178 protein-coding genes and 1 tRNA gene (1 of these 179 cut by a window edge) are annotated in these 230,686 nt (G+C 46.8%); 73 read left to right on the forward strand and 106 right to left on the reverse strand.

The window, feature by feature from the left end; translation table 11 throughout:
- From D9Y29_RS14635 to D9Y29_RS27070, 15 genes are all read left to right on the forward strand, one after another.
- Positions 1–601: MutS-related protein (locus tag D9Y29_RS14635; protein WP_420902515.1), on the forward strand; the 601-nt coding region annotated here is incomplete at its 5' end.
- A gap of 74 nt (positions 602–675) precedes the next feature.
- Complete coding sequence (locus D9Y29_RS14640) at positions 676–1,446, forward strand: HNH endonuclease (RefSeq protein ID WP_164735412.1); 771 nt, start codon at positions 676–678, stop codon at positions 1,444–1,446.
- A gap of 56 nt (positions 1,447–1,502) precedes the next feature.
- On the forward strand, positions 1,503–2,048 hold the full coding sequence (locus tag D9Y29_RS14645) for a hypothetical protein (RefSeq protein WP_127129443.1): 546 nt from the start codon (positions 1,503–1,505) through the stop codon (positions 2,046–2,048).
- Between the two features lie 1,129 nt (positions 2,049–3,177).
- Positions 3,178–4,449, forward strand: coding sequence for a dihydroorotase (locus D9Y29_RS14650; protein ID WP_127129445.1), 1,272 nt, complete (start codon positions 3,178–3,180; stop codon positions 4,447–4,449).
- Between the two features lie 10 nt (positions 4,450–4,459).
- Complete coding sequence (locus tag D9Y29_RS14655; protein WP_127129447.1) at positions 4,460–5,020, forward strand: DUF4199 domain-containing protein; 561 nt, start codon at positions 4,460–4,462, stop codon at positions 5,018–5,020.
- A 7-nt stretch (positions 5,021–5,027) separates the two neighbouring features.
- Positions 5,028–5,972 (forward strand): glycosyltransferase family 2 protein, encoded by a 945-nt coding sequence (locus D9Y29_RS14660; RefSeq protein ID WP_127129449.1) that lies wholly within the window; start codon positions 5,028–5,030, stop codon positions 5,970–5,972.
- On the forward strand, positions 5,972–7,111 hold the full coding sequence (locus D9Y29_RS14665) for a glycosyltransferase (protein WP_127129451.1): 1,140 nt from the start codon (positions 5,972–5,974) through the stop codon (positions 7,109–7,111). The genes D9Y29_RS14660 and D9Y29_RS14665 overlap by 1 nt, the downstream gene beginning before the upstream one ends.
- 6 nt (positions 7,112–7,117) lie before the next feature.
- Positions 7,118–8,140 (forward strand): GHMP family kinase ATP-binding protein, encoded by a 1,023-nt coding sequence (locus tag D9Y29_RS14670; protein ID WP_127129453.1) that lies wholly within the window; start codon positions 7,118–7,120, stop codon positions 8,138–8,140.
- A gap of 27 nt (positions 8,141–8,167) precedes the next feature.
- Positions 8,168–8,743 (forward strand): D-sedoheptulose-7-phosphate isomerase, encoded by a 576-nt coding sequence (locus D9Y29_RS14675; protein WP_127129455.1) that lies wholly within the window; start codon positions 8,168–8,170, stop codon positions 8,741–8,743.
- A gap of 1 nt (position 8,744) precedes the next feature.
- Positions 8,745–9,449, forward strand: a complete 705-nt coding sequence (locus D9Y29_RS14680) for a nucleotidyltransferase family protein (protein WP_127129457.1) — start codon at positions 8,745–8,747, stop codon at positions 9,447–9,449.
- Between the two features lie 4 nt (positions 9,450–9,453).
- Complete coding sequence (locus D9Y29_RS14685; RefSeq protein WP_127129459.1) at positions 9,454–10,002, forward strand: D-glycero-alpha-D-manno-heptose-1,7-bisphosphate 7-phosphatase; 549 nt, start codon at positions 9,454–9,456, stop codon at positions 10,000–10,002.
- Between the two features lie 138 nt (positions 10,003–10,140).
- Complete coding sequence (locus D9Y29_RS14690) at positions 10,141–11,112, forward strand: hypothetical protein (protein ID WP_127129461.1); 972 nt, start codon at positions 10,141–10,143, stop codon at positions 11,110–11,112.
- Between the two features lie 440 nt (positions 11,113–11,552).
- Complete coding sequence (locus D9Y29_RS14695; RefSeq protein WP_127129463.1) at positions 11,553–11,753, forward strand: hypothetical protein; 201 nt, start codon at positions 11,553–11,555, stop codon at positions 11,751–11,753.
- 17 nt (positions 11,754–11,770) lie between these two features.
- A complete protein-coding gene (locus tag D9Y29_RS14700; protein WP_127129465.1) occupies positions 11,771–11,980 on the forward strand; it encodes a hypothetical protein in 210 nt (69 codons plus the stop codon).
- A gap of 80 nt (positions 11,981–12,060) precedes the next feature.
- Positions 12,061–12,240, forward strand: coding sequence for a type II toxin-antitoxin system RelE family toxin (locus D9Y29_RS27070; protein WP_420902516.1), 180 nt, complete (start codon positions 12,061–12,063; stop codon positions 12,238–12,240).
- Between the two features lie 52 nt (positions 12,241–12,292).
- Here D9Y29_RS27070 and D9Y29_RS14710 read toward each other — a convergent pair whose 3' ends face one another.
- The 6 genes from D9Y29_RS14710 to lepA all read right to left on the reverse strand — a co-directional run bounded on the left by D9Y29_RS14710 (position 12,293) and on the right by lepA (position 20,624).
- On the reverse strand, positions 12,293–13,078 hold the full coding sequence (locus tag D9Y29_RS14710; protein WP_127129466.1) for a toxin-antitoxin system YwqK family antitoxin: 786 nt from the start codon (positions 13,076–13,078) through the stop codon (positions 12,293–12,295).
- Complete coding sequence (locus D9Y29_RS14715; RefSeq protein ID WP_164735413.1) at positions 13,078–14,109, reverse strand: RHS repeat-associated core domain-containing protein; 1,032 nt, start codon at positions 14,107–14,109, stop codon at positions 13,078–13,080. Before D9Y29_RS14715 ends, D9Y29_RS14710 begins: the two co-directional genes overlap by 1 nt.
- 296 nt (positions 14,110–14,405) lie before the next feature.
- Positions 14,406–14,795 (reverse strand): hypothetical protein, encoded by a 390-nt coding sequence (locus D9Y29_RS14720; protein ID WP_127129470.1) that lies wholly within the window; start codon positions 14,793–14,795, stop codon positions 14,406–14,408.
- Positions 14,796–14,807: 12 nt separating this feature from the next.
- The gene (locus D9Y29_RS14725) at positions 14,808–17,282 is read right to left on the reverse strand and encodes an RHS repeat domain-containing protein (RefSeq protein WP_127129472.1); all 2,475 of its coding nucleotides are present in this window, start codon (positions 17,280–17,282) and stop codon (positions 14,808–14,810) included.
- A gap of 143 nt (positions 17,283–17,425) precedes the next feature.
- On the reverse strand, positions 17,426–18,547 hold the full coding sequence (locus D9Y29_RS14730) for a hypothetical protein (protein ID WP_127129474.1): 1,122 nt from the start codon (positions 18,545–18,547) through the stop codon (positions 17,426–17,428).
- 283 nt (positions 18,548–18,830) lie between these two features.
- Positions 18,831–20,624 (reverse strand): translation elongation factor 4, encoded by a 1,794-nt coding sequence (lepA, locus tag D9Y29_RS14735; protein ID WP_127129476.1) that lies wholly within the window; start codon positions 20,622–20,624, stop codon positions 18,831–18,833.
- A gap of 166 nt (positions 20,625–20,790) precedes the next feature.
- Between lepA and D9Y29_RS14740 the strand changes: the two genes are divergently transcribed.
- Entirely contained in the window at positions 20,791–21,618 is an 828-nt protein-coding gene (locus D9Y29_RS14740) for a glycosyltransferase family 2 protein (RefSeq protein WP_127129478.1), read from the forward strand.
- A 4-nt stretch (positions 21,619–21,622) separates the two neighbouring features.
- On the forward strand, positions 21,623–22,414 hold the full coding sequence (locus D9Y29_RS14745) for a polysaccharide deacetylase family protein (protein WP_164735414.1): 792 nt from the start codon (positions 21,623–21,625) through the stop codon (positions 22,412–22,414).
- 6 nt (positions 22,415–22,420) lie between these two features.
- Here D9Y29_RS14745 and D9Y29_RS14750 read toward each other — a convergent pair whose 3' ends face one another.
- The 8 genes from D9Y29_RS14750 to D9Y29_RS14785 all read right to left on the reverse strand — a co-directional run bounded on the left by D9Y29_RS14750 (position 22,421) and on the right by D9Y29_RS14785 (position 33,209).
- Positions 22,421–24,538, reverse strand: a complete 2,118-nt coding sequence (locus D9Y29_RS14750) for a copper-translocating P-type ATPase (protein ID WP_127129482.1) — start codon at positions 24,536–24,538, stop codon at positions 22,421–22,423.
- Positions 24,539–24,673: 135 nt separating this feature from the next.
- Entirely contained in the window at positions 24,674–24,970 is a 297-nt protein-coding gene (trxA, locus tag D9Y29_RS14755) for a thioredoxin (RefSeq protein WP_127129484.1), read from the reverse strand.
- A 9-nt stretch (positions 24,971–24,979) separates the two neighbouring features.
- The gene (locus tag D9Y29_RS14760; RefSeq protein ID WP_127129486.1) at positions 24,980–25,357 is read right to left on the reverse strand and encodes a hypothetical protein; all 378 of its coding nucleotides are present in this window, start codon (positions 25,355–25,357) and stop codon (positions 24,980–24,982) included.
- Positions 25,358–25,398: 41 nt separating this feature from the next.
- On the reverse strand, positions 25,399–26,316 hold the full coding sequence (locus D9Y29_RS14765) for a DnaJ C-terminal domain-containing protein (protein WP_127129488.1): 918 nt from the start codon (positions 26,314–26,316) through the stop codon (positions 25,399–25,401).
- 144 nt (positions 26,317–26,460) lie between these two features.
- Complete coding sequence (locus D9Y29_RS14770; RefSeq protein WP_127129490.1) at positions 26,461–27,849, reverse strand: Gfo/Idh/MocA family protein; 1,389 nt, start codon at positions 27,847–27,849, stop codon at positions 26,461–26,463.
- 163 nt (positions 27,850–28,012) lie between these two features.
- Positions 28,013–28,507, reverse strand: coding sequence for a hypothetical protein (locus D9Y29_RS14775; protein ID WP_127129492.1), 495 nt, complete (start codon positions 28,505–28,507; stop codon positions 28,013–28,015).
- Positions 28,508–28,536: 29 nt separating this feature from the next.
- Entirely contained in the window at positions 28,537–30,021 is a 1,485-nt protein-coding gene (locus D9Y29_RS14780; RefSeq protein ID WP_127129494.1) for a SusD/RagB family nutrient-binding outer membrane lipoprotein, read from the reverse strand.
- 23 nt (positions 30,022–30,044) lie between these two features.
- Positions 30,045–33,209, reverse strand: a complete 3,165-nt coding sequence (locus D9Y29_RS14785) for a SusC/RagA family TonB-linked outer membrane protein (protein WP_127129496.1) — start codon at positions 33,207–33,209, stop codon at positions 30,045–30,047.
- Between the two features lie 334 nt (positions 33,210–33,543).
- Between D9Y29_RS14785 and D9Y29_RS14790 the strand changes: the two genes are divergently transcribed.
- Entirely contained in the window at positions 33,544–34,434 is an 891-nt protein-coding gene (locus tag D9Y29_RS14790) for a LytR/AlgR family response regulator transcription factor (protein WP_127129498.1), read from the forward strand.
- A gap of 180 nt (positions 34,435–34,614) precedes the next feature.
- Complete coding sequence (locus D9Y29_RS14795; protein WP_127129500.1) at positions 34,615–36,831, forward strand: DUF5723 family protein; 2,217 nt, start codon at positions 34,615–34,617, stop codon at positions 36,829–36,831.
- A 69-nt stretch (positions 36,832–36,900) separates the two neighbouring features.
- Here the strand turns inward: D9Y29_RS14795 and D9Y29_RS14800 are convergent, their stop codons facing one another.
- Positions 36,901–37,512 (reverse strand): hypothetical protein, encoded by a 612-nt coding sequence (locus D9Y29_RS14800; protein WP_127129502.1) that lies wholly within the window; start codon positions 37,510–37,512, stop codon positions 36,901–36,903.
- A gap of 399 nt (positions 37,513–37,911) precedes the next feature.
- On the opposite strand from D9Y29_RS14800, the gene D9Y29_RS14805 reads away from it, so the two are divergent.
- Positions 37,912–40,770, forward strand: a complete 2,859-nt coding sequence (locus D9Y29_RS14805) for an endopygalactorunase (protein WP_127129504.1) — start codon at positions 37,912–37,914, stop codon at positions 40,768–40,770.
- Between the two features lie 287 nt (positions 40,771–41,057).
- On the opposite strand, the gene D9Y29_RS14810 is transcribed toward D9Y29_RS14805, so the two are convergent.
- The 14 genes from D9Y29_RS14810 to D9Y29_RS14875 all read right to left on the reverse strand — a co-directional run bounded on the left by D9Y29_RS14810 (position 41,058) and on the right by D9Y29_RS14875 (position 61,428).
- A complete protein-coding gene (locus D9Y29_RS14810; RefSeq protein WP_127129506.1) occupies positions 41,058–42,236 on the reverse strand; it encodes a copper amine oxidase in 1,179 nt (392 codons plus the stop codon).
- Between the two features lie 56 nt (positions 42,237–42,292).
- Complete coding sequence (locus D9Y29_RS14815; RefSeq protein WP_127129508.1) at positions 42,293–43,177, reverse strand: alpha/beta hydrolase; 885 nt, start codon at positions 43,175–43,177, stop codon at positions 42,293–42,295.
- Between the two features lie 4 nt (positions 43,178–43,181).
- Positions 43,182–44,120 (reverse strand): DUF4434 domain-containing protein, encoded by a 939-nt coding sequence (locus D9Y29_RS14820; RefSeq protein ID WP_127129510.1) that lies wholly within the window; start codon positions 44,118–44,120, stop codon positions 43,182–43,184.
- A gap of 11 nt (positions 44,121–44,131) precedes the next feature.
- Positions 44,132–44,857, reverse strand: coding sequence for a GDSL-type esterase/lipase family protein (locus tag D9Y29_RS14825; RefSeq protein ID WP_206513792.1), 726 nt, complete (start codon positions 44,855–44,857; stop codon positions 44,132–44,134).
- A 6-nt stretch (positions 44,858–44,863) separates the two neighbouring features.
- Positions 44,864–45,547 (reverse strand): GDSL-type esterase/lipase family protein, encoded by a 684-nt coding sequence (locus D9Y29_RS14830; protein WP_127129512.1) that lies wholly within the window; start codon positions 45,545–45,547, stop codon positions 44,864–44,866.
- Positions 45,548–45,790: 243 nt separating this feature from the next.
- Complete coding sequence (locus D9Y29_RS14835) at positions 45,791–47,638, reverse strand: sodium:solute symporter family protein (protein WP_127129514.1); 1,848 nt, start codon at positions 47,636–47,638, stop codon at positions 45,791–45,793.
- A gap of 40 nt (positions 47,639–47,678) precedes the next feature.
- Positions 47,679–49,544 carry a beta-N-acetylhexosaminidase gene (locus tag D9Y29_RS14840; RefSeq protein WP_420902517.1) on the reverse strand — a complete coding sequence of 622 codons (1,866 nt, stop codon included), beginning with the start codon at positions 49,542–49,544 and terminating at the stop codon, positions 47,679–47,681.
- Positions 49,545–49,692: 148 nt separating this feature from the next.
- Positions 49,693–51,087 (reverse strand): DUF5009 domain-containing protein, encoded by a 1,395-nt coding sequence (locus tag D9Y29_RS14845; RefSeq protein WP_127129518.1) that lies wholly within the window; start codon positions 51,085–51,087, stop codon positions 49,693–49,695.
- Between the two features lie 42 nt (positions 51,088–51,129).
- Positions 51,130–52,053 carry a DUF5017 domain-containing protein gene (locus tag D9Y29_RS14850; protein ID WP_127129520.1) on the reverse strand — a complete coding sequence of 308 codons (924 nt, stop codon included), beginning with the start codon at positions 52,051–52,053 and terminating at the stop codon, positions 51,130–51,132.
- A gap of 30 nt (positions 52,054–52,083) precedes the next feature.
- On the reverse strand, positions 52,084–53,679 hold the full coding sequence (locus D9Y29_RS14855) for a RagB/SusD family nutrient uptake outer membrane protein (RefSeq protein WP_127129522.1): 1,596 nt from the start codon (positions 53,677–53,679) through the stop codon (positions 52,084–52,086).
- Between the two features lie 20 nt (positions 53,680–53,699).
- On the reverse strand, positions 53,700–56,855 hold the full coding sequence (locus D9Y29_RS14860; RefSeq protein ID WP_127129524.1) for a SusC/RagA family TonB-linked outer membrane protein: 3,156 nt from the start codon (positions 56,853–56,855) through the stop codon (positions 53,700–53,702).
- 53 nt (positions 56,856–56,908) lie between these two features.
- Positions 56,909–58,855, reverse strand: coding sequence for an FAD-dependent oxidoreductase (locus tag D9Y29_RS14865; protein ID WP_127129526.1), 1,947 nt, complete (start codon positions 58,853–58,855; stop codon positions 56,909–56,911).
- Positions 58,856–58,888: 33 nt separating this feature from the next.
- Complete coding sequence (locus D9Y29_RS14870; RefSeq protein WP_206513793.1) at positions 58,889–60,181, reverse strand: alpha amylase family protein; 1,293 nt, start codon at positions 60,179–60,181, stop codon at positions 58,889–58,891.
- The gene (locus D9Y29_RS14875; protein ID WP_241237948.1) at positions 60,178–61,428 is read right to left on the reverse strand and encodes a n-acyl-d-glucosamine 2-epimerase; all 1,251 of its coding nucleotides are present in this window, start codon (positions 61,426–61,428) and stop codon (positions 60,178–60,180) included. Before D9Y29_RS14875 ends, D9Y29_RS14870 begins: the two co-directional genes overlap by 4 nt.
- 265 nt (positions 61,429–61,693) lie before the next feature.
- On the opposite strand from D9Y29_RS14875, the gene D9Y29_RS14880 reads away from it, so the two are divergent.
- Both D9Y29_RS14880 and D9Y29_RS14885 read left to right on the forward strand, forming a co-directional pair.
- Entirely contained in the window at positions 61,694–62,938 is a 1,245-nt protein-coding gene (locus D9Y29_RS14880; protein WP_127129528.1) for an ROK family transcriptional regulator, read from the forward strand.
- Positions 62,939–63,009: 71 nt separating this feature from the next.
- On the forward strand, positions 63,010–63,831 hold the full coding sequence (locus D9Y29_RS14885; RefSeq protein WP_127129530.1) for a hypothetical protein: 822 nt from the start codon (positions 63,010–63,012) through the stop codon (positions 63,829–63,831).
- Positions 63,832–63,905: 74 nt separating this feature from the next.
- Here D9Y29_RS14885 and D9Y29_RS14890 read toward each other — a convergent pair whose 3' ends face one another.
- The 8 genes from D9Y29_RS14890 to D9Y29_RS14925 form a co-directional block, all read right to left on the reverse strand.
- Positions 63,906–64,469: a hypothetical protein gene (locus D9Y29_RS14890; protein WP_127129532.1), complete on the reverse strand. Its 564-nt coding sequence runs from the start codon at positions 64,467–64,469 to the stop codon at positions 63,906–63,908.
- 207 nt (positions 64,470–64,676) lie between these two features.
- Positions 64,677–66,722: a TlpA disulfide reductase family protein gene (locus D9Y29_RS14895; RefSeq protein ID WP_127129534.1), complete on the reverse strand. Its 2,046-nt coding sequence runs from the start codon at positions 66,720–66,722 to the stop codon at positions 64,677–64,679.
- Complete coding sequence (locus D9Y29_RS14900; protein WP_127129536.1) at positions 66,722–68,170, reverse strand: PKD-like family lipoprotein; 1,449 nt, start codon at positions 68,168–68,170, stop codon at positions 66,722–66,724. The genes D9Y29_RS14895 and D9Y29_RS14900 overlap by 1 nt, the downstream gene beginning before the upstream one ends.
- An 18-nt stretch (positions 68,171–68,188) precedes the next feature.
- Positions 68,189–68,878 (reverse strand): DUF4843 domain-containing protein, encoded by a 690-nt coding sequence (locus D9Y29_RS14905; RefSeq protein ID WP_164735415.1) that lies wholly within the window; start codon positions 68,876–68,878, stop codon positions 68,189–68,191.
- A gap of 10 nt (positions 68,879–68,888) precedes the next feature.
- Entirely contained in the window at positions 68,889–70,298 is a 1,410-nt protein-coding gene (locus tag D9Y29_RS14910; protein WP_127129540.1) for a RagB/SusD family nutrient uptake outer membrane protein, read from the reverse strand.
- Between the two features lie 12 nt (positions 70,299–70,310).
- On the reverse strand, positions 70,311–73,703 hold the full coding sequence (locus tag D9Y29_RS14915) for a SusC/RagA family TonB-linked outer membrane protein (RefSeq protein WP_127129542.1): 3,393 nt from the start codon (positions 73,701–73,703) through the stop codon (positions 70,311–70,313).
- A 220-nt stretch (positions 73,704–73,923) separates the two neighbouring features.
- Complete coding sequence (locus D9Y29_RS14920) at positions 73,924–75,111, reverse strand: FecR family protein (RefSeq protein ID WP_127129544.1); 1,188 nt, start codon at positions 75,109–75,111, stop codon at positions 73,924–73,926.
- An 86-nt stretch (positions 75,112–75,197) separates the two neighbouring features.
- Entirely contained in the window at positions 75,198–75,785 is a 588-nt protein-coding gene (locus tag D9Y29_RS14925; protein ID WP_127129546.1) for an RNA polymerase sigma factor, read from the reverse strand.
- A gap of 453 nt (positions 75,786–76,238) precedes the next feature.
- Between D9Y29_RS14925 and D9Y29_RS14930 the strand changes: the two genes are divergently transcribed.
- A complete protein-coding gene (locus D9Y29_RS14930; RefSeq protein ID WP_127129548.1) occupies positions 76,239–77,273 on the forward strand; it encodes an LLM class flavin-dependent oxidoreductase in 1,035 nt (344 codons plus the stop codon).
- Between the two features lie 60 nt (positions 77,274–77,333).
- On the opposite strand, the gene D9Y29_RS14935 is transcribed toward D9Y29_RS14930, so the two are convergent.
- Positions 77,334–78,212 (reverse strand): hypothetical protein, encoded by an 879-nt coding sequence (locus D9Y29_RS14935; protein WP_127129550.1) that lies wholly within the window; start codon positions 78,210–78,212, stop codon positions 77,334–77,336.
- A 194-nt stretch (positions 78,213–78,406) separates the two neighbouring features.
- Here D9Y29_RS14935 and D9Y29_RS14940 point away from each other — a divergent pair, with 194 nt between their 5' ends.
- The 16 genes from D9Y29_RS14940 (at position 78,407) to D9Y29_RS15015 (ending at position 94,376) form a co-directional block, all read left to right on the forward strand.
- Entirely contained in the window at positions 78,407–78,955 is a 549-nt protein-coding gene (locus D9Y29_RS14940; RefSeq protein ID WP_164735416.1) for a DUF305 domain-containing protein, read from the forward strand.
- Positions 78,956–79,040: 85 nt separating this feature from the next.
- Positions 79,041–79,448 (forward strand): HYC_CC_PP family protein, encoded by a 408-nt coding sequence (locus D9Y29_RS14945; RefSeq protein ID WP_127129555.1) that lies wholly within the window; start codon positions 79,041–79,043, stop codon positions 79,446–79,448.
- A 166-nt stretch (positions 79,449–79,614) separates the two neighbouring features.
- A complete protein-coding gene (locus tag D9Y29_RS26915; protein WP_127129557.1) occupies positions 79,615–80,910 on the forward strand; it encodes an efflux RND transporter permease subunit in 1,296 nt (431 codons plus the stop codon).
- Positions 80,907–82,838 (forward strand): efflux RND transporter permease subunit, encoded by a 1,932-nt coding sequence (locus D9Y29_RS26920; protein WP_127129559.1) that lies wholly within the window; start codon positions 80,907–80,909, stop codon positions 82,836–82,838. Before D9Y29_RS26915 ends, D9Y29_RS26920 begins: the two co-directional genes overlap by 4 nt.
- Positions 82,822–84,075: a TolC family protein gene (locus tag D9Y29_RS14960; RefSeq protein ID WP_127129561.1), complete on the forward strand. Its 1,254-nt coding sequence runs from the start codon at positions 82,822–82,824 to the stop codon at positions 84,073–84,075. The genes D9Y29_RS26920 and D9Y29_RS14960 overlap by 17 nt, the downstream gene beginning before the upstream one ends.
- The gene (locus D9Y29_RS14965; RefSeq protein ID WP_127129563.1) at positions 84,053–85,246 is read left to right on the forward strand and encodes an efflux RND transporter periplasmic adaptor subunit; all 1,194 of its coding nucleotides are present in this window, start codon (positions 84,053–84,055) and stop codon (positions 85,244–85,246) included. The genes D9Y29_RS14960 and D9Y29_RS14965 overlap by 23 nt, the downstream gene beginning before the upstream one ends.
- A 5-nt stretch (positions 85,247–85,251) precedes the next feature.
- Positions 85,252–86,472, forward strand: a complete 1,221-nt coding sequence (locus D9Y29_RS14970; protein WP_127129565.1) for an efflux RND transporter periplasmic adaptor subunit — start codon at positions 85,252–85,254, stop codon at positions 86,470–86,472.
- Positions 86,473–86,502: 30 nt separating this feature from the next.
- Positions 86,503–87,069: a DUF3347 domain-containing protein gene (locus tag D9Y29_RS14975; protein ID WP_127129567.1), complete on the forward strand. Its 567-nt coding sequence runs from the start codon at positions 86,503–86,505 to the stop codon at positions 87,067–87,069.
- 105 nt (positions 87,070–87,174) lie between these two features.
- Entirely contained in the window at positions 87,175–88,326 is a 1,152-nt protein-coding gene (locus tag D9Y29_RS14980) for an MFS transporter (RefSeq protein WP_127129569.1), read from the forward strand.
- 416 nt (positions 88,327–88,742) lie between these two features.
- Positions 88,743–89,657 carry a DinB family protein gene (locus tag D9Y29_RS14985; RefSeq protein ID WP_164735417.1) on the forward strand — a complete coding sequence of 305 codons (915 nt, stop codon included), beginning with the start codon at positions 88,743–88,745 and terminating at the stop codon, positions 89,655–89,657.
- 69 nt (positions 89,658–89,726) lie between these two features.
- Complete coding sequence (locus D9Y29_RS14990; RefSeq protein WP_127129573.1) at positions 89,727–90,818, forward strand: serine hydrolase domain-containing protein; 1,092 nt, start codon at positions 89,727–89,729, stop codon at positions 90,816–90,818.
- Positions 90,819–90,870: 52 nt separating this feature from the next.
- Positions 90,871–91,560, forward strand: coding sequence for a GNAT family N-acetyltransferase (locus tag D9Y29_RS14995; RefSeq protein WP_127129575.1), 690 nt, complete (start codon positions 90,871–90,873; stop codon positions 91,558–91,560).
- A 58-nt stretch (positions 91,561–91,618) separates the two neighbouring features.
- Complete coding sequence (locus tag D9Y29_RS15000; protein ID WP_241237949.1) at positions 91,619–92,434, forward strand: AraC family transcriptional regulator; 816 nt, start codon at positions 91,619–91,621, stop codon at positions 92,432–92,434.
- Between the two features lie 70 nt (positions 92,435–92,504).
- The gene (locus D9Y29_RS15005; RefSeq protein WP_127129577.1) at positions 92,505–92,879 is read left to right on the forward strand and encodes a VOC family protein; all 375 of its coding nucleotides are present in this window, start codon (positions 92,505–92,507) and stop codon (positions 92,877–92,879) included.
- Positions 92,876–93,715 carry an NADAR family protein gene (locus tag D9Y29_RS15010; RefSeq protein ID WP_206513795.1) on the forward strand — a complete coding sequence of 280 codons (840 nt, stop codon included), beginning with the start codon at positions 92,876–92,878 and terminating at the stop codon, positions 93,713–93,715. The genes D9Y29_RS15005 and D9Y29_RS15010 overlap by 4 nt, the downstream gene beginning before the upstream one ends.
- Positions 93,716–94,025: 310 nt before the next feature.
- On the forward strand, positions 94,026–94,376 hold the full coding sequence (locus D9Y29_RS15015; protein ID WP_127129579.1) for a DUF2200 domain-containing protein: 351 nt from the start codon (positions 94,026–94,028) through the stop codon (positions 94,374–94,376).
- 102 nt (positions 94,377–94,478) lie between these two features.
- On the opposite strand, the gene D9Y29_RS15020 is transcribed toward D9Y29_RS15015, so the two are convergent.
- The 4 genes from D9Y29_RS15020 to D9Y29_RS15035 form a co-directional block, all read right to left on the reverse strand.
- The gene (locus tag D9Y29_RS15020; RefSeq protein ID WP_164735418.1) at positions 94,479–97,595 is read right to left on the reverse strand and encodes a non-ribosomal peptide synthetase; all 3,117 of its coding nucleotides are present in this window, start codon (positions 97,593–97,595) and stop codon (positions 94,479–94,481) included.
- A 466-nt stretch (positions 97,596–98,061) separates the two neighbouring features.
- Positions 98,062–99,141: a ligand-binding sensor domain-containing protein gene (locus D9Y29_RS15025; protein WP_127129583.1), complete on the reverse strand. Its 1,080-nt coding sequence runs from the start codon at positions 99,139–99,141 to the stop codon at positions 98,062–98,064.
- Between the two features lie 382 nt (positions 99,142–99,523).
- Positions 99,524–99,597, reverse strand: a tRNA-Pro gene (locus D9Y29_RS15030).
- Between the two features lie 44 nt (positions 99,598–99,641).
- Positions 99,642–99,884, reverse strand: coding sequence for an RNA recognition motif domain-containing protein (locus D9Y29_RS15035; RefSeq protein ID WP_164735419.1), 243 nt, complete (start codon positions 99,882–99,884; stop codon positions 99,642–99,644).
- 208 nt (positions 99,885–100,092) lie between these two features.
- Here D9Y29_RS15035 and D9Y29_RS15040 point away from each other — a divergent pair, with 208 nt between their 5' ends.
- Positions 100,093–100,449 (forward strand): TfoX/Sxy family protein, encoded by a 357-nt coding sequence (locus D9Y29_RS15040; RefSeq protein ID WP_127129587.1) that lies wholly within the window; start codon positions 100,093–100,095, stop codon positions 100,447–100,449.
- 107 nt (positions 100,450–100,556) lie between these two features.
- Here the strand turns inward: D9Y29_RS15040 and D9Y29_RS15045 are convergent, their stop codons facing one another.
- The 4 genes from D9Y29_RS15045 to D9Y29_RS15060 form a co-directional block, all read right to left on the reverse strand.
- Positions 100,557–102,089, reverse strand: a complete 1,533-nt coding sequence (locus tag D9Y29_RS15045; protein ID WP_127129589.1) for a RagB/SusD family nutrient uptake outer membrane protein — start codon at positions 102,087–102,089, stop codon at positions 100,557–100,559.
- Positions 102,090–102,100: 11 nt separating this feature from the next.
- The gene (locus D9Y29_RS15050) at positions 102,101–105,688 is read right to left on the reverse strand and encodes a SusC/RagA family TonB-linked outer membrane protein (protein WP_164735420.1); all 3,588 of its coding nucleotides are present in this window, start codon (positions 105,686–105,688) and stop codon (positions 102,101–102,103) included.
- Between the two features lie 148 nt (positions 105,689–105,836).
- Positions 105,837–107,054, reverse strand: a complete 1,218-nt coding sequence (locus tag D9Y29_RS15055) for a FecR family protein (protein ID WP_127129593.1) — start codon at positions 107,052–107,054, stop codon at positions 105,837–105,839.
- 80 nt (positions 107,055–107,134) lie between these two features.
- Positions 107,135–107,659 carry an RNA polymerase sigma factor gene (locus D9Y29_RS15060; RefSeq protein ID WP_127129595.1) on the reverse strand — a complete coding sequence of 175 codons (525 nt, stop codon included), beginning with the start codon at positions 107,657–107,659 and terminating at the stop codon, positions 107,135–107,137.
- 273 nt (positions 107,660–107,932) lie between these two features.
- Between D9Y29_RS15060 and D9Y29_RS15065 the strand changes: the two genes are divergently transcribed.
- Complete coding sequence (locus tag D9Y29_RS15065; protein WP_127129596.1) at positions 107,933–108,169, forward strand: RNA recognition motif domain-containing protein; 237 nt, start codon at positions 107,933–107,935, stop codon at positions 108,167–108,169.
- Positions 108,170–108,183: 14 nt separating this feature from the next.
- Here the strand turns inward: D9Y29_RS15065 and D9Y29_RS15070 are convergent, their stop codons facing one another.
- Positions 108,184–109,401 carry an ROK family transcriptional regulator gene (locus tag D9Y29_RS15070; RefSeq protein WP_241237950.1) on the reverse strand — a complete coding sequence of 406 codons (1,218 nt, stop codon included), beginning with the start codon at positions 109,399–109,401 and terminating at the stop codon, positions 108,184–108,186.
- A gap of 180 nt (positions 109,402–109,581) precedes the next feature.
- Here D9Y29_RS15070 and D9Y29_RS15075 point away from each other — a divergent pair, with 180 nt between their 5' ends.
- Both D9Y29_RS15075 and D9Y29_RS15080 read left to right on the forward strand, forming a co-directional pair.
- Positions 109,582–111,753, forward strand: coding sequence for an alpha-N-acetylglucosaminidase (locus tag D9Y29_RS15075; RefSeq protein WP_127129600.1), 2,172 nt, complete (start codon positions 109,582–109,584; stop codon positions 111,751–111,753).
- A gap of 30 nt (positions 111,754–111,783) precedes the next feature.
- Positions 111,784–114,000 carry an alpha-N-acetylglucosaminidase gene (locus D9Y29_RS15080; RefSeq protein WP_127129602.1) on the forward strand — a complete coding sequence of 739 codons (2,217 nt, stop codon included), beginning with the start codon at positions 111,784–111,786 and terminating at the stop codon, positions 113,998–114,000.
- Positions 114,001–114,041: 41 nt separating this feature from the next.
- Here D9Y29_RS15080 and D9Y29_RS15085 read toward each other — a convergent pair whose 3' ends face one another.
- Positions 114,042–115,106 carry an SDR family oxidoreductase gene (locus D9Y29_RS15085; RefSeq protein ID WP_206513796.1) on the reverse strand — a complete coding sequence of 355 codons (1,065 nt, stop codon included), beginning with the start codon at positions 115,104–115,106 and terminating at the stop codon, positions 114,042–114,044.
- A 115-nt stretch (positions 115,107–115,221) separates the two neighbouring features.
- Here D9Y29_RS15085 and D9Y29_RS15090 point away from each other — a divergent pair, with 115 nt between their 5' ends.
- The 5 genes from D9Y29_RS15090 (at position 115,222) to D9Y29_RS15110 (ending at position 119,692) form a co-directional block, all read left to right on the forward strand.
- Positions 115,222–116,031 (forward strand): AraC family transcriptional regulator, encoded by an 810-nt coding sequence (locus D9Y29_RS15090; RefSeq protein WP_127129606.1) that lies wholly within the window; start codon positions 115,222–115,224, stop codon positions 116,029–116,031.
- Positions 116,032–116,339: 308 nt separating this feature from the next.
- Complete coding sequence (locus D9Y29_RS15095; RefSeq protein WP_127129608.1) at positions 116,340–116,804, forward strand: hypothetical protein; 465 nt, start codon at positions 116,340–116,342, stop codon at positions 116,802–116,804.
- 107 nt (positions 116,805–116,911) lie between these two features.
- A complete protein-coding gene (locus D9Y29_RS15100; RefSeq protein ID WP_277601128.1) occupies positions 116,912–117,817 on the forward strand; it encodes an NAD(P)-dependent oxidoreductase in 906 nt (301 codons plus the stop codon).
- Between the two features lie 54 nt (positions 117,818–117,871).
- A complete protein-coding gene (locus D9Y29_RS15105) occupies positions 117,872–118,669 on the forward strand; it encodes a helix-turn-helix transcriptional regulator (protein WP_127129612.1) in 798 nt (265 codons plus the stop codon).
- A gap of 72 nt (positions 118,670–118,741) precedes the next feature.
- Entirely contained in the window at positions 118,742–119,692 is a 951-nt protein-coding gene (locus D9Y29_RS15110; protein ID WP_127129614.1) for a nitrilase family protein, read from the forward strand.
- A gap of 3 nt (positions 119,693–119,695) precedes the next feature.
- On the opposite strand, the gene D9Y29_RS15115 is transcribed toward D9Y29_RS15110, so the two are convergent.
- On the reverse strand, positions 119,696–120,277 hold the full coding sequence (locus tag D9Y29_RS15115; protein ID WP_127129616.1) for a YdeI/OmpD-associated family protein: 582 nt from the start codon (positions 120,275–120,277) through the stop codon (positions 119,696–119,698).
- Positions 120,278–120,420: 143 nt separating this feature from the next.
- On the opposite strand from D9Y29_RS15115, the gene D9Y29_RS15120 reads away from it, so the two are divergent.
- Positions 120,421–121,200 (forward strand): DUF3050 domain-containing protein, encoded by a 780-nt coding sequence (locus D9Y29_RS15120; RefSeq protein ID WP_127129618.1) that lies wholly within the window; start codon positions 120,421–120,423, stop codon positions 121,198–121,200.
- A gap of 169 nt (positions 121,201–121,369) precedes the next feature.
- Positions 121,370–123,229: a tetratricopeptide repeat protein gene (locus tag D9Y29_RS15125; protein ID WP_127129620.1), complete on the forward strand. Its 1,860-nt coding sequence runs from the start codon at positions 121,370–121,372 to the stop codon at positions 123,227–123,229.
- A 57-nt stretch (positions 123,230–123,286) separates the two neighbouring features.
- Here the strand turns inward: D9Y29_RS15125 and D9Y29_RS15130 are convergent, their stop codons facing one another.
- Entirely contained in the window at positions 123,287–123,787 is a 501-nt protein-coding gene (locus tag D9Y29_RS15130; protein WP_127129622.1) for a DUF2004 domain-containing protein, read from the reverse strand.
- Positions 123,788–123,945: 158 nt separating this feature from the next.
- Positions 123,946–124,524: a pentapeptide repeat-containing protein gene (locus tag D9Y29_RS15135; protein ID WP_127129624.1), complete on the reverse strand. Its 579-nt coding sequence runs from the start codon at positions 124,522–124,524 to the stop codon at positions 123,946–123,948.
- A 203-nt stretch (positions 124,525–124,727) separates the two neighbouring features.
- On the opposite strand from D9Y29_RS15135, the gene D9Y29_RS15140 reads away from it, so the two are divergent.
- The 4 genes from D9Y29_RS15140 (at position 124,728) to D9Y29_RS15155 (ending at position 128,302) form a co-directional block, all read left to right on the forward strand.
- Positions 124,728–126,848, forward strand: coding sequence for a zinc-dependent metalloprotease (locus D9Y29_RS15140; protein ID WP_127129626.1), 2,121 nt, complete (start codon positions 124,728–124,730; stop codon positions 126,846–126,848).
- 148 nt (positions 126,849–126,996) lie between these two features.
- Complete coding sequence (locus D9Y29_RS15145) at positions 126,997–127,203, forward strand: hypothetical protein (protein ID WP_127129628.1); 207 nt, start codon at positions 126,997–126,999, stop codon at positions 127,201–127,203.
- An 88-nt stretch (positions 127,204–127,291) separates the two neighbouring features.
- Positions 127,292–127,741 (forward strand): GNAT family N-acetyltransferase, encoded by a 450-nt coding sequence (locus D9Y29_RS15150; RefSeq protein ID WP_127129630.1) that lies wholly within the window; start codon positions 127,292–127,294, stop codon positions 127,739–127,741.
- Positions 127,742–127,804: 63 nt separating this feature from the next.
- Positions 127,805–128,302 (forward strand): MarR family winged helix-turn-helix transcriptional regulator, encoded by a 498-nt coding sequence (locus D9Y29_RS15155; protein ID WP_127129632.1) that lies wholly within the window; start codon positions 127,805–127,807, stop codon positions 128,300–128,302.
- A 58-nt stretch (positions 128,303–128,360) separates the two neighbouring features.
- Here the strand turns inward: D9Y29_RS15155 and D9Y29_RS15160 are convergent, their stop codons facing one another.
- The 11 genes from D9Y29_RS15160 to D9Y29_RS15210 all read right to left on the reverse strand — a co-directional run bounded on the left by D9Y29_RS15160 (position 128,361) and on the right by D9Y29_RS15210 (position 147,149).
- The gene (locus D9Y29_RS15160; protein ID WP_127129634.1) at positions 128,361–128,861 is read right to left on the reverse strand and encodes a GNAT family N-acetyltransferase; all 501 of its coding nucleotides are present in this window, start codon (positions 128,859–128,861) and stop codon (positions 128,361–128,363) included.
- A gap of 85 nt (positions 128,862–128,946) precedes the next feature.
- Positions 128,947–131,223: a serine hydrolase gene (locus D9Y29_RS15165; protein WP_127129636.1), complete on the reverse strand. Its 2,277-nt coding sequence runs from the start codon at positions 131,221–131,223 to the stop codon at positions 128,947–128,949.
- A gap of 210 nt (positions 131,224–131,433) precedes the next feature.
- Positions 131,434–132,444, reverse strand: a complete 1,011-nt coding sequence (locus D9Y29_RS15170; RefSeq protein ID WP_127129638.1) for a dipeptide epimerase — start codon at positions 132,442–132,444, stop codon at positions 131,434–131,436.
- Positions 132,445–132,458: 14 nt separating this feature from the next.
- Complete coding sequence (locus D9Y29_RS15175; RefSeq protein WP_127129640.1) at positions 132,459–135,152, reverse strand: 4-alpha-glucanotransferase; 2,694 nt, start codon at positions 135,150–135,152, stop codon at positions 132,459–132,461.
- A 691-nt stretch (positions 135,153–135,843) separates the two neighbouring features.
- Positions 135,844–137,007: a L,D-transpeptidase family protein gene (locus D9Y29_RS15180; protein WP_127129642.1), complete on the reverse strand. Its 1,164-nt coding sequence runs from the start codon at positions 137,005–137,007 to the stop codon at positions 135,844–135,846.
- Between the two features lie 225 nt (positions 137,008–137,232).
- Positions 137,233–138,363: a 4-hydroxyphenylpyruvate dioxygenase gene (gene hppD / locus D9Y29_RS15185; RefSeq protein WP_127129644.1), complete on the reverse strand. Its 1,131-nt coding sequence runs from the start codon at positions 138,361–138,363 to the stop codon at positions 137,233–137,235.
- 391 nt (positions 138,364–138,754) lie between these two features.
- Positions 138,755–139,795 (reverse strand): formimidoylglutamase, encoded by a 1,041-nt coding sequence (locus D9Y29_RS15190; protein WP_127129646.1) that lies wholly within the window; start codon positions 139,793–139,795, stop codon positions 138,755–138,757.
- Positions 139,796–139,822: 27 nt separating this feature from the next.
- Complete coding sequence (locus tag D9Y29_RS15195; protein ID WP_127129648.1) at positions 139,823–141,841, reverse strand: site-specific recombinase; 2,019 nt, start codon at positions 141,839–141,841, stop codon at positions 139,823–139,825.
- A 14-nt stretch (positions 141,842–141,855) separates the two neighbouring features.
- Entirely contained in the window at positions 141,856–143,100 is a 1,245-nt protein-coding gene (gene hutI / locus D9Y29_RS15200; RefSeq protein WP_127129650.1) for an imidazolonepropionase, read from the reverse strand.
- A gap of 46 nt (positions 143,101–143,146) precedes the next feature.
- Positions 143,147–144,928: a glycoside hydrolase family 15 protein gene (locus tag D9Y29_RS15205; RefSeq protein ID WP_127129652.1), complete on the reverse strand. Its 1,782-nt coding sequence runs from the start codon at positions 144,926–144,928 to the stop codon at positions 143,147–143,149.
- Positions 144,915–147,149, reverse strand: coding sequence for a bifunctional alpha,alpha-trehalose-phosphate synthase (UDP-forming)/trehalose-phosphatase (locus D9Y29_RS15210; protein ID WP_127129654.1), 2,235 nt, complete (start codon positions 147,147–147,149; stop codon positions 144,915–144,917). The genes D9Y29_RS15205 and D9Y29_RS15210 overlap by 14 nt, the downstream gene beginning before the upstream one ends.
- A 380-nt stretch (positions 147,150–147,529) precedes the next feature.
- Between D9Y29_RS15210 and D9Y29_RS15215 the strand changes: the two genes are divergently transcribed.
- Complete coding sequence (locus D9Y29_RS15215; RefSeq protein WP_127129656.1) at positions 147,530–148,285, forward strand: hypothetical protein; 756 nt, start codon at positions 147,530–147,532, stop codon at positions 148,283–148,285.
- 269 nt (positions 148,286–148,554) lie between these two features.
- Here the strand turns inward: D9Y29_RS15215 and D9Y29_RS15220 are convergent, their stop codons facing one another.
- The 6 genes from D9Y29_RS15220 to D9Y29_RS15245 form a co-directional block, all read right to left on the reverse strand.
- The gene (locus D9Y29_RS15220; RefSeq protein WP_127129658.1) at positions 148,555–148,956 is read right to left on the reverse strand and encodes a hypothetical protein; all 402 of its coding nucleotides are present in this window, start codon (positions 148,954–148,956) and stop codon (positions 148,555–148,557) included.
- Positions 148,931–153,577: a DUF6443 domain-containing protein gene (locus D9Y29_RS15225; protein ID WP_127129660.1), complete on the reverse strand. Its 4,647-nt coding sequence runs from the start codon at positions 153,575–153,577 to the stop codon at positions 148,931–148,933. Before D9Y29_RS15225 ends, D9Y29_RS15220 begins: the two co-directional genes overlap by 26 nt.
- A 99-nt stretch (positions 153,578–153,676) precedes the next feature.
- On the reverse strand, positions 153,677–157,387 hold the full coding sequence (locus tag D9Y29_RS15230; protein ID WP_127129662.1) for a hypothetical protein: 3,711 nt from the start codon (positions 157,385–157,387) through the stop codon (positions 153,677–153,679).
- Between the two features lie 257 nt (positions 157,388–157,644).
- Positions 157,645–159,312: a urocanate hydratase gene (hutU, locus tag D9Y29_RS15235; RefSeq protein ID WP_127129664.1), complete on the reverse strand. Its 1,668-nt coding sequence runs from the start codon at positions 159,310–159,312 to the stop codon at positions 157,645–157,647.
- A gap of 11 nt (positions 159,313–159,323) precedes the next feature.
- Positions 159,324–160,898 carry a histidine ammonia-lyase gene (hutH, locus tag D9Y29_RS15240; RefSeq protein WP_127129666.1) on the reverse strand — a complete coding sequence of 525 codons (1,575 nt, stop codon included), beginning with the start codon at positions 160,896–160,898 and terminating at the stop codon, positions 159,324–159,326.
- A gap of 18 nt (positions 160,899–160,916) precedes the next feature.
- Complete coding sequence (locus D9Y29_RS15245) at positions 160,917–161,402, reverse strand: MarR family winged helix-turn-helix transcriptional regulator (RefSeq protein WP_127129668.1); 486 nt, start codon at positions 161,400–161,402, stop codon at positions 160,917–160,919.
- Between the two features lie 344 nt (positions 161,403–161,746).
- Here D9Y29_RS15245 and D9Y29_RS15250 point away from each other — a divergent pair, with 344 nt between their 5' ends.
- Complete coding sequence (locus D9Y29_RS15250) at positions 161,747–162,949, forward strand: nucleoside permease (RefSeq protein ID WP_127129670.1); 1,203 nt, start codon at positions 161,747–161,749, stop codon at positions 162,947–162,949.
- Between the two features lie 35 nt (positions 162,950–162,984).
- The gene (locus D9Y29_RS15255) at positions 162,985–164,178 is read left to right on the forward strand and encodes a Gfo/Idh/MocA family protein (protein WP_127129672.1); all 1,194 of its coding nucleotides are present in this window, start codon (positions 162,985–162,987) and stop codon (positions 164,176–164,178) included.
- Between the two features lie 208 nt (positions 164,179–164,386).
- Here D9Y29_RS15255 and D9Y29_RS15260 read toward each other — a convergent pair whose 3' ends face one another.
- The 4 genes from D9Y29_RS15260 to D9Y29_RS15275 are packed head-to-tail and all read right to left on the reverse strand — an operon-like array spanning position 164,387 to position 169,258.
- A complete protein-coding gene (locus tag D9Y29_RS15260) occupies positions 164,387–164,644 on the reverse strand; it encodes a hypothetical protein (protein ID WP_127129674.1) in 258 nt (85 codons plus the stop codon).
- Positions 164,645–164,670: 26 nt separating this feature from the next.
- On the reverse strand, positions 164,671–166,680 hold the full coding sequence (locus D9Y29_RS15265) for an autotransporter outer membrane beta-barrel domain-containing protein (RefSeq protein WP_127129676.1): 2,010 nt from the start codon (positions 166,678–166,680) through the stop codon (positions 164,671–164,673).
- Between the two features lie 32 nt (positions 166,681–166,712).
- A complete protein-coding gene (locus D9Y29_RS15270) occupies positions 166,713–167,252 on the reverse strand; it encodes a hypothetical protein (protein ID WP_127129678.1) in 540 nt (179 codons plus the stop codon).
- Positions 167,253–167,296: 44 nt separating this feature from the next.
- Positions 167,297–169,258, reverse strand: coding sequence for a T9SS type A sorting domain-containing protein (locus tag D9Y29_RS15275; RefSeq protein ID WP_127129680.1), 1,962 nt, complete (start codon positions 169,256–169,258; stop codon positions 167,297–167,299).
- A 438-nt stretch (positions 169,259–169,696) separates the two neighbouring features.
- Here D9Y29_RS15275 and D9Y29_RS15280 point away from each other — a divergent pair, with 438 nt between their 5' ends.
- Both D9Y29_RS15280 and D9Y29_RS15285 read left to right on the forward strand, forming a co-directional pair.
- Positions 169,697–170,620: a hypothetical protein gene (locus D9Y29_RS15280; protein WP_127129682.1), complete on the forward strand. Its 924-nt coding sequence runs from the start codon at positions 169,697–169,699 to the stop codon at positions 170,618–170,620.
- Positions 170,621–170,669: 49 nt separating this feature from the next.
- A complete protein-coding gene (locus tag D9Y29_RS15285; RefSeq protein ID WP_127129684.1) occupies positions 170,670–173,480 on the forward strand; it encodes a CHAT domain-containing protein in 2,811 nt (936 codons plus the stop codon).
- On the opposite strand, the gene D9Y29_RS15290 is transcribed toward D9Y29_RS15285, so the two are convergent.
- The 4 genes from D9Y29_RS15290 to D9Y29_RS15305 all read right to left on the reverse strand — a co-directional run bounded on the left by D9Y29_RS15290 (position 173,402) and on the right by D9Y29_RS15305 (position 177,180).
- Positions 173,402–174,154: an outer membrane protein assembly factor BamD gene (locus tag D9Y29_RS15290; RefSeq protein WP_127129686.1), complete on the reverse strand. Its 753-nt coding sequence runs from the start codon at positions 174,152–174,154 to the stop codon at positions 173,402–173,404. The two genes, D9Y29_RS15285 and D9Y29_RS15290, sit on opposite strands and share 79 nt — an antisense overlap.
- A 7-nt stretch (positions 174,155–174,161) precedes the next feature.
- Positions 174,162–174,764 carry an RNA polymerase sigma factor gene (locus D9Y29_RS15295; RefSeq protein WP_127129688.1) on the reverse strand — a complete coding sequence of 201 codons (603 nt, stop codon included), beginning with the start codon at positions 174,762–174,764 and terminating at the stop codon, positions 174,162–174,164.
- A gap of 113 nt (positions 174,765–174,877) precedes the next feature.
- Entirely contained in the window at positions 174,878–175,432 is a 555-nt protein-coding gene (locus tag D9Y29_RS15300; RefSeq protein ID WP_127129690.1) for an OmpH/Skp family outer membrane protein, read from the reverse strand.
- A gap of 23 nt (positions 175,433–175,455) precedes the next feature.
- Positions 175,456–177,180 (reverse strand): phospho-sugar mutase, encoded by a 1,725-nt coding sequence (locus tag D9Y29_RS15305; protein WP_127129692.1) that lies wholly within the window; start codon positions 177,178–177,180, stop codon positions 175,456–175,458.
- A gap of 133 nt (positions 177,181–177,313) precedes the next feature.
- Here D9Y29_RS15305 and D9Y29_RS15310 point away from each other — a divergent pair, with 133 nt between their 5' ends.
- Positions 177,314–178,288 carry a DUF2279 domain-containing protein gene (locus D9Y29_RS15310; RefSeq protein ID WP_164735422.1) on the forward strand — a complete coding sequence of 325 codons (975 nt, stop codon included), beginning with the start codon at positions 177,314–177,316 and terminating at the stop codon, positions 178,286–178,288.
- 46 nt (positions 178,289–178,334) lie between these two features.
- Entirely contained in the window at positions 178,335–178,592 is a 258-nt protein-coding gene (locus D9Y29_RS15315) for an acyl-CoA-binding protein (protein WP_127129696.1), read from the forward strand.
- 84 nt (positions 178,593–178,676) lie between these two features.
- Here the strand turns inward: D9Y29_RS15315 and D9Y29_RS15320 are convergent, their stop codons facing one another.
- Positions 178,677–180,140, reverse strand: coding sequence for a flippase (locus D9Y29_RS15320; protein WP_164735423.1), 1,464 nt, complete (start codon positions 180,138–180,140; stop codon positions 178,677–178,679).
- 143 nt (positions 180,141–180,283) lie between these two features.
- Between D9Y29_RS15320 and D9Y29_RS15325 the strand changes: the two genes are divergently transcribed.
- Positions 180,284–181,423 carry a glycosyltransferase family protein gene (locus tag D9Y29_RS15325; protein WP_127129700.1) on the forward strand — a complete coding sequence of 380 codons (1,140 nt, stop codon included), beginning with the start codon at positions 180,284–180,286 and terminating at the stop codon, positions 181,421–181,423.
- Here the strand turns inward: D9Y29_RS15325 and tpiA are convergent.
- The 12 genes from tpiA to D9Y29_RS15385 form a co-directional block, all read right to left on the reverse strand.
- A complete protein-coding gene (gene tpiA / locus D9Y29_RS15330) occupies positions 181,407–182,168 on the reverse strand; it encodes a triose-phosphate isomerase (RefSeq protein WP_127129702.1) in 762 nt (253 codons plus the stop codon). The genes D9Y29_RS15325 and tpiA overlap by 17 nt on opposite strands.
- A 29-nt stretch (positions 182,169–182,197) precedes the next feature.
- Positions 182,198–183,241, reverse strand: a complete 1,044-nt coding sequence (locus tag D9Y29_RS15335) for a putative sugar nucleotidyl transferase (RefSeq protein WP_127129704.1) — start codon at positions 183,239–183,241, stop codon at positions 182,198–182,200.
- 144 nt (positions 183,242–183,385) lie between these two features.
- Positions 183,386–183,637 carry a type B 50S ribosomal protein L31 gene (locus D9Y29_RS15340; protein ID WP_127129706.1) on the reverse strand — a complete coding sequence of 84 codons (252 nt, stop codon included), beginning with the start codon at positions 183,635–183,637 and terminating at the stop codon, positions 183,386–183,388.
- Positions 183,638–184,056: 419 nt separating this feature from the next.
- Positions 184,057–184,548: a YajQ family cyclic di-GMP-binding protein gene (locus D9Y29_RS15345; protein ID WP_127129708.1), complete on the reverse strand. Its 492-nt coding sequence runs from the start codon at positions 184,546–184,548 to the stop codon at positions 184,057–184,059.
- A 31-nt stretch (positions 184,549–184,579) separates the two neighbouring features.
- Positions 184,580–185,695 (reverse strand): TlpA disulfide reductase family protein, encoded by a 1,116-nt coding sequence (locus D9Y29_RS15350; RefSeq protein ID WP_127129710.1) that lies wholly within the window; start codon positions 185,693–185,695, stop codon positions 184,580–184,582.
- 10 nt (positions 185,696–185,705) lie between these two features.
- A complete protein-coding gene (locus tag D9Y29_RS15355) occupies positions 185,706–187,106 on the reverse strand; it encodes a RagB/SusD family nutrient uptake outer membrane protein (RefSeq protein WP_127129712.1) in 1,401 nt (466 codons plus the stop codon).
- Positions 187,107–187,124: 18 nt separating this feature from the next.
- Positions 187,125–190,481, reverse strand: coding sequence for a TonB-dependent receptor (locus D9Y29_RS15360; RefSeq protein ID WP_164735424.1), 3,357 nt, complete (start codon positions 190,479–190,481; stop codon positions 187,125–187,127).
- Between the two features lie 235 nt (positions 190,482–190,716).
- Positions 190,717–191,907 (reverse strand): FecR family protein, encoded by a 1,191-nt coding sequence (locus tag D9Y29_RS15365; protein ID WP_127129716.1) that lies wholly within the window; start codon positions 191,905–191,907, stop codon positions 190,717–190,719.
- Positions 191,908–191,975: 68 nt separating this feature from the next.
- Positions 191,976–192,542, reverse strand: a complete 567-nt coding sequence (locus tag D9Y29_RS15370; protein ID WP_164735425.1) for an RNA polymerase sigma factor — start codon at positions 192,540–192,542, stop codon at positions 191,976–191,978.
- Positions 192,543–192,919: 377 nt separating this feature from the next.
- Entirely contained in the window at positions 192,920–195,406 is a 2,487-nt protein-coding gene (locus D9Y29_RS15375) for an outer membrane beta-barrel family protein (protein WP_127129720.1), read from the reverse strand.
- A gap of 920 nt (positions 195,407–196,326) precedes the next feature.
- On the reverse strand, positions 196,327–197,625 hold the full coding sequence (locus tag D9Y29_RS15380) for a prolipoprotein diacylglyceryl transferase (RefSeq protein WP_127129722.1): 1,299 nt from the start codon (positions 197,623–197,625) through the stop codon (positions 196,327–196,329).
- A 125-nt stretch (positions 197,626–197,750) separates the two neighbouring features.
- Complete coding sequence (locus D9Y29_RS15385) at positions 197,751–198,164, reverse strand: BrxA/BrxB family bacilliredoxin (protein WP_127129724.1); 414 nt, start codon at positions 198,162–198,164, stop codon at positions 197,751–197,753.
- Between the two features lie 56 nt (positions 198,165–198,220).
- Here D9Y29_RS15385 and D9Y29_RS26555 point away from each other — a divergent pair, with 56 nt between their 5' ends.
- The 3 genes from D9Y29_RS26555 to D9Y29_RS15395 all read left to right on the forward strand — a co-directional run bounded on the left by D9Y29_RS26555 (position 198,221) and on the right by D9Y29_RS15395 (position 200,298).
- Positions 198,221–198,385, forward strand: coding sequence for a hypothetical protein (locus D9Y29_RS26555; RefSeq protein ID WP_164735426.1), 165 nt, complete (start codon positions 198,221–198,223; stop codon positions 198,383–198,385).
- A gap of 20 nt (positions 198,386–198,405) precedes the next feature.
- Positions 198,406–198,825 (forward strand): Hsp20/alpha crystallin family protein, encoded by a 420-nt coding sequence (locus D9Y29_RS15390; protein ID WP_127129726.1) that lies wholly within the window; start codon positions 198,406–198,408, stop codon positions 198,823–198,825.
- Between the two features lie 171 nt (positions 198,826–198,996).
- Positions 198,997–200,298 carry a hypothetical protein gene (locus D9Y29_RS15395; RefSeq protein WP_127129728.1) on the forward strand — a complete coding sequence of 434 codons (1,302 nt, stop codon included), beginning with the start codon at positions 198,997–198,999 and terminating at the stop codon, positions 200,296–200,298.
- Positions 200,299–200,333: 35 nt separating this feature from the next.
- Here the strand turns inward: D9Y29_RS15395 and D9Y29_RS15400 are convergent, their stop codons facing one another.
- The gene (locus D9Y29_RS15400) at positions 200,334–200,789 is read right to left on the reverse strand and encodes a nuclear transport factor 2 family protein (protein ID WP_127129730.1); all 456 of its coding nucleotides are present in this window, start codon (positions 200,787–200,789) and stop codon (positions 200,334–200,336) included.
- Between the two features lie 60 nt (positions 200,790–200,849).
- On the opposite strand from D9Y29_RS15400, the gene D9Y29_RS15405 reads away from it, so the two are divergent.
- The gene (locus D9Y29_RS15405) at positions 200,850–201,335 is read left to right on the forward strand and encodes a hypothetical protein (RefSeq protein WP_127129732.1); all 486 of its coding nucleotides are present in this window, start codon (positions 200,850–200,852) and stop codon (positions 201,333–201,335) included.
- 187 nt (positions 201,336–201,522) lie between these two features.
- On the opposite strand, the gene D9Y29_RS15410 is transcribed toward D9Y29_RS15405, so the two are convergent.
- The 14 genes from D9Y29_RS15410 to serA form a co-directional block, all read right to left on the reverse strand.
- Positions 201,523–202,917 (reverse strand): type III PLP-dependent enzyme domain-containing protein, encoded by a 1,395-nt coding sequence (locus D9Y29_RS15410; RefSeq protein ID WP_127129734.1) that lies wholly within the window; start codon positions 202,915–202,917, stop codon positions 201,523–201,525.
- A 154-nt stretch (positions 202,918–203,071) separates the two neighbouring features.
- Positions 203,072–203,416 (reverse strand): 50S ribosomal protein L20, encoded by a 345-nt coding sequence (rplT, locus tag D9Y29_RS15415; protein WP_127129736.1) that lies wholly within the window; start codon positions 203,414–203,416, stop codon positions 203,072–203,074.
- Between the two features lie 45 nt (positions 203,417–203,461).
- Positions 203,462–203,659 carry a 50S ribosomal protein L35 gene (gene rpmI / locus D9Y29_RS15420; RefSeq protein ID WP_127129738.1) on the reverse strand — a complete coding sequence of 66 codons (198 nt, stop codon included), beginning with the start codon at positions 203,657–203,659 and terminating at the stop codon, positions 203,462–203,464.
- A 225-nt stretch (positions 203,660–203,884) separates the two neighbouring features.
- Complete coding sequence (locus D9Y29_RS15425; RefSeq protein WP_127129740.1) at positions 203,885–204,247, reverse strand: hypothetical protein; 363 nt, start codon at positions 204,245–204,247, stop codon at positions 203,885–203,887.
- 170 nt (positions 204,248–204,417) lie between these two features.
- The gene (locus D9Y29_RS15430; protein WP_127129742.1) at positions 204,418–205,881 is read right to left on the reverse strand and encodes a RagB/SusD family nutrient uptake outer membrane protein; all 1,464 of its coding nucleotides are present in this window, start codon (positions 205,879–205,881) and stop codon (positions 204,418–204,420) included.
- Between the two features lie 20 nt (positions 205,882–205,901).
- Positions 205,902–209,144, reverse strand: coding sequence for a SusC/RagA family TonB-linked outer membrane protein (locus D9Y29_RS15435; RefSeq protein WP_164735427.1), 3,243 nt, complete (start codon positions 209,142–209,144; stop codon positions 205,902–205,904).
- 212 nt (positions 209,145–209,356) lie between these two features.
- A complete protein-coding gene (locus D9Y29_RS15440; protein ID WP_127129746.1) occupies positions 209,357–210,562 on the reverse strand; it encodes a FecR family protein in 1,206 nt (401 codons plus the stop codon).
- Between the two features lie 85 nt (positions 210,563–210,647).
- Complete coding sequence (locus tag D9Y29_RS15445) at positions 210,648–211,229, reverse strand: RNA polymerase sigma factor (RefSeq protein ID WP_164735428.1); 582 nt, start codon at positions 211,227–211,229, stop codon at positions 210,648–210,650.
- Between the two features lie 109 nt (positions 211,230–211,338).
- A complete protein-coding gene (locus tag D9Y29_RS15450) occupies positions 211,339–211,554 on the reverse strand; it encodes a hypothetical protein (RefSeq protein ID WP_127129750.1) in 216 nt (71 codons plus the stop codon).
- A 295-nt stretch (positions 211,555–211,849) separates the two neighbouring features.
- The gene (locus tag D9Y29_RS15455) at positions 211,850–212,104 is read right to left on the reverse strand and encodes a DUF2071 domain-containing protein (protein ID WP_127129752.1); all 255 of its coding nucleotides are present in this window, start codon (positions 212,102–212,104) and stop codon (positions 211,850–211,852) included.
- Complete coding sequence (locus tag D9Y29_RS15460) at positions 212,055–213,380, reverse strand: NAD(P)/FAD-dependent oxidoreductase (RefSeq protein ID WP_127129754.1); 1,326 nt, start codon at positions 213,378–213,380, stop codon at positions 212,055–212,057. Before D9Y29_RS15460 ends, D9Y29_RS15455 begins: the two co-directional genes overlap by 50 nt.
- A 275-nt stretch (positions 213,381–213,655) precedes the next feature.
- Complete coding sequence (locus tag D9Y29_RS15465) at positions 213,656–214,915, reverse strand: tetratricopeptide repeat protein (RefSeq protein WP_127129756.1); 1,260 nt, start codon at positions 214,913–214,915, stop codon at positions 213,656–213,658.
- A gap of 2 nt (positions 214,916–214,917) precedes the next feature.
- Positions 214,918–216,252, reverse strand: a complete 1,335-nt coding sequence (locus D9Y29_RS15470; RefSeq protein ID WP_127129758.1) for an ATP-binding protein — start codon at positions 216,250–216,252, stop codon at positions 214,918–214,920.
- A 9-nt stretch (positions 216,253–216,261) separates the two neighbouring features.
- A complete protein-coding gene (gene serA / locus D9Y29_RS15475) occupies positions 216,262–217,500 on the reverse strand; it encodes a phosphoglycerate dehydrogenase (protein ID WP_127129760.1) in 1,239 nt (412 codons plus the stop codon).
- Between the two features lie 182 nt (positions 217,501–217,682).
- Between serA and D9Y29_RS15480 the strand changes: the two genes are divergently transcribed.
- The 7 genes from D9Y29_RS15480 to D9Y29_RS15510 all read left to right on the forward strand — a co-directional run bounded on the left by D9Y29_RS15480 (position 217,683) and on the right by D9Y29_RS15510 (position 228,700).
- A complete protein-coding gene (locus D9Y29_RS15480; protein ID WP_164735429.1) occupies positions 217,683–218,987 on the forward strand; it encodes a serine hydrolase domain-containing protein in 1,305 nt (434 codons plus the stop codon).
- A gap of 196 nt (positions 218,988–219,183) precedes the next feature.
- Positions 219,184–220,701: an NAD(P)H-hydrate dehydratase gene (locus D9Y29_RS15485; protein ID WP_127129764.1), complete on the forward strand. Its 1,518-nt coding sequence runs from the start codon at positions 219,184–219,186 to the stop codon at positions 220,699–220,701.
- A 201-nt stretch (positions 220,702–220,902) separates the two neighbouring features.
- The gene (locus tag D9Y29_RS15490) at positions 220,903–223,338 is read left to right on the forward strand and encodes a T9SS type A sorting domain-containing protein (RefSeq protein WP_127129766.1); all 2,436 of its coding nucleotides are present in this window, start codon (positions 220,903–220,905) and stop codon (positions 223,336–223,338) included.
- 98 nt (positions 223,339–223,436) lie between these two features.
- On the forward strand, positions 223,437–224,027 hold the full coding sequence (locus D9Y29_RS15495) for an RNA polymerase sigma-70 factor (RefSeq protein WP_127129768.1): 591 nt from the start codon (positions 223,437–223,439) through the stop codon (positions 224,025–224,027).
- Between the two features lie 20 nt (positions 224,028–224,047).
- The gene (locus D9Y29_RS15500) at positions 224,048–225,013 is read left to right on the forward strand and encodes a FecR family protein (protein ID WP_127129770.1); all 966 of its coding nucleotides are present in this window, start codon (positions 224,048–224,050) and stop codon (positions 225,011–225,013) included.
- A 148-nt stretch (positions 225,014–225,161) separates the two neighbouring features.
- Positions 225,162–227,657, forward strand: a complete 2,496-nt coding sequence (locus tag D9Y29_RS15505) for a TonB-dependent receptor (protein WP_164735430.1) — start codon at positions 225,162–225,164, stop codon at positions 227,655–227,657.
- A gap of 44 nt (positions 227,658–227,701) precedes the next feature.
- Positions 227,702–228,700 (forward strand): DUF4249 family protein, encoded by a 999-nt coding sequence (locus D9Y29_RS15510; RefSeq protein ID WP_164735431.1) that lies wholly within the window; start codon positions 227,702–227,704, stop codon positions 228,698–228,700.
- Positions 228,701–228,705: 5 nt separating this feature from the next.
- Here D9Y29_RS15510 and D9Y29_RS15515 read toward each other — a convergent pair whose 3' ends face one another.
- Positions 228,706–229,734, reverse strand: coding sequence for a tetratricopeptide repeat protein (locus tag D9Y29_RS15515; protein ID WP_127129776.1), 1,029 nt, complete (start codon positions 229,732–229,734; stop codon positions 228,706–228,708).
- Between the two features lie 51 nt (positions 229,735–229,785).
- A protein-coding gene (glgB, locus tag D9Y29_RS15520) for a 1,4-alpha-glucan branching protein GlgB (RefSeq protein ID WP_127129778.1) crosses the window boundary here: on the reverse strand, positions 229,786–230,686 show its end. Its footprint extends 1,049 nt past the window's final position; the window shows 901 of its 1,950 coding nt (coding positions 1,050–1,950); its start codon lies off the right edge, out of view — the gene reads right to left on this strand; its stop codon occupies positions 229,786–229,788.

The following is a 230,686-nucleotide window of genomic DNA, read 5'->3' on the forward strand; positions in this document are numbered from 1 at the left end:
TCCCTGCATCGACAAAGCCATTGGCAATGATATCAGGATGCAGGAAAACACCAATGTGATCTTCCTCACGGGCGCTAACATGGCTGGCAAGAGCACGCTGATGAAATCCATCGGCATTGGTATCTACCTGGCCCATATGGGCTTCCCCATCGCAGCAAAATCTTTTGAATTTTCGGTCCGTGAAGGCATGTATTCGAGTATCAACGTAGCAGATAATATCGGCCTTGGTTACAGCCATTTCTATGCGGAAGTGGTGCGCGTGAAACAAGCCGCAGACGCAGCAGCAAGTGGCAAAAGATTATTATTGATGTTCGATGAGCTGTTCAAAGGCACCAATGTGAAAGATGCTTATGATGGCACGCTGGCCGTTACGGAAGCTTTTGCCGAATACCAGGATTGCCTCTTTATCGTATCTACCCATATCATTGAAGTGGGCGAAGCATTGAAAGAAACGAATAATATCCAGTTCAGGTTCATGCCAACCATCATGGATGGAGCCAGGCCCAGGTATACTTATATTTTGGAAGAAGGCATCACCGAAGACAGGCAGGGCATGATGATCATAAAAAATGAAGGAATACTGGAGATGCTGAAGAACTAACGCAATTGGTAAGCACTATCAATTTATAGTAGCACATCCTCCCAATGTGTTATTTTCGCGGCAAAGCAACAAGGATGGATTGTTACAATTGCGGGGCCACGCTGAACAGAAAGACCAGGTCTGCAGAACATATCTTGCCAAGATCGATTGGCGGGAAAAGGATCGCATATAATCTTCTATGTAAGTCCTGTAATGAACTATTCGGCCGGACAATCGATCAGGAACTGGCCTCAAAGTTAACGCGATTCTATACCTTACTCCATCCTGAAGAAGCTGCACTGCCATCAGCCATTGTATCCGGAAACAGGAAAGATGGAAAAATAGCTTTGCATGAAAAATTCATTGCACAGGTAAAGAAGAACAGGTCCTTTGCCGGCAACAAGGATTATTTCCGGGCGATAGCAAAGACCTGCCTGAATTATTATTTATCGAAAGGCTATCCCAAACAATACTGCGAAACAATAAAAGCGTTCATCAGGAACGGAACGCCGGATGATATCTATCAGTATTATGCGCCGGTAACCGGATCTGTTCACCAGCTTGCCGAAAATGAAGTATCACATGTATTGCATATACATGGCGATAAACGATCAGGACTGTTGTATGCCTATATCGAGCTATTCAATATGCAGAACCTGATCTTTATATTTTCGATGGATTATGACGACAGGGAAATCGATATTACTTATTGTCGTGATGTGATCACAAACGAGGAGTTGACAAAAGAAATAAAGCTCCCGCTTACCAGGCAGGAATTGGAGCATTTAGCCGCATCATCTGCAATAATGGAAGAAAAATTATTTCCCCGATTTGAAAGATTATTGCGGATCATTCAACACCGGTAATATTTTAAGAAAACGCTCAGTTTTTTCATCTGGGAGGAAAGCTTATCTTTATGCAGATGAAACGGATATTCTTCATTACTTCGATCCTGCTTTCGGCTGCAGTGGTGCAGGCCCAGATGCCATTGGGCTTTGGTGCTATGAATGGTATGCAGCCAGGTTTCAGGAATTTCAATCAGCGGATCGATACCAGTCATATCCAAAAGAAATGGTTCCTCACCAAATATGCCGGTATTTCAGCAGGCTTGCTTTCATTCAATGGAGGCAACAGCAGTTTTTTGTCGGCCCCGATGGGTATTCAGCTCAACCGGTCCCTGAGTAATAATGTACTCGCATTTGCAGGCGTTACAGTGGCTCCAACTTATTTCCCTGGAATTGCCGGCTACAATATGCCTTTTCACACTGGCTTCGATAAAAGCAATCCATTCATGAACCCGAACAGGTTCGGCACCTATTCCACTGCGCAAATGGGGCTGATGTATATCAACAACGAAAGAACTTTTTCCATTTCCGGCAGCATCGGTGTAGGAAGAACTGATTATTACGGACGCTTTCCAACCTATACACCTGGTCATCCTTCCTCGACCAGGAACGGAAAACAATAAGCAGCAATTGATGTCAAAATTCGTTACCGGGTGAGAGAATTTTTCCTCATCTCAGACTCTGCCATTCTCATCCCCTCCTCAACAGACACCATCAGTACAATTATCGTTTTTCATTTTTTTTGAATCAGGCAGTCCATTTGTATCAATGCAATTTTCGATGGCAAAGATGCCATGTATTTCATTCGTTGGATGTATCTGATAAAGGGTACGGAATTGTTTCTATATAATGAACCAATCTGGAGTAGCAAAATCATATAAAACGACTGCATTGAAATGAAACTTCATATTTCGTACAGCTGTAAGCGTTATGCAAACTATCAGTACACATTATACGCTACGGGTGTTTGGGGAATCTGCACCCACACTGGCATTGCGCCGTTCTGCGGTTTGTTGAAGTTAGCGGGTGCAATTCTGCCGGTATCATTCAACAGCAGGAAAAAACTTTCAAAAATCAATAGAAATTGTTAAGATTTTTTTGGAAAACATATCAAACTATACGTATATTTGATTAAGCATCAAACGCACGATACTCCAATCTTCACTTAAGCCCTTATTCTAGCAATTATTCCGATTGCAAAATACCCGTAGGTCACTCTGATTAGCTTAGTCGTTTTATTTGGTTCCTATTTATGTTTACAGCTCCTGTCTGTTCAGGAATGGTGTTACCGTAGATTACCATTTTTGATCTGTACCGGAATCATTCAACCAATTGCATATTCTCTCAGGATATTGCCCAGGAATGGTATGCGATATTCTGACTCGATAAAGTTATTTTTCGCTAGGACTTCAGGGCTAAATCGGGCCGGTAGTTTTTACTACCGGTCATTTTTCCAAACTTTCAAACAGTCCTGCTGCGATCCAAATAGTTTCGTTAAGGTTTCAGAGCTAAAACAGGCCAGTGGTTTTTACTACCGGCCATTTTTTTTGCCCGTTCGTCAGGGTGCTGCAGTCGCTCACCTCTGGCGAGTGACTTGTATTTAGTCGCCTCTGGCGACGCAGTGTTCGCCGGAGGCGAACAAATAACCGTCACTCGCCAGAGGTGAGCGACTGCAGCTCCCTGACTATCAATTTTTTCCATTCCTCCGCCAAATACTCCCAAAAACCTTAACTTCGCACAACTTTTTCTGCAATGAAGTTTCTCATACAACAAGCTAAGGTTACTGATCCACTATCACCTCTTGAAGGCAAAAAGCAGGATATTTTAATTGAATCCGGGGTTATTAAGGACATCCAACCCTCTATTCAGGCCAGTGCCGACCGGATAATCTCCGGCCAGGATCTGCATGTTTCCCCGGGTTGGGTTGATTTGTTTGCCGAATTCGGCGATCCCGGATACGAGTACAAGGAAACCCTGGAAACAGGGGCTGCCGCAGCCGCTGCCGGTGGATTCACTGATGTATTGGTTGTTCCCAATACAAAACCTGTTATCGACAATAAGACCCAGGTTAGTTATATCAAAGGCAAGAGCGCTTCGCTGCCGGTGAATATCCATCCTATCGGCGCCATTTCCCGTGGCGCAGAAGGAAAGGAACTCGCTGAAATGTATGATATGCGCGAAGCCGGGGCCCTCGCCTTCTCTGATGGTCTCTACCCCGTTCAGTCCTCGGGTGTTCTGCTCAAAGCCTTACAATATGTGAAGGCTTTCGACGGTATCGTGATCCAGATCCCGGACGACCGCAGTGTTGGCTCCAACGGACTGGTGCATGAAGGCATTGTGTCTACCCGTCTCGGTCTTCCCGGAAAGCCCATGATGGCCGAAGAACTGCTGGTTGCGCGCGATATCAAGCTGGCCCGTTACGCGGAATCCAGGCTGCATTTCACCGGCGTTACTTCGCCCCGCTCGCTGGAATATATCCGCCGCGCCAAGGAAGCTGGCCTGTCTATCACCTGCTCGGTTACCCCTTATCACCTGCTCTTCACCGATGAAGACCTGATGAAGGGCTATGATACTAACCTCAAAGTGTACCCGCACCTGCGCCCCGAAAAGGAACGCAATATCCTGCGGGATGCCGTAGCCGATGGCACTATCGACTGCATCACTTCCCATCACAGGCCGCATGAGAAAGACAGCAAAGTGCTGGAATTCGAATATGCAAAATATGGTATGACAGGCCTGGAGACCTGCTATTCCGCACTCAGACTGGCTATGCCATCCGTACCGGAAGCCAGATGGGTGGAACTGCTCAGCACCAACCCGCGTAAAATTTTCGGTCTGCCTGCCGCCAGCATCCAAAAAGATGCGCCTGCGCATGTAACAATTTGGGATGCAGCGGCACATATAACTGTCAATGATGCTTTCTTCCGTTCCCGCTCCCGCAACTCGGCCTATTCAGGAATGGACCTGCCAGGCAAAGTGCTGGGCGTGATCAACGGAACAGCAGTATCACTCCATTCACTTTAAAACCTTAGTGATGACATCACCAACCGGAACTCCCGCTAAATCTAATGTAGGACTAACTTATGGCCTTATCGGTGGCATCGCCATGATCGTGTATACACTCTGCCTGTACCTGGCAGGGATACAGGCATTCATGAACTTCGGTCTCGCCTTTCTTGTTTATGGCATCATCATTGTGATTGCTGTACTGGCCGGACTCAAACAAAAGAAATTGCAGGGAGGCTATATCAGTTTCGCGGAAGCGCTCAAAACTGTCTTCCTCACATTCGTACTCGCATTCCTGTTATCCACTATTTTCAATTTTGTATTATTGAATTATATTGACACCGGTTTCCGGGACCAAATGGCACAGGCCACAATGGAGAAGATGGAGGAAATAATGAAGAGGCTCGGCGCACCGGAAAGTGATATTGAGAAAGCCATGGAGGGAGCAGCCAGCGCCGATAATTACACCTTCAGTAAAATGCTGCTCGGTTATGGTATGATGTGCATCCTCTTCTGCCTGGTTTCACTGGTGATAGCAGCCATTATCAAAAAGACCAGGCCGCCATTTGACAATGCATTTAAAGAATAACAATAGTATGGATGTTACCATCGTAGTTCCTTTGTTCAATGAAGATGAATCCCTGCCTGAATTGTGCGCATGGATTGAACGCGTGGTGAACGCCAACAACCTCTCCTACGAGATCATATTAGTAGACGATGGCAGCACGGACGACTCCTGGACTGTTGTGGAAAAACTCCGCGCTGCCAATCCCAATATCAAAGGCATCCGCTTCCAGCGCAATTACGGAAAATCCGCTGCCCTCAATGAAGGCTTCAAAGCCGCCAGTGGCGATGTAGTGATCACGATGGACGCTGATCTGCAGGATAGCCCGGATGAGATCCCGGAACTCCGCCGCATGATCGTGGAAGACGGATTCGATATGGTGAGTGGCTGGAAGAAAAAACGATTCGACAATACCCTCACCAAGAACATACCCTCCAAATTCTTCAACTGGGCAACCCGTAAGGCTTCCAAAATAAATCTGCACGATTTCAACTGCGGGCTCAAATCCTACAGGAAGAAAGTGGTGAAGAGTGTGGAAGTGTACGGCGAAATGCACCGCTATATTCCAGTGCTGGCCAAATGGGCCGGCTTCCGTAAGATCGGCGAGAAAGTGGTGGAACACCGCGCCCGCAAATACGGCACCACCAAATTCGGATGGGAAAGATTCGTGAATGGTTTCCTGGACCTGGCCAGTATCATGTTCGTGAGCAAGTATGGCAAACGACCAATGCACTTCTTCGGACTGATCGGCACACTCTGTTTCCTGGTAGGGCTTGCGATGACCACTTACCTGATCATCGCCAGGATCTACGATCCCGCCAATAGCCTGGTGAACAGGCCGCCATTCTATATCGCACTCGCCACCATGATCATGGGCACGCAATTGTTCCTGGCAGGCTTTCTCGGTGAACTCATTGCCCGAAATGCGACCGGCAGGAATGCTTATCTCATCGAACAGAAACTGGGGGTTGAATAATGGCAAAGCAAGTAGTGATCATCGGCCCGGCTCACCCGCTCCGCGGCGGCCTCAGCACTTTTGACCATCGCCTCTGCAAACAATTCAAAGAAGAAGGATATGATTGCTGTATCTATTCCTTCTCTTTACAATACCCTTCCATTCTTTTTCCCGGTACCAGTCAATATACCACAGAACCCGCGCCGGAAGGCATCGAGATCTATTCCGTGATCAATTCCATCTATCCACCCAACTGGGTCCAGATCGGGAATACACTAAAGAATATCCGACCGGACCTGATCGTTGTCCGTTTCTGGTTGCCATTCATGGGACCTGCACTCGGCACCATCCTTCGCAGGGTGAAGAAGAACAAACATACGCGCATCGTGGCCATCACAGATAATGTGATCCCGCACGAGAAACGTCCCGGCGATACATCCTTCACCCGCTACTTCCTCAAAGCCTGCGACGGTTTTGTAACGATGAGTGAAAAAGTGATGAAGGACCTCCGCCAGTTTGAAGCCACCAAACCGGCCAAACTCGCTTCCCATCCTTTATACGATAATTTCGGCGATCCCATCCCCAAAGCAGAAGCAAGAAAAAAACTGGGATTGAAGGAAGATGAAAAGATCGCGCTCTTCTTCGGTTTCATCCGCAAATACAAGGGACTTGATCTCCTGCTGGAAGCCATGCAGGAACTGAAGAAAGATCCCCGCAATATCAAACTGATGGTGGCTGGTGAGTTCTATGAAGATGAAAAAGAATACAATGAACTGATCAGTAAACTCGGGATTGCTGATTCGCTGATCATGCGCACGCAATTCATACCAGACAGTGAAGTGAAATATTACCTTTGTGCAGCCGATGTGGTAGTGCAACCTTACCGCAATGCCACGCAAAGCGGCGTAACGCCATTGGCTTATCATTTTGAGATACCAATGGTGGTGACCAATGTAGGTGGGCTGCCATCACTGGTGCCGCATGATAAGGTTGGACTGGTCTGCGAGCCTGAACCAAAAGCCATTGCCGCAGCCATCAGTGAATATTTCAACAAGGGAGAACAATATTTCCTCCCTGCCCTTCGTATGGAGAAGCAGAAATACAGCTGGCATACGCTGGTGGAAACCATCGAAACCATTGCCGCTGAAACAAAAGGATAATCAGTTATGATCTACAGAAGCAAAGCTCCGCTCCGTATTGGCCTCGCCGGTGGTGGCACCGATGTAAGCCCCTATTGCGATATGTACAATGGCGCGATCCTCAATGCCACTGTATCGCTCTATGCTTATGCCAATATTGAACCCATTGCGGAAAAGAAGATCATCTTCGAAGCGCTCGACAGGAAAGAGATCATCAGCTTCGATTATGCCCAACAGTTACCCCTGCAGGGAACGCTTGACCTCCATACTGGTGTATACAACCGGATCCAGCGGGATTTCGGTATGCCTGAAACCGGCTTCCGCCTCAGCACTTATGTAGATGCGCCGGCAGGCTCTGGTCTTGGTACCTCTTCCACCCTGGTGGTTGCCATCATCGGCGCATTCGCAGAGATGTGCAGGCTGCCGCTTGGTGAATACGATATTGCGCACCTGGCTTATGAGATCGAAAGAAAAGACCTGAACATGGCCGGCGGCCGTCAGGACCAGTATGCAGCCACTTTCGGCGGTGTGAACTTCATGGAATTCTATGCCGGTGAAAAAGTGATCGTGAATCCGCTTCGCATCAAACAACAATACCTGTTTGAATTGGAGAACAATCTTCTCCTCTATTATACCAGCACCAGCCGCGAGTCTGCCCGCATCATTGAAAAGCAGAGCCAGAACGTGGTGAACAAAAAGGAGAAATCGATCGAAGCCATGCACCAGCTCAAAGCACAGGCGCAGATGATGAAGGAAGCATTGCTCAAGGGAAAAGTGCACGAAGTGGGTGATATCCTCGATTTCGGATTCCAGCAAAAAAAACAAATGGCTGAAGGCATCAGCAACAGCCTGATGGACGATATTTACAATACTGCCAAAGCAGCCGGCGCAACGGGTGGAAAGATCTCCGGTGCAGGCGGCGGCGGTTTCATGACCTTCTATTGTCCGGGTACCACCAAATACGCAGTGGAATCAGCCCTCGGTCAATTCGGAGGTTATGTAAAACAATACCAGTTTGTGAAGCATGGCCTTACAACCTGGACCATTTAAAACAACTTTTCTAAAACATATTAAGGTATGCAGAGCAAGATCAGGGAAATTATTTCCGCCTCCATCGCAGTGAAAGAAAAAGTACTGCAGGACGAAGCCATTGTGAAAGTGATCGAAGACATTACCAATCTCACTGTAGCCGCGCTTAAGAACGGCAATCGCGTGTATTTCTGTGGTAACGGTGGCAGTGCTGCCGATGCACAACACCTGGCTGCAGAGTTCTCCGGCAGATTTTACAAGGACCGCGACGCACTGCCTGCAGAGGCTTTGCACGTGAACACATCTTACCTCACCGCAGTGGCCAACGACTACAGCTATGATGTAGTTTACGCCCGCCTGGTGAAGGGCATCTGCAATAAAGGTGATGTGCTGATCGGCCTTTCCACTTCCGGTAATTCCGGGAATATCGTGAAGGCATTTGAAGTGGCCCGCGAAAAAGGCGTTACCACTATTGGCTTCACCGGTGAATCGGGTGGTAAGATGAAAGAACTCAGCGATTACCTCGTGAACGTTCCTTCCAAAGACACGCCACGCATCCAGGAAAGCCATATCCTCCTCGGACATATCTATTGCCAGCTGGTGGAAGAAAAATATTTCGGTTAAGATGATCAATGAATGCATCATCCTCGCCGGTGGATTGGGCACGAGGCTTCGCAGTGCCGTGCCCGATCTTCCCAAATGCATGGCCCCCGTGGCCGGCAGGCCATTCCTGGGCTGGGTGATCGATTATTACCGGCAACAGGGCATCACACGCTTTGTGCTGGCGCTGGGTTATATGCACGAAGTGATAGAAGAGTTTATCGCTTCCGAATATCCTGGCCTGGAAACGGCTGTGAGTATCGAGTACGAACCTTTGGGGACCGGCGGCGCTATCCGTCTCGCCTGCGCACATACTTTCGGTGATGATGTGCTGGTGCTGAATGGAGATACCATCTTCACCGTGAAACTGGAGGAGCTTTCCGCCTTCCACGATTCTGTACAATCCGATTGCACGCTTACTTTAAAGCCAATGAAGGACTTTGATCGTTACGGAGTGGTTTCCCTTCTCCCCGACCAGCGCATCGACAGTTTCAAAGAGAAACAATATTACGCTGAAGGGCTTATCAACGGTGGCGTATATGCGCTGCATGTGCCTGCCTTTATGGAACTGCCCTTCGACGAAAAATTCTCCTTCGAAAAAGATTACCTGGAAAAGTACTATACCCAACAGAATATGTTTGGATTGGTCCAGGACGAATATTTCATTGATATAGGAATTCCTTCCGACTTCGAACGGGCCAACGAGGAATTCCGCAACAAGGTTTTTTAAGATTATGCTGGACCTGCAACGCATCGACAAGAGCTGGACTTTGTTCCTTGACCGTGATGGAGTGATCAATCACGAGAAGGAAGAAGATTATATCTACAACTGGGACGAGTTCGTTTTTTATGATGGCGTACTGGAAGCACTCAAAACCCTTAACGGTGTGTTCGGCAGGATCGTGATGGTGACCAACCAGCGCGGCATTGGCCGCGGCCTCATGACCGATGCTGATCTCCACGTCATCCACACCAATATGATGTCAGCCATCAATGAAGCCGGCGGCCGGATCGACAAGATCTATTATTGTCCGGCTGCAGACAAATCCGATCCCAGTCGTAAACCCAATCCCGGCATGGCCTTCAGCGCCAAAAAGGATTATCCCGAGATCGATCTTCACCGCTCTCTCATTGTGGGCAATAAGCTCAGCGATATGCAGTTCGGCCGCAATGCCGGCATGCACACCGTTTACGTGCGCAACACACACCCTGAACAGGGCCCCGATCCCGCCATCGACCTGGCCTTCAACGACCTGGCCGATTTTGCAAAATCTTTGCAATAAGCATAAAATTTTCCCAAAGCTTTTCCGTTTGCAAGCATTGGTAAAGGGATTGTACCTTTGCCACACAGGAAAAGTATGCATATGAATCGTTCCCGCTGTTTTAGTTTACTGGTTTGTGTTTTATTGTCCGCCGGATTAATGCCCCTGCAAGTATCTGCACAGGTGCAGAAGATAACGCCTGGCTTCCGCGCTGCGCTCAAAATGAGGGAAGATACACTGAAGGAATACAGCAGGCAGATGGTGATGGCGCAGGAGCCCGCTGAGCGGCTCCGCTACGATAGTTTGTTTATCCGCAGTTTTGTTCGCGCTTTACAATTCACCAACTCATTCTACTACCCTTTCGATTCTGTGAATATTTCCAAATTGTATGCGCCTGACAGTACATTCCGCATCTTCACCTGGCAGGCCAAGAAAGATGAATACGTGGTGATGCAGCGCGGCGCTATCCAGATGCGCACAGCTGACGGCAAGCTCAAACTAATCCCGCTCCACGATCAGAGCATGTTCACTAAAGATCCCATGGATTCCGTTCGCAACAATACCAACTGGATCGGCGCCATCTATTACAAGATCGTTCTTAAAGAATACAAAGGGAAAAAATATTATACACTGATCGGCTTCGATGAGTTCAGTGTTGGTAGCTCCAAGAAATGGATGGAAGTGCTCAGTTTTGAAAATGGACAACCGGTATTCGGGAATCCTGCCATTTCGTTTGAAGAGGATGAAGAAAAACGTAAGCCACAGCATCGTTTCAGCATCGAGTTCAAAAAAGAAGCGAAAGCATTTTTCAATTATGATCCTGAACTGGATCTCATCATTGTTGATCACCTGATCTCAGAAACGGATGAGCCAGCCAGGAAATCCACGTATGTTCCTGACGGTGACTATGAAGCCTTCAAATGGAAAAATGGACGCTGGGTGCATGTGACCAAGTTCTTCAATCAAAAGCTGAAAGATGGTCAGTTCCCAACGGAGGCAAAGATCCTGGATGATGCCGGGAATGCGGATGAACAGAAATTGGAAGAAGCCAGCAGGAAGAATTATGAGAAGGAAAGGAAGAAAAATGGCGGAAGCCCGGTGCCACCGAGTCCGATAAAGAAGAAGCCTTGATAAGACCTTGACATCAATTTGAGAGCATGTGTTATAAAAGCTGTGTCCGTACGGAGTGGATTTACAGTAAAGATTTGGGGAATCAGATGCTAATCTGAAAGGAGGGTCGGTAGTGTTACATTAAGTGTGTCACTTTTTAAAGCATGTCAGATAATTTACCATACACAGAAAAAATCATTGTGTAACATTTGGCACAAATGTAGAACTTCTTCCAGCTCCTAAAATGTGACACTGTCTTTTTTGTACAATGCTTTAAACTAAAATTATACTACTCTGTTACAAAACTCAATCTTTAGTATAAAATTCTCGACTTTGGAACCAGGATCATCGAACTGCGCAAGCATAATAACTGGGTCAAGGCCAGTCTCGTCCAAGCAGTCGGCGCCTCCAGGGATATCAGCGGAAGGCATGTGTGCAAGGAGAACAGCCCCTCCATCGAGATGGCTTTCAAGATCGCCCAGGTGTTCGATGTGCCGGTAGATTACCTGCTTGGACAAGGCAAGCATGCAGCCTACGACAAGCAGACCGTCAAGCGACTCGAAGACAGCGAAGCCCCCGACAACCAAACCAAATCCGTTTTATTTATTATTATAGACGCCATACTGCGGTGCGTAAAGGACCGCAAGGCATTCGCAGTTTAGCCGAAATACTTTAGTTAATGCAACCACTCGTACCAAAGTTCATCACCGACAACAAGGGCAAAAAGATCTCCGTGGTCCTGTCCATCAGGGAGTATAGAAAAATACTCGATGAGCTCGAAGAGCTCGAAGACATCCGCCTCTACGACGAAGCCATGGCAGACAAACAACCTTCACTTCCAGCCAGCAAAGTTTTTAGATTCGTCGAAGCCAAACGCAAAAAAAAGTAAATGCCACCAGCTCATCATCAAGCACAGGATCATCAAGGCACCTGAAAAATCAACGATCCTGCGATCCTGCCTACTCCAATATCAAAACCGTTATCCTTGACCTCGCTAACAACCCAAGACCCCACGGATACAAAAAATTAAAAGGACGCGATGGCTACCGCATCAGAGTCGGTGACTATCGCGTCCTTTATAATATTTTTGACAACATACTAACTGTTGACGTCGTCAACCTGGGACATAGAAAAGAGATTTATGAGTGACAGGACTCAATAAAAAACCACCGGCGCTAACCGGTGGCAAAGAGATTCTCACTCATCTAACCGTAATTTCAAGTTTCGATTTCTTGTCCAGAACTGCATTATTTTTTTTGTCAATTAATCTATTTCTAATATTTAATAGATGCCTACCTTTTGAATACTTACGGTTAAAGCTATACTTCTTTGCGTATGGTAAATTTAACAACACAGATAATGAATCGGAGATAACTTCTCTTCGTTCGGGGCGTAAGGCTCCCTCATTAAATTCATCAAGTATCACTTCAGACTTTAAACCTGGGATTTCTGTATAAAAATAAACCAACTCAAATTCTTCTTCTTCTAAAAGTGAACTTTTATTGTACGCATAATAATATGGTGTCCCTTCGATGCTGGTAATATTCCCGTCAATATCAAACTTAGTTTCAAAAATAACCTCTCCTTCAATATTGCAAAAAGTGATTTTGTATATTTGAGAGACGTCAGCCTTTCTTTTTATTTTTGAGAAGAACTCTGTCTGTCGACCAAATCTCTTTCCAGAAAACCAATTTTCAACTTTTATAGTATCTCTTGAAAAATCATAATAGACCCATGCTCCTTCTTTTTTCCCACCTTTGTACTCCCCCTCTACTGAAATACTGCCAGCTTGATATTCTCGATAAAACCCATCATTAGTAGAATCAGAAAACAATCTTTCTTCAGATATCAACTCGCCGTTCTTTGAGTAAATTTTCTTAATAATGTATCTATTGCCATCAAGGCTCATTTTTTCATAAAGCACAGATGGCTGGTTACAACTTAATGTGATACCTGCCAGAATTATAAGTGCAATAATTTTAGCCATTATTTCCTCTTTTTTGTTTGATCAGTCTGCCCTTCTTTCTTTAACTTATCAAAAGCACCTTTCCCATTTATATCGTCAATATGCGAACTGTCCCCGCGCGACTTACATGTTGGACATGTTGCGCTATCCGAACTATTTGACTTCCCATTTTTTGTCTGATCTTTCTTAATTTCATTTGCAGCCTTTATTGTTTTGTCTGCAGCATCAGTAAGATTTGAGAACTGTTGTGAAATAATGTCGAGTGCCGATTTAATCTGCTTCATGTCGCTGCCATTTACCCCACCAAGTTTCTTTACAACATCGTTAATCAAATCCTGTCCCGAGAGCCCTGGATTTAAGCCGCCAACAAAATCAAACCAAGAACCTAAATCAAGAGATTCAGATTCAACAGATGCTGTAGGTAATCCACTTTGCCAGTCGGTATCTACGCCACTCCCATAGATTCTATATCCGTATTTAACTTTCCCGCTTTCATCACCTGGGAGCAAGCTCCTAAACATGAACTCTCCCATACCAATTTCCTTTTTATCTACAACTTCACTTGAAAAAATAAACTGATTTGGGTTATTCATCGCTTCCTCGACAGTCGTATTATTCCCAGAACGATTATCAATTATTAAATGTTGAACCACACTGGACTTATAAAAATAGCCTAATCCACTATATGCGTTCTCATGTGAGTAGTTAAAATAATTTTTGTCTACTCTTTGAATTTGCAGCATTGTGCCATCTTTATTAATAATTGTAATTGTTATTATTTTATCCCTGCCGTCTGCATCAGCGTAGATCACCGGGTTATTACTTACAAAAGCATAATTACTCTCTCCAGGATATTTCTTCTGAAGTGGATCAAGACTTAAAAATCGTCCAATTCTAGAGTCATAAACTCTTGCACCAAAATCAATCTGATTCCCACTTCCCCCCTTCACCTCATTATCATTCTCCTTTCCATTAAACCCGTACCTGTACGTCACTGCACCAGTTTTCTTTCGGTGTACCCTAACCGATATATCATTTTCAACAACCTTCAAAGAACTCAATCAGTCATCAAGATACCATGTTTTCTTTTTTCAACTAAAGAAAAAAAATCCGGGGCGGTAGCCCCGGATTGCTAGTGCTGGCTGCCATTGCAGGCCATAAAGTTCAGCAGTGCGCTGTAGTGTTCAATGACGCCCTGGATGCTGTAAGCACTGGGATGATCTTACCTACATATAACAAAGCCCCGGACTTGCCGGGGCTTTGTTATATGGATACTGCTGAGTAAGTTTTGCTATTACATGTTAACTCAACCAATTATCTGTCCTAACATTGGGTACCATTATACTACCTATTTCAAAGAAATTGTGTCTGCAAGCTTCCTGGCTTTATACATTAAATTAGACGTATCACATCCTTCAATTGAAATTTTACAGCAGTAGTCCTGCAAGGTATTAGCAAACTGAAGATGGAATTTGGCCACACTGTCTGCAAATGAAGGTTGTTGAAGAAACAAGTATCTTCCATAATGCGCCTCGATATAAAAAGCTCTGAAGTACTTATTTTTTGATATTTGCTCTCCTTCACAAATTATTCTGGCATTTAAATAATCTTTAGAAGCGTTATTTCTTTCCAAGCAGTCACAATATTCTTTTGCAGCAGTTTCTGCATCAAACTCATTAATTTGTTTGCATGCATTAGACGATAATAGTATTATTAATAAGCCTAAAACTTTATACATAGAATTTAATTATTAGTATGTAGTGTCATTTGATCTCCTATTACCTCCAGTGTCATAAGTTCTACTGGGAACAAAAGGCTTCACAGTTGGTTCTCTATCCTTATTATCTTTAAGCGTAGGATCTCCTTTCTGACCTCCCAGTATCGGCCCTACATTTTTCCAATAAAAGCTGTTTTTGTCAAAATTGTTAATTGACATGCCAAACGAAGGGCTACCATATCTCCCTAGCTCTTTGCTATAATAATCAACAACTATTTTTTCATCGAAAGCATTCAGATTTTTATCTGCTATTCTAGGATACCTGTATGTAAATCTCCGACCAAAGGCATTTTCCTCAAACATTGCACCTCGTTCATAAACAGCATCATCTCCTTCTGTAATTCCATTCTTAAATGTACCCCAGTGCGCAGATTCATGCATAATTAAGAGTGAGACCACAAACATTTGTTTTCCTGTTTCTAAGTCATTACTTGTTTTAAATGCAGTTTCCAATTTATCTAACCAAGAGTGAGAAACTGATAAATTATCTACATAGTCATATGGTGAAAATTCAGCTTCGGTTCCTGTTGGTTCGAAAAACCGAGATAATCCAGTCATTCCATTAAATTCATTTTGTTCTCTAGTTGGGGTTATCCATGGTCCTTCCCCATAAGTGACCATTTGATTAAATGCTTTTTCCCCTTCCGCATAATCTTTATATCCAGTAGTTTGAATCCATGCTTTTTTTATCTGAGGATTATCCTTTAAAAGAGGTAAGTAATCCTGAAGTATTCGAGCTAAAGTTGGATATCTCTTTACGAAATACGGAGATATTTTAAAATACCCATTAAAATCAGTCAAGGCAATAGGAGAATTTCCTGCAAAAGAATAATTACTTTCTCCTGCATATCCAGAAGCTAAAGGATCGACACTTAGGAAACGCCCTATTCTTGGGTCATGGATACGCCCTCCAAAATCAATTTGATTCCCTTCTCCTCCTTTCACTTCATTATCATTCTCCTTTCCATTAAACCGGTACCTATAAGAACTTGAGCTAAATTTCCTACCCGGCATCAACATCCCAAACGGATAATAATCACTTGCACTTAGCACTTCTGCTACGCCAGTTCCTATATTCTTATCACTTACCACTGCAAGCACATTCCCCAGGTGGTTACTGATCTCAAGGCTTTTCTTTCCAACCTGGTTCCATACCGAAGTGCCGGTAGTGTTGCTTATATCGATAGCAGGATTCCATACGCCAATCCTTGAACTTCCAAACAAATGCTGTTCTAACCAATAATTCCCAGTCTGATCATTATGTTTATTGCTATAAACCGCAATTGTATTTCCTTGTGCATCTTTTGCATACCATGTATCTGTTGTCTGTCCGTTTTTCAATACTGATTTGCGGACGCGATTCCCGGCTGCATCGTACTGGTAACTGATCTCTACTCCATCATGCTTCGTAATTCCTGCAATCTTTCCATAAACATTCCACCTTACCTGAATTTCAGACTCCTGTACTCCATTGATTACTTTACGGTCACGGATCAGGTTACCGATCTTATCATATTCATAGTTGTTCTCTCCATCAAGGTCTTCAGTCTGATTCAGCGCTTCTGTGTAATTATCCTTGTTGACATTGTCGGTTACCTGCAATAATTGGTTGGTGCCTGGTTTATAAAGATAAGTCAGATTATCCATCTGCAGTGACATACCTGGAAGGTTCGCTCCATTTCGGAAATAGGTCTTGATATTGCCATTGCCATCGTAGGTGACGTCTTCCCCATAGGCATTGTCTGTGCCTATATTCCAAGTGGAAGGGGATGAAATACCGCTTAGATTATCAACTCGTAAACTCTTTATTCTATTCAACTGATCATAGCGATATGAATAACCTTTAAAATCTGCGTTTCCAAATTTCCGGATAGCAGTCGTCATCCTTGCGATATTCCCATTGTATAAGGCATTGCCTGTTCCCGCAACAACATCATTGCTCATCCCTATTTCAAAAGCCCCTGAAGAAATACCACCCAATGGTTTGAAGTCTCCGCCAAAGTAATGCAGAGAGAAGGCAACTTCATCCCGATTAAAGGAAGCATTAATACCCGGCGCTCCATCTCTTCCAATATCTCTGTTCTGAACAACAGGATCTGTGGAATTGTCTAATGTCTGAGAGTTCAGCCCTTTCAGCCACCCCTGAAGTGTATATGCATAATCGAGCCCCTGCACATTTTCTCCTAATGCAGTTCTCGCAAGAGGACCATGGAGGTAGTACCTGTAATGAGCATCTTTTTTACCGTTGGTTAGGACTCCATCAGCCCAATTAGTGCCAGACCATGCTTCGGTTACTCTGTTCTCAGCATCGTATTTATATTGATAGTAGAAACGGTCGTTGGCATTTTGCTGATATTTCACCAGGTTAACCTTTCCGCTGATCAAATCATAATCATATTCGAATTGTTTTAGTCCAGGACCTTCTTTGTGTTTACCGCGGCTGTACACGGTTTTCTGTTAAACAACTTGATGAATCTATCCGGAATTTTAACGTTTCCTACGATTTGGATGTCAAACGGAGTTTCTGTTGTTCCAAATAACAAAGGGTACCCCAAACAAATTCGGGATACCCTCTTTTGTCTGGAGGTTGCTTACTCACCCGGACATACCAGAAATCCGTTATCTATATTTCCATCAACATAATTCTGATTGATCTTGTCTGCTGTTTCCAGTACCTGTTTGGCTGTATAACTGCCGCAGCCGCCTAATGCTTTATTGGCTTCAGCGAGGAAATCATTCACTGTCCAGCCTGCAAAGGCGCCACTGCCGATCTCCATTTGACCAAGTGTAATACCTGCATTGCCGAAATCAGCATCATACACATCAAATCCTGTTGCAAGCGTCAATGCCACAAGGTGTCCAACCAGCACATTCTTGATCTCTGCCGGATCAGTGTAATTCATCATAAGAGCAGCAGCTTGTCCGCCTGTGGGTAACAGATCTGTGATTGCCTGAGCACTGGTTAAATGGACATTGAATTGCGGCGTACAACCAACGGTGAGACCATTGGGAAATGCTGCAGCGAAATTGGCATGGAGGTAAGTACCTGAGTTGTTGCCATTGGGCGGTGCGCCCCATCCTCCGGGTGTTTGCGTACGGAGCTGGCCACAATCTTCGGGTGGGCATTCCTGTTGGCAATATTTGAATGCCGTCTGCCATTGTGCGCTCCCGATTACAGAACCGTCGTACGGATAGGCGAATGCGCAGCCCAGTGTGCCGTGGTCACCCAGCAGGGAAACCTGCACACTCATCCAGATGCAGCCATCGGCCTGGAAGTTTGAATTGTCGATCCGGATGGTATCGTATGTTTTGGTAACCGGCGCATAGGTCTTTTGCCGGTCGAAGAGCGAAGGCCCATCGCAGGGCAGCCAGTTCATATTGGCTGAAAGCTGATCGATCACATGTTGTTCGGATCCATAAGAGACTGTGATCTTACTGAGATACATACCCGCTAATTCACTGTTGACCTTTACAGTGATGTGCGCATCATCATTGCTGATGATGATGGAGCCCCAGTCTATGGTGCCGCCCATGTCCATCAGATCTTTTTCCATGGGTGTTCCGCAGGGGATGCTTGCTTGTAAAATGCTGTTGGCTGTAGTTCCATTCTCAGCGAGTGTGCTTTGCTGGTCCTCGCTGGCTTCTTTCTGACAGGCAAAAAGGACGGAAACCATTATGGCTAGAAAGCCATAGGGAAGTAAACGCTTTCTCATATTGGCAATTTATAGGTGAAAGAATAATTAGCCTGAGAAAGGAGTATTGGTTATAGGTAACCGGTTAAACAGATAGGAAGTTGAGATTTGATAAAGTGAATGTAGTAAATATCTTGATAAGTAGGTAGCGATCGGAAAAATATATTAGATTTTATTGATATTCAGGTTTTCTGGTCAATATGCCAGGTACAAACTAAAGGAAAATATCCATATATGGTTTCCACAAATCAAAAATCGCCCGTTGCAACAACGGGCAATCTTGCTATTATTCGATTTTATCTTCTTAATCGTTCAGTTTCAGCACCGCTAAAAACGCTTCCTGCGGAACTTCCACGTTTCCGATCTGTCTCATTCTCTTTTTACCTTCTTTCTGTTTTTCCAGCAGTTTACGTTTACGGCTGATATCACCACCATAACATTTGGCGGTTACATCCTTACGTAATGCGGAGATGGTTTCCCGGGCCACGATCTTGGCGCCGATAGCGGCCTGGATCGCGATCTGGAACTGGTGACGGGTGAGCAACTCTTTCAGCTTTTCGCAGAGCTTACGGCCGAAGTCTTCCGCGCGGCCACGGTGGATCAGTGCACTGAGGGCATCTACTTTGTCGCCGTTCAGGAGGATATCCATCTTCACGATATCACTTTCCCGGTGACCGATCGGATGGTAATCGAAGCTCGCATAACCGCGGGTCTGGCTTTTCAGCTTATCATAGAAGTCGAACACGATCTCGGTCATGGGCATCTCGAAGATCAGCTCCACGCGGGTTTGCGTGAGATAGCTCTGGTTGATGAGGATACCACGTTTACCCAAACAAAGGGTCATGATATTACCGATGTATTCAGGCTTGGTGATGATCTGTGCCTTGATGAAAGGTTCTTCCACGCGATCGAGCTGTGTGGGCTCGGGCATTTCGGTGGGGTTATTGATGATGATCTTTTGTCCGCGAGTGGTGTAACCGATGAAACCTACGTTGGGAACGGTGGTGATCACGGTCTGGTTGAATTCGCGTTCCAGTCTTTCCTGGATGATCTCCATGTGCAGCATTCCGAGGAATCCGCAGCGGAAACCGAAACCGAGGGCCTGTGAAGTTTCAAGTTCGTATGTTAGCGAAGCATCGTTGAGCTGGAGTTTGTCCATGCAATCGCGAAGCTCTTCAAAATCGTCTGTTTCTACCGGGAAGATACCAGCGAAAACCATTGGTTTTACTTCTTCGAAACCTTTGATGGCTTCGGCATTGGTGTTGTTGGCGAGTGTGAGGGTATCGCCCACTTTCACCTCTTTGGCATTCTTGATACCGGTGATGATATAGCCTACATCTCCAGCGCGTACTTCTTTGCGGGGGCTGAGGCTGAGTTTGAGTACGCCAACTTCATCTGCTTCGTAAGTGGTTTCCGTGGAGATGAATTTTACCTTGTCTCCTTTTTTCAATACGCCGTTCAGGATACGATAGTAAACGATGATACCGCGGAATGAGTTGAAAACGGAATCGAAGATGAGGGCCTGGAGTGGCGCTTCAGGATCGCCTTTGGGAGCCGGGATCTTCTCTACGATGGCTGCGAGGATACCATCGATACCGATCCCTGCACGGCCGGAGGCCAGGAGGATCTCTTCGGGTTTGCAACCGATCAGTTCGATGATCTGGTCCTGCACTTCCTCGATCATGGCGCCGTCCATATCGATCTTATTGATCACGGGAATGATCTCGAGGTCGTTATCGATGGCGAGATAGAGGTTGGAGATGGTTTGTGCCTGGATGCCCTGGGTGGCGTCTACCAGCAACAGGGCGCCTTCGCAGGCGGCCAGGGCGCGGCTCACTTCATAGCTGAAGTCGACGTGACCGGGAGTATCGATCAGGTTGAGAATATATTCCTGTCCGTCAGTATGTTTATAACTGATCTGGATGGCTTTGCTTTTGATGGTAATGCCCTTTTCTCTTTCGAGATCCATATCGTCCAGTACCTGGTCCATCATTTCCCTTTCGGAAATGGTATTGGTGGCTTGTAATAAACGGTCAGCCAGGGTACTTTTGCCGTGGTCGATATGCGCGATGATGCAGAAATTTCTGATATTCTTCATTGTTTCCTTATGCCTTCATTTTCAGGAGCAGCCGCGGCTGCTGTCAGTTTAGCGAGGGCGGACGCAAAGGTAACTGATTTTGGCGGTTTTTCCCGGAGCTACCCGGGGCAAAAAACAAGGGCTTCCGGATAGGGGTATTCCCTGAAAAAGCTGTTTTAGGGGTATTATGAAGAGGAAAATGGAAAATGATAAACCCGCCTTTGGTGCGGTAAGTGCAGTGATTATCACCTACAATGAGGAGACCAATATCAGGAGAACGCTGCAAAAGCTTCACTGGTGCGATGAGATCGTTATTGTTGACAGTTATAGTACCGACAATACCGTTGCCATTTGCCGGGAGTTCAACTGCACCATCTTTTTCAAGGAATTTGAGGGATATGGCGACCAGAAACGTTTCGCCGTGAGTAAGGCCAGTCATCACTGGGTGCTCTGTATCGATGCTGACGAAGTGCTGAGTGATGAGCTGGTGGATGAGATCATGCATATTTCGCCGGCCGATGCGGCGGCCTGCAATGGATTCAGTTTCCGCATGAACCTAGTGTTCCTTGGCAAGGAATTCAAACATGGAAAAGAAAGCGGCCGCTATTTTACGCGACTCTTCAATAAGCAAAAAGGCGGATTCACCAGTGATAAAGTGCATGAGGCCATTCGTGTGGACGGAACAGTGAGAAAATTGAACCATACTATCTTTCATTACAGTTACAGCAGCCTTCATCAATGTCTTGAAAAGAACAACCGCTACTCCACCTATTCGGCGGAAATGGCCTTCAGTAAGGGAAAAGACAAATCCATGCTGGTGATCCTGCTGGGGCTGCCATTCAATTTCTTCAAATATTATTTCCTGGAAAGAAATTTCCTGAATGGTACGAAAGGCTTTTACTGGAGCGTATTCAGCAGCTATTATCATTTTTCGAAACATGTAAAACTGAAAGAACTGCGTCAGGCCTGCCGCCGGCACGCAACGATTTCATCCACTACCTTGTCCAAAGCCTGATATGATGTACTGGTATATTCTGATGGTAGCCATACTGGGATTGGTTACTTTTCTTTTTATTAAGGTTAGTCGCCCTGCAGAGCCCTGTCTTCGCGTGCTCATGTATCATAAGGTTTCCGGGAACGGCGAAAAGGATTTCCTTACCGTTACTGCTGACCAGCTCAGCATGCAATGGAAATATTTAAAGAGCGAAGGCTACTCTCCCATCCTGTTCAGTGATCTCGTACAATTTGTTCAGCATGGAAAAGCATTGCCGCCAAGACCTGTACTCCTTACTTTCGACGATGGGTACAAGAACAATTACGAAGTGATGTACCCGATATTGCAGCACCTGGGCATGAAAGCGAATATCTTCCTGGTGCCGGGTTTCCTGAAACAACAGATGCATTCTTCCGATGGTATTTACCTTGACCTGGCTGAGATCAGGATCATGAAATCTTCACTGGTGGAATATGGATTGCATTCGTATGCGCATCAGAGTTATAAAACATTGTCACCTGAAGCCTTGCTGGAAGATATCCGGAAGACTGAAGAGTGGCTCTGTGCACAGGGGATCCCGGTTCAGCCCTGTTTAGCTTTTCCCTATGGCGCTTATCCTAAAAAGAACCCGGTGAAGCATAAGCGCTTTATGGAGAGTTTGGAAAAAAGCGGAATGGTGCTCGCATTCAGGATCGGGAACCGGTTGAATGCAATGCCATTGAAAAAGCCTTTGCTGGTGCAAAGGCTTGATATTAGAGGTGATGATAGTTTTGAGGATTTTGTGAGATTGGTGAAAAAGGGGAAAGCGATGTTTTGATAAGTTTTATTTCACCCGCAGCAATTTTGCATTGATCGCCACCACAATGGTACTAACGCTCATCAACACTGCTCCCATTGCCGGGCTCAGCATGAATTTCGGATAGAGTATACCGGCAGCTAAAGGAATGGCAATGATATTATATCCTGCAGCCCAAACCAGGTTCTGCACCATCTTCCTGTACGTGGCTTTGCCGAAACTGATCAATTGCACTACATCTGCCGGATCACTGTCCACCAGGATAATATCGGCAGTTTCAGCCGCTACATCGGTACCGGAGCCTACGGCTATTCCAACATCCGCCTGGGCCAGTGCAGGCGCATCATTCACGCCATCGCCGGTCATGGCAACTACATATCCCTGTTGTTGGAATGCTTTCACTTTTTCCTGTTTTTCATGTGGCAGTACATTGGCGATGAAGCCATCCATTTTCAGTTTTTGAGAAACCGATGCAGCTACTTTCTCATTGTCGCCGGTGAGCAGGTAGGTTTTGATTCCCATTTGCTGTAATTCGACGATGGCTTTGGGGGCGCTTTCGCGGATGCTGTCGGCCAGTGTGATGATGCCCGCAGGTTCACCATCGATCAAAACATAAGTGATGGTTTCTGTAGACTGATCGATAGAATCAGGAACAACAGGTGTGGAAAGATGATGATTGCTGAAGTAATTCGGACCTGCCGCTACAATTTTCTTCCCCTTCACTACCCCGCTCACGCCCATGCCCTGCATGTATTCAAAATTGGTGCTGGGCCATAATTCGAGATTCCTCTCATTCAGTTTCCTGATGATTCCCCGGGCAATATGGTGTTCGGAATTTTGCTGCACTGCTGCTGCATACTGTAATAATTCCTTATCACTGATCCCTGATTGCAGCGGAATGACTTGCTGTACTTCATGCGAGCCTTTGGTAAGTGTTCCTGTTTTATCGAAAATGATCAGGTTCAGGAGGCGGGCATTCTCAAAGGCTGTCCGGTTGCGGATCAGTAGCCCATGTGTTGCGGACAAAGTAGTTGAAATGGCCACTACAAGTGGAATAGCCACTCCCAGTGCATGCGGACAACTGGTGACCATTACCGTTACCATACGCTCAAGTGCAAACGATAATTCTTTGCCGGCAAAGAGCCAAACAATAAAAGTGATCAATCCAACACTGATGGAAATGATCGTCAGCCATTTCGCCACTTTTCCCGCCAGGTTCTGCGTACGTGATTTGGCGCCCTGTGCGGACTTCACCATACCGATCACCTTGTTGAGATAGCTGTTACTACCTGTACCGGTTACCCGAACCTGCAATACGCCGTCCCCATTGATACTTCCTCCGATCAGTTTTCCATTTTTCTCTTTTTTTACGGGAACGCTTTCGCCGGTGAGCATGCTTTCATTAACGTAAGAGGAACCATCCATCACCAGTCCGTCTGCGGGGATCTTTTCACCGGGTTTAACTGTAATGATATCTTCATGTTTCAATTGTTCCAGCGGAATATCTTTTTCCCCTTGCGCGGTTTTGAGGTGAACAACGGATGGCAGTAATTTTACCAGTGATTCCAGGGCATTGCTGGCGGCCATCTGCGATCTCATTTCCAGCCAGTGCCCCAGCAGCATGATCACGATCAGTGTGGCGAGTTCCCAGAAGAAATCCATTCCAGGTAACCCAAATACAACGGCGGTACTGTAGAGATAAGCTGTGGTGATAGCAACGGCAACCAAAGTCATCATTCCCGGATTGCGGTGCTTCAGCTCATTCACGAGGCCGGTAAGAAAGGGCCAGCCTCCATACAAGAAGATTGCGGTGCCCAGGGCAAAAAGCGCATATCGGTCACCGGGAAATGAAATTTCGAAACCGGCCCAGTGCTGGATCATTTTGGAAAGCAGCAATAATGGAATTGTAAGAATGAGACTGATCCAGAAACGTTGCAGGAAATTGGCAGTATGATGACCTGCATGTTCATCATAGCCGCCGGATCCTGTATCCATGTCATGCATCTGATGATGTGTATGCTCCCGGACCGCATGCGCTTGCTGTGCATTGGATTGCGCATGATCATGACCGTGCTGATCGTGTTCATTGGACGGTTGTTCCGATTTCTTGCGTTGGTCTCTCCCGTCGTGATGATGGTGTTCCATAAGCAAAGATTGACTGAAATAAAAGTAGTCAATGCCTTAGAAGAACCCTTTCATAATTCTGGATAAAATTTAAGTGAAATTCATTCCGGGATTGTTGTGTTTGCAAAAGCCGGATCATGCTTTAAAAAAACCTGATCAGGAATATTGTTCGATAACGGATATCAGCGAAGTTTTATCTATCATTCCCGGATGACGCCAGAGCACTTTTCCATTTTTGAAAAGTATAAAAGTGGGCACAGCCTGCACCTGGTATTCCCTGGGCGCCGCTGTGTTCTTATCGATATTCACGCGCACTATGCGCGCCCTGCCTTTCACAGCGCCGGCCACATCTTTGATCACGGGGTCCATTGCTTTGCAGGGACCACACCAGTCGGCATAGAAATCAACCAGCACGGGTGTTTCGGACTGTATCAGTTCATTGAAGGTTTCCATAATTACAATTTAGTGCACAGTTCTGGTCAGTATCTGGATCTTCAGTTTGGCGGCGAGCGGACTGCTCACTTCCATATTGAGGATCACCAGGTGGAATCCGAGATCAGATACCAGCCAGTCGCGGCGCAAATTACCCCCTGAACTGATAAAGATCATGCGGAAATGATTGCTGAGCGGCATTCCGGCAGCGGAGCAGGTTTCCATGGCTTTGTGCAGGGCCTGTTCCAGCGCTTCTTCATCGAACAATTCCTCCCCGATGAGGGAGCTGGTGTAATGGGTAAGATGACTGGTAATGATCCTGTCTGCCACCGCATCCATTACTGAATCATAATCATCGTGCGTGAAGAAGTGCGGAATGATGCTACGTGTAAATGTATTGCTTTCCATCTGACTGAGTTTAGTTCAACAATGCCGTGGTTATGATCGGATCAGGCAAAAGTTCTGGACTGATTGAAACTGTCCTGCAATTGCCTGAATAATTCTTTTTGTTGTTCGGTCAGGTTTTCGGGGATATTCACCTGGATCTCCAGCAGCAGGTCGCCGTGCTGATCCGGATGGCCATACACAGGCATTCCCTTGCCTTTGATGCGCAACAGTTTTCCATTCTGGGTGCCGGGTGGAATAGTGATATTGATCTTGCCGGTGAGTGTACTCACCTCCTGTTTACCTCCGAGCACCGCTGTAAAAAGATCCGACTGCAATGGATGAACGAGGTTATCTCCTTCCCTTCTGAACTGCGCATGTGGCAACACATGAATAGTGATATAAAGATCGCCTGCCGGGCCTCCGTTCACACCAGGTGCGCCTTTGCCACCCAGCTTGATCACCAGTCCATCGTAGGTGCCAGGTTTGAGCTTGATGCGAAGTTTCTGTTCATTCAGTTGCAGTAAGCGCGTTGTTCCGTGAAATGCTTCTTCGAGCGTGATGGTGGTTTCAGACTGGTAATCCCCTCCTTTCGATTTCCTGCTTCTTCTGCGGCCACTGCCACCAAAACCTCCGCCACCGAAAAAGGATTCGAAGATATCGTTGGGATCGCCTTCGAAATGGAAGCCTCCGCCTCCGGGATCATTACTGTAGTATTGGTGCTGTCCGCCACCTCCGGGTGGTGGCCCCTGTTCATTCATGCGGTTCCAGTTCTCGCCGAACTGATCGTATTTCTTTCTCTTATCCGGATCAGATAAAACTTCATAGGCTTCATTGATCTCTTTGAATTTGTTCTCTGCTTCTTTGTTGTTGGGGTTTTTGTCGGGATGATATTTTACTGCCAGTTTGCGATACGCTTTCTTGATATCGGCTTCTGATGCATCCCTGCCAATCCCCAGTATGGCATAAAAATCTCTGGCCATCTTGCCTGGTATTTTATGAGAGAATAGAACTCCGGGTAGTGTCTACAGAAAGGTTTGAATAAGGGATTCCGGGTTGGTAATTCAATATACAAAAAATACCGGCATATTCCAAAGAACATGCCGGTAAGCAGTATGATGAATTCATTACATTTTAATGGACATCACTTTGTCGCTTTTGCGACTGGCTTCAGCCATGAAGCCCATGATATGGCTTTCGATACTGTCGTCGATAGTGCTGGTGAGCACATTGGGGTTCTGCTGGGCTACAGCCTGCACAAAGTCGCGAGCGAGGCCCCAGTCGCCGCCGCCATGACCGCTGTTCTTGTAATCATCCACGTCTTCGGCCTTGGGCACCAGTTTTGTTACTTTGCCGGTGCGGAAGTCTGTCACCAGCAATTCTTCCATATCGCCCACCATATCTCCCATGGACCCCATGATGCGTGTTCTTCTGCCGTGATAGGAAGTGAAAGCCTCCATGCTGAAACTGGCGGTCACATTATCGGCGAAGCGGATATTGGTGATATAGTGATCTGGCTGGTCATTGTCCATCCGGTATACGCAACGGCCGTAATTGGTGGTCTTCAGTTGCTCCATGATGAATTCCGGGTGTTTGCTTTTGTCATCCGGAAGATCGAATACATACAGCCTTTGGCGTTTCTCGTAGTAGTTCCTGATGGCAGAATACGGGCATGTTTTTTCTACTGCGCAACCATCCGTACAACGTGCTGTGCTTCCCGCCGGCGCATTTTCTTTACGGAACCATTTGAGGTCACCCATGGCGGAGATCTGCTTACCAGGTTTGTTGATCACCCATTTGATGATATCGAGATCGTGACAGGATTTGGCCAGTAGTATCGGCGTGGTGGCTTTTGAGTTATGCCAGTTGCCGCGCACATAAGAATGCGCCATATGTGTATGTTCGATGGGCTCGAAATGCTGAACGCTGATGATCTCGCCGATGGCGCCTGCCTGCAGCAGTTCTTTCATCTTCACAAAGTATGGCGCATAACGAAGCACGTGACAAACAGCTACTATCCGGCCTGTTTTTTTTGCGAGGGCCAGGATATCGCGGCATTCTTTCTCTGTGGGAGCGATGGGCTTTTCGAGCAGGATATCATAACCCATCTGCAATGCTTTCATACAGGGGCCATAGTGCAGGTTATCAGGTGTGGTGATGATGATGGCATCTGCAAACTTTGGCCGCTTGAAAACATCTTCCCATGTATTGAAGCGATTGGCATCGGGGATCTTGTGTTTGGCGGCATAGCGCTCATTGCGGAGGGGAATGGGCTCGGCCACACCAATGATGTCCAGCTGATCAGGGTACTTCAATCCGAAATTGCCATACACGTTGCCGCGGCTGCCTGCGCCGAGTGTGATGGCGGTAACGGGTTTATCTAATTTCTTATGAAGCGGATTGGGAGGAAGCGTGTATGCGTAGGTGTTATTACCGAGGTCGGCGAGTGCGTCTTTGCCTAATACTACGGCGCCAACGCCGATACCTAATGATTTGATCAGATTTCTCCTGTTCATGGGTATGAGTTGTAATGTGGAATTACAACAATAATAGTATAAAAATCGAAAAAACGAAAGGAGAAATGAAAGGCATCGAAAATAAGTGGAAGAATGAAATAATGGAATTGCGTTCCAACTGCCACGCCGGGCGAACCCGGCATGGCAGAGAAACGCGTTGTTACTATGGAACAACGAGAACTCTTAGCGGCTCTGTGATAAGCGTTGAGTTGTCATCCAGCGTGATCTTTAAATAGAATTGCAGTGGCAGCTCCACTGCATTGATGGCATTATTGGCAGGCAAAGGCCTGTTAGTTTTGGCCATCCAGGTGGCCAGGGTAGACGCAAAGGTTACTTTATTGCCATTACCCGGAATTGGAGCATCAATGTAATTTGCTGCTGTAGACAGCAATCCTGCCGGTGCGGAGGCGGCAATTACTTTGGTGATCTCTTTGATGGTCCTTCCGGAACTGGCAGGGATCTCCAGGTTATAGCTGAAGGCGCCTGCTGCGCGGGATGCGCGCACGGTATAGCCGGGTCTGAGATCTGTATAGTTGGTAACCGTTACCGGGATAGCAGGCCTGATGTCCAGCAACTGAGGATCATAATCATCTTTGTCGCAGGATGAAACCGCTGTCATCAGTGCGAGGCAGATCAAACTATATTTAATGATTTTCATATCAATTCATTTTATGTAATGGATCAGATTTACATACCCCACCAGACTTTCTGATTTGTCAATGGCCTGGGTGATGGCACATTTGGGTTAGCTGAAGTTTCGTTCGGCGGATATGTATAACGTTTTGGAATAACTGAAGGGTCATCACCTGAAGCATTGAGCGCTACGTTCAGATCAGGGATACCTGTTCTTCGGTAGTCGTTGTAAGCTTCCAGCGGATTGGTCACGTTGGAAATATATTTCCAGGTGAGGATCTGTTTCAGTTTGTTGGCGTCAGTGCCGGAGAGTGTAACCAGTGCGGCATTGTTTGCAAAGAAGTCATCTACATCTGCTGCTCCCATACCTGCTTTGAACATGGCTGCCCTGATGCCTTCTTTAAAGAGTGCATCCGCATTGCCGGCGGTACCCAGCCTGATAGCAGACTCGGCAAGGATAAAAGCCCGGTTGGTGTTGTTGATCATTCTTACATACGTAGCCCCTGCCCTGACCGTACCGGTTACTACAGAGTCATACCTGGAACGTGTAGCCAATGAGGGCGCTGTAACTGCTGCTCCATTTTCATATGTTACAAAATTACCACTGGGTGTTGTATAAAGGAATTCAACGTATTTGCGGACGTTGGGGGAAAGCGCATCTACAATATTCAGGAATCTTGTGCTCATCATCATGTCGGTTTCCCGGTTGGTTATGTTGAAAGCGTAGATCGGGCTTTGGCTGCCTGATGCAGTACCGTAAGGAACATCAAAGTCGTCTCCATTGCTCTTGATGTACCTGCCATCTGCCAGCACATCATCGATCACGGATTTGGCAAGCGTTGGATTCACATTACTGATGGTAATGGCCAGTTTAAGCAGTAGCGTATTGCCTACGGCAATCCATTTATCCACGTCTCCGTTAAAAACAAGGTCTTCATCAAATTCTCCCAGTTCAAAACCTCCTTCCGGGGTATCCTTTTCAAGATCTGCAATACCTTCCTTTACGAGGACGAACAGGCTTTGGATACCAAGTGAGGCATTACCCTGGTAGATATCTTCCTGTTTATCGAAACGTGGTGTTGGATACTCACGGATATTACCAGCCTGTGAATAGGGCACATCTCCCCAAAGATCTGTAGCAATGGAGAGCAGGTATGCTTTCTGGATCTTGGCCACACCGGCATAATGCGGACCTGTTTCCTGTGTTTTGGCGATCAGTGTATTGATGGGAGGAAGTGCGCCAACATAGATCTCGAAATTCCAGGCATTATCGAAATTACCTGCCAGGTTATAGATATCGAAGCCCAGCGCCTGGTTGGCAGTGCCTGCATTGTGTTGTACCAGCAGGCTGGCCACCCTTGCCAACTCGTTGCCATTGGTAAAGGCGAGTGTATAAGTGGTTGCCGGCAATAATGCCCGTGGCGGAACATCCGCCGGATTGTTCGGGTCTGTGTTTACATCCAGGAAGTCGCTTTTGCTGCATCCTGCTGAAACTATTGTCAACAAGCCGAGCAAGCCTATGATAAGTTTATTCTTCATAACAATAGAATTAATCTTTTCAATTATTTAAATGCCACCCTCAGGCTAACACCCATTGTTCTTGAATTGGGCGCACCCTGGAGGTCGAGGCCACGGAGATTGCCTGCACCCTGGGTGTTCACTTCAGGGTCCATCGGATAATTCGGTGCATAGAACCAGAGATTACGTGCGAATGCTGTTAAGCGCACCATGCTCAGTGGTGTTTTGTCCAGCACGCTGGCAGGAAGCTCATATCCGAGGGAAAGTTCCCTGAGCCTGAGTACTGTTGCATCAAACACACTGAGATCTGATTGAATACCGGGAGCTCTCCAATATTGGTATGGAGTGATCTGGATATTGTTCTGGATGTATTTTCCTGATCCTGCAGGATCTTCAATTACACCGGGAATGATCATGGGCGATGACCTGTCTCCTCCTGTCTCTTTCAGCAATCCATTATTACGCATGAACGCCACCGTGAATGAATAGATATCACCTCCTTTTGTATAATCCCAAAGGAAACCGAGGGTGATGCCTTTGAACCGGAAAGTATTGGTGATACCCGCTGTCCATTCAGGGTTCGGATCTGCCACTACGGAGTTGGGGATACCTGCGGCATAGGTGCCGGTATTACGGTTGATGATATATTGCCCATCTTCAGTCCTTGGAAGTTTACTGCCGATGATCACACCGTATGCATAACCTTTGGCGATCGATGCAACAGTACCACTGAAGCTTTGACCGGATGCGATGGGAAAATTCTCGATATCCGGGGCGATATCCACCACTTCATTCTTGATGGTTGTGAAATTGGCGCTGATATCCCACTGGAAGTTCTTTCCATTGAAGGGAGATCCGGTAAGGCCGAGCTCAAAGCCCTTATTGATCATTTCACCAACATTCAGCAGGCGTGCGGAATAACCAGTTGATGCGGGTACCGCCACGGAGAAGATCTGGTCTTTGCTGGTGGTGTGGAACACTGCCGCATCGATACTCAGCCTGTTCCTGAAGAAGCCCAGATTAAGCCCTACTTCGTAAGATGTAGTGAACTCCGGTTTCAGGTCAGGATTGGCGAGCACATTATTGGGAGTGAAACCGGCAAGTGGATTACCCCCGATAGATAATGGGAAGAATATGCCTGCCACATTATTACCCAATGCGGGTTTAACAAATACATTCATCAAAGAATAAGGAGGCGCATCCCTGCCCACCCTGGCGGCGCTTGCTCTAAGTTTACCATAAGAGAACCAGTCATTGGTGATGTCGAAGGCATCAGAGAAAACAAAGCTGGCTGCAGCAGCGGGATACAGGTATGTGTTCTTGTTCTTTGGAAGCGTAGAACTCTGGTCAACACGACCTGTCAATTCCAGGAAAAGGTAGTTCTGCCAGTCCAGTGAGATCTGTCCGTAAAATCCCACTATCCTGTGCAGGGTTGTTTGTTCCAGTGTACCATTTGAGAAAACGGTACCGTTGCTGTTGTTGTAAAAGCCTGGAATAATAAGACCATCACCTTGTGCGGCAACAGTCTGGAACCTGCGCTGGTTAACACCCCAGCCCAGCATGGCTGTTGCATTGAGGCCATCTGTGAAAATATCCCTCTTCTTGCCGGTCACCATCAGGTCGCTGTTCAGTTCCTGCCGGTAAAAGGTATTATCGAGGATCATACCATTGGGAACGGCAAAGGAACCTGTGCCGTACCAGGTTTTGCGCCTGTCGGTATAAACGTCTGCGCCTAACCGGTAGGTTGCGTTCAGCCAGGGAAGGATATCGTAACCGATGGTGGCAGTTCCGAGGAACCTGCTGAGATTATCCTTATTGCCGTTTTCATTCAAGGTATAGTATGGGTTCTCGATGCTGGCCGTGGACATCTGGTATTTCTGATCACCATTGGGGAACATGTAGTCGTTCTTATACGACTGCAGGTCCAGGCTTCTGGGAACGCTTACCAGGTTGGCAAAGCCCGTACCACCACCGGCGCTGTTACCACCGATCACACCATCTGTATTGGAATTGATATAGGAGACGGTGGCTCCCAGTTTCAATTTACCGATCGTGGTATTTCCACCGAATTGGATATTTGTCCTAACCAGTTTGGTGTTGGGAAGGATACCGCGTTGAACGAGGTGACCAACATTGAAGGTGGCATTCTGCGTATTGTCGCCGGTATTGATAGTGAGGTTGTTTTCATTCAGGCTACCTGTTCTGAAGAAGTCCCTGATATTGTCCTTATGCAATTGATAAGGCCAGGGCTCGCCGGTAGCCGGATCGATGAGACCATTGGCCAGTGTGGGCTCGGTGCCGAATTTTGGTCCCCAGGATTGAGCGGAAAGCCTGTTATGGATCATATTGGCGCCCTGACCATATTCATCCTGGAGGTCTGGAAGACCGCTCACTTTCTGAACTGCGTATGAGCTTCCCAGTGATACGTCCAGTCTTCCCTTGCCGCCTGCACCTTTTTTTGTGGTAATGATGATGGCGCCATTGGAAGCGCGGGAACCATAAAGGGCTGCCGCAGCAGGCCCCTTGAGGATGTTAACTGACTCGATATTGTTAAGGTTCAGATCGGAGATCCGGTTGGAAGGCTGGGCATCGCCGAGTGTGCTGATGGGACCGCCTGAGTTACCGGCGGGCCTGTCCACATCATTACTAACAGGAACACCATCCACCACAAAGAGAGGCTGGTTGCTTCCGAGGAACGATGTGATACCACGGATATTGATATTGGAAGAAGCGCCGGGACTACCGGATGCGCCCGTGATGTTCAGACCCGCTACTTTACCCTGGAGTGCATTCACCAGGTTGGGTTCACCCTTGTTGGCGATCTGGTCTGTTTTCAGGTTGGTGGTGGCATAACCGAGTGAGCGACGGTCGCGACTGATACCCTGTGCGGTTACTACTACTTCGCTCAATTCCTGACCTGAACTTTTTTGAAGCGTGATATCATAGGTAAGTGCTGGTGTCAGTGGGATTTCCTGTTCTGTAAATCCTACTGAAGACACTACCAGGACCTGAGCAGATTGAGGAATCGTTAACGTAAAGCTGCCATCACTTTTCGTAGTTGTTCCTGATCTCGCTCCTTTTGCCCGGACTGAAGCTGCAGCAACGGGATCACCTTTATCGTCCTTGACGATGCCGGAGATACTTCTCGTTTGTGCAACAGCAAACAATACAGACAGGAGACATGTAAAAACAAGTAATAAGCGTTTCATTGCCTGCGATTTTTTGTTTGGAATAAAAAACTAAGGCAACAAAAGGCCCGGCTACGCTTCTACCTTACTGCGTTTTGTTCCTGAACCATGAATTTTAGAACCTGAAGCAGCATTTTATTGCGCGAAGTGCTCTATCTTTACAGCCAACTCCCCTACTATAAGACCGGACTGTATCGTTAATTACTGCTGTACTTCAGTAATTGAATATGTTTTGAAACCAGGATGAAGTATTACCGAAAGCTTGATTGAAATTATCGAGTTGGTAAGTGTTCAAAATATCGTCACATGAGATTATTCCGAATTGCACAATTCACATTTGAAAAATTGTAGTTGTATGAACCGGAATAATTACCTGCGTTTGTCTGTAACTGTTCTGCTGGGAGTGATCATTCCTCTTCTTTCAGGTTTATTTGTGCCTTCACAATACCATCCTGCAGCGTTACTGATTACCTGTTTCTTTTTTATAGCTCTGACCTTTCTGATCGTTACTGTTACCCGAATAGTGCAATTGCGGTTACGTGAACAACCCTGGTTGAATCACAACCTGCTGAAAAAAATAACCGCTACCGCTGCCGTGAATGCTCTTCTTAGTGTGTTCATTGCCGGTATGTTGGTATATATATGGACCATGTTCACCAAACAGCAGGTATCAACAGGTATCGTGTTGCAATACCTCGCGGATCTGGTGCTGGGTATTATTATCCTCACACTCAGCGAAGAGTTATTGATGCTGAATCGTGAAAAGAAGATCGCGCAGCATGGTCCGCAGGCGCTTGTTGCGGAACAATTGCCTCCTGCTGGGGTGGTACATCAACAGGAACGCGAGGAAGCAGTCCCTGCTTTAACTGAAAGCAGTTCAGTTATCATCGGATCAGTCAATCACCGGCCTAAGAGCAGGCTGTTGTTACGAAAAGGGTATGAAAATATTCCTGTGAAGCTGGAAAATATAGCATTGTTCTACACTGAGAACAAGATCGTATATGCGGTAGATGGCAGCGGCAAAAAATACCAGGCTGATAAGAAACTGAGTGAACTTGAAGCAGAGTTGAATACCGATCTCTTTTTCAGGGCTAACCGGCAATATATTATCGGCCTTAATTTCATCAAAGGGTTCAAGCCTTTTGAAAAAGTAAAACTTCAGGTAGACCTCACTGTTTCAGACGCCATAGTGATCATCAGCCAGGAAACCGCTCCGGCCTTCCGTAAATGGATGAACGAAGTGTGAACGATTTTTGTCAAAACTGTCTGTATGAAAATATATTTGTATATATTTGTGTTATAACATTTCCCCCCTACTCTCTCTACTTATAGATTTAGCTCTGACCTGCAAAAGTTTTCCCCCTTACTACCTGCGTAGAATGCTGTGATATTATTTCACGCTTTGCACTCATTAAATCTATTAAGTATGAGAAAAGTTTACCTGTGCACATTAATGATGGCAGCTACCGTTGGCGCTTATGCGCAAAGCTATCCCGGTTACCGAACGAGTAATTATACCGGGGTGAACGGGGTTTTCTTCAATCCTGCCAATGCGGCTGATAGCCGCTCCCGCTGGGACATCAATCTTTTTTCGATCGATGGTTTTGCGGGTAATAACCAAAACAGTCTTAGTTTTAAAGACATCACCAAGTCATCTTTCAATTCAGATTCGTTAAAATCAAAATTACTGTCAGGAAGTGGCGGTGGGCTGAATGGTCTGGCAAGGATTGATATCCTTGGCCCTTCGGTTTTGTTCAATGCAGGTTCAAGGACTGGCGTAGCGCTCACTACAAGGGCCCGGATCTTCGGTAATGCGCGTGATGCTGATGGTAAACTGGCAAGGGCCGTGATCGATGCGGGCGAAGCAAAGGACAATTATCCTTTCAACTTTGCCCAGCAAAAAGCGATCCTCAACTCAGCTGCCTGGACGGAGATCGGCGCTTCAGTGGGGCAGATCCTCACTCCTTCCAAATCCCATCACTTTGTGAAAGTGGGCCTTACCCTGAAATACCTGGCAGGCGTAGCCGATGCATATCTACGGATGGAAAATTTCAATGGAACAATCAATACGGGCGGCTCCGGCACGTATATGACTGATGCCACAGGCCGGGTATTCCTGAATACTACTGACGCCAATTTCAAAGACTATGATTTTGGAGATTTCTTCAAATTCAATGGTCATGGTTTTGGCGGGGATATCGGCTTTGTGTATGAATATCGTCCCAATCTCGATTTCTCAAAATTCGAGAGCGACCGTTTTGCCAACAAATACAAAGTGAAAGTGAGCATTGCTGCACTGGACATTGGCGAGATCAAGTTCAATGAAAGCAGTAACCAGTCAGGAGCTTATACCATGAATATCCCTGCCGGCCAGCAGTTCCTGCTTAGTCAGTTCAAGGATAAATCTGTAAAGGAATTCAAAGGCATCCTGGATGCGAGTCCATACTTCACGCCAGATGCTACGGTTGACAATAGCTATAAGATCTCCCTGCCCACATCTTTCCAGTTCAATGTGGATTACCTGATCGCGAAAGGATTCTATGCTAATGCGAATGCACAGATCACTACCAGTAAAACAGGAAATCTCAATCTTTTCGACTGGAACAGTTATACGGTTACACCGCGTTGGGAAGTAGCGAAATTTGGAGTGGCATTGCCTGTCAATTACAGTGAGCTCACACAGTGGAATGCCGGGATCTCGCTACGTGCAGGTCCTGTATTCCTCGGTTCAGGAAGTTTGTGGACTGCTATTTTCGACAAATCAAAACAGGCTGATCTGCACATAGGCATCCGTTTTGGTTTGCAGGCGAAGAAGAAGCTGCGTAAGGATACAGACCAGGATGGCATTTATGATAATGAAGATAGCTGTGTTACCATTCCTGGCGTGGCCCGTTACCATGGTTGTCCGATCCCCGATACGGACGGTGATGGTGTGAACGATGAAATGGATAGTTGCAGAACAGTGCCCGGATTGGCTAAATACAATGGTTGCCCGATCCCTGATCGCGATGGTGATGGCGTAAATGATGAGATCGATGAATGCCCTGATCAGCCTGGTTCCGGCCAGTTCAAGGGCTGCCCTGATACTGATGGCGATGGTATTCCGGATAAGGATGATAAATGTCCTACAGTTTGGGGTGTGGCTAAATACCAGGGTTGTCCGATCCCTGATCGTGATGGTGATGGTGTGAATGATGAAGAAGATCTTTGTCCGGATAAACCAGGACCTGCTTCTTCGAAGGGATGTCCGGTTGAAGATGTAGTGGTTCAGATCACAGCTGACTTCAAGAATATATTGTTCGATTTCAATAAGGCAACTATTAAAGATGAATCGAGGTCAATTCTTGAGAATGCTGCGAAGACGATGAATGAAGTGATCCCTAATTCGAATTTCTTCATCGATGGATTTACCGATAATATTGGTAGTGTAGCCGCCAATAAGAAGATCTCCAGGCTGCGTGCACAGGCTGTTGCCGATGCGTTGGTTGCTGCAGGCGTTGATAAGAACAGGTTGATTGCCCGCGGATTTGGTAAGGATAATCCGAAATGCAGCAATAAAACAGAAGAAGGAAGGGCTTGCAACAGAAGAGTGGAAGTGGTGATCAGGAATATTGCTCAGCAGAAGACACAGTCGAATCCGTAAGGAGAAAATGGAATAAAGTAAACCCGGGGAGGCGTAAGCTTCTCCGGGTTTTTTGTGGGTTGATTGGTATCATTTTAACAAAACAGCTTCCAATCTTAAACTCATGTACTTTGGCAAATCTACTTTTCCAATTCCTAAGTAAGCTGACTTTGTCAAATAGTCGCCCTTTAGATAAAATTCATATTTTGAAACTAATTCAATAATCTGGTTTGGTTGAATTTTGTCTTTTTGAATTTTAAAGAATAACGAAGTGGCAGTTTTCTCATAATCATAATCAACAATGCTCCTTTGCAAAGGGCAAATATCAACTATAGTAGTATCATTATATCGAAGCACTGCTACCAAAACAGCTATCCCATTTGTATCAACAGCCAAGGTTGTAGGAATAATTTTTATGCCGCCTATTTTCATGTATCCTCCTGTATCACCTATGAAAGAAACTTTTAGATCGCTGGCATTAATATCGCTATCATCAGAATTCCTCCCAGAATACGTTGACTTAGCAGAACTATTGATGTATCTGTTATTGGGAGTTCTGCTACCTGCATTGTAATGCCTCGTGTGAGAACGAACAAATGTTCCGTCCTTTCTAAAATAACTTTTTACTGTTGTGGTTTTTCTTTGTCCAATGGCGGAGCAGCAAATGATAATAATGACAAGTGTCGCTAATAACTGTTTCATAAATGCTGATTTTTAACTTAGATGTATAGATTATTCCCTAATATATCCAACTCATTTTCTTCAACTATACGGTTTTCCGTATTTCGTTAAATTCACAATGCTCATTATTGCAGCTCAATAAAAAAAGTAATCTATGGCTCATAAGCCAAAAGATCAGCAAGGATTGGATGGCGCGTAACGAGGACCAATATCTATGTTGATTTTTTCTGTCAGTTAATTTGTGGTAATGAATTGCTAATGTGCCATATCTTTCATCGATGCAAAGCTGGTACATTCATCATTCTGATAATATATTAAAATCAATTGATGGCTTTAAAGTTTATTAATCTCCGGCTATTATGTGGGCTCTTATCATTGCTTTGGATAAGCGTTAATGCGCAGCATTCCAATTCTTCATTATTGTATTTGCAACATAATGCCAGGCAGGTGGCGGAAATAGGCAAGGACACTATTATAATAACAAACGGCAGCACCTATACATTTACGGTAGATACACATGCAGACAGCGGCCTGGTAAGCACTGTGCCAAACGTCACAACCTTACTGAAGCAATTGGGGTTGCCTTCAAATCTAAAATCCGCCATAGAAAGTAAAGGAGGAACTCCCAGGCTAACCGGGCTTATCAATGATGGCGATCACTTAGTTTTGTCCGATGCTGTAAACGGATCGATACTAAAACGATATTACCTGCATCTTCGGCCCCTGGCGCTCAATGGCAGCCTGACCTTAAAAAGATCTACAATAAGTTCCGGCATTAAATCAGACCTGGAATTATCTTTTACTGCCGGACAACGCTCTCCCAACGCAACGGTCAGGATCTTTATTCCAACTGGTATTCCAATTAGCATGGATAATACCACAATCAATGTGATCGGCCGTGGAGCTGTATTGTTGAAAGATCTGCACAAACAATCCATTGGCAGGACCGGCAGTAAATATTCTTATTCAAAAGTAGGCGATGCAAAACTGCAATCTGTAACAGGCGGTACCTGGCTGATCCTTTCCGGCCTGGACCTTCGCCCTTCCAATGGCGCGGATATCATTCTACGGATCAAAGATGTAATGCTGCCGCACAATAAAGAATACATTTTCAAATCCAATTACAGTACTGCATTACCGGAAATGCTCACAAGCGCCGGCGCTTCATCTGAAACTGCTGTATTAAAAGCAGTGACTGATCTTGTTGGATTGGAAAGGCTTCCCGAAACTGTTTCCGGGAAACAGGCTTCTGATTTTACCAGCATTCAACTCAGGTTGCCTATCCGTAAAGGCATGAAAACACCTGTCATCCTTGTTTCCACCAATAAGGGAAAAACATGGAAAACGCAACCGGCCAATATCGACGTACAAAAATCAATTATTACAATTCATCAGCTTCAACCCAATCAACACTATTGGATCAAAGCGAGAGTGGCCGAAGGGAAACTGCTGAGAACTTCCAATACCATCAATTATTTCTCCGGGATGATCCCTGCCGCTTCATTCGGCATCATTGGCGATGCAACCAAAGATCATACTGATCTCATCAACCAGGCTATCGATTCCATTCATCGCATGGGTGGCGGTACGTTGCTTTTCGAGAAAGGTACTTACCATGTACGCACCATCCATCTGAAAAGCAATGTACATTTGTATATCGCCAAACCGGGTACCATCGCGGCTTTGAAAGGAGGCGACGCGCCGGAAACAACCTGGTTCAGCGATAAGAAATACCGTTCAGGTCTCTCCCCCACTGATTCCGGTCCTTACGATGATCCGGAAAACTATATGACCAAACAGGATGTGGGCCATCATTATTTCCATAATTCCATGTTCTTTGCCACACGCGAAAACAATATCCGGATCTCAGGAAATGGGCGGATCACGGGCAATGGTAATCTCGTAACAGGAGATAAAGTGATGAACAATGCGCCTGATAAACGATCCGACAAAATGTTCACTTTTAAACTCTGCACCAATATCGAGATCGGTGGCCTGGTACGAAAAGAAGATCTCTGGTACGATGAAAAACGGGATGGACCTTTCTATATCCTTCCCAATGGAAAACGCGATACCCTCCTGGATAATATGTTGCATATAGACCAGGGCGGGCATTTCGTTTTACTGGCCACAGGCACAGATAATATCTTCGTACACGATACTTATTTCGGAAAAGCAAATGGACGCAATGCCCGCGATATCTATGATTTTATGGCCTGCAATAATGTAACGGTCACTAATATTTACTCGAAGGTGAGCTCGGATGATATCGTAAAACCAGGATCGGATTGCTCACTGGGTTTTACCCGTCCGGCCAAAAATTACAAGGTGCGGAATGTGATCGGCGACACCAATTGTAATCTCTTCCAGGTAGGATCGGAAACAGCGGATGATATCCAGGATATCTGTGTAGACAATATCTATGTACTGGGCGCCAATAAAGCCGGCTTCTCCATCTCCACCAACGATGGTGCGCATATCAAAAATATCCATCTCAATTGCGGACATACCGGAAAGCTCCACTCCCGTTCAAAAATGCTGCGCACATTTGCGCCTTTCTTCATTTCCATTTCCAACCGTGGACGAATTCTTGGAGCGGAAGTTGGAAAATATGCCTTCACAGAGAATGGGGTAAAACACAATGAACTGCTGGTGAAAAACGTGAATATTGGAAGAGTGGAAAACATTATCCTCAATGGGATAGATATTGCGGAAGTGTATGCAGGAAGCTCCTACAGCGGTAATCGCTGGAAAGCATATGATCCGAAAGATACTAAACAACGCAGGGCCACTGCTATCGTTGCAGGTTACAGTCTTCCGGCATCGGATATTGTGGAGGGCGGACTTGATTTCAAACTACCCAATGGACTGCACACAGGGTATATCGATAATATACAATTCAATGATGTTCATATACTCGTCAAGGGAACAAATCCGCCTTCAGATACCAGCGCCAATCCACCCGAGCTTGGAGTTGGTCAGTACAATGTATCCAACCTGAAAATCCAACCCTCCTATGGTCTCTGGGCAAGGCATGCAAGCAACCTGCTGGTGAAGAACTGCAGTTTCAATTATGAGGATACTGATCACCGTTATGCGATCTTCCTGGATGATGTGAAGCAGGCAGTGATCAACGGCAATAAAATGGTGAAGGCTGGTAATCTCTCTTCTGCAATAGGTAAGAAACAGGTTACAGGTCTGATCTGGGAAAAGAACAAAGTTTATACCGATAACTGGAAAAACAGGGATCTCAGCCAGTCTTCTGACGCTGGCCGTTAACAGGCATTCTGCTATCTGATTACCCTCGTAGTGCTGTCATAGCGGGTAATCAGCTGGTAAATACTGAGTATCAATAGCGTAAATAGAGATAACACGTGGAGATAAGGTGGACTTGATCCGGAGATGAAGCGGACTTGAATTAGAGAGAAAATGCCTGAATCAGTCCAGGGTGGCATTCATTCAAATTCAGTCTGTCCATTTTTCTTTTTACCATTATCCGGCATCCGGCCTAACAACCAGCAGTGATTGCAACAACCACCGGAAACCGGATAACAGTAAACAATATCTTATTCCAGGTCGATTGGAATGAACACCAGTGGTGTTGGTAAACAGCTTGCACCAGGAGGTGAATAAGTCATGCGGATGGTTTGTTCTTCACCATTCTTTGCAGGCGTGAAGATTTGCACTAGCACGGCTTCCGGAGCAGCTTTGGTTGTCAGACGGTCTGCAGGGAGCTGGATCACGCCGCCTTTGAATTTACCCTCGCTCACCACCATTGTATTGGCCATGCCGCCACACCATTTGTTGTCGGCAGAACGTGCATTCCAGGTAACCAGCGCCAGTCCTTTTCCGTCTGTACTCTTCCATTTCATTTCGATATTGTAGATCACTCCGTAATTTCCGGCCAGCGTAGCGATCTTACCGGTGGCTGCATCTTTCCCCATTACCCAGGGATCGAGGTTCCCATCGGCAATGGTGAGCGACGCAACGCCATTTTTCGTATCGAATACTTCGGATATGTTCACCTGGTAATTACTAACGCCAAAGATACCACGACCAGCATTGGAATGCCTGCTGCTCAACACGGAGTCAATCTGTTCGCTGGCTTTCACGGTCCCTTTTTCGGGAGAGGTCTGCACCACGCTGATCAGGCCGGGCTGATCGATCACGAACTCATAGAAACCGTGGGCCAGTTCATCATATTTGGCTACGCGTTTTTCCATCGCTACGTCCAGAACCACAGTTTGTCCTGGTTTGATGGTGCGCGATTTTGTTTCAGGTTTTGCATTGAAATAATCCGCCAGTCCATTTTTGCCTGCGCCAAAATAATTGGTGGTTGGTTTCTGGGAGGAGTATTTCAGCATGCGAAGGGTCATTTTCTGATCTCCTGTATTCTTGATCACGGTATTGATCCTGCGGTCCATCTTCGGCTCTTTCACACCGTTCACATTGTACATGTATACACGTACGGAACCGGGTTGCACAGCTTCGCGGAGCGCCACCGCTTCGGGCACGCGGATATATTCGGGATCGTCCGAAATAATGTATTGAGGTCCGGGTAAAACCATTTTCTTATACTGCAGATCCTGGAATTTTCCTGAAAAGAAACCAGGCAATTCTACAATGCTTCCCTGTTTGGCTTTCAGCAAAGCTTGTGCTGAAGCGGGTTGCAGGGTTTGTGCCGATGCGCTTCCCAGTGATCCTGCCAGCAGCAGGGATAATGCCAGAACGGAATTTCTTTTCATCTGTTTCTTTGATTGAACGGATTATAAAATTTGATGACTGTTATAAAAAACTTTCATCAGGATTTGGCGGGTAATTGAATGATGATCTCGCGGGCTTTCATTTTTTTCTTTTGTACGGCAGCCCGCATGAAGCTGTCCATTTCCGCAAAGCGACGGAACATGAAATTGCTCACTTCGTGCCCCGCTCCGGGAAAACTGTACAAGACCAATGGTTTCCTGTTTTCCACTGCATACTTGTATACGCTGTGCGATCCAAAGAACATCATCCAGCCGGGATCGGTGGCCCTGCAGAAGCGATGCGCCGCAGTTCCGAAAGGCACCAGCTGGTCCCTGGTGCCATGCATCAGAAATACAGGGATCCAGTTATCAGCTTTGATACTATTCAAATCCAGCAATGCTCCGGAGAACGACAGCACACCGGTGAATCGGAATTTGCTGAAGAAATCATAACGCGGATCTTTCTTATTGATGAAGGGATTGAATACAAGATTGAGAACGGTCTCCGCTCCTGCGCTGCTACCAGCAATAAAGAGTTTAGCAGTATCCACTCCCAGCATTGCTGCATGCTGAACAACATATAAACCGGCGTCCATGGCATCATCTACGGCCACCTGTATGGCTTTGAGTTTTTCGGGAGTGGCTGTGCCGCAGCCGAAATCCTTTCCTTTCAGGTACAACCTGTATTTGATCACAAAAACATTGTATCCCATTTTAGTAAGACCTTCCGCCATCGGGCGCTGGTTCTTCGGTTCGCCACCGGTGAAGGCGCCGCCATGCACAAAAAGAACGGAAATGCCATTGGCCGGACCTGCAGCCTTGTAATGATGCATCCAGAGCGTGTCTGCGCCTTTGATGGCATATGTAAGACTATCGGGTTGCTGCGCCGAAACAGCCAGCAATGAAAAAATGGAAAATAACAAAAAGATACTTCTCTTCAACATGCTATCATTTTAGCAATTGAGCAATATATTCCCTGTACCTGTTGTACAAGTGACCTGCCTGCAGGTAAGCCGATTGCGGGCTCATGAAATGGGAAAACTCGAAAGTGATGGCCTTATCGTAACCCGCCCTGCGTGCAGCTTCCAGCTTGAGGCGAAGTTTTTCGAATTTTATGGGCAGGAATTTGATGGGCATGTCGCGGTCGAAGCTCTCGGCGTTGGTCCAGCATTGGAGACCATATTTATCGGCCATCCTTTTGTTGACGGCAAAGAAATCATCCAGCTCATTGTAATCGATATGTCCATCCTGGAATGCCACTGCATCCACGGCGCCGCGGATACCATCGAAGATCTCGCTCCATTCGGACTCATGCTCTTTGATGCTCACTGCATCTTCTTTGCTGAGCGATGAAGAGGCGGCCATCACGGCTTTCTTTCCATCGATCCAGGGGGAGATCAGTGTAGGCAGTCCATTGCTTACCTGTTTGCATTGCAGTCCGAGTGTCTGGAATGCATGTGCTGCGCCCTTTGTTTTCCGGCTGATCTCCATGCTCAGGTACCAGCCTTTGAAACTTTTAAAATGACCATAACGCTGCCATACTTCGTCAATCACAAAGCAGTTGGCGTCTATCTCATGTTGCATATCTCCGGTATCCCAGTACTTGCCACTGTCGTAGAGGCCGAAGTAGAAGTTCATGCCTTCTTCATCGGCGAGGCGGAGGAACATTTCCACCAGGTCTACGGGTGGTTCATAGCAACCATGATTGTTGAGCAGGTAAGCCGATGGGTAAGAGATGAACTTACGGTAACCGCTGCGGATCAGTATCACAGTGTCTATGCCAACGGCTTTCATATGCCGGAAGTCAGCGCGCCACTCGTTCTCACCCCAGTTCTGGTGTGGGATATCATGACTGATCTCGTCGAGGAAAGTGCCAGTTATTTGCATGATCAGATAGATTAGAGATATTTTTTTGCTTTCAGGAATGCTACCCATTTTGCGTAAGCAGCAGGACGGAGATGAATGCCATCGATGGTCATGTTTGCATGCAGTTCTCCCTGCTCATCTGCAAACACCGGGTGAAGATCAATAAAGGTGAGTGCGTATTCCGCTGCGATCTTTCTGATCTCATTGTTCAACGCAATCACCTTGTCTTTCTTGTTTTTTAAGTATGCCGCTGTCAGGATCCTCTCGTTCATGGGCAGGATGCTCTGGATGTACAGTTTTGCTTTTGGACAAACCGTTCGGATGCGCTCCACGATCCTGCGATAGTTATTGGCGCTCACTTCTGTGGGCAGTCCTCTTCCGATATCATTGATACCGATCAGTAAAAAGATGAGTTTAGGTTTGATCACTAAATGTGAATCCAGTCTCGCCAGTAATCCAAAAGTATTGTCGCCGCCAATGCCCCTGTTCACCACCGGTTTCCCTGGCAGCAGTTCCTGCCAGGGGCCACGCTCGGTGATGCTGTTGCCCAGGAATAGTATTGCATTTTTCTGTGCGGGCAATACACGGAACAATTCCATGCGTTGCTGGTAATATGTGTTATTATAGCTGCTGTCTATTTTTACAGATTTTGCCGGAACCGCAGTTGTTGTGGGTTGTGCAGGCGTTTGTGCCACTGTCATGCCGCAGACCAATGCTGCTACCGCAACCAAGCCCCATTTGATATTCACTGTCTTCATAAAAAACTATTTAAGGTGTCCCTTTTCTTTCAGCAATGCTACCCACCTGATATAAGCAGCGGGCCAGAGATGCAGGCCGTCCTGTGTATTCTCTTTTTTCAGTTGTCCATTTTCATCTGCCACTGCCGGTGCGATATCCACCCATGTATAACCGAACTGTTCCGCCAGCGCCCTGAACCGAAGGTTCAATTGTGCAATCACTTCATTGGTCACTTTCTTATACTGTGCTGCCAGCATGCTTTCATTCACCGGCAGTACGCTTTCCACATACACTTTCGTTTTCGGTGAACCAGCTTTTATCTTCATCAGGATCCTCTCAAAAGTCTTCGCAACAGTATCCACCGGTATTCCGCGTTTCAGATCATTGACTCCCGACAAGATAAAGATCTTCGCCGGTTTCGAGCTCAGTACTTCATCGATCCTTGCCAGCACTCCGTAAGTTACATCACCACTGATTCCCCTGTTCACCACGGGCCTGCCGGGCAGTAATTCCTGCCACTCTCCCATCTCTGTAATGCTATTGCCTACAAACACGATCTCCTTTTTCTGGTCCGGCATCAACCGGAAGTACTCCAACCTGTTGCGATAGTGTCCGTTATTGTAGCTGCTATCTATCATTACTTTCTCCTGTGCCGCGGCTCCACACGAAGCTGTCAACAGTAAAGCCAATGATGCAAAATATTTAATCATACATTTTTTTTAAGAGCGTCGCCGGAGGCGACGAAATATAAGTCACTCGCCGGGAGGCGAGCGACTGCCCGCACGCTGAGACGGCTGATGCACTCTCAACTCCATTGAGCGAATGTTCTTCTACGACGGCCTCGGAAACTGTTGCCCCATCGCTTAATTATTATTCTAAGGCTTCATCCCTTAATTCCTCCGCCCATCTATGTTCCAGGCTGTTCGGCAGTTTCCACAGACGTTGGAGAAGAATCATGAGCGAAGCCTATCATACCAGGTAAACTTCAATATCGTCATGGTCACCAGCCACACGCCCATCGCGATAAATCCTTTTGTAAAGAATCCGAACACGAACTGTATTGGCATAATGATCATGCTCATTTGCCAAACGATGCCGGTCACTACATTGAACATATCCCATTTGAACTGCTGGTTGGGCTGGAATGCCGGGTCCACTTTTCTTACCATATTCAGCACCGGTTTCCACCATCCCCAGGGTTTGGTATTGGAATAGAAACTGGTGAGTACCTGTTGTGAAGGCGCTGGTGTAAGTAAACAACCAACGATGCTGCCCGTCATGCTCAATACGAGAATAATGAAAAACGAAACAAGTGTACCGATACCGCTGCCGAATACATCTTTATACTCTGAATTATCTGCCAGCCATGCCATGAGTGATGGTACAAAGGTGGCGGCGATGAGTCCTGTAAGCATGCCTGCGAAATAGCCGTAGCCATTGAAGCGCCACCAGATCCATTTGAGTACGTTGGCGGCGGCATAACCACCATACAGAGCCGAAGTGATCCAGATGGTGAGGCTGCTCAGTGAAGTGGCGAACAGGCCGAAGATGCATCCCACCAGCACAATGGAGATGGAAACGATATAGCTCCATTTCACGTAGTGTGCGGGAGGCGCATCGGGCTTGAAATATTTTTTGTAGAAATCGTTCACGAGGTAGGCAGGCGCTGCATTCACGAAGGCAGAGAATGTGCTCATGAATGATGCGAGCAGTCCTGCCAGTACAATACCGCGGATACCGGCGGGCAGGTAACTGCCTACAACCCGGCTGAGAATGATCTCGAAATCAGGTTTGCTTTGTCCCTGTAATTCGGGCATGAGGTAGTGAATGCCAACGAGTGTGAGGCCGCTCACCATCATGAAGAGCGGGATGAACAGCACCAGGTTGGTGAAACCTGTGAGCATGGCTGCTTCTTTGGGTTTTTTGGCGCTGAGGATACGTTGCATATCGAATCCGGGCACGGGGCCTGCAAGACTGGCGAAGATGCCTTTGGCCACCATCATCATCAGGAGTGCGCCGAACCAGGTGAAACCATCTTCTGCTACTTTCTGTGCTGCCTGCGGAAATTTGGAGCCCCAGTCCACATCGAGTTTCCATTCGGGCCAGAAATTGCTCCAGCCGTTGGGGAGCTGCTGGTGGAGTGCACTGTAGTCAACATCGCGCACGGCGTAGGTTACAACCAGCAAACAGCTCACAAGCAGGATGCCGTATTGCAATACTTCCGTTGCCACTACGCTGTACATACCTCCTTTCACGGTGTAGAAAGTGGTGAGGGCGATGATGATGAATGCATAGGTCTGCTGACTGGTGAGCAGCGGGTTGCTGAGGTCCCAGGGCAGGATATTGGAAGCGAACTTACCGATGCCCACAAATACATAACCGATAAAACCGATCACGCTGACGATAGCAAAAACTACTACGATCATATGTGCGAGCCTTCCTCCGCGGGAATCGCCAAAGCGTTTGATGATCCAGTCGGCGCCGGTCATGGCATTGGAGCGCCTGATCCAGATGGCGAGGAATACCATCACGAAGATCTGGTTCCATACGGGCCAGAGCCAGGGCAGCCAGGCGGCTTTGAAGCCATAGACGAAGAGCAGCGCCACGTAGAAAGCGGTGCCGCTTACATCGAACATGCCTGAGCTGTTGCTGAAGCCGAGCCAGTACCATTTGATATTGTTATCGCCAAGGAAATAGCTCTGGATATTTTTGGATGCTTTGCGGCTGATCCAGAAACCAAGACCAACGATGGTTACAAGGTAGCAGAGAATGATAATAATGTCGATCGTGGCTAAGTTCATGCGTTCTGTTTATTATTCGGTTATTGGGTCAGTGGTTGTATCAGCGTGCGCGTTTGATGAGGTCATCCAGTTCCAGGTTGATCTCGCGGCCGAGCGGTTGTCCGTTCCTGTAAGAGCGTGCACGGATATGGTGTGCTCCTGCGGGGATGGTCAGCGGTTGGCCTTTGTACTGGGGATAAAATTCATCTACGTTTGTATCGTCGAAAGTATAGAAAATATCCAGTCCTCTGATCTCTGTATTGATGATGATGCTGTAACTGCTGTCTGCATTCCGTTTTGCAGAGATGATGGGCTCATGGAATCCTGTAGCATAGTTCACTTTTGCATGTTGGAATCGTGGAAAATGTTTTTCCATGCGATCGATGAAGCCGTCCCAGTTACGTTTTTCTTTCGGGCTCCAGAGCGCTTCGGCCAGGGCCATGCCGCGTGGCCAGGTCATGTACTGCACCTTGCGTTCATTGGGCACCTGCTCTGTAAAGAGACTGCCCTGTCCACCTAAAATATTCTCCTCCTTTGCTCCTGCCGCCACCGGCTCGAAAGCGTAGCAGGCATTGAGGCGGGTAACGGTAAACGGACCATTTTCGAAAACAGGGTCATTCTGGTAGAAATCGAGATAAGTGTAAAAGGCAGGCGTCATTACGGCTTTGTGTCCATGCTGTGAAGCGAGGATACCGCCTTTGTGATCTTTCCAGCTCATGTAGGCCATACCTGGCACGAGGCCGCCATCGAGTTTATCGTACCAGCTCATGGGCAGCTTGCCCTTGCTTTCTATGATACGTGCGAGGCGGTTAAGGAAATAAGTCTGCAGCTCTGATGAGTTGTTCAGTTTTTCAGTTTTGATGCGATGCTGGCATACTTCGCATTTTTCCCAGTACTGACGCGATACTTCGTCGCCTCCGATATGGATATAACGGGAAGGGAAAAGCGCAGCCAGTTCGCCGAATATCTTGTCGAGTGCGGCATAGGTGGAATCATTACCTGCACAGAGTACATTGGTGCGTGATGGGTTCCAGGGATCGCCGGCCAGCACCTGCTGTGGCGTTTTGGTGCAACTCATTTCCGGATAGGATGCGATCAGGGCAAGGCTATGTCCGGGCACATCAATTTCGGGAACCACTGTGATGTAACGTTGCGCCGCGTAAGCGATTATCTCTTTTACATCTTCCTGGGTATAATAACCTCCATCAGTAGCCGCTTCGCCAGGCTGCGGGCCTTTAAAGCCACGCCAGTAGCCAGTCCTGGGTACACGCCAGGCGCCTGTCTTAGTGAGATTGGGCATGGATTTGATCTCTATCCTCCATCCCTGGTTATCGGTCAGGTGCCAGTGAAATACATTGAATTTGTATTTCGACATCTGATCGAGGTAATTTTTGATCACTTCTTTGGAAAAGAAATGACGGCTTACGTCCAGCATCAGCCCGCGCCATTCAAAACGGGGACTGTCATGAATGGTCACAGCTGCTATGCGCAATGGTTCGCGGGCTGTTGCTTTGACGGGCAGCAGTTGCAGCAGGGTCTGCACAGCATAGAACCAGCCGGCAGGCTGCGCTGCTTCGATCAGTATTTTTCCGGAGGATACAGAGAGCCTGTACCCTTCTTTTTTAAATGAGCTATCAGTATTCAGTAACCGAAAAACAATATTGTTCTGTTTTCCACTATTGGTGACTACGGGGATATTTCTCCCACGGAGCTCTTTGATGGATCGTGCAAGGAGTTCGGCTACGCCGCGCTGCAGGCTATCTTGCTGTGGCATTACAATACTACCTGCTGTTCTCAGATCAAAAGCGCCTCTTCCCGTTTTCAGGTATGCAGGCGCAGGAATAATAGCGTGTATCCCATTTACTCCGGGTGTGTCAGTCGCTCGCCTCTGGCGAGTGACTTCTATTGGTTCGCCTCCGGCGAACACCGTGTCGCCGGAGGCGACAGAATATAAGTCACTCGCGGGGACGCGAGCGACTGGCGGCAGCGTGAGTGAATGTATTATGCCGTTGTTGGCGACAACGGGTCCGGTCAGCGACAATAACAATATGGTGGTAACTGCTTTCAGCATGATCTTATGTTTTCCAGAACCACTGACGTTTGGTAAAGAAAATCGTGATGAGTGATACCACGCCGGTGAACAATACCCCTTCCAGGAAGCCGGTCCAGGGGCCGGTCCCGATTGCGGTATAATGGTTGAACAAACCGGTCAGATGTAATACGGGGATCAGCAGCAGGTTGCCTGTAACATAGGCCACCATTGGGTTGCGGCCATTGAGGCTGAAATAAGTGATGATACTGCCGAAACCTTTTTCGTTTTGCATACCATAGAATCCCAGCAGTGCAAAGAATGCGAGGCCACTGGTGATCAGATAGTAACTGTAAGTGCTGGGATCTTTCTTCACACCACCTTCAAAGGCATCGAAGCTGAGGCCCAGCAAGAGCATGAAGCAACCTGCTGTGAAGAAACGGTGCAGGAGTTTGTAACCGTTGGCGTCGAGCTTTTGCACCGTGTAGTAAATCAAAGCCAGCAATGCGGCGTTTACACCAAGGTTTAGCACAAGCTGCCTGGAGAAAAGGAAACAAACATTCAACGTGATCAGCAGTATACTCAGCAATGCGATCAGCCTGATATGATTTTTTTCCTGTGCGGCGGGTACTGGATTGGATTTGCTGCTTTCCAGCAACCAATCTCCGGCGAGGGTCCCGGGCAATACGATGAACAAATACTTGAGGTAATAGAATTTGTACATCCAGGGAGCGGGCGTGAAGTTGAACACAGCTTCGTTCCAACTGCCGGCAGTTTTGCTGCCGAGGAAGATGGCCATTACAAATCCGAGGATACCGATGCGGATTTCCGGTTTGCCTTTGGTGAACCACCAGATCAGGGTGCTGAAGAAAGCCATATTACCAAGTACGATGATGATGATGTCTTCCTTCATCAAAGAAAATCCTTTACCATCCTTGAATGGAAGGATGTAGAGTAATAATGCGGCGAGCGCAAATGCCAATCCTCTTGCTACCTGGAATACGAGTTTGTATTTCCCTTTCGATTCAAAGAACTGGAAAAACAGTAAAACGAAACTACCCACAGACAACCAATAGTTGATGGCTGTTGGCTTTTCCGCCTGTACCCAGGCGCGCATATGAAAAGTGAACAGCGCAAAGAAAACCAGTAACAGGAACCTTCTTCCCGCGATGTACGCCACAGACCAGAACCCGGCCTGTTCTTTTATCTTTTTATTCAAAGCCAGTGGTATGGCCGCTCCCATGCTGAACAAAAAGAACGGGAACACAAGGTCCACCCAGGTGATGCCGGGTATGTCAGGTTTGTAAACATGGTAAGGCGGCGGTACCTGGGCATGATACATCCAGGCCGGCAGTATACCAAAAGCGATACTGCTGGAGAGTACCATCGCCAGGATGGCGAAGCCTCTTAAAGCGTCCAGGCACTGGTTTCTTTGCTGCATTGCTGTTCCGGGGTTTAGAAGATATTAGAGTACGGATTACAGTTAGTTGGTGATGGTGATATCGAGTTCTCTAACCACGGTCTTTACCTCCTTCGCATTGGTATTGGAACCTACGAAAGTGACCCTGTAAGTGCCGGGCTCCGTGAAAATATACGTGTGCTCTGTTTTGCGCGCCATGTATTCCTTGATGGCAACACCTTTGTCTGGTGATACCTGCGCAACGAAGAAGGGTTTTGAAATGGCCCAGTCCTCAGATTCCACCAGGGAGCTGTTGGGTGCAAATTGCAGGTAGCCCGCCCCGGTTTCATTTTTCCATAAATTATTCGGGTTCTGGAAATCCACGTTCACCCATCCCGCACCGAATAGATTCGACAGTGATGCCACAGTGCCGTCGGGATAAGTGTTGTTGAGGTTGAAGCTCATGATGCGCCAGGTACGTTGTGTGGGAGTGGCGCCGGGCGGCTTCTCTCCTACATACCGGTAAGAAAGATAGATTGGTTTTCCTTTTACAATAAGGTCGGAGATATTGGCAATGCCGGATTGTATTTCCACACCTACAGTACCGTTTGGTGCAGTGGCCATGGTGAAACGATCTGTGATCTCGGTCCAGGTAGCTTCTTTAACGGCATTGGTATCATATTTACCTGTGAAGTCTGTGCTGGCCATTACGCGCACATTGTTCTCCTGTGAACCATACAGCACACGACTGCTGAAGCTCATGAATGTAGTGCCGCCTTCCAGTTCGGTGCGTTCCCTGAATTTGTATTCAGCACCGGGCTCGCCGGAAAAGAAAGTGATCACATCGGGTGAACCGCTGAAATTGAATACAACACTGTCGCCCGCTTTGTAGGTGGATTGTGCTGTGCTGACATTGAAATCCGGTGCGTCCAGTTTATCGCGTTTGTCGCAGGAGGCTATCAGTGCAGCCACTGCCAACAGGGATGATATATGACGAAGTTTGAACATAATCTTTCATTAATTGATGGAGGGATCGGTTTACCATTCAGGATTTTGAATGAGCGCTTTGTTGAGCGACATTTCCGCGCTGGGGATGGGCAGCAGCAAGTGTCTTTCAGCAGCGTTTATGCCTGCCAGTGATGCCTTCAGTTTCCATTCTGCAGGAGCGGTGGCGTTCACCTGGGCGCCAAGAATATTCATGGTGCTGAGATAGATGCCCCAGCGGATGAGGTCGAATTTTCTCAATGCTTCAAAACCCAGTTCGTGTGTGCGTTCCATGCGAATGGCAGCCCTGAAATCATTCTGATCAAGTGCCGGTGTGAGCTCATACACCGCTGCAGGATCGGGAGGTGTGGTCAGTGTAAGACCGAATGCCCTTTTCCTGACTTCGTTGATGGCATTATAGGCTTCAGTGGTGGGGCCATTCAGTTCGTTCTCTGCTTCTGCATACATCAGCAGCACATCGGCATAACGCAACAATGGGAAGTTGATGGGTGAAGTATTCACGTTCTTGGGAGTGGCTTTTTCATATTCCCTTCTCCATTTGGCATTGCAGCGGTTGTAGATCTGTGATGCGCTGTAGTTCACTTTGGTGTTGGCAACACCGCCTACCGTTCCGTAGTAGAAAGGATTGATGGTCCAGTCACGGCGCAGATCGCCTGCTTCAAATGAGTTATAGTAACTGGCCTGCACATGGAGCGCGCCATAGCTGTACCCGAAGTCCTTGCTACTGTTGGGAATGCCGGTGATAACGCCGATGGAGCCCTCCTCTTCCTGGCCTCCGGTTGACAGTTTACTGAATTCCACTTCCCAGAGACATTCTTTGATATCGTATGCGTCAGCAGAATGGTTGATGAAGATCTGTTTGTAATCGGGATTGAGTACATGTCCATTGGCTGGGTCCATTACTTTCTCCGCCCATTTTTTTGCTTCCGCAAATTTTTCGGTGTTCTTCAGCGGCTCTCCTGCCCATTTGAGGTTTACCCTGGCAAGGATACCCCAGGCGGTTGATTTGGTAACACGCCCGTTGTGTGCGTAAGTGCCGGAAGGAGGCAGCAGTTCGGCAGCTGCTTCCATATCCTTCACAATCTGCTCCATGATGGTAGCGGTAGCTGTACGGCCGATATTCACGTCCGTTGCATCCACCGGAGGTTTCAGGCGAAGCGGCACATCACCCCAGTTATTGGTGAGTACGAAATAATAATATGCCCTCAGGAAAAGAGCATCGCCTTTGGCGGCCTTGCGTTTAGCTTCGTCCATCACCAGGTCTGCATTGTCGATATTCTGCAGGAACATATTGGCCCTGTTGATGCCCTGGTAAAGCAGGTTCCACATATTATTGATACCACCGTGGGAGGCATCGTAGTTGTTGAAGGAAAGATCGATGGGCGATGAACTGAGGGAGTTGAAACCTTCGTCACTGATATCATTTTCGAATATCATTGTCCGTGAGTAAGTATTTGTCTTGCCCAACACATCATAAATGCCGGCCAGGGCGGTCATCACATCGGTCTCGTTCTTGAAATAGTTTTCGGGCGACACAAAGTCGGTAGGCAGTTTCTCGAGGAATTTCTTACAACCCACAGCACCGGTGAGGGTTGATAATGCAAGCAGGCTATAGATGATTCGTTTCATAACGAAGTACATTTAATTGATTAGAAAGTAGCGTTCAGACCAAAGACCATTGTTCTTGCCCTGGGGTAAGCAGAGTAATCGAAACCCGGAGTGAGTGCGGAGTTGCGCACAGATACTTCAGGATCGTAACCGCTATAGTTGGTCCAGGTGATCAGGTTCTGAGCGGTTGCGTACACGCGGATGGCGCTGATCTTTGCTTTCTTCAGGATCGCTGGTGAGAAGTTGTAACCCAGGCTCACGGTTTTGAGACGGAGGAAAGAACCGTCTTCCACCATACGGGTAGAATAGTACTTGCTCAGGGAGCCTTTGGCAACGGGGATCTTTGAGTCCTGGTTCTCGGGGCTCCATCGGTCTGCATAGTACGCATACTGGTTGGTGTTGAATTTGTAACCGGTTCCGAGCGCCCAGGTATTGGCATTGTAGATATCGTTTCCATAAGACCACTGGAACAATACGTTCAGGTCAAAATTCTTGTAGGCGAAATTGTTTGACCAACCACCGGTGTGAATGGGCAGCGGGTTGCCGATCACGGTGCGGTCGTTGTTATCGATCTGGTTATCTCCGTTGAGGTCTTTGTATTTGATATGACCTGGTTTGATGCTGGCGCGGTCCTGCCCGTTGTTGGGCACTGTTGATTTCAGGATATAGTTGTCGCCGATCTTATCGAAATCATCGTAATTGTAAACGCCATCCCATACATGTCCGTAGAACTGTGCAACGGGGTTATCCAAACGAGCGATATAGCCGGGGATCAATACCCAGTCGTCACCCCAGTACTGTGTGCTGAGCAGGGAGTATTCTCCTTCTGCCAGGGCCAGAACTTTGTTGCGGTTGAAAGAGATATTGACACCGGAGGTCCAGCGGAAATCTTTGTTCTTAACGATATCGCCGGAGAGGTCGAATTCAAGACCTTCGTTCCTTACTTTACCCATGTTCTTGAACTGGCGGCTGAATCCGGTATTGCCGGGGAGGCTGGCATTCAGCAGCAGATCAGGTGTAGTCTTACGGTATACGTCGGTGGTGAATCTCAGGCGACCAGCAAAGAATTCCAAATCGAGGCCGAGGTCGTATTGAGTTGTAGGCTCCCATTTCAGGTTTTCATTACCCATGCTGCTGGGATAGCTTCCATTATGTTGCTGGTTACCCCAGGAGTAACCTGCTGATATCGGTACGCTATAACCGGGGAAATAAGAGAAGTTGCCTACACCGTTGTTGCCGGTGACACCCCAGCTGGCGCGCAGTTTGGCGTCTGACAGGAACCTGATCTGTTTCATCCAGTTCTCGGAGCCGAGTCGCCATGCGAAGGCTGCCGAAGGGAAATAGCCCCACCTGTTCTTTTGTGCAAAACGGGATGAACCGTCTGCCCGGAAAGAGGCAGTGAACAGGTATTTGGAAAATAGCGTATAGTTGGCGCGGGCCAGTAATGAAGCCATACTCCATTCTGAACTGATGGAAGTGATGGAAAGCGGCATTCCCTCATCCAGGCCACTGAGGCCAAGGCCTTCACTGGGTAACTCTTTCGCATAAGCGCCGAAGGCGCTGCTTTTGCCACCCTGCATGGTGAAACCTCCCAGGAGGATCAGGTTATGTGCGGAGTTGAAACGCTGGTTCCAGGTAAGGGTATTCTCATTCAACCAGCTGGTGCTGTTGTAGAAGGTCAAACCTCCATTCACTTTATTATTGGTGGATGGGTTGCCGGAACGTGATTGCGAATTGTTGAAAACCTCACCGCGTGTGATGCCCCTGGTGTAACCACCGGTGGTTTTGAATTTCAGGTTGCGCAGGATGGAATATTCAGCATACCCGTTGGCAACGAGGTTTTCACTGAAGTTTTGACGCAACTCATTCTTCGTGGTAACGATGGGGTTATAACGATGTTCCTGCGAGGGCTCAATCTCAGGATCAGTTGGGGATTCCAACAAATCCACATCGGAGTTGAGCAGCGCAATGGGGCGGTAAGCCCAAACACTGAAGAGCAGGTTTAGCTCATGGTTGTAACCGGACGAGGAAGTGGGCGTACCCCAGGTTTTGGAATTGGCATAAGAGATATTGAAACCAACCTTGAGCTTATCGTTCACTTCATGGTCGATGGCCAGGCGTCCCTGCAATCTTTTGAAACCGGAATTGATCACAATCCCATCCTGACCAAGATAGCTACCTGATGCAGCCAGCTTTGTTTTTGCATTACCTCCGCTGATGCTGAGGTGATGGCTTTGCATGGGCGCCCTGCGCATGATCTGTTCTTCCCAGTCGATCCCTTTTATACTTTTATAATAATCCAGTGGCAAAGTGTCTTTGGCGCCGCCCTCATCAGTATATGCGAGATACAAAGTGGTAGCGAGGTCCGGATTGATCTCCTGTTGCAGTTTTACAAATTCGTAAGGGCTTAGCACATCCAGTCGTTTGTTACTTTCCTGCCAGCCGTAGTAAGTATTGTAGCTGATCTTTGTTTTACCGGCCTTCCCTCTTTTGGTGGTGATCACTACTACCCCGTTGGCGCCGCGTGCGCCATAGATGGCGGTGGCGGATGCATCTTTCAGGATATCGATGGATTCTATGTCTGCTGGATCAATGGCATTGATGATATTGGCGGACTCACTTCCGGGATCTTCCATGGGGAATCCGTCTATCACGTACAGCGGGCTGTTGCTCTGTGTTACGGAGTTACCACCGCGGATCACCACGTTGATGGATGAACCGGGTTTACCTTCGGATGAAACCACCTGCACACCGGCAATACGGCCTGCGAGCGCTTCATCGAAAGATTTCACAGGAGCTTTCTGCAGATCGGCAATATTGATACTGCCTACAGAACCTGTGAGGTCTTTCCGGCGAACCTGCCCATATCCCACTACCACCACGTCTTTCAGTGATTGCGGGTCCCGGGTCATGTTCACAGTGTAGTTTCCGGCTTTGGTGAAATTCACGTCCCTGGACAAATAGCCTGCACTGGTGAACACCAGGATGCCGGGCAGTTTGGGGATTGTGATGGAGTAATTTCCCTGGTCGTCGGTTACAGTTCCGGTTTTGGTGTCTTTGATCATTACAGATACGCCAGGCAATGGATCGCCATCTTCTCCGAGGACTTTACCTGTGATCTTTGCCTGTTGCGTCTGCGACCAGACAAGCTGCGTGGAAAGCAAAAGCAGCAACAACAGATACGCTGTACGTTTCATAAAGCAATCGTGTTTAATCGTGAAATGAAAATGCGTTGGTGTTAGTTTGGTATTCATTTTACTCTGGGATAGCCTTTGTGGTCAATCTCTCTTGCGAAGGGATTGGCCAGGTGATCAATCATTACAGCCAGTTCAGCCCTGGTAATGGCGCGGGTAAGGTTGAAATTGGAAAGGTTCCATTGAGTCCAGGCTGTAGAAAGCCTGTTATTAAAGTCTGCTTCGGATGTTGGAGCCGGCTTGAAATTTCCGGCAGCGGGGTATTGTTTCAGGTATTCATAGAGGTAAGAGGATGCAAGCCCGATGGTAAGCGGACGGAAGGATTCTGCGCTGTCTGCGCTTACTGTTCTCTGTTGTTCCCTGCCCTGGTCAGGCAGCGTACCGGTGAACACGGCCCAGTCCTTCACAAAACTGTTAGCGTTGGCGATCGAATCCGGGTAGAACCAGGTTTGATTGGCCCATTTGTAAGCGATGCCTGTCCCTTTAAGGACACCGGTGGCGCCTATGCGCTGGATGGCGGCAAAATGCGGATGTCCGTATGGCACGTCGATATAAGGCATGAGATAGGCGCCTGCATTAAGCAGCTCTCTCTGTACGGCGCGCACACTTACTTTGCCAGGTGTGGTATGTTGTTGCACAGTGAGCGCGGCCAGTACGCCTGCTGCCTGACCGGTCAGCAGCACACAGGGTTGCAGGCGGGTAGTGCCATTCACCACATTGCTCACACTGATGCCTTTTTCCGCAATGATCAGTCCCTTCCCTTTTTCAGGGATCAGCGCTCCCAGCGGAACAGAGAAAGATGGAACGGGATAGAACTCCAGGTGCTGCGGAGCAGAAGGATTCTTTTTATGGTGATGATCGATGGGATAATCGCCCACGGAAATACTTGTCCGGTATAACGGCGCACCATAATCGAAAGGCTCAGCCAGGTGTCGCATGGTATAACGAACGATGCCGCGTACACGCCTGCCTTCACGATAGTATGGGATCAGCGCAAAGCGATCTTCCGTAGGAAATTCATCATTGGTGAGACCGAGATGCTTATAACCCAGCTGATGCTGGATAAAATAGATGAATCTCCAGGTGGTGGCTTTCGCTTTTTCCAGTTCTTTAGTACGTTGTTCGGGCGTCAGCTCCACGATATTGAGATAAGTGTCGTTACCGGCCTTGGGCCAGTTGAGCAGGTATTTGTTGTTGGGCAGCTTCGCGTATTCCAGCATGGTCTTGCTGTTGACGGTAGGCGCCGGTTTGGTGGAGTCGATATAATAATCCGTGCAGGCGCCATCGAACTCTGCGGGATCATAGCCGGCGGGTTTGGCGATGGTGCAGTCTGCTGCGGGGCCATAATCTTTCAGGATGGCAACGTAAGTAAGGTCCTGCACCACATCGTTGGTTTCTGTGATGCCCACTGTTTCTCCGGTGAGAGATCCTGCTTCCATGCCGAGATCGTAAGGAACTTTGGCGCTGGCGAAAGCATCGCCCATTTCTGTGGCGTCGATGGTAACGGCGGCTGAAATGGTAAGCGTTTGTTTTTTATTGTTGATGAACCTGGCTCCGGTAATGGTCCTGCCTTTTTTGATCGTTCTCTCAAAGCGCCATCCATAGCGGATATCCAGCGTTTTAAGGGGCGCAGCCATCGCTTTGAGGATACTGTCGGCCACGCGTGGCTCAAACTGGGTATTGCTCACCCAGCCTGTTTCAACGGCGGCAGGTCCTCCATATACTTTGTAGAGTTGATCGCGGAATTCGCGCCAGATGCCGGATGGAAGGCGGTGATTGCCATCGGTGGCGGATACGCCTGCTGCTGAGAGCATGCCTCCCAGCCAGGGAGTTTCTTCCACCAGTATAACAGGTACGTTCATACGCGCAGCCTGGATAGCTGCGGCAGTGCCACCGGTTCCCCCTCCTATCACCAGCACTTTGGTGCTGAGTTTTTGCTGGGCATTGGCAGACATCATTCCAAAAATCAGCGCGCTTACTACAGTATACTTCTTTACAAACATGGCTTACAGATCAATTGGGTTTAGGCAATAAAACTATTTTCCGGTTACCTGTTGAATGGCATCCCACCAGTTGCGCTGTACTATGTGCACCAGGTCGAATATCATCAGGCCATTGGTCTTATCCATACACATCTGCATGGCCTTGATGAACTGTTCTTTATTCTTCTCATATTGTTCAACATACAATCCTCCGAGTACAGGGGCTGCGCCTTTGGTAAGCTCCATCGCCCTTTCGGCCGAGCCTTCCACGGAATACACTGGCGAACGTTGTGTACTCATGCCGGCCTCTGTTCTGGCCGCGCGGTAGGTATTGGACCGATGTACTTCTTCTTTACTCACTTCATAGTAGTAGCAGCCGGTGGTGTAGAGGTCTAACAGCTCCGCATAACCGTATTGCTGGTATTTGGGAGTGGCCCAGCTGTATTCCTTCGCTGCATCGAACCTGTTGCTGGCCCAGTTCACACCTACTTCATAATAGGTAGGATACCAGGCGCCGGTATAATCACCGAAAATTATTTTCTTGTTCGCTTTCTTCGCTGTTTTTCTCGCATCCACAAAGAACTTGTAGATCACGGACGCTCTCCATTCGATCCATTGCTTGTAAAGCGGACCGGGAGTTTTAACAGACTTGCCATCTTTCTTCGTATAGCTGTATACGTCAGCGGGAAAATTGGCCACTTTCTTTCCGATGTATTTCTCGAACAATTTCCTGGAAACATTGGAGAAATCAGCTTCAAAGCCATCATATCTAACCCTGTCCAGGATCACGCCATCCAGTGCCGGATGCTGTTTGATCAGTTCATTCAAGAGGTTAAGCTGGTACTTTTGAACTTCCGGGTTGGCGGGATTCAGCATGCCGCTATATTTGGATTTGATGGCGGAGATCTTTGTCAGGCCAGTGTCCAGGTAATTGATGGATTGCCATTCCGGGTATTGCTCGTAGATGATACCCTTATTGAAGTGATTGTGGCCGCCGGAGAATACGTTGATGCTGGCGTGCACGGTAAGACCGAGCTGATGTCCTTCATCGATGAAGGTTTGCAGGAAATTGAGGTCCTGCGGCATTTTGTGGCCCTGCCATTCTCCCAGGTAAGGCGCGTATTTACTTTTCCAGAGAACGAAGCCCGTAATAGGCTTTACGTCCACAACGATATCGGTCACCCCTGCCTGTTTGGATTTGGTCAGGTAGAATTTGATGGAATCAGCGGATGATAATCTTTTATAGTTGGCATGCGCATCAAACCAGAGCATCACACGCTTCTGTGCGGAAGTGGTAAGTCCGGTTATGATCAGCAGCAGTATCAGCAGTGGTTTGCGGGGCATCATTGTGCGTTGTTTTTTTGTTGAATCTTTTCCATCGTTTGCCAAACCTGGAACAGGGCTCTCGGAACATGGAAGCATCCTTTCCATTTTCCCCCTTTGAGCGGCAGGAAGGCTTCTCCTCTCCTGTTTAGGTAACCGAACCATTCGCCATGCTCAGGGTCTTTAAAATGTTTCCAGGTGTATGCATGCACTTTATTGAACCATTCAGCGCAGGCCGCATCACCTGTATGCATATACGCTTTAGCCAGGGCCACCAGCGCTTCCACATGCACCCACCAGAGTTTCTGGTCCCATTCCAGTTGCTGGAGAGGATTTCCCTTGATGTCAAGGAAATAGTACAGCCCGCCAAACTCCTTGTCCCACCCATATTCCAGGGTGTTGAGCATGATGCCGGCAGCTTTGCGGATAAGCGATTTGTCGCCCAGTCTTTCACCGAGGTCCATAATGAACCACATGGCTTCGATAGCATGACCGGGATTGATCAGTCTTCCTTCGAAGCTGTCTGAGAAGCTCCCATCCGGGTTCACATTCTCCAGTATCAGTCCATGTTCAGGTTGATAAAAAACATCCATCACATCCTGGATCACTGTCGGAATAAAGCTGTTAACCCTTTCTGCTCCCAGGATATGTTCCATTTCGAGGCTAAGGTTGCTCAGGATCATAGGAAGGCTGAAATTCCTGAGGGGTCTGGTTCCGGGATATGCTTTATTGTAAGATCCTTTCCAGTTGTGTTGTCTGCGGATAATGTGCGCAAAGGTATCTAATGCAATTTGTTTATATCGCGGGTTTGGATCGGCTTTATCCATAGCTGCAAAGGCCATGGTAGCAAATGCATCACTGAAAATATTGTAGGGCTGGACCAGCGGTTGGCCGTCTGCAGTGAGGGAGAAATACCAGTTGCCTTCGGCATCGCGACCAAATTTTTCCAGGAAATCCGCGCCATGTTTCGCAAAGTCGAGCCATTCGGGATGCTGTTGGATCTGTTTGTACATGTATGCGAAGCACCAAACCTGGCGGCCCTGTAACCAGATGAATTTATCGGTGTCGTATACACGACCATTGCGATCGAGACAGGTGAAATAACCGCCGTTCACGGCGTCTTTGCTATGTTCCATCCAGAACGGAAGGATATTATCGAGGAGCTCGTTCTTGTATTGTGCTGCGTAAAGGATAGGATCGAAGGCAAAATTCTCCGTTGCTGCTTCCTGCACCAGTTCTTTTTCCATATTTCTGTTTGTGCTGCCGTTCATGAGATACCAGTGAATGATTTAAGATTGATGCGACTAAATTATTAAAATAATTATCACTTAACTCAAACTTAATAAAAAAAATTATTTACTGCCGGAAAATGAAACGGGATCATGACAAGTATGGTGCGTTGGATACAGGGGATTGAGGAGATCTCTGATCGGGACCAGCGGTGCTGCCGCTGGTTATTGCGGGGAACTGCTGGAGGTTTTGCAGGGAATTTGTATTTTTACCCAGAGCTTCTTAATATTTTTTATTAATTGATCAATGACCACTCACTCTATATTTGAAGTTTTCTCCGAGGAAAATGCCACGGGGGTGGCGTATAAGAATAAATCGCTGAAACGCGGTATCATCAATCACCTGGATGAAAGCGGCAATTCCACTATTACAGAAATGGCGCAGGCGCTGAACATCAGCGTACCCAAGACCACCAGCCTGGTGAATGAGTTGATACAGGATGGCCTGATCCGCGACCATGGCAAGATCGATTCCACGGGGGGGCGCCGCGCCAGCATGTATGGACTGGTTGCGGAAAGCTGTTATTTCATTGGCGTGGATGTAAAGCATGATTATATCAATATCGGTCTGCTGGATTTCAAGAAGAACCTGGTGAGCAGTAAGATGCGGGTGCCCTATAAACTTGAAAACACACCGGCTTCCTTACAACAACTGATCCAGGCGATCAGGAATTATATTGCAGACCAGACGGTCGATAGCAGGAATATCCTGGCAGTTTGTTTCAACCTCTCAGGCCGTATCAATACCAAGAGCGGCTACAGTTATAGTTATTTCCACTTCAATGAAGAGCCGTTGAGCGCTATCATGGAAAAGGAACTGGGCATACGCACTTTCCTGGAGAACGATTCACGCGCGATGGCCTATGGCGAATTCCATGATGGAATTGTACACCAGGAAAGGAATGTGCTGTTTGTGAACCTGGATTATGGTATTGGTCTTGGTATCCTTATCGATGGAAAAGTGTACTACGGGAAATCTGGTTTCGGTGGTGAGTTCGGGCATATCCCGGTGTTCAGCAATGAGATCATTTGTCATTGTGGAAAGAAGGGCTGCCTGGAAACGGAAGCGTCTGGACAGGCGCTGCTGCGGGTTTTCAGGGAAAGCATTGCCAATGGATCTACTTCCTCCGTGATGAAGAACGGAAAAAAAGTGAATGATGTACGACTTGCTGATATCATGGAAGCGATAAGGCAGGAAGATGTACTGAGTATCGAGCTGATAGCGGGGATCGGTGAAAAGATAGGTCGAGGATTGGCTGTGCTGATCAATATCTTCAACCCCGAACTGGTGATACTCGGCGGTACCATGGCGGAAACAGGCGACTATATCCGGTTGCCGATACGAAGTGCATTGAATAAATACTCCCTCAGCCTGGTCAATAACGATACGCAGGTTAAGCTCTCCAAACTCGGAGAGAAAGCGGGTTTGATCGGAGGATGTTTGATTGCGCGGAATAATTTGCTTACTGCCATGAACAACCAGCAGGATTAATGTAACTAATAACCTGGCCGGATTTTCCCTATCTTGAAACCCACGCATTGAAAACACCTTAAAGAATAACTATGAGAAGTACCGCTATCCCACTTTGTTTACTGATGCTTGCCGCCTGCCAGGATGAACCTGCTCAACCGGGTGCTGAAATGAAAATAGACAGTACGGTGGTGGCAACCGCTCCTGACACAAATACTGTTGCTCAGCCTGCTTTTGATGGACCTGTATTGAGTGAACGGATTGATGGACCCGCCAATATCCGTCATGCAGTGGATGGGAAAACAGTGTTCAGTATCGAAAACAACGTGGCTGTTACTGCCCGTGAGCCGGAAAAAGGCTGGGTTGAGATAGGTGTTTGGATAGATCTCGAAAACAATGATCAGAAGCTGGTGAAACGCGGAAGCACTATCTACCGTGATGGCAAAGCCATTGGCAAAGCGCTGGAGGACGTGCACCTTTATGAAACTTTCACCATCGACGAAAAGAAACGCGGTATACTGAACGGCTTTACTGCCATCAGCAATATCCGGCCTTCCACTATTCTCGAAAATGCTTTCACGGAACTGGCGAAAAACAAATCCTCCCTTACACTGGGAGATGTAAAACCTTTTCTCGAAAATTATAAATTCGGTGATTTCAACGGATTGAAAGATGGTTACAAAGGATATGTTTTCTACGAGAGCGAGCTGCTGGACCCAACAGCTGCACCCCGCTTCTGGCCTGTGTTCAATGGCAATGAGCTAATGGTGGTTTTCCATAACAGGAAAATGACTATCCCTGGTGTGAGTACGGAGCCTTTCAATGGAGGTTATATCACTCTGTTCAGCAAGGATCCGGAAGTTGTAAAGGAACTGAAAGATAAATTCTTGTCTTTCATGCAATCCGCAGGCTAAATAAACTTTTTCGAAATAAAAAACGCAACTGGTTCTTCGGCCAGTTGCGTTTTTTTATTTTGAATCAGTTTTTACTAGGGACCAACTTCGATGTCGAATTTCACCTTAACGGTTGCGTTCAAAGTGGTAGTGGTAGCCCTGCGTGCAACACCCGCAATGATGTAGGAAAATGAATTGGCATTTACGAAATAGCTTTTCAATTCTTTGTCTTTATCTACAGTGAAGTCAACTGACTGGACTTTTGTGTCTGGATTGTTGCTGAGTGTTGCGATGCTGATAAGGTCAGTGTTCACATTTGAACTGGCCCTGGCAGTTGCTGCGCTGAAAACACCCAGGTGGTCCGTTTCTGTGCTGTTGGAGGTTGTAATATTTACGCTGGTTACACGAACCTTGCGTATGTTCTCTGTACTGAACTGGGGAGTATTGGCCTTGATGGCGCTGTCCATATCGAAACGGACATCGAAATCGCTCAGGGTAACTTCACCTTCTTCCAATGGTGGAATTTCAAAATCATATTCCACGGTTTGAAGGGGAATGTTTACAGAAACCAGCTCCTTTACTTTGTCGCAGGACGAATTGAGCATTCCGATAGAAAAAAGAAGAGCAAGGGATACGGTTGACAGTTTTCGAAGTTTCATGAATTTGTTTTTCGATAAAAAGGGTAATAGTTATTGCCCGGCAAATATCTTCATTCCATTGGCGGGCGGTTTATAAATGTATGCAAAGTACATTTTATTGTGTGTGAATGCGGATATTTTGCGGATATCCAATATTCCAGGATGCTGCATCAAACGTGTAAACCATACAATATCCCCGGGCGATGATTAGTATTCAGAGACTAAAAATTAAGCTGGTTCTTTCTGCAATTTGTCTATCAGCAAACTCAGTTCCACCAACGATGCATCAAAGTTGCCATCGAAGCCGGTGAGCGCATATCTTACCACACCTTTTTTATCTATGATGAATTTGGCGGGAATGCCTTTCACTTTGTATTGCTCTATCACATTGTATTTAACGGGCTCAGTGCCCGGGTCCTTTGGTGTGTCCATCAGGATATCGAAGCGCAATCCTTTTTTGTTGGCGAAGTTCTGCACCAGTTGATTTCTTTTCTGTTCGTCTGCCTGTGATTCCCAGCTGTTGATGAAGAGGAAATCCACTGGCTGGTCTTTGTATTTGTCAACAGCAGCCTGCATTACAGGAAAGGAAGCGATACAGGGACCGCACCAGGTAGCCCAGAAATCCAGCACCACTACCCTTCCTTTCAGTCTTTCCAGGTCAACAGTTTTGCCAGCGAGGGTTTGCAAAGCGAATGTGGGCGCGGGATAGTTCACTTCCATTTCATGGATGTCGCCAGCCTTTTTTTGTATCAGCGAATCTGCGAGGGATTTCATGAATGCATTGAAATCTTTCTCTTTCTTGCCGGTGGCGATCCATGTATTTTTAAGACCTTCTTTTACTCCGGCATCTGCCTTTCCTTCGCGAGTGAGTTTGCTGTAGAGTTCGAACGCTTCTTTATTCTTTCCATTTTTCTCCAGCAGTAATCCATAGAGCGCCTGCTCCGCATTACTCTTTACGGCTTTGTGGTCAACTGCGGGTTGGATCCACTGCAGGCCCTCGGCATATCTGTTTTGAAGCGATAAAACTTTTGCATAGCTCACACTCATGGTATAATAGCGGCCACTGTCTGTGAGTTTTCCATTTTTGTCTTTTACAGAATTGATCTCTTTCAGGAGGAGCTTTTCCGCATCATTCAGTTTGTTTGCTTCCATCATCTTGTTGGCAATGAATGGAACGGCCTGCTGCCTGGTGAGCGGGTATGTGATCTGGCTAAGCATGTCCAGGGCTGCGGGTTGATTGTCTTTGATGTAAATGGACGCCATTATGTACCGTAACAATTCAAACGCATAGTGGATATGCTGGTATTCCTGCGGTGGATATTTTGTAAAAATGGAATCAAAGAGAACCCTTGCATCAGCGGAGCTTTCCATGTCGCCCATCTTCTTCGATGTTTTGATGATGGCGCTGGTGATAGCATTATAATCCGGCAGTTTCTGCGCCAGGGTGTCGATCAGTTTTTGTCCGCGGAGATCACGTGCAATGATCTTTCCATTGGGATCGATGAGGAAATTGGAAGGTATGGCGGAGACAAAGAATTTTTTTGCGGCTGCATTTTTCCACCATTGCAGATCGGAAACATGTGTCCATTTCAATTGATCATCATGAATGGCTTTCAGCCAGGCATCCTTTGCCCCTTCCTTGTCCAGCGAAACACCCAGCACGGTGAAGTTCTGATTCCTGAATTGTTTGTATGCCTTTACAACAAAAGGATTCTCTGCACGGCAAGGGCCGCACCAGCTTGCCCAGAAATCGAGCAGTACATATTTGCCCCTGAAATCGGATAAGGATACGGGTTTGCCTGCAGTATCGGTCATGGTGAAATCGGGTGCGATATTTCCGATGCCTACTGTCTTCATCTTTTCCACTACCTGCAGGTAATCCGCAGCTTCAGCGCTTTTCATCACATCTGGTCCAAGCTGGCCCAGTTCCTTATTGATCCTGTCTACATTGGAAGTACTGCCCAGTTGTTTGCGTACGATATCGTAGCTGATCATGGAATTTGGGTACTGCTTCACGAATTCTTTTTCCATTGCCATTCGCTCCTTGCGAAGCGTGGCAATGGTTTTGAAGTATTGAGAACGGAAGGCAGAATCATTTTTCAACCTGGCTGTATCTGAAAATATCTCCTTGTCCGTTGCCTTTATCTTCTTGTCTATTTTGGCAAATGTCTTTTCATATTTTTTGAACCAGGGGTCGTCTTTTCTTTTGGATTGTGCATTGGCTGCGGAGAGCAATGTGGCAATCAGAAGGGTACTTAAAAAAAACTGTTTCATTATTTTCTGTATTTGAATTCCAGATCGCGGATGCGGCCGAAACCTGTGTATACTTTCGAATAGCTATTGTTGATGAAGTCGCCTGTATTGCCGATGGAGAAGGAATAGAATTTACCTTCGCCACCTTCGTAGGTGGCTGCCACCAGTTGCCTGTTATCTTCTGTGTAGGGGAACATCAGGCTGGTGGGCGACTGCTTCAGTTCCATGGCGGTGATCTCTGTACCTGCCGGGAATGAATACACGAGACGTGCAGTCTGTGCAGGAATGTCCAGCAGGTAGATATTATTACCGGATGCATAGTACATATGCAGGTAGAGGCCGGAACTCTGGAAGAACTTGCCGGAAGCGATGCCAGGCGCATTCAATACTTCATGGATCTCAGCCGCAGGAACGGCTGCTCCCTGGTTCACACGATAGACAAAGAATTTGTCATCATTATTGTTTTTCATCAGGCAATTGTAGAAAGTGTTGATGCTGGGGCCTGCATACACAAGTTGCTTGCCTACATTGTTCATGTCCCAGGCCGAACCGGAAGGATTGGAGAAAGCATTGATGGTAGCGCTTGAGTGACTAAGGAAACGCTGGTTCAGATCGTCATAAAAATACATATCATCCGAGCTCAGGTTGGGCATCATGTATTTGGAGATGCGCCAGTTCCCTTTTTGTGCAGCACCGAGCTTTTGGGGCCCATCGTTGAAGAATGCGTATATATGTGTGAAGCCATCATTCAGGAAGAAAGCCGTTACACCCAGTTTTGTGTAGATATATCCTTCCGGTTTGATCACTTCCGGAGCCTGGAAGAACCAGTCTTTTGCTTCACCAAATTTTTTGAAACCTGCGTAATCCACTTCAATACCATTATCAGGTGTGAGAATGAAAACACTCTGACCGATCCTTAAGCTGTTCAGGATCCTGATGGTGCTTGCGTTGGCGGGAAGTAGCTCTCCATCATTGGCGCCGCGGTAGATATCACGAAAAATATCTCCTGAGGGTGTGATAATGGATGCGTCAGGATGACCGTCTGGTCTGTCTTCCAGCATCATCCAGCCTTCACTGAGGATACTGTTCACCTGGAGGTAGAAGCGTTTAAAATAATCCACACCGGTTTCTGTGTCGGTCACTTTCAGTACCAATGCATAGATCTCGGGTTTTGACGAGATGGCTACTTTAAGGTCTTTGGTAGTACCCAGCACGATTTCGGGAACGGATGAATTGGGCCAGCTGAACATGCTCCATTTGTAGCTCAGTTTTTCTTCCGGAACGGGAATGGATTGATCCACCACGGCGCTGATGCGCAGTGTATCCATTTGCAGGATCCTGATGGTATCGGGAATAGACCCGCTAAGGGTAAGCTCATTGATGTCGGACAGGTCATAATTGCCTTTGTCTTTATAACAGCCTGCTATAAGCGCAGTTAATATACTCAGTAAGAAGATTGATTTTTTCATGATGTTTCAACAGTTTGATCAGGGAATAACAACCGGTTCTCCGTTCTCATCCAGCATGGTAGTGCCGTGTTCGGCTTCCCAGGCAAGGATGGCATTCTCGGTAGCTTGTGCAATAAATCGCAGACCGCTATAGCCAAGGCCTACAAACTGGGTGTAGCCGGTTTCACGGATGATCAACGCGAATTTGGTGGCACTGTATTTGCCAAAATAGGCATCCGACCAGGAAGCGGGCCTGGTGAGGAAATCATTGATGCGGACCAGGTAGGTGAGCTGATTATCCACACCTGTATTCAATCCTTCCGAATTGTCGATCCGGAGCACCAGCCTGTATTCTTTAGTTTTGAGATCAGCGGTCCTATTGATCTTCACCGGGATCACGCTACTGAAACTGTTAGCCGGAATGGATGCCGGCAGGAGCTCGTAATTGGCAGGTAATGCATCGGATTTATCTGTCACGATGGAATAATTCACTTTTCTTTCACCTGAACTGGCTTCACCCATGATGCGAATGGGGATCCTGATGGTGTCTGTCATCAAATCATCCGGCTTTACGGCAAAAGAATAAATGATACTGTCGTTATTGGTAGTGCGGTTGTCTTTATAGAAATACACTTTTGGGTCCAGTTGATAGGACATCAGGTCTTTTTTTTCGCAGGCTGCCAGCAGCAGTACCAGGAAAAGTATGCCTGTATATGGATAGCATCTCATGATGTGATTTTTAATTGTTGTACTCATTTTCATCATCGGGTTTTGGCAAAACATACACAGCTTCAGAGCCGGGAATATTAGTGTCGTCGATCTTTGCCAAGTTCAGTCTTTTGTAATAGTAGAAAATCTGTCCTTCCTGGTAGAACTCTTTCTTGTATTCCTTGAAGAGCTCATTTACCACATCAGCATCAGACAATGTGAGGGGCAGGGCTGCAAGCCCGCGATGCGTACGCACCGCATTGATCAGCCCTATCTTCTCATCCTTGTTGGCGCTGGCTTCCGCAGCGATATAATACATTTCCGCCAGGCGGATGATGGGTACCCTTCTCTCTCCTACTCCTACATACTGCAGATCGTCTATCAGGTATTTGGCAGGAAATTTTGTACTGGTGCTGCCATCGGTTTTCCAGAGATACACGTAACGGAAATCTGTAGAGCCGCCACTGGCTATTTCAAAACGCGAGTTCAGTTTTGCGGTGGTGGTGTTCAGCAGGTTATTGCCTGAGCTTGCCCTGAAGATATCCGTATTGATATCTTTCAGGTTGCTGATATATACACTGAAAAGATGCTCGGTATGGAAAGTGCGGGATGCAAGGGTGATGGTACTGAGGGCTGCTGTGCTTACCCAGGGAAATACATTGGCATCGATCACTTCTTTCGCCCATGTATAAGCGTTAGGGAGATCGCCGCGCCAAAGGCTGATCCTGGCTTTCAGTCCCGTAACTGCCCAATAATTGAAGTGATTGCGTGTATAGGAAAGAAAGCCATCCTCTATACCGTTCACCAGTGTTTTATTTACCGATAAGAGCTCTGAGGCTTCGTTGAGGTCATTCATGCAAAGGTCCATCACTTCCGAAGCTGTTTTGGAAGGCTGGATGTTCATGGCAAACTTTGTCATATAGGGAATGGCGGCTGCAGCATTACCGGCCGCAGGAATGGGACCGAAAGCCCTGAGCAGATCGAAATGCAGCAGTGCGCGTAAGCCCAGCGCTTCCCCTTTTACGATGCGATAATTATTGCCGCTGAATATTCCTTTTTTTCCGTCGATGGCTTCCAGGATATTATTGATATTGGCAATGGCTTTATAACCGCAGATCCAGAAGCTGTCGGTTTTCAGGCGGGTTGCTACATCTTTATAATTGTACTGTATCGAATTATAGTAATTATGGAAATTGGAAGTGATATTGTAGTTCTGGGCAATCACATCCATGAAGGCCATGGTGAACTCTTTTCCATAATAGGGCCTGGCGCCCAGCTGAACGTATACCCCGGTAAGTGCATCCTTGAATCCCTGCTCGGATTCGAAAAGTCTCTCCTCTGTTACATTGGATTTTGGACTTACATCCAGCCATTTTTTGCAACTACTACCAGTTAACACTAACAGCAGCAGCCATCCTAAATATTGAGTGCGTATGTTCATGATAGTAATATTTTAGAAAGCAGTGGTCAAATTGAAGGTGAAATTCCTGGCGAATGGGTAAGACAGGCCGCGTTCCACCTGGATGGAACTGATCCTGGCCAGGTTGTTCACCTGGAAGCCCACGCGTGTGTTCTGCAATCTCCATTTTGCTGTGATCCTGTTGGGGATGATATAGGAAAGAGAGATGCTTTCCAGGTCGAGGAAATTATTGGTCTGTACAAAACGCGAAGTGGCATTGGTGGCAGTGGTTACTGTATTGCCATTGATATCCCTGAGCCCTTTGAAGAAAGTGACATCGCCGGGGTTGATCCATCTTCCCAGTAATACGCGTTCGTCTACGTTGTACCTGATATCTGCATTCTCCACGCGGTCTGCCAATGTTTGGTTGTACAGTTTTCCACCGAGCTGGTAGCTGCCGTATACACTGAGCTGAAGCCCTTTGTAACTGAATTGTGTGCCCAGGTTGCCGCTGATGGTGGCCAGTGCGTCGCCTACAATCACTTTGTCGGCCGCATTCCAGTTATAAGTGAGTTCTCCGCTCCTGGTGATATACACTTCTTTACCGTTGCTGGGATCGATACCTGCTGAACGAACGGCCCAGATGGCATTCACACTTTGTCCTTCTTCAAACCTCAGCTGTGGTTTGGTTTGCAGTGTTCCTGTAGTGGCATCGTTCTTTTCGTTCATTGTGCGCAGTGAGTTGGAGATCTCCTTGATCTCATTCTTGTTGTGAATGGCGTTCACCATCACATTCCAGAAGATGGATTGTTTGTCTTTTTTGATGATGAAAGCCGTGAGGGTGCCTTCAACGCCAGTATTGAGCAGTTTGCCTATATTCTCCTTGTAGGCTCCTACGCCAAGTGAGGGCGGAGTGGTGATGTCCAGCAACAAATCGTTTGTAGTTTCCCGGTAGGCGTCCAGGCGGAGCACGATCCTTTCATTCCACATGGTGATATCTGCACCGATGTTTTGTTTCAGTGTCTGCTGCCATTTGAGCGCTTCGTTACCATAAGTGATCAGGCTGGCGCCGAACATGCCGAGATACTCCTGCGAAGTATTGTAGGAATAAGTGCTTTTTGCCATAGACGGCGGATATTGCTGGCTGCCGGTTGTTCCCAGTCCTGCACGCAGTTTGAACCTGTTCACGAGCCTGCTTTTCACCAGTTGCTGCATGAAGGATTCTTCGTGGAGGTTCCAGCCAAGACCAACGGCCCAGAAAGGCGCCATTCGGTTGTCTGATCCGAATTGTGAAGAGCCGTCCATATTCAGTGAGAAGTCCATCAGGAAGCGTCGGTCATAGGTATAGTTCACACTGGAGAAGGTGCTCATCCGGCGTATGATATTGCTTTGGCCGGTTGGACGGCTATTGGAAAGGTATTCCCTGCCGAAATAGATCTCATCAAAGGTATTGTTGGGGAACCCGCGCACCACTACGGCTGTGGCATTGCTGTTTTGTTGTGCAGCTGAAGCGCCAAGCGTGGCAAAGAATAGGCTCTTGCCGAAGCTCTTGCTGTAGTCAAACACCAGGCTTGCTTCATAGTTGAAGAAGTTACTGTTGTTGCGCGTGTAGGATCCCCTGTTCAGGTATTCGGTTGAATTGAAATCTGTGATACTCACAAAGCTGGTATGGTCTGCCGGAAGGAAGATATCTCCCTGGTCCTGTTGTTGTGTAAGACCGAGTTTGCCCGTGAGCCTGAGACCTCCGCGGAACCTGTATTCCAGGTAAGTGTTATTGTTGAATCCAAAATATTTGGAACGGTTGGTAGTGCCGAGCGTGGCGTCGTACATTGGATTGGCCACATTGGTAATGCCTGCATAGCCCGGAACGGTGAGTACTTCCAAAACTTTCTGCACATTGCCATCTGAATCGTATGGACTCCAGTACGAATTGAGTTTGGAATAAGTTGAGAAATCGCCCCAGGGTGAATTATTTGAGCGATTGCCCGTTATCGTTAGCTGGTTTCGCACCAGGATATTTCCCTTTCGGTAACTCAGGTTCATGCCGCCTTCATAGGTATCACGATTGGAACCTTTCATTACACCTTTGTTGCTGGTGTAACCGAAACTCACACTATAACGGATATGCGAATCGCCACCTTCTGCAAAGATCGAATGTTTTTGTCCAACCCCCGTTTGCAGGGGCTGTGAAAGCCAGTATGTATTTGTGCCCTTTTCTACTGCAGCCCTTCTTTCAGCATACAGCTGGTCCCAGTGGTACTGGTATTCGGGCCTGCTTGCGGAGGCAGTGTACAATCCTCCAATCTTTTCAGCTTCCAGTTTGCTACGGGCATCGAGGAGTTTGTATGAAGTGAGATCAGGACCTGTGATCTGGATATTGTTGCTGTAGGTAACCGTGAGTTTGCCGGGTTGTGGTTGTTTTGTTTCTACTACTATCACCCCGTTGGCCGCGCGAGAGCCATAAGCCGAAGTAGCAACTGCATCCTTGAGGATGGTCATCTGGGCAATACGGTTGATATCGAGGTCATAGATCTTTTGCAGGCTCACTTCAAATCCGTCCAGGATAAAGAGCGGCATGCTGGGATTGCTTTGCCAGGCAGCCGTGAAATCTGCGCCTGATGCGGGAATGCCAGCATCTCCCTGTACCGGGAAATTGTTGGTGCCGCGGAGGCTCAGCTGTGGCAGCCTGTTGGGATCGGAACCGAATTGCAGGTTATCGGGCACACGCATGGCGGGATCGAATACTTTTAACGCATCGAAAACACTCATGGCATTCACGTTGCGGAGCTTGTCGCCGGAAACGGTGGTAGCCACGCCGGTGAAATTCTCAACAGGACGTTTGAACAGACCGGTGGTGACCACCACTTCATCGATATTGTCGGCCGCTGCACGAAGGACAATTGTACCAATGTCAGCACGGCCATTGATCTTCACTTCTCTTTTTTCAAATCCGATGCTGGAAATAACCAGCGCCCCGTCTCCGGGAATATCGCTCAGCGAAAAGATCCCCTGCGCATTGGAGGCTGTTCCTTTTTTAGCGCCTTTTAGTGTGATGGTGGCGCCTTCCACCGGTTTACCGGAATCGTCCACTATTTTTCCTTTGACGGAAATATTGTTATTGTCGGAAATGGATAAAGCGGGATTGATGATCAGCCTGCGTGGCCGGATGATCACTGTTTTTTCCGTGATCTCATATTCCAGTGGCAGTGAGCGGAAGCAGATGTTCAGTGCTTCCGTTAGCGTGGTTTTCCTAAAATCTACGTCCAGCGCGGGTTGCTGGCGTATCAGCTGCAGGTCGTACACAAAGTAGTAGCCTGTTTGTTTCTTGAATGCGCCGATCACTTCCTTCAGGGAAGCATTGCGCATTTTCATGGTCACCTGTTGAGAGTACCCGTTGGCAGATACCTGCAGACAGGCGCTGAGCAATAAGATCGCAGTAAACTTCATGATCAGAACCGTTTTGGATTGTAAGAGCCGCTGCCTTCTTTTTGCGGCTTTACAATAAGCAGTTAAATACATACTTTTGTACAGTTTTGGGTTATACAATACAGTTCCGGCAAGCCTTTAAAAGCCTGCTGGTCTCAATTCCAACAAATTGAAAATTGGTAACTCAATACTCGCCGGGAGTGGCTCCAACACTTCCGGTTTTTTTTGCTCCAATAAAAGATTAAGGCTTAACGATAACTTTCTCTCCTTCTATACTGAAATTGACGGAACCCGTTCTTTCCAGGATAGCGAGAACTTCCGAGAGTTTTTTCGATCTGGCAATGGTAGCCACCAGCATGCGGTTCTCAGTACCGCCCTGGTAATCCACTTCGTTGATATTGTACCAGCGCTGCAATTGGCGCATTATATCTTTGATATTACCGTAGAGTTCAAAGCGACCTTCTTTCCAGGCCGTTATTTCAGATACGTCCACTTCCTTCATCTTCAGGGCTGCATTGGCTGTAAAGCCCTGCTGGCCAGGTTTCAGGGTGATGGCCTGCTGACCGTAAACCATTTTTACCGTCCCTTCCGCCAGGGTGGTGCTGATGGCCGGTTCATTCACATAGGCATTCACGTTAAAGGAGGTCCCCAATACTTCCACGCTTGTGCTGTTGTTCATTTTTACAATGAACGGATGGGCAGCATCCTTCGCAACTTCGAAGAACACTTCTCCTGTCATTTCCACTTTTCTGTCAGGGCCGCTGAATGCAGTGGGAAAATGCAATGAAGAGCCGGCATTCAGCCAGGCGCGTGTTCCATCAGGTAAGTTAAGCTGAATCTGCCGGCCCCTGGGCGTGCTCACGGTATTGAAACCCCGGGCAGCTACAGGAAGATCGTTTACGTTGTATTGCAAGGTGCCGTTACTGAGGATGAGCTCTGCACCTTTTTCCTGCGCTACCGTTCCATTGGGCATGCTATCGAGCAATACTTTCCTTCCATCGGCCAGTACCAGGATAGCGCCGTCCTTACCGGGCTCCAGGTCGTTGCCGGTTTTCGATGCGGTGATGGTAACATTTTTTTTGTCCGCCGGATGCTGGCTGAACCATAACCAGGCCCCTGCCGCTACCAATACTGCAATGGCGGCGGCTGCCATCCATCTTTTATTCATTGATCTGATAGTTGCTTTCTGTTTCTCAGGAGTTGCATTGATCTGTTGCAACAACCGTTGAAGGCTACGCGCTTTCAGAGCAGCATTGCCTGTATCATTGAAGGCTTTTTCAGCAGCCAGCGCATCGATGGCCTGTTCCAGCAGTTGCTGATTGCCGGGTTCCTGCAATTGCTGCATGAAACCGGAATGCTGCTCTGCACTGAGTCCGTCAGTAAGATAGCCTGTAAGTAAGCTCAGAAAAGATGTTGAATGTTGGTTCATAGGTTGATGATTCAGCCTGTCTGTAAGCTACCACGTAAAAAAAGTCAGGTACACCCGTCTGTTTTTCTATTTTTTTTGAAAAAGTTTTACCGCTTCAGAACTATCCATGCCAGCCAGGCCATCAGGCCATGTTGGTAAAGGGTTATCCGGAGGTGGTTGAGGACCTGGGTAATGGTGTTGGATACGGTTTTTTTGGAAAGGCCGAGCTGCTCAGCGATCTCTTCATGGGAGAGGCCGTTATCGCGGCTCAGGGAGAATATCTGTTGTTGTCTTTCCGTCAATTCGCTCAGCGCCTTCTGTATAATGGAGGCAGTGTCTGCATCGGAAACAGAAAAGAACTGCTGCAGATGCACGCTGTTGTCTGATACATATTGCGCGTGTTTCTTTTGCCGCTGCGCCAGTTGCCGGAGATAATTGATGATCTCGTTACGGACCATCACCATAAAATAAGGAGTAAAATCTTTGATGGCGGGAAGACTGCTCCGCTTCACCCAAAGCTTCAGGAATACATCCTGTACCACATCCTCGGCCTGGTCAGGTGACTTCAAAAAGGCCAGGGCAAGCCCATAACATTCATCCCAGTATTGATGGTGCAGGGAGGCGAAAGCTTCCTGGTCGCCTGCAGCAATACGGTTTAGCAATTCCTGACTGGTATGTAGTAATTCAGCTGGCATGGGCAATTGTAAAAATAGAAAAATAAACCGGATGCAGGGGGCGGGGTATGAAAAACGGCTGATAAAACATACCGGCGCTTTGGGGGGATATTGAGGGTTTGATTGGAGAGATGGAGCTTTTGTAGTATAGATGGGCTGTTGAGCTTATGTTTTAAAGGCCGGTTTTCATACCCCGCCCCCTGCATTACCCCCCGCAGGTGCGGGTACGTTAATGATTGGGTAAAAATGCGCATGATCCGCACCGTAAGCAAGCTGGAACGGGGTACTGTTGGCGTTCGCGAAATTGATTCAGACGGAGAAGTTAAATGTGCCACAGGGCTTTACAGGGGCAGCAGAACGTCAGGCTGAAGGGGGGGAATTATGTAATATAGATATTCTTGCCCTTGTACCGCTATTTTGATGTTTGAACAATTAGCTGTTGGATTTTGTTAGCTCTGTACTAAATCACGAATTATGGAAATAGGCATCAGTACTTTTGTTGAGCGCACTCCTGATCCATCCACAGGCATTACCATTTCACCACAGCAAAGGCTGGCCGATCTGCTGGAAGAAGCTGTGATGCTGGAACAGGTGGGATTGGATGTTTTTGCTGTAGGCGAACACCATCGCCCGGATTTTGTTGCCTCCTCTCCTGCCGTGATCCTAGCCGCCATTGCGGCGAAAACGAAAAAGATAAAACTGAGCAGTGCAGTCACAGTACTCAGTTCAGATGATCCTGTACGTGTGTTCCAGGATTTTGCCACGCTTGATCTGCTCTCGGTGGGCCGTGCAGAGATCATGGCTGGTCGCGGTTCCTTCATCGAATCCTTTCCCCTCTTCGGTTATGATCTCGACGATTATGATGAGCTCTTTTCTGAAAAACTGGAATTACTGGTCCAGCTCACCAAATCGGAAAAGATCAACTGGCAGGGTAAGCATCGCCCTGCGATCCATAACCTGGGTATTTACCCGCGCCCCTACCAGCAGGAACTGCCTGTATGGGTGGCAGTGGGCGGTACTCCCCAATCTGTGGTCCGTGCTGCGAAATATGGACTGCCACTGGCTTTGGCCATTATCGGCGGAAGCCCCGATCATTTTGTGCCGCTGGTGAAATTGTATAAAGAAGAATATGAGAAAGCCGGACATGATCCTGCAAAAATGCAGATCGGTGTTCACTCACATGGATACATAGCCGATAGTTCCGACCAGGCCGCGTTGGAATTCTATCCTCCTTACCAGCATGTAATGACGCAGCTCGGAAAGGAACGCGGATGGCCTCCCATGAGCCCGCAACAATACCAGGCATTACGCACTAAGAAAGGCGCATTGCTGGTAGGAGATCCCAATGAAGTAACGGATAAGATCTTACACTATCACGAATTGTTCGGGCTTACACGATTCCTCCTTCATATCAGTGTAGGCACATTGCCGCATAAACAGGTGATGCATGCCATCGAACTGCTTGGCACTAAAGTGGCGCCTGCAGTGAATAAGCATTTGGGACAATAATTTCAGTGTAGAAATATGAATGCCTCACTGGTTTCCGGTGAGGTATTCTTTGTTATATGATTAATCCCTGTTAAGTGTGAAGCTGAATTCGCTGTTACCTGGCAAAGGCCTCCGTTGATTGTCGAGTATGAATAGAACGTATTCACCGCCTATGAGCAGATCCAGTGGTGGCGTAGTGTTGTTGATTATGAGCGAAAGGATATTTCCCTGTTTCGTTTTATCGATTTCCCATTTTCCCTGAATGCGTTCTCCTGAAATGTTGGTTTGACGCATGATGAATCCGGCAGGTTCGAGGGTTACTGGATCACGCTTCAGGGTCAGGACCCATTTCATTTTCCAGCATTCTTTGCTTACCTTCCAGTTCATTTGTTGTGCAATCTCCTGGCAGGGTGTTCTTCCGGTGAACTCAATGGTTGTTGCAGTATCATTATCCTTATTGAGAAAGCTTGAATGAATAGGTATGTTGGTGCTGGTAACTAAAGGATGCGCTCTGCAGAGAGTGTAACTCCATCCGGCGTTGCCCTGCATTAATTCCCATTTTACATTTAAGAGATGAAAAACATTTTCGTCGATTTTTCGCAATGAGAATTGGGCCTGATTGCCCATAAAGTGAATGATCGATCCATTGTGCTCATATCGTCCTTTTATTATTCTCTTCTCTCCTCCATCGATGAAATCCTGGGTGTTGGGTTTGCTCAAACCATAGCGAAGGATCAGAACGAAGTTTCCTGTTTCTTTTGAATTGGGTTGCAATCGGAGGTCCCAGCGCATGAAGTGGATACTGCTGGCGGTATCGATGCCCATGATTGTTTTAATAGTTGCGTCACCGGGAGTGCTGCCGATGAACTGAAAGGAATTGCTGCTGTTTTTTTCAGAACAGGATGAAGATGGCTGCATACAACCTCCTGCGAACCAGATCAAAAGGATCAGACGTTTCATGTGAGGCTATTGATGATGAATGGTAGATGTGAATAAGAGTAGTTTTCTGCGGGTTCCTGAATTTACAAAAAAATGTACTACAGTTCTGTTAACCATTTCCAAAGAACTTTCATCATTTGTAGATGCTATTCCACTGAACTAATGATTGGAATGCTGGTATGATATTTTTGACCGTTGAATTAAAGCGATGCTTTATGAAAACGTCTGTACAAAACGATAATAAAATGGCAGAGGTCATGCATAAGATGATGCAGGAAATGAACAATGCCTCCCTGCACGGTGATCCGGATAATCATTTTGCCCGGATGATGCAGCTTCATCACTCGGGAGTTCTCAATATGGGTAACCTTGTTTTGGAACATAACGGAGATCCTGCAATGACCGAAATGGTGAAAACAATAATGCAAAAACAGAAAGAAGAGATTGCTGCATTGCAATTGTTTCTCAACAACAACCGCCCCATGCCGCATACAGAACATGCCGGATTCAATACGGAAATGAAAAAAGTAATGGACAAAATGGACCTTCTTGCAGAGCAGGAAAGTCTTACAGGTGATCCCGATCAGGATTTCGCCATGCTGATGGTCCACCACCATCAGGCCGCCATAGAAATGGCCAGCCTGGTTATTGTGCATGGCGCAGATGCTGACATCAAAAAGTTGGCCGGCATGATCAAAACAGACAAGGAAGCCGAGATACAATGGCTTCAGAAATGGTTGAATGAACGCAGGGGCATCCATTGACCCGGTTTCCTTTATTCCACAATTCTGAAAACTTCTCCATAATTATATAACAGCTTGTTTACGCAGCACCCTATTTTTGTGTTGCATGAAACAATTCCTGGTTTTCATACTGGCTTTCATTTACCTGGGCAGTTCAGCGGGCGCCACGGTGCACCTGCATTATTGCAAAGGCCAGCTGGTGGATATCCGGGTGGGAGAAAAGGAGAAGGGTTCATGCAGCGGTTGTAAAGCCCCCAAAAAAGCTGCAAAGCCCTGCATGAAGAGCTGCTGCAAGGATGAGCACCGGATGCTGAAATTGGAAAAAGACCATCAGCAGGCAGGAGAAGTACAGTTCAAATTCGCTCAAGCTTTCTTTCATATCCTTCCTGTTTCTTACATTGTAATGCCTGATATATTTCTAAAAAGCAGTGCAGAGGTGCTTCCCAAAACGCATGCGCCTCCATTGTTCAGCTCGCTTCGGTTGCATATTCAACATTGTCATTTCCGCGTTTGATACCCGCCTCTCCGGCAGGTAATTTTAGATACAGCATTTTGTAGCATTTCCTCCTGCCCCGCTACGCTGTGATCAGTTTTTCATTATTCTACTTTTTCATTTTTACAGGCATCATGCGTTGATGGTTGTTCTGTCTGCATGTTGTGTTGTACTGAAAACTGTCAGTATGGTACATCGTATTATTGAATGGTCTCTCAGGAACCGTTATATCGTTCTGTTGCTGGCCGTTATCCTTTTTATCTGGGGATTTTTTGCCATGAAGAAAAACCCGGTGGATGCTATTCCCGATCTTTCTGAAAACCAGGTCATCGTATTTACAGAATGGATGGGTCGTGGCCCGCAATTGATCGAAGACCAGATCACCTATCCACTTGTAACCAATTTGCAGGGGCTTCCCAAAATCAAATATGTGCGCGGATCTTCCATGTTCGGCATGAGCTTTATCTACGTGATCTTTCATGATGATGTGGATGTTTACTGGGCCCGCGAGCGGGTGCTGGAAAGACTCAGCACTGTTACCCGCTCCCTGCCCACCGGCGTTACGCCTCAGCTGGGACCGGATGGCACCGGCGTTGGGCATATCCTCTGGTATACACTCGACGCTCCGGAAATGGACCTGGGCGAACAAAGGGCCCTCCAGGACTGGTACGTGAAATTTGCGTTGCAGAATGTGGATGGCGTAAGCGAGATCGCGAGTTTCGGCGGCTTCCAGAAACAATACCAGGTAACACTGGATCCCAACAAACTGCTATACTATCGATTATCAATAACCGAAGTTCTGAACGCCATCCGGGCCAATAACAATGAATCCGGCGGGAGGAAATTTGAGTTGAGCGATATCGGGTATATCATCAAGACCTCCGGCTATTTACAGTCGATGCAAGAGATCGGGAATATCCCAGTCAAAAACCAGAACAGTATTCCTGTACGTGTCTCAGATCTCGGAACGGTTCAGATGACGGGTGAAACACGTCTCGGGATCTTCGACCAGGATGGCGAAGGCGAACGCGTAGGCGGCATCGTGGTAATGCGTTATGGCGAGAATGCGGCCGCCGTGATCAACAGTGTGAAAGAGAAAATGAAAGAAGTGGCGAAAGGCTTTCCCGAAAAAGTGACATTCGATATCGTGTATGACCGCGGTGAACTGATTTCGGAATCGGTGGAATCCATCAAGCGCACCCTGCTGGAGGAAATGCTGGTTGTGTCTATTGTAGTGATCGTATTCCTGTTCCACTGGAGGAGCGCACTCAGCATCATCATTCAGATCCCCATTACATTGGCGGCCAGTTTCATTCTGCTCAATGCATTTGGTATCAGTTCCAATATCATGAGCCTTACCGGCATTGCGCTGGCCATCGGGGTGATTGTAGACAATGGCATCATCATGAGCGAGAATGCCTATAAGCATCTCGCGGAACGATATGCCTTATGGCAGGAAAAACAAAAAAATGAACAACTATGAGCTGGTTCAGCAAAAAGATAAAAAAGGAAAAATGGATCACCGATGCAGAGCGCCTGAAAGTGGTGGAAGGCGCCAGCAAGCAGGTGAGCCGCGGCGTTTTCTTCGCTACTGTGATCATCATCACTTCCTTTCTCCCCGTTTTCATGCTCACGGGACAGGAAGGCAAACTCTTCCACCCGCTGGCATGGACCAAGACCTTCATCATGATAGTTGATGCTATACTGGTGATCACACTTGCGCCGGTGCTCATCTCTTTTTTCATGAAAGGGAAATTCAGGCCGGACAATGCCAACCCCGTAACACGCGTACTGGAAAAAATCTATGAACCCATCATCAAAACGGTGCTGAAATGGCGAAAGACCACCCTGGCCATTAACCTGGCTGCACTGGTGATCACCATTCCATTGCTCAGAAGTCTCGGCAGCGAATTTATGCCGCCACTGGATGAACAAAGTATTCTCTTCATGCCTGTGACACTGCCTGATGTATCTAACGGTGAAGCAAAACGGATTTTGCAGGTGCAGGATAAAATCATTCGCACCGTACCGGAAGTTGACAAAGTACTGGGCAAGGCGGGCCGCGCCAATACAGCTACGGATAATTCTCCCATCAGCATGATCGAGACTATTATCATGCTCAAACCGAAAGACAAATGGCGCGAAGGCATCACCAAAAAAGATATCATCAACGAGCTGGATGCAAAACTGCAAATACCGGGAGTGGTGAATGGATGGACGCAGCCCATCATCAACCGCATCAATATGCTGGCTACCGGCATCAGAACGGATGTGGGTGTAAAAGTGTACGGGCAAAACCTGGATACCATCGCCGCAGTCTCTGAACGTGTGCGTCAATCGCTGGAGGGAACACCCGGCATTGCCGATCTGTATGTGGAACCCGTTACAGGTGGAAAATATCTCAGCATCAATGTGAAGCGTGATCAGCTGGCGAGATACGATCTTTCAGTGGATGACGTGAACCAGGCTGTGGAAACAACGCTGGGCGGAGCTCCTGTGGCGCAGACGATCGAAGGACGTCAGCGGTTCTCCATCAACGTAAGGCTGGCGCAGGAATACAGGAACAGCCCCGAACGCATCAAACGCATACCGTTGATGTCCCCCTCCATGGGTGAAGTGCCGCTGTCTGCCGTAGCGGATGTGGTATTCGAAGACGGCCCACCCATGATCACTTCCGAAAATGCCATGCTCCGCGGCGCTGTGCTCTTCAATGTACGCGACCGTGACCTCGGCAGCACCGTAAAAGAAGCCGTTGAAAAAATGAACAACGCGAAAGGAATTTTACCGCAGGGATATTTCCTGGAATGGAGCGGGCAATATGAAAACCTGATCCGCGGCCAGCAGACCCTGCTCTGGATTGCACCCGTAGTATTGCTGATCATTTTCTTCTCGCTCTATTTCGCCTTCCATTCTTTGCGTGAAGCCTTTCTTAGCCTGATCACAGTGCCATTTGCATTGATCGGCGGGGCTTACATGATCTGGTTCTGGGATGTTAATCTATCCGTGGCGGTTGCCGTAGGTTTTATTGCCCTGTTCGGTATTGCAGTGGAAACAGGTATCGTGATGGTAATTTATCTCAACGATGCTATGGCCCAACTGGTAAAGGAAAAAGGAAATGCTGAGGCCACCATCACCAGGGAGGACCTTAAGAAATATGTGATCCGTGGCGCCGCCAAAAGATTGCGGCCGAAACTGATGACCGTCTGTGTGTCCCTGTTCGGTCTTATCCCGGTACTCTGGGCAACCGGCGTTGGTACAGATGTGATGAAACCTATTGTATTGCCGATGATCGGCGGCGTACTTACCAGCTCAACGCATATCCTGCTGGTAACGCCGCTCATCTTCCTGATGACCAAAGAATATGAATTACGCAAATACGGTAAAATAGAAATACATGAAACGGCTCACTAAAATATTCGCATATACATTGTTGTTGCTGCCTGCCCTAACGCAGGGGCAGCCAACACCTGTGCTGGGCCTCGACAGTATTCTGCAACGAATAGACCGGAACAATATCCTGTTGCAGTCCTACGAACTGAAGGCGCAAAGCTATCGCTACAGCGCTGAAGCCAGTACAGCCTGGATGGCGCCCATGGCAGGGATCGGCACCTTCATGACGCCTTATCCGGGACAAAAGCTCATGGATGACCGTGACAAAGGCAATCTCATGTTGCAAATAGAACAGGATATACCCAATCCCGCCAAACAACGCGCAAAGAAGCAGTATATAGCTTCACAGGGAGCAGTGGAAAGGGCCAACAGGGCCATCACGCTGAACGAAATGAAAGCACAGGCAAAGCGGCTTTACTTCAACTGGCTCATTGCAAGGGAGAGGATAAAAGTGCTGGAAGAAAATGAAAGCATCATGCTTACCATGAAGAAAATTGAAGAAGTGCGATATCCCTACAATCAGTCGCTTGCCGGCAACGTGTTTAAAGCGGAATCGAAAATAGAGGAAAACAGAAATATGGTAAGAATGCAAAACGGAACTATCGCCAAAGCTCGCAGCTGGCTTAACAGCCTGATGAATGCGAAAGGCAACAGCCAGTTCGATATCGATACCACGTACCAGCCGGTATTCACGCCTGCAGCCAGTTACGATACGGCATCACTTGCAATGCAAAGGAAAGACATCCTTAAAATGAACGAAACCATCCGCAGCATGCAACTGAATGTGGAAAGCATGAAGCTGGACAGGAAGCCTGATTTCCGCATTCGCTTCGATCATATGAGCCCTCTGGCGAAAATGATGCCACAGGCCTACAGTATCATGGGCATGATAAGTATTCCCATTGCACCATGGAGTGCAAAAATGTACAGGAATGAAGTAAAGGCAATGCAACTCAGCATTCAGGGAATGGAAAAAGAAAAGGCAGCAATGTTGCAGGAAACACAGGGCATGCTATATGGTATGCTATATGAACTGCGCACCATGCAACAACGCATTGAAGGTATGGAGAAAAAGATCATACCTGCCCTGCAACGCACCATGGACCTGAACTTCCTCTCCTACCAGGAAAACAAGATGAATCTTGGTAATGTGATAGACTCCTGGGAAGCCGTGACCATGATGCAGATGAATGTACTGGACGAAAAATTAAAGTTGTACGAAATGATAGTTGATTATGAAAAACAGTTATATCGTTAGTGTCATCGCAGTAGTGTTGTTTTTCATTTCCTGTAAAGAGAAAACAGCACCGGCGCATAGCGGTGGACATAAGGAAGCAGGCATCGGTAATGATGTGAAGCAGCTCGCACAACCCGCAAACCAGCAGGTGATAGCCTCTATCCCTGTTGTGAAAGGTATTCCCGGAAGCCGGATCATTTCCAATGAAATATATGGAATAGTGAATTATGATACAAGGCATCAGACCAGTATCAGCAGCCGTGTATCAGGAAGAGTTGAAAGATTGCTGATAAAATACAATTACCAGCCGGTAAAAAAAGGGGAACTGATCATGGAGCTCTACTCTCCTGACCTCGCAGCGGCTCAACAAGAGCTGCTCTACCTGGCTGGCACAAACGATGCGGCCATGTTGCAGCGGGCCAAAGAGAAACTGCAACTGGCAGGCATGCTGCCGGCACAGATCGCTGATGTGCTGCGAAGCGGAAAGATATTATACCGCGTGCCTGTGTTCAGTCCGGCAAGTGGCTATATCCTTGAAAAAACGACTGTTGCTCCGGTTGTGAATTCGCCGAAAACTGCTGCACCTGCAGGTGAAGCTATGTCCGGAATGGGAGGAACAAGTACTTCTGTTAATAGTTTTACCGCCAACGCACCTGCTGCAACTCCTGTACTGCTGCGTGAAGGACAATACGTTACTGCGGGACAAAGCATTTTCACGATTTATCAATCAGGGCAGTTGCTGGCTGAATTTGCCTTTCCTCCTGAAATGGCTGCAAAGATCAGAAATGGACAGCCGCTGCTTTTCTGGAGAAATGAAAACAAAACAGATATGTTCTCCGGGAAGATTGGATTGATAGAACCTGTATTCCGTAATGGTGAAAATTTTACGCTGGCCCGTGTTTATCTTAACCAGCAAGGGTTTCAGGCTGGAGGATTACTGACAGCTTCTGTGCCCGTTGTGTACAGGAACAGTTGGTGGTTGCCTATGGAGGCGGTTTGGATGCAAGGTCAGCAGGCTATTGTTTTCATAAGGGAGAACAATGTGTTCAATCCAGTGCAGATCAAAACAGGCATAAAAGATAAAGAATGGGTTCAGGTATTGTCTGATCTCAGTGGCCGGGAAATAGCAGCCAACGCTTATTTCCTGGTAGACAGTGAAAGTTTTATCAAAGTATATCAAATACTTCAATAACAGTTATGGAAAGAAAACAATTTGTGAAGTTGATGTCATTTGCCGCACTGCTGCCGGCTGCATTCCTGGCTGCCTGTGGAGAAACAACAAAAAAGGAAAACGATATAATTGCTGCCGTGGCGCAAACCTACACCTGCCCCATGCATCCGCAGATTGTACAGAATAAGATGGGCACCTGCCCTATCTGTGGTATGGACCTGGTATTATTCGATAAGAACAATAAAGAGGCCAATATTACACTTAGTGAGAGTCAGATCGCCCTGGCTAATATCACTACCATGGCCGCAGGCAGCGCAGCCATGAATAATTCGAAAACATTAAATGGCCGCATCGTAACCAATCCTGAACAAACCAAGTTCATGAGCAGCCGCGTGGCAGGAAGAGTGGAAAACCTTTATGTACGCGAAACCGGCGTGAAAGTGGAAAAAGGAAAACTGTTATACCGGATCTATTCCGAAGAATTATCCGCACTTCAGCAGGAATACCTGATGGCTGTAGCGCAGGCTAAGCAGTTCCCCGGCAATACCAGATTTAGTGAGATCGAAAAAGCGGCGAAGCAGAAACTCAAACTCTATGATCAGTCCGATGCGCAGCTGGCAGCCTTGCTGCAATCCGGCAAAGCGGACCCTTACGTGAACTATTACGCTACCGGCAACGGTTTGGTGGCGGAGCTGTCTGTAACAGAGGGACAATATGTATCCCAGGGAAGTCCTGTGATGCGGCTGGAAGGTTATGGAAAATTATGGGTGGAAGCCGATCTATATCCGGCAGAAGCATTGTTGGTTCGTACAGGCCAGACTGTTATAGTGGTAGTGCCGGGATATGAGCAGGACCCGCAGCGTATGGTCATCAATTTTATCAGTCCTGCTTTGCAGAGCGGCAGCCAGCTGATGCAGGTGCGCGGCGAGATAGCCAATCCCGGAAACCGCTGGCAGCCCGGTCTTCAGGCTAATGTGATCTTACCTGTTCAGGGGAATAGTAATGCACTCAATTTGCCGGCAGATGCAGTGATCCGCAACGGGAAGGGCGCGCATGTATGGATACAGACCGGCAAAGGAAAATTTGAACCGAGGCGGGTGAAAACAGGAATAGAGAATGCAGACCGTGTGGAGATCCTGGAAGGTATCGCTTCCGGGGATACCGTGGTGGTAACCGGCGCTTATCTCCTGTACAGTGAATTCATCCTGAAGAAAGGCGCCGATCCAATGGCAGCGCACAATCATTGATAAATCATTTTAAACAATAAAAACAAGATCATGAAAACACAGATTCTGACAGCATTCGCACTGATGGCGCTGCTCACATTCGCAGCCTGCGGAAATTCAGGAGATCGGGGGAAAACTGAACAAACGGACAGCACTGATCATTCAGGGCACGATCATGCAAAAGCGGCGCCTGCTTCAGAAACTACAGCTGTTGCACAGGTCAGGGATGATATGCTGAATGCAGTTTATCAGCAATACGCATCTCTCTCCAAAGCCCTGGTAGAAAGTGATATGAGAAAAGCTAAGATTGCCGCCAATGCCATCGAAACCGGCGCAAAGGAATTGAAGGATGCAGATGCTGTGGGTAAATCTGCTGCAAAGATTGCAGGTGCAAAAGACATAGAAACGCAAAGGGCGGCATTCTCCGATCTTAGTAACCAGCTGATCAACATGGTGAAAAAAGCCGGCATGGGCAGCGGGGAATTGTATGTAGATTTTTGTCCTATGGCATTGAACGATAAAGGCGCTTACTGGATAAGTGGAATCAAGGAAATCAGGAATCCTTATTTCGGTGATAAGATGCTGAGCTGTGGCGAGCTGAAAGAGACTATTCAATAAGCCATTGCAGTTGCTGAACAAACGATCATAAGCAGCTATTTGTGTACGCGATACGGGTCATGTGACGATGAATTTTTACCTTTGCAGCTTCAAAGAACCGAAAGTATGGTTGAAGTTCCGGTCAGTGAATCCGCCAGGAAGGCCCGTATCGCAATAGCTGTTTTCTTTTTTCTTTCAGGTTTTGGTTTTGCCACCTGGGCCTCCCGTATTCCCGGACTGCAGCAGAAACTGCACCTGAATGAAGCGGAGCTGGGTGCGGTGCTCTTTGCAATGCCCGCAGGACTGATGGCTACGCTTCCGCTCACCGGATTCCTGCTGCGCAGGTTCAGCAGCCGTTACATCATGCTGGCAGGCGCACTCATGTTCAATACCATGATGTGCCTGATCGGGCAGGTAACAGAGACCTGGCAGTTCGCTACCGTACTGTTCTTCTTCGGTTCTTCGCGCAACCTCATGAATATCTCGGCCAATGCCCAGTCGATTGCTGTGCAGGCATTATTTCCGAAATCCATTATTGCATCTTTACATGGTATCTGGAGCATCGCAGGTTTTCTGGCTGCCGCGCTTGGAGCGCTGATGGTGAACTGGGGCGTGCTGCCCCACTGGCATTTTGCCGCTGTGAGTATTGCGCTCTCCACGCTTGCATTAGTCTATTTCAGGGATACAGTTCAGCAACTACCGGCTGCGCATGAACGAAAACAGAGTTTTGCTTTGCCGCAACGCTCCATGCTGGCTTATGGTTTCATCTGCTTCGCCTGCATGGCCTGCGAAGGAACGATGTATGACTGGAGCGCCATCTACCTGAAAAAAGCGGTGGGTACTTCCAGGGAAGTGGCTACTGCCGGATATGCCGCGTACATGGTGGCGATGACGCTCGGCCGTTTTCTCGGCGACAAAGTGGCCAATGCCGTTGGAGTCAAAACACTGCTTCGATATTGTGGTATCATGATGTTCACCGGTCTCTTGATGGCTGCTGTTCTTCCCTGGACCATCACTACTTATTTCAGTTTTATCCTTATTGGTTTTGGCGTGAGCTGTGTGGTGCCGATGGTTTTCAGTTTGGCCGGAAAGGTAAAGAATATGAGCGGCGGCCCTGCCATTGCTGCTGTGTCCACCGTTGGATATTTCGGATTTCTCATTGTGCCGCCGGTGGTGGGATTCATTGCGGAAGCATTCAGCCTGCAATGGTCTTTTGCATTGATGAGCCTGCTGGGTGTACTGATCATCTGGCTGGTGCCTAAGATGAAAGAGCAATAATGGTAAGTGCAGAACACTTCAAAATAAAATCTTTCGCATTATTAATTTCGTATATTTGAGTACGACTCTCTCCGGTAGTTATTTCTGTATTACATTTTTATCCCTTCCCCACACCTGTTGTGCCTGCAATGAAGATTTTTGTACAGGTAAACCAATACGCGTGTGCTGACAAAAATTTGCTCATTAGTAGTGCTGGGCAATAAGATGGGTTGTAGTCAATGCGGATACTGCGCACCAGTGGAGTGAGTGATTTTCCCGCATTTCTAACTCACCCGGTCAGCCAACCGGACGGGCACACTGGCAATCGCAGCAACCTGTGTTCCAGCTTCTGTCGCAAAATGAACAGTATTCGTCGCGTTCATACCCCTTTAATGCAGTCGAAATCATTCAATTTTATGTTCATAAAACGAATGATCATGCAAATCATAGCAAGAACCGAGGCCACCACCGTTTATTGTAATACTGCAGCCTCTTTCCCGGACGGCGTGCTCAAAGCGCATCAGATCCTACACCAGATCTATCCTTCCTCCGAGGGCAGGCAATTCTTTGGCATTTCCCGTCCGGTGAACGGTGAAATTGAATACAAAGCCGCCGTGAGCCTTGCTCCCGGCGAGCAGCCGGTTACGGACAGGTTTGAACGGTTCGTGATCAAAAAAGGACTCTTCCTCAGCAGCACGATCCATAATTTCATGGAAAATATCCCTTCCATTCAGAAAACCTTTGAACACCTTGTGAAAGACCCGCGTGTAGACCACGATGGTTATTGCCTGGAAGAATATCCTGATGAAAAGGATATGATCTGCATGGTTACCCTGGATGATGATAAAGTGCAAGACCTGCACCGGAAAGAACTGGCAAAGGATTATGGAACACTGTACGAAAATCTTTTGTCCACTATTCTATCATTCAAGGAAAAGGATTACAACAGGCGTCCTTTAAATGGCGGCTGGAGCCCTGCGCAGGTAGTGGACCATATCATTCAGGCAACTGGTGGATTGCCTGATCAGTATACCATGGATACAGACCGGCTATATTCCGAAAAAGACGAACTGACCCGTTCCGTTTTCCTGAATTTCGATACAAAAATGCAGTCGCCCGATTTCCTTCAACCCGAAGTAAGGGACTATAACAGGGATGAACAGGTGAAAACCATCGAGGGGATCCGGGACCAGCATATGCTGTCTATCCGTGATAAGGACCTCTTTGCTATTTGCCTGGATTTTGAAATGCCGGTCTGGGGAACCCTTACCCGCTATGAATGGCTGAAGTTCATCGGCTATCATACCACCCGTCATATCCATCAATTGAAGAAGATCCACAATGCTGCATGATATTTTTCGTTATAAATGCATTAAACCATAAAGGCTGATTCCAGTCGGATAGGACAATAAAATGCAATTATGACGAAATATCAACTGCTGCTGGCGATTCCATTATTTCTGATCTTCTCCTGTAAAAAAGATAAAAGCGGCGATGATGGAAACCCTCCCGACTCTGCCGCTTTGTATTTTCCAACTGTTTCAGGAACGGAATGGCAAACCAGCAGCGCCGCTTCTCTGAAATGGGATCAGCCGGCCATCGATGAGTTGTACACCTACCTGGATGCAAAAAATACAAAAGCTTTCATCGTTTTAAAAAATGGAAAAATAGTATTGGAGAAATATTTCGGCAGCTTCACCCAGAACTCGGACTGGTACTGGGCTTCTGCCGGCAAAACAATGACGGCCTTTCTAACGGGCATTGCACAGGAAGAAGGATTACTCAGGCTCTCCGACAAAACATCAAAGTACCTCGGCACGGGCTGGACATCGCTTACCACTGCTGAAGAAGACCTCATAACCATTCGACATCAGCTAACCATGACCACCGGGCTGGATGATGGCGTAGCCGAAAGTGACTGTACCTCGCCTGAATGTTTAATACGCAAGGCCGATGCAGGCGCCCGCTGGGCCTATCACAATGCGCCCTATACGCTGATGGATAAAGTGATCGAAGCTGCCACCGGCAAAACTTTTCAAAATTATTTCCAGCAGAAAATAAGGGACAGGATCGGCATGAAGGGCATCTGGTTGAAAAGCGGATACAACAATGTGTATGGAAGCGATGCCAGAAGCATGGCTCGCTTTGGATTGCTGTTGCTCAACAAAGGAAAATGGGGTGACGTGGAGATACTGAAAGACCAGGAATTCTTCAATGCCCAGATCAACAGTTCACAGCAGCTCAATCCATCTTATGGTTATCTTACCTGGCTGAATGGAAAAACGAAATACATGCTTCCCACATTACAAGTGGTTTTCAATGGGCCTCTGACTCCTAATGCGCCATCCGATATGTATTGTGCTCTCGGCAAGAACGATCAGAAGATCTACGTGGTCCCTTCTCAAAAACTGGTAGTGATCAGGATGGGTGAATCTGCCGGGAATGTACAGCTGGCGGCCTCCAGCTTCGACAATGAATTGTGGGGCAAACTCAAATCTGTGATCGGCTTTTGATGCTTTTTTAGAAAAAACTGAACCCTGACGGACATTGATTGTTTAAATAGGTATGAGCTCAGATCTACATTATCAGTTGGATAATCCTGCCTGGTATGCATTGACAGGTCCGCAGCAATCCTTTGCAACAGGAAATGGAAAAGTAAAAAAATATAAAACGAATAACCTTCCGTTTGCAGCTTACGATCATCAGCATACGGATCAACTGCCATTGCTGGACCAGCAACTGCAATCCGGGGAAATATTCTTTCTCATAGGTAGCATCCCAACCCTTCCTTCAAACTGGAGCATCCTGGCAGAACTCCCCTGCCTGCAAATGATCAATCATACACCCATTGCTACCCTTCCGGGTGCACCGGAAATTTTACCATTGGGTGAAGGCCAGAAGCAGGACATGATTGACCTGGTGCAAAGGGTGCAGCCCGGCTATTTTGCGCCTGACACCTATCAACTGGGCAGTTATTTCGGTATCTGGCAGGATGGCAAGCTGGTAGCCATGGCCGGAGTGCGTATGCGCGTGAACGGTATGAACGAGATCAGCGCCATTTGCACAGATCCCGGCTATACTGGTCGCAAATATGCGCAGCATCTGATCATCAAAATCTGCAATGCAAATCACAGCAAAGGCATCATTCCATTTTTACATGTTCTGGATACCAATGAACGCGCTGTAAAACTCTATGAGTTCATGGGATTTGAAACAAGAAGGACTATCTCTTTCTGGAAATTGCAAAAGAACTAATGGCTTCTTCTTTCCCATTTTTCTATCGTAATAGTGTGCCATAGCGTATCTTGCAGGAGTGAACGCCATTGAAAGCATCAGGAACCTGTATATCCCCATTCAGCCGACGGTTAAGCAGTCCGCTGACAATGTCGCCTACCTGGAATTCCTTCCCCACCCTTCGCTTCAGCAGTATATTTACTGCTATTGGGAGTTGAAAACATTGGCTCCATTGAATGAGGATTTCATTTATCGTGTGGTGGCGGATGGATGTATAGATATTTATTTTGAACTCGGAAACCCTGCAAATAACTGGGTGATGGGATTCTGCAAAAAATATACAGAGTTTCCGATAGGTAATCAGTTCCATTATGTTGGTGTCAGGTTTCTTCCAACCATGTTCCCGCAATTATTCCGCGTGGATGCATCCACGTTAAGTAACAGGTATGAACAATTGAAAGCTGTTGTTCCTGGAACGGCCGGATTTATTGCCAGTCGATTTCACGCTGGTATGAACGTTACAGAGATGTCTTCGTTGTTCGATAATTGGTTTGCGAAAGTGATCTCGTCTGCTCAGTTTGATGAGGATAACAGGCTGTATGAGGCCATCGGCATTATTTTGCAGCAGTCCGGCGTATTGAATTTGGAAGCAGATCTGAAAACGGGGGTAAGTCCTCGTCAGCTGCGCCGGTTGTTTGAATTCTATATTGGCGATACGCCAAAGACCTTCAGCAAAGTAGTACGCTTTCAGAATATCCTTCGCGCCAAACCAAGTACGCAGAGCCTTCGCCGTAACAAACTTTTCTTTGATGTGGGATATTATGATCAGGCTCATTTCATTAAGGAGTTCAGGAACTTCTATGGCGTTACGCCTTCGAAGGCTTTTGGAAGGTAGAATGTCCGTTTTTTACAATATCAGCAGGTAGGTATTTCACAACTTTGTGGTGTAAACAAAACAAATGATCATGAAACTGAATGCAGGCATAATAACAGATAAAATGGCAGCCACCAAAGCTTTCTATACAGATGTGCTCGGGTTTGGCGTAACCTTCGAAAATGAATTCTACCTGCTGATGCATACGCCCGGTCGTACCAGCGAGCTCAGCTTCCTGCTGCCCAACCATCCATCGCAGCAAGCCCTGTTCCAGCCGGCATTTGGCGGCCAGGGTGTGTATCTGACCATCGAAGTGGAGGATGTGGATGCGTTGTATGAAGAAATGAAAAAGAAGAATGTGGAAATAATGATCGAGATCCGTGATGAACCCTGGGGCGACAGGCATTTTGCCATTCGTGATCCGAATGGCGTGGGGATAGACCTGGTAAAATATTCCGGAGAATGATCACGACAAATTGTAATTTCCAAAACAGAATTTTAATAAGAATGGAATTAAAGGATCTTCTGCAAGGGCATAAACATTACAATATCGATTGGTTGATCAATGAAACCGAATCCGGTACTCAACCTAAATACATTAACTTCTGGGGGCATACGTCAAATTCTTCAGTCAGCGTTGGCAAAGAGTGTTTCAGTCAGTGGTACCGTAGCCCGTTTACCGTTAATAGAATTCTGTACAAAACTGCCGAGCATTGGATGATGGCTCAAAAGGCAAATTTGTTTGATGATAGAAGAAATTTTCAAAAGATAATCGAGTCCGATAAGCCCGGAGAGGCAAAGGATCTTGGAAGACAAATAATGGGGTATGATGATGAGGTTTGGAATGAAGCGAAATTTGATATTGTAAAACTGGGAAATATTCACAAATTCAATCAGCATCAAGCATTACTGGATTTTCTGCTTGGTACAGGCAACAGGGTCCTGGTGGAAGCAAGTCCTCTTGATAAGATCTGGGGAGCGGGGATCGCAAAAGATTCACCACTGATCGATAAGCCCTATGCATGGCCTGGCATCAACCTACTGGGTTTTGCGTTGATGGAAGTGAGGGATTTTTTCCTGGAGTATGGAACAGTGATGGATACCAATGATCTGTTACCTCCACCCTGGATCCGGTTTCCAGAGATTAATCCACATGATATGTTCTGGAGAATGGGATGCGGTGAGGAATATATCTTGTCTCTGTATACACAAAATTTGACACTTGATTCACAAAAGCGGATCGCTTATTTTCTAAACAATCCTGCACCACTTGAATGGAAGGACTATTATTCAGACTTCTGACAGTTTGCTTCAATTTCAATGAGTACGTAAGATCGGAATAAACCTTGATCCCGAAAACGGAAGTGCAATCCGGTTTTATGCAATCGAAATGGCGTGGGATATCGCACCACTTTATTTGAAAATTACCTGATTGTAGTTGTACGGCGTTAATAGGATCAGGCAATACTTTGTTTCCTGGCATTGAAAATTTCCTAAAAATATCAGTTCCCGGATCTTACCTATTCCTTATTGAGAATTCAATGGAATTCATTTATTTTAACGTATCAAACCCTGTACAATATTTTAGTATCGATTATCAAAATCAGGAAAAATGGATAATGCGAGAGTATTCAAAATGAAGTTTGCAAACATTTATTCCCTGTATATCGAAAAAGTTGAGAAAAAAGGGCGCACAAAATCTGAACTGGATGAAGTACTCTGTTGGCTTACCGGATACAATGTGAAAACCCTGCAGCAGCAGATTGAAATGGAAACGGATCTTGAGAATTTCTTTGCGCAGGCTCCGCAATTTAACCCTAATGCCTCCAAAATTACAGGCTTGATCTGTGGTTACCGTGTTGAAGAAATTGAAGATAAGCTCATGCAAAAGATCCGGTATATGGATAAACTGGTAGATGAGTTGGCCAAGGGAAAGAAAATGGAAAAAATATTGAGGCAATGACGGGCCAGCAACAATTAATTACAGGTAATATCAGAGCCTTTAAGAAGATTTTTAAAGGGCAGTTTGAATTTGCTGTTAAGACTTACTACTAATAGCAAAAAGTCAAATTTTGGAAGGAATAGTTTGTATTCCCAGAAACTTTAGATATCTGTCGAGCAATGTTTTGTCAAAAGAAGGTTCATCAATTGTTGACCCTTTCAGAAAACTGTCTGTGTTCTGCCGGTGCCAAATATATGTATCCTGGTATAATTCAACTGTTGACTGTCCTTCATGCATATTATCCTTGAAAAGGCTGGTAAGCGGGTAAAGACGGTTCGAAGTGTCATTTTCCCATTGATGGCGCCAATCTTTGTATGACATTTTACAAAGGCCGAAATCATACAGATCATTCAACCGGACAAAGAATTGCTCTAAAGTGAGGTTTGTTTCCGGAGAAGCAATAAGATTGAATTTCAGGCCAATTGCGTCTTTGTTTTTAGTGATGTGAACTACAGCTTTTGCTATGTAATCAACAGTGATCAATCCTTCCCTGAGTTCATTCAATGCAGGGTAGGACCCAAATTCAATACAATTCTTTACAAGGCCCGCCCACCACTGATAGGGTGCGCTGGCGCCGGTTTGACTATTGCACATAGCGTAGCCCAATCGGAAAGTAATAACCGGTACACCATGAGCAGCCGCAAGATCTGCAATTGCTTCCATTACCCATTTACTTCTTACATAACCTATATCCTTGCTAACGGAAAGGATATTCTGGTTTATGTCGTCAGATTCATTCATTATTTTTTTGTGTGTAAACACATGCCCCCAACTGTATACTGAGATAGTTGACATCAGAGAAAGACATTTAGGTTTACCTTCAGCTGCAAAGCTTAATATTTCCCTTAACCCTTCAACATTTGGCTTTTTCATATAGGAGTATGGTTCAATGAAGTTTACCGAACTCCCGGAATGATAGATCACCTCAATTTCATTCGCTAATTCAGCATACAATACAGGTGGTATCCCAAGACAGTTTTGAGAAAAATCGCCTGTTATCGGAATGATCCTGCTTTTAAACAAGGGATGGATTTCCAGATTGTATGCAGCGAAAGTCTGCATGATTTTTTCTCTCGCATGATAGTCATCAGTAGCCCTCACAAGGCAGTATACTTTTGCATTTGTACTTACAAGAAGTTCCTGTAACAGATGAATTCCCACGAAACCGGTTGAACCTGTCAGTAATACTGACTGTTGATTTATAAGGGCACTCTCATCAAATTTTCTTTTAAAAGAAAAATCCTCCGGCAAATAAACATCCTTCTGCAATGCTATATACGGTTCTACATCTTCAATTGCTACGGTTGCTTCACCCGATGCTAGTCTATTATCAATTATCGATGCATAGCTTTCCAATGTTGGGTACTGATATAGATCGCGCATGTAGACTTTTGTTTTGAAATGCTTTTGAAGTTCAGTTGTTACGATGGCTACCAGTAACGAATCTCCACCTATATCGAAGAAATTATCGTTGTTAAGGATATATGGTCTTTCGAGAAAACACTGCCAGACTTTGGAGATGATATTGGCAGTTGATGAGCGTTCATCCTCAATTTCAGGTATTTCTTCTTTGAAATTGATCAGCACTGTTTCTAATTGTGCTTTGTCGATTTTTCCATTTATAGTTGTGGGAAGTTCATCAATCTGGTAGAACATTGCCGGAATCATGTATGCCGGAAGATCCTGCTTTAGTTGCTGACGGAGTGTAGAAAATAAAAATGTATCCTGGCTATTGTTGGCTACCACAAATGCGATCAGCTGATTTTGCTGACGGGAATTTTCCCTTACAATAATTGCAGTTTTTTTGACATTTTCGTTTCGCATGATGGCAGATTCTATTTCACCCAGTTCTACTCTGAATCCACGAATTTTTACCTGTTTGTCAATTCTTCCCAGAAACGCTATGTTCCCTCCTGGTAAAATGCGGGCCAGATCACCAGTACGGTAAATTCTTTCACCAGGTACAGATGGATTTTCAATAAACTTTGCAGCGGTCAGTTCCTCATTATTGTGATAGCATTTAGCCAAACCAATTCCACCGAGACAAAGCTCTCCGGTATTTCCATGCTCCACAGGCCTTAATTCCTGATCAAGTAAATAAATACTTGTATTGGCTATAGGCATTCCAATGGTGGATACAAACTGTCCATCTACATCTTTTACATGGCGGTGAGTGGCATATACTGTATATTCCGTTGGGCCGTAGTAGTCAATCAGTCTATAAGACAGTCCATCGGTTAATACTGGTTTCAATTGTTCTCCTCCGGTAAAAAGGTATTTTAGATCAGGCAGCACTTTGTTTCTTGATAGACTGACTACTTCAGGAACCAGTACTGTTGCCGAAAAAGCATGGGTGATTCCATGTGACACGTAGAACTCAATAAGAGCTGCCGCATCAGTTCTATCATCATTATCTGTAATAATAAGTGTTGCACCAGCAACTAATGCGGACCATGTTTCCCAGACTGAAATATCAAATGTAAGACCGGCAACTAACGTAAGCCTGCTATCCACAGTTACTTCATAAATTGAATTATGCCAGGTAACCAGATGATGTATGGAAAGATGACCAATCACCACACCTTTGGGTTCACCAGTAGACCCGGATGTGTATATCATGTAAGCGTTGTCGGACGGGAAAACTGCTGGCCGGTCAAAAATGCAAGGCGCATTCATGTTTGTTTTATCTACATAAAGAGCTCTGACAGACCCATTCAGTAGTTCAGCATCATTCCACAATGAAGTTTGGGATATGATTAGTTTTGCATTACAGTCTTTCAAAATGTACTCCACCCTTTTTTTCGGATACATGGGATCAATAGGTACGTAAGCCGCCCCTGATTTCAGAATAGCGAGTACCCCTATCACCCATTCAACTGAACGCTCAAGGTATATTGGAACATATTCACCTTTCCTGAGACCATTCTCAATGAGCCAATCTGACATCGCACTGCTTCTTTCATCAAGTTGTAGGTATGACAATGATTGGTCTTTAAAGCTGACTGCGGTTTGTGAAGGCTGTTTTAAAGCATTCTTCTCAAAAAGAGATAAGATCGTTTCTTCAGGTTCAATATTTTTCCGGGAAAGGTCTGAAGGGCTTTCCGAAAAGTTGATATCAGCATCAGCTGAGACACCATCGCATTGATGCAGGGTGTTTTTGGGCGAGTACTTATTTTTCACTGAGGATGACACAAGGCTCCTTAACCTGATTTTTATCGAGTTTTTACAAAATGGATATATGATAAATTTAGCTACTGAAAAATGGAGCGTCTTATGAATTTGGGATAAAAAGCGCTAAAAAATGACAGTAAATATTCAGATCAGTGAATGACCGAACACAGTACTTATTAAGGCAACTATCGGATGCTGTTTCCTTATAACGAGACAACTGGACAGATTTCTAACCTGATTATACAGGGGTTTTTGGAAACTCAACGATTTACGTATAAATTAAATCTCGAAAACTGTAATCAGACTTAATGTTGCAAATCGATTAGAATTCCCAAAGCATATCGATGTCGAAAAATGGACCGTCTGAAGCATAATTCCACCTTAAAATTGTCGGCTATACCTATAATTGCTGACCGGCTGCATTTTTAAAGTCGGGACTGGTCTTTCCATTATAATGATGCACCCCTCCATGAGATCAATATTTCCTTTCAAAAGTATTGCCATTGAATCGGTATACGCCACTTGGCTCCTTTCCTCCTAACCACAATTCTCCTTGTTTGCTTTTATATATAAACCAAATGTGTTTACTTTCAAGTCCATCCTCTTTAGTGAAATTTTTCATAGAATTACCATCATATCTCCATGCGCCAAATTCTACAGTCCCAAACCAAATATTTCCTGAACTATCCTCTCCAATGGAAAAAATTCTATCCAGAGAATTGCCTTTGGTGTCCTCCTTTTTCAATTTTTGTTGTGCTGTGAAATCGATCACTTTTTTTCCATCATATTTCAGAACACCAATCCCATTATTTCCAATCCAAAGATTCCCTTTGCTGTCTTCCATTATGCTCCGAACATGCAAAGAACCAGTTTCTGCGTTTAGTCCTAGATATTCATTATCCAATATCTTAAAATCTGAACCATTATATCCAATTACCGCGCCGTAGGTTCCAAACCAAACCGTTCCATTTTTACTTTTTACAAAAGGTGTTGAAACCGGATAGGGAAATTCATTCCCTAATTTTGGTGTAACGGGAAATGTGCGATACGAAAGCTGTCGTCCGTCATATTGATATACTCCCGCATACCCTTCCAGCTTATTGTAGCCAGAAGTTTCATCGCCTTTAAACCAAAGGTCACTTTCGTTTATCTTCCATTCGTTCTTTGCCTTGTAGTTTCGTTCCCTGTATGTAGTTATTTCTTTCCCATCATAAGTACTTAACCCTCTCCCACATTCAAACCAGATTATACCATTTTTATCTTCATAAATGCTCCTTACCTGGTTGTTACTTAATCCGTTTTCTGTTGTGAAATATTGGAATTCCCCGCTATGAAGCAAACACACTCCTTCGTTATAACTACCAAACCAAATATTCCCTTTGCTATCTTCTAAAATTGAACGAACCCCCGTGGTGTATTTCAACAATTTGCTGTCAGTTTTAGTCTGTACTCCTTTACTGATATTACCATGTGGTACGTTTGTTTGGTTTTGTCCACAGGAGGTGTGAAAAACAAGGATCAAGAACAAAGTATAGATGGGAAAGTATTTTATCATTTTTTCTATTAAATTCTCGGGAACAAAGAAATTGCCAGCTCAGGCTGCTGTATTACTTTTTTAAAAATCGGGCTGGTCAACAACATCCTAAGCGCCATGTTTCTGCTGAGCCTGTGCAGGATCGTGAATTAGTCCTGCCAGCATGATGAGCAGGCTGTTCAAAACTTGTCCTTTAGATTCATATCCTATTAAAGTTTGATACAGCGAAACTACTTTGATCTTTTCAGCTTGAAGGGTTAGGATTGTAAATTAAAATGAATACTTTGTAAATTATTGTAAAAGTACCCTGGACACCACAATTTGAAAATCCATTTCAACAAGAACACTTCGAACCAAAAAGGCCCTTCAAATCCAATGACTTGATGGGCCTGATGAATTCTTGTCGGGTAGACTGGATTCGAACCAGCGACCCCTACGTCCCGAACGTAGTGCGCTACCGGGCTGCGCTACTACCCGAATTCATTTTTACGGGACCAAATATAAAATAATTTCTGCTTTAGTCAATATACATCGGAAACTGAGACGGAAATTATCTTCCCTTCTACTGTAGTTTTATCCAGTGAATTGATGGCATTTTCTCCATCACTCAGTTTCAACATTTCCACCTGTCCATGCCTGTTAGATCGCCCGTTATATTGATTGCGGGAAATGATCGCATTCAGCACAACACCAAAAGGCTCGAAGATTTTCCTCAGTTGCCTGTCAGTCATGTCCGCACTGAGATTATGCACTTGTATCGTCATAACCGGATCTTTAGCGTTTTCAAAATTGACCATCCTGTGCAATGTATCGAAAATAACCGGTTATATAAATGAGATTTTCAACGAACCCAAAAGAAACCGGGCCTGCAAAGAAGTAAAAGCCTATTCAATCGACCTGATCAACACAATCAGGTATTCATTTGAATGTCGCCCGGAATTCTTACATTGTATCTTATCCAAAAGCATTCATATGGCCTTTAATACAAAACTGGCTGACAGGTTAAGGGAATACCTCGCTTCCGTACCTGGGATAAGTATCGGGGAGAAGAAGATGTTCAGTGGCATGGCATTCATGGTGAATGGAAAGATGTGCGTGAACGTAAGTGGCGAAAACCTGATGTGCCGATTCGACCCTGCATTGCAGGAAGAAGTGGCAGGCAGGATTGGCTATGAGCCAATGATCATGAAAGGCCGTGAACTCACAGGCTATTGCTATGTGAGCCCGGAAGGATTCAAAACGAAAAAGGATTTCGAATACTGGGTGAAACTTTGTCTGGAATTCAATAATAAGGCGAAAGCGTCAAAGAAAGCAGGGAAGAAAAAATAAAACCTGTCTTCAGCCGTCCGGCATTTCAGTGGACCGGATGCGGCAGGAAATTGTTTGGGAGCAGCAGTCGCCCACCTCCCGGCGGGCGACTGCTGCCGCCAAAATATTTATAACGGATTCTGCTCAGTAATAAACGGATTGTAATTCAATTCGATGGTCAGCGGGATCTGCAATGTGAACAGCTTTCCTGCAGCCACCACATTTGTGTTGGTGTGATTTGCAGAGCCGCTTCGGTCTACGCCTATCCCCCACCGTTTGTTATCGAAGAACTCAAATCCTCCTTCGCCCCAAAGCTCGATCCTGCGTTGCAACTGGATCTCCTTCAACAACGCGTCGCCGGTGCTGGTGGATTTTACATAATCCGGATCCCTTTCATGTGCGAGGATGTACAAGGTGTTCTGTGCATTTTCATCCTGTCCGGCGCGGGCTTCCGCTTCCGCTTTGGTGAGGACCATTTCGGAACTGCGCATATAAATATCATCCTGGTTGTATGCAGGAGTATTGCCATCGATGGGCGGCGCGGCGAATTTGTAGTTGTAATATTTGAAATGTTTGTCTGGTTGTGCTGCGCTGGGGTATTTGTATTCTACAAAATCATCGGCAACAAAATTCTTTTTCCTGTAATCGGTAGCGCTGATCTGATCATAGAGTCGCTGATCGATAGCGAGCCAATGCCCCTGGCTACCGCCATAGCCGCCATCGCCTTTGATGTTCACCCAGCCGGGGAAAGAGCTGTTGCCTCTTCCGGTAGCGCTGGAATAATCGTATCCGAAAATAGTTTCAGAAAGGCTGAGATCGCTCATGCCTTTGGTGGTGTAATCTGTTTCGTTGATCAGTGTAGGATATGCGTTCATCACATAATCTGCTGCTGCAATGGCTTTGGGCCAGTCGCCAGTTGTGAGCGCTGCGCGCGCCAGTACTACTGATGCAACGGAGGCATCCATATCAGTTTTACTGGCTGTATTGCTGAGGCCGGATTTGGTGAAGAGGTCCACTGCTTCGGTTGCATCTGCGATGATCTGGTTCCATACATCCTGAGAAGGCGCACGGTCTTCCTCTCTACCTACAGTTGTATACAGCGGAACGCCTGGTTTGGTATTGCCGCCATGCATGTAATCATCCTGGTAGAGCCACATGAGATAGGTGTAGCTAAGTGCGCGCATGGTGAGTGCTGCGGCCTTGTATTTCATGATGAGCTTGTTCACATCGGTGGCTTGTGAAGGATCGAAATCAGGTGGTATAAGATCGAGGATCTGGTTGGCATAAAAGATGTATTTGTAATACATGCCCCAATAGATGGCTGTGCGCGCCTGATTCTCTTCACGGTAATTAAGCATTTGATAATCGTTTACCATCCAGCCCCCGCTGGCGCGGGCCTGCACCATATCATTCCCCTTGAGGTTGAGCAGTAAATTCAGCACCAGGAAATTCCTGGAGTCAACAGAGTTCACCGGTGAAAGCCCGTTGAATTGGGCAACCATGCTGGTGACCATGGGTTCAAGAACTGTAGCTGGTTTGGTTTTGATGATCTGCTGTAGTTGTTCCCTGGTCATGGTACCTTCAGGATCGATGTCGAGATTCTTTGAGCAGGATGCAAAAATGGTGAGAATGCTTCCTGTTATGATGATGAGTTTTTTCATGATTTTTCCATTTAGAGGGTAAGGTTGATACCAAATGTGACGGTGCGGGTTTGAGGGAAACCAAAAGCTGCCAGAGTAGTGCCTCCATCAAAGGATTGCCTGGGGTCTAACCCTTTCTTTGCAGAGAACAGATGAAGATTGTCCACACTGAAGAAGATCCTTGCTGCTTCTATTCCGTTCCTTGATGCGATATACTGAGGTAACCTGTAGCCAACTGTAATGTTCCTGATTGCTAAGTAGGATGCATCGAAAAGCGACCAGTCTGAGTACTGACCGGCTGCGCCACCAACAGGCCTGTTGAAATAGCTTTGTCCTGCACTCATGTACATAGGTACATTTGAATCGGGATTTTCTGGCGACCATCCGTTGGCGAGGTCTTTATGAATGCCCCCGATCTTTTGTGTGGTCAGGTTCTGGTAGGTCAGTGAAATGGTCTTACCTCCGATCTGCCAGCTGGTGATCACGGAGAGATCGAAATCCTTGTACCGGAGGTTGGTATTGAAGCCGCCTACAAGGTCAGGAGCTGCAGAGCCCACCTCAAATTTGGTAGCATCGTTTCCTTTGGTAGTAACGATATCCCCTACTTTCTTACCGGGATATAATGCCAGGTTATCGGTTGCCCTTAACTGCTTGTAGAGCATGCCTTCGCCTGTTGCCTTGTCAACGCCGGCATATTTGTACATGTAGAGATTGTAATAATCCTTGCCTTCGCCACGGAGGAAATTCCCTTCTTCATAATTCCCGTTCAGGGCTTTTGTGCCAACTCCTGGCGGAATTTCCAGCAATTTGTTCTTGTAGTTGGAAGCGCGCAGGCTAACGGTCCAGTTCCAGTCTTTATTTCGGATCACATCCATGCCCAGCTCAATTTCATAACCGGTATTCAGCAGGGAAGCTACGTTCTCCAGTCTGGAGGGTTGCCCTGTAGAAGCTGGTAATGGTTTGGCCCAGATCATATCGATGGTCTTGCGGCGGAAATAATCAACGGTTCCGTATATGCGATCGAAGAGGCGGAAATCGATACCTGCGTCAACGATATTATTGCTTTCCCAGGTGAGTGAACGATTGCCCCATGATTGCTGAGCAATGGCCAGTAAAGGATTGTCCAGCGTTCCCGCATTGGAGATGCCATAAATATCTGTCCAGCGATTGGCGCCCACATTCTGGTTGCCCAGTGTTCCATAGCTGGCGCGTAGTTTCAATTCAGTGAGCCATTTTGAAGTTTGGTTCATGAAGCTTTCCTGGCTGATCCTCCAGGCTCCGCCCACAGACCAGAACGTGCCCCATTTGTTGTAACGGAAATTGGATGATCCGTCTGTGCGGATACTGGCAGTGAGGAAATATTTACTGTCGTAGTTGTAAGCGAGTCTCGACAGATATCCTTCGAGCGCTTCACTGGAGCCGTTACCTGTGAGGGTCATGATGCGGATGGCATTGGTCAGATCCGGATTGTCCGGAGCAAACATGAGGGATTTCAATCCGTTCATATTATCCCTGCGCACCCAGCGGTATTCATGGCCTGCCAGCACATCGATATTATGCAAACCAATTTCCCTAGTATAATTGATGGTTTGAACGGTATTGAGGTACATCTGTTTTGACCATACATTCTGGATGGTGCCCTGGTAATCCCTTGCAGCGGAACCGCTCTCATTGTTGCCGTATACCCTGCTGTTGGAATAGGTATTGTCTAGCGAGAAATCGAGCCTTACGCGGAAATCTTTCAGAACAGTGGCTTCCAGGAATGCGCGGCTGGAGAAATCATCTGAAGTGAGTTCGTTGAGATCTTTATCAAAATAGATGGCCGGGCTGTATCCCGCAAAGGTGGTTCGTCTTGTTGCACCCAGTGGGCTATAAGTTTCACCGGTGCCGAGATCGTACATGGTCCTGCCGAGTGCATCGCGTTTCACACTGCCGTCTTCTGCATGCGCAAAGATGGGCCAGGTAGGTGAAAAGAAATCTTTAAAAAGAAATACGTTGGTGTTCACGGTACCGCCTGAATAGTTGGGGGCATTGCTGTACCGGCGCGTATATGCGAGGTTCATGCCACCTTTCAGCCAGTTGGTGATGGTGGTGTTCACTTTGAGCCTGGCATTATAACGGTTAAAGTCAGACGCCATTACGTAAGAAGGATCGCTCATGTAGCCGGCAGAAAGGAAGTAATCGGTTTTCTCGTTACCACCGCTGAGGCTTACATTGTATTGCTGGCTGAAGGATTTCTTGATGAAGTAATCATTCCAGTTGTCGTGGTACAGGAGTTTTGCATCGGATCTCAACTTTCCTGTTGCAGGATCGATGAGTGTGGTGCCATCGGGTATATCGTACAACATGTAATTACCGAGAGCATTGGTGGGCTGTAATGTGGACCCGGTAGCGGTGAAAAGATTATTGCTGGCGTATTGTCTTGCATCTGCATCGTTGAGATGTGGTGCGCCGGCTTCATTGCTGAAGCGGACATAATTGTAGATGCCTTTCCAGACCAGTTCATAGAATTCTTTAGGATCTTTTACGATATCGAAATCAGGAACACCCTGGCTGTTCTGTCCGAGCCGCACATCGAAATTGATCTTCGTTTTCCCTTTCGCTCCTTTCCTGGTGGTTACAAGTATCACGCCATTGGAGCCACGTGATCCGTAAAGTGAATTGGATGCAGCATCTTTGGAGACTACCAGGTTTTCGATATCTGCAGGATTGAGGGAAGCCAGCGGAATATCACTGGGAACGCCATCGATCACGATCAGCGGATTGGAGCCTGCACTAAGCGAACCAAGTCCGCGAATCCTGATGGCGGATTCACTGCCGGGCTGACCGGAGCTGGTAGACAATTGCACACCAGATACCATTCCTTCCAATGCGCGGGATACTGTGGAAACATGCTGCTGACTGATAGTTGTACCAGACATGGTGCTTACGGAGCCGGTGAGGTCTCTCCTCTTCGACTGACCGAAAGCCAGCACCACCACTTCATTCAGGGCAGCAGGAAGGGCTTTCAGCTGGAAAGTGAAACTGGCGCCGGATTTCCGGATAGTATTGTCTCCTAACGGTAATGCACCATCGTTGGGAATCGCTATCAGTTGTGAAACAGGGGCCTCAAGTGGCGTGAAGCCTACTGAGCTGATCACAATGATAGCGGATTCCGGAACGTTGGACAAGGTGAATTGTCCCGTTGCTGTAGTGGTAGTGCCTTGTTTGGTATTCTTTACAGAGATGGATGCGCCATTGATGGGCTCTTTCGATTCCGAATCGATCAGTTGACCCGAGATGATCACAGCACGCGCCATCACACTGTCTGCATCCTCCTTCGATGGAGGCTTGCGCATCAGCACGATGGTTTTGTCTTCCACCATGAAGGATAAAGGCTGACCATTCAGCGCCCTGTTCATGAATTCCTGCAGGGGCATATTGGTTGCATCGATATTCACAGGCTTTGTGTTCACCAGCAATTCCTTGTTGGCGAAAACGATATAGCCTGTTTGCTTTTTCACTTCGGAAAAAATCTTTTGGAGCGACAGGTTCTTGCCGCTCAGCGTAACTGTTTGTGAGCTCGCACTGGCGGACACCTGCAGGCAGAATGCCAGAACAAAAATTGAACTTAGTTTCATGACCTTACAAATTTTGCTTCCTGCACTTCCGGCAGAATTGTTTTTTTCCGTCAGCAGGCGGGAGATCCCTGTCAGAAAGTTGTGAGCGCGTTCCGATAAAGGATAGCGGTTTTTTTGCATGACTTACTAGCGTTTTGGTGGTTATTCCTCATTTATATACGATCAGCCGGCGACCGGCTTCGATCCTGAAATGTACTTCCGATACTTTCAATGCCCTGATCAATGCATCCAGCGTGAGATTCCTGCTCAATCCACCATAGAATTGCAATTCAGGAATTCCGTTGGCATAGATCACTTCTATATCATACCATCTTTCCAGTTGCTTCATCACCCTGTCGAATGATTTGTTCTCCAGGTAGAAATAGCCGTTCTTCCAGGCAACGGCAGCTTCACCCTGGCCTTCAGCAATAGAAAGTGACTGACGTTGTGTGTTCAGGTTAGCCTGCTGTCCCGGATGCAGCACTGCATAAAGGGTTTCACCCCTGGGCGCGTGCTTGCCGCCGGCAACATTCACTTTTACACTACCTTCAATAAGTGTAGTGAGCTCTGCAGTTTCATTTTCGAAAGCGTGAACATTGAAACTGGTGCCCAGCGCCTGTACCATTTGATTAGGGGTTTGTACCATGAAAGACCTGGACTGGTCTGGCGCTACTTCGAAATATGCTTCGCCTTTCAATTCCACTTTTCTTTCTGTGCCCCGAAAAGTAACAGGATACCTGATACTGCTGGCTGCATTCAGCCAGACCCTGGTGCCATCGGGAAGCAATAACTGGAACTGCCTGCCCTTTGGAGTAGCCATGGTATTGTAAGCGATATAGGTAGAATCCGCTTCTTCGCCGGCCTGGTAAATGAGTTGATTGTTCTGTAATGAGATCTCTGTGGCGCCCTCACTGGCAAACACGCCGGTGGATGCGCTGTCTAGCAATATCTCACGTCCATCTGCCAGGGTGAGGATAGCGCCATTGCGACCCGGGCCAATGGTTTCGATCACCGGAGACATAGGCGTTTGCGCCTGTTCGTTAGTAGTACCTGCTCCCTGCCACTTCCATATGATAATAACCCCGGCCAATAGTAAAATGGCGGCTGCCGCCATCCACCGGAAGGAAGGCAGTCGTCTGCGGCCCCTGATCACAGGCGCTGCAGGCCATTGCTGAAGGACCTTATCTGCCAGCTGGTCTTTTTCGCGGAAGGAAAATCCTTCGTCTGCATCCAGTTCCTCCCAGATCTTTTCCATGCCCGGCAACAACTCCTCCCTGGAAGCGCCTGCTTCCAGTAATGAGATCAGTTCCGCCCTTTCTTCAGGCGTGGCTGTTTTGTTGAACCACTTCGTGTACAACTCTTCCAGTCTGGTATTGCCAGCTTGCATAGATTCGATTGTATATCGAGAGACAACAGGAAAGATAAAAAGGGGATATCGGGCGAGGAAAATTCAGGAAAAATGTACAATCAGGGATGATAAACGGGCAATTTTCCTGAAATGTATTTTTTGATTGCGTTGTTCGCGTACTGAAGATATTTTTTGATGGCGTCTTTGGAGATCTTCATTTCGTCTGCCGCCTGATCATATTTCAAACCATTCCGCCTGCAAAGTATCCAGGCTTTCTGTTGCTGCGGTGGCAGCATTTCCACCGCTTCGTCTATCAGCAGCAAGAGGTGTTCCTGCTGGTAGATTTCTTCATCGGCCTCCTGCAGCGAATCATGGCTCCACTCCCATTCCCTGTTCTTTTCCCTCACCATTTTCTTCAGGGCATTGAATGCATGGTTCCTGCAAATAATAAGTAAGAAAGACCTGAAGCTCTCGATCTGCGCCAGTGTTTCCCGCGTGAGCCAGAGCTTCACAAAAATGTCCTGGACAAGCTCTTCGGCAAGGGGCCTGTTTTCCAGGTGTTGACAGATGAATTTGAAAACGAGGCCGGAGTATTGATGGGTCAGTGTTCTGAATGCCTGTTCATCGCCCGATGCAACCTGCATCAGCAAGAATTTTTCATACGATGGTTCATTAGGCTTCAATTAGCGATCAGGTTTTGGTGCGCCTTACAGCAATTAGCAGGCCAAACAAATGTAAATGATATAGTTAAATGAAGTTTTAATTTACCTGAACGGCAAAAAAACGAGGATTTGAGGCGACAAATCTGCTACCTGTAAAGGATCTTAGCCAGGAGTTTTTACCAAAAATGGAATTGGCCGGAGCTTTAAAAAAGGTTAACTTCAGTAAAACCATCCTTGCAGTTCCAAATTATTGTAATGAAAATCGCCATCACCAATCTGAATCGCCGCACTACGGCGGAGCACCTGCAAAAACTCTTCCTTCCTTTTGGTAATGTGAGATCAATAAGAATCCTCAGGGATGATCCCGCGGGCAGGACTTCCTGTTATGGAATTGTGAGGATCGATTATCCCGCCGGGCTCGTGGCAATCGCGGCGCTGGACAGACTGCTCTTCATGGACCATTATCTTGAAGTATTTGAACTGGGCCTGTAAACCCTGAACTATTTCTATTTCTTTTTTTGTTTTGCCGGCTGGGCCTGCGCGATCTGCTGATCGAAATAATTTTCAAAGACCATACTCGTAACTCCCAGTATGCTGGCATCTGTGCCGAGCTCAGACACCTGAATGCTTGTCTTCTCCCTGATCTGCGTCATACAATAAGTGTTGATAGCCTGCTGCATGGGAATGGTGATGTACTGGCGCGCTTTCGCCATCTTGCCACCCAATATGATCAATTCGGGATTGAACAATTGAATGACGGTAGCGATTCCCTTCCCCATTTTTGATCCTACATCCGCAAGGATATTGATCGCATACTGGTCACCGAGATTGGCTGCATCGATCACTACATGCGGCTCGATCTTATCGATCTCACTATTGGATATTTTGCTGAGTAAAGAATCCTGACCGGAGAGGATGCCTTCTTTTGCCATCTTCGCAAGCGCTACGCCGGAAGCTACCGTTTCCAGGCAACCGCGTTTGCCACAATAGCAAAGTATGCCATCGTCTATCAGCGGAATATGCCCTATCTCACCGGAAAAGCCGGCAGTACCGCCGCGCAGCTCTCCGTCCATGATGATACCAAGACCGATGCCCCAGTCCATCAGCAATACCATCACATCCTTTTTTTCTCTTGCCAGGCCAAAACGTTTTTCTGCAATGGCATAGCATTTCACATCATTCTGAATGAAAACGGGTTTGCTGAATGTGTCTTCCAGTTCCTGTTGCAGGGAATGCAGCTGGTTTGTGGAAATGATAAAAGTGTAATTCTCTCCTCTTTTGGAGTCTACCAGTCCGGGCATACTGATGCCGATCCCGATCAGGCTTTCCTTATCGATACCCGCTTCGCTGATCAGCTCAGAAGCCATATTGTGTAATTGCGAAACAGGATCGGTTTCTGTTGCGATATTGAGGTGAAAGGTCTTTACGGGTATGCTGTACCGGTAGCTGTTATCGAGTATCGTCATCCTGGTCTGGTATCGCTCCAGCTCGATGGCCAGTACGAAATATTTACCAGGCACCAGCGCATACAGGTCCGGTTTACGTCCGCCGATGGATTGCCCCTGCCCACTTTTCATAATTGCCCCCTCTTCCAGGAGATTGGCCACAAAATTCAAACAGGTGGGGGTACTTATGTTAATATGCTCACAGAGCCCGGCGATGCTTTTTTCCGATTCGAGTAACGACCTTAAGATTTCCAGTTTCTTTAATTCTTTCTTTTCCACTATGCAGAATATTGTGTTGCATAGATACAAAAGGTTCAGAATATTCTCTCTAATCTTCTATTAAATTTTTATGGAAGTTGTTGTTGTTGCATTAAATATTTTCTTTTTGTTGATAAATACTCTTGAATCTTTAATAAAGACTTTTAAATTTGAATCATAGTCTTAACGGAATTTCAAACTATGAGGATATTCACAAGATTGCTCTTTTGCTGTGTTGTGCTTTCAGTAAGCCTGCAAAGTTTATCACAGCAAAAAAATGCACAAACTGCCGATGCCAGCCAGGTTGTGGACGCATCCAAAGCTGTTCTGGAACGCGTAACGGGAAACAGCATTACAAACGTGAAGCTCAGTTATCTTGCAACCGCTACCGGGATTGACAGCTTCCATGTGAAAGCAGAGAACGGACAGCTGGCCATTTCAGGTAACAGCGTATCTGCCATCTGTTTCGGTTTCCACCAGTACCTCAAAAAATACTGTAACATTATGTATACCTGGAGCAGTGGGACCATTACTCCGCCTGCTTCCTGGCCCAATGCTGATCTTATCGGCGGAACGCCCTACCAGTACCGCTACTACCTCAATGTGGTCACTTTCGGTTATACTACCCCGTATTGGGACTGGGCCCGTTGGGAAAAGGAACTGGACTGGATGGCAATGCATGGCATCAATATGCCATTGGCCACTGTTGCCAGTGAAGCTATTGCTGAACGGGTCTGGCTGAAACTGGGATTGAAGAAAAAAGATATGGACGATTTCTTCACCGGCCCCGCTCATCTGCCCTGGCATAGAATGGGAAATCTGAACAAATGGGACGGTCCTATCCCTGACGGTTGGCATAACAGTCAGCTGCAATTGCAGAAAAAGATCATGGGCAGGATCAAAGAACTGGGCTTCACGCCCATAACGCCGGCCTTTGCCGGATTTGTGGCTCCCGCATTTGCGAAGTTGCACCCGGAATTGAAACTCAATCCACTGAAATGGGGTGGATTTGCGGCTGAGGATAATGGTTATGTTTTGTCGCCGGAAACAGGCTGGTTCAAAAAGATCGGCAAGCTCTTCATCGAAGAATGGGAAAAGGAATTCGGGAAAAATAAATACTACCTGGCCGATTGTTTCAATGAAATGGATGTACCGGTAGACAATGATCATCCTGAAAAGAAATACAGTTATCTTGCCAATTACGGAAGGTCTGTGTATGAGTCCATCATCAGCGGAAACCCGGATGCCGTATGGGTTACACAGGGATGGACCTTTGGCTATCAGCACAAATTCTGGGATAAGCCCACATTGCAGTCGCTCCTCTCCAAAGTTCCGGATGATAAGATGATGATCATTGATCTGGGAAATGATTATCCACCTTACGTATGGCATATCGATCCGGTTTGGAAAACACATGCGGGCTTCTACGGAAAACAATGGATCTACAGTTTCGTACCCAATTTCGGCGGTAAGACGCCTTATACCGGTGTGGTTTCCTTTTATGCATCAGCGCCTATCGAAGCATTGAAGTCGCCTTATTCCAAAAGTATGATCGGTTATGGTCATGCGCCTGAAGGTATCGAGAATAATGAACTGATCTATGAACTGATCTCCGATATGGGCTGGACCAACAAAGAGATCAACCTGGAAGAATGGGGACTGGAATATTGCCGGGCAAGATATGGCGATGAAAATACATCGATCGTATCCGCCGGTCAGGCATTGTTCTCTTCCTGTTATGATTCCTTCGGTTCTTATCCAAGATTTGTATGGCAAACAGTGAAATACGATACAAGAAGAAAAGGAAGTGTGAATGATGATCCTGCTTTCTTCAAAGGTGTGAAGGATTTCCTGGCTGCTGCTGGTGAGATGAAGGATAATAAGATGTACAGGTACGATGCGCTTGAACTCAGCTCACTCTATCTCGGACTGAAAGCAGATGAATTTTATAAACAGGCATTGCAGGCCGATTCTGCAGGCAATGATGCATTGAAAACATCATTGGGTAATAAAGCCATGCTGTTGTTGCTTCAGGTGGATTCACTGCTGGAATCGCATCCGATGAACAGGCTGCAAAACTGGATTGATTATGCGCGTTTGCACGGGAATAATGAAAAAGACAAAAACTATTACGAGTCAAATGCAAAGCGTCTGATCACCACCTGGGGTGGATTCCAGGATGATTATGCAGCCCGCATCTGGAGTGGTCTTATCAGGGATTACTATGTGCCGAGAGTTAGGGAAACCCTGTTCAATAAGAATTTCGATCGTAAAAACTGGGAAGAAAGATGGGTAACCCGTCCGGGTATCAGCAAAATCTCCCCTTATCCTGATCCACTGCAAAAAGCGATTGAACTGGTAAATAATAACTAAGACCCACTGCATACAATTTCAAGTAAACTTATGAATGCTAAACGAATATTGCTGGCTGTTACAATAATAGCCATCATTACCCTTAACGTCCAGGCCGGAACCCCGAACAGAAAGAAAGCCGAAGCCGCCGCCTATAGTCTTGTAAAACGAATACTGCCTGCAAGGCTGCATAGCAGCTTTGAAGTAAAGATCATCAATTCAGGAAAAGGGAAAGATGTATTTGAACTGTATTCGAAGAACAACAGGATCGTACTGGCTGGCACCAATGGAATAGCCATTGCAAGTGCGCTCAACTATTACCTGAAAACATTTGCCCGCTGCGATATCGGGTGGAACGGTACGAATCTTAACATTCCCGATCCATTGCCGGAAGTGCCTGCAAAGATTATGAACGAAACACCTTACGATTACCGGTACTACCTCAATTATTGCACATTCAATTATACCATGAGCTGGTGGGATTGGGCGCGCTGGGAAAAGGAGATCGATTTCATGGCATTGAATGGCATCAATATGCCGCTGGCGCTAACCGGGCAAAATATCATCTGGCATCGTGTATACAAAAGTCTTGGATTCTCCGAAAAGGACCTGGAAGGATTTTTCAGTGGACCTGCTTATTTCAACTGGTTCTGGATGGGCAACCTGGATGGATGGGGCGGCCCGCTTCCCATGAGCTGGATGGTAAGTCATGAAAAACTGCAAAAAAAGATCCTTGCCCGTCAGCGTGAGTTGGGTATGACGCCCATCCTGCCTGCTTTTACAGGACATGTGCCCCCGGCATTCAAAGATAAATTCCCGAATGCCAAGCTAAAGCAAACCAAATGGTCCGGATTTCCGCATGTGTCTATCCTGGATCCGAATGATCCATTGTTCATAATGATTGGTAAACGATTCATCGAAGAGCAAACCAAAACGTTCGGGACGGACCATCTGTACTCTTCCGATACATTCAATGAGAACAAGCCTCCCACGGACGACAGTACTTTCCTGAGCGAAGTAAGTAAAAAAGTGTACCAGGCAATGTCTGCTGCTGATCCAAAAGCAAAGTGGATCATACAGGGATGGTTATTCCATTTTCAGGCAAGTTTCTGGAAAACGCCACAGATCAAAGCGTTGCTGAATGCTGTGCCGAACAACAAAATGATCGTACTCGATCTCTGGAGTGAGAACAATCCTGTCTGGAACAAGACCGAAGCTTACTACGGCAAGCCCTGGATCTGGTGTATGCTGCATAATTTCGGCGGCAATATCAGCATGTATGGACGAATGGATGAAGTAGCAAATAAGCCTGCTTCTTTGTTGAATGATGCAACAGCCGGAAATCTTTGTGGTATCGGCCTTACTCCGGAAGCCATTGAACAGAATCCTGTGATGTATGCGCTGATGCTGGAAAATGTTTGGCGTGATCAACCCATTGCCCTCGATGAATGGCTGAAGGATTATATTACTCGTAGATATGGAAAGACCAATACCAATGCTGAACAGGCCTGGATGGTGATGAAAAATACCGTATACAATGCAGGTGTTTCCAACGGTGGCCCCGAAAGCATCATAACGGCAAGGCCCACTTTTGCAGAAAAAGCTGCTTGTACAAATACTAAAAAAGGATACAAACCCGGGGAATTGTTGCCGGCCTGGGATCATTTGCTGGCAGCTGCGGATGAACTGAAACAGAGTGAGGGTTACCGTTATGATCTCACCGACCTCACACGCCAGGTGCTTGCCAATTTTGCTGATACCCTGCAGCGTAAGTTTGCTGGTGCATATCAGGCTGGTAACAGGGAGCAGTTCCGTAAATTGTTCAACCAGTTCATTGGTGTGATCGATGACATGGAATCATTACTTGCTGCACAGGATGATTTCCTGCTTGGCCGCTGGCTGAACGATGCCAAAAGATGGGGAACGAATCCGGCTGAAACAGCCCTCTACGAAAAAAATGCACGAAACCTGATCACGCTATGGGGCAACAAGAACAGCGGATTGCATGAATATGCCTGCAAGCAGTGGTCAGGCATGTTGAAAGATTTTTACAAACCACGGTGGATGCAATTCTATGCCGTTGCTGATGCCGCATTCGATAATGGAAAAGCTTATGATCAGAAGGCTTTCGAAAAAGATATGAAGGGCTGGGAATGGAATTGGGTAAATGAAAAGAAAGAATATCCTGTAAAGTCATCAGGAAATCCTGTTGATATAGCAAAGCAGCTTCATGGAAAGTACCGCGAAATATTACGGGCTGCTTATTGATAATGAAGTTCCCGGCCACACTCATTCTGGCGAAAGGCCGTCTAGCCACAATATGGAATGATCTTCTTTTGCCTTAATTCATCGAACAACTGGTAGAACATGGTTTCAGTTTCAATGTATTCATGAAAGCCGGATCGCCGGGATTTGCTGCTGTCGGCAAACATATCATAATCCCATCCGAAAACGAAATCTCCGAATGCCCATGAAGAGATGTCTTCCCATGAATATTTTTCAAGCTTGTATTTTTCCTGGATCGATTTCCACAATTCTTTTTTATCAGCCATGATCACCTGCAGTTGCATGGGTAAGGGCGGCGCAGTTTCAAGATTGAACCATGCAGCCAGTTTAGGCCAGAGCTCTTCCCATCGAAAGAGGTCGCCATTGGTGATATTGAATGCCTGGTTGGCGCCGCGTGGATCAGTAGCCGCCCAAACAGTGGCTTTGGCGAGGAGCCCTGCATCTGTCATTTCGAGGAGTTTATTATAAGCGCCGGGTTTTCCGGGAAAACGCAAGGGTAAGCCGAGCTCTTTGGAGATGCTGGCATACACGGCAATCACCATGGCCAGGTTCATTGGATTACCTGTGGCGGCTCCTCCAACTACAGATGGACGGATAGCGGACCATGTCCATTTTTTCCCTTTTTGTTTTTCTTCCAGGAAATATTGCTGGTCTGCATTGAATTCCGGAGGCATATGAGCGGCATCAGTTTCGCGTGCGGGTGTTTTGAAAGGTCCGAGATGTGCACCATAAACTTTGTAACCCTGCATCAGGCTGATATGCTGCAAGTCCCTGGTAACAGGTTCTATTGCTTCCACTAAATTAACCAGCATGCCGAGGTTGGGTGGCACCAGTTCTGCCCAGGTGGGCCGGTCCTGGTAAGCTGCATAAAAGATATGTGTTACCTCTGTTAGCTGTTGTAGTTTTTCTATTGTTTCATTTTGGTTCAACAGGTCCACTGAAATGTGACGGAGCCTGGTTCTGTTTTGTCCACCCTTCCGTGAAAGGCCGATCACCTGCCAGTTATCCAGTGTTAGTAAATATTCGATGAGACTGCTGCCTATGACTCCATTGGCGCCTGCTACCAGCGCTGTATATTTTGATTTCATCTGATTCATTTGTTTGATTATCTATAATCGGGTGGCCAACCTCAGGATTTAAAATTGGGAAAAAGCGACTTTATAGTATTTGTATAATTCCGCCTAATATTGGTAAATTGCCAATATGATGCAGTACAGGCAATTCCAGCCGGTTTTGATTTCGGATTTTGAAGTGAGTGAATGGCAACATCCTGTTCACAGGCACAATCATTACGAGATCATTTATATCAGCAAGGGAAAAGGTATTCATCGGGTGAACCAGTCGTCACTACCCTACAGCGCCGGAAATGTATTCTTCATCGGGCCTGACGATGCACATTACTTCGATATTCATCAAACTACCAGGTTCGTATACGTGAAGTTTACCGATGAATACATACATCAACAGGATGCGCATTATTTCAATGGTATTCAACAGCTGGAGTACCTGATCAAACGAAGGGATGTACATTATTCCGGTTTTCGATTTTCTTCGCAGGACCAGCAAACAGTGAATCATCTCTTCAGGGTAATCATTTCACTGAAAGATGATCCTGCAGGAAATGAACAACTGATCTGGATGCAGTTGATCTCCATTGCCAGTATCCTTCAAAGGAACCTGCCGGAAATGATGGATACAGCAGGTCAGCCGAAGAATATGCAGGCCCTGTTTTGCTATATCCACAAGTTCATTTATTCACCTGCAAAGCTTCGGGCTGCAGTATTGGCAAAGCAATTCAACTCCACTGAGGATTATATCGGAAGGTACTTCAGGAAGAATGCAGGTATAACATTGAGGGATTATGTGCAGGAATACCGCAATGCCCTGATCAGGAAAAGACTTGATAAGGGCGAATACAGTTTGAAACAGATCGCAGCCGAATTTGGTCTCACAGATGAAAGTCATGTGAGCAAACTATTGAAACGCCCTGAACCTAAGCCCCGGGTCCTATAAACGATATTTTACAAAAAAATTACCGCCATAAATGCGAGAGTCGCAAAGGTGTACCATCCAAAAAGAAGAAGCAGGATCCGCGGACAGCATGCTTTTCTGCTGATAGGCATCAGGACTAATCGCATGTTTGGTTGCCGGGCTCCTGCTTTACGGACACTACTGATTCTAAAACTACATATGCTCACAGGGGATTAAGATCCCGCCGTGCAATTTTGTCGGACGGGTCAAAACTATTTAAACGCTCTCTTTCCGCACACCGTTTTTTAACCCAATTAGCGATAAACAGATGTTAGCATTAACTTCATAGCATGAACGAATTCAAGAAAAATGGTTTCGCTATTCTGAATGATTTCTATTCGCCGCAGGAAGTAAATGAAATGGTTTGTGCAATAGAAAATGCAATGACCGACAGACCTGCATTCCGCAGGTCAACTGATCTGTTTGCCATCAGACAGGTGATGAAAGAAATTCCGGATCTGGTAACGATGGTTCTGAATCAAAAGCTAAAGGAGTTGATCACTGCAGCATTTGATGAGAATTATTTTGTGTCGAAATCCATTTATTTTGATAAGCCCGGAAATTCAAACTGGTTTGTAGCTTATCATCAGGACCTGACCATATCCGTTAGTAATAAAGTGATGGTCAATGGATATGGCCCATATACAAAGAAGCAGGACCAGTTTGCTGTTCAACCGCCAGTTGCCGTTCTGGAGAAAAATTTCACTGCGAGGATCCATCTTGATCATACTGATGAAACCAATGATCCTTCATGAAGGATGATTCAATACAATGCCCGCCAGGCGGACAGGGAAAAATTTTTCCCTGCCTGAATAAATTCTCCCTTATTGTTTGAGCGGCCTGCCTTCCAGAATTTTACTCCATCAAATCAAAAAACAAAATGATGGAAAAGAGAATTCAGGAAAAACGGATTACTGTTCTGGGGCTTGGACAAATGGGACGAAGAATGGCTGAAATGTACCTGGGTCAAGGATACCAGGTAACTGTATGGAACCGGAATATTTCAAAAGCCAGGGATATCGATGGTGCAATAGTAGCAACAACCGTTGAAGAAGCTATTTCGGTAAATGAGGTCATCATCATCTGTGTGCTGGATAATAATGCTGTTACTGCCATTCTCGACCAGGCGGGTGAACCTGGTTTCAGCAAAAAGACGTTTATCAATCTCACTACAGGTAATCCACAGGAAGCAAAAGAACTTGAAAGCAGGCTGGCAGTGCAAGGTGGCGCTTATCTCAATGGCGCAATCCAGGTAGCTCCTGAACAGATGGGACAGCCTGATACTACAATCCTGATGGCTGGCAATAAAGAAAGTTTCGATGAAGTCAAAACAGTACTCGATGTATTGGGAGGCAATATCAAATTCCTGGGAGTAAATGCATCTGCTTCACCCGCGATGGACCTGGCAACACTTTCATGGGTGTATGGTTCTTATATCGGATTGTTGTATGGTGTAGCACTGGTTCAGGCAGAAGGCATGCAATTGCATGACTTCAGGGATATTGTTGGAGAAATTGCGCCTTCCTTTATTGAATTCTTCAAACATGAAGTGAACATGATCCAGGAAGATAATTACAATATCACGCAGAGCCCGCTGATGATCAGTGTAGGCGCCACGCAACGGATTGCAGACGCGGTTTCGGCTGCAAAGCTGGACCCTGCATTCACCAACGTGATGGCAGGACTCCTCCAGAAAGCACGGGTTCGTGGATTCGAAAACCAGGAAGTGACGGCTGTTTTGAAAGTGATCAATTCTCCCGATCGATAAAAGCAATGATCACCGGAAGTTGATCTATCTTTGAGCTGCTGCAATAATAGAAAAATGCAATTGCCCCCATCTCCCCATATCGCACATATCGTGAAGCATTACCTGGTGCTGAAGGCCGGCGGGCCCGGGGATTCCATTCACCGTTTTTTTGCGGATGGCAATACGGGCATCGTATTCAATCTTGCAGCAACCACTCTGAAAATAAGTAATGATGCGGCAGCCACGCATAGTTGCTGGTTATATGGACAACTGAACAACTTCCGGGATCTTTCTTTCAGTGGCCCCATCGATTGGTTGATTGTGGTATTGCAGCCATACGGCGCTTATCATCTCTGGAATGTACCTGCAACGGAATTGAAAGATTGTTTCCTTCCGGCACAGGAAGTATTGGGCAGGGCCGCCGGATATATGGCTGACCGTTTGAGGCAAGCTGCTTCCGTATTCGATTGTATCGGGTTGCTGAATGCCTGGTTGCTCCGGATTTCCGAAAAAAGCAAACAACCCGATGCCCTGGTGCTGCAGGCTGTTCAACAGATCAGGGCCAGCGAAGGCAGTCTTCCTGTGCATGTTTTATTGAAACAATTGCAGGTGAATGAACGGACGATGGAAAGGAAATTCAAACAGCATACCGGCATAACACCCAAGCAATATTCTGGAATCGTGCGGATGAATGCAAGCGCCAGAAAATTGAAACAGTTCCAGCACAAAGAAAGCCTCACTGCCATTGCTTATGATAACGATTATTTCGATCAGGCGCATTTCATCAAAGACTTCAGAAAATATACGGGGATCACTCCCTGGCAGTACCAACATACTGTAGATCCCCTCGCACTCAATTTTCTGCGATTGTAATTGTAATGCTTGTCGGTTTTTTACAATCGGCAGCAGAATGGCCAAATTAACTTGCGTTCATAATTGAAAAAGATGGGACCGATCAGAATAGCCACTGCACAATTCGAGAACCGGAGTAATGATAAAGCCTGGAACCTGCAACAGGTCAGCAATCTGGCTGCAACGGCCAAATCCCGCGGAGCGCAGGTGATAGCTTTTCACGAATGCTCAGTTACCGGATACAGTTTTGCCAGGCATCTCAGCAGGGAACGGTTGTGGGAAATTGCCGAGCCCGTTCCGGACGGGAATAGTGTACAGGAATTGATCTCTATCGCAGGAAAGCATGATATTATCCTGCTGGCGGGTTTGTTCGAGAGAACGGCAGATGGAAAAATGTACAAGACCCATGTTTGCGTAAATGGTTCGGGGATGATAGCGAAATTCCGGAAGCTGCATCCTTTCATCAATCCTCACTTAACTCCCGGTAATGAATACGTGCTTTTTGACCTGCTGGGTTGGAAATGCAGTATCCTGATCTGTTACGACAATAATATCATCGAGAACGTGAGGGCAACTGCCCTGCTGGGCGCTGAAATCATTTTCATGCCGCATGTTACCATGTGTACGCCTTCCCCCAGGCCTGGCGCGGGTTTTGTAGATGCTGCACTCTGGCTCGACCGGGAAGCAAATGCCGGAAAGCTCAGGGAGGAGTTTGATGGGCCGAAGGGACGCAGCTGGCTGATGAAATGGTTGCCTGCAAGAGCATATGATAATGCAGTATATGCTGTATTTTCCAATCCTATCGGGATGGATGATGATCAGTTGAAGAATGGTTGCTCCATGATCCTGGACCCGTTCGGCGAGATCATGGCGGAATGCAGAACACTGGGTAATGATATTGCCATCGCTACGTTGACGCCGGAAAAGCTTACGCTGGCTGGTGGCCGCCGGTACAGGAATGCAAGGCGGCCGGAATTGTACGGGACCATCATTGCAGCGGCACATCAGCCGGTACAGAAGGTGGCGTGGATAAACAAACAATAACTGCTATTGTAATTGTTTAGGCTTCTGCCCTTCGTTTCCGTTTTCTATTATTGTTATGATCCTCTTGTTCCTGGTTTCCTGTTTTTGCGCCAGCACCAGCCATTTAAGGGTTAGCTTTTTGTCTGACTTACTCATTGCTTCGAAGAATTTTTCCGCTTTTCTATTTTTTCTGAATGCAGCCTGCAGGTCTGCCGGCACTTTAAGATGCTCCACCTCATCCATGATGGTCCAGTAACCATTGGCTTTGGCTGTTTTGATACAGTTATTTCCCGCAGGCGTCATCAAACCATCTTTGATCAGTCTTTTCACTCTTTCCTTATTGATCGGGGACCAGGGGCTTTTAGGTTTGCGGATAGTGAAGGACTGGATGAAATGCGATTCATCGAAACTGCGCGTGGTGCTGTCTATCCAGCCGAAACAGAGGGCTTCCTCAACAGCTGCATCATAGGGCAGGCCGCGTTTCTCAGTGTTCTTTTTAGCGATCTTCACCCAGATTGTAATGCCGGTTTTTTCGTGGTTCTTTTCCAGCCAAATCCTCCATTGCGCCCGGCTGCCAGGATCGATGATGTTGATTTCTTTAGTCATACCCAAAACTAAAAGTTCCCTGTGACAACCTTATGTCAGTATAATTCAGGAAAACAGGAATAAAATTTGCTGCCGGGCCAATGCAGCAGAATAATAACTGGGATTGAATGGGCTGTTGATGTACATTTGCGCAAATTTTGGAAATGAACAGTAATATCGAGAAGCTCCGGGGCAGCGTGGAACCGTTGAAGCAGGAAATCATCAATCATAAACTCTACTCCGTAATCGAAAACATCGGGGATGTAAGGACCTTCATGCAACACCATGTGTATGCTGTATGGGACTTCATGAGCCTTCTCAAATCATTACAATTTAATTTAACCTGTACTACTATTCCATGGTTTCCCAAAGGAGATGCAGAAACAAGGTACCTGATCAATGAGATCGTTACAGGAGAAGAATCCGATGTTGATCCGAACGGGAAAAGAATGAGTCATTTCGAGCTGTATGTGCAGGCAATGGAACAATGCGGAGCTTCAACGGAACCGATCAGGCAGTTCATTACAGTTTTACAGGAAAGCAGCAACCTGTTGCCGGCATTTGAAGCAGCCGGCCTGCCCTCCAATGTGCGTGATTTTGTTACTTTCACTTTCCATGTGATAGCCACTGACCAGCCTCACCTGCAAGCGGCTGTATTCTGTTTCGGAAGAGAGGACCTGATCCCGGAAATGTTCCATTCCATCGTGAACGATATCAGCGAAGGAACTCCTGAAAATATTTCACTTTTCCAGTATTATCTCAAAAGGCATATTGAAATGGACGGAGGCCTCCATGGAGAACTGGCTCTCCAGATGGTTGCCAAGCTCTGCGGTGATAATGAAGAATACTGGCAACAGGCGGAGGCTGTTGTTAAAGCGGCACTGCAGTTCCGCATCAATCTCTGGAATGGGGTATATGATGCCATCGTTGCCAGGAAAAATTAAAGTCAGCCTGTAACAGACTGGAGCCTCCCGGGAAACCAGTAGATTTCACTACCTGAAACAAGGTAACTGATTGAAGATTAACGTAAATGTGCACAAAATCCGTTGCCCTTTTCTAGTCGTGGAATGCTTAAATTCCTAGTTTTGACGTAAGAAAAAATTCCTGAAACACATGATACGTAGTTTGTCAATTTTAGTAATTCTGGTGCTTACCAGCGGGGTGGTTTCACGGTCTTTTGCGCAAAGCGGCTCTAAAGCTGAGACTGCCCTCAATCAACTAATGGAAGGAAATGCAAGGCTGGCAAAATCCACTGCTGATGAAGCGATTGCTTCTGACAGGAATAACGCCCTGGCCTATGCGGTACGCGGGAACTCCCTCACTTTGATCTCCGGTTGGAAAAGCGGTCTTCCCGATCTCGAAAAAGCAACTAAGCTCAGTCCTGATAACGGGCTTTATCTCTCTATGCTCGCCGATGTTTACAATGGGCTTGGACAGGAAGCGAATGCCAAAAAAGCGGCTGAAAAAGCGTTTGTGGCTCTCCGTTCTCCCAAAACGGCTTTCGATTATTTTGCACGCGGTACAGTGAACTCACGACTGAACAGGTCCGCTGAAGCAATAGCCGATTATACAGCGGCCATTCAGATGAAACCTAATTTCGTTCGTGCTTATGGCAAGAGGGCCGGCATTTATTACGACAACAAGAAAGCAACCGAAGCGATCTTCGATTACACTATGTGTACCAACCTCTCGCCCGATTACACGGCTGGTTTCTATTATCGCGGTCTGATCTATATGGACCAGGGCAAGTACAAGAATGCGATCGAAGATTTTTCAAGCGTGATCAAGGTTGACGCATCCTATACCGATGCCTATCTCAACAGGGGTATCAGTTCCGCCAACCTGAGGAACTTCAATGATGCACTTTACGATTATGAAAAAGTGGAAAAGCTGGAGCCTGGCTATTGGCAGATCTACAACCGGAAAGGTCATGTCTACTACCAACAGGAATACTGGCAGAGTGCTGTACAGGAGTACACTACAGCTATCCAGAAAAATCCCAGGCAGGCCATTTCCTATGTGTACAGGGCCAACACTTATTCCAGGATGGGTGATGCTGAAAAATGCCTGATGGATTTCCTGATGGCGCAGAACCTGGACCCTAAATTGAGTGATGTTTACCTGAACCGAGGCAATGTTTTCTACAATGCAGAAATGTATGAAGATGCATTGAACGATTATAAAAAAGTGATAGAGCTCAGCCCGAAATGGTCTGGCGCCTATTTCAATGCTGCACTGGCATTGCAGGGAGATCAAAAGTTCACCGAGGCCATCAATTATTTCCAGAAAGCCATCGATCTCGATCCAAAGAATCTGGATGCGTACCTGAACAAAGCCTACGCTTATGATGCCATCGGTAACAAAAAAGCGGCTGATGCTGAACGTAAGAAGTATGTGGAGATGGGTGGCGAACAGCAGGCAGTTGGTAAAAATGTATACAGGAACATGTATCCTGAAATGGAATTTGACGCCAGTCTCGCAAAAAGTATGCTCGAGCGCGGTAACTGCACCATTCGCGGTAGGGCATGCACCAAAGTGGATGGAGGCATCTTCTATGCCAGGGGCGTTAAAGTGGTCCTCTACCCTGTTACTCCCTACCTTGAAGCCTGGTATGAGCTGCGCGAGAAAAAAGAAGGAAAGAAAACAGGCGTATTCATGTCAAAAGAAGCCAGCAGGTATAAGATGGAAGTAACTGCGGATAACCAGGGTTTTTTCCAGTTCCAGGGATTGAAACCGGGTAAATATTTCATCCAGGTGATGCACGAATTCAACCAGGCGAAAACTGCCAGGATCTATACCGGTTCTGATGTATCACAGAACGGCCCGGTAAGGACAACCACAAATTATTATTACGATCAGGATTATACAGTTGCCAGGTCAAAGAGGCTTGAAAAATTTGTTGATATCAAGGATGCGGGCGATAGTAAGCGTGTTACGCTCGCCAATGGCGTTATCAAAAGCTGTTCCCTGTAAGAGCAAACATTACAGTTTTGAGTAAGAAGAAGCGACCCGGCAACGGGTCGTTTTTTTTTAGCTTTCCATCGTCATATAATCGAGAATTCCGTTCTCGTCTGTATTGATCACCAGCAGGTAGTCTACATTATCCTGTCCGATCGAATAATCGAAAACAGCAAATTGTCCGCCGCCATCGGGATATAGCCCGATCCGCACCAGATGCAGCTTTTCCGCAATTTGTAAAAGCTGGTCTTCAGGGTCTGCATCGAACCCTATCAGTTGTGACAGTTCTTCCGCTTCCAATACATCTTTGATATATTCCGCGTATTCTCTCACGGTGGAATCATCGTCCTCGTTCAGATCATTCTGTATATAACGCGTGTTACGGCTGAGCCAGTTGGGAATGTTCTGCAGGAATTTTTTCACGGTGATCAATCGTTCCTCGTCGATGGCACTGTTCTCGAAGTTGAGATCCACAGATATTGTTCCGGAGTTGTGCTGAAAATCTGATTCATAATATTCTTCAACAGAGGTTGTATTGATGGGGCCGAAGAATGGAAGTTCAACAATGGGCATGATCAGGGATATTTTTCTGGTTCACCAATGGTTTTGCGGTCACCATATAAGCAAATTACAAAAAATCATAGTTCAGTCATTTTACCCCCCTGCCCGATCCTTCCGTCCCTGCGGAAGGGATACACGCAGTAGTAATTGGAGGAAGGATGGATCTGTTATTATTTCTGCACGATCTTAAGATCGTACTTGACCAGCAGCCCTCCCAGCTCATACAAATGGAAAATAGCTTTTTTGATCCTGTTCCTTTCGGGGTCGATTGTGAAGTTGGTAGCGCCACTCAGATCGGCTTTTTCAAGATTGGTGTTGTTGAAGCTGGCATTCAACAGATCGCATGCCAGGAATTTCGATTCTGTCAGGTCAGCATCGGTAAGATCTATCTCGTGCAACTGGCAATGCTCGAAGAAAGTCTTTTTGATCTTCAAGCCATAGAAGGAAGAGTGGTTGAGCATGGAATGATGGAAGGAAAAGGCCAGCCCAAATTCACTGCATTGTTCAAAATGTAGTCCCAACATTTTACACTCTTTGAATTTGACGCCCTGGAAGCCCGTCTTTATTAATTTAGCGAGGCTCAGGTTACAACCTGTAAAATCGCAATCGATGAAAAGTACCCCGGAGAGATCGGTTTCCGAGAAATCACAGTTCCTGAAGCTGCAGGCTTCGTATTCTCCCTTGCTCAAAGGCGTTTCCCGGTAGTTGATCTTCTCGAAGGTCTCGTCTTCAAAGTAGCGTTTTTCCATCCGGCAAATTTGAAGCAGAATTCTTATTGTTGATGAAATATTTTTTTGGTCCGCTACAATCGAAATGGCATCCGCCTCCGGGAGGTATGTATAAAATCAATGCGTACTGATACTTTTTGTCTTAAATCAACGTTGTAAGGGAGTGATAAAGATGGTTTTGATACAGCAGACAGGAAAACCCTCAATACCCGATCTATCCCTTTATGAGAACCCGAACCCAGCCCTATTCGTCATTGCTTTGTACTTTTCTGATTCTCTTTTTCCATTTTATTGTTCAGGCCCAGCCGAAATGCGGATTTGACCAGGTGCACCAGCGGCTTCTGCATCAATCCCCGGACTATAAACAGCAAACCTCTCAAAACGATCAGCGGATCCGTCAGTGGCTGCAGGAAAAGCAGGCTGCCGGAAGAGTTGCGCCGGATGGCCGGGTGGCCAATGGTTCAGAAACCATTTATGAAATCCCTGTTGTGATTCATGTAATGCACACAGGAGGTTTGGTTGGTACGCAGTATAATCCTGATAATGCACAACTGACGGGAATGATCGATTACCTGAACCAGTCGTTCCAGGCCACCTGGGCTGCTTATTCAGACCCGTCCGCGGGAGGAACAAGAGTTCCCTTCCGTTTTGTGCTGGCGCAACGCGCGCCGGATTGTACGCCCACCACGGGTATTGTGCGGGTAGATGCCAGCTCCGTTCCAGATTATGCGAGTTATGGTATACGTGTACAATCAACTACCGGCGCTATCGAGCAGGACCTGAAAGCTATGAGCATCTGGCCTTCCAATCAATATTACAATATCTGGATCGTGAACAGGATTGAGGGAAAAGATGGTTATGCAGGAACTGTGGGACCTTTCATTGCCGGATATGCGTATTTCCCGGGAGCACATGCAAACCGCGATGGGACTGTAATGCTGGCTTCGCAGGCTATGGCAGGGCAATCAACGCTCCCGCATGAAATGGGGCATGCATTCAATCTCTACCATACCTTTCAGGGAGCAAACGGCACCAATTGCCCTACCAATGGGGATTGCAGCCAGGAAGGCGACTTGGTTTGCGATACAGATCCTACCAATGAAGAAGCTTTCTTTGCATGTCCTTCAGCGGTTGCGGTAAACCCCTGTACCGGCACTACATGGAACGGACAACAATTCAATTTCATGCATTACACTTCCTGCGCCGACCAGCGGTTTACACCAGGTCAACGAGACAGGATGATCGCTTCTGTAAATACCGTTCGTGTTGGACTGCTTACGTCTGCAGCACTCACGCCTGCGCCTGCATTAATGGTAAGACCAGCTACCTGTGAGCCAACCTCCATTACTTTCTCCGAGAATCCCTATGATATGGGGCCGGTAAGGATCCAGTTCAATACATTGGACGATTCCTCGCTTTCGTATTCCGGTGATTTTCGCTTCTATCAGGACAATACCTGTAACCTGGGCACTGCAGTGCTGGAGGGACAATCCTATGATCTGCGCCTTAGCACCAGGACCAATATGCAGGTGGCGAAAGCCTGGATAGACTTCAATGATAACGGCAGTTTTGAAGTGGGCGAGCAAATAATGGAATCCTATACACCCGGTTCGGGGTTGACTAATAACATGTATACACATACGCAGCCGGTAACCATTCCATCAGGCGCAGTATTGAACAGGCCGCTTCGAATGAGGGTGCTGGCTGATTTCATCAACAATCACCCTATCCTTTCCTGTGACGGGCAGATGTATGGACAAACAGAGGATTATAGTCTGACGATACTGCCTGCAGGTGTGTTGCCTGTAAGGATTTTCGACGAACGCATAGCGATGGAAAATGGATCGGTACAGTTCTCTTTCAAAGCCGGTGATGAAGCTAACGTGAAGCATTATACGCTACAAAGGGCATCCAGCGCCGGAAATTTATTTACGAACGTAAGGGAGACCAGTCCCGCTGCCTCACGGGAATCTGCAAACGAATACACCTTAACCGATGATCTTCCCGGCGATGCCGTCTGGTACAGGATAGTGGCCACACAGCATGATGGAAGCCAATACTTCTCCCGGATCCTCGGCAGGCCAGCAGGAAACGTTCAAAACAAAGAGGAGCCCCGGATCTTCCCCAATCCTTCCAGGGGCGATTTCAATGTGGCATTGCCGCTCCCACCCGGTTTGCCGGTCCGGCTGGAACTTACAGATACACAGGGACGCAGTGTATGGACCGGCAGTCGCTCAACGGAAACAAGTATCACCATCAAAAGCGGCCTTCCGGCAGGAATGTATTACCTGACCATCGTGGCAGGACAAGCGCGCTGGAATAAAAAGATCATCATTACCCAATAACTGAACCGCCAATAATTAAAGCCCGGCATGATTGAACCTGCCGGGCTATTTGTGGCATGCCTGCGCCAGTTTACACCAGCAACAATGCCTTTTTTGTTACTACAGCAACTGGCATAACAATTGAACCCCAACTCTCAAATCAGGAGTAATGACGCAGGAAAAATCATCTATTGAAAGCCGCATCAGGGAATTCTTTACTGCCTACGAAAAGCGCTATGCAGACGCTCTTGCCGGTAGTATCGATGTTGAAGCTACCGCGGCTGCATTTGCCGCTGAATTCATAGAAGCCAATCCGTTCGGCGTGCATACAGGCAAGAACGATGAAGAACTCAGGAAAGTAATTCCGAAGGCGTGATGAAAGAACATGGCCTGATCGACTGAGCAGGAACTGTTCTGTTTTCTATAATTTTAGAAAGAGAAATAAATATTAATTTCAGTCTCTTATGATACATCTCCTAAGGACCGATTCCTCACATCCTGATTTCATAAGGCTCATCCGGTTATTGGATGAGGACCTGGCCAGAAGGGATGGGAAAGACACTGCATTTTATTCCCAATACAATAAGATCGCGGCTATCAAACATGCCATCGTGGCTTATTACAATGAAGAGCCAGTAGCCAGCGGAGCTATCAAGGAGTATCGGCCGGGTGTGATGGAAGTAAAAAGAATGTACACCATTCCTGATCTGCGTGGCAAGGGGCTTGCATCGAAAGTGCTGGCAGAACTGGAACAATGGGCAACTGAGCTCGGCTATACGAAACTGATACTCGAAACAGGCAAACGCAACCCTGAGGCATTGAGCTTATACCAGGCCAAAGGTTACCTGGTAACGCCAAACTATGAGCCTTATGTGAGCGTAGATAATAGTGTTTGTTTCGAAAAACTCCTGTAACGCAACTGATTCAGGTTTGCGGAAATGTAGTTAGCTACGTATATTTGGCAAAACCGGATGCAAATGAATATCATCGATAATGCAGGTGTGCTGGCTATATCAACGCGACTACAAAGGCTGGCTGAGCAGCTCCGGAAAGACGGGTTGCTGATCTACAAAGACCATGGCATCGATTTCGAACCGAAATGGTTCCCGGTTATCTATGTACTGCACAACAAGGGCATACTGAGCGTTGTGGAAATTGCAACAGAGATCGGTTATACCCATCCCAGCACTATCACCCTGCTGAAGGAACTGGAAAAACAAAAAATGATCCGGTCCGGGAAAGATAAAACAGATGAGCGGAAGCGGCTGATCCAGCTCACCGAAAAGGGAAAAGAGCTGGTCAGTAAAATGGGGCCTGTATGGAGCCTTATGGTCAAAACCATTACAGAGATCACCAACACAAAGAATAATCTGATGCGTGCATTGGATGAAGTGGAAGCAGCATTAAGAAAAAAAGGATTTGCTGACAGGGCCCTGGAAGAAAAAGCCTCTGTCACAAAAAAGAAAAAAGCCTGAAGGAGCTGTGATGTTGATCTCCACACGCCTTTCAGACTTGTCTGACAAATTCAGGGTTTTAATTTTCTACACAACTGAACTGGTAAAAGATCGTGTCCACCGCCATTCTAGGAAAATAAGATGGCAGATCGCTTGCGTCCACCCTTGTAAATCCGTTCTTTTCATAAAATCTCTGGGCAGCTTTCAGCGCATCTACCGTACCAAGATAGATATGGTGAATACGTTTGTCTGCACAGTAAGCAAATAATGTGTCGAGCAAAGATTGCGCGATGCCGTTTTCCTTTCCCCTGTATTCTTTCTTTACGAACATTTTTCGGATAGCGCCGCTGTGATGACCGATATTCAGCAATGCGATGGTGCCCACCAGTTCGCCGTGGTGGAATGCCCCCCAGAAAGCTCCGCCATCCTTGTAATAGAATTCATCGATATTCAGCAGGTCTGGTTGTGCCTCCAGGGTAACGGGTACATTGAATTCGATCTGCTGGATAGGCAAAATCAGGCCCACAGCCTGTTTGCCGTGCTGGTTGTGGATTTGTTCAATAGTGAATTTCGTCTGCATGACCTGTTTTCTAATTTATGTCCAAAGATACGTAGTTAACTACATAAAATATGAAAATTATGATGGCCGGCACGTGGAGCAGGCACTATGGATTGAGAATGTCCAGCACCAGGTCAGTGAGCTCGAACCGGGGAAAATCCCCGTGGTTGCTGAGCATCACCAACAGGTGTTGCTGGTCTGGTTGCCTTACAAACATGGAGTAGTAACCGAAATCGGTTCCGGGATGGTAAATGATCCTGTGTTCTTTCGATTGACTGAAAAGGAGCCGGTCAATCATCCATCCATAACCGTAACCAGCATCCCAGTCGTCATAATCTGAATATTCCTGAAAGCTTTCCTGTATCTTTTTTTGTGACAGTAGTTTGTTGCCGTACAAGGCTTCGTCCCATTTTTCAAGGTCGCCGGTGGTTGTCCAGATCCCTCCTGCTCCAACGGTATTGGAAACCGGGTAAGCGGGCTCGATCTCATCCAGCCAGTATCCTTTTGAATTCAGCGGCGCATTGCTGAAGCCGGAGGAGTTCATGTGCAGCGGCGCGAAGATCTTTTCCTGCAAACAGGCGGCAAATGATTGGCCTGTTGCTTTTTCAATGATGCCGGACAGGATCACATAACCTGAATTGCTATAGCGGAATCCTGTGCCAGTTCTGAATTCCAGGGGATCGCTGCAGAAATTCCTGATGATGTATTCTGTGTTGAGCGGACGGCTCAGCAACTCTGCCAGGTATTCGTCCTTTACTGTGTAATTGGGAATGCCGGAAGTATGAGTAAGCAATTGTTCTATGCTCACGCTGCCATGAACATGAGCCGGAAAGAATTTACCGATACTGTCCTGCAGGCTGAGTTCCCCCTCCTGCTCCAGCTGCCTGATCATCATACTGGTAAAGGTTTTGGTGAGGGAGCCGATCCTGAACCGCGTTGAATCCGCATTGGGCCATTGCTTCCCTTCATCAGCCAGGCCATAGCCTTTTTGAAAGATCACAGCGCCTTTTTGCTTCACCAGTACCGATCCGGAAAAAGCGCCCTGTGTATGGAAGAAGCTGAACAAAGAATCCAGCTTCACAACCGGTGATGATGGTAATTTCGACAGAAATTTTTTGGCCTTCTTCTTCAGAACGAATGTTTGATTGTTCTGTTGGATCTGTTTGGCTATTTCATTTGTATTGAAGTCAGGAAGAATGGTATTGTAGTTCAGCCAGAATGTATCGTTATAACTGTTTGGCTGGAATTCTATGAATTTGTTGTTGCCGAGTTTTTCCCCGGCTGTAAAATCACCCGCATGCAAAGTGTCTGCGGCTGTAACGAGGTAGTCTACACGAATATCTGCATCGAAGTTGATCCGTTTGCCGTTGCGGTTGCTTTTGAAGTGAAGGATATGATCGTTACGCACATCAGACAAGATCCATTTGCCGCCGTATTTTTTGTACCTGATGAGGTGCGTTTCCTTTTTTACATCGATCTGCAGACCGAGTATCTTCAGCAGCGCGCGGGTGGCGCCATTGCCATATTGCGCCCGGTCGATGCCTTTGGGGCTGCGCTGGAATTCGAATGCGATAAATGCAAGGGAGCCTGCGTCCAGCCATAGTTTTCCTTTGAGCAGGGATTGTTTGAGCTCATCTTTCTGATCGAATGTGATCAGGCAGGCATCGATGCCATTGTAATTGGTAATCCCTTTGAATTTGAAATCGTGTTGTTTCAATCCTTCCCTGCTCAGCAGGTCTGATGATTCCAGCTCTTTCACAATATCGTAGGTGTAAAGACTGGCTGGCGTGAGGCCGAGGTCCAGTCCATGTGAAGCCTGCTCGTCCTGGATGGAACGCATTTTTGTCAACCTGAAACGGCTTTTCTTTCCGGAAGTATAATCAGGATTGTAAATATCGAATACAGCTTCGGAGAGCATGATATGTTGCTGTCCTTTTCTGGTATCCACGCGATAGAATCCGTTGAGCACATGCGGCTGGTTGTAGTAATTCTGTGGAATGCGCGCAATGGCATTGCGGATCAGTTGCAGCGGGTCCGGTGGTGTTACCACAACTTCCTCCAATTGCGAGGCCTGTAGTTTGAGTGTGATGCGCAGCGCTGATGCAGGTTTGAAGGCGTTGAGCAAAACCAGCTGCGGCTCGTAGCCAAGCATGGTCACAAGGATATGATCATCTTTCGGAACAGCGGGAATATAGAGCGCAAAACGGCCGGATTGATTGGTGATGGTGCCCAGTCCGTCTTTTACCAGTGATATGCTTGCATAGGGAACAGGTTGGCCATCTTCTGCAAATACTGCTCCCTGGATTAATAGCTTATTGTCCTGGGCAAAAATGTAATTGAAGAAAAGTAGAAAAAAAGATAAAGCGCTGGCTCTGGCGGACATTCTTTTTACTAAATATAAAGGCTGAAGTTCAAAGCTTTTGTTAAACAGCGTGCAGCCAGGTAAACAGGGTGGAGCCAGGTAAACAGGGTGTGACAGTCGCTCGCCTCTGGCGAGTGACTTTTATTTAGTCGCCTCCGGCGACGCGGTGTTCGCCGGAGGCGAACAAATAGAACTCACTCGCCAGAGGCGAGCGAGTGGGCACTGCGTAAATTATTTCAGCTTAATGCCGAGGCCAAACTCCTCTGAAACAGAAATGCGACCTGTATTGTATGTTAAGCCGGTTGCAATGTCTTCAGATAAGAGCAATGGCCCGTCAGCATCCATATAATCAAGCATGGGACTGAGGTGTGCGATAGCCGCACTGCCGATGGTACTTTCGTTCATGCTTCCCACCATTACTTTCATATCAAGTGATCTCGCTTTGCTGATCATTCGCAATGCAGGTGTGATACCACTGCATTTGGTGAGTTTGATGTTGATGCCATGGAAGTGGCCGGAACATCTTTCCACATCCTGTTCTACCACACAGGCTTCATCTGCGATGAGGGGAACATTGCTGGCGGCGAATAATTTCTTCATTCCCTCCCAATTATCTTTTGCCAGCGGCTGCTCGATCATTTCCACGCCGAGGTCTGCAAGTACGGGAATCTTTTCCAACGCTTCTTCGGTTGTCCAACCTGCATTGGCGTCTACGCGGAAAATAGCTTCTGTGTGTTTACGCAGTTCTTTGACGATGGCAATATCTTCGGGAGTGCCGAGTTTGATCTTGTAGACTGGCCAGGGCTTTTCTTTCATCTTCTCCACCATCTTGTCGATGGTATCTATGCCGACAGTGTAATCAGTGAGCGGCGCATTGGCCATATCGAGGTCCCAGAGTTTGTAAAGTGGTTGCTGCCTGATCTTTCCGTAGATATCCCAGGCGGCAATATCGAGTGCACAAACCAGGAAATTATTCCGTGGATACAAATGATGCAGGTAATGCCAGTAACGGTCCGGCTCCATGAATGCAAACTGTTCAACGAACTTTTTCTTCCTTTCCAGGTCTTCGATCATTTTCTCAACCGTGATATCGTAATAAGTGATGGCCGGTGCTTCACCCAGACCGGTAATACCACGATGGTCCAGTGTTACGATCAGGGAAGGCTGATGTGTTTTTGTACCTTTCGAAATTGTAAAAGGATAACGGAACGGAAGGTTCTGCGATTGATAAGTTACTTTCATGATTATTATTGGTACTATGCTCTCCCACTGGCTTCCACAGCCTGTTCCAGCGCTTCGTTAAAATGTTTCTCCGAGATCAGTTCCTCCAAAGTGAAATGCATGCGGTATTTCCAGTAGTGACCGGTAATGGCCGGGATATTAATGCGCTCTTCATCGGGATTATCCCGACGAAGTTTCTCATCCATACCCAGCAGGTCCTGCAACTGGAAGATGGCCCACATGGCCGGCGCCTGCAGGTGTTGCATCACGATGGCTTTGTTGATCCAGGGTTCGCAAAAATACGGCGCCTCGCCCCACTGTTCCAATTCCTGTTGAAAGAAATGTTGTGTGCGTACATGGTCTTCTTCCCACCAACCCCTGATGGTGCTCATATCATGCGTACTGGGTGTAACCACGGAGAGATAAGGCACGGCGGGCAGTCTGAGGAATTCACGGGCTGCTTCCTTGGGCATACGTTGTATTTCGAGGCTCAGGATACCGAGCTGTTTCATCGCGTCGGGAACGCAATGGGGCACCATGCCAAGGTCTTCTCCGCAGATCAGCATATTGGTACTGCGTTTGAGCGCAGGTAGTTTTTTCATGGCTTCATCCATCCAGGTTTCATCCTGGCGATGGTAGAAATAGTTCCAATACAATTCCTGTAATTGTTGCTGCGTGTAACCATCGAGGTGACGGAAGCTGGTGATCTGGTCCATGGAGATCCTGAAATGAAGACCTTCACCGTTGGAGCCTGGATGTTCAAAGAAGATCACATTGGAGATAAGATCATAAAGCCCCTGTTTGATATGGAGATTGTCTTCCGATGCTTCGCGGTTATTGAAATGGTCCTGCACCTGTTTTTGAGTGCTGAATTCCGGCAGTAGTTCATAGTTTCCATCACCTGTGGGTCGAAGGTATGTACGGACCTTTTCATGGTTCGGTCCGAACAGTTCCCAGAGTACGGCATCTGTGATATAAGGTCTGCAATAACGGTTATAGTCAAACGCAATATTGCGCTGGTGCAATTCACTCACTTTTACCGGTAATGCGGGTGAGAAAGTACCCATAATACCTTCCACGGCATGAACGGGAATGCTCCAGATGCGGAAGAAGCCGAGGATATGATCGATGCGGAAAGCATCGAAGTAATTGCCCATTTGCACGAAGCGGCGATGCCACCATTCAAAATCATCTTCTGCCATGCGCGCCCAGTTGTAGGTGGGGAATCCCCAGTTCTGTCCTTTTACGGCAAAATCATCCGGTGGTGCGCCTGCCTGCTGGCCCATATGATAGAGCTCGGGCTCCATCCAGGCATCGCAGCCATAACGGTATACGCCGATAGGTATATCACCTTTGAGGATCACGCCGTGTTTGTGGGCATATTCCGCTGCGTCTTTCAGTTGCAGGTGCAGATGGTACTGCGTGAAATAATGAATGGCAACCTGGTCGAAATGCCTGGCGGATGGCGCCACCAGTTTCTGAATGGCGGCCTTGTCGTAAGTGCTATGCGTTTTCCACTGGTTGAAATCGACGGTCTTGTTCTTGTCGCGCAGGTAAGAGAAGGCGGCATACGGAACAAGCCAGTGTTCATTGTCTTTGAAGAAAGCGAGATAGTCTTCGTTCTGCAACCATTCTTCCTTCTGCAAAAAGTAGAGTTCGCGGATGGCGCCCAGCTTGTATTTCATCACTTCTTCATAATCCATATCAGGCAGTGCATTAAGCTCCTGTTGTTTTTTCTTCAGTGGCTTGATGATAGCTGTGTATTTCTTTCCGGCTACTGCGGATAAATTAAGATAGAGCGGATGCAATGCAAAGGCGGAGATGGCTGCATAAGGATAGGTGTCTATCCAGGTATGTGTAGCGATGGTATCGTTCACGGGCAGGATCTGGACCAGTTTCAGTCCACACCTGGAAGCCCAGTCGGCCAGCAGTTTCAGGTCTGTGAACTCCCCGGTGCCGAAAGAATTCCTGCTGCGCAGGCTGAATACGGGAACAGATACGCCGGCCCCTTTCCAGTTGTTGTTGAGGATATGTACAAATCCATCATGCGCCAGTGTAAGCTGGTAATTGTGCGCATCGCCAAAGAGTGAACGGTTCTCCCCTGTTTCGAACTGTACAAAATGGTCCTCTTTGGTATTGTACACTCCGTATTTGTAATGAAGCGGGAATTCATCTTTCGGGATATCAAGCTTGATTGTCCACCAGCCATTCTCCAGTGAAAGCAACAATGATTTCTTTTCTTCCCATTCTCCGGTACTGATGCTGCTGCCGGTAAGGCAGATCACTTCGTTCTTTTTCAGCAACGGGGCTTTCACTTTGAAAACATGACTGAAATGTTTCGGCCATTTGCCCCGTTTCCTGGGTTTGTTTCCTGCCAGCAATACATTTTGAAAAGGCGCGGTGTAGAACGCATTCTCAAATTCGCCTGCATGGTTCCAGGTGTCCACTACCTGCACTTCTTCCAGCTGTGCGGAGTGGATGTCCAGCACACGGTCCTCTCCCCATTCCATTACATGGTGGCCATCATCGTTGAGAAGGATGTATTTGTATCGGAGGGATGAATTTTTCTGAAGCGGGATATCAATGGTCCCATGCCAGAATTCATCATTCAGGTAAGTGAGCTGAAAGGCATTCGTAATCGTGTCATTTCCCAGTGCTTCAACATTTCCCGTTACTGCCAGTTGCTGTCCGAAACGGGTATGGAAGCGGATATAAAAGTGAATCTTCATCAATGCAGTTTTTTCACAGCAGACATAGTTTGAAAAGGAAATATGTATCCTCCGGAACTCGTCCACTCAGCGAATTTATTACAAAGTGTAATAATTACACAATATAGTTTTAAAGGATTCCTGATCAGGGATTTTCTGGACTAAGGTTTATGAAGTACGGCGGGGTGCGGCTGACCAAAAAGAGCTATTGAGTTTACCCGGGGAGCAGTCGCTCGCCTCCCGGCGAGTGACGGATATTAGTTCGCCTCCGGCGAACACTGTACTCGCCAGAGGCGAGCCAATACAAGTTACTCGCCTCCCGGCGAGCAACTGCCGACACCCTGCCTTTTTAGTCAGCCTCACCCTGAAAACGGTTTTGAACATTTTTTAGGGTGGGTATGGATGAAATTAATCTAAAACGCGAATAATTAACCCTTTCCCCTTATTTTTGCACAAATTTTTTAGAACATGACAAGGTCCGCAAAACAAAAAGGCATTTACTGGATTCTGTTTTTCTTATTTACTGCCCTTTTCCTTTATGCTACTGTGGTTCATCCCTGGGAGTACCTGACAATGATCCTTCCTTTCGTGTGCACGTTCTTCGTGTTGGCTATGGACATCATTTGAGTTTAATTTTCAACTTCTTTATACAAATCGAATGCCCCGCCTTATGGCAGGGCATTTGTGTTTTTCTTATGTTCCTTCAAGTAAATCACTTTTCAATGTAGATCGATTGCTTGAGTTTCACCGCTACATTCTTATCGAGGCGGATGGCGGGCGACCAGCGGGGCATTTTCTCAAAAGCTTCCGCCAGGCGGTAATTGATCTCATCATTCCCTCCTTTCAATACTTTCACTGCATGGGTTGCGCCTGCAGTATCGATCACGAATTCCATCATCACGTATGCTTTTGATTGCCCCTCTTCGAGGTACTCACTCATTTCGCTGCTCAGTTTATCGATGAATGACTGGAATTCCTGGTTACCTCCTGGAAATACGGGCAATGAATTCACGGTGTTTGCAATCTCCCCGGTATATTCTTTCACGATGCGCGCCGGTCTTTTCTTCTTCACAGGTTTCGCATCTTTTTCAACGAGGGCCGGCATTTCGTTTTCCATCCGGTAGTTTCCCTTCTTGTTTACGGAAACAACGGGGATCTGATGTGTCCGGTTGAAGTATTCATAAACATCACTGAGTTCTTCAGTCATCATTTTGTATTCGGGGTATTCCCTGAGGTACCTGGTCAGGTAGTCCACACTTTTCTGATTGTTGAACTGGATGGGAAAAATATGCACGGGAATGAAATCCTGTCCCTGTCCACGGGCCAGCGAAGCCAGCACATAAAGCTCTTCTATCTGATCATCATTCACGGGAATGCAGCCTGTTGTAACGCAGCTGCCGTGAATATAGATATCACCGCCTGGCTGGAGGGAATCGGAAAGTATTTTATCTGAAGCATTGGGATAATTGAGGCCCAGGCTCAGGTGATAATTACTTCTTGGATTGAATTCGTTGATATAGTAAAGGCCTTCGGGCACTTGGTAATCGCCCATCATACGCTTGGGTCCGAGTGTGCCGGCGAGTGCGCAGACCTTATAGGTTTTGAAGAGTTTGAATTTTTCAGTGTATTCGCTTTTCACCCATACTTCAAGTTTACTGTCGTACTTGAAGGAGCGCACATACATGAATTTGAAAGGCCATTTCAGGTCCTTCGCCTGGAACTGCTTCATCAAAGTATCTTCCTTGCGTTTCCAGGCGTCGCCGGAACGGGGGAAAGATTTTTGGTATTCAACAAAGTTGAGGGAAGAAGCAGATGCCTGCGATCTTGCTGTTCCGTGGAGAAACAGGGAAGCTGCTACAATCAGAAGATATCTCATGGTTCTAAATCGCACGGTTGAATAACGTTTTCAGGCCCGGTATATTTTAGGAAAATGGTTGGGTCGGGTAAAATTAACAAATAAAGAAAAGCGAAGGACAATCGTGGTTGTTAACATTGTGGAAAAACAAGGCCGTTGCGCACTGTGGTGGCAACGGCCTGAAGAACTTGGGGCCATTGAGGCTGATCGTCTGCTCAACACTCAATCGCCCCGATTGAACAAGAATCAGAGATTGCCCCTGAGTTCCTGTTCGCGCTCAATGGCTTCGAAGAGAGCTTTGAAGTTCCCTTTGCCGAAGCTTTTGGCGCCTTTGCGCTGTATGATCTCAAAAAAGAGGGTTGGTCTGTCTTCCACTGGTTTGCTGAAGATCTGGAGAAGATATCCTTCATTGTCGCGGTCCACCAGGATACCAAGCTCTTTCAGCGGCTCGATGTCCTCATCGATCTTTCCTACTCTTTCTTCCAGTTCATCGTAATATGTTGTTGGCACTTTCAGGAATTCCACACCGCGGTTGCGGAGGTCGTTCACGGTTGTGACGATATCTGCCGTAGCAAGCGCCACGTGTTGACAACCTTCGCCGTCATAGAATTCCAGGTATTCTTCCACCTGTGATTTTTTCTTTCCTTCTGCGGGCTCATTGATGGGGAATTTCACGAAGCCGTTGCCGTTGCTCATCACTTTACTCATCAGTGCAGAGTATTCGGTGGAGATATCCTTATCATCGAAGCTGAGGATATTCCGGAAGCCCATTACATCTTCATAGAAGCTCACCCATTTGTTCATCTGGTTCCAGCCTACATTGCCTACACAATGGTCAACATACAAGAGACCTGTTGGAGGTGGATTGTAAACGGTGTTCCAGGCTTTGTATCCGGGCATGAATGCGCCGGTATAATTTTTCCGCTCGATGAAGAGGTGAATGGTTTCTCCGTAAGTGTGAATGCCACTCATCACTACTTCACCGAATTCATCTTTGCTGCGGGTAGGCTCCATATAGCTTTTTGCGCCGCGTTTGGTGGTCTCTTCCCAGCTGCTGGTAGCATCATCCACGCGGAGCGCCAGCATTTTTACGCCATCACCGTGTTTGTAAATATGATCGGCGATCTCGTTGTGGGCGCGTAACGGTGTAGTGAAAACGAAAGTGAGTTTGTTCTGGCGAACTGCATAAGACGCACGGTCCTTCACTCCTGTTTCAGGACCTGCATAAGCCAGGCTTTGAAAACCGAAAGCGGTTTTATAATAATGAGCGGCCTGTTTGGCATTGCCCACATAGAATTCTACATAATCCGTTCCCTGCAATGGCAGGAAATCGATATTGGTTTCATTATTGTTATTAACCGCAGTAAGCGTTGACATAGTTAAATGTTTTTGATCTGCAATAAATGAATGGTCTGCAGGAGACCGGCAATAATTCAGTTGGCGTAAAAAGAGAAAAGTGGAACAGTTGGTAGTTCCCGGTGCAGTTATTATTCTACGGGCGCTGTCATGGCAAGCGCCTCCATCAACAGGCAGTAGTTGTGGCGCTTATCGTCGAATATCTTATGCGGATAGTCTGGTCGCATGCAGATACAAAGATAAAGTAATTCATGTGCAATTTCCAAGCGGAGTGTGGCAGTCGCTCGCCTCTGGCGAGTGACCTGTATTTGTTCGCCTCCGGCGAACACCGTGTCGCCGGAGGCGACGGAATAGAAGTCACTCGCCGGAGGCGAGCGACTGGGCACACGCTGAGTTTTTTTCAACAGCGCCTCTATGCCTTCACGAAATCGCTGACCAGGTAGCTGATGAGCTTGCCGGTGGATTCATCTTTTCTGCCATCTTCCATCCTCGTTGCGCCTTCACAAATATGCAGGTAGGCAGGTCTGCCGCTGGCTGCAAACAGAGAAACGTACTGGCGGGCGTGCAGTGAATTCAGACCGGCGGGCGTTGCTGCGCTGGACAAAACACCTTCGATGCTGTCCAGGTCCAGCTCCACTCCTGTTGGCTGATCTTCCATGAAGTCCAGCGCATCGGCGAGCGACTGTACGAATGTTCTTTTTTGCCTTATGAAGATATCCTCGTAAGTGATGCAGTCGATGAAAGGATTGTTCACGATATCCATCCACACATTCTGCGGTAGATAATTCTCATGGAGTCCCACGATACAGTATTTCTGCAGGTAGCCATCTTCTTCTGCATAGCGGAACCCGTTACCACTGTGGCGGCCTTCGGCGGGCCTGTAATCGGAATGTGCATCCAGGTTCACGCAATTGATCTGCGCCAGCGGAATGATGCCAGCCTTGTGCAGCCCTTTGGAAGCGCCTTTCAACATCGGGTAGGCATTATTGTGACCTCCGCCGATTGCGATGGGGATTTTGTTTTGGGCAGTGATCACTTTCACTATTGCTTCTACCGCATCATCAATGGCGCTCACGGCATGACGATAAGCATTCAGGCTCTCTTCCTCGTCGTGTGCATTATTCTGGATGAGCTGGTGAAGATCTCCGAAATCAAAATGCCCCAGCACCAGGATATTGTCGCCAATCAGGAAATCATTACTCTGAATATTGAGAAAGCTGCGGAGGAATGGTTGCCAGGAGGATTCCGTTCCTCCTACTCCCCTGTTGGCTTTTACACCAATATCTTCCGGAATTCCGAAGAGCACGAATTTCGCTTTGCTCTGGCCCAGGTTGGTTTCCCAGTGCTGATCCCCGGCCAGCACTTCCACACATTCGCCCAGCTTGGTTTCAAAACGCCTGATCTTTGTGTACTTGAGAATTTCAGCTTTGTCGTAGAACTCGAAGTGTTTCATATGCTAATCGTTTTTCCGGAATTGAAATCAGTTGTTCGTGATGCGTTTTCTTGGCCTGAAGAAATCCAGCGGATGCGTTCTGAAATATTTCCAGAGGATCTGCAGGAATTCAGGGTAATCACGCAAATGTATGCCTCTGGACCTCACGGCCACGATAAATGCCAAAGAAAAACTTACCAGGAAATTCAGGAAGCCGATGAAGAGCACTCCGATGAACACGGTAAGCAGGAATTTTCCATTGATGCTTTCCCATCCCACTCCGTAAAATCCCAGCGAGGTATTGGCAGCGGAGATGGTGATATGGCGGATATCGAATGGAACACCGAAGATATTACCGATGATGGCGGCAGTGCCCAGGAAGAAACCCAGTGAGATATTGCCTACCAGGCTACCCGCGTGATGATTGAGATAGGAGGCAATGCGCTGCAATCTCTTTGGAGCGAAATACAATCTCAGCACCGGGTGCTCCACCAGTCTTCTTTCTATTTTTCCATAATTCATTTTATTCTGAACGTATCCGGCAATGATGCCGCTGATGAAAAGGAACACGCCTGTGTTGCAGGCGTAGAGTAGTGAAAGGCTTTGCAGGGGATGCTGATCAATGAGCATTTTTATTCCTTCTTCCCTGCCCACCAGCGGATGCCCGAAACAAATATCAAAAAGCCATGCCATTATAAAGGTGACGGGAAATACGATGATGAGGTTACCGATGAAACTGGCAGTCTGACTTCTGAATACTTTGGAAACTGTAACTGCAAGGTTATAGAGATTCGGTTTCTCATCTTTCTTTGTATCCAGCGAACCGGCCACAGCGCTGGCGGTGAATGCGGGCTGTTTGGTAGCGAGCGTTGATTTTGTTTCTTCGATGGCAATGAAGCCCACACTGTAATTGACGCTGTACACAAATCCCTGCCAGAAAGGAGCCAGTGGCAGATGATGCAGTAATGTTTTGAATATCGCTACAAACACGATGATCAGTCCGCCGAACATGGCGCTCACCATCATGGCCCAGTATTCTTTGGGTGACGAGGTGATGTATTTTCCTCCCTTCTTGCCTTTGTGCTCGGCAATCTGATAAGCTACATACCCGGTGGTTTGTGAAAGGAATTCCCGGAGACTGTTCTTACGGTTCTCGTAGCGCACTACGGAATGGAAGAGGTCTACAAAACGTGTGATATTGATATGCTCGTCCCCGTCCACTATATCCAGCAGCAGCTCCATGCGGGTCAGCTTCTGTTCAATCTGGAACAGGATGAACGTTTGTGAGAGACTGGTGCCTTTTTCATTGGTGCTGCTCCGGATGCCATCCACCAGTTCACGGGCTTCTTTCAGTACGTCCCTGATGCGGACGGATAATGTTTTGATCTGATCAACAGGCGCTTCATTGATCAGCAATTCACGCAACTCATAGATCAGGAACTGTTGTGTTTCGAATGGATTTTCTGCCTGCATCCATTTCACATTGGTATTGGTGATGATCTCTTTCTCCCAACCGAGCTGTGCTACACCGGCACCGAGTATCTGCAGTGAAACCATCGCCTGGTTGATGATCGCAGGCTCATTGGAACTGAGAGGCAGTTTGATGAGCTCGAAGAACTGGATCCATCTTTCGCGGGGAATGGATTCCACCCAAACGTAATCGGCCTTTTTATAGAAGATGCGGTCCAGCAGGTAGAGAAAATCGTTATGGTCCTGCAATGCAGGCAGGAACTTATGTTTGAGCCTTGCATAGAGCTCACGGCCAACACCCCGCGAAACAGTGATGCCGCTTTCCGTGAACATGGGCACCAGGTTACTGTTCACCAGCTGGGCGATCATGGCCGTACGCAGCGCATTGAGCGATGCGGGAAACTGGTACAATAAGCGGATGACGGTGGAAAAATTATGGTCTGTCTGTTCAGTTGAGTCCGATGGTTTCGGACGAAGTAAATTAACAAAGGATACAAGATAGTTCAGTGCGCCTTCCCTGTCCCTGACCGACACTGCCGGACTGTTTTCGAGGAAGGCATATACGGGGTCTGCTTTCTTTTTCTTTTTAAACGCCATGCTATCGAATTACATTAACTGATCCAGTTACCTTCCAGCATTACCCTGCTCACCAGTGGCGAACCGAATGCATAGGGAAGATAAGCTATTGACGGCACAGAACGCGTTAAAAGCAAATTAGCTTTTTTACCAATGGTGATGCTGCCCAGTTCCTGCGCCAGTTCCATGGCAAAGGCGCCGTTCAGCGTGGCTGCATTGATGGCCTCCTCCGGCAACATGCGCATCTGGATGCAGCTCATTGCGAGCACCAGGTTCATGTTTCCGCTGGGTGAAGAACCTGGATTGAAATCGCTGGCCAGTGCAATGGCGCAGCCGGCATCTATCAGTTGCCTTGCCGGCTGAAAGCCCATGCGCAAAAAGAATGCAGCTGTAGGTAATAATGTTCCGATGGTTTTGGAAGCTGCCAGTGTTTTGATGGCGTACTCATCCATCGTTTCCAGGTGGTCCACGCTAATGGCGCCAAGCGCTACGCCTACCTGCGTTCCGCCGGAAAGGTTCAGCTGGTTGGCGTGGATCTTGGGTTTGAGTCCGTATTCCATTCCGGCTCTGCAAATGGTGGCTGTTTCTTCAGGAGAAAAGAATCCCGTTTCGCAGAACACATCAATATAGTCGGCCAGTTTTTCCCTTCCGATCACAGGGAGCATTTCATTGATGATAAGATCGATATATCCCTGGTGGTTCTCTTTGAATTCAGGAGGATAGGTATGAGCGCCGAGGAAGGTGGATTTTATTGCAAGCGGGGATTTTTCCTTTAATTTTTTTATTACACGGAGCATCTTCAATTCGCTCTCTACCGTTAAGCCATAGCCGCTTTTGATCTCTACTGCTCCTGTGCCCTGTTTGCTGATCTCTTCCAGTCTTTGCCAGGCCTGGTTGAAAAGCTCGTCTTCGGATGCCTCTCTCAACCTGCCGGCAGAGTTCAGGATCCCCCCTCCCCTGGCCGCGATCTCTGCATAGCTGAGGCCGCGTATCTTGTCTACAAATTCATTTTCCCTGCTACCTGCAAAAACAATATGTGTGTGGCTGTCGCACCAGGCTGGCAGCACCAGTCCACCTTTTGCGTCCACCAGCGCTTTTACGGAATTGTAGGCTGAAGGCAAGTTGTCCATGGAGCCGTAGCCGGCAATGGTATCGTCTTCCACCAGCAGCCAGGCATTATGGATACAGGGCAGTTCTGCCAGGTCCTTTCCATATAACAAATGAGATTCCTTACGCGTATTGACGAGTATCCTGATATTGGTAAAAATGGTGCTGGCCATGCAGGTTATTTTACCGCAAGATAATATTGTTTATTTATATAAGCGCTTATAGAAATTCCGGTCTGTCGAGTTTTTTAGCGATCCTCAAAGCGGCATTGATCAGGCCCACATGGCTATAGGTTTGGGGGAAATTGCCCCATTGGGAACCATCGGTGCCCACATCTTCACTGAAGATGCCGAGGTGATTGCTGAAAGACAGCAGCTGGTTGAGATTTTTGATGGCGTCGTCCACCCTTCCAACACAGGCCAGTGCATCCACATACCAGAAAGCGCAGACCAGGAATGTGGTATCCGGGAAACCGAAATCATCGTAATGTTTGTAACGATAGAATAGCCCATGGTCCGCCAGCAATTCCTTTTCGAGGGCTTCAATATGTTGCTTTGCTTTTTCGGAGCCCTGGTCTATATAACCCATGGTGACCATGCTGAGGGTACTGGCATCCAGGTTGGGAGTGCCGATGGCCTGCGGGTACACTTTTCTTTTTTTATCGTAAGAAGTGTCAAGCAACCTGTCAGCTTCCCTTGCAATGGCATCGGCCTTCTTCATCAGTTCCACATCATTGAATGCCTGTGCGATCTTGAAAGCAGCTTTGGCGCCTGCCCAGTGAAAGAGCAATGTATAGGTATGCACCTGTACAGTATTCCTGAATTCCCATAATCCTGAATCGGGCAATGTGAGTGTTCTTTCTATCTGGGAGAGAAGCCAGGGAACGATGGATTTGTAACTGCTCTTTTTGGTAAAGGTCAGACGCTTATCTGTGTAAAGAGGCAGAAGGCTCACCAGCACTTGTCCATATACGTCATGCTGCACCTGTACATATGCTTTGTTGCCAACGCGAACCGGACGGTTGCCGAGATAACCATGGAGCTCTATGATGATCTCCTCGATATCTTTTTCTCCGGTGATACTGTAGAGTGGCTGGAGTGTATCCGAATTATTGTGACGTATGATGTTCTGGATGAAATCGAAATATTTTTCCAGTTCTTCAAAGTGACCGATCTGGTTGAATGCTTTCAGTGTATAGTGTGCATCCCGGAACCAGCAGTAGCGATAATCCCAGTTGCGGGTGGAATCATGGAATTCAGGAAGACTGGTGGTGCCGGAAGCGATGATGCCGCCAGTGTCTTCATACTGGTGAAGTTTCAGCACCAGTGCGGAGCGGATGATCTCGTCCTGGTATATTTCCGGGATATAGGAGCTTTTGATCCATTGCAACCAGTATTTGATGGTCTGGTTGATGAAAGATTCTGCTGTTTCCTTGAGCGGCGCTTCCAGCGGCTCGCCGTACGTGAGTACGAGGTACCGGTCCTGGTCCAGTACAAACTGTTGTTCCTTTATGATCCAGTTGAGCGGCACATCTGTGGTGAGGCGCACCTGCTGTTCGAATCCCATATAACGGAGATGGTTACTGGCTGTATAGATCTCCGGCGCCATTTGTCCGTAGTTGCCGGATGGTTGGCAAACGATACGGATAGCGGGTTCTCCCTGGATGAGCTTGATCTTGCGCACCAGCATGAGTGGCCTGAACTGCCGCTCGTGCATGATCATGCGCGGGGCGCAGTCTTCCACACGGAACACGCCGTCCGGCGCTGTGAATTCCGTGCAGAGCACGTTGGTATTGGGGATATAATACTGGCGACTGGTATAGTTTTCCGTGGCAGGCTGAATACTGAAATGCCCTCCTTTTTTTTCATCGAGCAGTGAGCCGAAGAGGAAACTGCTGTCGAATTTGGGGAGGCACATCCATTTAACATCTGCTTTTGTGTCGATATAGGCGAGGTAGGAGCAATTCCCTACGATGCCAAGATTGTACTTATGAACCGGCATAGGCTGAATTGGTTATTGGCAGGGCTAGTTCTTCCAGCAGGGGCAGTACATTCTGTTGTGAAAGTACCGTGAACTGTGCTGCCGTTGGTCCGTTACTGACTTTTATTGTAAATGCTCTTTCATCGAGCGCTTTGAACATATCCTCATCTGTAGTATCATCTCCTATGCACAGTACAAAATCCGGGTCCATTTCCTGCACGATCTTTCTCGCCATCACTCCTTTGTCTATACCGGTCATGCGAACTTCCACTACTTTATTGCCATCCATCACCTGCAGCAAAGTGTTTTGCAGCAGCATATTGAGATTGTTGATCAGCTCGCGCGAGCGGCTGAAACCGAGGTCCGGGTGCGTATTCCTGTAATGCCATGCGATGGTATTCTTCTTTTCTTCCACAAAGGAACCCACGCATCTGCTAACGAAGGTTTGCATCACGGGACGGATCTCTTCTTTCCATTTGTCTGAAATAGTTTCGGAATGATTCCATTCTTCTCCTTTCATTCTATAGCTGGCGCCATGTTCGGCTACCAGTGTCACTGGTAATTTACCAAGCCATCCTTCAAGGGTATTGGCTTCGCGGCCGCTGATGATCACTACTTCGTTCTTATTGTCTGATGCCAGCCTGGTGAGTGCGCTCAGCAATTCTTTGGTTGGTTTTGCATCCTGCGGAAGGCGGGCAAACTGTACGAGTGTACCATCATAGTCAAGCAGCAGCGTTCTCTTTTTCGCTTTTTGATATACCTGGTGGATATGATCTGTGATCTTATCATCCAGGAGTTTCGTCTGTTGTTTGTTTTGTTCTGTTTTCACGTTTGTAATTTGGTCGAGGAAATCATTTACCCATCGGATCACATCATAATCGATCAACCTTTTCTGCATCAGCGCCATCCTTTGTTTCTGTTCAGAAACAGGCATAGCTAAAGCTCTTGCAATGGCATTGCTGACATCCTGCACATCGGTGGGGTTCACCAGAAGGGCTTCATTGAGCTCACTGGCTGCTCCGGCGAGTTCGCTAAGGATCAGTACGCCGCGCTGGTTGAAGGTGCTGGCCACATATTCTTTAGCAACGAGGTTCATACCATCGCGCAGTGGTGTGATCAATGCCACATCAGCGGATTGATACAGCGCAGCCAGTTCATTGAATGGCAGGTGCATGTATCGATAAATCACAGGCTGCCAGCTGATGCTGGAGAATTTACCGTTGATACTGCTAACTTTTTCTTCAATGGTGCGTTTCCTTCTGGTGTAAGCGACGATATCATCCCGGGAAGGCACAACGTTCAGCATAAACACAACACGCTCCTGCCATTCAGGATGTTGATTGAGAAAATATTCAAAGCCGATGAGACGGTCCATCAATCCTTTTGTATAATCCAGACGGTCTACCGAGAAGATGATCTTTTTCCCTTCGAAATTCTTTTGCACTTCGGCCCTGAGATCCTGGACTTCAGATTCTTTGCCGGCATTACTGAATTTTTTATAATCGATGCCGATGGGGAAAAGATCTGCTTTCACGAGGCGGTTCTGGTATTGGATACTTCTGAAACTATTATCGGCCCCCAGCACCATTCGCACAGATTGTATAAAATGTTCCACATAATCGTAGGTGTGGAATCCCACGAGGTCTGCGCCCATGAGGCCACGGAGCAGGTTCATTTTCCAGTCTGTAGGTAATGTTCTGAAGATCTCGTAGCTGGGAAAAGGAATATGTAAGAAGAACCCGATGGTAGCATTTGGGGCGCGTGCGCGCAGCATCCCCGGCAACAACATGAGCTGATAGTCGTGGATCCAGATCACATCATCCGGCTGGAGGATGGGCAACAGGGTTTCAGCAAAAAGTGAATTCACTTTTGTATATGCTTCAAAATAATGCGAATGGTATTCCACCACCGATGGGAAATAATGGAAAAGAGGCCACAGGGTTGAATTGGAGAAGCCGTTATAGTAATCCTTGTAGAGGGCTTTATCGATGAATATAGGCAGTGCGGTGAAATCATATTTATCCAATTTAGGCGCCACTTCTTTTTCGAAATCCTCCTTTGAAAAATCGGCTACACCCATCCACAATTTCTCCGTGATATTGCTGTTTCTTGCTGCATCGGATTCAAAATAACTCTTGATGGCGGATACCAATCCCCCCGAACTCTGGCGGATAGTCACCTGGTCACCTTCATGATCTACGGAAAAAGGTAATCGGTTCGAAATGATGATCAGTCTAGCCATAATACTATTCAGATTTTGGGGAGTACGGAACTTAGAAAAATTGTCCTTATTTCCCGGTTCAAAAAAAGGGCCATGCATGGGCATGGAGCTTGGGGCTAATAAAACATTATGCAATAATGTCTTACGGAAGTGGTGCAAAGATAGAACCTATGGAGGGAAGAGGCAAACAAAATGAGGATTATAGGGCGTTAAATTGCTGTAATGTACAATGGGTGGGAATTGAGGGATTATTAAAATGGTATTAATATCCGGTGAAAAAGATCGGTTATACGGAGGCGTTATGGGAATTTGGCCGGTTGCGGTAAGAAGGTGCAACGATGGCGGATGAAACATTGTCAGGTTTGTACCAGCCCCAACTACTAACTGAAAAAGCCTTTCTTATGAGATGGTTATTATTGTCCTTGCTATCAATTGTATTTATTGCCTGCAATAAGGGATCAGATCGAAAGTTCAGGTTGGTTAAGATTCGTCATGAGGGTTTCGGTTTTCCCACAATTTTTGAGTATGATGCGCAGGGGCTATTAAGTCTTCGCTATGTTGATTTTAAGGGTACGCCCGATGCTGGTGGCGGAGTTCAATTTAAGTATGAGAATAGCAGGCTCACCGAAATAGTCAATAGCCATGTAAGTTATGCAGGACTTACACAAACAGTAGATAAAATTGAATATGATGGAGATGGCCGGCTTGAGAGTATGCAAGAAGAATTGATAGAAGGAAGACCGGATTTCCTCACCCGCCGTAAGTTCGGCTATATTGGGAGTGATGCATATTTTGATTCCTGCACGGAGTTCCGGACCAGACAGGGAACAGAAACTCCTTACCTGCTTTATACATTTACCAGAGACAGTGTAGGAAATATACTTTCTCAATCCACCTGGTCGCCTGACCAGGATAACTGGGTACTCAATTACAAAGAGGAGTTTAGTTATGGAAGTGTAGATAATCCGGAGTATAAATTGGGAAATCCAGTATCGTTCCTGAACTATTATTCAAAAAAGATCTGTACAAAAGTAGTTCGTTATAATTTTGAAGGCACTGTGCTGGATCAAAGAGGTTTAAAGGCAATAATGCTAAGTCCAATACTGATCATTGTTAAAGAGGATAATATGGACAATATTTATTATGATCTCAAATGATCTGGCGCGCTCTCGCTCCTCTTTTTCTCCATCTTGATTTATTTCTTTAGCTTAAAGGTCTTTGTTTTATTTTTCCTCTTATAAAACTGAGTAGAAAAATACCGGCAGCTATGCTACCGAAACCCGTAGCATCCCTGGAGTTCCACTATTCAGGAGTATTCCAGGAATGCAATGAGGGGTTATACAAGGGCTGCTGCAAATAAAGAAATATCCGGCTGGAAAATCGCGTGGGGAAAAGCTACTTATTTTTTACGCGAATACCTGTTTCATCACTTGCATACAGGAATTTCTTTCCAACCATCAGGGGGAGCGGTTTCAAAGGTTATGCAAGGACCAGGACGCGGAAAGTCATCGTTCCATATGCTTTTAGAAGGCTCAGAGGATGAAACTTGAAAGAATACTATATCTCCTTCCTTATATTTATTGGAGACATCAGTAAGTATCTTTTCATATTCTGAACCATTGAGAACATAAGTAAAGTAATATGACCTCCCGGATTTGCTTGATGTTGATGATGTATTTTTTCCGACCACATAGATACCATCTTTTTTGATCTGCCTTACCTTGATATAACTATTAACTTGCAAAATCAAAAATCCCACTATACCTAATACGCCAATTAACAATACTGTTAAAGCAGTCGTCTTACTTAGTTTCTGGTTGGAATCCATTTACAATTCTTTTAGATTGATCAATTGACATTTCAAATACATTCACCGCTTGCTCTGACGAGTTTCTACCCGCTTCAATATATTTTCCTCCAGCAACTTTGATTGTACCCATGAGAAAATCCAACATTGCAGCACTTCCAGCTTTTTCACCATCCACTCCATAACTTTTTTGGAATCCTTTTTCCAATGTAAAGTCATTTGTGGCTCCTACGATTTCACCAGCAATTTTCCCAAAAACACCAAAAGGAGCAAGAAATGATCCAGCAACAATATCCAGGGCATCTGATTTCAAAACTACATTATCATAGTTGACTGCCGCTTCCTTCAATGCATTCCCTCCCAATTCTTTTCCTACTTTACCCAAATATGTTATCAACTTTGGATTACTCGCAACCTTACCTGCCAATCGTGAAACTTTAGCCCCCAACTGAAGCGCCTTAGCTCCACGATATGCCCAGCTTAGTCCCTGGAACACTTTACCAACAGGCACAAACGCTGAACCAACATTCAAAAGCATCATTCCCGCCTCACGATTATTCTGCCACATCCTATCCCTTAATGCCAATCTTTCTGTTACTGTCTTAATTAGACTTTTGTCATCTGTGTCAAAGAATGCTGGCCCACGAATTCCTCTTGAAAAACCAAGCTGCAACCTTAGATTGATAGTTTTTTCCCAATTACGCTTCGCCGTGACCACAACAGCCTGCAGCCATTTTGCATTTTTCTTCTTCTCTTTTTCTTCTTCTTCAGGTGTAGGGTCCAATCCTGTAGGGTCATTTAGCAGAACCGGATTGTCCAGAGCAAAAACGTATGGAGACCAATCAGCGTACTTCTCTGCCATTTCATCAATTGCCCAAAATCTGCCTAACTGAGGATCATACAGCCTGAACTGTGTTTCGTACAAAAATAATCCTAATCCTTCATTCAATTCGGATCCGCCATTAAATTTCAGGTTATTCTGCAGTTTACCAAATGCCCTGGAACTTATGGCAGCTATTGACAAGCCAAACGGATAATAATGAGTTTCCTCAATCAGTGGTCCGGTTCTATGAACTACACTGAGGTCATTGAAGAATACATCATAGTTCTCTGTTTCATTGCTTACATAAACATACAGGAAGCCATTTCTTGCAATTTCAATCATGCCTGAAGGCAATAGCTCTATAACATCCGGAGCAGAAACCCGTTTTGCAGAACTCGAAGCTGCAACAAAATTGAATTGTTCATCCAGCAGCAACCAGTTCAGATAAGCTTTGGGTACCGCAGGTGCGCTGGTGTTATTGGCCGTTCTGAATGACTCAACAGCTCCCAGCAGTGGACTGTTCACATCACTACTCAACAGGTCAAAAGCGCCCTTGGATTCACCTGCTTTTCCTATGATGCCTGCCGCAAGCGATGATAGTATCTGAGGAATAGGATCCTGTGAACTACCGACTGTACCCTGTGAACGGTAAAACGATTTAACGCCCACTTCCACCTGATCTCCTGACATTACCCGCAATACAATGGAAGGCCCAATCTTATTGCCACTCCCATTCAATTTCGCTACAAACTGATTGGGATCCGTGGTCAATGCATCAGCCGGATATCCTCCTGGTACATTGGCTGTGGGATATTCCGTTTCAACAATATTACTGAAGAGCTCTTTCTCCTGTTGCCGGTAGGCAGTTTCCATAGTAGCATAGTACTTCATCGTTTCCCGCTGCTCTGTAAGTACCATACGGGTATTACCCTGATGGTCTTTCAGGAAATAATCATATACGTATTCTTTGATTTTCGGACCTTCTTCCTGCATGGTTTCAGCCAGCCTCAGACGTCCGGTTTCCATACTCATGAATTTCAATACATCATTTTCGTATACCATCAGTCCCAGGTAAAGGGTTGTTACCGGATCCTTGCCATCTTCTTTCAAAATCTTCTTTAATTTATTGCCAGCAGCATCATACTGGTATTCAATCGTTCCTTTATTTCCTGCTTCTCCTGTAAAAGTGATCAGCTCAGGAAGATTCATATAATTGTACTCAATACCGTTGGTAGTAGCAGTGCCGATATCCTTGTTAAGATCCCTCACCAGGTTTCCATTCACATCGTATTGATAATCCTCTGCAGTATTGCTTTTTGTTCCGAGGTCTGTCATGTACTTTTGCGAGCTCCGGAAATCCCCCATTTTTGTTTTGGGATCATTCACCGCATCAATTACATTTTTTAGTTTGTTCGAATTGATATGATAGGTATAAGTCAACTGATCGATCAATACACTTGGAGAACCTACTGCAGATCCCGGTTTCCAACCATATTGATTCATTGATTTGATATTACCATTCAGATCATAGTCGAGGTTCTCTACGGAGAAGTTAAGATTTGCATTCCTGTTGAAACTGCCGTCTGTATGTTGTGTAAAATTTGCATTCTTAAGGCGGCTTACATTATCATACGTGAAATCATATTTTCTCTTTTCGCCATCTCCTGTACTTCTCCAAATTATTCCGCTGATATTCCCATTATACAAAAGGTTCTGGAAGGTAGCTCCCGGAATAACAGTCGTGGCCTTATCGTACCCGATCTCGTATCCGAATTTATGATCACTGTTGCCTGCAACATAGTTCCTGTTCACGCCCAATGAAAAACCGAGAATGTTATAATCGTATTCAAGCGACTCGTCCACCAGTGGATAGCTTTGTTTTTTCAGGTTTCCGATCTGATCATATTGCTGATTGTAGATTTCTGTTTCAGGTTTGGAAATCACTACTCCATTCATACTGCTGGTCACAGTCTTTTTGGAACTTGTCACCCTTCCTAACTCATCATAAAATGTCTTTGTAATTACCGTATGTTGATCAGGATTTGTTTCTCCTTTTTGAAGCTGCGATACTACAACCAGCGGTTGCCCGCTCCAGGAATATTGTACTGTATTTACATTCACTCCGTTCACATTATTCTGCGTACGAACCTGAACCTGCCTTCCATCTTCATCGTAGAAAAAAATGGAATGCAGGTATTTCAAGGGAGTGCTGCCCAGTACAAGGACTTTATTGCCCGTAAGCATCCCCTGGGTAGCAGAATTAACAGCGACCTGTTGCGGATAGGGTGCCTGGTTGGAGGCAGGTAGAAAATGCGCGCTGATGGACGATATATCGAAATTTTTGACCGATGCTGGAAGAGCGGCATTCCAATCGTAATTGTCGAAATAATTCACAACATGTGGTACAAACTGGTAGCCCGGTGGCAAAGGATTTTTATTCACCGTAACTCCATCGATAACAATATTGTTGCCCTCTGACGAACCTGGGGCAACAATTTCAATGGTGATCTCGGATCCGGTGATGCTTTCAAAACCCGGATCAAGTGAAAAACTGTTGCTTGCAAAATAATTGCCGGAACCTGTTGGCTGGCTCAAAGAATTATCAGCAGGGATGCTTGTACCGGAAGTGCCGTCGCCTGTCTGTATGTCAACTATTTCCTGCAATTGAGCAGTAGTTCCATTATAGCTGAGCAGGCCTGTGATCACATTCCTGTTCAACACATCGTACAGTTTCGCTTCCCAGATCCCTTTCAGCTTCATGGCGGCATCCTGGGTAAACACAAGCCTGTTTGCATCATCATAAACAAAGCTTATGGAACCTGCACCCGGCATTTGTTTGGCAATTAACCTCAAGCGATGATCATACTCATAACGGAAACATTGCTCCGATAGTAATACGGGATCTTCCAATACCCAACCTGCAGAACGTACAGCTTTCACTCCTTCCGGCTGAATCGTACACCGAAGATTACCCAGGTCATCGTAAATATTATAAATACAAATCCAGTTATCATACCCGCTGCCGGTGCCGTTGTCGGCAATTTCACCGAGCTGAACTTTTTTAAGGATCAGCATGCCTTCCTTATCTGTGAAAGTGATGGTCTGTCGCTGATGTTCATCAACCGTGACCAACTTATTGAGTGTACCCGGTTGGTACACTCCTGTAACCGAGTAACCTGCAAAGCCGGTCTGCTCCACTACTTCCCAGATCTTTACGTCGTCAACTGCAGTATTGATCCAGTATTTCATTTCAATTCCTTTCTCCATTCCTACCCTGGTATCACCAGGAGCGAACATTTTCAATTGCCTGTTCAGCGGGGAATTTTCAAAAACAGTCTTGCTGTAGAAGAATTGCTCACCCGGATATTGCTCTGCAGCAAAGATTTCCTGTTGTTGAAAAGGATTCATTTTAAAATTACCATCATCCACTATTCCGGTTCCATTCACTGGCTTAGATACAAATGACAGGTAACTGAACGATTGTCTTCCGAAGGCATCATAAACAACCGGTGACACAATATCTGCATATCCACTTTGTGTAATAGCTCCTTTTTTTACTACCGTTTGCAGAGGACGCCCCAAACCATCCAGATAAGAAGTGACCTGGCTTACGTCACCAACACCTCTGCCCGCCAGAGCTGCAGGATCAGTTTCAGGAGCTTTGGCTGTCCAGGTCCTCACATAATTCACTTTTACAGTGGGAGTATAGGGTAATGGAGCAGGTTCAGGCGTAGGCTGCGCATAAACAGATAAAGAACTAATAATTGCAAATAATAAAGCAATCATAGCCTGCGGCATCCCTGCTTTGAATTTCCACATAAGCGTTGAAGGATTTAGGTTATGTTCGGTTCTTCGAAAACGTCGTGCTATGAAAAACGACAAAATAGAATTTATTCTATGTCTCTTTCAAATATTGATTTAGTCACAATTCACCGGTTGTCCGGTATAATTGTAGCAGAATTTCTTGAGTATATTTTTATTTGCGTCACGAATTAATTTTAATCTTCCGAAACTGTCATATTCATAATAGGTAATGCGATTATTGACATCACATTCTGAATTAATACCGACCAGTGGCAGATAGGTTTGTGTAGTCATCTTCGCGTCAATGGGGTGAAGTCTGAGCTCGTCAATGACCTTATTGGACCCAGATACTGTTACGGTTGTTGTAGTTTCAGGTAAGACGTGCTGCCAATAAGTCCAGCCATTTTTCACTTGTCCTGAAACGCCTGTTATTCCATTTACATTCACTGCACCATTTTTTGACCAGTATGATATAATGTATTTTTTCCCTGATGGTAATGAAGTTTTAACTATTGCATTTCCGCTAATGAGGGTATATGCCTGATTTCCTGTAATCGCGTCTGTTCTGTAACGTGAGGTATCTGTGTAAGTCCAGTTACCAGTTTCGGGTGCATCAAAGGAGGTAAAAGCAATTTCTGAGTGAAGGGCATTGGCGACAACCGCAATTGGATATTGTTGTTGGTGGGCATAGATAAAAGACTTCTTTCCTTTATCACTACCAGACATGGTCAGCACATTTCCTTTTTCATCATATGCAAATGCTTCCGAAGTGATGTAAGGGGTGCCAGTCCCATTTTGCAGAAAAGTTGATTTCGGAGCGATAACATCAGGGCCCCATAAATGATAATTAAATTCTGTAGTTTTTAATGGTACTGAGTTTTTTATGGTGGTTGTTTTTACCGGAACATTGATCATGTTCTTTTGTACCATTACATTGTAGGGTGAAATTAAAGAATTATCTGTCGGATAAGATATTATATCCCGGATAGTATCTCCTTTACTGTTGATAAAATCTTTTCTGGTAAGCTGGGATGTCTGAGGGTATTTGTCATAGTAAAATAATTCTTCGGTTACGATTGAATCATTCAGTGTGTATTCCACCGTTCTTTTGGATTTGGCTTTGTCTGTACCAGTGTAACGCTTGAAGTCAGGTACCTGTATGGTGTACGGCCATTGAGGATGGCTACTGGGAGGCAGTATTGGCCAATTAAATGGAAATTCTACATGGGCAGGCCCATAATGATATCTAACATCTGTTAAGAAAGAAAAAGGAACTATAACAAGATCATGGAAGTCCTGTCCTGGCGGGTCATAAACAGGCCTTGCTATTTCTGCGCTTATTAAATCCGTATTGATCTCTTCAACAGATTCTTCTGCAGAAGAAGTGTATGGAATCTCTGCAGTGAAATACGAATATTCTTCTTTTCTTACGGGTAGATTGTTTTTAAAGTGCACAACTTCTTTGGGCTTTCCTCTTTTCCATTCCTGAGCTTCAATCTCTCCCCAACTGTAATTTTTGTAATGTTCATTCCGATGAGGCATTACTGACAGAAACTTATATCTGGTCTTTATCGTATCGCCCGGGAGCCCAATCAGCTCTTCTGTAACGAATTCATAACCAAGATAAGCATTTCCTGTTGACTGAAGTGGTTCAATGGGATTGGGCATTACTTTAGAAGCTGAACTGATTTTTCCAGTGAGAGGGTCAGTCATTCCATTACCATATTGGAAATAGAGAGGGATAGAGATTATTCTTCCCGATATGAGATTCGTAAAAGGGTTGAGATAACTAAACCTTCTGCGAGTTGCAATAGTATTATCAGAAGAATAGTTGATGATATTTTTGATTCTCAATCCTCCTACATACATAAAGTTTCCCAAATCCACTGGCGCGTTATTCTTCCAGTAAATACTGAAGTTGGTATAATGGCTACGGTTTACATTGTGGGTTCCGCGGTATTTAAGAAGAACGGTCATTTTGTAAATTCCGGGCTCAAGCGGCATCATGGGCTTATGATCTTCGGGATGATAAGTATAGTAACTACAATTCCTCGCTACGTGCTCCCTCATACTAGTTTTGGTTCCATTGGTTTCTAGTTTTTCCAGCAAGAAATGGACATTGTCCGAATAACAGGATTCCCAGGTTTCTCCTGAGCCAGTGTAAAAATTGGTTGAGCAATTCCATCCAGAATTATAAGGTATATAACTACCCCCTTGTGGTATTTCAATTATCTTCCAGAAATAATACTCGGGATTGGTTGGATTTCCTCCAATAGAGTCTGGTGTAATTCCAAAGGAAAGTCGATTATTTCCGGAAACTGTAATTCCGGCATAATTCAGTGCAATTTCCTGCTTCCCAACCACCGGAAGAATGCCGTCAGGGCCTTCAATAACCGCAGTGTTGGATTCATATTGGAATATTTGTTTGCCACCTGTAGGAAAGGTAATGGACTTTAAAGTGAATATTTGGTTATAATCTGGACTCACGTATCTATCACCCCACACAGTTTGGCCGAGAGAGGCTAGCCTCCAGAAGGGCACCAACGTATTATTATTTGCACCATTGAAGTATCCCCAACTGTCTTGCCCCAGGCAATTCCTGGATGGTTTTTTATCGAATTCGTTAAAGTAATAATCGAATGAATATCCTTGATTCCTATTATTCTCGCTTAAATAAACAATAGAATCCAGCCTTAACCTGTAATCAAAGTATGGCGCCTGGGTGCCAATATTATCATTTCCGAAAACTCCATGGAAATATGAATGATAAAGAACAATCTTTTTGATGACATTATTGTTCATGTCTTTTACAATCACTTCTTTGAGTCTAACGCCTTTATCTGTTTTGGGTTCTACCAGAAAGTGAATCGAACCGTTAGGGAAATCGATTCTCTCAAGATGATGTTCCAAATTGTAATTTGTTGCACTCCCACCTACTAATGTTCCAGGAGGAAAAGTATAATGTGAGAGGTATTGCCTGGAAATGGAAGTATCCATAGATGAACTATAATGATAGGTTATACTATCATTTGCAGTATTCCTCAATGACCTGATATTCCATACATCAATTGTAAAGGGCTCATAAAATGTCTGCAATCCCCTTCGGCTTGTGAAGCCTTCTCCAAATCTCGCCGAAATTCCATCAGGTGTTGTAATAGTCCAATAGTCTACGGGACGAAAAGAAACCCGGCCATTGAAAATATTCTGTTCAGCAAACCTGAGGTCTACTTTTACATCACTTTTAGGGAACATGACAAAACTGTCATTTTTCTGATCAAACATATAGCGCCCGGAATAATTAGGCATATTATAATAAAATTCATCCGGCCGTAAGTCGTTTTCTAAAACATGGGGATCTTTTGCTTTTTGTAGAAATAGACATCTGAACTCTGTATAAATGTCCTCAAAAACTCCAGGCAATGTTCTGAAAAATGCGATATTACTTCCAGTCGATGGTCCTTTATGCTTCGTAATAAAAGTATATTCATCGGGTTTTCCTTTTACACTACGGCTAACCTGACCTCCATAAGACAAAGACCAACCAAGCCCTACCCATGTTGCTGCTTCGTTTACCCTTATTCCACCTGCATTGTAGTTCAGGCTGATTGGAATTGTAATTCCTTTTATGCTGATTTCATAAATCGGAATGTTGATTTCCGGGATGCCTGTATAATAAGAAACAGGCCGTTCAATGAATTTGTCGATACTGCTTGCGGAAGGAGATTTAGTTGTAACAGGTATGATCGTTTGAGCACATAAGTTGTGATTGAATCCGATCAATACCATACATCCCAGTGCTGCCAGGAAACAGGGGAATTTCATCATGAATAGGTTTAGAATTATGGTTAAGCCACCATATACTTATTGGGCTGCTGCAATTTAATTATGCCTAATGTATTACCTCTACCCTTTCATTCATTTGTCCCAAAAATAGGGGTATTTACTTATCAATAATATTTTTCCATTCATTAGTAAACAGTAAGTGCAAAAAAAGGAGATTAATTAAAATCTCCTTTTTCAAATCTCACAACACTTTTTGATATTATTGACTTAAGGAATGTGTTCCATAGCAGGATTAGAATCTAACCCAATCTTTCTTCCAGGTCAAGTCCATTTTCTTTTGCTGTTTCTTTTGCAAGCTCATACCCCGCATCTGCATGCCTGATCACGCCCATACCAGGATCATTCCTGAGCACACGCGCCAGTCTTGCTGCTGCGGCATCAGTGCCATCAGCCACTATCACCATCCCAGCATGAATGCTGTAGCCCATTCCAACTCCACCACCATGGTGCAGGCTCACCCAACTTGCGCCGCCGGCTGTATTCACCAGTGCATTGAGCAGTGGCCAGTCGGCAACAGCATCGCTGCCATCGAGCATGGCTTCGGTCTCGCGGTTGGGAGAAGCAACAGAACCAGTATCCAGGTGATCACGGCCAATCACGATCGGCGCTTTCACTTTTCCAGTTTTCACCAGCTCATTGAAGGCCAGTCCTGCGCGTTCGCGCTCTCCCTGTCCCAGCCAGCAAATGCGGGCAGGCAGACCCTGGAAGGCGATCTTCTCTTTTGCGAGTTTCAGCCAGCGTTGCAATGATTTATTTTCGGGGAACATATTGCCGATCAGTTCATCGGTAACGGCAATATCTGCGGGATCGCCACTGAGCGCCGCCCAGCGGAAAGGACCTTTCCCTTCGCAGAAAAGCGGACGGATATACGCCGGCACAAAACCAGGAAAATCGAATGCGTTCTGCAATCCTTTTTCTTTGGCGCGTGCGCGGATATTATTGCCGTAATCGAAAGTGATAGCGCCGCGCTTTTGTAAGTCCAGCATCAGCTCTACATGGCGGTACATTGAATTGTAGGCATAATCGATGTACTGCTGCGGATTTTCCGTGCGCAGCACTTTCGCTTGTTCGTAGGAGATCTCATGCGGCCAGTAGCCGATCAGCGGATCATGCGCGGAAGTCTGGTCTGTAAGTGTATCGGGAATGATATTTCGATCCACCAGTCTTTGCAGGAGGTCCACTGCATTGCAGAGCACTCCGATGCTCAGCACCTCTCCTTTTGTTCGGGCTTCCAGTGCGCGGTCGATGGCGGCATCGATATCTTCGATCATCACATCGAGGTATTTGGTCTGCAATCTTTTTTCGATCCTCCATTTTTCCACTTCTGCTACCAGGGCCACACCTTCATTCATGGTAATGGCGAGCGGCTGAGCGCCACCCATGCCACCCAGACCTGCTGTAACGTTGAGGGTACCACGAAGTGTACCTCCGAAATGTTTGTCGGCCGCTGCCGCATAAGTTTCATATGTTCCCTGCACGATGCCCTGCGATCCGATATAGATCCAGGAGCCGGCAGTCATTTGTCCATACATCATCAGTCCTTTTTTCTCCAATTCATCAAAGTGTTGCCAGTTGGCCCAGTTGGGAACGAGTTGTGAATTACTGAGCAGCACGCGGGGCGCATCCTTATGTGTCCGGAGAATGCCAACAGGTTTGCCACTTTGAATGAGCAGGGTTTCATCTTCATTCAAATCCTTCAGTCCTTTGATGATGAGGTCCAGCGCTTCAAAATTCCTGGCGGCCTTTCCTCTTCCACCATACACGATCAGTTCTTCGGGGCGTTCAGCAACATCGGGATCGAGGTTGTTGAGCAGCATGCGGAGTGCGGCTTCCTGCACCCATCCTTTGCAGTTCAGGGTGGAGCCGGTTGGCGTTTTATATTTTGCGGGATCGTATGTTTTGATCATAACGAATGATTTTAGTTGGATGATGATGTTAAATCGAATTGTTCATAACCTACATTGAGCATGGATTTTCCGGCGCTGGCGAAGGCGTTCACCTGGTTCACGAAAGAGAAATCGTGGATGATCTCACGGATCTGGTTGATATCATTGGCGAAGATCCTGTCTTCCTCAGCGAACGACACATATTTACGTACATAGTCATGCGCAAATTCCAGGATGGCGCTGCTTTTGAGCGGACGGCGGAACTCGATGGCCTGGCAGGCGCTGAGCAGCTCGATGGCTAAAATATATTCCAGGTTATCGATCACTTTATTGAGCTTGCGGCCGCTGATGCTACCCATGCTCACATGGTCTTCCTGTCCGAGTGAAGTTGGGATGGAGTCTGCACTGGCTGGAAAGCAAAGTGTTTTATTCTCTGTTACCAGCGCAGCAGTGGTGTATTGCTGGATCATGAAGCCGCTGTTGAGCCCTACATTCTTCATCAGCAACATAGGCAATCCCCATTTTCCTTCCAGCAAAAGATAACAGCGCCGGTCGGCGATATTGCCCACTTCTGCTGCGGCAAAGCAGGCATAATCCAGGGGCAGCGCCATCGGTTGTCCATGAAAGTTACCACCGCTGATGGTATCGTCGGCAGCAAGAATGATGGGGTTGTCTGTAACGGAGTTCAGTTCAATTTCGGTCAGTTCCTTCAGGTGCAGCCAGGCATTGCGGCTGGCGCCATGTACCTGTGGCATACATCGCAGGCTGTATGGGTCCTGCACACGTCCACAGTCCATATGACTTTGCATGATATTGGAATCATGTAATAATAAACGAAGTCTTTGTGCTACGAGCTTGTTGCCTGCAAATGGGCGCAGTTGATGAAGCCTTTCATCGAATGGCGCTTTGGTGCCGGTGAGTGCTTCCAGGCTCATCGCTCCGATGATATCGGCTGCTTCCAGGCAATTGTGCAGTCTTTGTACGGCTTTCACCGCAAATGATAAAATGAATTGAGTGCCATTGATCAGGGCCAGCCCTTCTTTCGGTCCCAGTTGAATGGGGTGCATGCTGAATTGATGCAATACTTTTTGAGAAGGCAGGCGTTCGCCTTTGTACATCACTTCCCCCAGGCCGATCAACGGCAGGAATAAATGCGATAAAGGTGCGAGATCTCCTGATGCGCCTACACTACCCTTTTCCGGTACTACGGGTATCACATCGTTCTCAATATGCCAGTTGATACGTTCCAGTGTTTCCAGTTGTACACCGGAGAAACCCTGCGCCAATGCCTGCATCTTGGTGATGAGCATGATCTTTGCCACTTCTGTAGGAATTGGATCGCCTACGCCCACGCTATGGCTTTGCAGGATCTTATGCTGCAGCAACCTGGTGTCTTCATCGGAGATGCTGGCAGATGCGAGAATGCCGAAGCCTGTGTTCACGCCATAGACGGTGCGGTTAGTGTCCACAATCTCCTGTACATGCTGCTGGCTGGCCAGCACTTTCTCGCGGGAAGCTTTACCCAGCAAGCCTTTCAGACTGCCGGAAGCAATGGCAAGAGCCGTGCTGACTGTGAGTTGATCGATGCCGTATTGAAACTCGTTCATGTATTTGGATTTGTAAGATTATTGATCGAGATGTTTTTCCACTCTTTCGAAAAGTGAAGCGGATGTAAGTCCTGTTTCCAGTTCGCCGATAGCTTTCAGGAAATGTTTGCTGTGATTGCCTTCCTTTGCCAGTTCCTCCATGGCTTTGCTCAGGGCATTCCAAACAGGCTCTATCTGTTGTTGCAGTTTTTGTCCTTTTGCAGTGAAGGTTACTACTTTCTTTCTTCCATCCTCAGCAGACGCAGTTGTTTTCAGCAGTCCTTTTTCCTGCAGGCTGCTCACGAGCTGGCTGATGGCGGAATGTGAAACGGCCAGTTCATCGGCGATATAGCGGATGGAAACCTGTTTTTGTTTACTGAGAATATAGAAAACAGGAAACCAGCTGGCGTCGAACTTCAGCTGATGTTCGGCGTAAACCCTGTTCACGTCTGAAAGGAAGTTTTCGCTGAGGCGGCGGAGCCGGCTACCCAGCACGAGAAATCCGAGTGATTCGTAAAAGTTCATAGATAATTGTATAAGCGCTTATACAAATATAGGTAATTGGATCAAGCAGCATGAAAAATTTGTGCTGGGTGTGGGCAGCCGCTCGCCTCTGGCGAGTGACTTCTAATTGTTCGCCTCCGGCGAACACCGCGTCGCCGGAGGCGACTAAATACAAGTCACTCGCCAGAGGCGAGCGACTGCTCACACCCTGATTCTGCTCAATCGTTATAGCATTGCATTACTTATCCCCGTAATATTATGAACAATGTGGAAGAGTTTTTCATTGTGTACTGACGCCACTATCAAATTGTTTTGTAAATTTCCCTCTTAATCAAACATAACTTCTACTAAACCAATACAGACTGATGAAAACTAACACGGGGATTTCGCTCGCCATTATGATGTTCCTCCAGTACTTTATCTGGTGCGCCTGGTATGTTACGCTCGGAACTTATATGGGTGAGCATATGCAAACGGCTGGCATCGATACTAAAATTGGCGACGCCTATATGGCGCTGGCCATTGCTACCATGATCTCCCCCTTTTTTGTGGGAATGATCGCAGACCGGTATTTCGCTGCACAAAAAATGATGGGCCTGCTTCACCTGGGAGGCGCTGTAATCCTGTATCTGTCCACGATGGTAATGGATGCAGACGTATTCTTTTGGGTGGTATTATTGTATTCCATTCTTTACATGCCTACTATCGCTCTCAGTAACAGCATCGCATTCCAGCACATGAGCGATCCCGGCAAGCAATTCCCATGGATCAGGGTATTTGGCACCATCGGCTGGATCGTTGCAGGTTTCCTGGTTGGACAGTTACAGATAGAAAAAACCTCCACTACTTTCCTGATCGCAGCTGGCGCTTCAGTTGTTTTGGGTTTGTTCAGTTTTATACTACCCAATACACCTCCTAAGAAAGATGCTAATGGCTCGGCTTCCAAAGCACTTGGAGTAGAGGCTTTTGCCCTGTTGAAAAATAAATCCTACCTCGTCTTCTTCATCGCCGCTATTCTGATCTGCATTCCACTCTCCTTCTACTATGGGTTTGCCAATCCATTCCTGAATGAAGTGGGTATGGACAAACCTGCCAGTAAAATGATCATCGGCCAGTTCTCCGAAGGACTTTTCATTCTTGCCATTCCTTTCCTCTTTAACAGGATCGGCGTAAAGAATATGCTCATCATCGGCATGCTGGCCTGGATCCTCCGTTATGTGGCTTTCGCTTATGGCGATGCGGGTACAGGCACCTGGTTGTTATATGCGGGCATCATCCTGCATGGTGTATGTTATGATTTCTTCTTCGTCACCGGGTATATGTATACCGAAAAGAAAGCAGGAGAAAAAATCAAAAGCGCTGCACAGGGGCTTTTTACCTTCGCCACTTATGGCCTCGGTATGGTAATCGGTACGAAGTTCTCAGGATATATCACCAACAGTTATGCAACCGAAGGTGGGCACGACTGGAAGAGTATCTGGTTCGTTCCTGCTTACATTGCCATCGCCGTGCTGATCTATTTCATTCTCTTTTTCCGCGAGAAAAAACAGCTTGCTGAGAAGGCTTAACCCAATACTTCAAGAACCTAATACGAACAAACATTATGAAAAGAATTGCGATGCTCGGGTCCGGGTTTATCGGACGCTTCTATGCGGATTCGATACAAGGGTACAGAAGCAGGGACAAGATCGTTAGCATCTATTCCCGCAGACAGGAAAGTGCAAAGAAGTTTGCAGACGATTACAATGTTGGTTTTTATACTACCAACCTGGAAGAAGCCATCGCCCGTCCGGAAGTGGATGTGGTTTGTATTTCATTACCTAATCACATGCACGAAGAAGCAGTATTGCTTTGCTGCAAACACCAGAAGGCCGTGATCACCACCAAGCCACTCGGCCGGAATGGTGAGGAAGCGAAACGTATGCTGGATGCAGTGGAGAAAGCCGGCATCTTCAACGGATACCTGGAAGACCTGGTATATACGCCCAAATTCATCAAAGCGCTGGAATCCGTACAGAACGGGGCTTTGGGCCGAATCCTCTGGGCAAAGAGCCGGGAAACGCATCCCGGGCCACATAGCGACTGGTTCTGGGATATGGAAATGGCGGGAGGCGGTTGTATCCTCGACCTCGGTTGTCATTGCGTGGAGATCAGCCGTAGTTATATTGGGAAAGATATTAAACCGGTTGAAGTGATGTGCTGGGCAGATACACAGGTGAAGCCCATCGATGCAGAAGACCATGCCATAGGCCTGGTGAAATATGAGAACGGCGCCATCGGACAGTTTGAAGTCAGCTGGACTTTCCGCGGGGGCCTCGATCTCCGCGATGAAGTGATGGGCACTGAAGGCACCATCTGGATCAACAGCTTTCTTCGTACCGGTTTCGATATGTTCACTACGGGAAAAGGCGCCGATTATGTTGCTGAAAAAGCTGAAAGCAACAGCGGCTGGTTGTTCCCGGTAGGTGATGAACTGAATGAACTTGGCTACAACCATATGTTCATGGATATGTTCAATGCCATGGAAAACGGCACATCTCCCAAAGAGACCTTCTATGATGGTTACGTGGTGAACTGTATACTGGATGCGGCTTATCGCTCCGCTAAATCCAAACAATGGGAGCCTGTGAAACTGGATGTCTGGCGTGGCAGAACGGGCGTTACAAAAGACAGTCACCTCGTTGAATTTGATGCAGACCATTACCTGGTAAAAGAAGAAGTAACGCATTACGGCGCTAAAAAACTGATCCTGAAAAACAAAACAACAGGAAAGATCAGCGAAAGAACAATAGAATAATTGATTTCGATATTTTACGGAAGAGTGATCGCTTACCAGCGGTCACTTTTTTATTTGGGCCATTCAGGTTTTGATGCTGTTTTGTGGAAAGAAATCAAATTCTGTGCCCGGCGGCATGGATATTAGTGGACCTGCAAAAACAAAAGCCGCTCCTTCCGGAACGGCCTTGTCTTAACACACCTAAACGGGAAATAAACCTGACTGAGTATTACATTTTAGCTTTCTGCCGTCTTTTTTCAACAGCCTCCCTGCTTTCCCTGGTCATAGGCTTTTTGCTGGGCAGCTGTTGTTTCAAAGCAGGCATGGCTGTTTTGTTTTTTTGCTTTTCCGCCAACTTCTCCTTTGCCAGTTTGGAATAAAATGAGGCGACTGGTTTTTCACTGGCCAACTGGGCAATTGCCTGGTTGCAACACAGGATAATGAAAACAGAGAGTGAAATGCTTATTATCTTTTTATATGTTTTCATACTATTCGATTATAAAATGATGTAATCTATTTTACACTCACCAGCACATTGATCTTACCAACACCGTTGCCATTATATTCCTGCAATGCCTTGCCAAGGGACTGACCGGGTTTCAGTTTGTCCAGGTCTGCTTTCATGGCTACGCCGGGGATGGAGGAAGTAACCAGCAGGTCGCCTCTTTCGATGGGGCCCCCTTCCAGGCAAACTTTCGTTGGGATCACGCCAATCACGCCCATCGGCACCATATGCTGAAGTTTGTCCTGCTCTGCATTTTCCTCTGTGAGAGTCACGCCCGGTCTGGTGGCATATACGCCGGCAACCAGCATTGAATATGGTTTTGTTGATTTTTCCATTTTCCGGTCGGATGACTTTGAGATCACTAGCACATCGCCGGGTTCATAACTGTTACGGATACCTGCAACTTCAAACAGCTCGGCAACATCGGCGCCGCCAATCTGCGTTCCGCCGTTGAAGAAGCCCCTGCCTGTATGATCGATACGGGCAACATTGGAGCCGTTTGCCTGGAAAACAGCCGTATTACCAGTTGCAGATCCTTCCAGGGACGCCACCAGTGCATTGCCATCTACAGCGCCATCCACATTGGCCTGCGCCAGAATACCTGTTCCGTTATTGACGGCATTCACACCTTTCACACCGGCATATGCGCCATCATTCCTGCCCACAACGGCCGCGGCGCTGTTGCTGAATGCACGGCCTACCACGGCTTCTCCTCCTGCATTGTTCACACCGAAAACGCCGGCGCCGCCCAGGTCATTGGCTATTCCAAAAACACCGTTACCCAGGGTAGCCATTGCCGTGATACCATTGCCGTAACCACTGTTACTGGCAAATATGGCATCGTTGAAACTATTGGGGTTGGAGATATCGAAGAGTCCTGCCGTACCTTCAGTGCTGGTGCCCAGCACGCCTGCACCATACACGCTGCTGCCGGCCAGGCCGTTGCCTGAAGTTGATTCTCCCTTAACACCAAAACCACCGGAAGAAGTGCCCAGCACACCTGTACCCGAGGCCGCATGCAAGCCCCATACGCCCATGCCATCAGCGCCTGTTCCATTGTTCATACCCTTGATACCTGCAGACATCAGCCCGGCGTTTGTTGCAGTGATATTGCCGGTGATAGCGCTTGCATTGGGATCAGCAGATGCATTGATGCCCAGCAGCGCTTCCCCGTTGCCGTTATTGGTGAGCGACAATAATCCGGTTGCGGCATTGCCGGAGGATGTATACGGCAATGTAAAGCTTGAGCCACCACCTGCTTCACCAGGGAGCCACTGGGTTCCATCGAACTTTAAAACCTGTCCGGCAACTGGAATGGTTTCGCTCATAGCAATACCTCTTAGTTTGGTTACGGATGGATTGGGGTAGTTCCCACTGAGGTCGCCACCGGCAACTCCAACAGGCGGCAATGCAGTGGGTATGATTCCCGGTGCAAGTTTGGATGCTGTAACGGCGCCATCAACAATCTTCTGAGTGGTTATTGAACCGTCTACCAGTTTGATGGAAGTAACGGATTCATTGGCAATTTTGCCTGAAGACACTGCACCATCAGCGATCCTCGGGTTGGGATAATTCCCTGTAAGGTCGCCGCCTGCCTGCCCCGAAGGTTTTGCTTTGCTGGCATACATGGCATGTGGAACGCTTTGCAGGCGGCCGGTCCCCATATCCTGCATTTTAGTGCCTCCGGCGGGATCGATCTCCACCTGTAAATACTTTGCCAACCCATTTCCCCAATCAACATTATTTAAAGTTCCTGTTACACTGGTGGCGCCTTCGCTGCCAATGGAAACGGTCACCATTCCAAACCGGTTGGTGCTGATATTCCTGGTTTCCTGGTAGAGGACCGATCCTTCAGCAAATCCTTCGCGAATGGATAACCGAAGGGTAATGGATTGATCCCGGATAGGATCGCCATTTGCATTGCGGGCTACTGCCTGGTAATTGATATGGTCTCCCACCTGGGCCAGCAGGGGCGCTGTCATTATCATACAAAGTATGGGAAGTAATAACCTTTTCATAATGATTGGATATTAGGGATTGAATGTTTTTTCTATTTGTTGATTTTCAGAACAGGGTAACTGCTTTTGCGCGGCTCTCCGTTTTCCGGATATAACTCTATCCTGAGGGTGTATAGCCCGTTGATCTGGCTGGCCATGGGAATGGTAACAGCAACCGCACTGGTTGAAGGGAAGATCTTATGATAAATGAGTCCGGCTTTCTGGTTGAACAGGTAGATCTTCACCTGCCCTTTATCTTTAGGCATTACCGTTACATAGAGATTATCTGCGGTTGGATTGGGATGAAGGGTCACTTCATCATTGCTCAAAGCACTGCCGATACCACCGCCAGGTTTTTTGCCGGCAGTTCCCGGCTGCAGAAAACCGTTTGTCAGCATAAAACTGCTATCGGCGTTCTGCATGGTGGTGATCAGGGCCAATTCACCTACAGACCAGTCGAAGTAAAAAATGGCCTTTTTACCGGCCTGACCGGAACTGTTGATCACCTGTGGCGAGAAGGTTTGTGCCTGTGCGCAATGGCTGCCAATTAGCATCAGCAGAATGGCCATGATGAACAGGGAGATGGTTTTCATAGTATCTACTTTGATTGATTAAATGCCTGTTTATTATTTCAGTTTTATTTGGCCACTACTATCTTTTCTGTAAACACTTCATTATCCAATAACAGCTTTATCATGTATACTCCCCGCTGCCATTGATCAAAGCCTGAAAGGCTGATGCTTGAAAATCCTTTGCTGACCCTGGTTCTTGTTGACTGCATCAATTGCCCGGCCATATTATAAATGAATACCTGTACATTCCTGCTGCCATTGGATACGATATTAAGCTGCATTTGATCTTTCACCGGGTTGGGTGTAATGGAGATGCCGGTTTCTCCGCCATTGCTCAATACGATCCTGATGATCCGGCTGTATGCAGGATAGCCCTGTTTGCTGATCATTTTCAACCTGTAGTACAGAACAGGTGTATTGAGTTCGCCAACATTATCATTGAAATTGTAAGAAGCGCTGTACTGATCTTTGAGGGAAGGAAGTTCTCCGGCCGGGGAAAATTCCACGCCGTCTGCACTTCTTTCAATGATGAATGAATTTGTTTCCTGGTTATTGTTCACTTTCCAGTTCAGTGCCACCATTCCATTTTTATAGTTTCCTTCGAAGCTGGTAAGCTTGCCGGAAAGTATTACACAGAGAGGGTCCCAGGCGAGTGATACGGTATCCGTTGCATAGGTGGTGCAGCCGGTTGCCAGAACCTGGGTTACGATATAGGTGCCAGGTGCATTTACGGTGATGCTTGGCCCCAGGTTGGTGCCTACAATGGTGCCGTCTGGTGTTGACCAGGTATAATTGGAAGTAGGTACAGGATTGGAAACAGACACTGTTGCATTTTCCACAGTACCGCAGAACATAGGCCTGTCTGCAAGCGCCTGCGCTCTTGGCGCCAGGAAGAAATCAAATGGCCCCACGAAATCCTTGAGCGATGCGGTAAACGAAGTAGAAGCGCGGCTCTTGACCAGGATGCGCCTGAACGGCATTCCACAGGCATCTCCACCAAGTAGCGTTACAGGATCGAGGCCCAGTTTGGTGAGGTTCACTGAGAATTCCATGAACTGTCCTGCGATATAATTATTCTGAACACTGTTATCCCCGAGCACCAGTTTGAACGGACCAGCCCAGGTATTGGGGGCGCTGGTCAATCCTGTATAGAATGCACCGGCTGTTTTGGGTGTGATGCCGGCGTACCCGAATTGTGAACCATTGGAAGCGCCGTCGAAAGTGCCCGTCCAGTTGAACCCCTGGGGTGTTATGTTCAGTGCAGCACGATCCACCCAGATACGTGCTTCGATATAAGTGAGGGCGTTTTGAGTATATTCTGCGGTGAAGATAATATCACCGGGCACTGTGACTTCACCGGCAGCATCAAATTGCCAGGAAGTGTGGCCGGCGTCAGGGCCATAACCATAGAACCGGAGAGAGGCCCTGTCGTAATAAATATCGGTCTGGTACATCTCGAAATCGAAATACCGGTTACCGGTAACGTTTTCAATAGAAATGCCGCCGAGCATCCAAAGCGAGTCGCTGGAAGTGGTGCCTGCACCGGCGCGCCGCACATGCACCATCATGTCCAGGATCTCATTTTTATCGGGTACGGATTGAGCAACGGGACAGGTCCAGAATTCTGGGCTCATGCCATTCTTATTGGAACCGCTGGCAAACATCGTGGAGTCATCTCCGTGATAATCGCGGATGAATACCGCATCGATCCATCTTTTCTGGTTCACAACGGAATAAGCAGGTAACCGCATGGTACGGTAGAAAGGCAACTTCCGGAAATTGAGGTCCGTGGCATAGCGAGCAACCAGCTCGGCAGCCCCTGTAGTATCAATTACCCAGGTTCCGGCTCCAAAACTTCCGGGGGCACTGAACCAATCGTCCGTGCCCGATTGCTGAATTCCATTAAAGAAATTTGCCCTGAGATCCGCATCGATACCAAATCCGGCCCTTGCAACCGGACTTGTAATTTGTGCCTCTGCACAAGTTGCATAGAACAACAAAACCAGGAGGCGTAAAATTGTTTTCATCAGATTGGATTTTGATAATGGATTATGATCATTAAGACCATGAAAACAATTCGCCGGATATTGAGAATTTTTTGCCTGCAAACAGGGTAAAAATTCAGAGATGTAGACACATCATAGCAGGCCGGTTTTGATGTCAGGGTTTTCATGGAGTTAATGGGTCCTGGGTAAAATTATACACTGATATTTTTTTTTACTAATAGTTTGCGACTAATTTTCAATTATTTGTGCTGTGTCAATATTTTTTATATTTCCTTTCAATACTGGTTACAAAACGGTTTTCAGCTTTTACTAAAGGGATTTTTCCGGATTTCAGGGAACCGGGATATAACGGTATGTCTTAACCGAATAGCTGCAGTGCCTCTGCTCCCTCCATTTTCAGTGAACAATATTCTCTGTTGTTGAACGTTGTAACATATTATTGACAGAAATCATGTTTCTATGAAGACCAGGTTGTTTGCTGTAATATCCCTGACTACAGTTTTGTTGATTATTATAGTGGTTGGATGTAATAAGGAATTGGTCAGGGACCGCCTAACCGGTAGCTTACCCGAAACAGCTACGGCCCGCCCAGTCTTTAACTCCAATTGCACCGGTCCGGATTACGGTACTGCACTGGTTTGTCCGAAATGGAAAGGCCCGGGAAACGACTATATCATCTCTCCACTGAATAATCCCGGCGCCGGCACTTATTTTGCCATGCCACAGGGCCTGGTGATAGATAGCGCTACTGGTTCCATCAATATCAGTAAAAGTGAAACAGGCGCCCGCTACCTGGTGGGCTTTGTAAAGGAAGGCAGCAGCGATACCTGTACGAAAGAACTGGTGCTTTCCGGCATTACATATGTAGACAGTGTTTATGTACTAAGCGAAAACGATACACTCGCTATACCCTATTACAATGCGGACCCATCCGCCACATCAGTCTGTGATAACAGTAGTGATCATCCCGCACCAGGCAACAATGATTGTGAATTCGATGATGGAGATGATGACGATAATGGCAACGGGCAGGCTGATGAACCGCCTCCCGGTCAAAAGGCCAATGATCAGCATGTACGGGTTCGTACAACCAATGGCGTTATCAATTTACGGCAGTCGCTTGAGGAAGGCGCATTCGGCCAGAATCCACAGAATGGAGACAGCAAGGATGTTACCATCTATTACCGTTTGAGCGATTGCAGTAATAAGGCTTTGCAGAAGATAACAGTGCGGCTGTTCTATTATGAAAAAGCCAGCGATATCCCGCAAACGCTCACAGCAGATATTCGATCAAAGAGAAATGACTTCTTTTTGTCGCGTTATATCTATGCGCCCCTGGCTCCCAGGCCACCGCAGGTGATCATTACGAGATACAGGGATTAAAGCATTTGCCACCTTCGCAGTATACCCACCCCATAACCGAGAAAAACCCATGCGCCGGATTACCATCCTGCTGTTCAGTCTGCTGATGTTCTGTGTGAACAGGAGCTTTGCTACCGGTAACCCGGAGCAGGAAGTACTGGCGCTCTATCAAAAGGCCAACCATCTTTTTTATCTCCCTGAACCTACAGACCAAACAGATAGTTTAGCCCTTGCCGGCTTCGGAAAATTAATAACCCTATGTGAAAAAAGACATATCACTGATACCATCCTCTTTCAATCCTATCTAAAAAAAGGTATCCTGCTGGATGTGAAAAGAAATTATCCCGGCGCCCGCGATTCTTATCTGAAAGCTTTGTGGGTTCATCGTTTGAATAAGAAATGGAGCGACTCCCTGCTCTTTACTTTGACTGTTTATACAGGTTCAGTTTATTATAACCTCAATCAATTCGATTCTGCCAATCACTTCCTCGCTGCTGCGGAATCACTGAGTAAACAATTTCCCGGCCTGCCCGAAAAAGAACGCTTGTACAATGTATGGGGCGCCCTGTTCTACGAGAGCGGCAATTACCGGCAAAGCAGTAATTATTTCATGCAGGCACTTGAGATCGTAAAAAGCAAGAAGCCTTTCGATAAAATTTCCGCCATCAATTTCGAGAACAATATTGCCGCTTCCTTTTACAGGCAGGAACAGTTCGGGCAGGCGCTCGCCATTTACGGGAGGCTGCTCAAATACGGCTTGTTCACCAACCAGCTTTGGCTGAATATGGGAAAGGCTTACCTGGCAATGGGTAATCCTGTGCAGGCGCTCAACTGTTTTAAAAAAGTGAACCCTGTTGAAGTGCCCGGGGTAGAAAACGAAATGGCATTGGCGTATCTGCAATTGAATGATCCTGGTTCAGCAGCCCGGTCTCTGAGCAGTTTTGCGCACAGATCACAGAACAGGTCCGGTAATGCAAAGGATCTGGACGCAGGCATTTACTTTTTTTACCGTGCCCGATTACAGCATCAGCAAAAGCAGTTTGCAGCAGCCCTTACATCTCTTCAACAGGCTGTGATCATATTTTCAGGGAGATTCAATAACAAGGATATATCCACTAATCCGGATGGATTTACAGGTAGTTTCACTTCCTATAAATTGTTGGAAGCTTTGAAACTGAAAGCCGAAATATTTCAGCAGTTCAATACAAGCAATCGGCTGACTGCATCACTGGCCGCTTACCACAGCGCCATTTCCCTGCTTCGGTATATCGAGAAAAGCTACGATACCGATGATGCAAGATTGTTGCTGAAAAAAAACAGCAAAGCAATTTATGATGGGGCTTTCAGGGTTTGCATGCAGCTTCATCAGGAACATCCGGGTGAACAATATCTTGAACAGGCTTTCCTGATCGCAGAGAAAAGCAAGGCATCTGTGATAGCACAACAGTTGAAAGAACATCAGTATAAACAGATCAACGGCATCGATCCGGTTTTGCTGCAGGAAGAAAGACAACTGAAATACAGTATCGCCCGCCTCAATGTAAAATTGGACCAGGCTAACGATCTGCAGGCAAGCGCATCCATCGTTAAGGAAAAAATGAATGTAGAGATCGAACTGTCCAAACTCCAACAGGAAATTGAACGGAACAATATTTATTACAGGCTGAAATATGAAGAATCCTATCCCAGCCTCAAACAGATCCAGCAGGCGATTGGCAAGGAGCAGGTATTGGTGAGCCTTTATGCAGATACCGCCAGTCTGCATACATTCGTGATCAGCAGTAATGACTTCCGGTATTTGAAGACCGATTCATTGAAGTATATAAAACAGCTGATCAATACCTGGACCGATGCTTTACAGACTGCAACCCCCGGGCGCAGGTTCAGCGGCCAGGCGACAGGCCCGGAATTGTACCAGCGCCTGGTGCTGCCAATACTGTCTGTGACCGGCAGATTGAAGGAATGGATCATTATTCCTGACGATGTGCTGCATTTTCTACCGTTTGAATCTTTGCCTGACAATAAGGGTGCGCCTTTGCTGGAATCGATCACCACCAGTTATCATTTTTCATCCCAGTTCATAGTTCCGCAGTTCGCGGCAAGAACCGGAGAGGCGCCTTACAACGTACTGGCGATGGCCCCCTTCAATAACTCTGGTATTTCTATCCCCGGCCATCCAGTACTTTACAGCTTACCCGCATCCATAAACGAAATAAAAGGACTGCCGGGCTTGCAGTTAACGGATCGCAGTGCTACCAAAGGAAATTTTCTGCAAAACCTTAACCGTTATCCGGTGCTGCATGTAGTTACCCATGCAGTGGCAGACCTCGACAATAGTGGTGGTTCATTCCTTGCATTCTATCCGGATAAAGGAAAATATGAAGACAATCGATTGTATGCGGATGAAATATACGGACTGAATATGGATGCTACAGAGTTGGTGATACTCAGCGCCTGCGAAACCGGACAGGGTAAGCTGATTAATGGTGAAGGAGTGATGAGCCTGTCGAGAGGATTTGCCTATGCCGGTTGTGCCAGTATCATCAACAGTTTATGGAAAGCAGACGATAAAGCTTCTTCTGTTATTCTGAAAAGATTTCATCATCATCTGCAGCAGGGGCATTCCAGAGCCAAAGCCCTTCAACTGGCGAAACTGGACTACCTGCACAGCGATGCCCTGTACAAAACGCCGGATTACTGGGCCAATTTTGTACTGTTAGGTAACACCGGTCCAATGGTAAAAAGAATGCCTTTATCGATATCTTTCTTATACTTTTTGATATTCCTGTTTTTATCGGTCCCTTATTGCTTCCTGCTACCCGCTTTGCGTTTCAGGATATTCAGATCCAGTTCTGAGAAGCCTTTTACCCTTTCGGCATAGGGATGACCAGGATTCGTTTCGATCTTTTCAAATATTGCAATAGCTTCCGCCGGTTGATCATTGGCCAATAAAGCCAGGGCCAGGTAGTAATTTGTTTCATCTTCATAATCGCGATCTCCTGCATTATTCAGCACGCCTTCAAATTTTCGGATGGCAGCATCATAATTATGCAGTTCCATTTCGGCTATGCCTGCCAGAAAGATCGACTGATTATTCTTCACCTGCAAATGCTCATACAGCCGGATAACTTCTTTCCAGTTCTTATGATCATAGGCCCGCACCAGGTCCTGGCCCGACGGAACGCCTTCTCCCCTCTTTACCGGCAATTCATAAGCTGCGTAGTGGTCCTTGAAAAAGTGCTTGCTGTTCACTGAAGCATATTTCAAAACGGCAGCAGCTCCAAGCAGCACAATGATGGCAGCGGACACGCGTAAAATTTTTTTCATTGAAAAAACAGGGGCCTTGCGGGTATCGGCGAGGAACTGTTCTTTCACGGCAGCTACCTGCTGTACAAGACCTTCATACCGGATAGCATCCACTGCCAGGTTCTGGTAGTTCCATTCTTCCAGGGCTTCCGGTTGTTGCCGGATCAGTTCTTCCGCTTCCGGTATCCGGCGTCCCTGCAGTGTTTCATCCAGGTGGTCTGTCAATAGATTTCTCTTGCTTTCTTCCATACGTATATTATTCGTGTGGGTAATTGAATGAATTCCTGATGGCAGGGGAATTGCGCAGCAAGTCGGATAGCTGTTGCAGGCATTTGTATTTCTTATTCCTTACCACCTGTTCATTTTCATAAGGCAAATGTGAAACGATTTCTTTCATAGACAGGTTCTGGTAATAATATAGCAACAGTATCTTTTTACAGTTTTCCCCCAACCTGCCAAGTATATCTTTGAATTGTTTTTTCGTTTCCTGGTCAACCAGGAAAGCACTGATATCGTTTTCCTGTATTTCCTTTGAATGCTGGAATTGTTCTTCCCTCAAACTTGCCCTCGTTCTTCTTTTTAATTCATTCAGCCAGCTATTCTTAGCCATGCTCATCAGGAAAGTACCGATAGATGAATCGCCCCGGAACTTATCTTTCCTGACGATCTCGATAAAGCTTACTACAGTATCCTGGAAAATATCTTCTGCATCCTGCCTGGTGCCGCTGTTCTTCAGAACATGCGCGCTGATCATAGCCGAATATTGCTCATAGATGAAACGAATAACCAGGTTCAGGTCCTGATCATTCTTTATGAGGGTTAAAAGGGCGGTATCACTATAATTAGGGCTATTTTTCATATGCCTCAACCAATTGGTAAATCCTGTTTTTGTAAATGTAACCTGATTAGGGATTTTTATAAAAGAAAAAGCCGATCCCATAGGAGCGGCTCTTTACTAATAGTTTATACCGGTCATGGTTTCTTTACCCCGCCCGGTGCTCCTGACGGTGGCGCCGCGCTCAGGTTTAAGCCCAGTTTCTTTGCTACAAGCGGCAGTATATCATCGGCAGCAGGGAAAGCGATCAGTTGCTCCTTGCTGAGAATATAAGCATACCCATTCTCTTTGGCAACTGCCTGTGTGGTTTGCACGGCCTTTTGCTGAATAGGCGCCAGCAGTTCCTGCTCCCTTTTCTGCATAGACTGTTGCGCAGTCTGGTTGAAGTTCACGATCCTGATATATAATTCGTTCAATTCTTTTCTTTTGACCTCACGCATGGCGGTTGTCCATTTGGTAGAGTCAACATTGAAAATGCTGTCTTTACGCTGAAACTCCAACTGGTAATCGTTTGCCTGCTCCTGCAAAGCTTTTTGATGCTCCTGCATATCGCCATTGGCCTTCTTGTATTCAGGCATGGCAACAATCAGTTCCTGCAGGCTGATATACCCGATCCTGGTCTGAGCCTGAGAGCCTGTACCCACACTCATCAAAACCATGGTCACAAGTAAGCATGAAAATAATCTCTTCATTGTAGTTGTTTTTTTTATTGGTTTTATAAAGACAGGCCTTGAATGATCCCGTCGATCTTGCTTTTTGCTGCAGCCTGTGCTTCAGGAAACCCGTTGGCATTGCTGAGTTGCGTATTCACACTGAAATAGAATTTTATTTTGGGCTCCGTACCACTGGGGCGGGCAGAGATCTTGCTTCCATCCGCAAGGATGAACTGCAATACATTGGAGCCAGGCAGCCTGATATCCCATTCCTCTCCTGTCTGCAGGTTGCGTCCGCGCTTCAGCTGGTAATCCAATAACTGTACCACAGGTACATTGTTCAGGGATGCAGGCGGTGTTTTGCGGTACTGCTCCATCATATTGGCGATCTCCTGCTGACCATTCATTCCTTTTTTTGTGATAGAGATCAGGTGTTCCTGGAAATAACCGAACTGAACATAGAGGTCAAGTAGTTTATCGTAGAGACTGCGCCCTTTCGCTTTTTCGTAGGCTGCCATTTCGCAGAGCAGGGCAACTGCGCTGACGGCGTCTTTATCGCGGAGCTGGTCGCCGATCATCAATCCATAACTTTCTTCTCCCCCAATTACATAATTCTCTTTTCCTTCTTTTTCCTTGATGAGTTCTGCGATCCATTTGAAGCCGGTGAGCACATTGTAACAGGCAACATTGTAATGCGCCGCGATCCTGTCTATCATATCGGTGGTAACGATGGTTTTCACCACCATATCATTCGGTTGTGCCACACCTTTAGTACGTCGTGCTTCCAGCAGGTAGTTGAAAGCGAGTACTGCTGTCTGGTTACCGTTCATCAGCACCCAGTTACCATTATTGTCCTTGATGCCGATGCCCACGCGGTCTGCATCAGGATCAGTACCCAGCAGGATATCCGCGTCCAGTGCTTTCGCTTTTTTGAGACCGATGCTCATGGCTTCGGACTCTTCGGGATTCGGATATACCACGGTAGGAAAATTGCCATCGGGCTTTGCCTGCTCTTCCACTATCGTAACATTGGTGAAACCGAACTCCTTCAATACCTGCGGAACCAGCATGATACCTGTGCCGTGAATAGGTGTATACACGATCTTCAGATCATGTTGCTGCGCAATCACTTCAGGATAAACACTGAGTCTTTTTACCATTTTGATATAGGCATCGTCCATTTCCTTTCCGATGATCTGGATATTGGCTTCTCCGCCGCTCCATTTCACATCGTCTACCGAAGCGATCTTGTCTACCTCACGTATAACGTTTTTATCATGCGGCGGCACCAGTTGTCCGCCATCATTCCAATAAGCTTTGTAACCGTTGTATTCTTTCGGGTTATGGGAAGCGGTACAAACCACGCCGCCCTGACAGCCGAGCTTACGGATAGTGAAACTCAGTTCAGGCGTAGGTCTCAGGGATTCAAAGAGAAACACTTTGATGCCGTTGGCGGCCATCACATTGGCGGTGATCTCGGCGAAGGCGCGACTGTTATTGCGGGGATCATGTGCAATAGCTACACGTATTTCGCCGCCGGGCCAGGTTTGTTTTAGATAATTGGCATATCCCTGTGTGCTCATGCCCACCGTGTACTTGTTCATGCGGTTGGTGCCTACGCCCATGATACCGCGTAAGCCACCGGTACCGAATTCCAGGTTCCGGTAAAATGCATCGGCCAGTTCATTGGGATTCTCTGCTTCAAGTCTTTTGACCTCATTTTTTGTATCCTGATCAAAATTTCCATTCAGCCAGGCATTCACATTTTCCTTGATCTTATCTTCCATACTAACTTTTTATTTTGCGCGTTCAATTGACAGGTTGAAGGTCTGAAGTTATTGAATTTTATGGATTGATAACCTCGTATAACAAACGTATTTTTGTGTTATGATCCAGGGCCGTAGGAGAATACCCCTTCTCTTGCTTGCATGTCTGATAGTCCCCGCATTGGACCTGCATGCCCAGGAAGTTCAGGTTGATGTAGGTCTGCCAGAACATCCCGGGGATACTGTTGCCACCACTTCCAAAAATACAACACCGGTTAAAACTGCTTCGCAATCCAGGCTCTGGCTGGTAACGGGCACTCATGTTGGTTTATGGAGCGGCTCCTTCATCGCACTCAATAAAGCCTGGTACAAAGGATATGAGAAAACCCATTTCCATTTCTTCAATGATAACAAAGAATGGCTGCAAATGGACAAAGCCGGGCATGGCTGGACCGCCTACCATTTGAGCAGGATCTCTGCCGAGGCCTGGTACTGGACGGCACTGGATCGCAAAAGGAGTGCCTGGCTTGGCGGCTTCAGCGCTATAGTTTATCAAAGCATCATCGAGATACAGGATGGCTATTCGGCAGAATGGGGCTTCAGTTGGGGAGATATGACGGCCAATGCTGCCGGAGCAGCTGCTTACCTCGCCCAGGAGCTGGGATGGAATGAACAAAGGATACAAATCAAGCTGGGCTATTCGCCCTATGATTATTCCACACGGGAGATGAAGAACAGGCGCAATCAGCTTTTTGGTAAAACCTTCAGCGAACGCTTATTGAAAGATTATAATTCACAGACCTACTGGGTCAGCTTCAATATCAATTCCTTCATCCCGGAAAGCAGGCTTCCCAAATGGCTCAACCTGGCCGTGGGTTACAATGGACGAGGTATGCTGGGCGGAGAAGACAATAAATGGACAGGGCCCGATGGAAATGATTATTCCTATCCTCAACTGGAAAGGACCAGGCATTTCTTCCTTTCGCCGGACATTGATCTTACCCGTATCCGCACCAATAAGAAATGGCTTCGCTCTGTATTATTTGTAGCGAATATGATAAAGATCCCCGCACCAGCGCTGGAACTCAGCAATAAAGGAAAGTTCAGGGCCCACGTTCTCTATTGGTGAACAGATTCTGAACAATTCCTTACATTCGCAACAAATCAACATTTTTATGGATTTGAAATCCCGCTTCGAGCAAGCAGTTGCAGACAGCAAAAACCTTACTGATCGTCCCAGCAATGACACGCTTTTGCAATTGTACTCTTATTACAAGCAGGCCACCGAAGGGGACATCAACGTGGACCCGCCTTCCAATCCATTCGATTTTGTATCGAAAGCCAAATTTGAAGCCTGGGCTGCCCTGAAAGGAAAGTCCAAAGACAATGCCATGGAAGATTACGTTGAACTGATTGAAAAGCTGAAAGCATAATTTCAGTTACACATTACTGTGAGAGCGACCAGATTGGTCGCTTTTTCATTTTGGAGAGGTAAGGTGAATGCGGGCAGTGGGCAGTCACTCGCCGGGAGGCGAGCGACTGCCCACACCTTGAATAACTATATCAAGGATGGCGCGGGCAAATTCATTCCGCAGCACAAACAGCTGCATGATGAAATAGAAAATGATACAAACCGGAATGCCGGTGAAAATAACTACCAGGTCAGGCAGCTGAAGCTCATACAAAAAATAGAAAACGGGAATAAAGATCGATGCAGAGAGGACCGGGTGGAAGAAAGATTTTCTGTCAAACAACTGAAGTGACGGAAAACTGCGGGAAGATAAACTGTAAGCGATCAACAACACGAGCGTCTCTGCAATGATCAAAGATACAGCCGCCCCCCTGTATTGCCACTGCCAGGAAAGCAATAACATTACCGGGATGTACAGGAGATTGCCGATGGCCAGACTGATGAATGCTTTCTTCTCCTGTTGATGCGCAATCAGCACCTGGTTGCAGAAGAAGAGACTGAGCCCGCGCAAAAGTGGAAAAAAAGAAAGGATGCGGATAACGGGGATGGCCTCTGTATACTCATCTCCAAAAAGCAATCGCACCAGCGGACCGGCCAGCAGGCAGATCCCTGCAGACATGGGCACTGCAAAAAACACCAGGAACTGAAGGTTCTTCTGCATTATTTCCTGTTTTCTATCTTCATTCCCCTCTCCTCTCAGCGCCGCGATCCTTGGGTAGAACACCTGAAGGGAATCTGTGATCAGCAATGTGGCCATCCTGAGGATTTTGGCGGATAGCGCGTAGATGCCAACCACTGCAGCTGTACTGACCAGCCGGAGCAATACATTGTCCAATAACAGCGTAACCCCCATAGCCAGGTTGATCCCATTGGTGATATGTGTATACTTAAGATGTTTTTTCCAATCGATATTCCTGAAAGAGAGCTTTACTTCCCTGAAAAGGTTAAGATTGTTCCAGAGACTATTGACGATGGCCGCCACCACCATGATGCCATAATAGATCCAGTAATCCTCCCCTCCTTTCACCAGTATGAAAAGCGAAGCCAGGGCCAGTAACCGCGTAATCAGGGATCGCAAAGTGATATAACGGAAACGCTCCATCCCCATAAAATACCATTCACAGGCAAAGCTGTTGATCAGCAGGTAGCTCACTGAAAACAACAGGAGTCTTACATCCCCGATCTTATCCCACAAAACAAACACAGCAATGGAATACAATACCACTGCTATCAGTGAAGTGATCAGGTGCAGGGCCAGCAGTTCAGACACCAGCACGTCGCGCGCGGCTTTGTCGTGCTTCTTTTTTGCCACTTCCCTGATGCCGTAAAGTATGATCCCGTACTCTGCAATGAAAAGAAAATAATAAGTGAAGGAATCGATGAAGCTCACCCTGCCGATGCCTTCCGGCGATAATACCCTGCTCACATATGGGATAGACACCAATGGCAGCAGAACCTGGCTGGCTGACAGCAGAAAATTATAGGCCAGATTTTTCCGGATACTCAGCAATGGAATTCAGTTTGGTTGTTGGCAAGGGACCAATGGTACAAACATACGCGATTCCCGTCAATGGCAGCCCGGCATTCTTTTACTGGCAGGATTGATTACATTTGTTTACCCTGAAGGGGATTTATTATTCATCACTAACGCTCATGCGCATAGGCATATTTGAAACTACTCATTTTGAAGTGGCGTACACGCTGATCAGGTTGTTCAACCTTCCGGGCAACCAGCTCACAGTTTTTTGCTATGCCCCCGCTGCAGAACAATTGAAATACCTTTTGAAAAATGAACAGCAGCATTTCGATTGGGTGATCAGGCCGGAAACCATGTCGAGAGCGCGCTTTGTAAGCATTATCAAAGAGGAGGTAAATAAGGCCGGTATTGAATTACTGTTGCTGGATTCGGTGGAAGACAATTTCGTCTACTATGCCCGGATGGTGCGTATGCTCCCGGGAGTAAGGACCATCCTCACGCTTCACGATGTCAACAATTATTTCGAATATCATCACAATGGTTCCCTGCGTCGTTTTGTAAGGAATTTCGGAAAAAAAAGACTGGTCAGGGCTGTGGATGAATTCACCGTGCTGAGTAGTACCATGGAAGATGCCCTTCGTTCCAAACTCCCTTCAGGAAAAATTGTGCGCAGCATACCGGGCGCCATCTTTGATGAATCTCGATACAGGCAACCGGGCAACATCGATGATGCCATACATATCGTGGTGCCGGGAACAGTAGATGAAAAAAGAAGGAATTACGATTCCGTTTTTGCATTACTGGAATCCTGTTATCAGCAAAATATAAAAGTGAAAATAACGCTGCTGGGCGGCATCTGTAATCCTTATGGTTTGCGGGTGCTGGCTAAGGCCAAAGCTTATGCGGCTTTACACGATAATCTGATATGGTATGAAACTGAAATAGTGGAACAGCCTGAGTTCGACAGGGTGATGCAGGGATCGCATTTCATCTTCTCACCCACCGTAATAGATACCGTGATCTTCGACGATGTGCAGGAACAGTATGGACTAACAAAATCATCCGGTAATGTGGGTGATATGATCCGCTTTGCCAGGCCGGCTATTATTCCGAAACACCTGCGTCTTTCACCTGAATTCTCTGCCTGTGTGATTCGTTATGAGCATATAATGGAAATCCCGGACCAGCTTTCACAGATCCGGGATAATCCTTCAAAATATATCATGTTCAGAGAGGCGGCGCATGTTTGTTCCCTGCAATTCAGGGCTGAGGTTTTATATACGCGCTATCCTGATCTGTTTATGGTAAACTCCTGATGATCGTTGCAAACTCTTCCGCATTGAGGGAAGCGCCGCCAACCAGTCCACCATCAACATCCGGACAGGCAAACAGTTCCTGCGCATTGCTGCCTTTTACGCTTCCGCCGTACAGAACGGGGATAACGTCAGCAACTGCTGCTCCATATTTACCTGCCAGCACACTTCGCAGGTAAGCATGGATCTCCTGCGCCTGTGCCGCTGTGGCTGTTTTGCCGGTACCGATGGCCCAGATGGGTTCATATGCGATCACGATAGTGGAGATCACTTCTGCGCTCAGGTGGAACAGTGATTCTTCCAGTTGTTTGGCAACATAACTGTTCTGTGTACCCGCTTCCCTGATCTCGAGTGGTTCGCCGCAGCAGAAGATGGGCGTGATGCCATTGGCCAGCAGAAGATCGAGCTTCTCTGCCAGCATCTGGTTGCTCTCCCGGAAATATTCGCGGCGTTCGCTATGGCCGATCAGGCTGTATTTGATATCGATGGATCTCAACATCTCCGCAGAAACCTCACCGGTATACGCACCTGATTTTTTGTTGTACACGTTTTGAGCAGATATGCTGTATCCTTTTTTCCCTTCCACTTTGGCATTGGCCATGATCAGGTAAGGAAATGGAACGGCAAAGATGGCCTGTTGATGATCTTTCAGCGCGATATTGGCGCCGAGAATATCCTGCAGCAGTTGTTCTCCCTGCTGATAGGTACAGTTCATTTTCCAGTTAGCTGCAGCTATTTTTTTCCGCATGTTCTTATGATATTTAATTGAGTTCGCTGTTATGATCCTTCAAAAATAGTCCGCAATCGTTTTATTTCCTCTTCTGTGAGTTGTTGATGTTTGAATTTTTTCCAGACTTCAATATCGGTGAGTGCTTTTTCGAATTCATATTTGCTCAGTCCCTTGTTGCCCCAGGTGAAGCTGGGTACAAATTTGGGAGGTATGCCTTCACCGAACACATTGGCGCAGATGCCCACTACAGTGCCGGTATAGAAAGATGTGTTGATGGCGGCGCGGGAATAATCGCCCATCAGCAGTCCGCATTTGATACCTGCGGCAAGGTATTGATTCGATGGCTGATGCCATACCTTCACATCAGAGGCATTGTTCTTCAGGTTTGAATTGGAAGTACCAGCGCCAAGATTGCACCATTCCCCCAGTACAGCATCACCCAGGTAACCATCATGCGCCTTGTTGGAATAGCCCATCATCACACTGTTCTTGATCTCTCCTCCTGCCACGCAGCCGGGACCGATAGTGGTGGCGCCGTATATCTTCGCTCCCATCTTAACTACCCCTTCTTCTCCCAATGCAAATGGACCGCGGACCAGGGAGCCTTCCATGATCTCTGCATTACTGCCGATATAAACCGGACCGGTAGACGCATTGAGAACACAATACTGGAGTTTGGCGCCGGGCTCGATGAAGATCTGTGAAGGATTGATGGTTTGAACAGTTTCCGGAACAAGATCTGAACTTCTGTCTGCTGTTATCAATTCAAAATCCTCCCTGATAGCCCAGTCATTGAATTGAAAGATATGCCAGGGATATTGTAAAATCCTTACAGATTCCCAGTCGGGCTGCCTGGGATTCGCTTTGAGCGATGCCACAAAAGCCCTTGTAGGAATCACATTGGCGGCAATGAGCTGTGATCCTTCAGGAAGTTCATTTGCCGAATCCGCCAGTTGCACCGGATACCCAAGCATTTTTTCCCATTTCTCGCGAATAGTAAGGATGCCAACCCGGATATCCGCCACAGAGCGGACCTGTGAAAAAGGAAACAATTGCTCCCGGACTTCCGATTCATTCAGATAAACCTGCATACGGGAAATGGAATGATTTGTTCGCCAATATTGGGCGCCCAAATGTAACGAGCAAAAGAGACGGGGCAAAAAAAATCCCCTTCCTGAGAACAGGAAAGGGAAAGTATAGCCATGAAAAACAAAAATGTTATCTTGAAATTAAGATTATTTTTTCTTTTCGTAACGCTTCTTGAACTTGTCAATTCTACCTGCTGTATCAACCAGTACATTCTGTCCGGTGAAGAAAGGGTGAGATGTAGAAGAAATCTCAAGCTTGATCAGCGGATACTCATTGCCATCTTCCCATTTCAGGGTCTCCTTACTGGGAGCGGTAGAGCGGCTGAGAAATGTTACGCCATTTGACATGTCCTTGAAAATAACAAACCGGTAATTGCCGGGGTGGAGTTCCTTTTTCATAAACTTTTGATTTAAAAGGTTGTACGGATTTTGCCGTACAAATAGAATTTGCAAAGCCGCAAAATTAATTCTATGCAGGCGCTCTGCCAAATTAAATTTATTCCCTGGTCTTTCCAATTTCCGGATGCAAATTCTGCAAATATTGATTTAGATCAAGATAGTGATTATCAGGTATAAAACTAATAAAAGACGGGAGAAAATGAGGGATTTGTAAATTAGAAAAGCATCGGATCTGATATATACTTGCTTTCGCTTATATACTTTTGAACCAATGCTTTTCGTAAACCGCCTTCTTTTTTCATTTTACTGAATTTTCCAGCGATTTTGTATACTAAAGATACGTTTCAGAGATTACGCATTCCAAATTTCAGGACCATCCGGTATGCACCAGTTCTGCACCTGGTTATGCACAAAGCGTATTAGCTACGCATATTCTCGTACTGGAGCGCCAGGCCCAGATCAGCCTCGCGGCAAAGCTTAATCACTTCCTGCAGGTCATCGATCTTTTTACCAGTCACCCTTACCATATCATCATTGATGCTCGCCTGCACCTTCAGTCCTGAATCCTTGATCAGCTTCACGATCTTTTTGGCATCTTCCTGCTTCAGTCCATTCCTGACACTCACTTCCTGTTTCTGGTATTTGCCGCTGTGGTAAGAATCCTTGCTGAGGTCGAACGCCTGCGGCGCAATGCCCTGCTTGTGCGCCCTGCTGATGAGCACATCTACGATCTGGCGTAGCTTCATATCATCATCGGCTTCCAGTTTGATCTTGTACTCTTTTTTATCGAGGTCGATCACAACATGGGAGTTTTTGAAATCGAAACGGTTGGTGATCTCTTTGGTGACCACATTAACTGCATTGTCCAGCATCTGGGCGTCTACTTTGCTGACGATATCGAATGAAGGCATAAGAACAAATTTGTGCAAATCTAAGATCAAATCATTTCAATATGTCATTCAATTTTTCTTCCAGTTGTTGAGATCGCAGGTTCTTTGCGATGATCACACCATTGGGATCTACCAGGAAATTCTGGGGCACTGCCCTGATATCATACATCCTGGCAACTTCACCCTTCCCTCCTTTCAGATCGCTTGCATGCAGCCATTTCAGGCCATCTTCCCTGATAGCTTTCAGCCAGGGGGCTTTCTGCGAGTCTATCGATACTCCCATGATCTGGAATCCCCTGTTGCCGAATTTTTCATAAGCCTTCACCAGGTAAGGATTTTCCTGCCGGCAAGGCCCGCACCAGCTGGCCCAGAAATCAACCAGTACATATTTCCCTTTTAGTGAAGAAAGAGAAATGGGAATACCTGAAGTATCGTTCAACACAAAGTCCATGGCCGGCTGACCGATGGCGGTCTTTTTTGCGATCTCCAGTCTTGCTTCCATTGCCTTTGCTGAAGCCGTTTTCCTGAGACGCTCACTGAGGGTGTAGAAAAGTGGACCGAATTTCTCATAGTCGATAATGGCGCTCTGTTCTTTTACAAGATCAAGGCTCAGGTAAGAATCAGGATAGTCGGCCACAAATGCAGCTTTCTTTACACGCATATCTGCATATATATCGTGATAGGCTTTCTGGAATCTCCGAACAATTTCATCAGTTCTTCCGAAACCTTTCGCCATGCTATCCATGATCAGCGCCACCTTATCATTGTCTTCTTTCAGACGCTTCTGCAAGGCTATGAAGTCTGTTTGACCGGGACCTCCTTTGATGACTGCATCTTCCAGCTTTCCGCTGGTGCTGATGGTGATCTTACCGGGCTCCAGGAACAGTTCTGTATAATCGGAATCCTGATGTTCGTCTGCGTTCGTATTGACCACTTTCAGAAATCCTTTTACCGGCTCAGCCAGCTCACCTGTGATGGTGAACTTTCCTTTCTTAACAATGGCTGAGTCTGCGTGATAACCGCTTCCTTTCTGATAAGTAAGCATCAGCTTTGCACCTTCTGCCTTCTTTCCTAATTTTCCTTTAAGTGAGAACTTTTGTGCCGTTGCATTGCAAACAATCAACAGAACCAACAATTGTATTATCCAGATCCTTTTCATCATTTCCATTTTTCTTCTTTTACAGATTATATCCTTCGTTCTGCTTCAGGTTTGGATTCCTCACCAGTTCCGAGTTGGGAAAAGGAAGAATCAGTTTTGTATCCGGTTGCCCTTTGGATGTAAGCCAGCTAATGGCTTTGCCAAACCGCTTCATGTCCTGCCAGCGAAGTCCTTCGCCCACAAATTCTTTCCTGCGCTCCCATTCGATGGCATCCAGGAACGCATTGGCATCGGCGAAATCACCTGTGTTTTTCGCGGAGAGGTTTCTTTTTTGTCTGAGCTCGTTGAAGCGCGAAACATTCACCACTCCGTTTCGGGCGTCCACTTCAGCTGAGATCAGGTAGGCCTCGCTAAGCCTGATCATTGGATATACTACAAATGCATTGGCAGTTTGCAAAGTGTCTGTAGAGAATTTCATGAGGTAGGTCACCACCTTGCCTGCGCTACTGGCAAATTGTTCTTTCAGCATTATTGCGCGTGCATCCCCTGGTTCGTAAGCATTCACGAGATCAGGATTAAGCCAGGTTTGTCCATTACCGGTAGCTCCGTTTGGTCTTCTGTAAGGCAGGCCGGGACTGAACAAACCGAACATTCCTGCACGATCATAGCCATAAGTGGCGGGTCCATCCACCACGCGGAAGAGGATCTCTTTATTGCCGGAATTCCCGTATCTGAAATTGCTGGTGAAGTCTTCGGAGAGAGCCGTTGCCGGGGAGCCGATCACCAGTTCTGCATATTTCCTGGCTTCTATTTTTTCTCCTCTGTTCAGGTGTACTCTTGCTCTCAGCAACTGCACTGCTTCCTTAGACATGGCATTGGCAGTGGAGAAGGATGGCAGGAGATTTTCCGCATCAGTGAGATCAGTGAAAATGCGGGCATATACTTCTTCTTCCGTGTTCTTCGGGCGTTTGAGCTCGGCAGGATCTTCACTGGCGCCCAGTGTGATCACCACTCCCCTGTATGCCTGTACCAGCCTGAAATAGCAGAATGCGCGGATGGCAAGTGCTTCGCCCAGTTCTTTGTTCATGCTGGTGATGTTGCGTGATCTGAGATAATTGATAACGAAATTGGCATTACCGATAGCAGTATACGCAGCTGTATAGTGTGAACCGTTACCGAAACCATCGCCGGGGTTCACATTGCAGGCCTCATAGCTTTGCGGGTTGTACATGGTGGATGTACCTCCCTGAATGGAGATCACATCATCTGCATAGATATCCCAGATGGGATAGGTTTGATTACTGATGCCCTGGATCTTTGAATAGGCGCCGTTCACCAGCATTGGTATATCGGCAGGCCTGATCTGGTTCTCACCAATGCTCATATCCGGATAGGGATCGTCCAGCATTTTGCTGCAGGAAGAAAATAAGCAGCAGAAGAATACGCATATATTTATGGGGAAGAAATATCTCCGTTTCATTTCTATTATTTTTTCAGTTTATAAAGTGACATCAATTCCGAATGCGATGGTCCTTGGGATAGGCACGAAGGAATATTGAATTCCGGTTTCGATCCCCACCTCAGGATCGGCCAGTTTCAGGTTCCTGTTCTTGATCACGAAAACATTTTGGAATGATGTATACAAACGAATAGCAGGGATACCGGCTTTCTTCAGCAGTTTTTCGTCGAACTGATAAGAGAGGGTCACGTTCCTCAGGCGCAGGTATGATGCATCGAAAAGATAATGGGTGGAAGGCAGCGTGTTCCAGTCTTCGGTCTGGCCTGCACCATGTGGTCCCACGATGGCGCGTGGATAGTAACTGTTGTCTCCGGGCTTTGACCATCTTTCAGTCGCATACTCGGGCCTGTTAGCCATTACGCCAGACCAATCGATGCTGTACACACGGCTGTACTGATCGTCAAGATTATACAGTTTATTGCCTACGCTGAAAGTGAAGCTGGCATTCAGAGAGAAGCCATACCAGTTGGCGCCGAGGTTGAAGCCTCCGGAAAGTTTCGGTTGTGCCACAGGGATATAGTCCTGATCTGCTGCGCTTATCTTTCCATCCTTGTTCCTGTCTTCATACATCAGATCGCCGGTGTTGGGATCCACGCCCAGCGACTTGTACAAACGTAGGGAGCCAACTGATTGTCCCTTCTTCACAAAAGGCATAGGACCGCCAGGCATAAAATATCCGTATCCCATGATGGAGTCCCTGAGATAAAGGATCTTGTTCCTGTTGAAGTTCAGCGCCACGCCTGCATTCCAGGAGAACTGATCTCTGCTTGTGGCCTTGCTGTTGTAAGTAAGTTCCAGGTCCACACCCTTGTTCTGAACCGTTCCGAGGTTTCCTTTCTGTGATGAGTAACCGCCGGAGGACAAAGGTGTGTTCAGGGTTGTCAACAGACCATCCGTTCTTTTCTGGTAGAACTCCAGGGTCATGGAGAGCTTGTTGTTCAGGAATCTTGCTTCGATGCCCGCATCCACCTGTTTTGTTCTTTCCCAGTTGAGATCGCGGTTGCCGCGGATGCTGTTGAGTTGCAAAGTTGGTCTTCCCAGGTAGGTACCGGTGTTCACCATATCAGCGAAATCGAAATAACCAAGTGTGCGGATATTACCGGTAAGGCCAATGCCTGATTTCAGTTTGAGGAAAGAGATAAAGGAATTCCTGCCGAAGAATGCTTCATCGGAAACGATCCAGCCTGCAGAGAGGGCCGGGAACCAGGAGTACCTGTTTTTTGCGATCAGCTTGGAAGTACCGTCGCGACGCATACTCGCGCTGAGCAAATATTTATTATCCCAGCTAAGGTTGGTACGCATGAAATAGGATTCACCTGCTTCGGAATACGTGCGGTTCTCATACATATTGCTTCCATAGGACGAACCATTACCAGGATACCAGAGTCCCTCACTTGAGGGGAATCCAAAAATGGAAAAACCTGTGGTTGTAAGTTTGTTCTGATAATACTCCTGCCCCAGCAGGATATCCCCACGAAGGCTGCTAACAGCCAGCTGATAGGTAAGCGTGTTATTGAAAGTATATTGAAGACCGCTGCTTCCGCTATTGTTATGCTGTCCACCATTGTATTGACCATACAGAGAGAAGGGACTATAGAAGCCGATGGTGCCGGATTGGCTTCTCACTCCGGCCAGTGTAGATTTGAAAGTGAGCCCGGGCATCAGCGTGATTTCACCGAAAGCATTACCCAGGTAATTCCAGTTCCTGGTAACCAGGCTGGTTTGGTAATTCCCTGCCAATGGATGGGTGGTTAATTCGATCCAATATCCCACAGTTCCATCGGGGTTGAAAGGAATGGAGTCCGGCATATCCGGGCGTGCGCCAAAAGCGTCTATCAATGGAGAACTAAGGTCTTTACTTTCGGAAAGCGATACATTCAGGTCCGCTCCTATCTTCAACCATTTGTTCACTTTCTGTGTGAGCGCCAGCTTGCCTGAATAGCGGCTGAAACGGCCACGGCCGATGGTATTTTCTTCAGAATATTTCCCGAAAGAAAAGTAATAGGTATTGTTGAGGTTGCCGCCGGAGAGGCTTGCCTGAATGTTTTGTGTAACGGCATTTTTGTTGGTGATCTTTTTCACCCAGTCGTTTTCATAAACGCCGTTCGCTGTGCCCAGTTTGAAAGCATTGATCTCGTATTCGAGCAGGTCTTTTTCATCCTGAAGAACTTGTATCCTGCCTGGTGTGAGTCCGCCGCCATTCAACAGTTTATCGATATCCCCGATCCTGTTCTGCCGGGCTTCCTTGAAAGAGGATTCATATTGCTGATTGTTCATGGCCCTGTAACCAAGAGTTGAGTTGGTAAGTCCATAATACGAATTCACGTTCACCGTAGACCTGCTGTTTGCTTTTCCTCTTTTGGTAGTGATCAGGATCACACCCTGTGCGCCCCTGGCGCCATAGATAGCAGAGGAAGAAGCATCTTTCAATACTTCTATGCTTTCTATATCCTGGGGATTGATATTGCTGAAATTGAAATTGGGCGCATTGGTGGTGACGGTGCCCGCTCCGGCATCAACAATCAATCCATCCACCACAATCAACGGACTGATATTGGAGCTGTTGATGGTTTGAACGCCACGGATACTGAAATTGGGTTGAGAGCCTGGCGTGCCATCGAATCCTCTCACCTGCAGACCTGCTACACGGCCCTGCATGGCATTGAATACATTTCCTGTGATATTCTCTTCGGCCTTCAGCTCCGTAACTTTGGCAATGGAACCGGTAACATTCCTTCTGCTTTGCGTGCCGTAACCCACCACCACGGTTTGATCCATGCTGGTGACGGCTAATTTCAGATGTACGGTATAATTGGTTGCTGAACCGAGTTTGAGTTCCTGTGTGGTATATCCAACAAAGCTGATCACCAGCACTTGTCCGGGCTCAGCTGCAATTACGAAATTACCCTGCGCATCTGTAGTTGTTCCAAGGCCCGTTCCTTTTACTGCAATGTTCACTCCTTCGAGTGGCAGTTTTTTATCATCGGCCAGCACACGGCCTCTGATTACGGCGGCCTCCTGGAATACCTGTAGCAGCGAAACAGGTTTCCGGGTAATGGCAATTACTTTATCGATAATGGAATATCGGAGAGGTTGCCCCTGGAAACAGATGTCCAGCGCCTGTTTCAATGGCATATTCCTGATATCCACAGTAACCGGACTGGATTCTTCCAGCGTGTTCTTATCCCAGATGAATTCAAAACCCGTTTGGATACGGATCTTCTCAAACACCTGTTTCATGGGAATATCTTTTCCGGACAGCGTAACGGTTTGCGCTTTGCCGTTCCCGTAGGTGGTCATCAAAGAAACGAGGAGCAATACACCAATCATTTTCATGATCAAGATCGTTTTGGTTAGCCGGTCACTCCATGGATACATCCATTTCAGACCTCTCCCAACAGTCCTTTGGGACACGGGAGATCTCATACGCATAAAATGCATAACTTTATTTTCGTTTAGGTTAATAAAAACTATACGGTTCGCCTCTCAACTCGTTCCGTACAGTGGGTTACAAACTCGTTAGCCTTACAGAACCGCCCGGGTACCAACCGGTGCGGTTTTTTTAAGGCCATTATTTCGATGCTCTGATGGTGAGCAGTTTTCCATTCAGTTCAAATTCAACGCCTGCCACTACTTTCAGGATCTCCAGCACTTTCTGCAATTCTATTTCGCGGGTGAAGCCTCCTTCCAGTTCTTTATCCGGGATATTGCCTTCATAGTTCAGTTCCACATCGTACCATCTGGCCAGTTCATTCATGATGCTGCGGAAATTGCCGTTGAAGGAAAACCGTTTCTCCTTCCAGGCGAGTACATGGTTCAGGTCAGCTGACCGTATCACTTTGGGCTTTCCGGTTTTTGCGTTGTAAATCCATTGCTCACCCGGGCTGAGCAATACGCCATTGCTGTCCGATGCCAGGCGCATTTTAACGGCCCCCTCCACCAGGGTGGCTTTTAGCGCTCCATTATCTGCATAGGAATTGATATTGAAACCTGTTCCCAATACCAGTAATACAAAATCACTACCCTGTACAACAAATGGACGGGCTGCATTCTTTTTCACATCGATATATACCTCTCCTGTTATTTCCACTTTTCTTTCTGGTCCGGTGAATGCAACAGGAAAGCGGATACTCGATGCAGCATTCAGCCAAACTTTACTGCCATCCGGCAGGCTCATCTGGAACTGACGCCCCCTGGGTGTTGACATAGTATTGTATGCGGGCTCACGCCTGCCTGCTTCTTTCGGATCGTATGAGAGCCTGCCGTTCTCCATCATCACATCACTGCCATTCTGATGCGCTACCAGTCCGTTGCCCAGACTGTCCAGCACCACCTGTCTGCCATCAGATAAAGTAAGAATGGCGCCATTATCACCAGGCGGCAGATCTTCTTTAGCTGCGATTGTAGTATTGCTTTGGGCAGGCTGCGGCGCCTTGTTCCTCCACAGGTACAATCCACCAACAGCAAACAAGAACAATGAAGCTGCTACCCAGATCCAGCGTTTGACTGTCATCCTTCGAACAACTGCCTGTCTGCTATTTTCTTCTTTCAGTTTAAGCATCAGGCTGCTTACCATTTCATCAACATCGTGATCGCCTTTTTCAATGTTGCGGGGATCTGTAAATGCATCCTGCAGCAAGCCGTCCAATACAGCGCGGTATTCAGGCTGGCTGAAATATGATCTCAACTGTTCCAGCTCGGCAAGCGTGGCCGTTCCCTGCAGGTATTTCTCCCATAATATTTTAACCGTAATCCCGGTCATGATGAAAGGTTTAATTAAATACAGGACGGAAAACAAGCGAGGGGGTAAGACAGACTGACGAAAAAAAATCAATAGAAAAATTTACCGAGGAGGAATACCAGCAGCAAAGGGTTGTCACTGGCATATTTGGAGAGATAATGACGGATGTCTTTAAGTGCTCTTACAATATAGGTTTTGGAGCTTACTTCGGAGATGCCGAGCAGCACTGCAATTTCTTTATGGCTTTTTCCTCCAAACCTGTGCAGCTCGAAGACCTGCCTCGTTTTTTCAGGTAATGACCGTATTGCTGCAGCTACAGTCTGCTCCAGCTCTTTCAGTTCGAGGCCGGCAATTGGATGATGAATGGAATCTTCTGTGAAGTAATCGGAGAGGTTCTGGAAATTAGAGGAATGGAACACTTTTTTCTCCATGAAGTCCATCACGAGATTCCGCGCGGAAACATAAATATAAGCTCTGATATTTTCTACCTCCGGCAGTTTATTCCTGTTGTTCCAGAGTTTGATGAACATTTCCTGTGCAAGGTCTTTGGCCTGTTCGGGAGATTTGGTTATGCGTACAGCCGTGCCGTAAACCTGTGGCCAGTGAAGCTTTGTCAATTCCGCGAAACTTGTTTCATCGCCTGCTGCTATCTTCAATAGCAGTTCTTGCTCGTCATATGTACGGTTAGGTGGCAGTGGGTGCGGATTGGCTGGTGAAGGCGCAAACTACACTAAAAATCGCAAAGGCAGCTAACCGCTAAACACTTGCTCAATGGCAAAAACAATTACCTAGCACAAAAAAGAAGCCCCCCATGGAAATGGGGGGCGTTAACCAAAACTAACTGCTTATGAGAAAAACTGTATGACTGTATTATGACTTTGTTCTGTTTTTTTGTACTGCTTGCGCAAGTACATATATATGACGCTTGAAGGGCCGATAAGTTTCGCTGGTTACTGTTAAAGATTTTGTAAAGGGCCCTGTTGAAACAGGACCCGTTGTTTTTCAAACTATTAATTAAAACAAAAATTGACTGCTACTCTCCTGTACGCACACGGTTCTGTTCCTCACTGCTGCTGCGTTTGCGCTGATTGTTATTGTTCATTTGTTTCCCGAAACGATAATTGAAATTGATACTCACCACACGATTATCCCTGGTGTTCCTGAATGTGGCATCGGTATCATTGAAGCTCATTTTACCATTGACAATTTGTGTGAAGAAGAGATCACGAACAGAAAGTTTGATCGTTCCCTTTTTATTCAGGACCTGTTTGCCTACCGCCAGATCCACCCTGCCCATCGGCTCCAGCATGATCTGCCCTTCTACCTGCCTGCTGCTCCACCAGCCACTGATCTCTGCACTCCATCCTTTCTCGAAACGGAACTGGTTGTTGATTTTTGCAAAAATGTTAGCGCGACTGATATTGATCTCGCTTCCTCCGTTCCAGCCTTTGTATTCATTGTAACCATAGTTCACATAAACATTGGTGCTGTACCATTTGGTCACCTGCCATTGCAGGTTCATGGATCCGCCAACGAATCTCTTCTTACCGATATTTCCTCTCGTTACGATAGTGGCGAGACTGTCTTTTCCATTGCCTCCCCTTGCCTGCTGGAAGAGTTCGTTCATTACGTCGCGGGTTTCACTGTACTGGAATGAGGTAGTGAGCATGCCATTCCAGATATGGTTCAATTCAAAATTGCTTGCATATTGAGGACGAAGGAATGGATTGCCCCTGCCATAAGTGAACTTGTCGATAAAGAACATGAAAGGATTCATGTCCTGGTAAGCGGGTCTTTCGATCCTCCTGCCGAAGGACAGTCCGAACTGGTGTTTCTTCACAGGTGCATAGCTGAGGTAGAAAGTTGGAAAAAGGCTGTTGTAAGAATTGGTGAAAGATGAGTCGGATTTTGTGGGATTGCCATACTGGAATCCTTTATAATTGGTATTCTCATAACGGAGCCCTGCCTGTACGCCCCATTTATCATCGAACTTGTGATTAAAATTGATATAGGCAGCATTGATGTTCTCTTTGTAATCGAAGAAGTTTGTTTTGTCGTAATCAATGATATAAGCTACGCCATGTCCATTTTGACTTCCGTTGAAATAATTCGCCTTGCTGTCGTTGGTCACATAGCCTGTTTTGGCCCCTGCTTCAAAACGGGTACTCTTGTTTAACGGATGGGTATAGTCGAATCTGGCTGTCTTGATGGTGATCTCGGCAGGGAGATCGCCTTTCAGGAAGTCCTGGTTCATGAGTTCACCCGCAGTGTTCCTGCTGGTATTGATGAAGAATTGATCATTGGATGCCCTGTATGTGATGTAATCCAGGTCAACAGTAAGCTCACGGCCTGAAGTATCGAACTGGTGACGAAAATTGAGATTGATGCTTCTGTTCTCCCATTGTTCTTTCGTATCTGAGTCTGCGTCTACTGAAGAGTCGGGTACACCGGCTGCATTCTTCAGCCAGCTGGTATTTTCTCCAATCGCGTCTCGCTGGTTGATGAATCCTGAAAGCACAAAACCTACTGTGGTGGATTTGCTCAGGAAGATGTCCATTCCGAGTTTCAGGTTATGATTAAGAAATTTCCTGCGGTTGTAGCTCAACTGGTCAATCATGCCGGTCATTTCAGAGTGCTCCTTGTTCCAATAATCGCGGTGGATATCAAGTTGCTGGAAATTGATGGTGCGATCAAATCCGTAATTGGCAAAGAGATTGAATTTGGCATCCCTGTAATTAAGGCTTACACTTTCCCATGTTTTGAAATATTTCCCCTGTCCCGCTCCCAGGTTCACCGAGCCATTGAAGCCGCGGGCTTTGTTCTTCTTTGTTTTGATATTGATGATACCTGAGTTGCCGGAAGCATCATATTTGGCCGGAGGATTGGTCATGATCTCGATCTGGTCCAGTTGTGAACTCTGCATGCCGCGGAGCATATTTGCCAGGTCAGCGGCACTGAGATAGCTGGGTCTTCCATCGATCAATACCATCACCCCTTGTTTCCCTTTGAGGCTGATATTGCCGTCTTTGTCCACCTGCACCCCGGGCGATTTCTCCAGAACATCCAGGGCATTGGTGCCGATATTGCTGATAGTGGCGTCCACGTTCACCACGGTGCGGTCAATCTTTTGTTCCACCGCCGGCCTGCTGGCCACAACAGTAACACTGATCAGTTCTTTGGATTCAGCAGTCAATGTGATTGCAGGCAATTGAATATCAATATTCTTGTAAGTAATATCGAATATTTTAGAATAGGTAGTTTTATGACCGGTAGCGGATACCTGCAGGAAGAACCGGCCTGCAGGTAATCCTCCTACCAGGAAGCGCCCCGATTTGTCTGTGGCTTTCATGGCTATGGAGCTGGAATCGGAATGCTTCAGAATGGCAACCGTGGCGGCGGCCAGCGGCGCCTGCTTGTTGTCGAGCACCTTTCCGGAAACCTTGCCGGTCTGTGCAAAGGCTATACTGGTGGTTGTAAAGATCAAGGCGATTGTCAGGATTGGAACGTGTAGCTTTCTCATGGCTGTTTGTATAATGTTCAATACTTTGTTTTAAATATTACGATTCAAAAGTAAGTACTATGTGTTGCATAGTACAGGGTATTGGGCTGAATGGTTGATAAATCTGATCACCGGAAATAACAGGGAATGATTGTTTGACGTGTGGATCTTTAAAAAGGTTACAAGGGGCGGTTAAAGGGGCTATTGTTACGGTCTGTGAAACGAACCGGCACAGTTGGAAGAGGATTGGGCGGAGGTTGGTTGGGTTGGGCAATTGAATAATACCAGGCCCCTTCGCTTACGTTTCAAAGGCCCGTAGCCAATACCCCTTTAACCTGATGGGTCGAAGGTGCGGCTCCCAGGAGTTGAGTGAAGGCGGCTATAAGATAACGGCGGAAAAGTAGTATGATAGTAGTGAGAATGTAGTAAGATAGGCCTGTAGTAAACCGGGATAGTACTGAGATGGTACTAGATGGTAGCTGGAGTGTACTGAAGGGTCTAAATCGACTTAAGGACGATGGGTTTATTGGCTGTTGTTGAATGTATGGGATTTGTTTCCGTCAATTTAATTAATCAGTTAGGTGTAGATTGAAGCGCGGAATGCTTTTCTTGTTTTTGAAATAACAGTGGTAAATAATTGATATTCATATAGTTAAATTTGAGTGGTACGGATTTTGTTCTTCTAAGTGTTTAATATTCAATTGTTTAGAGTTGCCGGATTGCTGGTTTATTGGGGAGGAATTGCCTGTTAGTGGCTGGGGAATGGCTGCCGGAGGTATGCAGGGGTTACCAAAGGGGTATCAGGGAGTGCTGAGGGAGGCAATGGGGAGTCTGGGTAAAAGAATTGGTGAGTAAGGCTAGTGTATGGTTAGGGTGAGTTGAGGGCAAAAAAAATGACCGGCTTCCGGGGCCGGCCATTGAGTTATTTTTCAGTCAGGCGATCAGGCAGTGGTCTTTTTCTTACGGTTTACATAAAAATAAAGTGCAAGTCCGGCAATCACCAGTCCGGTGGAGATCAGTTCTGCCTGGGTAGGATGGATCCATCCAAAATCGTATTTGGTGTTGACGCGGATCTTTTCAACCAGGAAACGTTCAATGCCATTCACGATCAGGTATACAGCAAACATGCTGCCGGGAGCGGATAAACGCTTGCGGAAAGCCCAGAGCAGGAAGAAGAAGATCAGGCAAACTACAGTTTCATAGAAAGGCGTGGGAAATACAGGAACAGGCAGATGGCTGCAATACTGTTCATCCACACAGCCGGGAATGGTTATACCTTCGTTGATCACGTTGTGCGGATAGCTGTAAGCTACCATCCAGTCGGGTAGCCAGGATGGCGCCACTGCGGAAGTGTGGGGAACCTGGTCGAGACTGGTTACACCTACGGATTTGAATGTTTTGAGATAAAAATTGCTGTTGGATTCAAGCGCCTGTTTGAAGGTGCTGGTGTCGGCCAGTACAGCCTTGCTGTCGGGGCCGGTAACGTAAGCGCTGTTGAGAATGCCCCAGTCGCCATCTCCGGCCACCTGGCATCCAATTCGTCCTACTGCGTAAGCCAGGAGCAGTCCGGGGGCAGCGGCATCTGCAAGGTGCTTGAAACCGATATTATGTTTCTTTCCGTAATAATAGATTGCAGCAGCGGCGCAGATCAGGCCGCCATAGAAAGTGAGGCCGCTGAATGAAAGCAGGGCTTCAATGGGATTCTTTACGAAATCATCCCAGTTCTCTAAATTATGGAAGATCTTGGCGCCGAGGAATCCGAAGAAAGCTGCGTAGATCACGAGGTCTCCTACCCTGTCGTGTGGCCAGATGCGGATGGTGCGTTCTTCGGGCTTTTCCAGTTTTTGTTTATTCTTTTCCCACCATTTCAATCCGGCAAAGAGGATACCTAATGCAAGACCTACTGGAAAATTTCCTTCACCGGAAAAAATGAATGCCTGCGGGTCAGCGCTTTGTTCCTTGTCGGCCAGGAATAATCCGATGATCTTATAGCCAAGAATAAAACCAAGAATGAAATTGAGTAGCAACTCAGCCAGCGATGCAGGCTTTCCTACTGTTATCTTCACTTCTTTGCCTGTGAGTAAACCAGCCCTCTCTTTTCTTTTCAGTTCCTGCGTTAGCACCCAGGCAGCAGCCAGGAAAGCCAGGGCTACAAAGAAGCCGAACGAGTTAACGAACCTGAGACCGGGAAGATTAAGCCCAAATATGTCTTTGAACGCATAGTAAAGGTTAGGATACATGCCGTTTTGATGAGTTGTAATTAGAGGGTTGTGATGTGTTTGATCTGCAATGATAAGAAAAAAAACCCTCCCATGAATGAGAGGGTGATCACTATGAACAAAGCTGAACTTGTCAGCATAATTCCTTAACAGTATTGATCAAACGCAGCAATCAGGTTGTGCGCGATCATTTGAGCGGGACGGCCTTCTATCTGGTGCCTTTCAATGAAATGTACCAGTTCTCCATTCTTGAACAGCGCAATGGCCGGAGAAGAAGGAGGATAAGGCATCAGGTGCTCACGCAGCTTCTTTACTGCGTCTACATCAAAACCCGCAAAGCTGGTGGTCAGGTGATCGGGTTTTTTGGCTGAATTGGCAACGGCCATCAGTACACCCGGACGGGCTGAACCAGCTGAGCAACCACAAACTGAATTGATCATTACCAGTGTGGTGCCATCTTTCTGCAATTGCACATCTACCTCCTGAGGGGTAAGGAGCTCTGAAAATCCATTCTCAGTCAGCTCTTCTTTCATCGGAATAACTATTTCTGCGGGATACATTTTTGATTTGTTTTATTTCAATACCTAAAACACAAAACTATTGAAAAAGGTTGATTTTGACCCGATGGATTCCTTTTTCGGTCATTGTGGCGGTTGAAAATGGTCGTATCGGCCAAGATGGCGTATTTGTTCTACTTTCTCTGTTGAAGCGGCAGCATTTGGCTCCTGAAATTGCACCGGTATGGCATTTGATCCATGTATTTCGTTCAACAGAAAATTAAAAAACTAAAAGAATACTACTATGACACTTGTAAAATTGAACAACAGACCCGTGGCCAATTCAGTATTTGATGAGTTCTTCAACCATTTCCCTACTCAATGGAAAGAGAATTTTCATTTCCCTCCGGTAAATGTGCTTGAATCGGCAAATGCCTTCGATATAGAGCTCAGTGCTGCCGGCCTGGCCAGGGAAGACTTCAAAATTAATCTCGAAGATGGCCAGCTGACCATTTCTTATGAGAAAAAAGAAGAAAAGAAATCAGAAGACCAGAAAGTGATCAGGAAAGAATTCAGCCAGCGTAGCTTCAAACGCAGCTTCAACCTGGATGAGCGGGTGGATGTTGAAAATATTGTTGCGAAATACGAAAATGGCGTACTGAAATTACACCTGCCCAAGAAAGAAGCAGCAAAACCTGCCACCAAACAGATTAATATTCAGTAATTAAAGATTAAAGAAAAGTTAAAAAGCTTTTTCATACAAGTTGCCCGATCCCAAATGGGCGGGCGACCTAAGCAGTTGGTTTTGGTTAAGTACCCCATCCCGGTGTCTACCGGGATGGGTTTTTTATTGTTTTGTGTTAACTTCGGCCACGATTACAACAACATGACGCACATGGTGAAAAACCGTATCGTACAAAGCCTACTGTTGGTTTGCTTCCTGATTAGTCCTTTCGCACAGCTCTTTGCACAGGAGATCCGTGTTGATACGCTGAAGAAGCCCACAGATACTATTCCATTTCCTGTGGATTCGGTAGAAACAGTTGACGCTGTTCTCCGGATCAAGAACCTGAACCCTTATGTGACCCTCCCGGTTGACTCCACCCTCAATTACAAACTGGAGATCAACAAAGACCAATCGAATTATTACTGGTACCTGCGCAACTCCCCGGTGGGATTACGCATTAACAAAGACAATGGCCAGCTGACCTTCAAAGCGGATAAAAGCTTTTTCCTTTCTGGCCGTCTCAGGTATGATACTGAATACAAGGTATTCCTGGGAGTTCAGAACCTGGATGATCCTACTGACCGGGTAGACACTTTCTTTTCGATCCTCTTTTACAACACTGAGATCATCCCCAGCCGGGTGAAGCCATCCGTCAGCTCAACACTGATAGTGGAGGAAGGCGATACCGTTGCATTCAAGGTACAATGTGAGAACGGCAGCTTCCCTATCGAAAACATCACGTTCTTCTCCAATATGCCTCTCAAGGTACTTTCACAGGTGAAGAAATGTGATGATGACTTTACCTGGGCCATTCCTTTCGATTTTGTGAAAGAATCGGATTCGGGAAAAGTGAGGGTGCTGACCCTGAGTTTTGTAGGCGCCAATAAATTCATGAATAAAGACACGGCCATTGTAAAGCTTATTGTCCGTGATGCGCTGAACTACCCGCTGGCGGTGCAGGATTATGCACTGGCGGTAAGGAATGTGAACACCTATATCCTGCAACTGAAATATTCCTTCCTGCAATTGGATAAGCGCGTGAAAAACGCCAAGAATACCCGGACTGTTTTTGATATCACCAGTTCTACAACAGCGCTTACCGGGAGTATCCTGGCATCATCCAAAGATGATAAAAGCCAGCAGGTTGGTAAAGTGATGCCAAGTGTGGGCGTTTCACTGGTGCCAATCAAAGAAGCGGTGTCCCCCCAAAAAGTTTTCGATCAGAACCAGGCTTCCTTGGTGAGAACGTCTATCAAGCGACTGGAATATATGATCCGAGACAATACCCTTGTGGGTGAGCGTGATCCGGAGATTTCAAAGAAGACGGCTAAACTGAAGGAAGAACTGAAACAGATCCAGATCCAGTTGATCGATATTCCCATCGTGGATACCAATGATATGACGGAGGAAGAACTGAACCAGTATTTCAACAGTCCGAAAGTAAATAAAAAATACAGGCTGAAAAGATAATCAGCCTGCATACAATGATATACTAACAGGGACGGCTATTCGCAGCCGTCCTTTCTTCTTGTATCGATCAGGTATTGAATTTTCCATTCTCCGTTCAGTCGAACGAGCTGGAAAGAGTTTACGCCGCAGTGGCTGAACTGTCCGTTGTAATAGAATTTATAGGGCGTCCATACACTGGCGAGGTTATCATCGATCTTTATCGTTCCGAATTCGATGCGTTCATCCGCGGCGCCTGCCTTTTGTTTGCTGACAAAATCCGAGAAAGCGGATGGCTGCAGATTGCGGATCACAACTTTACCTTCCTTTACCATGATCGTTTGCAACATGGCGCTGTCTGCAAATGCGGCTTTCACTTTTGTACCGTCACCCGCTCTCATTCCATCGAATAAATTATTCACGGTCATTTTTACTGAATCCGCTGTTTTGTTCTGCGCACTTACGTCTGCCAGGTACAACAGCATGATTGTTAACAGTAATACAATTCGATCCATGTTAATGTATTTAAGATTTTCTGGCAAATAGTTGGCTTGATAAATATAAAACCAGCAATTATGAAAGCCCCAGTTTTTACACCAGCGGTGGCCGCTCTTACACTGGCCACCGTGCTCTTCAGTTCCGGTACCACGTACAGCAATACGCGCAGTATTTCTGCTGCTCCGGCCAAAGCCGCCATCAACATTGTGGCAAACAGCCAGGGTGCTTTTGCTGCCGCTGCTGACGATCAGCCTGGCTACAGGAGGTATCCGCTCATTATCGTGAGAACTCCCGGACTCAGCATTACCATTGGCGATAACGGCCGCCGTTGCTACCGCAGCCCGGCAGGTTATTACTATTGGGAAGGCCGGGACGGAAGGTTCTACCTGGATGAAAGGTACATCCGGTATGTGGATTATGATCGCCACGCGTACCGCGACTGGGATTGCCGCGACCGCCATCACTACAAAAAGTACAGGAAGCAGGGCCGCGGACATGGTCATGGAAATGGCCATGGACGAGGGCATGGCAGAGGCCACGACCGTCATTGGGATGATGATTGATCTTAATTTTGCTGTGGCCAGTCGCTCGCCTCTGGCGAGCACCGTGTCGCCGGAGGCGACTAAACAGAAGTCACTCGACTGAATCTCAGCAACTCCCTAACTAAAAAATACAACCGAAAATTCCTGGAAATAAAAAACGGGATAAGTGTAATGCTTATCCCGTTCTCATTTTATTGTTCGAATACTCTTAGTAACCTAGTATCTTCAGCATAGCCTGAGCGCTTTGCTCTTTGGCATGCAGCCAGTCTACGAGCTTTCCATTTTTATCGTATCCCACAATCACGTGCTTGGGCGAAGGGATGAGGCAGTGTTTGATGCCGCCGTATCCGCTGATCTGGTCCTGGTAAGCACCGGTGTGGAAGAAGCCTACCCGCAGTGGTACCGCGCCATTGGTTTTGGGCAGGAACACTTCATTCACGTGCTCTTCTGAATCATAGTAATCATGGCTGTCGCAGGTGATACCGCCGAGCACTACCCGCTGGTATTCCTGGTCCCATTTGTTCACTGGCAGCATCAGGAATTTCTCCCCGATACCCCAGGTATCCGGCAATGTAGTGATGAAAGAAGAATCGATCATATACCAGATCTCGCGATCATTCTGGATCTTCTCTCCTATCACGCTGTAAATATGCGCCATGCTCTCCCCTACGGTATAGCTGCCGAATTCGGTGAAGATATTGGGCATGGGCACATTGTTCTTCTTGCAGGCCTTTTTGATATTGCCTACAATTTCATTGATCATGAACTGGTAGTCGTACTCAAATCCCAGCGAGTGCTTGATAGGGAATCCGCCGCCGATATTGATGGAATCCAGTTCAGGACAGATCTTTTTGAGCTGGCAGTACAGGTTGATCACTTTATTGAGCTCACTCCAGTAATAGATATCGTCCTTGATCCCCTTGTTCAGGAAGATATGGAGCATCTTGAGCTGGAAGCGGTCTTCGTTCCCTTCGATCTTATCTACATAGAACTCCAGTACATCGCGGGCCCTGAAACCGAGGCGGGAAGTGTAGAAAGGGAAAGTAGGTTCTTCTTCAGCCGCGATCCGGATACCGAGCTTGAAAGGTACTTTCACGGACTTCTTGTACTGCTGCAGTTCATCTTTGTTGTCCAGTACCGGGATCACATTCTTGAAGCCGGTATTGAGCAGCTGGGCTATACGCGTGGTATAGGTCTTCTGCTTGTAGCCATTGCAGATGATGAATGTTTCCTTGTTGATCTTTTTGCGGGCGTACAATCTCTTGATGATCTCGATATCGTAGGCATACGATGTTTCGAGATGGATATCATGCTTCAGCGCTTCTTCTACCACAAAGGAGAAATGGGAACTCTTTGTACAATAGCAATAATTGTATTTGCCTTCGTACCGATGCTTTTTCATCGCATTGGCAAACATCTTTTTCGCCTTGTTGATCTGGTTACCAATTTTGGGGAGATAGCTGAGCTTGAGCGGCGTGCCGTATTTTTCGATCAAAGCGTTTAGATCGAGGCCATTGAAATAGAGATTGCCGTCTTTAACATCTATACCTTCCTGGGGCCAGTTGAAAGTCTGCTTTATCAGGTCGGTATAAGAGTTGTTCATGTACTGATTCGGATTGCTGATGGCTATGAGTTTTAGTAGTGAATGAAAAAGCGCATACCAAAAAAGTTACACAAAAGTAAATGTTTGTACGATTTTACAAATAAAAAAAACCGGGCATAAATTACCCGGCTTTGTATTGTTGATCGCTTAACGATTATTTCACGGAAGCGACGATGTTCTTGAAAGTGGCAGGCTCGTTCATAGCCAGATCAGCCAGGATCTTACGATCGAGGGTGATACCTTTCAGGTTCAGTTTGTGGATGAACTCAGAATAGGTCAGTCCTTCTTCCCTTACAGCGGCGTTGATACGGGCGATCCACAGCGCGCGGTATTCTCTCTTCTTCAGTTTACGGCCAACATATTTATACTGGAGGCCTTTTTCCATTACGTTTTTCGCAACGGTATATACATTTTTACGTTTACCGTAGTAACCTTTTGCGGCTTTCAGGATCCGTTTACGGCGAGCCCTGCTTGCTACGGCATTTACTGAACGTGGCATATCTAAATAAGTTTAAAGTTGTGTTTTGAAAATTAAATTCCCGGATTACTTCAGACGCAGCAGACGCTGTACAAAATCTAAGTTGGATTTGTGAACTACGCCGTCTTTACGGAGAGCGCGTTTACGCTTGTTAGATTTTTTTGTCAGAATGTGACGTTTGAAAGACTTCTGATGCGTGATCTTTCCGGTGCCGGTAACTTTAAACCTCTTTTTAGCACTGGAGTTGGTTTTAACCTTTGGCATTGTACTACCTTTTCTTGTGATACCCTGCTGGCGCCCCCGAACAGTCGGAGAACTTTTTGGGCCTTGTGGGCAATGGAGTATGGCAATGGTTAATTGCTCAAATACTCGAAATGGAGCGCAAAGGTAGGAAATTCAGCGAAATAGCGCGCAGGATAGTGGAGAATTTTCATAAATTCCCCGGAATATCATCTCTCCCAGCCTGTTAAGCTGGAAAATCCTGTCTGTTTACAGCGAGAACAGGAGCTGTTCATCCCTGTCTTCCACCTCTATCTGACGGATGAAATTATCATATCCCGCCTGGTCGTCATGATTGGAAAAAGCGCCGTAAGAATCTATCACATATCCCACCGTGCCGTCTTTGGCTTCAATGATGTACAGAATGGAACTATCATCGGGATTGCTCATACCCTCAAACCGATAGGTCTTGAGGATCTTCAGGTCCGCAGGTTGATAAACTTTCTTCCCCTCCTTCCCTGCCGTAAGGCCCTGTGGTGTATAATCAAATGCAATATCCATGTTCCGGTCCCTGCATTTGTTGAGCACTTCCAATAATGTATTCATTTGATCCGGGCGACTACTGGTATTCATAATTGTACTTTTTAATCAGGTTCAAAAAGATCGTGCCAGGGCAGGTTTCTAAAGATACGAAAAAACGGGGTGTGGTCAGTCATTCGCCGGGAGGCGGGCCACCGGGCACATCAAAAGCAAAACCGCACCCGGAGAAGGTGCGGTTTTATCAGGAGAGCCTTAACCATAAATTAATTCCCGTAACCTTCATTCGGTTCAATGTTCGGATTGGCATTGATCTCCGATAAAGGGATGGGCATGATCGTTTTCTGGTTCGGATAGTCGATACTGATAGTAGCATTGCCGGAACGGTATTTGGTGAATGCCAGCTTCCAGCGGGTGAGGTCGTACAAACGATGACCTTCGATGGTTAATTCCCTCCTCCTTTCATTCCTGATCAGGTCTAACAGCGCAGCGCCGGTTTCGGTGGTTGGGGCGGGAGCAACAAATGCCCGTTTCTTGATCACATCGATATCTGCTACCGCGTCCGCTTCCTTGCCAGGCTGCATTGCGCGGGCTTCTGCGCGGTTGAGGTACACTTCCGCCAGCCTCATTAATTTCACGCCTTCCTCGAAAGTGGAAATATTCGTGTACTTATTGATGATCACAGCGGGATTCTCTCCCCCACTCCCTGAACGTTTGCTCTTGATGAGAAAACCTCTTCTGGCATCGGCGGGGTCGTAGGAATTGTAGAGATCGTCAGTTACCAGCAGGTCGCCATAACTACCAGCCTGCAAGGTGAAATTGGCCAGTTGGTCGCTACCCAGGTTATCTGTTGTGAGATAATGTACTTCGAAAATGGTTTCGCTGTTGTTCTGCAGGCTGAAATCGGTCAGCAGTTTGTCGCGGACAAGCAGGCTGTATTTATTGGCGTCGATCACTTCGGTGGCCATTGCCTCTGCGTTGGCCCAGTCTTCCATATAAAGGTAGACCCTGCTCAGGAGCGCCCTGGCGCCATTCAGGGTGATCTTTCCCTTGTTGGAGGCGCTGAACCCTATGGGCGTAGCCGTTAGTAAGGAAGTAGCTTTTACGAGATCGTTCACGATCTGCTGATAGGTCTCTTTTGCCGTATTCCGTTTGGGTGAGATGATACTGCTGTTGTCCGGCGTGGTTTCCGTTACAACCGGCACCCCCAGGTGTGTAGCTCCTGCAGTAAAGTTGTAGGGTTGAGCATACATCCTTGCCAGGTCGAAATAAGCCAGTGCGCGTAGCGCATATGCCTCACCGATAATATGGTTCTTCTCCGGCATTTCGGAAGCTGCCAGTTCAAGGGCCTCTCCCTTTTTGATCAGTATATTGGCATTGGCTACCAGGAGGTACAGTTGGTTCCAGGTAGCGCGGACACGACTGTCGTTACTCGTGATCGCATATTGGTCGTTGGGAAGATAACGACCGGAGTTTTTCTTACTGATGTACGCATTGTCTGCCATCAGGTCTGCATTCACAAACATGGTGCGGCCATAATAATCGGCACTCTTCAATAAAGAGTAGAGGCCGTTTACGGCGCCCCTGGTGGAGGGAAGGTCTATCGCCACCTTATCGATATCTGTAGATTGTTGTGGATTGGTATCCAGGGTCCCTTTCCCGCATGAGCTGAATGTAGCAATGGTTATCAGCATCACTGCAAACCGGACATATATATTGAAACGTTTCATGGTGCTTCATTTTTAGGTTCTCAAAACTTGATATCGAGGCCGATCAGAATGGTTTTGTAAACGGGCGCATTCTGATCTACATAGCCATCGATGCCTACTTCGGGATCGAAAGTTACCCGGTCATCTTTCAACCAGGTGTACAGGTTGTTGGAGCGAACATAGATGCGGGCGCTACCGATATGGAGGTTTTGCATCCACTTTCCGGGAATTTCGTATCCAAGTGAAATATCGCGGAGGCGGATAAAATCGCCATCATACAGGAACCTGGTAGAAGTATGATTGGAGGAACCGCTCTGCGTGCCACGGTAAACCACTTTGGGCTCTTTGCCTTTGTCGCCTGCTTTCTGCCACCTGTTTTCATAATAGTAGCGGGTCATCGTACTGGTTGGATTGAAACCTGCGGCTCCGTCGGTGAAGGAGTATCCGCCCCAGTTGTCGTAGAGCTTATTGCCGAAGCTGCCATAAAGCTGGAAGCTGAGGCTGACACCCTTATAGGTAAGGGTATTGGTCATACCTGAATACCATTTTGGTAATGCAGATCCCTGATCGAATCGATTCGCCTTACCATATACGTTAGTAGTAGTTTCTTTGCTGTTATCTGTATACCAAAGTGATTCACCGGTGTTCTCATCGGCGCCTGCAAAACCAACCAGGTAGAACTGGTAGAAGTCGCCGCCTTCATAACGATTGAATGTACCAACGATGGGGCTCGACAGTTTGGTGATCTTGTTCCTCAGCGTTGCAAACATGAATCGGGTATTCCAGGAAAATCCGCCTTCGGACTTCGACTGGATATTGGTAGTGTTCAATTCCAGTTCGATACCGCTGTTCTGCATGGAACCGATATTCTGGAAAACACTGGTAACGCCATTGGTGGCGGAGACGGGTCTTTCCAGCAGGAGCCCGGAAGTAGTTCTGACATAATATTCCAGCGAGCCCTGGAGACGGTTATTAAGCAAACCAAAGTCCAGGCCCAGGTTGAAAGGTTTGTTTTTTTCCCAGGTCAGCTGATTGTTCCCATATTGTGATAATACGAAACCGGGATTGTTATCATAGCTGGCCGTATTGCTGTACAATCCCCTGGATTCAAAGTCGCCGATGCCCTGGTTGCCGTTACTGCCATAAGTGGCGCGGAGTCGAAGGTCGGAGAAAATCCGCTGCCCTGCCATGAAAGGCTCACTATTGATATTCCAGCTGGCGCCAACGGACCAGAAATTCCCGAATCTTTTGTCGGCGCCGAAACGGGAAGAACCATCCCTCCTGAAAGAGGCTGATAAATAATATTTGCCATCGAAATTGTAGGCAACATTACTGAACATGCCAAGCAATGAACTTTCTGTTGCATTATTGCCGCCATCATCGAGGATGGAAGCATTGTCGAGAGTAAATGTATTGGGAATGAAATTCCGTTTGGTAAGACTGAGATTGGAAGATTGCACTTTCTGACCTTCATATCCAACGAAGGCTTCGAGCCCATGCACACCAAAGTCTTTTTTATACCGGAAGATATTGGTGCTGACGAGGTTCATCACCCTTCCTGTTTCGAAATCCGCAATACCACCATTGTTGCGTGCAGTACCGATGCCGGCCTTTGCGTAATCAAGGTTTTCCAGGTACTGGAAGTCCACGCTGTTCTGGGTTTCGAAGGTAAGTCCATCGATGATCATCAGTTTGGCGCCGATGTTTCCGATGAAATTATAACGGTCCTGGGTAAACCTGTTTTCCTTCACCACGGCAATGGGGTTGTAATTATTGGCATAGCTGAGGTCGTATGTACCATCATCTTTATAAGCGCGCAGCCAGGGTTGGTAACGTTTATAAGCGCGTACCGGGTTGGCGAAAATACCGGCGTCTTTCACGATATTGGATTTGGTGGCGCTGGCCAGCAGTCCCAGTGAGAAAGAAAGCCTTTTCGATGCTTCGTTGCTGAGGTTGAGTTTGGCGGTATATCTTTTGAAATCGCTTCCCAGCGTGGGTGCTTTTGCATTGTAATAGCCTGCTGATGCAAAGAATTTTGTTTTATCATTTCCACCGCTGGCGGAAAGATCAAACTGCTGGTATGCTCCATTTCTGATCAGTGCATCGAACCAGTCCGTATTTACAGTTGAGTCAACTCCGTTCGATTGCATTTCGGCTACGAATGCATTGGGGTTTTTGCCGGCATTGGCCCAACCTTCGCGCAGCAATTCCAGCATCTCCCTGGTATTGAGTGGGTCTGAACCCTGTACATTGGTGATCGTATTGGCTCCGGTTTGCACGGAAGCGCTGAACCTGGTTTTTCCGGCGGCTCCTTTTTTAGTGGTGATGATGATTACCCCGTTGGCGGCACGGGAACCATACAGTGTAGCGGCAGAAGCATCTTTCAGAACGGAGATGCTGGCTACATCCGAAGCGTTGATGCCATTGAGATCGGATGCTACCAGGGGCACCCCGTCAACAACATATAAAGGTACATTGCTGCCATTGATGGAGCCGATGCCACGGATGCGCACGTTGCCGGAATATCCCGGTTGTCCGGAACCGGTAGAGACAATTACACCACTCACATTTCCCTGGAGGTTATCCTGCACGGAAGCGCGTGGTGAATGTTCCAGTTGTTTGGCGCTCATGGAGCTGATAGAACCGGTGAATGTTCCCTGTTTGCCGCTTCCATAAGCGGTTACTACAATTTCATCGAGCCGGGAAGCGCTTTTGGATATCGACAGCGAAAGATTCAGGCTTTCATTTCTTACCCTGATCTTCTGCGTTAGTTTGGAAAATCCCACGGAAGTGACAACGAGCTCGTATTCTCCCGGGTCCACATCGTTCAATACGAATTCTCCTGCGGCATTGGTGCTGGTGCCGTACCTGGTTCCTGTAAGCACTACCGAGGCGCCGCTAACCGGGGCATTATCGCCATCCACTACTTTTCCACGAACAGTATGTTTGGCAAATAGCACGGGTAACAGGCTTTGCTCCCGGACAGGTTCATTCAGCCTTCTTACGATGATGGTTTTGTTAACGATGGTGAATGTGAGTGGCTGTTCTTTGAAAGCCGCTCTCAGCGCTTCTTCCAGGGGTACTTCCTTTACCATAACATCAGTATTCCTGGCATCCCTGATCAATTCGTCAGTGTACAAAAAAAGATACCCGCTCTGTTTCCTGATCTCTTTGAAGATTTTCTGAAGCGGGGCGTTTTTCTCATGCAGCGTGATCTTCTGAGCGTACCCTTTTGCGCTCACCTGCAAACAGCCAACTAACAGCAGTATTGCAATCAATTTCATAATCCGCAAAGTTTTGGCTACTGGTGAAAGGCCGGGTAATGGACGGCCTTTACCGCGAAGGTTTAAATACATACATTTGTGTAGTTTAGGTTAAACAATAAGCAGTCCCGGTATTCCGGGAAAATGGATTAACCTTTACATTCGCCGGGGTCAGACCGCCATCTGAAACCGGCTTTTTTGTTAGTCCATTTTTATATGTCGGTCAAGTATTCTTATGGTAAAATCCGAACAGTCCTCCCATCTGTTTTGTATTTGAATTCCCCTGTCAGGCTTAACATATGCAGTACTTCATCCAGCGAGGCATTGCGGGGAATCATGCCTCTGAAATGCCTGCCCACTTTTCCATTTATATCGATGTTCACATCATACCAGCGGCTCACCTGCCTCATTACTTCCGCACCCGGAGTTCCATCAAAATGAAAATAACCGTTCTTCCAGGCTGTAACGGATTCCACGTCCACTTTTCTAATATTCATCTTAGCGTCTTCCTGTATCCATTGCGCCTGCTCACCGGGTTTAAGCACAGCTATATCCCGGGCAGCGCCAGCAGTGCTCACCCGAACACTTCCTTCCACCAGTGTGGTGCGGGTTACGGGCTCATCGTCATAACTGTTCACATTGAAATGAGTACCCAGCACTTCTACCCCCATTTTACCTGTCTGCACAACAAATGGTCTGGCTGTATTTTTTTCCACTTCAAAGTAAGCTTCGCCGGTAACAGACACCGTTCTTGTTTTACCAGTGAAGGCTGTTGGATAACGTATGCTGGAAGCGGCATTCAGCCATACACGGCTGCCATCCGGCAGTTTGATGCGATACTGTCCGCCGTATGGCGTGGAAAGTGTGTTGTATTGCACTTCTCCGGTTTGCGACTGTGCGCCGGCTTCGTAACTGAGCTCACCTGCACCTTGCTTCAATACTTTGGTATGGCCTTGTGTGGCGATGGTGCCATCACCGGCGGAATCCAGAGCAACGATGCTGCCATCGGCCAGGACCAGCATGGCTTTGTTGGTGCCGGGAACAGGATGGACCGTGTCTTTGAAGACTTCCGCCTGCTGTGGACCATTTACAACATAATTCTCTTTGTCCCAGAACCAGATATTCAGGCTTACCACTGCCAGGGAAACGGCAATGCCCACCAGCCATTTATAGGATGGCGGCCTTCGGTTCAGTTTCACTACACGCGCGGGTCCCCCGTGTGCCGCCTTTTGCATGATATTACTGAACAAGGCGTCGGCGCTGAGCTGGTCCAGTTTTCTGTCTGGTGCATATTCCTGTAATTTTTCTTCCAGTAATTGGTGCAGGGTTTGGTCCTGCCGGCCCTGCGCCACCAGTTCAAGAAATTCCCTTCTCTCCTCTTCCGTACAACCGGCATCGAAATATTTCCTGAAAAGCCAATCGATCCTGTTTGTGTCCATTTTTTCTATTTATTAAGAATATAGGGTGGTATCCTGTAAACAGACAAACAGGAAGAAACAAAGGGGTAGCCTTCAGAAAAATAAATTACAGGAAAAAGAGAAAGAATTCCGGAAGCAGGTTGCCGCTTCGGCTAAGGTGTTTTTTGATGGACCTGATGGCGGCCATGATATGTTTTTTCACGGTCTCCTGTGAAATATCAAGTGTGTTTGCGATTTCATCATGCTTCATACCTGCATCCCTGCTCAGCAGGTAGCAGCGCTGTTGTTGCGGCGGAAGCTGAGCAATGGCCTGCTGCAACTGCTTTTCAAGTTCCCTGTATTGAATGGCTTCTTCGATAGGTTGAAGAGAGTGCGACAGTTTAGAACCGATCTGGCGCAGTAATGCTTCTTCATGCGCTTTTCTTTTTAGGCCATTGAGCACATGGTTACGTGTGAGGCGAAGCATCCAGGCGCGGATGCTCGCAATCTGGTCCAGGGTTGAACGGGTGGTCCAGATTTTTACGAAGATGTCCTGCACCACGTCTTTGGCAATGATATCCGATTGGGTAAGATGAAAAGAAAAGGAATAGATGAGGTCCCGGTATTGGTCAAATAGTTGCCGGAAGGCGGTTTCATCGCCTTTTGCAATGCGCAGCAGCAGTTGGTTATCCTGGTTATAGGTACTCAATATTCAAATCCGTGGGTCAGACGGAGCGATAAAAATAGGGAAAAGAAACTATCCCGTCACATCCTGGCAGCAAATGCGCGGGGATGATCATACATAATAGCGCTATAGATCATTGGTTTCGGTATTCCTGGGGAGTGTCTAAAATCATCGCGCTGTCTGATTGTCCTGGTCCTCTTTGCAAAGGTCCGCCAGGCGGTTGCGGAGGTTCAATAAAAAACAAAACAGCAATGGCTGCGGCAAAGAAAATGCTTAGTGCAATTGTGATGGGGATCCAGTCCGTAGGTTTACCCGGTGGCCTTTTTGAAAAGTCTACAATTTCCTGCATAAGAAATCATTTACTGGTGAAGTGATTTCATGGGAGGTAAAAGCTTTTCGTGATGGCAGGATATGAGATGAATAGGACTGAATGCAGAGACTAACCAAATATAAGGAATTGCGGAGAATTGAGCAATGGCATTAGTTCGGGGTGTTGGAGGTGACTAAAAAGGGCGGAGAGTTGGCAGTCGCTCGCCTCTGGCGAGTGACTGCTGTTTCGTCGCCTCCGGCGACGCGATGTTCGCCGGAGGCGAACAAATACAGGTCACTCGCCAGAGGCGAGCGACTGCCAACAGCGTAATTATTTATACAAGCCGTTTCGGGTAAACCTCAACGTTGGAGCCCCGGGCGAAAAATACGGAAACCGGCCCCTGGTGGTTAAGTGTACCCATCACACTGGTATTGCGGAACATGAAGCCTACAAGGCTCAGGTAGTGGATACCATTGAACGTATCCGGCTCCACGCCAAAAGGCAGATAAGGTTTCAGTATTGCCGGATCAACACTGTAATTAATTAGCGCTAAATTCCTCCAGGCGGCGGTTAGGAATGGCTTTGACATGGGCTGTCCTTTTCGGTGGTTTGGTATTATTGAATAAGAGTCTCAGGCTTTGGTCGTAAGTGAAGTAACTATACAACCAGTTCAAAAATACGAACAACCTGTTCTTCACACCCAGGATCAGCATCAGGTGCAATCCCATCCAAACCATCCAGGCAGGAAATCCCTTCATGTGCAGTTTGGGACGGGGAATATCCACCACCGCCAGGTTACGGCCAACAGTTGCCATGGAGCCTTTATCGTAATAACTGAAGCTTTTGATATGTTTTGCGCTGCTCTTGCTTTCTATGCGAATCAGGTTGGCTGCCAATTGATCGGCTTGCTGAATAGCCACTGCGGCCACTTGAGGATGACCGTTAGGATACCCGGGCAGTTCCATGCTGGCGATATCGCCGATCGCATATACGTTAGCGGTATCCAGCACTTTGTTGAAACTGTCCACTTTCACCCTGTTACCTCTCGCGATCAGCTCAGGCCTGATACCGGCAGGCAGGTTACCCTTGATACCAGCGGCCCAGATCACCAGTTTGGAACGGATCACGGAACCATTTTTCAACAGCACGGTTTCTCCGTCATAATCCTGAACGGCTGTGCCGGTCATAACGGTAACGCCCAGCTTTTCCAGGTATTTGCGTGAATCATCGGATGATCTCTCACTCATGGCAGCCAGCGTACGGGGAGAGCCTTCCAGGAGATAGATCTTCATGTTGGTGAAGTCGATCTCCGGAAAATCCCTGGGCAACACATACCTTTTCAATTCAGCCAGTGCGCCGCTGAGCTCCACTCCTGTTGGGCCACCACCTACTACAACCAGGGTGAGCAACTGCTCCATCTCCTCAGGTGTAGTAGCCTGCAGGGCATCTTCAAAATGCTGGATCAGGGTATGACGCAGCTGAAGCGCTTCGATAGTGCTTTTCATCGGGAATGCATGTTCTTCCAGGGCTTTGTTGCCGAAGAAATTAGTACCCGCGCCGGTGGCCAGCACCAGTACATCATATTCCATATCTCCGATAGAAGTGCGGACCAGGTTCTGACCGGACACTACTTCCTTGAGTTCACCCAAACGGATGCGTACATTCTTTGATTTGTGGAATACTTTACGAAGGGGGAAAGAAATATTACTGGCATCGAGCCCTGCGGTAGCTACCTGGTAGAACAAAGGCTGAAACTGGTGATAATTGAATCTGTCTAACAGGGTTACTTCAAATCCGGGCTTGTTGTTCAGTTTCCGGGCTAACCGGAGGCCGCCGAAGCCACCTCCTACTATCACAACTTTCATAAGGGATGCTTTAAATGCGGTGTAAAGTTACATATTTTTCAATATATTTTGAAAGTTGGAAAGTATTTGGATGTTTTTTATCATTTGTTTAACCAGGAAGATGCAGGGTGCTGCAGTCGCTCGCCTCTGGCGAGTGACCTGTATTGGTTCGCCTCCGGCGAACACTGCGTCGCCGGAGGCGACAAAATAGAAGTCACTCGCCGGAGGCGAGCGACTGGCCACATGCTGTAATTCCGGGCCACATGCTGTAATTCCGGGCTACATACTGTAATTATTTATCTGCGGGTAAACGCCGCTACCCAGGTAAATGCGATCACCGCAATAACATATACCCAGAACAGGTTCATGGTGATAAGACCGGTAATAGTCAGCCCGATAAAAAACAGTCCTGCCAGGATCAGCCCCATCGCATATAGTTGCCCGATAGTATTGTTGCGGAGGCGTAACGGAAGTTCGAGAACGCTCAATGGCAATGCCAGCGTAAGCGCAATCACACCTGCAATGAAATACACGGATTCATCACTGGTCTGTGTAGCCAGGTGGTAGATCAGAAGCCCGATCCCAGACAACAAAGCTGAAGTGGTGAGCACTGCTCCCCATTTTTCACTGCCGGTGAGCGCATGCTTTCCGTCTTTATGGAAAAATAGAAAAATATTCGCCAGTGGATTGATGAACCAGGAAGCCAGCGCAACCAGGATGTACAGGCCCACGATGATCTTCCCAAAAGTTGCGATAGCCGGCGAAGCATGTGTAGACAGCATATCAATGGCCCTTATGCCCAGGTAGATGCCAATAGGGATGGCCCATTTGGCGTGCCTGCTCTTGTTGTTGATCCAGAAACTGTATTGAAGCAACCATTTATAAGGAGGGATATTCGCTTTGAGGGATTGTTTCAACCCCGCCCTGGCAGCTTCTGCATTGGGATTGAGACGAAGTGCTTCGCGGAAATGCACGGTCGCTTCTTTTTGTTTTCCTTTTTCCAGCAGGTTCCAGCCTACGGTGATATGCGTGTAATAATTCTCCGGGTCCTGGTCCAGTACGGTCCGCATCGTATCGATGCTTTCATCGGTGCGGTCCAGTTTATTGAGTGCTGTGGCGCGTGCATTCAGACAGCTGATATTTTCGGGATCGATGCTCAGTCCATCATTCGCTTTTTCCAGTGCATCGGTGAACATATTCTTCTCCAGAAACAGCAATGCCCAGAGTCCGAAGTAATCGGGCTGGTACGGATGCAGCTCGATGGCCTTGCGGATATTCAATTGTGCATAAGCGTTATTGTCAACACTGTAATATCCGAATGCCAGCAGGTAATAGTAATAGCTTTCGGTGGGCTCCAGGCTGATGGCGCGCTGAGCCAGTTCCATTCCCTCCTTATATTTTTTCTGATCAAACCGGGCGCGGGCCATGAGTGAAAGGGCATGATCATTATTGGGATCGGCCTGCAGAACTTCACTGAGCTGCCTGATGGCGTCTTCCGATCTTCCCTGTGAGAGCAGCAGATGGGCTCTTTGTATCAAAACGATAGTGTCCGCCATGCTTACTTTTTGATCTTGAGAAATTTCAGGATATCATCATAGAGGCCGGACTCGTTCGCATAGAGTGCGTAATTGCGTGCAGACGCAAACCATTCCAGGGTTGTGGCGCGATGTGTTTTCACCCCTTTCAGCAGATCTTTGGTGCCGATAGGCTGTAATACGCCACTGCTGAGGGATTCACGGAGTTTATCTTCAATGGCGATATCGATCACGGCCTGCAGGTCAGCGCCGGAATAATCGTTCGTTTCCTTCGCTATCTTCTTCACATCCACCTCCTGCACTGGTTTGTTCTGTAACATACTTTCCAGGATCTCTTCCCGCGCTTTTTCATCCGGTGGCTCCACAAAGATCACGCGGTCGAAGCGGCCGGGGCGGCGGAAGGCCGGGTCCACGCTCCAGGGAGCATTGGTGGCGGCCAGGATCAGTACACCTTCATTGCTGCTGTTCACGCCATCCATTTCCGAAAGGAACTGGTTGATCACATGACGCATGGCGGACTGCTTCATATCATTGCGGCTGGCGCCCATGGCATCCACTTCGTCGAAGAATAGCACACAGGGCGCATTCTTGCGGGCCAGTTCAAAAATGGCGTGCAGGTTCTTTTCACTGTTACCGATCCACATGTCGAGAATATCATGCAAACCAATGCTTATGAATTTCGCATCTATCTCCCCCGCCGTGGCTTTGGCAATGAAGGTTTTGCCGCAACCGGGAGGACCATACAATAAGATCCCGCCACCTGTTTTCTTGCCGAATGCCTTGTAGAGCTCCGGGTTCTTCAGAGGCTGGATGATCTTGATGGCGATCTCGTCCTTGATGCGCTTCATTCCGCCTACATCGGAGAATTTTACATCGGGTTTCTGCAGGAAGTATTTACTGTCTGAACCGGTTCGTGCATAATCTTCCTCCTCTTCTTCTTCGAAATCGGAATTACTACCGTGGCCGGACATACGCAGCATCTGATCGATCTCCTCATCCCTGAATTCAGGATGCAGGGCAATCACTTTCTGGTATACTTCCACTGCCTGTGCGCGGGAGTTTTCTTTCAAAAGGCATTTCACGTAGAGCACCATGGCGGGAACAGGCATACTATCCTGTATCTCTTCATAGATGATGAGCGCTGTTGAATATTTGTGCTGATGGAAGGAAGCCTCGGCCAGGCCGAGCTTCGCTTTGAGATTTCCGTAACTTCTTGCCAGCACTTCGCTGAACTGGGAAGATGCCTCTGCATACATTTTTGCTTTCAGCATCACTTCCGCCAGGTGAAGACGCAGGGGTACATTCTCAGGAGATAATTCTACTGCTTCTTTTAACTGTCTGATGGTTTCGTTGTCCATGAGTATGCTTTAGTACAACAGCCTCACCTTGATCGTTTCCTTCACATCTTTCAATAACTGGAAGGCTGTATTGGATATTTTTCTGTCTACATCCAGCACCACATACCCGATCTCGTCGTTCGTTTTGAGGTATTGGCCCAGGATGTTGATATTGTTCTTACTTAATGTTGTATTGATCTCACTCAGTACACCGGGCACGTTGCGGTGCACGTGCAGGATGCGGTGTGTGCCTTCCTGCGGAGGCAGGCTGAGGGATGGTACTGTATGGGAACCAATGGTAACGCCCATTTCAAGGAATTGGAAAAGCTTGTTGCTCACATCGTCCCCGATATTCATTTGTGCTTCCTCGGTTGAACCGCCGATATGGGGTGTGAGGATAACGTTTGGCAGGCCCATGAGTGGTGATGTGAATTTATCGCCATTCTTTTCAGGCTCCCAGGGGAAAACGTCGATGGCAGCGCCGCCAACCTGGCCTTCTTTGATAGCAGATGCCAGGGCATCCAGGTCAACCACTTCTCCCCTTGCATAATTAAGGAGGATCGCTCCTTTCTTCAAATGCTTGAGGGTGGATTTATTGATCATGTTCCTGGTTGAATCGTTATCGGGAACATGCAAGGTTACAATATCCGCCTGATTCAAAACATCCTTTAACGTTCTTTTGGCAACGGCATTGCCAAGGGGGAGCCTGGTTACTGCATCGTAGAAGATCACTTTCATGCCGAGCGCTTCCGCCAGTACACTCACCTGCGATCCGATATTTCCATATCCGATGATGCCCAGCGTTTTTCCACGGAGCTCGAAACTGCCTTTGGCGTCTTTATTCCAGATGCCTTCATGGGCAGCCTTATTCTTGTCCGGAATGCGGCGGATCAGCATAACAGACAAACCTATCACCAATTCAGCCACGGAACGGGTGTTGGAATAAGGAGCATTGAATACAACTACACCATGTTCTGTAGCGGATTGCAGGTTAACCTGGTTCACGCCGATACAGAAACAACCGATGGCCTGGAGCTTTTTTGCGGCATCCAGTACAGCCGGTGTGATCTGTGACTTGGACCGGATCCCGAGCAGGTGCACGTCTTTCACTGCCTTGATCAGTTCTTCTTCCGAAAGGGCGCCGCTGAGTTTCTTCACGGAGGCGTATCCGGCTTCAGTGAAGTGTTTGACGGCTTTGTCGCTGATATTCTCCAGGAACAGGATGTTCACTTTTTCCTTGGGGTAGCTTGTATTTTTTTTGTCAGTCATATATAATTGGCTTCTCTTTTGCGTTAATGCCTATGGCACATGAGGAAAAACAAATGAGTTTTGGTTCAGGTTTGCAAAGATGTCCCTTAAATTTGAAACGGAAAAAACGGATTGCATAACTGAACGATTGTTCGTTTGTTGTACTTTTGCCGCTCAATAACCTATTCAAAACAGACACCCTTTTGAAGAATGTAACAAGGCTCGTTCCGTTACTGGTTTTCGCATTCAGCTGCGGTCATGTAACAGACAAGGAAGCATTAGAGAATAAAGCATCGCAAACAGCTCTGACCAGCGCAATTTCCAATACATCGCGCAACAGAGACCTGTACCTGGATAAAGTAAAACAGTTTGTAGATACCAATTTCAAGAATGGTTTCAATGGCAGTATCCTTGTTGCCAAAGATGATGAGATCATTTACGAAAAATATGGCGGCTACGCCAATCCCCGCATTCCTGCAGACAGTATCGATGCACATACTCCCATTCACCTGGCATCAGTGTCTAAAACTTTCACCGGCATGGCCGTGTGTAAACTCTGGGAAGAAGGAAGGATCAATATCGATGACAGTGTTGGGACCTATCTCGCCGGTTTCCCACTCAGCAGGGTAACCGTTCGCATGCTGCTCAACCACCGTAGCGGTATCCCCAAGTACGATCATTACATGGGCAGTATGGGATGGGACCGCCGCAAACAGATCAGTAACCAGGATGTGCTCGACTTCCTCATCGCCAAAAGAAAACAGATCCCCTGCGGTACCCCCAACAGAAGCTTCAGCTACAGCAATACCAACTATGCCCTGCTGGCCCTCATGATCGAAAAAGTAACGGGCAAGTTCTACGGAGATTATCTCAAACAAACTTTCTTCGACAGCATCGGAATGAAAGACACTTATGTTTTCACCAATGCCTATGCGAATCATTATCTCCCTTCCTACTTCAATAACGGCAAGCTATATCCGCTGGATTTCCTAGACCTCGTGTATGGTGATAAGAACATCTACTCCACTCCCCGCGATCTGATGAAATGGGACGAAGCCCTGCGCAACGGCAGGTTCTTCAACCAGGCAACACTGGAAGCAGCCTATACCCCCTACTCCAACGAAAAGCCTGGCACACATAATTATGGCCTCGGCTGGAGAATGTACGTGTTGAAGAATGGAAAGAAACTGATCTACCATAACGGCTGGTGGCATGGTAACAGAACCGCCTTCTATCGTTTGATAGATGAGAACACCACTATCATCGCCCTTTGTAATAACGACAGCAAAAGGATTTATAAGGTGCGTGAAATGGCCGATATCTTCGGTGATTACATGCAGGGACTGGATGAAGGCGATGAAGAAACAGTGGTAAAAACAGCGCCTGTTATCAGAAAGAAATCTCCTGTAGTGAAGAAGAAAAGCTCCGCTGCATATGCATCCAAATCTTCACCGAAGAAAACGAAGGGCAAGCGCACCACTTCTACGAAATATGCGGCGAAGAAATAAGGTTGCTCATCGTTTCCATGCTTTTTCCATTTCGCAAACTCAGCAGGGTTTACAAAGTAAGGTGCAAAATCCCCGATGCAGCTGGACCGGGAAGCAGGTTATTGGATAGCAATCCATGACACAATTGCCCGGGGAATGCTATTTTTGTTCCGGGTAATGGTTATAACAGCAACATTTACTGTATCAACAAACCTATATGCAAATCCTTACTGCTGCCCAGATCCGCGCATGGGATGAATACACCATCCGTGAACTTCCCATCCAAAGTATCGATCTCATGGAGCGTGCTTCCACCGCCTGTTTCGACTGGCTGATGGAAAACGGCTTCAGGCAAAATGCATTCACGATCTTCTGTGGCAAGGGCAATAATGGCGGAGATGGTCTTGCCATTGCAAGGATGCTGTCACAGTCAGGTCATACAGTAACGGTGTTCATTCTTGAATTCGGCGCCAAAGGCACTGCAGATTTCCAAACCAACCTGGCGCGGATCCACCAGACCGATGCGGTGATCAAATTCATTTCTACCGTTGAAGCCCTCCACCCTATCGATGAAAATGCCATCGTGATCGATGCATTGCTGGGAACAGGTCTCAACCGTCCGCTCGACGGACTTACCAGCGCTGTTGTTCAGCATATCAATCGTTCAGGCAATACCGTTATTGCCATCGATATTCCCAGTGGTTTGTTTGCAGATAAAAGCTCCAAAGAACAAACGGCGATCGAAGCAGCTCATACGCTGAGCTTTCAGTGTTACAAAACAGCCTTCCTGTTTGCTGAGAATGCCGGCAGGCTGGGTGAAATAAGTGTCCTCGATATCGGACTGCATCCTGGTTATCTGTCTGCCATCACCCCGGAATACCAGTTTATTGATGAAAGTATTGTGAATGCGATCCTGCAACCGCGGAAGAAGTTTGCACATAAAGGCAACTTCGGTCATGCGGCACTGATAGCAGGCAGTATGGGAATGATGGGCGCTGCATTGCTCAGCGCAAAAGCCTGCCTCAGGAGCGGCGTGGGAAAACTCACCTGTTACATTCCCAGGGCCGGTTACGAGATCATACAGTCAAGGGTACCCGAAGCCATGTGCAGGATTGCAGGTACTGATCATATTGGCAGTATCGACAGTTTTGAAGGTTATTCCGCTATTGGTGCAGGACCGGGATTGGGCCGGGAAGATGATATCCTTCGGATGCTGCAATCACTTTTTCAACAAAGCAAATCCACGCTGGTGCTTGATGCTGATGCACTCAATGTTTTATCCGCTGATAAAACATTGATGGAGGGGTTGCCCCGCAGAACTGTGATCACTCCGCATGTAAAAGAACTGGAAAGACTTTTCGGCGCCTCCTCCAATGATTTCGAGAGAATGGAAACGGCCAGGGAAAAATCAAAAGAACTCGGCATTACCATTGTACTGAAAGGTGCTTTTTCGCTGGTGGCAACACCTGGAGGAATGGCCTGGTTCAACAGTACCGGTAATCCCGGGATGGCAACAGGTGGCAGTGGTGATGTACTCACCGGTATCATCACCGGACTGGCGGCCCAGGGGTATATTCCCGAACAGGCAGCCATCGCCGGCGTTTTCCTCCATGGACTGGCAGGTGATCTCGCAGCCGCTGCTATTTCCGAACAGGCACTCATTGCTTCGGACATCACTGCCTTCCTGGGTGATGCTTTTCTGCAATTACAGGAATACTCAAAAGAGGAAGGATGACCTTTAGCTGTCCGTCTATTTTCTGGAACCCGGGAAAAATGTTCCCGGACTGTTTTAAAAATTCCCTTGACTTTTGGTAAACTATTTCTATATTAGCAACGTAGATTACTTTGCATAATTCCACTTCCTATTAAGAGACCTCAAAGTCCACTTTCCTCCTCTCAGCTTATTGAACTCTCTCTGATCACCTAAAGGATATTTATGTCAAATTTCTACAAGACCCTTACAAGGATTGCATGCAATCTTTTTATACCAGTTTGCCTGTCCACAACGGCATATTCTGCAACGTATACTGTAACTTCCAATGCATCGTCTGGTCCTGGTACACTGGCCCAGGCTATCACAGATGCCAATACGAATCCCGGGGCGGATATCATTCAGTTCAACCTGCCCGGAGGCTCACTGGTGATCAGTCTTACCAGTCCGCTGCCCGCTATAACCGGTGAAGTTACCATTGAAGGTTATTCTCAGCCGGGTGCAGCCCAGGGCAGTATCGCTGCGCGCACCATCCTGGTGCAGGTGGATGGAAATGCCATGGGAGGAAGCAACAATATTTTTACTATCGCATCACCAAATGTGAGCATATCGGGCCTGGCAATTTCACGTGCTACCCGTACTGGTATCTTCATTCAGCAAGGTGCCAACAACGCTTTCATCTGGGGAAACTTTATAGGTACCGATGCTACAGGTCTGGCCGCAAATGGTAATACCGGGGCTGGTGTTGCAGTTGACCTGAATGGCGCGCTTAGTGGCCCGGGTACTACAGGAATAGTAGTGGGAACGAATGGCGATAATAACAATGATGCCAATGAAGGTAACCTGATCTCCGCCGCAACAGGAAGTAGTGAAGGCGATGGCGTCATCTTCTGGAATACACAGAATTCAATCATTGCAGGAAACTATATTGGTGTTACGAGAAATGGTACCGCAGGCGCATTCGGTAATGCACGCAATGGTATCCTGCTGACCGTTTCTGCAAACAACAATGTGGTGGGAACAAATGGTGATGGTGTTAGTGATGCTCTTGAAGGAAATATCATCGGCAACAATACCGGAAGAGGTGTGCTCACCTGGCTCAGCAACGGAAATATTATCGCCGGCAACAGAATTGGTTTGGACATCAGCAATGCTGCTGCTCCCAATGCTGAACAAGGCATTCTGCTGGTGAACTGTCAGGATAACCGGATAGGAACAGATGGTGTCGGCGGCAATGCCACAGTGGAAGCAAATCTCATTTGCTTCAATATCAGTGATGGGATCAGGATAGCGAATGACAACTTCCTGAATTTTGGTCTTGGAAATACGGATAACACTACAGGAAATATCGTTGCAGGAAATGGTATCGGAACAGACCTGGCGGGAACACTCGTTGCCGGTAACCTGGGAAGTGGTGTCCGGCTGGTGCATGAAGGGGATTTTGCTTCGTTATCTCTTTCCGGTAATATTATCGGTTCCAACAATGATGGCAGTGAAGATGCGGCAGAGGGCAATCGTATTGCCAATAACAATAGTGGCGGCATTGTTGTGGAAGCAGCAGCCAGCCTGACTGTTTCTGACAATAAATTCAGCCGTAACAGGATCTTCAGGAATAATGGTCAGTTGGGCATCGACCTTGGCGCCAACCTGGTTACATCCAATGATGATGGCGATACAGACAATGGCCCCAATACTTTGCTCAATTTCCCCGTGATCACATCAGTAACAGTGAATAGCGGCAATCTCACCATTCAGGGATTCAGCCGTCCCAACAGTGTGATAGAGTTTTACATTGCTGATGCAGGCCCCAGCCCTAACCCATTACCCGGCGGATACACTACCGATTTCGGTGAAGGTCAAACTTACCTGTTCCGTGGTCAGGATGATGCCACTCTGGATGCGCCCGACGCGCAGTCCGGAACATCCGGCACCTACACGGCCACACAGGAAGGCACCGGAACCGGTGGTGACCGCACCGAAGCCAGGTTCAGCTTCACCATTCCCGTGGCCAGCCTGCCCACAGCAGTAACCGCCGGGACCCGTATCACTGCACTTGCCTACATGAATGCAGGCGGCGCAGGGAACACATCCGAATTCGGACCGGTAAGTTCCATTGTGGCTACACCTGTACGATTATTATCTCTCGATGCAACGTTGAACAATGGAAAAGTGTATATCAGGTGGAAGACTGCAGAAGAGATCAATAATGATCATTTTGAAATACTGAAAGCAACTGATGGTCAGCAATACAGTTCAATTGCAACGATCGCGGCCAAAGGAAGCAACAGCAGTTATCAGTTCATTGACAATAACCCTGAACGGGTGAATATGTATAAACTGAGGCAGGTGGATATCGATGGCCGCACAACCGATTCAAAGATCCTGGTAGTGCGCGCCGATCAGAACACGGTTACCCTCAAAGCGGCTCCCAATCCATTCGGTTCCTTTATCAATCTCAGCTATAAACTGGACCGCGAAGAATCGGTCCGCGTTAAATTGTATAGTTTTAGCGGAGCATTGGTGAGAACATACAACATTAAGGGTAATGCAGGCGTTAATACCACCAGCTTCACGGACCTGGGTAATCTGCCCGCCGGAAATTATACGCTCGAGCTTACAGGAAGCTCTATCAGCCTGAGACAGCAGGTGATCAAACAATAAAAGAACAAATAGAACAATAGGGTTAAGAGGGAGGTTTAATAGACCTCCCTCATTTTTTTACAACCTTTACATTATTTTTACGTGCCCGTTAAACCGGAATGTCTACCAATAGCCCATTATACCATCAGTTCCAGCAAGAGTTCTCGCATCATTACGAACCTCTTTGTAAATACGCATTTTCCTTCGTGAAAGAAGTTCATGCCGCGGAAGACATCGTTCAGGATATTTTTGTGCATGTATGGGAAAAAAAGCAAAACCTGGTGGGTAATGAAGACATGCGTTATTACCTCTTTACTGCTGTCCGTAATAATTGTCTGACCTGGTTGCAAAAGAATAAAAGATCCGTGGTTATAACGCTAACCGGCCAGGAGGGCTTGCAGACCGCGCCGGAAGAATACAGGATGGAGAAAACAGAAACAGACTTTAATATTTTGATGCAATCCGCGCTGAACAAGCTCCCCCAAAAATGCAGGGAGGTATTCGTGCTCAGCCGTATGAGCAAGCTTACCTACCAGCAAATAGCTGATGCACAGGGTATCTCCGTTAAAACGGTGGAAAACCAAATGGGTAAGGCCCTCAGGATATTAAGGCGTTTCATCAGGGAACGGCAGGCATATCTTACAGTTTTGCTGTTTTCAATTTTCTTTTCGCTTATCATGATAGGGGTTTATATCCGTTTCATGTTATAGATATTTAGCACAGACCCCGTATGGATGACCAGATTACAGAAATAATTGCCCGTAAATTCCAGGGAACTGCCAGTCAGCAGGACCTTGCACTCCTGCAGCAATGGCTGGAAGCGGCAGCTGAGAACCGACAGGAATTTGAACAGCTTGAACAGATCTGGAACAAAGGTGCGGACCTTTTCCAGGCCCCTGCTTTCAATACTGGAGCTGCCTGGGAGAAAGTAGACCATACCATCCGGAAAAAAGAAAAAAGGTCTGCTGCATTTCCCATAAAACGGCTGGCCATTGCCGTTGGTTTCATGGCCGCTGTATTCACCGCCTGGTACATCTGGAGATCCGGTGACGCATCCATGCAGCTGGTGAAAGCCGCCAATACCAATCGATCCCTTACACTCCCCGATGGCTCTTCAGTAGTACTGCGTAAAGGGACCACCATACAATATGCAAGTAAGTTCAATGGCCCTGTAAGACGTGTAGAGCTCAAAGGTGAAGCCTGGTTCCAGGTGCAGCCCGATACACAGCAACCCTTCCTGATTTCCACCGAACATTCCACCATCAGGGTACTGGGTACTTCCTTCCTGGTAAATGCAACGGAAGAGGGGGATGAAGTGATCGTTTCCTCCGGGAAGGTCAGCATGGCCGGCAAACAAAAGGAGGGTAAGCAGGTGATCCTGACAGCCGGACAAAAAGCCCTGCTCAGCGAAGGGGAACTACTCCAGGAAGCTGTTTCCGACAGCAATTATCTCGCATGGAAAACAGGAATACTGGAATTCAGGAATACACCGCTTCCTGAAGTGCTGGACGATCTCTCCGATTACTATGATCTTCAGCTGATCATTCCCGATACATTGCTCAGCTCATTTCAACAGTTGAACATCAATGCAAGATTTCTGGACCAACCCGTATCGGAAGTGCTGGAAGAACTAAGGCTGACCACCGGTTTGCAGACAAAAGATGAAGCCGGCCGCATTATTTTTTTCCGGAATTAGGCGCGGAATCTTGCTGAAAAATACCATATTGCCCAGCCTAAAACTCCCGCTGGGACAGCGTTCACGCATGAAAGGTTTACTCTCCACATTATTTGTCTTGCTTTTGTGCATGAACTCCCCGCTTCTTGCACAAGAAAGGATTTTGAGTATGCCCTTCTCCCCTGCTTTCGATAAAGGCAGCATCCGTTCATTCCTGGAAGATATCAATCAGCGCAGTCAGCTTATCATCGAATATGCAACTTCGGTTGTGGATACGGGAAAGATAATAGAGATCTATGATAATCCTGCCACCATCGGCGCTGTATTGCAACAGGTTTTAAATGCGCAAAAAGTTCGTGTAACAGAAATGAATGGTAAACTGATCCTCACGCCCGCGTCCACTCCCCTTCCTGGTGATGCACTGCTCAGCTGGTACACCATATTCGGATTTGTGAAAGACGAAGCCAGCGGCGAACCGCTCACCGGCGCCACTGTGTGGGACCCGGCCCGTCATCGCGGCGTTTATGCCAATCAGCACGGCTATTTCACCATCAAAGTCCCGGAAGGAAAACAAACATTGCAATTCAGCTATGCAGGATATACTACTGTTGCCATTACACTCGCCGGTCTGCAGCAAGACAGGAGAAAAGATATAAAACTGCAAACTGTTCCGCCCATTACTGAAGTGGTGATCTCGGAAGAGCAAAGGCAGAAAAAAGAAGGAGCCGATAAAGTGAATGCCGAAGATTACAACAATGTACTCGGTGAGCCCGATGTACTCCGAAGCCTCTATCAACTGCCTGGTGTAAAGAATGTAGCCGATATCCCCAATGGCATTCTCGTGCGCGGCGGTAATCCCGGCGAGAACTTATTCCTGCTGGATGGTAACCCTGTTTTCAATCCCATGCACCTCCTGGGCTCATTACCCATCGTGAACCAGACGGCTCTCAAGAATATGTATGTATACAAGAGCAATTTCCCTTCCCGGTTTGGCGGCGGCCTCAGTTCCGTGATGGACGTGAACACGAAAGATGGAAACATGAAAAAATGGAAAGGCGTGATCAATGCTGGTGTGCTGGCCGGCTCCTTCACCATTGAAGGCCCTTTGAAAAAAGACAGAACAGCCATCATGCTCAGCTTCCGTCATAGTTGGGTGAATCCTTTTCTCCGTCTCATACAGCGGGGCGTGAACCTCAATTTCTACGATCTTCAGTTCAAAGTCACACAACTGATAGGAAAGAAAGATAAACTGATGCTGAATGTTTATGCCGGCGATGATAACCTGCATCTTCGGGAAGGAAGTATCGATAACCGTCACCAGTGGGGCAATAAGAATCTGGCGCTTACCTGGAACAGGGTGCTCGGGCCGAAAGCATTCGTCAATACATCGGTTAACCTCAGTAGTTATAATAATATCGCAGGCTTCAGGTACAGCTTGTACGACAGCTCGGGTGCAATGGTGCAGAACAAAGTGTATAATATCTTTTCCAGTATCAGGCAATACAATATAAGGTCTGTACTGGAACTAACGCCAGCCAATAACTGGCGAATGAATATGGGCGGAAAGATGTCTTATACGAAAATCAAACCATTCACCAGGAATGTTACACAGGATTTCATCGATGACCCTGATGAGTTCAGCGCCTTCCCTGCTTTATCTTTCCGTGAATTCGTACTTTTCTATGAGTCTGATTTAAAAGTTGGCAAACGGTTGACTGTACGCCCCGGTATTCATTATTCGCATTACCTCTACAAGGATTTCAGCTTCAACAGCTGGCAACCGAGGTTCTATGCGGCTTACAGGCTGAATGCGCATCAGCAGCTGAGCTTTTCCTGGAGCCAGATGGGGCAATACCTTCACCAGGTCACCAATCCCTATATGGGCGTGAACAGCGATGCCTGGGTTCCGGCTACAAGGAAACTGCAGCCGGAACAAAGCAGGATGGTCAATGCGGGCTATCACTATCAGAATAAGAAACTGGGTACATTCAGTGCAGAATTCTATTACAAGAAACTGCAAAACGTTACCAACTATATCGAAGGCAAGAATCTTTTCCTGAACAATAAGAGCTGGGAAAAATCCGTGCAAACAGGGAAAGGCTGGAGTTATGGCGGGGAATTCATGTTCTTCAAAAAAACGGAAAAATGGACTGCCCGGCTCAGTTATACTTTGTCGTGGAACTGGCGTCAGTTCAGGTCTGTGAACAAGGGCGCGAAATTCCCGTTCAAATGTGATCGAAGGCATGATCTCAGTGTTGCTGCTTCTTATCAGATCGGTAAGCGATGGAATTGCGCCGCACTCTGGACTTTCGCTACCGGAGATGTGTTCACGCTTCCCAGCTACGTATATCCTGATTTTGATGACGCGCAACAGATCAAAGACCCGCTGGCGCCTGATGAATACAGGCTGATCTACCAGTACACCAACTCCAGAGTTTATCGAACACCCTCCTATCACCGGCTTGACGTTTCTGCAGGTTTTCATCACCTGTTGAAACCTGAATTGCCTGCAAAACTGATCATCGGTATTTACAATGTGTATGGTGCGCCCAGCCAGTATCTGTATGACCTGGAAGGATCAATAGGCAGAAGATCATTGGTGGTGAGTACCCGTTACCAGTTCTTCAGTATCACTCCTTATTTATCTTACAATATCAGTTTTTGATGCAGCCGCTTACATTACTATATCTTTTTTTATTATTACTGCTGATGAGTTCCGGAGCAGGCTGCAAAAAGAATTTCCTGCCTGATACAGACGATGAAGATAAACTGGTGGTACTGGCGGAAGTCACTGCAGGCGACCAGGTGCGCATTCCCGTGGCACGCACCATCCGTGCAGGCAGCGGCAATCTCATCAATTTTGAAAAAGTGAACGACGCTACAGTGGTACTCAGTGAAGAGAGTGGACACAAATGGATCCTGCGGGCCGACAAATCAACACAGTTCGCCAATAACCCCGCTTCTGTTTTTACAGTAAGGCATTTTTACAGACCCAATACCAATTATACACTGGAAGTGAGCCATCCTGTATTGGGGAACGCACGCGCAGTAACCACTGTGCCCTATCCTGTACAGGTGGAAAAGCTGGATACCGCATCTGCGCTAAGACAGGGCAAACCTGTGCTGGAAGTAAAGCTTCTCCTGAAGGACCGGCCGGACCAACTGGAGAACTACGTGATAGAAGCAGTGAAACAGGTGTGTAAGATCAGGACCAGCTTTACTTATAACGGAACAAAATACGATTGCGATACCGAAGAAGGAAAAAAACTATACGAGCAGGTGAAGAATGACCCTTCCGTGAAATCGGAAAAAGATACGATCCCGTTACAGCAATTCCTTCGTCTCAATTTGTATTCGAAAGACATTCATATCGAGAACCTGCGTTTCGACGGAGCAGATAATCCTTTCCGCCGCATCTTCCTGTCCGATCAGTATTTCACGGCCAATAAATATTTGCTGAGATTCAGTATCGATAAATCATTCTTTATCTCTGAAAAAGAAAATCAGAAAGGCCGTGTATTGATCCGGGTAAAATCGGCCAGCAGGGAATTGTACAGGTACCTTATCACTTATGAGAAATACAAAACCGATTTCGGCTCCATTCCCGCCAATCAGCTGGGCTCACCTGCGGGCAACGTACAATTTGGCCCCGGAGTGTTCGGTGGCGCTACGCAATTGGAGAAAGCTTATTATTTCGATGAACTGTAAGCAGCTTATAGTCCGTTCGGCATCTTCTTTTCGGTGCGTTGTTTGGCAAGACCGGGATCCAGTTCGATAGCCTTATCGCAAAGTTGTTGCCCTTTCTCTTTTTCTCCTTTTTTCATATAGGCCATACCGATCATGAAGAGTGCATTGGCATTCTTTGGATCGATGGTAAAGATCCTGTCCCACATATTGATGGCGTCCTGGAACTTTCCTGCTTTGTAATAGGCATCCCCGATGGTATACATCAGTTCTTTATCGCCGGGACGGTTCTTCAGCATCTGGTCCATGAGTTCCATTCCCTTGTTGAACTGACCGGTATTGAGATAGGCATTGCCGAGATTTTCGAGGTAATCATTTGTTTTCTTGTAGCCTTTTGCTCCTGCTCTTTCGAACCAGTAGATGGCTTTCTTATCATCGGGGATAGCGTAGTAAGCAAGACCTGCTTCATACATCCATCGTGCATTGGAAGAGTCTCTCTCGATAGCTTGTTCATAACAACCGGCAGCACGTTTGTAATTGCTCATCTCGATGAAGGCGCGCGCAGCGATATAGGGAGTTTCTGCTTTATTGGGATCATCTTTGAAAGCGAGTTCACAGTATTTCAGTGCATCGCCATAATGCTCCAGTTCATAATGTGCTTTGGCGAGATAGAAGTTGTTCGATTTCTTGCTGCCAAGTTGTTTCATGCGATCAGCAAGACGCACCAGGTCTTCCCATTTGCGCATATTCACACTCAGGTCAGCAAGGTTCTCTACTACAGCAAGGTTATTGGGCTCGGCCCTTTCCACTGCCAGTAATTTTTCCCTTGCTTCCGCATAGCGATTCATCTCCTGCAGCACGGCAGCGAGATCAATTTGAACAGCTGTGTTTTTGGGATCGAATTGAAAAGCCCTGAGGAAGTTCTTTTCTGCTTCCTTATAACGCCGGGCCTGTTTTTCTGCATTGCCTTTCTGTTGATAGAAAGCGGCGCTGTCTGCTTGACTGTAGGCGGCTGCGGACATCAGCAAGCCACCTGCAATAACGAGGTACTTAACCATGTTTCAGAGTATTGGATCTTGTAAGGATACGTGTACGTGTAAAGGTTGAGATCAACGTAAAACCACTGCTCCCAACGCCGGTAAATGTACGTTTATTTCGTAAAGCAGCTGGTTTTTATCCACTAAAATGGTATTAATTTCAGGATTGTACACGTCTCCCGTTCCCCAATACTTTTTATCATCTGAATTGTAGACCTCCTTCCACGATTTTTTTCCTTTTGCATACAACTTCCAGTTGCGTCTGACTTCAGGTGTGAGGTTAAGTATAACCAGGATATCGTTTTCCGGGAGTTTGCCTTTTCTTCTGTAAGCCACCACGCATTCATCACGATGGTTCAGATCGATCCATTCGAATCCTTTTTCGCTGAACTGGTATTCGTATAATGCAGGTTCTGACCGAAGCAGTTTATTGAGATCGCGCACGCATTCTTTCAGCTTGCTATGCGGTTCATATTGCAGCAGGTACCATTGCAGTTCGGATTTGTAATTCCATTCTTCCGTGGCGCCGAATTCGTTGCCCATGAACAGGAGCTTACCTCCGGGATGTGTGAACATATAGGTATAAAGTGTACGAAGATTGGCATGTTTCTGCCATTCATCACCGGGCATTTTATAAAGCATGGGACTCTTGCCGTGCACCACTTCATCATGACTGAGCGGCAGCATGAAATTCTCATCATAGTAGTACATCATGCTGAAAGCGAATTTGTCCTGGTAATGGCTTCTGAACAACGGGTCCATATGGAAGTAATCCAGTGTATCGTGCATCCAGCCCATCATCCATTTCATGCCGAATCCGAGTCCGTCAGCATAAGTGGGCCTGGAAACTCCCGGCCAGTCGGTTGCTTCTTCGGCAATGGTTTGTACATCGGGAAAATCGCGATAAATGGTTTCATTGAGATCACGGATGAAAGCAATGGCCTCGATATTGCCATCACCGCCGAACTCGTTC

Origin of the sequence: Pseudoflavitalea rhizosphaerae, from assembly GCF_003991355.1 — a bacterium.
GTDB classification, from domain to species: domain Bacteria; phylum Bacteroidota; class Bacteroidia; order Chitinophagales; family Chitinophagaceae; genus Pseudobacter; species Pseudobacter rhizosphaerae.

Coding starts and splice junctions, on each gene's coding strand:
- D9Y29_RS14880 (WP_127129528.1), top strand. CDS start 61,694: ATGACCACTCACTCTATATTTGAAGTTTTCTCCGAGGAAAATGCCACG.
- D9Y29_RS14740 (WP_127129478.1), top strand. CDS start 20,791: ATGAAGAGGAAAATGGAAAATGATAAACCCGCCTTTGGTGCGGTAAGT.
- D9Y29_RS14960 (WP_127129561.1), top strand. CDS start 82,822: ATGAAACGGCTCACTAAAATATTCGCATATACATTGTTGTTGCTGCCT.
- D9Y29_RS15315 (WP_127129696.1), top strand. CDS start 178,335: ATGGATTTGAAATCCCGCTTCGAGCAAGCAGTTGCAGACAGCAAAAAC.
- D9Y29_RS15110 (WP_127129614.1), top strand. CDS start 118,742: ATGGGACCGATCAGAATAGCCACTGCACAATTCGAGAACCGGAGTAAT.
- D9Y29_RS14865 (WP_127129526.1), bottom strand. CDS start 58,855: ATGTTTGTAAAGAAGTATACTGTAGTAAGCGCGCTGATTTTTGGAATG.
- D9Y29_RS15125 (WP_127129620.1), top strand. CDS start 121,370: ATGATACGTAGTTTGTCAATTTTAGTAATTCTGGTGCTTACCAGCGGG.
- D9Y29_RS14660 (WP_127129449.1), top strand. CDS start 5,028: ATGGATGTTACCATCGTAGTTCCTTTGTTCAATGAAGATGAATCCCTG.
- hutH (WP_127129666.1), bottom strand. CDS start 160,898: ATGAACGAGTTTCAATACGGCATCGATCAACTCACAGTCAGCACGGCT.
- D9Y29_RS14970 (WP_127129565.1), top strand. CDS start 85,252: ATGGAAAGAAAACAATTTGTGAAGTTGATGTCATTTGCCGCACTGCTG.
- D9Y29_RS15470 (WP_127129758.1), bottom strand. CDS start 216,252: ATGGACAACGAAACCATCAGACAGTTAAAAGAAGCAGTAGAATTATCT.
- D9Y29_RS15365 (WP_127129716.1), bottom strand. CDS start 191,907: ATGACCGGGATTACGGTTAAAATATTATGGGAGAAATACCTGCAGGGA.
- D9Y29_RS14815 (WP_127129508.1), bottom strand. CDS start 43,177: ATGTTGAAGAGAAGTATCTTTTTGTTATTTTCCATTTTTTCATTGCTG.
- D9Y29_RS15500 (WP_127129770.1), top strand. CDS start 224,048: ATGGATGACCAGATTACAGAAATAATTGCCCGTAAATTCCAGGGAACT.
- D9Y29_RS15340 (WP_127129706.1), bottom strand. CDS start 183,637: ATGAAAAAGGAACTCCACCCCGGCAATTACCGGTTTGTTATTTTCAAG.
- D9Y29_RS14640 (WP_164735412.1), top strand. CDS start 676: ATGGATTGTTACAATTGCGGGGCCACGCTGAACAGAAAGACCAGGTCT.
- D9Y29_RS15215 (WP_127129656.1), top strand. CDS start 147,530: ATGAGATGGTTATTATTGTCCTTGCTATCAATTGTATTTATTGCCTGC.
- D9Y29_RS14925 (WP_127129546.1), bottom strand. CDS start 75,785: ATGCCAGCTGAATTACTACATACCAGTCAGGAATTGCTAAACCGTATT.
- D9Y29_RS14870 (WP_206513793.1), bottom strand. CDS start 60,181: ATGATGCCCCGCAAACCACTGCTGATACTGCTGCTGATCATAACCGGA.
- D9Y29_RS15275 (WP_127129680.1), bottom strand. CDS start 169,258: ATGAAAACAATTTTACGCCTCCTGGTTTTGTTGTTCTATGCAACTTGT.
- D9Y29_RS15300 (WP_127129690.1), bottom strand. CDS start 175,432: ATGAAGAGATTATTTTCATGCTTACTTGTGACCATGGTTTTGATGAGT.
- D9Y29_RS14920 (WP_127129544.1), bottom strand. CDS start 75,111: ATGAACCAACATTCAACATCTTTTCTGAGCTTACTTACAGGCTATCTT.
- D9Y29_RS15410 (WP_127129734.1), bottom strand. CDS start 202,917: ATGAACAACTCTTATACCGACCTGATAAAGCAGACTTTCAACTGGCCC.
- D9Y29_RS15035 (WP_164735419.1), bottom strand. CDS start 99,884: ATGACGATACAAGTGCATAATCTCAGTGCGGACATGACTGACAGGCAA.
- D9Y29_RS15390 (WP_127129726.1), top strand. CDS start 198,406: ATGACACTTGTAAAATTGAACAACAGACCCGTGGCCAATTCAGTATTT.
- D9Y29_RS15225 (WP_127129660.1), bottom strand. CDS start 153,577: ATGTGGAAATTCAAAGCAGGGATGCCGCAGGCTATGATTGCTTTATTA.
- D9Y29_RS15515 (WP_127129776.1), bottom strand. CDS start 229,734: ATGGTTAAGTACCTCGTTATTGCAGGTGGCTTGCTGATGTCCGCAGCC.
- D9Y29_RS14890 (WP_127129532.1), bottom strand. CDS start 64,469: ATGAAACTTCGAAAACTGTCAACCGTATCCCTTGCTCTTCTTTTTTCT.
- D9Y29_RS15425 (WP_127129740.1), bottom strand. CDS start 204,247: ATGAATACCAGTAGTCGCCCGGATCAAATGAATACATTATTGGAAGTG.
- D9Y29_RS15085 (WP_206513796.1), bottom strand. CDS start 115,106: ATGAAATCAAAATATACAGCGCTGGTAGCAGGCGCCAATGGAGTCATA.
- D9Y29_RS14915 (WP_127129542.1), bottom strand. CDS start 73,703: ATGAAGTTTACTGCGATCTTATTGCTCAGCGCCTGTCTGCAGGTATCT.
- D9Y29_RS15150 (WP_127129630.1), top strand. CDS start 127,292: ATGATACATCTCCTAAGGACCGATTCCTCACATCCTGATTTCATAAGG.
- D9Y29_RS14665 (WP_127129451.1), top strand. CDS start 5,972: ATGGCAAAGCAAGTAGTGATCATCGGCCCGGCTCACCCGCTCCGCGGC.
- D9Y29_RS14825 (WP_206513792.1), bottom strand. CDS start 44,857: ATGAAGACAGTGAATATCAAATGGGGCTTGGTTGCGGTAGCAGCATTG.
- D9Y29_RS14985 (WP_164735417.1), top strand. CDS start 88,743: ATGCAAATCATAGCAAGAACCGAGGCCACCACCGTTTATTGTAATACT.
- D9Y29_RS14760 (WP_127129486.1), bottom strand. CDS start 25,357: ATGGAAAGCAATACATTTACACGTAGCATCATTCCGCACTTCTTCACG.
- D9Y29_RS14695 (WP_127129463.1), top strand. CDS start 11,553: ATGGCTTTCAAGATCGCCCAGGTGTTCGATGTGCCGGTAGATTACCTG.
- D9Y29_RS14680 (WP_127129457.1), top strand. CDS start 8,745: ATGATCAATGAATGCATCATCCTCGCCGGTGGATTGGGCACGAGGCTT.
- D9Y29_RS15095 (WP_127129608.1), top strand. CDS start 116,340: ATGAACGAATTCAAGAAAAATGGTTTCGCTATTCTGAATGATTTCTAT.
- D9Y29_RS14770 (WP_127129490.1), bottom strand. CDS start 27,849: ATGAACAGGAGAAATCTGATCAAATCATTAGGTATCGGCGTTGGCGCC.
- D9Y29_RS15115 (WP_127129616.1), bottom strand. CDS start 120,277: ATGACTAAAGAAATCAACATCATCGATCCTGGCAGCCGGGCGCAATGG.
- rplT (WP_127129736.1), bottom strand. CDS start 203,416: ATGCCACGTTCAGTAAATGCCGTAGCAAGCAGGGCTCGCCGTAAACGG.
- D9Y29_RS14965 (WP_127129563.1), top strand. CDS start 84,053: ATGAAAAACAGTTATATCGTTAGTGTCATCGCAGTAGTGTTGTTTTTC.
- D9Y29_RS14860 (WP_127129524.1), bottom strand. CDS start 56,855: ATGAAACGTACAGCGTATCTGTTGTTGCTGCTTTTGCTTTCCACGCAG.
- D9Y29_RS14995 (WP_127129575.1), top strand. CDS start 90,871: ATGAGCTCAGATCTACATTATCAGTTGGATAATCCTGCCTGGTATGCA.
- D9Y29_RS15335 (WP_127129704.1), bottom strand. CDS start 183,241: ATGCAGGTTTATCTGAATGAATCGGAAGTCCGGGAGCAATTGTTTCCT.
- D9Y29_RS15050 (WP_164735420.1), bottom strand. CDS start 105,688: ATGAAACTAAGTTCAATTTTTGTTCTGGCATTCTGCCTGCAGGTGTCC.
- D9Y29_RS15440 (WP_127129746.1), bottom strand. CDS start 210,562: ATGGACACAAACAGGATCGATTGGCTTTTCAGGAAATATTTCGATGCC.
- lepA (WP_127129476.1), bottom strand. CDS start 20,624: ATGAAGAATATCAGAAATTTCTGCATCATCGCGCATATCGACCACGGC.
- D9Y29_RS15015 (WP_127129579.1), top strand. CDS start 94,026: ATGGATAATGCGAGAGTATTCAAAATGAAGTTTGCAAACATTTATTCC.
- D9Y29_RS15385 (WP_127129724.1), bottom strand. CDS start 198,164: ATGTATCCCGCAGAAATAGTTATTCCGATGAAAGAAGAGCTGACTGAG.
- D9Y29_RS15230 (WP_127129662.1), bottom strand. CDS start 157,387: ATGATGAAATTCCCCTGTTTCCTGGCAGCACTGGGATGTATGGTATTG.
- serA (WP_127129760.1), bottom strand. CDS start 217,500: ATGACTGACAAAAAAAATACAAGCTACCCCAAGGAAAAAGTGAACATC.
- hppD (WP_127129644.1), bottom strand. CDS start 138,363: ATGTCAACGCTTACTGCGGTTAATAACAATAATGAAACCAATATCGAT.
- D9Y29_RS15325 (WP_127129700.1), top strand. CDS start 180,284: ATGCGCATAGGCATATTTGAAACTACTCATTTTGAAGTGGCGTACACG.
- D9Y29_RS14850 (WP_127129520.1), bottom strand. CDS start 52,053: ATGTTCAAACTTCGTCATATATCATCCCTGTTGGCAGTGGCTGCACTG.
- D9Y29_RS15055 (WP_127129593.1), bottom strand. CDS start 107,054: ATGCAAGCTGGCAATACCAGACTGGAAGAGTTGTACACGAAGTGGTTC.
- D9Y29_RS15140 (WP_127129626.1), top strand. CDS start 124,728: ATGAGAACCCGAACCCAGCCCTATTCGTCATTGCTTTGTACTTTTCTG.
- D9Y29_RS14750 (WP_127129482.1), bottom strand. CDS start 24,538: ATGGAACACCATCATCACGACGGGAGAGACCAACGCAAGAAATCGGAA.
- D9Y29_RS15195 (WP_127129648.1), bottom strand. CDS start 141,841: ATGGCGTTTAAAAAGAAAAAGAAAGCAGACCCCGTATATGCCTTCCTC.
- D9Y29_RS15075 (WP_127129600.1), top strand. CDS start 109,582: ATGAGGATATTCACAAGATTGCTCTTTTGCTGTGTTGTGCTTTCAGTA.
- D9Y29_RS14655 (WP_127129447.1), top strand. CDS start 4,460: ATGACATCACCAACCGGAACTCCCGCTAAATCTAATGTAGGACTAACT.
- D9Y29_RS14945 (WP_127129555.1), top strand. CDS start 79,041: ATGAAACAATTCCTGGTTTTCATACTGGCTTTCATTTACCTGGGCAGT.
- D9Y29_RS14905 (WP_164735415.1), bottom strand. CDS start 68,878: ATGAGATGCTATCCATATACAGGCATACTTTTCCTGGTACTGCTGCTG.
- D9Y29_RS14935 (WP_127129550.1), bottom strand. CDS start 78,212: ATGAAACGTCTGATCCTTTTGATCTGGTTCGCAGGAGGTTGTATGCAG.
- tpiA (WP_127129702.1), bottom strand. CDS start 182,168: ATGCGGAAAAAAATAGCTGCAGCTAACTGGAAAATGAACTGTACCTAT.
- D9Y29_RS15360 (WP_164735424.1), bottom strand. CDS start 190,481: ATGAAAATGATTGGTGTATTGCTCCTCGTTTCTTTGATGACCACCTAC.
- D9Y29_RS14885 (WP_127129530.1), top strand. CDS start 63,010: ATGAGAAGTACCGCTATCCCACTTTGTTTACTGATGCTTGCCGCCTGC.
- D9Y29_RS15205 (WP_127129652.1), bottom strand. CDS start 144,928: ATGCCGGTTCATAAGTACAATCTTGGCATCGTAGGGAATTGCTCCTAC.
- hutU (WP_127129664.1), bottom strand. CDS start 159,312: ATGATCAAAACATACGATCCCGCAAAATATAAAACGCCAACCGGCTCC.
- D9Y29_RS15495 (WP_127129768.1), top strand. CDS start 223,437: ATGTCTACCAATAGCCCATTATACCATCAGTTCCAGCAAGAGTTCTCG.
- D9Y29_RS14795 (WP_127129500.1), top strand. CDS start 34,615: ATGAGAAAAGTTTACCTGTGCACATTAATGATGGCAGCTACCGTTGGC.
- D9Y29_RS14720 (WP_127129470.1), bottom strand. CDS start 14,795: ATGTATAAAGTTTTAGGCTTATTAATAATACTATTATCGTCTAATGCA.
- D9Y29_RS15465 (WP_127129756.1), bottom strand. CDS start 214,915: ATGGCGGACACTATCGTTTTGATACAAAGAGCCCATCTGCTGCTCTCA.
- D9Y29_RS15005 (WP_127129577.1), top strand. CDS start 92,505: ATGAAACTGAATGCAGGCATAATAACAGATAAAATGGCAGCCACCAAA.
- D9Y29_RS15045 (WP_127129589.1), bottom strand. CDS start 102,089: ATGAAAAAACTCATCATCATAACAGGAAGCATTCTCACCATTTTTGCA.
- D9Y29_RS15120 (WP_127129618.1), top strand. CDS start 120,421: ATGAACAGTAATATCGAGAAGCTCCGGGGCAGCGTGGAACCGTTGAAG.
- D9Y29_RS15405 (WP_127129732.1), top strand. CDS start 200,850: ATGAAAGCCCCAGTTTTTACACCAGCGGTGGCCGCTCTTACACTGGCC.
- D9Y29_RS15290 (WP_127129686.1), bottom strand. CDS start 174,154: ATGGAAGAAAGCAAGAGAAATCTATTGACAGACCACCTGGATGAAACA.
- D9Y29_RS15135 (WP_127129624.1), bottom strand. CDS start 124,524: ATGGAAAAACGCTACTTTGAAGACGAGACCTTCGAGAAGATCAACTAC.
- D9Y29_RS14745 (WP_164735414.1), top strand. CDS start 21,623: ATGTACTGGTATATTCTGATGGTAGCCATACTGGGATTGGTTACTTTT.
- D9Y29_RS26920 (WP_127129559.1), top strand. CDS start 80,907: ATGAGCTGGTTCAGCAAAAAGATAAAAAAGGAAAAATGGATCACCGAT.
- D9Y29_RS15245 (WP_127129668.1), bottom strand. CDS start 161,402: ATGAACTTTTACGAATCACTCGGATTTCTCGTGCTGGGTAGCCGGCTC.
- D9Y29_RS15025 (WP_127129583.1), bottom strand. CDS start 99,141: ATGATAAAATACTTTCCCATCTATACTTTGTTCTTGATCCTTGTTTTT.
- D9Y29_RS15060 (WP_127129595.1), bottom strand. CDS start 107,659: ATGCAGGTTGCATCGGGCGATGAACAGGCATTCAGAACACTGACCCAT.
- D9Y29_RS15190 (WP_127129646.1), bottom strand. CDS start 139,795: ATGAAACACTTCGAGTTCTACGACAAAGCTGAAATTCTCAAGTACACA.
- D9Y29_RS15180 (WP_127129642.1), bottom strand. CDS start 137,007: ATGAGATATCTTCTGATTGTAGCAGCTTCCCTGTTTCTCCACGGAACA.
- D9Y29_RS15080 (WP_127129602.1), top strand. CDS start 111,784: ATGAATGCTAAACGAATATTGCTGGCTGTTACAATAATAGCCATCATT.
- D9Y29_RS14785 (WP_127129496.1), bottom strand. CDS start 33,209: ATGAAACGCTTATTACTTGTTTTTACATGTCTCCTGTCTGTATTGTTT.
- D9Y29_RS14780 (WP_127129494.1), bottom strand. CDS start 30,021: ATGAAGAATAAACTTATCATAGGCTTGCTCGGCTTGTTGACAATAGTT.
- D9Y29_RS15250 (WP_127129670.1), top strand. CDS start 161,747: ATGAAAACTAACACGGGGATTTCGCTCGCCATTATGATGTTCCTCCAG.
- rpmI (WP_127129738.1), bottom strand. CDS start 203,659: ATGCCAAAGGTTAAAACCAACTCCAGTGCTAAAAAGAGGTTTAAAGTT.
- D9Y29_RS15280 (WP_127129682.1), top strand. CDS start 169,697: ATGAAGACCAGGTTGTTTGCTGTAATATCCCTGACTACAGTTTTGTTG.
- D9Y29_RS14810 (WP_127129506.1), bottom strand. CDS start 42,236: ATGAAAAGAAATTCCGTTCTGGCATTATCCCTGCTGCTGGCAGGATCA.
- D9Y29_RS14875 (WP_241237948.1), bottom strand. CDS start 61,428: ATGAACGGCAGCACAAACAGAAATATGGAAAAAGAACTGGTGCAGGAA.
- D9Y29_RS15510 (WP_164735431.1), top strand. CDS start 227,702: ATGAGTTCCGGAGCAGGCTGCAAAAAGAATTTCCTGCCTGATACAGAC.
- D9Y29_RS15265 (WP_127129676.1), bottom strand. CDS start 166,680: ATGAAAAGGTTATTACTTCCCATACTTTGTATGATAATGACAGCGCCC.
- D9Y29_RS15455 (WP_127129752.1), bottom strand. CDS start 212,104: ATGTCAAAGCCATTCCTAACCGCCGCCTGGAGGAATTTAGCGCTAATT.
- D9Y29_RS15400 (WP_127129730.1), bottom strand. CDS start 200,789: ATGGATCGAATTGTATTACTGTTAACAATCATGCTGTTGTACCTGGCA.
- D9Y29_RS14790 (WP_127129498.1), top strand. CDS start 33,544: ATGAACCGGAATAATTACCTGCGTTTGTCTGTAACTGTTCTGCTGGGA.
- hutI (WP_127129650.1), bottom strand. CDS start 143,100: ATGGCCAGCACCATTTTTACCAATATCAGGATACTCGTCAATACGCGT.
- D9Y29_RS14690 (WP_127129461.1), top strand. CDS start 10,141: ATGCCCCTGCAAGTATCTGCACAGGTGCAGAAGATAACGCCTGGCTTC.
- D9Y29_RS14910 (WP_127129540.1), bottom strand. CDS start 70,298: ATGAACATACGCACTCAATATTTAGGATGGCTGCTGCTGTTAGTGTTA.
- D9Y29_RS14975 (WP_127129567.1), top strand. CDS start 86,503: ATGAAAACACAGATTCTGACAGCATTCGCACTGATGGCGCTGCTCACA.
- D9Y29_RS15305 (WP_127129692.1), bottom strand. CDS start 177,180: ATGGAAGATAAGATCAAGGAAAATGTGAATGCCTGGCTGAATGGAAAT.
- D9Y29_RS14700 (WP_127129465.1), top strand. CDS start 11,771: ATGCAACCACTCGTACCAAAGTTCATCACCGACAACAAGGGCAAAAAG.
- D9Y29_RS15350 (WP_127129710.1), bottom strand. CDS start 185,695: ATGGAAATGATGAAAAGGATCTGGATAATACAATTGTTGGTTCTGTTG.
- trxA (WP_127129484.1), bottom strand. CDS start 24,970: ATGGAAACCTTCAATGAACTGATACAGTCCGAAACACCCGTGCTGGTT.
- D9Y29_RS14765 (WP_127129488.1), bottom strand. CDS start 26,316: ATGGCCAGAGATTTTTATGCCATACTGGGGATTGGCAGGGATGCATCA.
- D9Y29_RS15345 (WP_127129708.1), bottom strand. CDS start 184,548: ATGCCTTCATTCGATATCGTCAGCAAAGTAGACGCCCAGATGCTGGAC.
- D9Y29_RS14685 (WP_127129459.1), top strand. CDS start 9,454: ATGCTGGACCTGCAACGCATCGACAAGAGCTGGACTTTGTTCCTTGAC.
- D9Y29_RS15175 (WP_127129640.1), bottom strand. CDS start 135,152: ATGAAGATTCACTTTTATATCCGCTTCCATACCCGTTTCGGACAGCAA.
- D9Y29_RS15220 (WP_127129658.1), bottom strand. CDS start 148,956: ATGGATTCCAACCAGAAACTAAGTAAGACGACTGCTTTAACAGTATTG.
- D9Y29_RS14980 (WP_127129569.1), top strand. CDS start 87,175: ATGGTTGAAGTTCCGGTCAGTGAATCCGCCAGGAAGGCCCGTATCGCA.
- D9Y29_RS14830 (WP_127129512.1), bottom strand. CDS start 45,547: ATGATTAAATATTTTGCATCATTGGCTTTACTGTTGACAGCTTCGTGT.
- D9Y29_RS14940 (WP_164735416.1), top strand. CDS start 78,407: ATGAAAACGTCTGTACAAAACGATAATAAAATGGCAGAGGTCATGCAT.
- D9Y29_RS15155 (WP_127129632.1), top strand. CDS start 127,805: ATGAATATCATCGATAATGCAGGTGTGCTGGCTATATCAACGCGACTA.
- D9Y29_RS14730 (WP_127129474.1), bottom strand. CDS start 18,547: ATGAGAAAGCGTTTACTTCCCTATGGCTTTCTAGCCATAATGGTTTCC.
- D9Y29_RS15160 (WP_127129634.1), bottom strand. CDS start 128,861: ATGCAGACGAAATTCACTATTGAACAAATCCACAACCAGCACGGCAAA.
- D9Y29_RS15380 (WP_127129722.1), bottom strand. CDS start 197,625: ATGTATCCTAACCTTTACTATGCGTTCAAAGACATATTTGGGCTTAAT.
- D9Y29_RS14800 (WP_127129502.1), bottom strand. CDS start 37,512: ATGAAACAGTTATTAGCGACACTTGTCATTATTATCATTTGCTGCTCC.
- D9Y29_RS15485 (WP_127129764.1), top strand. CDS start 219,184: ATGCAAATCCTTACTGCTGCCCAGATCCGCGCATGGGATGAATACACC.
- D9Y29_RS15285 (WP_127129684.1), top strand. CDS start 170,670: ATGCGCCGGATTACCATCCTGCTGTTCAGTCTGCTGATGTTCTGTGTG.
- D9Y29_RS15435 (WP_164735427.1), bottom strand. CDS start 209,144: ATGAAATTGATTGCAATACTGCTGTTAGTTGGCTGTTTGCAGGTGAGC.
- D9Y29_RS14990 (WP_127129573.1), top strand. CDS start 89,727: ATGACGAAATATCAACTGCTGCTGGCGATTCCATTATTTCTGATCTTC.
- D9Y29_RS15010 (WP_206513795.1), top strand. CDS start 92,876: ATGATCACGACAAATTGTAATTTCCAAAACAGAATTTTAATAAGAATG.
- D9Y29_RS15375 (WP_127129720.1), bottom strand. CDS start 195,406: ATGAGAAAGCTACACGTTCCAATCCTGACAATCGCCTTGATCTTTACA.
- D9Y29_RS15210 (WP_127129654.1), bottom strand. CDS start 147,149: ATGGCTAGACTGATCATCATTTCGAACCGATTACCTTTTTCCGTAGAT.
- D9Y29_RS15130 (WP_127129622.1), bottom strand. CDS start 123,787: ATGCCCATTGTTGAACTTCCATTCTTCGGCCCCATCAATACAACCTCT.
- D9Y29_RS15395 (WP_127129728.1), top strand. CDS start 198,997: ATGGTGAAAAACCGTATCGTACAAAGCCTACTGTTGGTTTGCTTCCTG.
- D9Y29_RS14895 (WP_127129534.1), bottom strand. CDS start 66,722: ATGAAACAGTTTTTTTTAAGTACCCTTCTGATTGCCACATTGCTCTCC.
- D9Y29_RS15505 (WP_164735430.1), top strand. CDS start 225,162: ATGCCCTTCTCCCCTGCTTTCGATAAAGGCAGCATCCGTTCATTCCTG.
- D9Y29_RS15270 (WP_127129678.1), bottom strand. CDS start 167,252: ATGAAAACCATCTCCCTGTTCATCATGGCCATTCTGCTGATGCTAATT.
- D9Y29_RS14775 (WP_127129492.1), bottom strand. CDS start 28,507: ATGAAAATCATTAAATATAGTTTGATCTGCCTCGCACTGATGACAGCG.
- D9Y29_RS14645 (WP_127129443.1), top strand. CDS start 1,503: ATGAAACGGATATTCTTCATTACTTCGATCCTGCTTTCGGCTGCAGTG.
- D9Y29_RS14670 (WP_127129453.1), top strand. CDS start 7,118: ATGATCTACAGAAGCAAAGCTCCGCTCCGTATTGGCCTCGCCGGTGGT.
- D9Y29_RS14855 (WP_127129522.1), bottom strand. CDS start 53,679: ATGAAACGAATCATCTATAGCCTGCTTGCATTATCAACCCTCACCGGT.
- D9Y29_RS15295 (WP_127129688.1), bottom strand. CDS start 174,764: ATGAAAAATAGCCCTAATTATAGTGATACCGCCCTTTTAACCCTCATA.
- D9Y29_RS14835 (WP_127129514.1), bottom strand. CDS start 47,638: ATGAACTTAGCCACGATCGACATTATTATCATTCTCTGCTACCTTGTA.
- D9Y29_RS15490 (WP_127129766.1), top strand. CDS start 220,903: ATGTCAAATTTCTACAAGACCCTTACAAGGATTGCATGCAATCTTTTT.
- D9Y29_RS14710 (WP_127129466.1), bottom strand. CDS start 13,078: ATGGCTAAAATTATTGCACTTATAATTCTGGCAGGTATCACATTAAGT.
- D9Y29_RS14675 (WP_127129455.1), top strand. CDS start 8,168: ATGCAGAGCAAGATCAGGGAAATTATTTCCGCCTCCATCGCAGTGAAA.
- D9Y29_RS14900 (WP_127129536.1), bottom strand. CDS start 68,170: ATGAAAAAATCAATCTTCTTACTGAGTATATTAACTGCGCTTATAGCA.
- D9Y29_RS14650 (WP_127129445.1), top strand. CDS start 3,178: ATGAAGTTTCTCATACAACAAGCTAAGGTTACTGATCCACTATCACCT.
- D9Y29_RS14845 (WP_127129518.1), bottom strand. CDS start 51,087: ATGCAGCAAAGAAACCAGTGCCTGGACGCTTTAAGAGGCTTCGCCATC.
- D9Y29_RS14820 (WP_127129510.1), bottom strand. CDS start 44,120: ATGCAAATAACTGGCACTTTCCTCGACGAGATCAGTCATGATATCCCA.
- D9Y29_RS15165 (WP_127129636.1), bottom strand. CDS start 131,223: ATGTCCGCCAGAGCCAGCGCTTTATCTTTTTTTCTACTTTTCTTCAAT.
- D9Y29_RS15260 (WP_127129674.1), bottom strand. CDS start 164,644: ATGAAAACATATAAAAAGATAATAAGCATTTCACTCTCTGTTTTCATT.
- D9Y29_RS15105 (WP_127129612.1), top strand. CDS start 117,872: ATGCAATTGCCCCCATCTCCCCATATCGCACATATCGTGAAGCATTAC.
- D9Y29_RS15255 (WP_127129672.1), top strand. CDS start 162,985: ATGAAAAGAATTGCGATGCTCGGGTCCGGGTTTATCGGACGCTTCTAT.
- D9Y29_RS26915 (WP_127129557.1), top strand. CDS start 79,615: ATGGTACATCGTATTATTGAATGGTCTCTCAGGAACCGTTATATCGTT.
- D9Y29_RS15065 (WP_127129596.1), top strand. CDS start 107,933: ATGAAAATCGCCATCACCAATCTGAATCGCCGCACTACGGCGGAGCAC.
- D9Y29_RS15090 (WP_127129606.1), top strand. CDS start 115,222: ATGATGCAGTACAGGCAATTCCAGCCGGTTTTGATTTCGGATTTTGAA.
- D9Y29_RS15430 (WP_127129742.1), bottom strand. CDS start 205,881: ATGAAACGTTTCAATATATATGTCCGGTTTGCAGTGATGCTGATAACC.
- D9Y29_RS15145 (WP_127129628.1), top strand. CDS start 126,997: ATGACGCAGGAAAAATCATCTATTGAAAGCCGCATCAGGGAATTCTTT.
- D9Y29_RS15170 (WP_127129638.1), bottom strand. CDS start 132,444: ATGAAAGTAACTTATCAATCGCAGAACCTTCCGTTCCGTTATCCTTTT.
- D9Y29_RS14930 (WP_127129548.1), top strand. CDS start 76,239: ATGGAAATAGGCATCAGTACTTTTGTTGAGCGCACTCCTGATCCATCC.
- D9Y29_RS15450 (WP_127129750.1), bottom strand. CDS start 211,554: ATGCAGGAAATTGTAGACTTTTCAAAAAGGCCACCGGGTAAACCTACG.
- D9Y29_RS15040 (WP_127129587.1), top strand. CDS start 100,093: ATGGCCTTTAATACAAAACTGGCTGACAGGTTAAGGGAATACCTCGCT.
- D9Y29_RS15355 (WP_127129712.1), bottom strand. CDS start 187,106: ATGAAACGGAGATATTTCTTCCCCATAAATATATGCGTATTCTTCTGC.
- D9Y29_RS15460 (WP_127129754.1), bottom strand. CDS start 213,380: ATGAAAGTTGTGATAGTAGGAGGTGGCTTCGGCGGCCTCCGGTTAGCC.